Source organism: Marinobacter persicus, assembly GCF_900114155.1.
GTDB classification, from domain to species: Bacteria; Pseudomonadota; Gammaproteobacteria; order Pseudomonadales; family Oleiphilaceae; genus Marinobacter; species Marinobacter persicus.
Genome location: NZ_FOSC01000009.1, coordinates 1 through 193789, shown reverse-complemented (window position 1 = coordinate 193789; position 193789 = coordinate 1). Strand labels below are relative to the sequence as shown.

The window sequence follows — 193789 nt, the reverse complement described above, 5'->3', positions numbered from 1 at the left end:
TCGTGAAACCTCAACTTCTCGAACCGCCCGGTGCGGACCCGCATGCCGGGTGGTGTGGGAGGGGCGGAACCTATTGGTTCCCCCCTATCCCGATTCGGATCAGTGAATACGAATCGCCAGTACGTCACACTCGGTGCCGTGCAGAACACCGTTGGCGGTCGAGCCCAGCAGCAACTGGAAGCCCTTGCGGCCATGGCTGCCGACCACCACCAGATCCACCTGGTGCTCCTTTACCAGCCGGTGCACCTCTGATTCAGGGCGCCCCACGGTCACCACCTGGTTGGCGACCTCGATACCATACTCCTCACCGTATTTCGCCAGCTGCTCCCGGGCAGCCTTGTCCAACTGGTCCTGCAGCTCGCTCAGGTCCATGGGAATATCACCGCCATAGGCGTAGCCCACCGGTTCTACCACATGAACCAGCATCAGCTCGGCGTTCTGGGACTCCGCCAGGGCCTTTGCCTTGTTCAGAACCTGCGGCGCCTCTTCGGTCAGATCGATGGCGACCAGCATTTTTTTATAGGTGGACATTGTGTAACTCCTTTGTGTTTCGGAAATATTCCTAGAATAGTACCGTGACGGCAGAGAGAAAAGCATTCTGACCGGCCTGAAAGCGTAATAAAAGTTCTTGCAGAAACAAATTGACAAACGCCTGCTTTTTTTTCATCGTGTCATTCACGATTCAAACGAGTGTATGAATCAGCATAGCAGGATCGGACAGTACCAAACACAAACTGGAGATCAGTTGATGATTTACGAAGGTAAAGCCATCACGGTTAAAGAGATCGACGGCGCGATTGCCCGGCTGGATTTCGACTTGCAGGGCGAGTCGGTCAACAAGCTCAATCGCCAAACGCTCGAAGAACTGCGCGAGGCCACCGACGCACTCGCTGCCCGAAGCGACCTCAAGGGACTGGTAATCACCAGCTCCAAGGACAGCTTTATTGTCGGTGCCGATATCACCGAATTCACCGGGCTTTTTGCGGGTCCGGAAGAAGATATTATCGCCAGCACCAAAAAAGCCAATGACATCTTTAATGATATTGAAGACCTGCCTTTCCCGACAGTCACCGCGATCAACGGTATCGCCCTGGGCGGTGGTTGCGAGCTGGCCTTGTCCACCGATTACCGGGTCATGGCAACCAAAGCCAAAATTGGCCTGCCGGAAGTAAAGCTGGGCATTTTCCCGGGCTTTGGCGGCACCGTTCGCCTGTCCCGCCTCGTGGGCGTGGATAATGCCGTGGAATGGATTGCCGGTGGCACTGAAAACCGCGCCGACGCCGCGTTCAAGGTTGGCGCCGTTGACTCGGTAGTCGAAGCCGACAAGCTGCTGGAAGCCGCCGTAGCCATCATCAACCAGTGCAACGACGGTAAGCTGGACAACCAGGCTCGCCGGGAAGAGAAGAAGGGCAAGATCAAGCTCAACGCCATGGAAAGCATGATGGCGTTCGAGATTTCCAAGGCGTTCGTGGCCGGCAAGGCCGGCAAGAATTATCCGGCGCCGGTGGAAGCGATCAAGACCATGCAGAAACACGCCGGCATGACCCGTGACAAAGCCATTGAAGTGGAAGCCAAGGGCTTCGCCAAAATGGCCAAGACCAATGTGGCGGCTTGTCTTGTCGGCCTGTTCCTGAACGACCAGGCGCTGAAAAAGAAAGCCAGTGCCTGGGAAAAAGAAGCCTCGAAGGTGAATCTGGCGGCGGTTCTCGGTGCCGGCATCATGGGTGGCGGCGTTGCCTATCAGTCAGCGCTGAAAGGCACGCCTATCCTGATGAAAGACATTAATCAGGATGGCATCAATCTGGGTCTGAAAGAAGCCAAGAAGCAACTGGTCAAACGGGTCGACAAGGGCAAGATGGACGCCGGCCAGATGGCGGATGTGCTCAACCAGATCACGCCGACCCTCAATTACGGTGATTTCAAAAATGTAGACCTGGTTGTTGAGGCGGTGGTTGAAAATCCGAAGGTAAAAGATGCGGTTCTTCGGGAAACTGAAGACGCGGTGCGTGACGACACCATCCTGACCTCCAATACATCGACCATCTCCATCAACAAACTGGCGGCGAACCTGAAGCGTCCGGAAAACTTCTGTGGCATGCACTTTTTCAACCCGGTGCACATGATGCCGTTGGTGGAAGTTATCCGGGGCGAAAAAACGTCGGACCGTGCTATCGCCACCACGGTTGCTTACGCCAAGGCCATGGGTAAAACCCCGATTGTGGTGAACGATTGCCCGGGCTTTCTGGTAAACCGCGTACTGTTCCCGTATTTCGGCGGCTTTATCGGTCTGGTGCGCGACGGTGCCGATTTCCAACACGTCGACAAGGTGATGGAAAAGTTCGGCTGGCCCATGGGACCTGCTTACCTGCTTGATGTGGTTGGCATGGACACCGGCAAACACGCCGGCGAAGTCATGGCCGAAGGGTTTCCGGATCGCATGAAGCATGACGGCCAGACCGCCATCGATGTGATGTTCGAGAACAACCGCTACGGTCAGAAAAACGACGTCGGTTTTTACAAGTATGAATTGGACAAAAAAGGCAAGCAGAAGAAGGTGGTTGACGAGGAAACCTACAAACTGCTTGAACCTGTGGTTCAGGGCAAGAAAGAGTTCGACGAAGAGGACATCATCGCCCGAATGATGATTCCGCTGTGCCTGGAGACCGTCCGCTGCCTGGAAGATGGCATTGTCGAGGACCCGGCGGATGCCGACATGGGTCTGATCTACGGCATTGGTTTCCCTCCGTTCCGCGGTGGCGCCCTGCGTTATATCGACGACATGGGTGTCGACAAATTCGTTGAACTGGCAGACAAATACGCAGACCTCGGGGCACTTTACCACCCGACCGACAAGCTGCGTGACATGGCCAAGAATGGCGAAACATTCTTTGGTTAACCCTGAACGAGATTTCCGAACGGAGAAAGATCTATGAGCCTTAATCCGAGAGACGTTGTCGTCGTCGATTGCGTACGGACTCCGATGGGTCGCGCCAAGAATGGTTGCTTTCGCAACGTGCGCGCGGAAACCCTGTCGGCAACACTGGTCGAAGCCCTGTTTGACCGCAATCCGCAGCTTGATCCCAAGGAAGTGGAGGATGTGATCTGGGGCTGTGTTAACCAGACCAAAGAGCAGGGCTTTAACATTGCCCGCCAGATGTCACTGTTGACCCGCATTCCCCATGAATCGGCGGCACAGACCATCAACCGCCTGTGTGGCTCCTCCATGACCGCCATTCACAGTGCCGCCCAGTCCATCATGACCGGCAATGGCGAGGTCTTCGTGGTTGGCGGTGTGGAGCATATGGGCCACATTCCCATGACCGACGGGTTTGACCACAATCCGGCGGCTTCCAAGTACTCTGCCAAGGCTTCCAACATGATGGGGCTGACCGCGGAAATGCTGGCGAAAATGCATGGCATCACCCGGGAGCAGCAGGACGAATTCGGTGCCCGTTCCCATCGCCTGGCCCATGAGGCCACCGTGGAGGGCCGGTTTAAAGATGAAATCGTGCCGGTCCAGGGCCACGACGACAACGGGTATGTGAAACTGATCGAGGAAGATGAAACCATCCGCCCGGAAACCACGGTGGAGTCCCTGTCGCAGCTGAAGCCGGCCTTTGACCCGAAAAATGGCACGGTTACCGCGGGTACGTCATCGCAGCTCACCGACGGTGCTTCCGCCATGGTGATTATGTCCGCTGAGCGAGCCCAGGCCCTGGGCCTGACGCCGATTGCCAGGGTGCGCAGCATGGCGGTCGCCGGTTGTGATCCTGCCATCATGGGCTACGGCCCGGTACCAGCGACCAAGAAAGCGCTCAAGCGTGCCGGCCTGAAGCTGGAGGATATCGATTACTGGGAGCTGAATGAGGCGTTTGCCGGTCAGTCGTTGCCGGTTCTCAAAGACCTCAAACTGCTGAATGTGATGGACGAGAAGGTCAACCTGAACGGCGGTGCGATTGCGCTTGGGCATCCGCTGGGTTGCTCGGGGGCCCGCATCTCCACCACACTGCTGAACGTTATGCAGTCCCGTGGCGGTACCCTGGGTGTTTCCACCATGTGTATCGGCCTGGGGCAGGGCATTGCCACCGTCTGGGAACGTGTGTAAACGCCACCCGCGTGATTTCACGTTTACCGATCAAGCCCGGCGATTCGCCGGGCTTTTTTCGTTTACAGGGTTGTCTTGCAAATGCTGACCCTGTAAAACAGTGGAGCAACATACAATGGCAATACTGCGTTTTCCATTTGCCTGATTTTTATACGAGTTTACGGTTTATCCAATCGTTAACCGATTGATCGCCAAGGATACAGATTTCCGTTATGGGTAAAAGTCTCGTTATTGTCGAGTCGCCAGCGAAAGCGAAGACCATCAACAAGTACCTGGGCTCGGACTATATTGTGAAGTCCAGCGTCGGCCACATCCGTGATTTGCCGGTCAGCGGCAGCGGCTCCAAGTCAGACCCGAAAGAACGGGCCCGGCAGGCTGCCATCACCCGCAAGATGAACCCGGAAGAGAAGGCCGAGCACAAAAAGCGCAAGGCCCGGGAACAGCTGGTGGCGCGCATGGGGGTCGATCCGGATCACGACTGGGACGCCCATTACGAAATACTGCCCGGCAAGGAAAAAGTGGTCAGTGAGCTCAAGCGCCTGGCCAAGAATGCCGACCACATCTATCTGGCAACGGATTTGGACCGGGAGGGGGAGGCCATAGCCTGGCACCTCCAGGAAACCATTGGTGGCGAGCCCGAGAAATACCGACGGGTTGTGTTTAACGAGATTACCAAACGCGCCATTCAGGAGGCTTTCGAGGACCCCGGCAATCTGGATGGCAATCGCGTTAATGCGCAACAGGCCCGGCGTTTTCTTGATCGGGTGGTGGGCTACATGGTGTCACCCCTGTTGTGGGCCAAAATTGCCCGTGGCCTGTCGGCCGGCCGGGTTCAATCCGTTGCCGTGCGCCTGATTGTCGAACGTGAACGGGAAATCCGCGCCTTCGTGCCGGAAGAGTTCTGGCAGTTGCACGCGGATCTGGCGCCGAAATCCGCAAAAGATCCGGTAAGGTTTGAGGTTACCCGTTACGACGGAAAGACCTACCGCCCCAACAATGAAAGCCAGAGCAATGAACATGTTGCGCGCCTGAAAGAGGGTGGCTTTGAGGTTGCCAAGCGCGAAGACAAGCCGACAAGATCCCGCCCGTCAGCACCATTCATCACCTCGACCCTGCAGCAGGCGGCCAGTAACCGCATGGGGTTCAGCGTGAAGAAGACCATGATGCTGGCCCAGCGTTTGTATGAGGCCGGTTTCATTACCTACATGCGTACCGATTCCACCAACCTGAGCCAGGATGCGATCAGCAGTTGTCGGGAGTTCGTCCAGAAACAGTTCGGTGATCGGTATCTGCCGGAGGCCCCGCGTGTTTATGGCAGCCGGGAAGGCGCCCAGGAAGCCCACGAAGCCATTCGGCCTACCGATGTCAGCCGTCGCCCGACAGACATCAAGGGGCTGGAGAAAGACGCCGAGAAGCTGTACGAATTGATCTGGCGCCAGTTCATCGCCTGTCAGATGGCGGACGCCGAATTCCTGAGCACGTCCATTGTCGTGGCCAATGGCGACTACGAGTTGCGTACCCGTGGCCGAATCATCAAGTTTGAAGGTTTCCTGAAGGCTGCTCCGCAATCGTCCAAGAAAGAAGAAGACGTGGCTTTGCCGGATATCCAGGTGGGTGATCCGCTGGACCTGAAAAAGCTGGATCCGAGCCAGCACTTCACCAAGCCGGCACCGCGTTACACCGAGGCGAGCCTGGTTAAGGAGCTGGAAAAACAGGGCATTGGCCGGCCCTCCACCTACGCTTCCATTATCTCCACCATTCAGGATCGCGGCTATGTGAAGCTTCAGAACCGCCGGTTCTATGCCGAGAAAATGGGTGAGATTGTCACTGAACGGCTGGCGGAATCCTTCTCAAATCTGATGGATTACGATTTTACCGCTCGCCTGGAAGACGAGCTGGATGAAATTGCTGAAGGCGAAGTGGACTGGAAGAAAGTCCTGAACGATTTTTATGCCCGTTTCCGCAAGCAATTGGAGGAGGCGGAAAAGCCCGACGGCGGCATGCGCGCCAATACGCCCACCGGGACGGACATACCTTGCCCGTCATGCGGTCGGCACATGCAGATACGGGTGGCCAGTACCGGCGTATTCCTGGGCTGCTCCGGCTACTCATTGCCACCAAAGGAGCGCTGCAAGACCACGATCAACCTGATTCCCGGCGACGAGGTGGTGAGCGCGGATGAAGACGTGGAAGGCGAGGGTGAAACCCGCCTGTTGCGCAAGAAGCGCCGCTGCCCGAAATGCGGCACCGCCATGGACAGCTACCTGATTGATGAGAAACGCAAGCTGCATGTGTGCGGTAACAACCCGGACTGCTCCGGCTATGAGGTGGAAGAGGGCAGCTTCCGCATCAAGGGTTACGATGGCCCGACCCTGGAGTGCGACAAGTGCGGCTCAGAGATGCAGTTGAAAACCGGCCGTTTCGGCAAGTATTTCGGTTGTACCAATACTGAATGTAAAAATACCCGCAAGCTGTTGAAAAATGGTGAACCGGCGCCACCCAAGATGGACCCGGTGCCCATGCCCGAGCTGCAGTGCCAGAAGGTGGACGACACCTATGTGCTGCGTGACGGTGCTTCCGGGCTGTTCCTGGCGGCCAGTAAGTTCCCGAAGAACCGGGAGACCCGGCCACCGCTGGTAATGGAGATTAAGCCGCACCGCAAGGAAATCGATCCGAAATACGATTACCTGATGGACGCTCCGGAAAAAGATCCGGAAGGCAACCCGACGGTGATCCGCTACAGCCGGAAGTTCAAGCAGCAGTACGTGATGTCGGAGCAAGACGGCAAGGCGACTGGCTGGTCGGCGTGGTACGAGAGCGGCCGCTGGGTGCCGCACGACAAAAAGAAAAAGTGATTTTTGGCCACGGAACCCATATATGGGTTCCGTGGCTGAAAATCAGTTTTTACGAAGCCTTTGGATGAGGGCGGAGGTATCCCAGCGGTTGCCGCCCATATCCTGCACATCCCCATAGAACTGATCCACCAGGGCGGTAACAGGTAATTTGGCGCCGTTGCGGCGGGCCTCGTCCAGGCAGATGCCCAGGTCCTTGCGCATCCAGTCCACGGCAAAACCGTGGTTGAACTCGCCGGCGATCATGGTGCTGGAGCGGTTTTCCATCTGCCAGGATTGCGCCGCTCCCTTGGAAATCACATCCACCACTTTCCGCACATCCAGATTGGCCTGCTCGGCAAAATGCAGGGCTTCTGACAAGCCCTGGACCAGGCCGGCGACGGCAATCTGATTCACCATCTTGGCTTTCTGGCCGCTGCCGGCCGGCCCCATCAGGTTGATAGCGCGGGCGTAGCACCCCAGGATCTCGCAGGCCTTGTCGAATACCCTCTGTTCGCCGCCGCACATGATCGTCAGCTGACCCTTTTCAGCGCCTTGCTGGCCGCCAGACACGGGCGCGTCGAGAAAAGCCTGGCCGCGTTCGGCGGCCGCTCGGGCCAGTTGCTCTGCAACGCCGGCGGAGGCAGTGGTGTGGTCGACCAGAGTGGCGCCGGCGGGTGTATTGCTGATAATGCCGTCATCACCGAGATAGACCGCCTCCAGGTCTTTGTCGGCGCCCACGCAGGTTACAACCCAGTCTGCTTGATTGACGGCCTTTTTCAGGGTGTCGGCAGCAACGCCGGGATATTCGGCCGCCCATTGCTGTGCCTTGCCTTGGGTCCGGTTCCAGACGGTCACCCGGTGGCCCCCGTTTGCCAGATGGCCAGCCATGGGGTAGCCCATGATGCCCAGACCGATGAACGTGATATTGGCCATATAGTCGCTCCTTTGCAGCGTCCCCTTTTAAAGGCTGAGGATTGCTGGTGCCATAATACGAAAAAAGCCGCTGAAAACAGCGGCTTTTTTATTACGCGATCGAAAAAGCGAATTTACTTCTTCGGATAGTCGCGCTCGGTGTGACCGGTGTACAGCTGACGCGGACGACCGATACGGTTGGCACCGGAGTTCATTTCGTTCCAGTGAGAGAACCAGCCGATGGTGCGCGACAGTGCGAAGATCACGGTAAACATGGAGGTCGGAATGCCGATCGCCTTCAGGATGATGCCTGAGTAGAAGTCGACGTTCGGGTACAGCTTGCGCTCTACGAAGTAGTCGTCTTCCAGGGCGATTTGCTCCAGACGCTGGGCGATCTTCAACTGCGGATCGTCTTCCATGCCCAGTTCTTTCAGAACTTCGTGCGCGGTTTCACGCATGACTTTGGCGCGCGGATCGAAGTTCTTGTAGACACGGTGACCGAAGCCCATCAGACGGAACGGATCGTTCTTGTCCTTGGCTTTCTCGATGAAGCGCTCGATTTCGGACTCGTCACCGATCTCGGCGAGCATGTCCAGAACCGCTTCGTTGGCACCGCCGTGGGCCGGGCCCCACAGGGCTGCGATACCGGATGCGATACACGCGTACGGGTTGGCGCCGGTGGAGCCAGCCAGGCGAACAGTGGAGGTAGAGGCGTTCTGCTCGTGATCGGCGTGGAGGATAAAGATCTTGTCCATGGCCTTGGCCAGGATCGGGTTCGGCTTGTACTCCTCGCACGGGGTACCGAACATCATGTACAGGAAGTTCTCGGCGTAGGACAGATCATTACGCGGGTACATGAACGGCTGGCCAACGGAGTACTTGTAACACCAGGCTGCGATGGTGGGCATCTTGGCAATCAGGCGATGGCCGGTGATTTCACGCTGCTTGGGGTTGGTGATGTCCATCTGGTCGTGATAGAACGCAGACAGTGCGCCAACCACGCCGCACATGATTGCCATCGGATGCGCGTCACGGCGGAAGCCGTTAAAGAAGTTGCGCATCTGGTCGTGCAGCATGCTGTGGTTCTTGATGGTTGCCTTGTACTCTTCGAGCTGGGCATCGGTAGGCAGTTCGCCGTTCAGCAGCAGGTAGCAGACTTCCAGGAAGTCAGAGTTTTCTGCCAGCTGGTTGATCGGATAACCACGGTGCAACAACACGCCCTGATTACCATCGATGTAGGTAATGGCAGACTCGCACGCTGCTGTGGAAACAAAACCAGGGTCGTAAGTGAAGACGCCTTCCTGTACCAGGCTGCGAACGTCGATAACGTCAGGGCCGATGGTGCCAGAATAAACCGGAAGCTCAATGGACTTATCACCCACCGAGAGCGTGGCTTTCCTGTCGGTCATGGTGCTCTCCTGTTGATTAGCTGAAGCAGCTTTTCTGCATTTGTTGATGCGCCAGAAATGCGCGTATTTTCACAATTCCGGAGGCAAAATATAGGGCTTCATCTTTTTTTGTCAATGGAAGCGCCAGAAAATCTGCAAATTTTACTAGATAAGTAAATCAGTGATACCCCTCATTATGGGGCTTTTACTGCGAATGACGGTTTGTCAATACTCCGAAAAGAGGGTTTGGTAGACCCCTGTCCGGCCAGTGTCGCCATTTTACCGGTTTGTAATCGTAAGGGGTACTCCTTATAATCCTGAGCCCGGAATCGGGGATGAACCATCATCCGCCCTCCTGAACCGATCGGTTATCGGTTACGTATCGATTCACCGAAACAAACATATCAACCATCCGCAGCCATACTTGGCCCCGCGGAACCAAAAGAGAGTGTGAGAGCGCTGTGAATAGCAAACGACCAGTAAATCTCGATCTCGGCAAGTTCCATTTCCCGCTGCCAGCCATCACTTCGATCCTGCACCGGATCAGTGGCATCATCGTTTTCGTTGGTGTTGCGTTCCTGTTGTACGGTCTGGAGCTCTCCCTGACAGGAGAAAGTGGCTTCAATCGGGTAAGTGAACTGCTGGACAGCTTCCTTGCCAAGCTGATCACCTGGGGCATTTTGTCTGCTCTGCTTTACCACCTGGTTGCGGGTATCAAGCACCTGCTCATGGATATGGGCATCGGTGAAGAGCTGCAAAGTGGCCGAGCCGCCGCCAAAATCACCGTTGTGGTTTCAGTAATTCTCATCCTTCTGGCAGGAGTCTGGGTATGGTAAGCAGCGTAACTAACCTCGGTCGCAGTGGCGTATTTGATTGGATGATCCAGCGGGTCACTGCCTACGTACTCGCCGCATACACATTGTTCCTTCTGGCGTTCATGTTGTTCACTGACGTGAACTATGAATCCTGGAACGCAATGTTTGATCAGACCTGGTTCCGGATTTTCACTCTGCTGGCGCTTCTTTCTCTGGGCGCGCACGCATGGGTAGGTCTCTGGACAGTCACCACCGATTACATCAAAGCTACTCTGCCGCGTTTTCTGGTGCAGGCTTTGTGTGGTCTCGTGATGTTCGTGTACCTGATCTGGGGCATTCAGATTCTTTGGGGGCTTTAATAGATGGCTAACATCAAAACCATGTCTTACGACGCGATTGTTATCGGTGGCGGCGGTGCCGGTATGCGTGCCGCTCTGCAGCTGACCGAATCAGGCGTCAATACTGCATGTATCACCAAGGTTTTTCCGACTCGTTCGCACACCGTGTCCGCCCAGGGTGGTATTACCTGTGCGATCGCCAGTGCTGACCCGAACGACGATTGGCGCTGGCACATGTACGACACCGTCAAGGGTTCCGACTACATCGGTGACCAGGACGCCATCGAGTACATGTGTTCCGTAGGCCCCCAGGCTGTCTTCGAGCTCGAGCACATGGGCTTGCCTTTCTCCCGTACCGAGCAGGGCCGTATCTACCAGCGCCCGTTCGGTGGCCAGTCCAAAGGCCCGGACAACCCCACTCAGGCTGCCCGTACCTGTGCCGCCGCTGACCGCACCGGTCATGCACTGCTGCACACCCTGTATCAGGCAAACCTGAAAGGTGGCACCTCGTTCCTGAACGAGTGGTACGCCGTCGATCTGGTCAAGAACGGTAAAGGCGAAGTGGTTGGTGTTGTCGCCATCGAAATCGAAACCGGCGACGTTTGCTACATCAAATCCAAGGCCACGGTTCTGGCCACCGGTGGTGCAGGCCGTATTTACGCGTCCACCACCAATGCCCTGATCAACACCGGTGACGGTATCGGCATGGCGCTGCGCGCCGGCTTCCCGGTTCAGGACATGGAAATGTGGCAGTTCCACCCGACCGGTATCCACGGTGCCGGCACGCTGGTAACCGAAGGCTGTCGGGGTGAGGGTGGTTACCTGATCAACTCCGAAGGCGAGCGTTTCATGGAGCGTTACGCGCCGAATGCCAAAGATCTGGCCGGTCGTGACGTTGTGGCCCGCTCCATGGTTATCGAGATCCTGGAAGGCCGTGGTTGTGGCCCGGAGAAGGATCACGTACTGCTGAAGCTGGATCACCTGGGTGAAGAAACCCTGAACCTGCGTCTGCCGGGTATCTGTGAACTGTCGCGCACCTTCGCACACGTGGATCCGGTGAAAGAGCCGATTCCGGTTGTGCCGACCTGTCACTACATGATGGGCGGTATTCCGACCAACGTGGGTGGCCAGGCCCTGACCCAGGACGAAAACGGCAACGATCAGCCGATTCCGGGTCTGTTTGCCTGTGGTGAGGCGGCCTGTGTATCCGTGCACGGCGCCAACCGTCTGGGCGGTAACTCCCTGCTGGATCTGGTGGTCTTCGGTCGTGCGGCTGGTCTGCACATTGAAGAGCAGCTGCGTGGTGGCTTCGAAGTGGATGACGCTTCCGAGGAAGACATCAAAAAAGCCATGGCCCGTCTGGATCGTCTGGACAGCGCCAAAGAAGGCGAGAGCGTGGCTGAGGTTCGCAAGGACCTGCAGGCGTGCATGCAGCTGTACTTCGGCGTATTCCGCGACGGCAAGAGCATGGAAGAAGGCCTCAAGAAGCTGGAAGCCATTGGTGAGCGTGTTCGCAACACCAAGCTGGCCGACACCAGCAGTGCCTTCAACACCGCCCGCATCGAAGCGCTGGAGCTGGACAACCTGTACGAGGTGGCCCTGGCGACCGCGATTTCCGCCGCCGAGCGTAAAGAAAGCCGTGGTGCTCATGCCCGTAACGACTTCACCGAGCGTGATGACGAGAACTGGCTGAAGCACTCCATGTACTTCCCGCTCGACAAGCGCGTTGGCAAGCGTGACGTGAACTTCGCGCCGAAGACTGTGCCGACCTTCGAGCCGAAAGTGCGGACTTACTAAGGGGGATAGAGAAGATGTTGGTAAGCCTTTATCGCTACAACCCGGAAACTGATAACGCCCCTTACATGCAGGACGTAGAGGTCGACATTCCGGAAGGCAAGGATCTGATGGTGCTTGATGTGCTGAACCTCATCAAGGAAAAAGATCCGTCAATGGCCTATCGTCGTTCCTGCCGTGAAGGTGTTTGTGGCTCCGACGGCATGAACATGAACGGCAAGAACGGTCTGGCGTGCATCACCCCGGTATCCGAAGTGGCCAAGAACAACAAGATTGTTCTGCGTCCGCTGCCGGGCCTGCCGGTGATTCGTGACCTGGTGGTGGATATGAACCTGTTCTACCGCCAGTACGAAAAGGTCACTCCGTACCTGATCAACGATACGCCGGCACCGGCCATCGAGCGCCTGCAAAGCCCGGAAGACCGGGAAAAGCTGGACGGTCTGTACGAGTGTATTCTGTGTGCGTGCTGCTCCACCTCCTGTCCGTCTTTCTGGTGGAACCCGGACAAGTTCATTGGTCCGGCCGGCCTGCTGCAGGCGTACCGTTTCCTGGCAGATAGCCGGGACACGGCCCAGCCTGAGCGTCTGGCAAACCTGGACGATCCGTTCAGCGTTTTCCGCTGCCGCGGCATCATGAACTGTGTTAGTGTTTGTCCCAAGGGTCTGAACCCGACCCGTGCCATCGGCCATATCCGGAACCTGCTGCTGCAGCGGGCGACCTGATCGGGCGATAGTTGCGAACAGTCTTGCCGGCCAAGGCCGGCAGACGACCCCTTTGAAGGCCTCGCTATATGCGGGGCCTTCAACCAATGGCTTATAGGCATTGGTATAATGGGGGTGCAGAATCAAACCCGCTGTTTGGAGGCTCTCACGGGCCCCGGGCAGTGTTGCTGATAAAAAATCACAGGGGACGGACCACTTCCTTGGCAGGAACGGTGGTCATAGTCATGCTGTAAAAACCCGTATTGACTGTGATCGGCCGCAACCTGATCATGCCGACTCCCCCGCACCAGCCCAAGGTGAGCTATTCAAATGCACGAAAGCATCATGGAGCAATTATGGCAGACCTCCCATTTGCAGGGTGGGAATCTGGCCTATGTTGAACAGCTTTTTGAAACCTACCTGACTGACCCGAACTCGATTCCCGAAGAGTGGCGCAGCTACTTTGATCAACTGCCCAGTGTCGATGGCAAGGGCGGCGTTGACGTAGCGCATTCTGTTATTCGTGAACAGTTCGAACATATCTCCCGCAATCAGCGTTTTCTCAGCGGTGGCGTGCCTGCCAATGCCACGTCCGCTGCTGACAAGAAACAGATCCGTGTATTGCAGCTGATTAACGCCTTCCGGTTCCGCGGCCACCAGGAGTCCAAACTGGACCCTCTGGGTGTCTGGCAGCGTCAGCCCGTGGAAGATCTTGATCCGCGCTTTCACGAGCTGAGCGGCCCGGATATGGACCTCGAGTTCCAGACCGGTTCCCTGAACTTTGGTTCGGAAACCATGAAGCTGGCCGACATCGTTGAAGGTCTGCGCAAGACCTACTGTGAGAAAGTCGGCGCCGAATACATGCACATTGTGGATACCCGCATCAAGCGCTGGTTCCAGCAGCGCATGGAGCCGGTTCGTTCCAGCCCCGAGTACGAGGCGGAAACCCGCAAGCATATTCTGGAGCGTCTGGTTGCTGCTGAAGGTCTGGAGAAGTACCTGGGTTCCCGTTATCCGGGTGTGAAGCGTTTTGGTCTGGAAGGTGGTGAAAGCCTGATTCCGTGCCTGGATGAACTCATCCAGCGTGCCGGTTCCTATGGTGCCAAGGAAATCGTTCTGGGCATGGCCCACCGTGGTCGCCTGAACGTGCTGGTGAATACACTGGGCAAGAGCCCCAGAGAACTGTTTGACGAGTTTGAAGGCAAGAAGCTGGCCGATTACGGCTCCGGTGACGTGAAATACCATCAGGGCTTCTCCTCCAACGTCATGACCCCGGGTGGTGAAGTGCACCTGGCCATGCTGTTTAACCCGTCACATCTGGAGATTGTCTCTCCGGTGGTTGAAGGTTCCGTTCGCGCCCGTCAGGATCGCCGTGGTGACACCACGGGTGATCAGGTTGTGCCCATCGTGATGCACGGTGATGCGGCGTTTGCAGGACAGGGCGTGGTCATGGAAACCTTCCAGGGTTCCGAGACCCGCGGCTTCGGTATTGGTGGCACGATCCACATCGTGATCAACAACCAGGTGGGCTTCACCACCCACAAGAAAGAAGACGCGCGTTCTACCGAGTACTGCACCGACATCGCAAAAATGGTTCAGGCGCCGATCCTGCACGTTAATGCGGACGACCCTGAAGCAGTGATGTTCGTCACCCGTCTGGCGATGGACTATCGTAAAGAGTTCCATCGTGATGTGGTGATCGATCTGGTTTGCTACCGTCGTCGTGGCCATAACGAGGCAGACGAACCAGCGGCCACTCAGCCGCTGATGTACGACAAGATCCGCAAGCTCAAGACCACCCGTACCCAGTACGCCGAGCGACTGATCGCCGAAGGTGTGATCAGTGAAGACGAATCCAAGAAAATGGAAAACGCCTATCGCGACGCGCTGGATAACGGCGAGCACGTGGTTCAGTCGCTGGTCAAAGAGCCAAACACGGATCTTTATGTGGACTGGACCCCGTACCTGGGCCACGAGTGGACCGCCGAGTGCCAGACCAGCGTACCGCTGAAAACCATTCAGGAGCTGGGCAAGAAAATGACCCAGTTGCCGGAAGGCTTCAGCATCCAGCGCCAGGTGTCCAAGATTGTCAAAGACCGCGAGAAGATGACGGCCGGTGCCCTGGCCCTGAACTGGGGCTACGGGGAAATGATGGCCTACGCGACCTTGCTGAATGAAGGCCATCCCGTGCGTATTACCGGTCAGGATGTGGGTCGCGGTACCTTCTCTCACCGTCATGCGGTGCTCCATAACCAGAAGGACGGTTCCACCCACATCACCTTGAAAGAACTGGCAGAGGACCAGCCTCGCTTCGACATTTACGACTCGTACCTGTCCGAAGAAGCGGTGGTCGCCTACGAGTACGGTTATGCAGGTACCTCGCCCAACAGCCTGGTCATCTGGGAAGCCCAGTTCGGTGACTTTGCCAACGGTGCCCAGGTGGTTATTGACCAGTTCCTGACCAGTGGCGAACACAAATGGGGTCGTCTGTGTGGTCTGACTCTGCTGTTGCCGCACGGCTACGAAGGCCAGGGTCCGGAACACAGTTCCGCCCGTCTGGAGCGCTTCCTGCAGCTGTGTGCGGAGCACAACATTCAGGTGTGCGTACCCACCACACCGTCGCAGGTGTTCCACATGCTGCGCCGTCAGGTGAAGCGTCCGCTGCGCAAGCCGCTGATCGCGATCACGCCCAAGAGCCTGTTGCGTCACAAGGAAGCAATTTCCGATCTGGACGATCTGACCACCGGCACATTCAAGACCGTGCTGCGTGAAAAGCAGTTGTCTGATCCGAAGAAAGTCACCCGCCTGATCATGTGTTCTGGCAAGGTGTACTACGATCTTCTGGAGAAGAAAAAGGCGGACGAGCGTGAAGACACCGCCATTGTTCGTATCGAGCAGCTGTACCCGTTCCCGGAAGACGATCTGTACGAGATCCTGGTCGAGTACCCGAACCTGAAGACCGCGATCTGGTGTCAGGAAGAGCCGATGAACCAGGGCGCGTGGTATCCGAGCCAGCATCACATGCATCACGTTCTGGATCGTTTGAATCCGAAGCTGAAACTTCAGTATGCCGGTCGTAAGGCCTCTGCCGCGCCTGCGTGTGGACACATGTCTGTTCACATTGAAGAGCAGAAGCAGTTGGTTAACGATGCGTTTGAACTCTGATGAGCTACCGAATTAAGGATTTGTAATGTCTATTGAGATTAAAGCCCCCGTTTTCCCTGAGTCGGTTGCCGAAGGCACCGTTGCGACCTGGCACAAGCAGCCGGGCGAAGCCTGTGAGCGCGACGAGCTGATCGTCGACATCGAAACCGACAAGGTGGTTCTTGAAGTGGTTGCGCCGGCTGACGGCGTAATTGAAGAAATTATCAAGAATGAAGACGACGTCGTGGAAAGCGGCGAAGTGATCGGCAAGTTCAAGGAAGGCGCCGCTGGCGAATCCAAGCCGGCCGAGGAAAGCAAGTCCGAAGACAAGGCGGAAGAGAAAGCGGAAGAGCCGAAGAAAGAAGAGGCGAGCTCCGGCGACGCGATTCTGAGCCCGGCAGCTCGCAAGCTGGCCGAAGAAAACGACGTTGATCCGTCCGCCGTTAAAGGCACCGGTAAAGATGGCCGTGTGACCAAGGAAGACGTGCAGAACCACATCAGCAACAAGCCGGCTGCTGACAGCAGTGCGTCCAAGCCGGCCGAAATGCCGAAGGTGGACGTAGCTCAGGGCGAGCGCCCGGAGAAGCGTGTTCCGATGACCCGTCTGCGCGCCAGCATCGCCAAGCGTTTGGTGGATGCTCAGCAGACTGCGGCCATGCTGACTACGTTCAACGAAGTCAACATGAAGCCAATCATGGATCTGCGCAGCCAGTATAAAGACAGCTTCCTGAAGCGCCACGACGTGAAACTCGGCTTCATGTCGTTCTTCGCCAAAGCCGCCACCGAAGCGCTGAAGCGTTTCCCGGCAGTGAACGCCTCCATCGACGGCAACGACATGGTGTATCACGGCTATCAGGATATCGGCGTTGCCGTTTCCACCGACCGTGGCCTGGTTGTTCCGGTTCTCCGTGATGTGGATTCCATGGGGCTGGCCGATATCGAGAAAACCATTGTTGATTACGGTACCAAAGCCAAGGGCGGCAAGCTGGGCATCGAAGACATGACCGGCGGCACCTTCACCATCACCAACGGTGGTATTTTCGGTTCCCTGATCTCCACGCCGATCCTGAACCCGCCGCAGACCGCAATCCTGGGCATGCACAAGATCCAGGAGCGCCCGATGGCGGTGAACGGTCAGGTGGAAGTTCTGCCGATGATGTACCTGGCACTGTCATACGATCACCGTATGATCGATGGCAAGGAAGCAGTACAGTTCCTGGTTGCAATCAAAGAAATGCTCGAAGATCCGGCGCGTATCCTGCTGGACGTATAAACCGACATTCCACGAATCAGAGAACAGGATAAATTATGTCTGACAAGTTTGACGTTATCGTCATCGGCGCCGGCCCCGGCGGTTACGTAGCGGCCATCAAGGCGGCTCAGCAAGGCCTGAAAACCGCCTGTGTTGAGTCCTGGACCAGCAAAGACGGCAAAAGCCAGGTGCTTGGTGGTACCTGCCTGAACGTCGGTTGTATTCCGTCCAAGGCGCTGCTGGAAGTGACCCACAAGTTCGAGGAAGCCAGCCACGACTATGAGTCCATGGGTATTCTGGCCAAGGACGTGGAAATCAACGTTGCCAAGATGCAGGAGCGCAAGCTCGGCATCGTTAAGCAGCTGACCGGCGGTATCGCCGGTCTGTTCAAGGCCAATGGCGTGACTTCCATCCACGGCCACGGCAAGCTGCTGGCGAACCACAAGGTTGAGGTGACCGACAAAGACGGCAACACCAAGACCTACGAAGGTGACAACGTGATCATCGCCACCGGCTCCAAGCCGATCGAGATCCCGCCCGCACCGTTCGATGGCGAGCATATTGTCGATTCCGAAGGCGCGCTGGAATTTGAAGAAGTACCGAAGCGCTTGGGCGTGATCGGTGCCGGCGTTATCGGCCTGGAACTGGGCAGTGTCTGGGCCCGTCTGGGTTCTGAAGTGACTGTGATCGAAGCCCAGGACAAGTTCCTGCCGGTGGTGGATCAGCAGATCGCCAAGGATGCCAAGAAGCAGTTCGAGAAGCAGGGCCTGAACATCGTTTTGGGCGCCCGCATGACCGGTGCTGAAGTTAAAAAGAACCAGGTCAACGTCACCTATGAAGACGCCAACGGCAAGCAGGAAGCTCAGTTCGACAAGCTGATCGTTGCCGTAGGTCGTCGTCCGTTTACCGATGGCGCCATCGCTGAAGATTCCGGCGTGAAGATGGACGAGCGCGGCTTTATCTTTGTCGATGACACCTGTAAGACCGAAGCGCCGGGCGTTTGGGCAATCGGTGACGTGGTACGCGGCCCGATGCTGGCCCACAAGGCATCTGAAGAGGGTGTGATGGTTGCCGAGCGCATCGCTGGCCACAAGCCGCAGGTGAACTACGATTGCATCCCGAACGTGATCTACACCTCTCCGGAAGTGGCCTGGGTTGGCAAAACCGAGGAAGAGCTGAAGGCCGAGGGTGAAGAGTACAACGTGGGTACCTTCCCGTTTGCCGCCAACGGTCGTGCCATGGCAGCGAACGCCACAGCGGGCATGATCAAGATCATCGCCGATGCCAAAACCGATCGGATTCTTGGCTTCCACGCTGTTGGGCCGCAGGCATCCGAGATTGTCGCTCAGGGCGTGATCGCCATGGAGTTCGGCTCCAGCGCCGAAGACCTGGCGCTGACCTGCTTTGCGCACCCGACGCTGTCCGAGTCGGTTCACGAGGCCGCCCTGGCGGTCAGCGGTGGGGCGATTCACATCGCCAACCGGCGCAAGAAGAAGTAAATGGCAGTAAACAACGGGGCGCATCATGCGCCCCGTTGTCGTTTACGGGGCTGGAATTGACCGGGCTCCTTGAGCTTCCGCGTTTTGGCCTCTAAATTGTCAGTTCCAGACAGAGTGTTTCTCTGGCAACCAGGGCTTTCCTCTAGCAACAACAAACGGGACAAGACTATGAATCTGCACGAATATCAGGGCAAACATCTGTTTGCCAAATATGGCTTGCCGGTATCCGAGGGCGTTGCCTGTGATACCCCGAAAGAAGCCGTGGAAGCCGTGAGCCAAATCGGCGGCGACAGCTGGGTCGTCAAGGCCCAGGTGCATGCCGGTGGTCGCGGCAAGGCCGGCGGCGTCAAGCTGGTCAAGAGTAAAGAGGAAATCCGCGAGTTTGCCGAATACTGGTTGGGCCGCAACCTGGTGACCTACCAGACCGATGAAAACGGTCAGCCGGTCAGCAAGATTCTGGTGGAAGCGGTCAGTGATATCGATAAGGAACTGTATCTGGGTGCTGTCGTGGATCGCGGCAGTCGACGGATTGTGTTCATGGCCTCTACCGAAGGCGGTGTGGAGATCGAGAAAGTTGCCGAGGAAACCCCCGAAAAAATCCTCAAAGCGGAAATCGATCCGCTGGTGGGCGCGCAGCCGTACCAGGGCAGGGAACTGGCTTTCAAGCTTGGGCTTGAAGGCAAGCAGATTGGTCAGTTCGCGAAGATTTTTGTCAATCTCGCCAGACTGTTTGAAGAGTGTGATCTGGCCCTGGTTGAAATCAACCCGCTGGTGATTACCAAGCAAGGCGACCTGCATTGTCTCGACTCGAAAGTGGGGGTCGACAGCAATGCCCTGTATCGCCAGAAAAAAATCCACGAGATGCACGATCCCTCCCAGGAAGACCCGAGGGAAGCGGAAGCCGCCAAGTGGGAACTCAATTATGTGGCTCTGGAAGGTAACATTGGCTGTATGGTCAACGGTGCCGGCCTGGCCATGGGTACCATGGATATTATCAAGCTGTCCGGCGGCCAGCCGGCCAACTTCCTGGATGTGGGTGGCGGTGCCACCAAGGAACGGGTATCCGAGGCGTTCAAGATCATCCTGTCTGATAAAAATGTGAAGGCGGTGCTGGTCAATATCTTCGGCGGCATTGTGCGTTGCGACATGATTGCTGAAGGCATCATTGGCGCGGTCAAGGAAGTGGGCGTGGAAGTGCCCGTGGTTGTTCGCCTTGAGGGCAATAATGCGGAGCTGGGCACCAGGGTTCTCGCCGATAGTGGCCTGAATATTCTGGCAGCAACCAGTCTGACCGATGCCGCACAGCAAGTCGTTAAAGCCGCAGGGGGTAAGTGATGAGTATTCTGATCAACAAAGACACCAAGGTTATCTGCCAGGGCTTTACCGGCGCGCAAGGCACCTTCCACTCAGAGCAGGCCATTGCTTACGGCACCAAAATGGTTGGTGGGGTGAGTCCGGGCAAGGGGGGCACCGAACACCTGGGGTTGCCGGTGTTCAATACCGTGCGCGATGCAGTGGACCAAACCGGTGCCCAAGCCTCGGTTATCTATGTGCCCGCACCCTTCTGTAAGGACGCGATCATCGAAGCGGCGGATGCCGGCATCGAGTTGATCATCTGTATTACCGAAGGCATTCCCACCATCGACATGCTGTACGCCAAGGAGTATGTGGACCAGAAGGGAGTGCGCATGATCGGTCCGAACTGTCCGGGTGTGATTACCCCGGATGAGTGCAAGATCGGTATCATGCCGGGCCACATCCATAAGAAAGGTAAAGTGGGTATTGTGTCCCGCTCGGGCACGCTGACCTATGAAGCGGTCAAGCAGACCACGGACTTCGGCTATGGTCAGTCCACCTGCGTTGGCATTGGTGGTGATCCGATTCCGGGGTCGAATTTCATTGATATCCTGACCATGCTTCAGGAAGACCCGGAAACCGAAGCCATCGTGATGATCGGTGAGATTGGTGGCACGGCGGAAGAGGAGGCGGCCGCGTTCATCAAACAGAACGTCACCAAGCCGGTGGTCGCCTACATTGCCGGGGTCACTGCACCTCCGGGCAAACGTATGGGCCACGCCGGCGCGATCATTTCCGGTGGTAAAGGCACTGCGGATGATAAGTTCGCCGCGCTGGAAGACGCCGGGGTCAAAACCGTGCGCAGTCTGGCGGAAATTGGTCAGGCCCTGAAAGACGCCACTGGCTGGTAAATCTGCCAGGGCGTTAAAAACCCCCGGAATCCCCTGATTCCGGGGGTTTTTGTGTCTTTATCCCCGCTGTTTTTCGGCCATTGCTTAACCCCGGCGCCCGTTCAGACTATAATGGCCGGTCATCCCGGCACACGGCGCGCCCGCGCCAGGCTTCGGGAATTCCGAAAACACAAAGAAGGAGTTCGTGCTTTGAGTTCAGTCGACCCCCAGCAACGGGTTTTGTCCGGCATGCGTCCGACCGGCAAGCTTCACCTCGGCCACTACCACGGTGTGCTGAAAAACTGGGTAAAGCTCCAGCACGAATACGAGTGCTTCTTCTTCATTGCCGACTGGCATGCCTTGACCACCCAGTACGATGATCCCTCCGGTATTGAGCAGAGCGTGTGGGACATGGCCATTGACTGGCTGGCCGCCGGCGTGAATCCGGGCTCGGCCACCATGTTCATTCAGTCGCAGGTACCCGAACACGCCGAGTTGCACCTGCTGTTGTCCATGATTACGCCGCTGGGATGGCTGGAACGCATTCCCACCTACAAGGACCAGCAGGAAAAACTCCGGGAAAAAGACCTGGCAACCTACGGTTTCCTTGGTTACCCGTTGCTGCAGACGGCTGACATTCTGATGTACCGTGCCGGCAAGGTGCCGGTGGGGGCGGACCAGGTATCCCACGTGGAAATTACCCGGGAGATTGCCCGCCGATTCAATCACATCTATGGCCGTGAGCCGAATTTTGAAGAGCAGGCCGAGGCGGCCATCGTCAAGATGGGCAAGAAAAACGCCAAGCTCTACCGCAACCTGAAAAAACGGTACCAGGAAGAGGGCGACGCCGAGGCGCTGGAAACAGCCCGGGCTTTGCTCAAGGAGCAGCAGAACATCTCCATTGGCGACCGCGAGCGCCTTTACGGTTACATTGAGGGCGGTGGCAAGGTGATCCTTCCGGAACCCCAACCCTTGTTGACCCCGGAATCCAAAATGCCGGGTCTGGACGGGCAGAAAATGTCCAAGTCCTACAATAACTACATCGGCCTGCGTGAAGAACCGGACAGTGTGGCGCAAAAAATCCGCACCATGCAGACCGACCCCCAGCGTGTTCGCCGAACCGACCCGGGTGAGCCGGAAAAATGTCCGGTTTGGGGGATGCACAAGGTTTATTCAGACGAGGCAACCTGCCAGTGGGTGCAGACCGGTTGCCGCAGCGCCGGTATCGGCTGTCTGGACTGCAAAAAACCTTTGATCGACGCCATCATCGAAGAGCAGAAGCCGCTGCACGAACGAGCCCGTGAATACGAAGGTGATCCGGACCTGGTGCGTTCGATCCTGCAGGAGGGCCGCGAACAGGCCAGCGACGCTGCCCGGGACACCCTTGAGGAGGTTCGTGCTGCGATGGGGCTGAGCTACCGTTAAACCAGGGCGCGGGCCGCCAGGAGAGGGCATGACGGACGAGATCACCGAAGTCAGCGGCAGTGAACCAGAGCAGCCAGCGGAGCCGGACAACCCGCTGGCGCTGGTCTCCGGCAAACCGCTGGTGGATCTTCCCAAGGATCTCTACATACCACCCGATGCCCTGGCGGTGTTCCTGGAAACCTTCGAGGGTCCGCTGGATTTGCTGTTGTATCTCATCCGGCGCCAGAACATGGACATCCTGGACATTGATGTCAGCGAGATTACCCGCCAGTACATGGATTACATCAGCGCCGTGGAAGCCATGCGGTTCGAGTTGGCCGCCGAATATCTGGTTATGGCCGCCACGCTGGCGGAAATTAAATCCCGCATGCTATTGCCGCGTCAGGAAGCCGAGGACGACGAGGAAGTTGATCCAAGAGCGGAATTGATCCGCCGCCTTCAGCAATATGAGCGGTACAAGCAGGCAGCCGAAGACATCGACGACTTGCCGCGCATGGACCGCGATACCTTTTACGGCTCTGCGGCGTTGCCTCAACTACCCAGTTCACAGCCATACCCGGACGTGGCCATGCGCGAGTTGTTACTGGCCATGCAGGGAGTGCTGCAGCGGGCCGATCTCTTTACCAGCCACCATGTGGAGAAAGAAAAACTTTCCACCCGTGAGCGCATGTCTCAGATTCTGTCCCTGTTGCAGGGCGATCGTTACCTCACCTTTGAAAGCCTGTTTTCGCCCGAGGAGGGACGTCTGGGGGTGGTGGTCAGTTTCCTGGCAACACTGGAGCTGGTGAAAGAAAGCCTGATAGAAATAGTTCAGGCGGATGTTTTTGCGCCCATCCACATCCGCGCCAGAGCAAACGCGAGTGACTAGAACATGAAAGAAGACCATCTGCTCAGGCTGCGAGCCATTGTCGAGGCACTGCTATTGGCAGCCGGCAAGCCCTTGTCGGTGGACCAGTTGCGCGATGCCTTTGCTGAAGATGAACGGCCCACCCGGCAAATCATGGAGCATGTGCTGGTGATGCTGGCCGATGCCTGTGAGGACCGGGGGTTTGAACTGAAAAACGTGGCCAGCGGCTATCGACTGCAGGTGCGCCAGGAGTTTGCGCCCTGGGTACGTACGTTGTTCGAGGAAAAGCCCCAGCGGTATTCACGGGCCCTGCTGGAAACCCTGGCGCTGATTGCCTATCGCCAACCGATCACCCGTGGCGAAATTGAAGAAATACGTGGTGTTACGGTAAGCAGCAATATCATCCGCACACTGTCTGAGCGAGAGTGGGTGCGTGTGGTTGGCCATCGCGATGTGCCGGGCAGACCGGCCATGTATGCCACCACGCGCCAGTTTCTGGATTATTTCAACCTGACCGGCCTGGATGAGCTTCCGCCGTTATCCGAGATAAGGGATCTGGAAGAGATTGGCCGGGAAATGGAAAAGAACATGCAGGGGGAAATCGAATTTGATGCCTCCGAAAAAACACTTCATTGATGCCACCGGCATCCGATAGCAACAAGGATTCAGACCATGAAGGCATCCGGTCCCGGAAAAAAAGCCCCGGGAAAACACATTCGCCGCGAGGAGTCAGCGGCACCCGCCGGCCCGGAGCGTATACAAAAATTGCTGGCCAGGACCGGCGTCGGTTCGCGCCGGGAAATTGAAGGCTGGATGGCTGCCGGCCGGCTGTTGGTGAACGGTGAGATTCCTTCGCCCGGACAAAAGGCTTCCCCGGAAGATCGCTTTGAGCTGGACGGCAAACTGCTGGATACCAGTGCCGCCAGGGATGTGGTTCGCAGGGTGCTGATCTACAACAAGCCAGAAGGTGAAGTGACCAGCCGCAAAGACCCGGAGGGCCGGCCCACGGTGTTTGACCGCCTGCCACGCCTGAAAGATCAGCGCTGGATTGCCATTGGCCGTCTGGACATCAACACCACCGGGCTGGTGTTGTTCACCACAGACGGTGAGTTGGCCAACCGTCTTATGCACCCGTCCAACGAAATAGACCGCGAATACGCTGTAAGGGTCTTTGGTGAAGTGGACGAGGCGATGATCCAGCGCCTGCTCGACGGGGTGTTACTGGAAGACGGCACCGCCAGTTTCTCTGATATCACACCGGCTGGTGGCAAGGGCATGAACCAATGGTTTCATGTGACTCTGATGGAAGGTCGCAACCGGGAGGTTCGTCGACTGTGGGAATCCCAGGGAGTGAAGGTCAGTCGCCTGAAGCGCGTTCGTTACGGGCCGATTTTCCTGCCATCCAGACTGACTCTGGGCAAGTGGGAAGAGCTGGACCAGAAAGCGGTGGATACCCTCAGCCGCACCGTGGGACTGTCGCCGGTGGCCATCCCGCAAAAAACACCGGGAGAACAGGCGGTGCATGATCGTCAGCGTCGGAAAAGTCCGGGTAAGTCCGCCAGGAAATCGGGCAGGGGTAGCTGGCAGGTCAGCGACACCCGTCCGCCAAAACGCCGCTCCTGAGCAGCGTTTGTCCCGGCGGCTCAGTTGATGGTGGCAAACACGCGGGTGCAATTGCGCCCGTGGTCTTTGGCCCGATACAAAGCTTCGTCCGCCCGTGCCAGCCAGTGGTCCACGTCCTCTCCCGGCAGATAGGTCGCCACACCACAGCTGGCGCTGACAGAAACCAGGCTTTCGTCAGCGTCTACCCGCAGGCCTTCGATGGCCAGACGAATACGGTCTGCCACGTCTTTGGCATCACCGCTGCTGGTGTGGGGCAGCAGCACCGCGAACTCTTCCCCTCCGAACCTGTATACGCTGTCAGAGGTGCGCAAGGACCGGTCTATCTGTTCCGCGGTACGCGTGAGAATGTGGTCACCGACGATATGGCCGTAGGTATCGTTTATCCGCTTGAAATAATCCAGATCACACAGAATCAGGCTCCAGGGAGCGCCATGACGCTCAGCCAGGGCGCCAGCCCGCTGAAGGGCCTCGTCCATTGCGCGTTTATTGCCGATGCCGGTCAGCGAATCCGTTAGTGCCGCCTGTTCGATGGCGATAAAGCGGCAGGCGTTGCGCAACGGGCAGATTAGCGCGGAAATCAGCATCTCGAAACCGGTCATTTCCTCCTCGCTGAACCGCTGGCGGCGGTGAAAACTCAGGGTGCCGTAGTAGTTTCCCTCCAGCGACAAACGGTATTCACATCGGTGTGGACCACCCACGCCCTTGGAGAACACGAAGTCCTGGCGGGCAATCCGGTTTCGGTAGTTCATGGCATCGAAGGGAATGATGTCCACGGCTTCCTCGGCAATCATCCCCAGCTGGGTTTCCAGACACAGGGTCGTGGACAGGCGTCTGGTCAGGCGAGTGAGCGCATCCGGCGCACTGCTCCATTCCTGGAAAGATTGTTTCAGGGCCGCTAAACGGGCCGGACGCGACGTTGAAGACTGAATTGACGTCAGATTTTTCACAACGCGACTCACTCTGGTTGCTGATTAATTGGTTGATGCTGTGGTTTAAGCAGAAAAAATGCCAGAAAACAAAATGTCCCACAAAACAGATGGTTATTTTGCTTTTTTAAGGTATATCCAGAATGAAGTTTAAGTGTGACACTTTAGGCGTCATTTTTTCGGCAGGTTTTTGCCGGCCAAGGCTGTGGTAAACTCTCGCGCTAAACAAGAATCCGTCAGACAGGGTGCAAAGGAATGAACAGATCGGAGGAAAGCGCCTGACATGCGGCTTAAATCGATCAAACTGGCCGGTTTCAAATCCTTTGTTGACCCCACAACCGTGCCTTTTCCGTCCAATATGACCGCCGTGGTCGGTCCCAATGGTTGCGGCAAGTCCAACATCATTGATGCCGTGCGCTGGGTCATGGGGGAGAGCTCCGCCAAATATCTGCGTGGCGAGTCCATGTCCGATGTTATTTTCAATGGGTCCACCGCCCGCAAGCCCGTGGGTCAGGCCTCCATTGAGCTGGTGTTTGATAATTCCGATGGTTCCGCTCCCGGTGAGTTCGCCAGTTTTAATGAGATTTCCGTCAAGCGGCGGGTCTCCCGGGAAGGACAATCGGCTTATTTCATGAACGGTGCCAAGTGCCGGCGCCGGGACATCACCGACCTGTTCCTGGGCACGGGCCTGGGGCCGCGCAGCTACGCAATCATCGAACAGGGCATGATTTCCCGGTTGATCGAGGCCAAACCCGAAGAGCTGCGCATCTATATCGAAGAGGCGGCCGGCATTTCCAAATATAAGGAACGTCGACGGGAGACGGAAAACCGGATCCGGCGCACCCAGGAAAACCTCGAGCGCCTGACAGACCTGCGTGAGGAGCTGGAACGCCAACTGCAACACCTTGAAAAACAGGCCGCTGCCGCTGAGAAATACAAAGCCCTAAAGCAGGAAGAGCGGCAGAAAAAAGCCGAGCTCACGGTCTTGCGCTGGCAATCACTGGACAACGACCTGCATAGCTGGCGCAGCAAGATCCGTGACACCGAGCTGGAGCTGGAAAAGCTGTTGACCGAAAGGCTCAGTCTGGAAACCTCGCTGGAATCGTTGCGTGATGACCATCAGCAGCGCAACGAACACTTTAATCGCGCCCAGGCCCGCTATTACGAGGCTGGAGCCGACATTGCCCGGATTGAACAAAGCATCGAGCACCAGCGTGAGCGCAGCCGTCAGACCGCCGCTGAATTGGACCAGGCCATGGCCAACCAGCGGGAAATCGACAGCGAACTGTCCCAGGATGAGCAGCGTCTGGCAGGCCTTGAAGAAGAGCTGGCCATGCTGGAACCGGAACAGGAAGCCTTGTCTCTGCGTACCGAGGAATCCGGCGAGCAGCTCCAGCGGGCCGAAGACGCCATGGCTGACTGGCAGCAGCAATGGGAAGCTTTCAGTGCCCGCTCCTCAGATGCCCGGCGTCAGGCGGAACTCGCACAATCCCGTATTCGTTCGCTGGAACAGGCCATCGATCAACTGAAAAATCGAAGTCAGAAGTTGCAGGATGAGCAACAACAGCTCAACAGCCAGATAGACCGAGACGAGCTGGAACAACTGACGGATCAGCACCAGACCCTGACCCGGCAGAGCGAGGAGATGGCCGAGCGCATTGCCCAGTGGCAGGCGCAAGCCAACGAGGCCAGACAGGCAACCCGCGAAGCAGAACAGCAGGCTGCGGAGTGCCAGCAATCCGTTCAAACACTAAAAGCGACGCTGGAGTCCCAGTCCGCGCTGCTGGCAGAGCAACTGGGTAGTCAGAATGACGCCTTGCAACAATGGCTGGCGGAGCAGGGGCTGGATACAGCGCCCCGGATAGCTTCGCAGTTGACGATTGAAAACGGCTGGGAATTTGCCGTTGAACAGGTGCTGGGTCGGTTTGCACAGGGTGTGGTGGTGCCCGGGCTGGATTCGTTCAGTCGTGCGCTTGAATCCGCTCCGAAAGGCCTGGCAGTGCTGGCGGGCGATAGCCTGGTTACTGGCGGTCATCATGGCCTGGCTGCAAAAGTGTCCGGTTTGCCGGCATTGGCCGGCATGCTGGCGGGCATTGATGTGGCGCCCTCCATGGCCGAGGCCATGGCGCGGCGCGATCAGTTGCAGCCAGGTGAGAGTGTAATCACCCCCGATGGCGTCTGGCTGGCGTCTGGCTGGGTTCTGATGCCGGATTCCGACGCGGCCCAGACCGGGGTGATTGAGCGCCAGAAAAAGGTGACCGGGCTTGAAGCCGAGCTGGCGCAGGCTCAGGCGGCCCTGGAGCAGGCCCGTGAAGTGCTGGAGCACCGGCGCGAACAGGAAGAGCGTACCGAGCTCGAGCGCAGCCAGGCGCAAGGGCAGCAACAGCAAACGGACCGCGAATTGAGTGCCCTTGCCTCTCAAATCAGTGGCCTTAGGGCCAGAACCGAACAGATTGACGCGCGCCTGGCCAATATCGTTGAAGACATTGACGACGTGTCGGCGGAGCTGGAAGAACAGCAGGAAAATCTGGAGTTGGCCCGGGAGGATTGGGATGCCGCCCTGGCTGCCAGCGAAGACCATGACGAAGAGAAAGAGCGGCTGCTGGAACAGCGTGACAGCCTGCGCGAAAACCTCGACCGTCTTCGCCAGCAGGCCCGGCATGATCGTGACCATGCCCACCAGCTACAGCTACAGCTGCAAACCCTGCAAAGCCAGCGAGACGGCCTGAAACAGACCATCGAACGCATGCGGCTGCAGAAAGGCCGGCTTGACGAACGGCTGGAGGTCCTGCGTGAAGCCCGTGAAAGCGCGGAAGAGCCGGTGGAAGACCTGCAAATGCAGCTTGAAGGCCTTCTGGACCGGCGGTTTGCCGAGGAAGAAAAGCTCAGCGCCGCCCGGGATGCCCTTGAAGACATTGACCGGGAAGTGCGAGAGCGGGAACAGCGCCGCCATCGCACCGACCAGGAGGCCCAGACTGTCCGGGAAACGCTGGAGACCCTGAAGATGGAATCGCAGGCGCTTGAGATTCGTTCCGGCAATCAGCTTGAACAATTGCGGGAATTGGACGTGTCCCTGCGGGATGTGCTCGACCGGCTACCCGAAGGCGCCAATGAGAAAGACTGGGCGGAAGAGTTGGAGAAAATCGGCAACCGGATCCAGCGTCTGGGGGCCATCAACCTAGCGGCGATTGAAGAATATCAAGTACAGAGCGAGCGCAAACGCTACCTGGATGAACAGAACGACGATCTGATCGAAGCCCTGGAAACGCTCGATAACGCCATGCGCCGGATTGACCGGGAAACCCGGCAGCGCTTCAAAGAGACCTTCGACAAGGTCAATCACGGTTTGCAGGCGCTATTTCCCAAGGTGTTTGGCGGCGGCAATGCCAGTCTTGAGCTGACCGGCGAGGATCTGCTGGAAACCGGCGTTGCCATCATGGCCCGGCCACCGGGCAAGAAAAATACCACCATTCACCTGCTCTCGGGTGGTGAAAAAGCACTGACCGCCATCGCCCTGGTGTTTTCCATCTTTCAGCTGAACCCGGCGCCATTCTGCATGCTCGACGAGGTCGACGCGCCGCTGGATGACGCCAACGTGGGGCGCTACGCCAACATGGTCAAGGAAATGTCCAAACAGGTGCAGTTCATCTACATTACCCATAACAAGATTGCCATGGAAAATGCTGATCAGTTGATGGGTGTCACCATGCATGAACCCGGATGTTCGCGTCTGGTGTCGGTGGATGTCGATGAGGCAGCCGCGCTGGCCGAAGCGTGATGATTGATTGAAACTCACGTAACCATGACAATAACGCCATCTGGGCCCGCTGCGCGTTGGTTGTAGTAGAATAGGGCACCACAAAACCTCATGTTAAGAACTGAAAACAGGACAGCCGTATTATGTCTTTAAGGGAGTGGTTGATTGCCATTGGCGCCCTGATCATCATCGGAGTCGTGCTTGACGGTCTGCGGCGCATGCACCGCGCCCGCAAGGAATCAATGGCGATTTCCTCAAGCATGGGGGCGGATGACCTTTCCGAATCTCCCCTGGAAGATGGCTACAACCCCGAGCTTCCCAACGGCGGCGCGCGCCCGGTGGGTGGCGGTGCCAGAAAGCCGGACGACCTGAGCAGTTCCGACGACGAGGTAACACCGGAAACCGGCTGGAGCGCCACTGACGATACCGCCGAGGGAATTGTTGGTCAGCCCCGGGTGGTGAAACCGGCCGGGGCCGGCCAGAACGCCGGGGAACAGGAGCCTCCGGTGGTGACCGACGTTGAGCGTGACACCGCCCGGCGTAATGCCCGGAAAGCCCGTCCGAAACCGAAATCCGGTCCTGACAAACCGGCCCGCAAAGCCGAGCCCAAGCCGGAAAAGCCTTCCCGGCCCGAGCCGGAACCGTTTTCTGAACCGGCAGCCGAACCTCAGCCGGCCCGGCCGGCCAAGAGCGACCCGCCCGCCGGTGCCAATCGACCGGAAGCCAAGGAAGTCATCGTGATTAATGTGCTGGCGGAGCCCGGCGCGCAATTTCACGGCGAAGCGCTGACCAAACTGTTCGAAGCCTGTGGCCTTGAATATGGTGACATGGACATCTATCACCGCCACGAAGGCACGGATACCACCACCCCGGTGCAATTCAGCGTGGCCAGTGCAGTAGAGCCGGGCACCTTCCGGCCGGATGAAACCGCCAACCTGACAACCCCGGGCATCAGTTTCTTCATGAGCCTGCCGGGTCCGTCCAATGCGATGCAGGCCTTTGATTTCATGTTTGAAACGGCCCAGTGTGTGGTGCGCAACATGGGCGGCGAGCTGAAAGACGAACGCCGCAGCGTGATGACGCCGCAAACCGTTGAACATTGCCGCCAGCGCATCCGGGAGTTTGAGCGCAAGCAGCGCTTCCCCCGTACCTGATCGATCGTCTCAGCCCAGGAACACTGACCTGATGACCAAGGCCCCTGACACAGTCCAGGCGCGCGTGGCCAAGCTGCGCGCCGAACTCGAAGATCATAACTATCGCTACTACGTGCTGGATGATCCGAAAATTCCGGACGCGGAGTATGACCGGCTTTTCCGGGAGCTGCAGAACCTGGAAACCGAATATCCGGAGCTGGCCAGCGATGATTCACCCACCCGCCGCGTTGGTAGCGCCACCGACACCAGCTTTTCCGAAGTGGTGCACCGGATCCCCATGCTGTCGCTGGACAACGCATTCAGTGGCGAAGAACTGGAAGATTTCGATCGCCGCATCCGCGACAGACTGGGCGTGGATGACGCTGTTGAATATGTCTGTGAGCCCAAGCTCGACGGCCTGGCGGTGAGCCTGCATTACCTGGGCGGAAAGCTGGTTCAGGCCGCCACCCGGGGCGATGGCTATACCGGCGAAGATATCACCGCCAATATCCGCACGATTCCGTCTGTACCGCTGACCTTGCGAGGTAAGGACTACCCCGGGGAGGTCGAAGTGCGCGGAGAAGTCTACATGCCCCGGGCCGGCTTTGAGCGTCTTAATGCAAAGCTGGCCGAGCAGGGCGAAAAGACTTTTGTCAATCCGCGCAATGCTGCCGCAGGCAGCCTGCGGCAGAAAAAATCCACGGTCACCGCCAGGCGCCCGCTGGAGTTCTGTGCCTACAGTCTGGCGGTAACTGATGAAAGCATACTGCCGGACACCCACTGGGACAGCCTGCAGCTGGTGCGTGATTGGGGGTTCCGCCTGAACCCGGAGATGCGCAAGGCCAGGGGCGTCGAGGCGTGTCATCAGGCCTACGAGGACCTGATGGCCAAGCGGGACAGCTTGCCGTACGAGATTGACGGCATTGTGTTCAAAGTCAATCGCCTGGATCTGCAGCAACAATTGGGATTTGTCTCCCGGGCTCCGCGTTGGGCCATTGCCCGCAAATTTCCCGCCCAGGAAGAGACCACCACCATTGAAGACGTGGAGTTCCAGGTAGGCCGCACCGGTGCCGTGACTCCGGTGGCGCGCCTCAAGCCGGTGTTTGTCGGCGGTGTGACGGTCAGCAATGCCACGCTGCACAACATGGATGAGATCAAGCGGCTGGATGCCCGCATCGGTGATACCGTGTTTATCCGCCGTGCCGGCGATGTCATTCCGAAAGTTGTGAAGGTGGTTCTGGAAGAACGCCCGGATGATGCCCGGGAAGTGACCCTGCCGGAGCACTGTCCGGTGTGCGGTTCAGACATTGTCCAGATTGACGGCGAAGCGGTGGCCCGTTGCTCAGGCGGCCTGTACTGCCCGGCCCAGCGCAAGGAGGCCATTCGTCATTACGCCTCTCGCAAGGCCATGGACATCGAAGGTCTGGGCGACAAGCTGATTGATGCGCTGGTGGAAGAGGGCATGGTTAACACTGTCGCCGATATCTATCGACTGACCCGCTTCCAGCTTTCCACGTTGGAGCGGATGGGCGACAAATCGGCGGCCAACCTGATCGCCGCTATTGATCGTTCCCGCAATCCGGTGCTGTGGCGCTTTCTCTACGCCCTGGGTATTCGTGAGGTTGGTGAGGCGACAGCGAAGGCCCTGGCTTCGAACTTCGGCACTCTGGAGGCGATTGCCGGGGCATCCGAAGAACAACTTCAGGAAGTGCCGGATGTCGGGCCCATTGTCGCCGGCCATATTCGCAGTTTTTTCGAACAGTCCCACAACCGGGAGACGCTCGAGTCACTCAAAGACGCTGGCGTTCACTGGCAACAAGAGCGCGTGACCCGCGCCGCGGATTTGCCGTTGAAAGGGGAAACCTGGGTGCTGACCGGTACCCTGTCTGGCATGACCCGTGGGCAGGCAAAGGAAAAGCTGGAAAGTCTCGGGGCCAAGGTGGCCGGTAGCGTGTCCAAAAAAACGGCGTGTGTGGTCGCCGGTGAGGCGGCCGGCTCCAAGCTGGAAAAAGCCGAGCAACTGGGCGTGCCAGTGCTGGATGAAGCTGGATTACAGGCGCTTCTGGCAGAGCACGGTCTGACGGATTGACTGGAAGGGGTGGCTCAGACCTCGCCCTCCTGACGGCTGACATTGGCGTAGAGCTTCAGGTAATCCGTGCTGGTGACAATGCCCTCGGGTTTGCCCTGGGCATCGACAACCAGCGCCGCGTTCAGGTGGTGCGCCAGCATCAGGCGGGCCAGCTGATGGGCGTCGGTTTCCGGTGAGGCGGTGAGAAAAGCCGGTAATTCAATGTTGGTAAGGCTTTTGTGGATGGCTTCCGAGGTGTGTTCGTGCAGCCAGGTGAGCAGCCAGCGCAGATCTATCAGGCCGGCAACATTGTCGTCTGCCAGCACCACCAGGTGGTGGACCCCGTTGTTTTCCATGTGGGTGATGGCTTCAGAGACCGAGACACTGGCTGGTACGGAATAGGCGGCCGGTGAGCAGATTTCAGAAACGGGGAGGTAAGCCCGCTGCTCGAGACTCTCACCGCCGGCTGCGGTGCCGTATTCCTGCAGGGCCTGTTGCCGGCGCCGGCTGTTTCCGCCACCGCTATGGGCTGCCTGCTGAAATTCGGCATCGGTGGCTTCACTGTGGTCGGTGGAAATAGCGGCCGACTCAGCCATTTCGGTGACATCGCCCACCGGCCGGTTACGGAATACCGCCGGCAGTCGCGTACCCAGTGGCCGTCCAGGTTCACTGACGTAAATAGACATTCCTTCCCCCCGAATCACCAAACCTCACTCTTGATACCTCAGTTTACCGGTCGGTGGCAAGTTACTTACGGTAAAGGCGTTCCGGTGCCACCCGACGGATAAGGGGAAGTGGCAGGCACCGGGGCTGGTACGTCAGGCAATCGGCCAGGAATTCGGCAAGTAACGGCGCCCAGGCTAGGCCTTTACTGCCCAGTCCGGTGAACAGGTACAGGTGATTGCCGGTGCTGGGGGCTGATGACTCGAGGGGTGTCAGTGGGCCTGCGGCCGGTTGGTAATCGTGGGTGGTGCACCGGAAACCGACGCGCCCCTGCAGGTCTGAAACCGGCGTTGTGGCGGCTCTTCGGATCGAGGGGAGCAATTCCTCGAGGCCATCAAGATTGGCCTGGTGACTCTCTTGTGACAGTTCCGGGTTGCTGTCCCGCAAGTCAAAGGTGGCACCGGTTACCGCCATGCCGTTGAGTGCGGGATTCAGGTACTTGGTACCACAGACCACCGTTTGTGGCAGGTTGAAGTCGCTTTCCGGCAGACAGGATATCTGGCCTCGAATGGGTTTCAGGCGTAATTCGCCGGTCCCCGTCAATATCGCGGAAGTCTGGTGCCCGGCAGCGACCACCAACTGGCTAACGGTTATCCGTTCGCCATTACCATCCGACAGTTGCCATTCCTGCCCTTCTGTACGTATGGCCTGAACCTCGAAGCCGAAGCGTTTCTGGATGAGCGGGTGATCTGCCAAGGCAGCGCAGGCTTTTGCCGGTTCAAGCCATCCGGAGCCCGGGAACCACAAACCACTGTGGGGAACATCGACGCCCGCGAGCTCCGACGCCTGCAGTGGACTGACCGGTTGCAAGAAGGTTTCAGGGTATTGATTGCGGGCGAGGAACCGGCGCTGGCGGTCCGCTTCCTGCTCGGTACCCGCGACTTGAAGCAGTCCGGTCGGGTGCCAGAACTGGTTCTGCCAGCGTCGATAAAAGCGCTGGCTGAAGGCAAGGGCCGTGGCGGCCAGCTGGGTTTGCGCGTTGTATTCCACCCCAAGCTTGACGTACAAAGCCCCCTGGGGGTTGCCGGAGGCCGCCTGGCCCGGCTGTTCGGCCTGATCAATCAGGATGACCGGCCGCCCCCGTTCCGCCAGGTTGCGGGCCAGGGCGGTGCCGGCGATACCCGCGCCAATGATGGCAACCGGGCCATCGGGCTGATTGCTCTGCCTGGCGTCCTTATCCGTGAGCTGGCCAGCCAGCATATCTCGTTTGCGGCCAAACCCGGGGACTTTGCGCATGTCAAAGCCCGCTTCAGCGAGAGCGCGGCGTATTCGGCCGACGGCGGTAAAGGTAGCCAGGGTTGTGCCGGGCTGGCTGTGCCGGTGAATTTGCGCGATGGCGTTTTCCAGCCACATTTCCGGGTTCAGTGAGGGCGCGAAGCCATCAAGAAACCAGGCGTCCGCCGTGAAATCCAGATCCTGCCAGGCTTCCAGTACATCGCCGAAATACAGCGTCAGTCGAACCCGGCCGCCGGCGAGGACCAGGCGATGGGTGCCCTGAATCAGTGGTGGGTAATTGTCTGCCAGTTCACGGGCCGATTCGGACAGCTCCGGCCATAGTGCCAGCGCCTGTTCCAGTTCGGGGCGGGCCAGCGGATAACGTTCAACCGAGATGAAATGCAGGGTGCCGGTATCACCAGCCGGGCGGGTGGCCAGCCATTCGGACCAGGCCGCGAGAAAATTCAGGCCGGTACCAAAGCCGGTTTCGGCAATTACAAATGATTGTCCGGCCCGGAGCTGGGCGAAACGTTGAGGCAGGTGGTTGTGTTGAATAAAGACGTAGCGGGTTTCAGCCAGGCCATTTTCCCGGCTGAAATAGACGTCGCCAAAACGGGTGGATGCGGGCACGCCATCGCGCCAGACCAGTCCTGCCGGCTCCATGGCCGGCGGCTTCAGGCTCTGTGTCATGGTCTCAGTCGTCGTTTTTCTGCTCAAGCCGACGCACGGATTCGATGATGACCGGGGTCGCCGGTACGTCGGCCATGCCCTGGACGCGGCGGGTTTGTACTTTTGCGATCCGGTCAATCACGCCCATGCCGTCGGTGACCTTGCCAAATACGGTATACCCGGGGCCACGGACGCCGGCATTGAGAAAGTCATTATCCGCAACATTGACGAAGAACTGGGAAGTGGCCGAATCCGGGTTCTGTGTACGGGCCATGGCAATGGTACCGCGCAGATTGGGCAGGGTCTCGGTCGCCTCGTTCTGGACCGGCTCCCTGGTGGGCTTGCGGGACATATCCTCTGTGAAGCCACCACCCTGAATCATGAAACCGGAGATGACCCGGTGAAAGATGGTGTCGTCATAAAAGCCGTCGTCTACATAAGACAGAAAATTGTCGACGGTTTGGGGTGCGACATCCGGGCGAAGCCGAAGTACAAAGGCACCTTCCGAGGTGACTACCCGGACTTGCGGTAATTCGTCGTTATTGGCGTGGGCAGGGCCGGCCAGCAGGAGGACAGCCAGAAACAGGGAAACCAGACATAAGAGAGGGCGCAGATGGTTCATGGGTATGATGCTCGCTTTTATACAAAACAGGGCAGGAATCTTAACAGACACCTGCCCTGAAAGGGGAATAGTGGAGCTGGGCTGCTGGTCTGGTCAGGCGCTGGCCAGCACCGTGCTGCTGGAGACGCCAGTCTGCTGCCCCTTGGCGCCATAAAGCTTCTGCTGGGACGACGCACCGCGGAAAATGTCGGTGATACGCGACAGCCGCTTTTGCAGGTGACCGAGGATCCGGCCGTTATTTTCGTTGACCGACTGACAAAAGCGCAATTTGCTGTCTGCAGTGGACCAGAGCTGGTAAAGCTCTTTTTCGCCGGAGGCCCGAATGAAGCGTGAAGGTGCGCCGGCGTCCGGCTTGTAGCCAATATTGACGAGCAGGCGGATTTTCTGTTTTGCGCGTTCACGAATGCCTTCAAGCAGGCTGTTTTTCTCCCGGGTAACATCTTCAAGAGCTCGCACGTCGGCGTCACCCAGCAGGTCTTTTTCCCGGGAGAGAAGGTCCGCAAGCACATCGAGCTCACGGACGTCTTCAGAAAGGAGATGCTTCAAATCATCGATAGCGGCCATAATCTACTCACCCAAAAATGCTTTCATCCATATCAAGCATTTTCTGGGCCAGTTTTTCCGCATCGACTTTGTAGCTGCCATCTTCCAGAGCGGCACGAATCTGGGAAATGCGGTCATCGTCCATTTCCGGATACTCTCCCAGTTTTTGCTCCAGCTGGTTCAGGTTTTTCGCCTGATTGCTGAGCTTTACGTTCTCGCCACGGGTGGCGGGGCTCTGGGCCTTGTTCTGCTCAGCAGACGCCGCCTGCGTGCTAGTCTGGTTTGAAGACTTGTCGGCCGTTGTTCTGGGGGTGTTGACCTGGCCCGGGCCAATTCCATTCAAGTCAACTGACATAAGGGTACCTGCTTGCCTGTGGCCACCATCGTAGGGTGGCAGTTTCTGGTATATGTCTGTGTATCGGCAATGGGTCGCCTGACTTTAGCAAAAAGCGGAAAAAAATTGCCGCCCGATGCAGCGGACATGGTTACATCGGAATTTCCACCCGGCCGGGTGCAACGACCGTGCCTTTAACGGTTCTCGCAGAACTCAGGTTCTCTACCAGAACCTGCTCGCCAACACTGGCATTGGCGAGGGCCTTGCCGCGGGAACGAATCGAAAATGTTTTGGATCTGGCGATGATAATAACATGATCGCCGCGCTCGACGGCATCGGGAGCCTCGAGCAGGTCCGGCGTGATCATGGTGCCAGCCGAAACGGGCCTGCGCATCATCATGCCGTTGACATCTTCCGGGTTGAACAACGCTCCCTTGTGACTGGCGTTCAGTTGCACCGACTGGGTCGTCACCAGTTGCTCGCTCAGCCGTTCACCCCTGGCCAGGGCGCGCGAGGCGACCAGTGCCGGGCCGTGCACCTCCAGCGACAGTGACACATACATGCGCCAGGGGCGCTTGCCGGAGCAGGATACCAGGACCGAAGGCCGGGTGGTTTCGAGAGGGCTGCCTGCAAATTCGGCATCCAGTGGTTTGTCGCAGTCAGCCAGAGACAACCGGCTGTCGATATGTCCGACTTCAAAGGCAATCTTGAGACCTTCCTTGGCTCGCTGGTCGGCCCATTCCTGGACAAATGCCCTGGTGGCCTGCTGGATCTGCTCAGCACTGGTCGCGGCAAGGCTCTGGTCACTGATAAGGCTAAATAGCATGGCTATAGCCAAAAAGAGGGTTCGCATCAGCACGAGATTGTCCTATTCTTTCACCAAAAGTGGGGTTTTATGAAAAATGGTTTAAGGTATCGGCAAAAGCTGCCGTTAAAACCTGTATGCTATTAAAGGTAAAAGCGCCAATTATTTGGCATTTCAGCCGACCAATAGCCGTTTTTCGAGACAAGCTGCAAATTCAATGCCGGACACGGCACGCCAGGAGTAGAATGACATGGCAGGGGTATTGGACAGTGTAAACCAGCGAACACAGATGGTCGGCCAGAACCGGCTGGAGTTGCTGATGTTCCGCCTGCGTGGCCGACAGATTTACGGCATAAACGTGTTCAAGGTACGTGAGGTTTTGCCGTGCCCCAAGCTCTCTTCCATTCCCAACAGCCGGCAGGTTGTCAGGGGGGTCTCTCATGTTCGCGGTGAGACCATCCCGATTATTGATCTGAGCATGGCTATCGGGTTATTGCCAATACCGCAGGAAAATCTGGCCACCAGCTTCGTCATCATCACTGAGTATAATCGTAAAACCCAGGGCTTTCTGGTATCCGGCGTTGAACGCATCATGAATATGAACTGGGAAGACATCGTTCCTCCGCCCAGTGGTGCCGGTAAGGATGTGTACCTGACAGCCGTCACCCGCATTGACGATAAACTGGTTGAAATCATCGACGTAGAAAAGGTTCTTGCAGAAGTTTCTCCCCTCGGCGAAGATGTTACCGAACACCTTGTTACCCGTGGCTCGGAAAGGGAGCAGGGTACCTTGCCAATTCTGGTGGTGGATGATTCCAGCGTCGCGCGCCGGCAGATTGAACGCTGCCTGACCGCCATAGGCCTGGAAGTGGTTGTCAGGAATGATGGCAAGCAGGCGCTGGACTATCTCAAGGAAATTACTGCCGATGGTTCCAAAGCCGAGGATCATCTTTCCATGGTGATTTCAGATGTGGAAATGCCGGAAATGGATGGTTACACACTGGTAACACGGATCCGCGAAAACCAGTCCCTGAGAGATGTTCACGTTATGTTGCATACGTCGTTGAGTGGCGTATTCAACCAAGCCATGGTGAAAAAAGTCGGCGCCAATGACTTTATGGCAAAATTCAGTGCCGATGAGCTCGCCGAGCGAGTCATGGAGATTCTCGACCAGGCATGATGCCTGGCTTTCTGATTCACTTCTCACAATAGAGATTCAATGAAAGCGGAAATAACGCCCCAGGAATACGACGCCTTCAAGACATTCCTGCAGGATGCCTGTGGCATTTTGCTGGGAGATAACAAGCAGTATCTGGTGAAAAGCCGGCTGCGCAGGATTCTTGAAGACAATAATCTGAATTCGCTGGGTGAGCTGCTTGACCGCTTGAAGCGACCGGGGCGGAGCAACCTCAAGGAAGTGGTGATTGACGCCATGACCACCAACGAGACCTTGTGGTTCCGCGACAACCACCCTTTCCGCATACTCCAGGACAAGCTGCTGCCGGAGTTTGCCGAACGCAAATCGGCTCAGCCCCTGCGAATCTGGTCTGCCGCCTGCTCTACCGGACAGGAGCCGTATTCCACGGCAATGGTCATTGAAGAGTTTCGTCGTGCGCGCCCCGGAAAATTACGGGATGTGAAAATTGTCGCCACGGATATTTCCAAGAGCGTTCTGGATGTGGCCCGTCGGGGCGAGTACGAGATGATCGCCATCGGCCGGGGCCTGTCTCCGGAGCGTCAGAAGCAGTTTTTCAATGCCTCCCCCAACGGCGGCTGGCAGATCAAACCCCAGATCAAATCGATGGTGGAGTTCCGCGAACTGAATCTGCTCGACCGTTTCACTCTGGGCAAGTTCGACATAGTCATGTGCCGTAACGTATTGATCTACTTCTCGGCGGAGCTGAAAAAAGACATTCTTACCCGCCTGCATGGCTCTCTTAACCCGGGTGGTTATCTGATTCTTGGCGCTTCTGAGTCCCTCAATGGTTTGTCGGACCTCTATGAAATGGTTCAGTGCCATCCGGGGATTATTTACCGGAAGAAGTAGGTGCGACCTGGCGGTGCATGTTGCCCGGAAGATCGAGAAAAGAGAACGGTAGAATCTAAATAAACTGATTTTTTAGAGCGTCAGGGAAGGGCATGATGGTGGTGTGTTCGGCTAGATGGCCGAAGGAGAGCACCATGAAGACCATCCACAAATTCCGTCTTGCCGCAGGCAAGGAACCGACAACACTGACGCTGCGTGAAGGCTTCCGGGTTGTACGTTGCGAATACCTGATGCCGCAAAAAGCCGTGTTTCTCTGGGTCCAGCAGCCGCTGAACGTGGAAGTGCCATTGGTCGACCGGTATTTCAGGGTGGCCATGTCGGGCGAACCGGTGCCGGACAGTTTTGAATACCTGGACACCGCCCTGGACCCGTTTGGCCCTGAAGCCTATCACGTGTTCGAAGTTCCCGAGGCACAAATGCATGAAACTCCGGAGGCCGACGAAACGTCGCACCTGGATTCGGGATTGCTTGAAAAAACGGGATGGCGAGCTGCCAGAGTGGTTTTCTGAGCACGCGTGTTCCGAACGGTGATGGATGACCACACAATAATCACGCTCTTGGGCCCCCTGGAAGGGGCCTTTTTTATACGGCAACCGGCAATATTGCTGGATTTTTGATCGTTACCGGAAAATTTTTAAAAAAATGCGGGTATAAAGCTGTTACACCGTTGCCAAACGGCAAGAAAATCAGTACAGTTTGCCACCTCAAATGAGCGGTGGCCTGCTGATTTGGAACAGTTTTAGGAGAGGTGGCCGAGTGGCTGAAGGCGCACGCCTGGAAAGTGTGTATACGTTAATAGCGTATCGAGGGTTCGAATCCCTCCCTCTCCGCCAACACAAAACCCCGGTACTGAAAAGTACCGGGGTTTTTTATTGACTGGCCGGTCGGGTGGTTTCAACACCACCCGCGCATCACAATCGCCTCCTCCAACCGTTTAAGCGCATTGATCCAGGCGCCCAGACGAACCGATTTCAGGCCGTAATGGTCCGCACACTGGACTGCCTCATGGTAGCTGCGCACCAGCCGTTTGCGGCGCTCGGCCTCGATGGTGTCCGAACTCCAGTATTCATCCGAGAAACCCTGGGTGCGTTCCATCTGGCACAGGTGAACGCTACCGGCATTGGCGAGTACGTCCGGTACAATGGTGACCCCGTGGTTCAGCAAATACTCGTCAGCTTCGAGAGTGGTCGGGGCATTGGCCGCTTCAACGAGGATCCGGGCCTTGATGGTTTCTGCGACTTCACGGGTAATCACACCCTGCACGGCGGCGGGTACCAGCACATCGCAGTCACAGGCAAACAGGGCTTCATTGGTGATCGAATCAGCCCCCGGGAAGCCCTCAAGGCTGCCGTGTTGCTCACGGTGGTTCAGCAGCTCCTGAATACTAAGACCTTCAGCGGCGTAAACCCCGCTGTTGGCCTCTCTTACCGCGATAACCTTGCAGCCGGCATTTTCGAACGATTGCGCTGCCACAGAACCCACTTGTCCGAATCCCTGAATGGCAATGCGAGCACCTTCCAGTTTGAAGTCAACTTGCTCAGCGGCTGCCTGAAACACATCAAATACTCCGGCCCCGGTAGCCTCGTAACCTCCAGGCATTCCACCCAGTATGACCGGCTTGTCGTTGACGGCCGCCGGCGCATGGTGCCCGTTGATCTGTTCATACTCGTCCAGCATCCAGGCCATGCATTGCATGTCGGTGCCAATGTCAGCGCCGGGCACATCGATGTTTGGGCCGGAAGGTCGCAAATGCCTTATGTAGGCGCGGCAAAGGCGCTCCAGTTCGTTCCGGGAAAGTTCGGCAGGATCGGCGGCGATGCCGCCCTTGCCGCCACCGGCGGGAATGCGCCCGGCGGCGTGCTTGATGGACATCACCAGTGCAAGCGCCTTGCACTCTTCGGCATCCAGATCGATGGAGATGCGGGTGCCGTCTCTGGTAGGGCCCAGTGCATCAGTGTGACAGGCCCTGTGTGCCTGAAAAATTCTGACGCTGCCATCGTCCATTTTCAGGGGGAACCGGAAACTGGTTACCCGGCCAGGGCCGGACAACAGCTCCAGAACGGTTGGACTAATGCCGCCAAGACTGGCGGCCTGTTCCATGAGTTGCGTGCTTTGCTTCAGGAAGTCGTACACGGTAGTCACTCTCCTGTCGCCGGGTGGGGGATACCTTCAGAGTGGGCGATATCCCCCTGATGTTCAAACGCTGAACCGGCTTACCTGGCTTTGCAGCTCCCTGGCCAGTGCCCGCAGTTGCTCGCCACTGCTGGCCACGGTATTGGCGGCCGTCACGGTGCTTTCCGACGCCTGGGTTATGCGCATCAGGTTGGCACTCATTTCCTCGGACACGTTGCCCTGTTCCTCGGCTGCCGAGGCCACCTGAATGCCCATGTCGCGAATGCGTGACATCTGCTCGACAATACGGCGCAACTCTTCCCCGGCATGGTGGGCTGAATCCACGCTGCCAGCCGCTTTTTCGCTGGACTGGTTCATCACTGCAACGGCACGCTGGGCGGCGGTCTGCAGGCGCTCGTTCATGTTGCGGATTTCTTCGGTGGAGCCTTGGGTACGCTGGGCGAGCTGGCGCACCTCATCGGCCACAACGGCAAAGCCACGGCCGGATTCACCGGCACGTGCGGCTTCAATGGCGGCGTTCAGGGCCAGCAGGTTGGTCTGTTCGGAAATGGCCTGGATTTCACTGAGTACCTTGCTGATCTGCTCGGTGTCACCCTCAAGGTCCTGAATCACTCGGGCCGCTTCCTGAACCTCGTTTGCCAGTTCCTGAATGTGGTTGACGGTGTCTTCTACGTCATGGTTGCCTTCATCTGCTTCCCGGTCGGCGGCCTCGATGGCCGAAGCGGTGTCGGTGGCGCTGCGCGCCACTTCCTGCACGCTGCTGGCCATTTCGTTCATTGCGGTGGACAGTTGTTCCGCCTCTGCAGCCTGTTGGTCCAGTGCCGAACTGGTTTCTTCCGCGCTTCGGGCGAGGTCTTCCGCACTGCCGGAAACCTGGGTGGCGGAGGCGGCTATCTGGTGCACCAGTTCATGGAAGACTTCCAGAGTCTCGTCAATCCGGTGGCCCACATGGCCCAGCTCGTCCTTGCTGTTCAAATTGGTGCGGACTTTCAGATCACCGTCTGCCGCTTTGGTCATTACGCGGGTAACAATGTCCAGTGGCGAGGTGATCGAACGGCCGATCAGTAGAGAGACGCCAATCAGAATGGCGAGAGCCACCAGTGTGGCAATGCCAATCCGGATAACGTCGCTCATGAACGCAGCGTTCAGATCGTCCATGTACACGCCTGTACCCACTACCCAGCCCCAGGGTTCAAAGCTTCTGACCACGGTCAGCTTTGGCTGTGGTTCGCTGCTGCCGGCTTTAGGCCACAGGTAGCTGAATTCATCGCGGGCCTGGTTGTTGTCCAGCAACGAAACCATGTTCTGGAACAGTGGCCGGCCATCTTCCGTACGGAAATCGTTCAGATCACGCCCGACTTGCTGGCTGTCACCTCCATGAACTGTCATGACCGCCCGTTCATTGAGGGCGAAGTAATAGTCGTTGTTACCGTAGGTCATGCTTTCCAGCATACGCCTGGCTTCGTTTCTGGCCTCCTGGCTGGTCAGCTCGCCATTCTCGACGTCTTCCTGCAGGGTTTGAAGCAGTCCGATGGAGGTATCGAGCAATGCATCGAGCTGAGCGGTCCTCTCGGTTTCCAGAGAGTGACGCATGTCCAGCAAAGCGGTAGCAGCGATGGCCACGAGCATGAAGGCCGTCAGCCCGACCAGCAGGCCGAGCTTGACCCGAACCTTGATGTTCTGGAAAAGCATAGTGAATACCTTTTTCTAGAAACGTTTTTGTAATTGGTTTGGTGTGCGTTATATCACATTAACGGCCAGCCCCACGTAAACTTGCGGGGTAGTTCCACTTACAGCCTGCTGATCTCGCTGGAAAACTGATACTAATCAAGAATGTTTTGGTGTGAACCTCTAATTTAGGTTGGGAATTATGTGTAACGGAATCACTTTATGTTCCAAGAACGGAGAAATCCCATGAAAAAGCACCAACTGGTCCTTTGTGTCGCACTCGGCAGCCTGATGAACACCACTGCGATGGCGCAGAAGGTGGATCTATCAGAAGTGAACGTAGACGCTTACGGCCACATTAATATGGCGATCATGCATGGCGATACCGGCAACGGTTCCGAGCAGTACATTGTCGATAACAAGTATGCTTCCAGCCGTGTGGGTACCCGTATTACCACGCATTTGAAAGATTGGGGCATGACTGTCGGCGCGCATGTGGAATTTGAGTATCAGCACAATGCATCGAATGTTGTGACTCCGGACAATCGCAATGAGAAAGGCTCCTGGGAAGAGCGACACATCAACCTGTTCGCCAAGGGGCGTTATGGCATGATTTCCGTTGGCCAGGGATCAGGTGCGGGTGATGGTGCAACGGAAATGGACCTTTCTGGCACTAAGGTGGCTTCATTCCCGGATTTAGCGCTGGTCGGTGGTGCGTTGCCGTTTGTTGAAAAAAGTGGGGACGGGGAAGTAAAAGTGATTCAAGCCGTTCGCAGCCAGGATTTTGAAGCTCGCTATGACCGCATTCGCTATGATGCGCCGGCGTTTGGTCCGGTGAAGGTGTCAGTCAGTCATGGGTATAAAGAGAACAGCTCTGATGACAATGCTGATACCTCTGAAATAGCGGCACGTTACAATACTTCGGTTGATGGAGTAGGGCGTATTTCTGCAGCGATAGGCTACTCCACCCAATATAACGAAACAGGTACTTTTAACTCACGGGATATTGTCGGTGGTTCTCTGTCATGGCTCCATGACAGCGGCTTTAACGCCACCGGCGTTTATTCTTATGCCGACTACGACAGTAATAACAAGAACGAAACCGCGTTCAACATGGTGAAGCTGGGTTACAAAACCGGTAAGCACTCGTTCACCGTGCATCGAGCCCAGGGCCAGGACTTCAATCCAATGCTCAAGGATCAGGGCAATGACGTGTATAAAGCCGTGGGGTCAGATGTAGAAATCCTCGGAGCAGCCTACGTCTACCAGCCAATCAAACGCCTCGACGTCTACGCCGCCTTCAACAACTTTGCCCTTGAAGCCGATATGGGTGACTACGACGACGTAAACGTTGCCATGGTAGGCAGCCGCCTGAAGTTCTGATCGCCTTGAGCAGGAGCTGAAAGAGCAGTCTGCCGGGCTTGGCATCAAGCCAGCCCGGCGGACTGCAGTACGAATACTCCCAGTGTTACCGTGATACTGGCCAGCAGTGTGGTTAACGCAATGATGTTCGCTGCCAGCTTGTCGTTGCCGCCCAGCGCCTTGACCATCACAAAACTCGCTGCCGCCGTCGGGCTGGCGAAGAAAAGGAACATCAGGCCCAGCTCCCGTCCTTCAAAGCCCGCGAGCCAGGCCGCGAAGGTACAACCAACCGGTAGCAGTACCATTTTCCAGAACGATGAGCCGAGCGCCGGCCCGCTGTCGCTGCGCAGGCTTTTCAGGGAAATGGTGGCGCCAATGCATAGCAGCGCCAGGGGCAGGGTGAGGGACGCAAAGTAATCGCCGCTGGTCATCATCCAGGCGGGCAGGTTAATGCCGGAACCGGCCACGGGTAGGGCAATGATCACTGCCAGAATCAAAGGGTTACGGGCAATATCTCGTGCGGTGGATGCAAAATTCATGGATTTTTCGGGATGGTAGGCCAACAGTACGACCACCGAGAGGGTGTTGTACACCACAATCACCAGCCCCAGCAGTAGACCACCGGCCGAAAGCCCGTAATCGCCATAGAGGTTGGCGGCAAGGGCCAGGCCGACAATGCCGCAGTTGCCCCGAAACGCACCCTGCACATACACGCCCCGGTCATGCCGGTTAATACGCCGGGTGGACCAGAGCCATACGAGGCCAAAGCTGATCAGGGTCGCCACCAGGTAGAAGCCCAGCAAAGCGGGATTAAAGGTGGTGTCCAGGTCCGCTCTGATGATGCTCAGGAAGACCAGCGTCGGCAGGGTGGCCTTGAAGACCAGGGCTGAGGCCGTGCTGACAAAGGCCTGGTCAATCCAGCCAACCCGACGCAATCCAATCCCCAGAAACACCATGACGAAAACCGGCAGGGTGGTTTCCAGTGTACGAAGGAAAGTGTCCAGCAGTGTAATCAAGTGGCCGTCCGGAACTCGTCAAACTCACCAGTCGGTGATTGTGTTTCAGTCACAACCTCGTTGACCACGGCCTGGGGAGACCCCTCATGGCACCAGCGTTTCAGTATTTCGAGCTGGCTTTCGTCACCTTCGGCAATAACCTCTACCCGGCCATCAGAGAGATTCCTGACAAATCCGGTCAGGCCCAGGGCCCGGGCTTTTTGTTCGGTGTAGGCGCGGAAAGACACGCCCTGAACCTGACCGCTGATCAGCAGGTGTTCGCGTTTTATGGCCATACTCACCTTTCGTTGTTGGCTGAATTCATGAAAGACCACGAAAAAGGCCTCCGCGGGGGGAGGCCTGTGAAACGTATTATAACCTGATTGGCTCAGTCAGTGTTTCCTTCGAAATTTCTCGGAACGCCAACGTTAAATGGCTTGAGGAACGGCTTGTCGCCAGTGTTTTCATGATCACCCAGCAATCCGCCGTCACCGGCACTGTCCTTGCCATACATGGAGTGCTGGTGGAAGTTGTTGAACATCTCGGCGGTTTCTTCCACATCGCCGGTGTAGCGCGGGTCCTGCGGGCGTTCCTGGTTGTCCATGTAGTAGGCGATATCCCAGGCTTCCTGATCAGACAGTGAGTTGGGCTGGCCCAGGGGCATGTTATTTTTGATGAAGCCGGCAGCGGTGAAGATCCGCACCATGCCCGCGCCCCAGTTGTTGGACATGTCGCCCCACAGCGCCGGGTAGACCGTCTGGTTATCCACACGCAAGCCCGAGCCGTCTTCCGAGTGGCACACCGCGCATTTCTGCTGGTACAGCTTTTCGCCATTGCTGTAGCTTAGTTGTTCAGGGCGATCAGGGGCGGGGAATCCTCGGCCATAAATGTCCTGTTTCGGGTACATTTCCACGCCACTGGCCAGCCACTGATGGTAGGCGGACAGGGCAAGCATGTCGTCGCTGCCATAAGCTGGCGGTTCACCGTTCATGGAGTAGGCGAAGCAGCCGGCAATCCGTTCTTCCAGGCTGTTTACATGGCCGTTTTTGCCCCGGAAATCCGGCAGGGTTACAGCGGCCGGCCAGATAGGAGCACTGAACGGCATGCGGCCTTCACCCAGGTGACAGCTGGAACAGTTCATGTTGTTGAACACATTCTCGCCACGTAGCTGTTGGGTGTTGGTAAACAGATCATAGCCCCGACGAATGGTCTGCTTGAGCTTCGGGTGAATGTCGGCTTCTTCCAGGTCTTCCATGGTTGGCGGAATATGCACCAGTTGGTCTTCTTCGGGAGCCGGAAAGCCCATTTCGGTCAGGGTGTCGATGTACTGCTGGATCTCCGCACCCGTTTTATAGCTGTTTGCTGCTGCGGTGGCCGAGAACAATACGGTTCCTGACAGTGCGGTGTATACAAGTGTGCGAATCATGTGGTGGAACTCCCTTTATTCTGCCACGGGGCTTTGGTTGGCCAGCCATACGGCAACCGCATGAATGTCCTCGTTGCTCATGCGTTTGGCAACGGCTCCCATCAGGTTTTGCGGGTCATTGGAGCGAGAGCCTTCCTGCCATGCCTTGAGTTGAGCCTTGATATAACCGGCATGCTGCCCGGCAATACCGGGGAATGTTGCGCCGGCTCCACGGCTGTCGGGGCCGTGACAGCTCTTACAGGAAACAACGTATTCTGACCAGTCGCCACGTTCGGCGATCTGTTCGCCACGCTTGAGTACCGCTTCGGAAGCGTTCTCACCGCCCTGACCAGGGGTTGCATCCATTTGCGCGTAGTAGGCGGAAACATCGGCAATCTGCTGGTCACTCAGCATGTTGGCAAATGGCATCATGGATGCGTTCTGCCGCTTGCCGCTTTTGAAGTCGTGAAGCTGTTTGGCAATGTACTCCGCATTTAAGCCTGCCAGCCGGGGCCAGGATTCACCACCTTCTACGTGCTTGCCGGAGCCATCAGCCTGATGGCAGGCCGTGCACATGGTGGCCGCCTGCTTGCCCTTTTCCGGATCTCCCTCCGGCGCCGCCTGCGCCAAGCCCGCCTGGGTGGCAAGTCCCAGCGCTGCCAACGTGATCGATAATTTTCTCACGGTCAGTTCCTCTCTCAGGTTTCGCGCCTCCTGGCGCTTGGGATTCTTGTTATAGACTGATGATTTGCGGCGATGGTCTCTTGATTAACATCAATTAATCAAGCTTCCTAATGTTAATCTCTGTATCAATGTGAGCTTGTGCCGAGTTTACAGCCAGCCGCTTTGCTGTATCGCCATATAAAGGATAGTCCCGGAGGCGATGGAAAGCAGTGCATTGCCCCGCCAGAGGTGAATGGCCACCACCAGCGCACCCGCCGATAGTGCATCGAATCCGGGAAGCGAGGCCTGCCAGTTGGCGGAGCTTTGCAGAAAGACCGTAGCCAGCAGCGCCATGACCGCGGCGGGCAGGTAGCGTCCGAGGTGTCGGATTAGCGGATGTTCGGTGTGCCGATGAAAGAAAACAAACGGCACTACCCGTGTTGCAAAGGTGGCAAGTGCAGATACCGCAATAAACGCCGCAATATAGTTGACGTCAGTCATGGCTGGCCTCCGTCTTGATCAGGGCGTTGCGGTGGTGCCGGTAGTGCAGCAGCAGGACCAGGGTGACGATGGCGATGCCGGCAATCAACTGATGAGCTGGCGGAACCAGCAGCATGGCTAAACCTGCTGCCAGCGCACCGCTCCAGATCGGAAACGAATCGCCCAGGGCCTTGAACTGCTCGATGGTCAGCACAATAAACAGCGCCACCAGCGCAAACTCGATGCCGGTGCTGTTGAAAGCCACCATTTCACCCAGCAGGCCTCCGAGCGCACAGCCCACCACCCAATACAACTGATTGAATGCGGTAATCCGGAAATCCAGCTGTTGTTCGTTCGCTTTGTTGCCAGTACGCGGGCGACTGGTGAGCAGGGAGTAGGTTTCATCGGTTAATCCGAAGATCAGGTACGCCTTGCGCCAGCCGGCGCCCTGGAATTGCCCCAGCAAAGACAAGCCGTAGAACAGATGGCGGGCGTTCAGTACGAACATGGCAACCGCCACTTCCAGCAACCCGGCATTGGCCGCCAGTAGGCTGACGGCCAGAATCTGGCCGGCACCGGCATAAATCACCAGGCCCATCAGTGGCGCGATCCACCAGGCGTAATCCAACTGGGTGGCAAACAAGACGCCAAAAGCGGTGCCCAGTGGCAGATAGCCGAACAGAATCGGCAATGTCAGTTTGAAAACGGTCTGGTTCATTAGCTTACAAACGTTGCGAAAAAGCGCTCGATGATAGGCCAAACGCCTTTGTTTTTGAAGCTCGGGAGGCAAACGCGGCAGGCCTGGCTTACTGCGTACATAAAAGTGTCATAAAACCAGCATACCCTCCACGCAAACGTCGGTTTATCGGAGTCTCTATGCTGGCCACTGTTCGCGCCCGAATCCTGTTCTTTGCCCTGCTGTCTCTGGCAGCGGTTGCCAGCCTGGCGATAATGGCCCAGGTGATCATTCTCAAAGCCGAGAACACCGCCGATGACCTGATTCGCCATAACCTGCAGGAATCCTGGATTCTCGTGGACCTGGAACAGGATCACCGCCGGTTGCAGGACCTGGCCTTCAAGATCAAGGCCCAGTTGCTGCTTTGGGACGAGATTAACGAAGAGTTCGGAGCGCTTGAACAATCCCTGGGCGATCACTGGCAGGCTATTCAGGATACACCGAGCCTCAGCGGGTGGGCAGAGGAACACAGCGAGGCCTTTGGCCGGGTCAACGCACTGATGGCCGACATGGCGGAGGGTATCGAGGAGAAAAGCTATTACCGGGTTGGCCAGGTTGTCGACTTCAAACTGTTCCCTGCGCTGGAGCCGATGCTGGCCGCGATCAGTGAGCGTCAGCAGACCAGTCGGGATGATGTCTCCGGCGGTGCCGACGATTTGCTGGTTTTTCTGGATGACCAGCAAGTCTTTCTGTTATCCGGCTCGGCTGCTTTTCTGGTTGTCGTGGTTGTCATGACCCTGTGGATGCGAAGTTCGGTGATTGTTCGCCTGCAAGGCATGGAGCGGGAATTGACCGCCATGGAACAGCAGTCGGACCTGACCCTGACACCGCGTCTTGCGGGGAAGGATGAGGTGGCCGGCGTGGCCGGTGCCCTGGAAAAGCTGGTGCAGCGATTCGAGAATTTTATTGGTGACGTGCGCGGCGCGGCCGCCGCTCTGGATGAGCGGTCGGGACGCCTGGATGATGGTGCGGAGGCCTTGCAGAAAGCATCGGAAGCCACCCGCCGCCAGATCAACGATGTCACCACGTCCATGGCGGCGATTTCCGAACAGGCGTCGCACATTGAGCAGGCCACCGAACAGTCCGCCGCCACGGTCAACCAGGCTGTGTCAGCCAACAGCGAAGTTCGCGAGGGTTTGCAGCAAAGTGAGGAAGGCGCCCATCACACCCTGGAGGTGATCGGCAGGGTGTCCTCGTCGATTCATGCACTCAACGAGTCCACCGGAAATATTGAGCAGGTGATCGGTGTGATCGCCGACATTGCCGAACAGACCAATCTGTTGGCCCTGAATGCCGCCATCGAAGCGGCCCGGGCCGGTGAACATGGGCGTGGTTTCGCCGTCGTGGCCGACGAGGTGCGCACGCTGTCGCGGCGCACGGCTGAGTCCACCCGCAATATCCGCCAATGGGTGCAGGATCTGGTCGCTGGCGTGGGCGACGTGGATCACTTGCTGAGCGAAATGAATGAAGCCGGTCAGCAGAACCGTGACAATCTGCTCACGCTGAAAGCTCACCTGGAACAACTGAATCGCCAGTTTGACGAACTTGAACAGCAAAGCGACAGCATCCGCGAATCCGTGACTCTCCAGCGGGACGAGATCGGTCGGGTAGGCCGCCGTGCCCAGGCACTGTCAGACAGCGCCGAGACCCTCACTGAAAATGTCCAGGGTACCCGGCTGGTCAGTGAAGCGCTGCGTCAGGAGTCGGTCTCCATGCGGGAACTGAGTGCAGCTTTCCGCACGCAAAATGGCTGATTCTTGCTCTGTGACACTTCTGATTAATTCCTGAAAACCGTAACATGGGGACTCAATCACTTGGAGGCTTCATGTCCAGCGATACCGAAATCCAGCCGGAAGGCGACCCCCGGGAAGACAAATTCGTGGTTGAAACCGACCTGCTCTCTGCGGACGTGCTCGAAGGGCTGGCGGAGGAGTATTGCACCCGGTATCACGGGCTGAACGACACGGAAAACCCCATGGCTGAGCGTGATCGGGTGTTGTCGGCACTCAGGCGTGGCGAGCTGGTGGTCTGGTTCGACCCCGTGGAAAATACAGCCAGTTTAGGCAACCCGCCAAACGTATAGTATCGGGCGACCCGTCAGGGCTGCTAAAAGATACTTTCGTTCTATGGATATTCGTGACCGTGAGGTGAAGGTTGATCAAGGTATTGGTGGTAGACGATCACGAGCTAGTGCGTGCCGGCATCACCCGGATGCTGGCCGATGACCCCGATATCGAGGTGATCGGACAGGCTGCTTCCGGCGAAGAGGCTGTCAGCTTTGTGCGGGCCAATCAACCTGATATCGTGTTGATGGATATTCGCATGCCGGGTATCGGTGGGCTGGAGGCTACCCGTCGTATTGTTCGCCACGACGACGCCATTCGCGTTATTGCCGTGACGGCCTTTGCCGATGATCCTTACCCCGCACGGGTCATGCAAAGTGGCGCGCAGGGTTACATCACCAAGGGTGCGCCCATGCAGGAAGTAACCCGGGCCATACGCAAGGCGCATTCGGGCCAACGTTACATCAGCCCGGAGATTGCCCAGAAGATGGCGCTCAAACAAATTGGTGGAGCGCCGGATGAGGACAGCGAACTGTCCCGCTTTGAACGGTTGTCGGAGCGGGAAATGCAGATCGCCATGATGGTGGTGGAATGCCAGAAGGTGCAGGACATTTCCGATAAACTGTGCCTTAGCCCCAAAACCGTGAATACCTACCGTTACCGAATTTTCGAGAAGCTGGAGATTTCCAGTGATGTGGAGCTGGCTTTGATGGCAGTAAGACTCGGGTTGCTCGATGCCGACCAGGTCTGACTCTTCCGAACAAGGCACCGGGGAGTTCGACAGCAAAAACTTCCTGAAACAACTGACTGAACGTCCCGGCGTGTACCGAATGTACGACGCCGGCGGTCATGTTCTGTATGTGGGCAAGGCCCGCAATCTGAAAAAGCGGGTCAGCAGCTATTTCCGCAAGAGTGGTCTGGCGCCAAAAACCGAAGCGCTGGTGGCGAAAATCGACTCTATCGAGGTCACCATCACCGGCAGCGAAACCGAAGCCCTGTTGCTGGAACAGAACCTGATCAAGTCATTGCGCCCGCCGTACAATATTCTGCTGCGTGATGACAAATCCTATCCCTACATTTATCTGTCTTCCCATGAAGATTATCCGTCGCTTACCTTTCGTCGCGGGCGCACGAAAAAGGGCGGAGGCACCTGGTTTGGCCCGTTCCCAAGTTCCGGTGCGGTCAAGGAAAGCCTTAATGTACTGCAGAAGGTTTTCGGCATAAGATCCTGTAGTGAAAGTTATTTTCGGAACCGGACCAGGCCATGTCTGCAATATCAGATTAACCGCTGTACCGCTCCCTGTGTGGGCTTTATCACTCCGGAGGAGTACCAGCAGGATATACGTCACGCCACCATGTTTCTTGAGGGCAAGAACCCGGCGATCATCCACGACTTGATGAACGCCATGGAAGCGGCCTCGAAAAATCTGGAATTTGAAAAGGCGGCGGCCTATCGGGACCAGATCAACCATCTGCGCCATGTGCAGGAGCAGCAATCGGTGGAAGGCGGGGATGGTGATGCCGATGTGGTTGCCATTGCCCAGGATGCCGGTATTGTCTGCATTGTCGTGATTATTGTCCGTGGTGGCCGGGTGCTGGGCACCAAGGATTATTTCCCCAAGTTTTCTCTGGAGCAGTCGGAGGCCGAGCTGCTGGCGGCGTTTCTGGGGCAGTATTATTTCGGCGGCAGTGCCCGGCGGGAGATTCCAAAAGACATCCTGGTGCCGGTGAAAGTGGACGAACAGGAGTTGCTGAGTCAGGCACTGTCGGAGGCGGCCGGCCGGGAAACCCGGGTTCGGGGGAACGTGCGCGGTGAGCGTCGGCGCTGGCTCGACCTGGCCATGACCAATGCCCGGCAAACCCTGTTGACGCACCTGGCCAGCAAGGAAACGGTGTACCGGCGGTTGCTGGCCCTGCGTGACTTGCTGGATCTGCCTGAAACACCCGCGCGCATGGAGTGTTTCGATATCAGCCACAGTCAGGGTGAAAACACCGTCGCTTCCTGCGTGGTTTTCGATGAAAATGGCCCGCTTAAAAGCGATTATCGCCTGTATAATATCGAGGGCGTAAAGGCCGGTGATGACTATGCGGCCATGCGCCAGGTTCTGACTCGCCGTTATCGCCGAATGGTCAACGGAGAAGGCAAAAAGCCTGACCTGGTGTTTATCGACGGTGGCAAGGGTCAGTTGAACATTGCCCGCGAAGTGTTTGATGAGCTGGGGATTTCTGATATTCCACTGATTGGTGTGGCGAAAGGGGTGACCCGCCGGGCGGGCATGGAGCAGTTGATCGATGCCATGACCGACAGAGTGTTCCGGGTGCCGGCCGATTCGCCCGCGTTGCACCTGATCCAGCACATTCGGGATGAGTCCCACCGCTTTGCCATCACCGGCCACCGGGCGCGCCGTGATAAAAAGCGCCGGCAGTCAACGCTGGAGGGAATTGAAGGTGTTGGTCCCAAACGGCGTCGGGAACTGATACGCTATTTCGGTGGCATCCAGGGAATACGCAAAGCCAGTGTTGATGAGATGACCAAAGTGCAGGGCATCAGCAAGGCTCTGGCCGAAACCATTTACGCCGCGTTGCATAACGACTGACCCGCAGCCTGAACTGTATTAATAGGAACGCCATGAACCTGCCAAATATTTTGACGTTGTCCCGTATTGTGATGATTCCGGTGTTCGTGGTGATCTTCTACCTGCCGGTACAATGGAGTTACATGGTCAGCGCAGCGATTTTTGCCCTGGCCGGCGTAACCGACTGGCTGGATGGCTATCTGGCCCGCAAGCTTAACCAGAGTACACCTTTTGGAGCCTTCCTGGACCCGGTCGCCGACAAACTGATGGTGGCGGTCGCCCTGGCCGTGCTGATTGAAGAGCACGCAGCCCTGTTATTGACCATTCCGGCCACGGTTATCATAGGTCGGGAAATCGTCATTTCCGCCTTGCGGGAATGGATGGCAGAGATTGGTAGCCGCGCCAGCGTCGCGGTGTCCTATATCGGCAAGATCAAAACCACCGCCCAGATTGCCGCCATTGTCGGGCTGCTGGCCTTTCCTCCCGGTGAAGTGCTGGCGTATGTGGCTCTGGCATTGCTGTACGTTGCCGCGGTGCTGACGCTCTGGTCGATGTTCCTGTATCTGCGGGCGGCCTGGGGCGACTTGTTTCCGGGCAAGGACGAGCAAAACGTTTAAGGCTGCAGGCAGGCAAAGGCCCAGGCTGCGGTGCGTCGGGACAGCTCGGTGCCGGCGTCGCTGAAGGCCACCATCAGGCTGTCCAGCCGGGCATCGCCTGCCGCTACATCAAGCGTCTTTTCAGTGCTGCACCGGGTTTCCCGGGTGCGGTTATTCATCACTTCAAGATGCATGTCAATGGTGACAGTGGTGTCGTCGCCGTTCCTTCGGGCATGAAACCCATTCAGTTCTGACAGCAGCGTGTATTCAGCCTCAGCCGGGCTGGTGGCTGAGAGTACGCGATCAAATCCACGGCTCTGGCGCAGCGCCTTGATAAGCCGGTCATGGATAATCGCCGGCATGCTGTCTCGCCAGCGGGTGTCGGGTAACGCCTGGTATTCCCAGTTTTCCGGTTGAATCAGGACCAGGTTCGTGTCAAACGGTGCCGACGCCAGGGGCGTGTCCACCCGCAGCGATACAGAGCGGGCATGGTCATAAACCGGGACCGGCGCGTTATCGTCCAGGCCGACAATGCGAGGCGGTTCGGATTCCGGCAGGATGCTGCAGCCGGACAAAGCCAGCACGGCGCAGAAGGTAACGGCTGGTTTGAAAACGGAATTCATTCCCGGTACTCCTTCATGGTGTCTTCACCGAGCAATGTGCCCACCGTGTCCTGCTCCAGGCGGCGGGTAAACGAATTGAGATTGCGCAGGGTGTTTCTCAGCTCGCGCAGTGACGGTCCCAGTTCGCCCACACCCTGCAAGCCGGCATCCAGTGCCTGCTGGTTGTTGGCGGTCAGGTTATCAATGCGTTCCAGTGTCGGCTCCAGGGCGTTCACTGAACGATCCAGGCTGGCAATGACCGGCTCCAGATCACTTAATACATTACGTGCATGATCAGCGGCTCCGGAGACCCGGCCGGCGGCATCTTCAGTGCGGGCGCCCGCGGCACGGAACTGCTTGAGCATGGCGGCCAGCTCGTCCCGGCTGTCCAGCAGGGCATTGCTGGCCTGGCGGGTGTTATCGAGAATGGCGGCAATGTTGTCCAGGTTCTGTTCGGACAACAGGTTGTTGGCGTTCTCCAGCAACTGGTCTGCTTTGGTCAGAAGGGTTTCACTGTTGGACAGCAGGTTGCTGAGCGTGGATGGTTGCGCCTGGATCAGCGGTGGATTGCCACGGTTGCCCTCCAGTACTGGGCTGTCAGGCGTGCCGCCGGTAAACTGAACGCTCATGCTGCCGGTAATGTTGGCCATCACCAGCCCGGCCTTGGTGTTTTCGCGAATGGGGATCTTTTTGTCCACCCGCACCAGCACACGAACATGGGCGGGATTCTCGGGAGCCAGTGTCAATTCTTCAACCGTGCCGATGTTAATGCCGCTGTACAGAACCGGATTGCCTTCGGCCAGTCCGCCGACCGGATGGTCAAAGCCTATTCGGTACCAGGCCCATTCCGTGTCAGCCGAGGACTTGCCAAGCCATAAGGCAAACAACAGCGCAGCCACCACCGCCGTGAGGGTAAAAAAACCGATAACAATGTGATGTGCTTTCGGCTCCATTAACGGTTCTCCTTGTTATGGCGCTGATGTGCCCGGCGTGCAGCCCGGCCACGGGGGCCGTGGAAATAGTCCTGAACCCATGGATCATCGGTGTCTGCCACTTTATCGAGGGAATCGGCCACCAGAACCCGCTTCTGTGACAGTACCGCCACCCGGTCGCAAGCAGCGTAGAGTGTGTCCAGGTCGTGGGTCACCAGAAACACCGTCAGGCCCAGTGCGTTTCTGAGCGTGACAATCAGTTGATCAAACGCCGCCGCACCGATGGGGTCCAGGCCGGCTGTGGGTTCGTCCAGAAACAGGATCTCCGGGTCCAGTGCCAGAGCCCTGGCCAAAGCCGCTCGCTTGACCATACCGCCAGACAGTTGCGCAGGGTATTTACTGGCTGTTTCGGGAGGCAACCCGGCCAGAGCGAGTTTCATGCAGGCCAGTTCCTCTGCTTCGGGGCGTTCTAGGCCGGCGTGTTCGATCAGTGGCAGGGCAATATTCTGCGCCAGATTCAGCGAGGTAAACAAGGCGCCTCCCTGAAACAGCACGCCAAAGCGCTGCTCCAGGCGAGAGCGTTGGACACCGGATAAACGCCGGGGGTCCTGGCCGAACATCGTAATCGTTCCCCCGGTTGGCCTGTGCAGGCCAACGATGCTCCGCAACAGAACGGATTTTCCCGTGCCGGAGCCACCAACCACCCCCAGGATTTCACCCCGCCTGAGATCAAGATCAAGGTGGTCGTGCACCACCAGATCACCGAAACGGTTCTCAAGGGAGCGAACTTTTATAACGACATCGTTTGCCGGGCCAAAGTTTTGTGTTTCAGTCATGATTACCACCCCATTTCCATGAAAAACAAGGCGGCAATCGCGTCCAGCAGAATCACCATGAAGATGGACTGGACGACGCTTGAGGTGGTGTGCTCACCCACCGATTGGGCGCTGCCGGCGACTTTAAAGCCTTCCAGGCAACCGATGATGGCGATCAGGAAAGCATACACGGGGGCTTTGCCAAGACCCACGAGGAAATGTTGCAGGGCGATATCCCGCTGCAGAATCGAGAGAAACTGGGTGAAAGGAATATCCAGAGCGAGAGCAGAAACCAGTGCCCCACCAAACATGCCGGACATCATGCCGATAAACGTCAGGATGGGAAGGCTGACCATCATCGCCAGGACCCGTGGTACCACCAGCAGTTCTATAGGGCTCAGCCCGAGCGTGCGAATGGCATCCAGTTCCTCGTTGACTTTCATGGCGCCAATCTGGGCCGTGAAAGCGCTGGCCGTGCGCCCGGCGAGCAGAATGGCGGCGAGCAATACCCCGAATTCCCTCAGGAATGAAAAAGCAACGAGGTTGACGGTATAAATGGTCGCGCCGAAATCTTCCAGCACCGTTGCCCCCAGAAATGCCACCACGGCCCCCACCAGGAAGGTCAGCAGGGCCACAATCGGTAAGGCATTCAGGCCGGTATCATGCACGGCAGCGACAAATGCGGTCATACGCCAGCGCCTGGGGCGCGGCAAAACGGTGACCAGTGTCGCGAGGGTCTGGCCCATAAAGCCGGCCAGCAGCAAATGTTCCCGGGTGATATGGCTCATGCGCTCGCCAATATCGGCCAGGAATTCGGCGATGGGGTTGCCGGCCGACGCTCTGGCCGGTGGGGCTGCGAGTGATCGGGCAACTGTTCTGAGCAATTCGCCTTGTGCCGGTGGCAACTGGTTTACTGCACCCGAGCTGAGCAGGATGTCTGGTCCCAGCAGCGATACCAGAACCGAGGCGCCTGCCGTGTCCAGTTGACCGAGCGCGGTGAAATCGGTTTCGGCTGGCAGGACTGTCCGGTCAAGCCGGTTTGCCTGTTTTTTCAGGTGAGTATAGTGGTCAAGGATCCAGTCACCACGGAAGACCAGGGCCTCGTCTTGGATCTCGACGGTGCCGGGGTGAAGGTTGGGTGCCGCGATAGGCTCCGGGCCTGCTGGGTTGCTCACAGGTGCGTACAAGTCCTTGTTGGCTGTCTTTTATAAGCACCTGCCCAGCTTAAAGATTCCAATGACGGTCTGCCAGTATTTTGCTGTCTTCCGGGTCATGGCTGGCCAGCAGCATAGCCACGCCATGAGCTTTCTCCTCCAGAAGCATGCGGTGCAGTTCTGTGCGGGTGTCCGGGTCCAGGCCGGTCATCGGTTCGTCCAGCAACAATAAAGGCTGGCGGCGAAGGATGGCACGTATCAGGGCCACGCGCTGACGCTGACCTCCGGAAAGCTCTCCGGGGCGGCGCCTTCCGAAACCGGACAGGCCTGTGCGGGTCAATGCCTGGTCAATGGCCTGTTTTTGAAGGTCCGATAGCTGTAAACCGGGGTGCAGACCAAGCCCGATGTTGGTAAAAACATCAAGGTGTTCGAACAGGTTGTGCTCCTGGAAAACACTGGTCACCGGGCGTTGCCAGGGTTTGAGCGTGTGGATGGGATGACCCTGCCATAAGATTTCCCCGCGCTGAGGTTGCAGAAATCCGGCGATGAGCCCCAGCAGGGTTGATTTACCCGAACCACTGGCGCCCCGTATGGCCAGGCATTCGCCCGCGGTCACTGACAGGTTGAATTCCCAGGCTGGTGTCGGCCCGGAATAGCGGAACTGCAACTGCCTGACATCAAGCATGATCGGGCTCCGCTCCGGCCAGCATCTGGGGTTGCCCGCGGGGGCGTGGTGCCGGCCGGGAAACCCTGGTCAGCGTGGTAAAAATGGCCAGCAGACAGAGCAGTAACCAGAGCCCGGTACCGGCCGCATTGGCCACCTGATAGCTGCCCAGTTGCTGATAAAGCAGCATGGGTAGTGTAGGTTCGCCGGGGCTGCCGAACAGGGCGATGACCCCGAAATCACCCAATGACAGCGCCACCCCGTATGCGAGTGCCAGAGCCACCGGACGACGTAACCTGGGCCAGTAAAGCCAGCGCCAGCGATACCAGCCCAGAATGCCCAATTGATCTGCCTGTTGCAGGGTGCTTTTGTCCTGGTTGTTAAGCGGACCGCGTAATACCTGCAGCACGAACGGCACGGCCATCAGACCGTTGATGACCGAAACCAGCACCCATCCCTGAGCACTGTTGCCGAGGCTGGGCCGTAACAGAATGAACAGCCCGGTACCGAGTACCAGGGGCGGCACGACAAGCGGCAGATAGCCAGTAACGGATGGCAGGGTGCGTGTCAGTGGGCCTTGAGCCTTCTGACTGGCGGCAAGCGTCAGTAGCGCCAGTATAACGGCGCCGGCGCCGGCGGGCAGGGCGATCAGCAGGCTTCTGCCAGTGGCCGGAAGTAATTGCTGATATACCGGAGGCAAGCTGTGAACGGGCCACAAGGCTGGCAGGCCACGGACTACGATGGCAGCCAGAGGCGCGAGTAAAAACAGGGCGAATATACCCAGCAACAAGGCGTTGGCCAGCGCCAGTCCGGGCCACGTCTTCAGGGGCGCGGAAAAAGCGAAGCGACGATTGGGCAGCAGCGTGCTGTCGAGCCGGCTCCGGAACACCACAAGCCAGAGGCTGCCGCAAATAAGCAGTTGGATGATAGCCAACAAGGCGGCCTGGGCGAAATCGAACTCAAAACGCAACGCCTGGTAAATGGCCACTTCCAGTGTGGTTGAAGAGGGCCCGCCTCCGAGCGTCATGATAATGGCGAAGCTGGTAAAGCAAAGAGTGAACACTAGCGCTGACAGGCCGGGTAAGACCGGTTTCAGCGCCGGCCATTCCACGGCCCGCCATAGCCACCAGCCACGCAGGCCCAGCTGAGAAGCCATGCGCAGGCGCGGTTCTGGAAGGCTCTCCAGCGCCTGCAGCATGATCCGGCCAGCCAGGGGGGCGTTGAAGAAAACATGGGCTAGCACGATGCCGTTCAGCCCGTACAGGTTCCAGGAATGGCCGGGCGCAACGTGTTCGAGTAAGCCGGTAAACCAGCCCTGACGACCATAGACCGAAATAATGCCTGAAACTGCGACGATCGTGGGTAATACCAGACTCAGTTCCATCAGGCGCAGCAGCAGTGTCCTGCCGGGAAAATGCGGGTGGCGGGCCAGTGCCCGGGCAACGGCCAAAGCCAGCGCCAGGCTGAGTAAAACAGACAGGCCGGCCTGCCAGAGTGTGAAGGCGACCACGCCGCGCAAATAGCGACTGCCAAGCACGGATGACGGGTTAAGCTCCTCGGCTGCCGACAACAGACTGCCTAGTCCAAGTCCAGCCAATGCCACGAACGCAGCGGCGAGCAACAACCCGGGCCAAAGCTGCCAGCCCGGATGACTGAGCGGAGCCCGGAGTGGCGCAAACTCAGCGGGTGAGGGCATTCAACCACTCGTTAACCAGCTCCCGGCGCTGGTCGGCTACGGTTGCAGGTTCAATATAAAAAGTCTGTGCCGGCTCAATCAGGCGGTTAAACACCTGGGGCAATTCATCGCCCAGATCGATCGCCGGATACATCACGTTCTTCAATGGTATATGCCGCTGGAACGCCGGTGTGTGCATGAAATCAAGAAATTCCCGGGCTAGCTCCTGATGTTCAGAGCTCTTAACCAGTGCCGCCACTTCCACCTGTAGATAATGACCTTCTTCAAAGAGCGCTGCCTGGTAGCGGTCAGTCTTATCAATAGCCATGTGGTAAGCCGGCGACGTGCTGTAGGAAAGAATCATCGGTGCCTCGCCATTCATGAACAGCGAAAAGTAGCCATCGCTCCAGCTCTGGGTGGTGGTCAGAATTTTCCCGCTCAGCTGGCGCCACTTCGCTCCGGCCTGGTCGCCGTAAACCGCATGCATCCAAAGCAGGAGGCCCAGGCCTGGCGTACTGGTGCGGGGATCCTGGATGATGATTTTCAGGTCATCCGGGGCGTTTATCAGGGCTTCCAGGCTTTCCGGCGGGTTGGGCAGTTGTTCCGTGTCATAGACGAAGGCGAAATAACCCCAATCATAGGGAACGAAGATATTATCCTGCCAGTCGACGGGTAGCGACAGATTGTCCATCTTTCTGCTGTGAGGCGCCAACAGCCCGGTCTGCCGGGCCATTTCCATGGTACCGGTATCCAGACCAAGCACCACATCCGCCTGGCTGGACGAGCCTTCAAGCCGAAGGCGTTGGAGAATATCGCCGCCACTGTTCAGCACCGTGTAATTGAGGGTGCAGTCACACTGTTTCTCAAAAGCTTCCTTGACGGCCGGGCCGGGACCCCATTCGGCAGCGAAGGAAGGATGAGTGTAAACGTTCAGTTCCTGGGCGGCGCGGGCCTCGGATAACGTGAAGGAAACAGCAAGGGAAATCGCGGCGAGAACGGGCAAGCGCATGTGGTGACACCTTGATTAATGAGGGGGGAGCCAACCGCGGTGCCACAGGTGTGGTTACTCAATCCCTGCGCCGGTATGACCCGTGTCAGGTTCCGCGGGTATGGTCTCAGCCCGAATGCGGGCACCCCGTTGAGTTGGTAACAGTTTATCACAGGGTTGTTGTTGTGCAGAAATGCACCAGTAAGGCATATAAAACAAAAACTTGAAAAAAAGTATTGACGGCCACGGCGGAATCCGTAGAATACGCAGCCGTTGATGAGGCAACGCCTCGCAGCTTAGAGCGGGAATAGCTCAGTTGGTAGAGCACAACCTTGCCAAGGTTGGGGTCGCGAGTTCGAATCTCGTTTCCCGCTCCAATTTCCAAGTCTCTCACGCCCCCTGAGAGCAAAAGCCAGATCCAGGCTTACCCGGCGCGGTGGCAGAGTGGTTATGCAGCGGACTGCAACTCCGTGTACGCCGGTTCGATTCCGACCCGCGCCTCCAATTTTTCCTTTTCTTGCGTTCGATTCTCACCCTTCGGGATGACCTTCGATGCTTTTCTGCGTCCGTCTGATTCCCCTCTCGCAAGAGTTCCCCCAATCACAGGCTGATCATTAAACTGCTGTACCGCCTTACTCGTACAACCTTTTGAAAATTCGAGGGGTACGGATGATGGCAGATCAATTGGTAGACGACGTTGTTTTGCGAAAAGACGGGGCTGGCGACAGAAGCTCGCTGGTGAACCTGTATTTCCGGGAAGCCGGCAGGCACCCTCTTTTATCACCAGCCGAAGAGCGTCGTCTTTGCCGAAAACTGGCGTTTTGTTACCGAGTGATAGCGGCGGAAATCTCGATTGACTCGGCAGAAGACCTTAGCTTCAAGAAAACGGTAGCCGTCGCGCAACTTTCTCAGCGATTAACCTCCCGCAGCCGTCGAGCGATTTGTCTGGCCAATGCCTGTCGGACAAGGCTCATAGAGAGAAATCTGCGGCTGGCAGTGCATGGGGCGAAGCGTTTCAGTAAATCTGACGTGCCACTGTCTGATCTGATACAGGAAGCCAATATCGGGTTGATTAAAGCAGCGGACCGTTTTGTGCCGGCTAAAGGTTTTCGGTTCTCGACCTATGCTCACTGGTGGATCAACCAGGAGGTTCATTCTTGTGTTCAGCGAGGCATTCGCACGGTACATCTACCAGAGAACATCGGCGACGAATTGCGCAACCACCGTAAAATCGTCGCACAGCTGTACCAGACCAAAGGAAGGGAGCCGACACAAACCGAGGTCGCCGAAGTAACCGGCACCAATATATCGAGAATAGGGGAGCTGAGGGCGTTGATGGCCAATAACGTGTCGACCAACGCGGCGTTGATGGACGACAGTTCAGCTACGTTCGGAGACACGCTGGAAGCCAGTGAGGTCCTGACGCCTGAGTATCAATTGCTGACCCTGGATTTCCGCCAGAGCGTCAGAAATCTGCTCGGCTCGCTTTCGCTCAGGGAGAAAGAAGTAGTGTACCGCCGTTATGGCATAGAGACCCAGAAGGAAGAAACGCTTCAGCTCATTTCAGAGAGCCTCGGGATCAGCCGTGAGCGCGTTCGCCAGATCGAAAAAAATGCGCTTAAAAAAATCGCTGCTGTATACCGCCAATCTGCTTCAAGCCCGGACGGCTCCTCGAGTCGTCTTTCTGAGGAGAGTTACCACTAACGCAAAAAGGCAGCCGAAGCTGCCTTTTTCTAACATTGTTTGGCCTGTTTAATTACAGGGCAACAACGTTCTCTGCCTGAGGACCTTTCTGGCCGTCAGTCACGGTGAAGTTGACTTCCTGGCCTTCGGCCAGAGTCTTGAAGCCACCACCTTGAATAGCGCTGTAATGAACAAAAACGTCTGCACCGCCTTCACGAGTGATAAAGCCAAAGCCTTTTGCTTCGTTGAAGAACTTAACGGTACCGGTAACTGTAGACATAGTAATCTTTTCCTGAATTCAATCTTTTAAGTGCCGCCAGACATCAAGCGGATGCCGGGTCAGCGATATGCGGGAAACAAAAAACGGCGTGATCAAAAACAGGACGGTACACTACTGAATACAACAGGGATGCGTCTTATCGTTGACTGCTTTGCTAAATCTTTCCAACGGCGACCACAGTACGCTTGTTTGGAGAGAAAGCAAAGCTTTTTTTGTGTAGGTAGAAACATCCGGGGCTTCTTTTCCTTTTCCGGCAGCTTCAAGAGTGTCCAACGCCACGATTGCGCTAAGCTCCAAAATGGGGCAGGGTTACAGGTAGGTAACAAGGAGTGAGCAGGTGACACAAAAACAACACTTTACCGGCTTTTCCCAGTCTATTTATGATCTGATTACCCAGCGTGCACCGCTGGATGTGGTGCTGAGCGCCATCACCAGCGTCATGGAAAACGAGCTGCCCGACGCGCTGGTCTCCGTGATGTTGTACGTACCTGAAACTGAAACCCTTAATATGGTGGCGGGTAGCAGCTTCTCGGAAAGCTACCGCAAGGCCATGCAGGGTATTGGTATTGGCCCCAACCGTGGTGCTTGTGGCACGGCCGCCCATTATCGGGAGCTCACGGTTTGTGATGATATCGCCAATGACCGGCGCTGGGGAGGATTCCACGACATTTGCGCCCGTGAGGGGCTGGCTGCCTGCTGGTCTACACCACTGATTGATACGTCGGATAACCTGCTGGGAACCTTTGCCACTTATTACCGACAGAAACGCAAGCCCACCGAGCAGGAAATCAAGTTGATTCGCAGGGCCGCCAGCCTGGTGGTTCTGGCAATAAGCCACCAGCAGGAAGTCAGTCGTCGGGAAAGCACGGAAGAAAAGCTGCGGTTGCTGGACCAGCACGCCAGCCACGACCTTCTGACGGGGTTACCCAATCGCACATCCTTCGCGGCCCATCTGGCCCAGGCCTGTCAGGATTCCATTGGCAACAACCGCAAAGTGACGGTGTTGCATGTGGATCTGGATGACTTCAAACCAGTCAACAATTCCCTGGGTTACAGCGTGGGTGACCAACTGTTGATGTCGGTCGCCCGGCGGCTGCAGGAGACCATGGGTGATCGGGGATTGGTTGCCAGGCTGGGCGGCGATGAGTTTGCGGTACTGTTTGAAGACGTCAAAAGCGAACAGGAAGTGTCGGAATATGCCGAGCGTATTCTTGCGCACCTGTCCCGGCCGCTGGAACTGAACGGCAACAAGCTCCACATCAGCGCCAGCATTGGCATTGCCTCGCAGCATGCGCACCCCATGCGGGCAGAGGAGCTGCTTAGCTACGCCGATGCCGCCGTGCAGGACGCCAAGGCCCAGGGGCGTAACACATGGCATTGGTTTGAAGGCACCACCACGGTCGTCCATAACGAATACGTGACGCTTCGCCGGGAGCTGATGGAGGCCATCGAGCAGGAGCAGTTTGTTCTTTATTACCAGCCAATCGTAGCGGCGGATTCCGGGATTGTTCGGGGTATGGAAGCGCTTGTGCGCTGGCAGCACCCGGAACGGGGATTTGTCTCTCCGGGCGATTTTATTCCGCTGGCGGAACAGACCGGCCAGATCGTCGCCATCGGCCAATGGGTGCTGCACAGGGCATGCTCGGATCTGGCGGACTGGAACGCCCGCATGGACCGCAGAATGCCGGTGTCGGTGAACATTTCACCGCTGCAGTTCAGGCGTTACGGTTTTCTGGATGAAGTGCGGCGGGTGCTGGACATCACCGGCCTGGAACCAGAACTGCTGGAACTGGAAGTGACGGAAAATGTGCTGATGTCCGGTGCAGGTCAGGCCATCGAGACCCTGCGGGAGATCCGGAAGCTGGGCGTCAAGGTGTCAATCGATGATTTTGGCACGGGCTATTCCAGTCTTCGTTACCTGCGTCAGTTGCCCATAAACAAGGTGAAGCTGGACCGTAGTTTTATCATGGATATTACTGAGAACTCTGACAACGCGGCCATTGTTCAGGGGGTTATTACCATGGCTCATCACCTGGGCCTGATTGTGGTGGGTGAGGGCGTTGAAACGGCCGAGCAGGCGGCAGACCTCCGCCATCGCGAGTGTGATCTTCTGCAGGGCTTCCTGTTTTCACGACCCGTACCCTTCGATCAGTTGGACCTGAGCGGATCGATCAACCGCTGATTCAGCTCGCGCCAGCGCTCAAGTTCGCTGGCGTCACCAACGCGAGCGTGTTCACCGGTTGATTTATTGTGCCATAACCCTTCACCGTTAAAGCTGTAAACCGGTGAGAGATCAGTGCGTTGGGACGCTGGTTGAATGCTGTTGATCAGGTTGTCCAGAATCAGCGGCTCGGAGGATGGTGTCCGGTACCATGCCAGCACCATGTGTGGCTGGTTCAGGCTTTCGGAGGTTACGTAAACGATCCGCATTTGTTCGTCCGGCACGTTCATGGCTCGTAAGGTCAGGTACTTGGCAATGGCGAAATCTTCACAGTCACCACCGTTGGTGCTTAGTAACTCGACCGGGGTTGCCCAGTAATCCTCCTCTCCCCAATGATCAATGTCATCGACGAATTCTGCGCGGTTAAAGAAGCGGTTCACCAGTTGCAGCCGCCGGTCGAGCGGTGCGTTCTGTGCCAGATTGTGCAGGCGCTGCCAGTCTTCGAGGCGCTGTTGGGCCGCCGCACCATAATTGTTTCTTACCCATTCGAGCAGCCGGCCATCCAGTTCGAAAGCCGTGGCCAAACTGGTGCAAAACAGCAAAACCATGACTGGCAGGTAGCGAGCTGATCGGTGTGGGAACGGAGTCATCGAGGAGCCTCAGGGGCGATCCTGCAGCTGTTCCCTTAATTGCTGCAGGCGTTGATGAACTTCCTCGCGCCGGGTTTGGTCGCCGGTGGAAACGCCCTGCGCAGACGGACTGGTGTCAACAAGGGGAGCATCGTTTGAGTTGTTCGTGTTCGAAACGGTTTCCGGCGTCAGGCCCTGCTGGTTATCCGTTTCCGGAAAAAGCAGGTTTTCCAGCACGCCATCGCGTTCGATGATGACCCGGTTGGGCAACACGGCTTTCAGCCGGGCATTGCCTGGCAGGGTATCGCCCACCAGGTATGCCTCGGTCTTGCCTGTTTGGTCTTCCACAAGGGCACTGCCGGGGAATGTTCCGTCAGCGGCCAGCGCGCCCCGCAGAGTCAGGCGCAGATTGGTGGAGGGCAGATTGGCCGTCTCGGTGGGCGAAGCGGTCAGTTGCGGCGATACCGGAGCACCAAACAGTTCGAGGTCTGCAAGCCTGGTTGCAGGCGCGGTGTTGATGGCTAAGGGCGTGTTCGCAACGGTTACCGACTCTGTGGCAACAACGTTCTCTTCTTGTTGCCAGAATTGATACACCTGCCAGATCGTTGTCGTTAACATGCCCGCCAAGGCCATGGCAGCCAGCAAGGTGGGCAGTCTTTGATGGTCGAAGGTTGGCATTCTCGCCCCTCAACAGGACACCAATTTGAGGCGGCCTGGTTGTGTTACATGCGTCTGCGCTGTTCGCATTATAGTGCACCGAGTCATACGTTGGTCTGAGTTTTCTGTGCTACTTTAAATTGTGAGGTTGTTCCCGTTCCCTGACTCTGGATGAGGCTCTTTTGAGCCCAGTGAGGGGCATTATGCGTGCCGAGTCCCACACAGAAACGCAGGATGCGTTGCCTGGCCGCTTGCCTTTTTCCTTCGCCAAACGAAACGGCGTCATTTTAACCCGCAATGAAGACGGCAATGTCGTGATCCTCGTTCGCCCCGGTGCAACCCATGCAGCCCTGGCTGAGGCCAACCGGGTAAGTGGCGGCCGGGCGCATTTCTCGACAATCCCGGCCGGGCAGTTTGACCAGGCGCTTAACGAGGCCTACCAGAGCGATTCCACCGAAACCATGCAAATGGTCGAGGGGATCGGTGATGAAATGGACCTTGCCTCATTGGCTGATTCCGTTCCCGAGACCGAAGACCTGCTGGAACAGGAAGACGACGCACCGATCATCCGGCTGATCAACGCCATCCTGACCGAGGCGGTGAAAACCGGCGCCTCGGATATACACATTGAAACCTACGAAAAACAGCTGATTGTCAGGTTCCGGATTGACGGCGTTTTGCGGGAAGTAGTTCAGCCCAAGCGTGAACTGGCGCCACTGCTGGTGTCGCGCATCAAGGTCATGGCCAGGATGGATATTGCGGAAAAGCGCATTCCCCAGGACGGCCGGATTGCCCTGAGGGTAGCGGGCAGGGAAGTTGATATCCGGGTATCGACCATGCCGTCATCAAGCGGCGAGAGGGTGGTCCTGCGTCTGCTGGATAAACAGGCGGGCGCAATCCGGCTGGAATCCCTTGGCATGACGGGACAGGATCTGGCCACGATACGTAAACTGATCTATCGTCCATACGGTATTCTGCTGGTCACCGGCCCCACCGGCTCCGGGAAATCCACCACGCTTTATGCTTCGCTACAGGAAATCAACGATCGCAGCCGGAACATACTCACTGTCGAAGACCCCATTGAATACAACCTGCCCGGCATTGGCCAGACCCAGGTGAACACCAAGGTGGACATGACCTTTGCCCGTGGGCTGAGGGCGATTCTGCGTCAGGACCCGGATGTGGTGATGATTGGCGAAATCCGGGATCTGGAAACCGCCGAGATAGCGGTCCAGGCCAGCCTGACCGGTCACCTGGTGCTTTCCACCCTGCACACCAACAGTGCCGTGGGTGCTATCACGCGTCTGATGGACATGGGCATTGAGCCATTCCTGATTTCCTCGTCCCTGGTGGGTATTGTGGCCCAGCGACTGGTGCGGGTGTTATGCGCCGATTGCCGCCAACCCTACACCCCTGACGCGGAGCACTGCGAGTTTCTGCAGCAACCTCCGGACACCCCGCCAACCATCTTTAAAGCCCGGGGGTGCGAGCGTTGTAACCAATTGGGCTACCGGGGGCGTATCGGCATATACGAGGTGGTTGAGGTGAACGACGACATCAGTCACCTGATCCACAAACGGGCCGGTGAACTGGATCTGGAGCGGGAAGCACGCCGCTACAGTCCAAGTATTCACGCCGACGGTGTGCGGAAAATTCTCGATGGTGTGACCACCATTGAAGAAGTCCTGCGTGTCACACACCGGAGCCCGTGACATGCCTGCTTATGAGTACAAGGCGCTGGATGCCCGTGGCAAGCAGAAGCAGGGCGTTATGGAAGCCGATGCGCCAAGGGCCGTTCGCCAGTTGCTCCGGGATAGAGGGCTTATTCCCCTGACTGTGGCGCCAACGACTGAACAACATTTACGCTCCGGCAGCCTGCTGAGCCGCCCGGGCGCTTTGAGCACGCCGGATCTCGCACTGGTGACCCGCCAACTGGCAACGCTGATTCAGGCCGGTATTCCCATTGAGCAGGCCCTGAGTGCTGCCGCCCGACAAACCGAAAAGCCCCGTATACGGAGCATGCTGATTGCGATCCGGGCGAAGGTGATGGAAGGCTACACTCTGGCCGACAGTCTGGCGGAATTTCCTCGCGCCTTTCCTCGTTTGTACCGCTCCACAGTGTCAGCAGGTGAACACGCCGGCCATCTTGATCTGGTCCTTAACCGGCTGGCCGATTACACGGAAGCCAGGCAGGAAGCCCGGCAGAAAATCCAGTTGGCGGCGATTTATCCGGCCATTCTCAGCGTGGTCGCCGTTGCCATTGTCGTGTTTCTGCTTACCTACGTGGTGCCGGACATCATTGAAGTGTTTCTCAGGCAGGGCCAGGAATTGCCAGTGCTGACACGAGCCATGCTGGTGCTTTCGGACTTCCTGGCCGATTGGGGGCTGTATTTCCTGGCGGCCCTGATTGCCGGATTGCTGGCCTTTCGCCTGGCTATGAACAAGCCTGGTTTCAGGCTTCTGTTTCATAAACAGTTACTGCACCTGCCTTTGCTCAAAGGCATGATACGAGGAATCAGCACGGCCCGTTATGCCAGTACGCTCAGCATTCTGACCACAAGTGGCGTACCGCTGGTTGAGGCCATGCGCATTGCCGGCGAAGTGCTGGCTAATGACTACCTGCGACAGCAGTTGAGAGAAGCAGCACGCAAAGTCAGCGAAGGTGGATCATTACACCGCGCACTGGACCAGACCGGTTACTTTCCACCGATGATGCTTCACATGATCGCCAGTGGCGAAACCAGCGGCGAGCTGGACCAGATGCTTGAGCGTACCGCCCGCATGCAGGAAAACACCCTGCAGTCGAAAATTGCTGCCATTGTCGGGCTGTTTGAGCCAGTGATGCTGTTGGTGATGGGAGTGGTGGTGCTGGTCATCGTACTGGCCATCATGCTGCCAATTCTGAATATGAGCAATCTGGTGGGTTAATGCCCGCCGCACCGGAGATCACCCTGAAGGACCAAAACCAATGAAGAGCAAAACGATGAACAGTACCCTCAACGTTAATCCCACACACGGCCGGGGCTTCACCCTGATCGAGATCATGGTGGTGATGGTGATTCTGGGCCTGTTGGTAGCGGTGGTCGCCCCCAATATCATGGGCCGCAGCGATCAGGCCCGGGTCACGGTCGCGGAAACCCAATTGAGCAACATCGCCAACGCCCTGGACCTTTACCGTCTGGACAATAGCCATTATCCCTCCACCCAGCAGGGCCTGGAAGCACTGGTCAGCAAGCCTGGTGGCTCGCCGGAACCCAAAAACTGGAATGCCGACGGTTACATGGAAAGTGTGCCGGAAGATCCCTGGGGCAACGAGTATCAGTACGTAAGCCCCGGTGTGGAAGGTCCGTATGACCTGTACTCCTATGGCGCTGATGGCCAGGAAGGCGGTGAAGGCGATGATGCCGATATCAGCGTTTGGGATACCGGGAAGTAATTCGTTGTGAAGCACCGCCAGCAGTTGACCGGCTTCACGTTGATTGAAATTCTCGTGGTGCTGGTTCTCGCCGGATTGTTGGCCGCACTGACCATGGCCAACCTGGCTGGCGGCTCGCAGCAACGGGAACTGCGCGAACGGGTCCGGGAACTGTATCTGTTGATGCAAACCGCCTCTGAGCAGGCCGTTCTGAACAACCGGGAATATGGCCTCGTGCTTGGAGAAAACGGATATCGGTTTGTTGCGTTCGAGAACGAGACGCGAGACTGGGCCGCGTATTCCGAACGCTTATTCCGGCCCCGCAGTTTTCCGGACTGGCTGGTACTGACTGCGTATCTTGAAAACGACTTGCCCAGGCTGGCGATGGATAATGATAAAACCCTGCGCCCGGACATAGTGTTTTATTCCAGCGGCGAAACGACGCCATTTGAGCTGGAATTTACCCTGGCAGACTCATCAGAGCCGCCGTTGGTGGTCGCCGCTGACGGTATCTCCATACAGTGGCGGGGCCCCGGTACGGAGGACAACGCATGGTGAGCCACGAAATCCTGCCCACCGTTCGACGAAGGCACAGCGGTTTCACCCTGCTGGAAGTAATGGTGGCATTGCTGGTATTTGGACTGATAGCCACCGCTGCTGCCGAAGTGGGTGGCAATTACATCGGTAGTTTCGAGCGAATACGTGATAAAACCCTGGCCAGTTGGCTGGCGGACAACCAGATTAACGAGCTGCGCTTGCAACAGGGGTTGCCAGCGGTTTCCCAAAACACCAGGGACGTGGACTACGGCCGCTATCGATGGCAGGTGACCACCCGTATCAGCGCCACACCGGAGCCCGGCATACGCCGGGTGGACGTCACCGTGGCCAGATATCGGAATGACCGTCCGGAGCCGGCGTCCATTCATACTCTGTCCGCGTTTCTCGGGGCCTCGTCGTGATGTGCCCCTGCAAGCAACTGGGATTCACCCTGATGGAGGTGCTCGTTGCCGTGGCCATCACCGCCGTGATCGGGCTTGGTGCATGGCAGGTGATCAGCAGCGTGGTCAACTCCCGGGAACGGGTTGACCAGGTGGCCGGGCAATTTGACGGATTGCAAACAGCCATGTTGCTGCTCGAACGCGACCTTGCCCAGATTGTTAACCGGCCCGTGCGGGATACGTACGGCGATGTCCAGCCTGCGCTGACCACCCGGGAAGAAGGTTTTGCGTTGATCCTGACCCGCCAGGGCTGGCGCAACCCTCTGGGCTTGCGTCGCAGTGACCTTCAACGGGCCGGCTGGGAGTACACCGGCAATGAGCTGAGCCGGCACTACTGGCCGATGGTTGATCAGGGCCAGGAGGAACAGGGCAGGGCCGTCGTGTTACTGAATCAGGTAACAGCCTTTGAGATCAGGTTTCTGGATTCCGGAGGCAGAGAGTACCAGCAATGGCCGAAAGACGGAGTAGTGGCCGGCCAGCTGCCGGGAGGAAGACCGGATACACCCCTGCCTCTCGGGATTGAAGTCACTCTGGAACACGAACAATTCGGAGCCATAACAAGGACGTTCGCGTTGCCGGACTTCCATAGACGACGAGGCCAATGATGTCGGCGCGCAATAGCCAACAGGGGGTGGCGCTGATCATGGTGCTGTTAGCCATGGCACTGGTGGTGATGTTGGCTGCTGGAATGGTGCGCCAGCAAAGCCTGCAGGTGTTCAAGGCCGGCCATTACCTGGCCCAGCAGCAAGGCTACAGCATCGCGCTGGGGGCAGAGGCTTTTGCCCGGCAGGTACTGAAGCGTGATTTTGAGGAAGACCGGGAAAGCGGGGTCATGGCCGACAGTCTGGATGAGTTCTGGGCCATGCGCTCGGCGGTGTTGCCGCTGGATGAAAACGGCGTTGCCGAAGTGCAGATTGACGGCCTTGGCGGGCGGCTGAACCTCAATGATCTGGTGTCGGCCCGTGGTGAGGTGGACAGCCTGGCCAGAGGCCGGTTTGAGCGCTTGCTGCAGGTTCTGGGCATCACCGGTCTCAGGGTGGATGCTCTCATTGACTGGATTGATGAGAACGACGAGCCATTGAGTAGCTATGGTGCGGAGGACGGTACCTATCTGATGGCGCAGCCATCGTTTCGCGCGGCTAATCAACCGTTTGTATCGGTTACCGAGTTACGGCTGATCGAGGGAATGACCGAAGTCTATTACCAGCAGTTACTTCCTCATGTCACAGCCCTGCCCGACACCGGTATCGGCATCAATGTGAACACCGCCACCGGGCCGGTGTTGCAGTCCTTACATGAAAACCTGACCGAAGCTGCTGCCACGACTATTATTGCAAAACGAGAAGAAAGCCGGTTCGAAGACATTCGTGCTTTTCTTTCCCTTCCCGAACTGTCCGGCACAGGATTGTCGGCGACCGGGTTAACCCTGCAAACCCGTTTTTTTGACGTGGTTTCGCGCATTACCTACGACGACCGGGTTGTTAATCTGGTCAGCCGGGTGTTTCGCAGCGCCGAGGGGGAGGTACGGACTGTACACCGCGACTCCGGGCAGAAAAATCGGATTACCAGGGAGCCCTATATTTTCTCAGGGGAATAACCATGTCTTACCGCCTTTATGTCCGGCCTCTGTCAGGCATAGCCGACAACGATGAGCCCCGTTTCAGCTGGGTGCTGCAGGATGCCTCCGGCGCGGTCCGGGCCAGCGGAGAATCCGATAGCCGGCAGGCCATCGAGCGGGTTCTCGCGCAAAATGCCCTGGAAAATGCAGGCCTGGTTGGCCTGGTGCCGGCGGAGGAGACCAGTTTCTGTCTTGCCGATATTCCAGCCAGGCAGAGCCGCCTGATCGTTCAGGCCTTGCCCTATGCGGTGGAAGAGCAGGTCGCCCAGGATGTTGAAACACTGCACCTGGCTTTAGGGCAGCACACCGGTGCAGGTTTTCAGGTGTGTGCGATTGACCGGGCCCGCATGAGTCATTGGCAAGCCCTGTTCTCTGGCTGGCATCATGCGCCGCTGGTATCCATTTACCCGGATGCGGCCCTGTTGCCCAGGCCTGAACGTGGCTGGATCTTCTGCCTCGACGGTTCCCGGGTACTTATGCTGAGTGCCACCGGGGAGTGGCTGGCTCTGACCATCGACAATCTGCCCCTCTTTGGCCATACGCTGTCAGAGCCCACGGCAGACAGCGTGGCGACGGAGGTGCCAGTGCACCTGTATGCCGGCGAGCAGGCCCGGGGTCGTTATGGCAAGGCGATCGAAGCCTTATCTCGATTAACCGAATGCCTGCGGATCATGGAGAAACCTCTTTCCACCCCGGTCACCGACTTTCTCGCCTGGTCCTGTTTCCAGCAACAGTGCCAGCCCATTGACCTATGCCAGGGTAAGTATTCGGTCAGTACCAGCGGCGCCAACACCTTATCCCGCTGGAAGCCTTTGTTGGCAGTGGTTGCGGTCTGGTTTGCCGTACAGGTTGCACTTGAAATCGGCATGGGGGCTTATCAGCTGACTCAGTCCAGACAATTACAAGAGCAGGCTATGGCTGTTTATCGCGATGTTTTCCCCGACGATACCCGTACCCACGCTGGCAATGTGCGCCGGGTTGTTCAGGGACAGCTCAGAGCTATGCAGAATGAGGCCCCGGGGACCGGGTTTCTGACATTGCTTCATCACACGGGCGATCAACTCAACCGGCTGCCGGATTCGGGGTCCGTCATCTTCAACAGCATCAACTACAGCCGTAACCGTGGCGAGCTGGTGGTTGATCTTACCGCCGACAGTTATGAGGGCATGAGTCGACTGAGAAACGGCCTGGGTGAAACCGGTCTGCAGGCGGAAATCGGCTCGGTGGTGAACGAAGCGGGTGGTGCACGCGGGCGTCTGACTGTCTCGGGAGGTCAGTAATTATGTGGGCCCAACTAAAAAAGCATCCGGCTATCGGCCAATTGCTGGCACGCTACGACCAGTTGTCCGCCAGGGACCGACAAGCTTTGTCAGTTCTGGCAATCGCCCTGTTGCTGGCGGCTTTGTACTTCATGGTTTGGCGGCCAGCTGCCCAATTTCAAGAACAGGCAGCCGCGCAGCATAAAAGCGCCCGTGAACTTCTGGCGTGGATGCAGTCCAACCAACCGGCGATCCGTTCCCTGGCAGCCGGTGACGCCTTCCAAACCAATGGCAGCACGGATAAACCAGCCGATGGCCGCGCGTTAATGGCTCTGGTGAACCGGACTGCCCGGGAGTCTGAGCTGGCGCTGCAGCGCTTTGAGCCCGGTGGAGACAACAGTGTCCGGCTCTGGCTGGATTCCGCACCCTTCGCGGAGGTGGCTGCCTGGCTTGAACAGTTGTTTGACGAGTATGGCGTGGTGATTGACCAGGCAACCATGGACCGGACCGACGAGCCCGGGGTAGTATCGGTGCGATTAACGTTAACTATTTGATTTACCAACGGCGCCGCTTAATCTACGCGCATCATCATTCATGAATAAAAGGGAGTCACTGTGTCTGACAACTTTGATTACGATCTGATTGTGATTGGTGCCGGCTCCGGAGGAGTGCGGCTGGCCAGAATGTCTGCCCAGCGTGGCGCACGTGTCGCGGTAGTGGAATCCCGGCATCTTGGTGGTACCTGTGTCAACGTCGGCTGTGTGCCGAAAAAACTGTTTGTCTATGGCGCCCATGTTCATGAAGAGCTGGAAGACGCCGCGGGTTATGGTTGGCAGATACCGGTCGATGATGTCAGCTTTGACTGGCCGACACTGGTCTCCAACAAAAACGCGGAAATTGAGCGTTTGAACGGCATTTACGGCCGTCTGCTTGCCAATGCAGGCGTGGATATCATCGAAGGCACTGCCAGCCTGGACGACCCGAACACGGTCCGGGTCGGGGATACAACCTATTCAAGCGAGCGGATCACCGTGGCCACTGGTAGTTGGCCTGTGATACCCGACATCCCTGGCAGAGAGCACCTGCTTACCTCTAACGAGATGTTTTATCTGCCGCAATTGCCACGCCACGCCACAGTCTGGGGCGGCGGGTATATCGCGGTTGAATTTGCCGGCATTCTGGCGGGGCTGGGCGTTGAAACCACGTTACTGTACCGGGGGGATCTGTTCCTTCGGGGCTTTGATGACGACATTCGCCGCTTTACCGAACAGGAAATGCGGAAGAAAGGGGTTGACCTGCGCTTCAACGTCACCATCGAATCGGTCGAACAGGCAGACAGGGGTTACCAGGCCAAGCTGAATAATGGCGATACACTGGAAACCGGCCTGATCATGGCCGCAACCGGCCGCCGCGCGTTGGTGGATGGCCTGGGCCTGACCGATCTGGGGGTTGAGCTGAATGCCTCCGGGCATGTCCAGGTGGATGACTATTTCCAGACTGCGGTGCCTTCCATCTACGCCCTGGGCGATGTCATCGGCACCCCGCAGCTGACGCCGGTGGCGCTGGCCCAGGCGATGGTGTTGTCACGGCGCTTGTACGGCGATGGCCAGGGGGAGATGGACTACAGTGCCATTCCCACGGCCGTGTTTTGCCAGCCCAATATTGGCACCGTCGGCTTGACCGAGCAGGAGGCCAAAGACGCCGGACACTCGTTGAAGATCTACCGTTCGGAATTCCGGCCCATGAAATACACCCTCAGCGGCCGGGACGAACGTAGCCTGATGAAACTGGTGGTCGACAAGAACACCGATCAGGTTCTCGGTGCCCACATGGTCGGCCCGGATGCCGGAGAGATTACCCAGGGTCTGGCGGTGGCTATCAAGGCCGGTGCAACCAAGGCCCAGTTTGATGCCACACTGGGTATTCACCCGACCTCGGCCGAGGAGTTTGTCACCATGCGAGAACCGGTGGCCTAACCCGCAGGCGCCCGCCCGGCGATTGCGGGTGGGCGTTTGCCCGTTGTTTTACCGCTCCTTGGAATCGACCGTTTCAGCCATTGCTAGCCGAAACGGCAACTCGAAACAGATAGATGAGCCCCCGGTTTCTTCCACCCCAACTTTCACGTGCCCGCCCATAAGTTCCACCAGTTTCTGTACGACTACCAACCCCATGCTGCCAGTGGCCGGCAGCGGAGCTTGCCCACTTTCAGGGTCCAACTGCGTGGACATCAGCCCTGAGCCTGAATCAACAACGGTACAGTTCAGCAATACCTGATCCGGATCCAGGGACGAGAGGTGAGCACGAACGTTAATAAAACCATCACCGGATACCACAACGGCACTTTCAATCAAACTGGCGAGCACCTGTCGTACCCTTGGGCCATCCCCCGCCACAATCAGGGTTTCTGGCCAGGCCCCGGGAAACTGAAGTTCCAGCACGGTTCCCTGTTGTTCAGCACTTAACCGGAACGACGCAACACAGTTTTCAATCACCTTTCTGAGGTCGAAGGTGTGGTTGCCTGGCAGGTAAGGGCCGTCATCCATGCTGGCATAATCCAGCAGGTCGGAAATCACCATTAGCAAGTCTTCCGTGGATTGGCGAACGGTTTTCAAGTAGTGACTTTGCCGGGCTGATAATGGTTCCTGAGTGGTTGCGTCCAGGGCGCCAAGCACACCCCGCAACGGCGTCCGTAGCTCGTTGCTCATGGCTGCCAGGAACTCGGATTTGATCAGATTGGCCTGCTCCGCCTTCTGGCGGGCCGTGTCAGACGCTGCCAGCGTTTTCACCCGTTCCTGCTCCATGTGGGCCAGATGGAGCGCCAGTTTGTTCAGCTTTTGTTGAATGGCAACCACTTCGCTGGCGTTCCCGCCCACCGCAACCGGGTAAGTCTTGTAATTGCCTTCGATCAGATGGGACACGCGCCGGGCAAGTTTTCGAATGGGACCAAGCAGTTTGGACAGAAAACTACGGACCATCAAAAGGGTGAAGAGCAGTACCACGCCGCCAACAGTTACAGACGACCAGAGAATCTGTTGCTGGCGAGCCTCCAGCAATCGGGGGTTGACTGCCACTTCCACGGTACCGACCCTCAGCGCACCGGAACTGCCACCCCAACTACCACTAAGCAAATCACCGCCACCAACATCCACCGGCTCCTGCAGTATGTCGGCGCGGTACGTCTGAAAATGCTCCGATTGCGGCCCGGATGCGCCCTGGTTCTGCCGTACCAGGCTCAGCTCATCGCCAACCACATCGGTAACCCGGATCCAGGCAGCGTCACTGCGCTGCAAAGACTGCTCGAGAGTCGCGTCGAGTGTGTTGGTGTTGCCGGAAACCACCGCGTATTCCAGTGCCGGTGCCAGGCTGTCGGCCAGCAATTGACCGGAACGGGCCAGCTCGGTGCGGGCGTCGTCCAGCCGGGCCGAGGTAAAGAAAATCATCAGGGCGAAAAACATTACCACGGCCGGGAACGCTCCCAGCATCAATAAACGTGCTGAAAGAGACATACCGGGTTTGCTGGAACGGAGAGTCATTCAGAAGCCTCCCGGTTTTCCTTTAGCAGCTCATCAACACGATTACTGATCCAGTCACGATCGGGCAGGGGAATGTTCAGCGATCGGGCTACCTGTTCGTTGACCTCGACACTGAATGTGTCCGGATACTCCGAAGAGGCGAATTCGCCTTCCGCCCAGAAGTACTGGATGTGAGCGGTTGCCTGCTCGGCAAGTACCACGAACGGCGTGTAACCGGACGCCAGGGCACCTGCTTTCACATAACCCTGGCTCGGGCCGATCAGAATGGTGTTGCGGCGATAGGCGGTCAGCAGAATGGGTTTGATGTTACGGGCGTTGTAGATGCGATCATCCCGCGCGGCGAGCAGAAAATCCCCGTAACCCAGTGCCCGGTTGAGGGTGGGTATCAACTGGTCTTCGGTATCTGCAATGAATACCCGGGCTTCCATGCCGTAATCCGGTAATTCATCGAGCAGGGTGTCATACAGCGTGGCCGTTTGTGTTGTGGCCAACAGGGCGATTTTCCGGGCCTGGGGCAGAATCGCCTTTCCGGTCAGTGCCTGGCGCACAAGCGGAACATCGTAGTACACCGCACCGATCTGCCCGGGCGCCCGCTCGACATATTCATCAATGAAGGATTTGTCGACCAGCAGGGCCAGGATGTTGGCTTTGGGGTTAGCCTGCCACGCCCGGGAAAAGGCCGACGGGCCAATGGTGATAATCAGTTCGGAGTTGTCGCCGGGCGGCTCATCCTGGGCTGGCCAGCTGTCGGGAGAAAGTCGTTCAAGGGTGATTGGGCCTTGCAGGCGCCCCCTGATCAACCGCAAAAGGTGTTCATCCAGAGCGCCGTTGCCCGAGCCGACCACCGGAACGACTACCTGCTCGCTGTATTGTGCCTGGGAATATGCCGGGGCGGGTGCCATCAGCATAAGACTCAGTAGCCAGACAAAAAGGCCTGGTATACTGGTATCCAGGCGCTGCGCTAACCGAGTATGAAAACCAGCGAGAAATGTCATACCGTCCTGGCTATTCCTTCCATTGGTTTGCCAAATCCATAATCTCAGAATTTCAGGCTGGCTTCTATGAAATACTGGTTATGATCCTCGATGATGTTATCCGAGCTTAGTTCAACTTCCCGGTTCAGGTAATGCTGCATGACAAACGCCAGCTCGGCGTTGTAACGGGGGGCAAAGAACTGTTTGCTCAGGCGAACGTCGATACGTTCGAACTGCTCCTGCTTGCGATTGAACTCGTCTGCCCAGTAGAAAGCGGTCGCGCCCTTCAGGTTCCACCGCAGGTCCTGAATGACCGCCAGGCTGCCGGAGTGGCGGACCGACATGCGCTCGAGAGTATCGCTTTCGTCACTGAGGATTCCCGTATACCAGGTGTCTTGGTCGAGGTAGGCATAACTGGCTCGCAGCGTGGTTCCGGGAAATTCAGCGGAACCTTCGACTTCGACGCCTTTCTGATCAATGTTGTATTCGTTCTCCAGAGACCATTCTTTAAGCTGGATAATGCCCCCGATCATGTCGCGCATCCGGTCCTTGAAACCACGCACTTCCAGAGACAGCAAAGCTTCATCCATAGCGTGCTGAATGAAATAACTTATTTCATAGGAGGTTATGCGTTCTTCTTCAAGTTCTTTGTCACTGGTGTCCAGGCCGGTATCCCCGGCTTCATCGATGGTGATGCGGGTATCTTCAAGATCGGCATACTCGGCAGGTCGAACATTTCTCAGGGTATAGCCGTAGTCCGAGTCCTGCTCGAAAGCATCCGGCGTGCGCACGGCCTGGGAGAACACAAAGCGCAGGGCCTGCTGGTCGGTCAGCTGAAAGTTGGCGGCGACCCGGGGCGAAAAATAGTCTTCACCCGTGGTGCTGGTACGCTCCCAGTTGCCGCCGGCGTTAAAGGTGAGCCAGCGCCAGGGGGAATATTCCAGGTTACCGAAAACCCGGGACTGGTAAATCTCCTCACGACCGTTAAAGAATGTATCCGACCGCAGGATATCCTTGCGAAACCCGGTGCCGGTAACCAGTTTCAGGTCTTCACTGAACAGGAGCGTATCCTGCAGTTCCAGTTCGATGCGTGTGTCTTCGTAGCTGTCGCTAATGTCCGCGAAAAAGACCTCCGGATCCCCGTCGGGAAAGCAGATGTCGTCGCCTTGGCTATCCTCCGCGTAAAGAGCCGTGCCATTGTCGAGACAGTCGACAGCTGCGTGTCCCCACGCAATCCCGTAATCCTGCCTGCGCTTGTAGTTTTCCACCGCCGCCTGAACGTGGAAAAAATGGTTCTGTGACAGCTGATAATTCAGCTTCGCCTGCAGATGGTAATCCCGCAGATCGATATCCGGGTTTTCATTGGCTTCCAGGGAGCCACCTTTGTCCTGGTCCCGCTCATCAACGCCATCGACGACCCCGGCCCTTAATTCAAGGTTCGCGTTGTTGTCCAGGTACAGCCGTGAATCCCAGTTGAAACTGTTGATGTCCTTGCCATCGTGGAAGTCTTCGCCATCATCGTTGGTATCGAAGCCATCAAACCGGCGCTTTTCGTAGTTCAGTCGCCAGTCCATTGCCTCGCCGGTGCCGCCGACCGAGCCGAAGGCGCGGCGGTAGCCTCGGGAACCGCTGCCGACGTAGGTTTCGACACCGGCGGTATCGGCCGGATCCCGGGTAATGATGTTAATGGTCCCCAGAAAGGCATTAATGCCATAAGCGGCGGAATTGGGCCCGCGGGCCACTTCAATCCGTTCGATCATCTCCAGGGGCACCGGCATGGTTTTCCAGTCCATGTCCGAAAGGGTCACCCGGTGGGCGGTACGTCCGTCCACCAGTACCTGCATGCGCCGTTGCTCGTAGTGACTGGTGCCATGGTAAGTGACAGAGGGTTGATGGCTGCCGACAAAGTTGACCGTCATGCCCGGCACCAGTCGGAACACTTCATACAGGTGCATCAGGCCGAGGTCACGGATGGTCTCGCCCTCGATTACCGTGGTGCTGCCCGGTACGCGGGTTTTGGGTTGGCGCAGGCGCGTGGTGGTCAGCACCTCCGGAATATCCCCGCCCAGCACGGGTAGCTGGCTGTCAAAATCGGGAACGGACGTTGATGAGGAATCGGTGTTTGCCCAGGTGGCGGCTGAACAGGCCAGAAGGGCCGGCAGCAGATAAACACGTGTCGGCTTACAGCGCCGGATTGCCTTGGGGTAATTCGTATTGGTCATGGGACTCGGTCTATAATCGGACAGCGGAGTTGCCTGTATTCGATCTGCACCTAAGGATAGAGCAGGTGGCTTGGTTTGTCGTTAACAAATACATCTATTTCAGCCGGAGTTGCCGTTATATGAGCTGCTGGGACATTCTGGGGATCGAGCCCACCCGGGACCGGGACCGTATTCGCCAGGCTTATGAGGGCCAGATGAAGTTCGCCTCGGAGCAGGAAGCGAAAGCACTGGAACAGGCATTTCGCGAGGCAACCGGAGAAATGCCGCCCCAGGCAGCTGGCACGAGCGCTGCCGCTGTTTTTACCGAGCCGGCAACCGGCAAACCGCCTGAGCAGTCCGCACCCGGGCCAGAAGCGGCTGAATCCCTGAGCGCCGAAGATTCCCAGATTGTGCGCGAAGTAATTATCCAGGTGAAAGCATTGCTGAACGATGACAGTCGGCAGAAAGATGTGGGCATCTGGAAAGCCATTTTGTGTGAGCCGCCCGCCGATCACTTGCCCTTGCGCCGGGAAATTGCCCGTCAGCTGGAGCCGCAGCTTCGGCCCATGGCGGAGAATGGCAGCTTTCCCCAATCGGTGGCGAAATTTCTGGGTGACTGGTTTGACTGGTTCAGTGTCAGCGAAGCCAACCTGGAGCCGGATCCCAGGCTCAACCCGGAACCGGACGACCCGCGCGAAACGGATCCGGACGATGAAGCAGACCAACCACCGCAGATGGTCAATTTCTGGCCGGCGGTGATTGGCTGGATTGTCGGGCTTGTGGTGCTAGCGGCTATCTTCGGTGGTATGGGCGGCGGCTGACGCCTGCTCGATCTTGACCCGATATCGTTCTGCCAGAATGGCCCCGACAATGACCTGGATCTGGTTGTAGCACATGATCGGCAGAACGATCATGCCAAAGCCCGGGTGGCCGGAAAACAGCACCTTGGCCATGGGCAGGCCGGAGGCCAGGCTCTTTTTGGAGCCGCAGAAGACCACCGCGGCTTCGTCTTCCAGACTGAAGCCCAGTTTTCTTACCATCAGTCGCGCGACCAACATAAAGAAGGCCAGTAGCACAAAACACAGAACAATGGTCAGGGTGATCGCCTGAACCGGGAGCTTCTGCCACAGGCCGCTGACCACCGAGTGGGAAAACGCGGAATAGACGATCAGCCAGATAACCGCTTTGTCGTACCGAGCCATGAAGCTTTCGTTGCGCGAAAGAATGCCGCCCAGCCAGGGGCGCAGAGCGTGGCCGACGGCAAACGGCAACAGCAGCTGGAGCACGATGTCCCTGAGCGCCTCGGCAACGGAGAAATCGCCGGCACCGGAGGTTGAAACCAGCAGAAGCAACAAGAACGGTGTCAGCATCATGCCGAACACGTTGGAGGCCGCTGCACTGCAAATGGCCGCCGGCACATTGCCTTTCGCCAGGGCGGTGTAGGCAATGGACGACGACACCGCCGACGGCAATACCCCCAGGTAAAGAAAGCCCAGGCCCAGATCCTTGGGCATCCAGTCAGGCACCACGCTGCTCAGACCATTGATGGGCAGCGCCACCAGCGGAAAGAACACAAACGTCAATGACGTAATCAGAATGTGCAGGCGCCAGTGGGTTGCGCCCGCGATAATCTGCTGGCGGGACAGCGCCGCGCCGTGAAAAAAGAACAGCAGTGCAACGGCCAACGTGCCAATGGTGCCCAGTGCTTTGGCGGCCTGTCCGGTGACCGGCAGGAACGATGCCAGAACAATGGCACCGAGCAGCAGCATCGTGAAGGTATCAACGCGCAATTTCATGGCGTGGTTTCTCCCTGTTGCAAGGCATTAAGGCTGGGGGAGAGCAGGGCGCGTGACAGGGTTTCAGCTTTTTCAGCATCCCTGCGCCGGACGGCGGCCAGCAGCAGTTCGTGGTCTTCCTGGCTGGGTTCTGGCAGATCGGCACTGGTTTCTGTCTGTTCAATGGTCTGGCTGACGGCGTTGGCGAAGTAATCGTAAAGCTCAATCAGTGCCGCATTATGGGATGCCCTGACCAGCGCATGATGGAAGCGCTCGTCATGGTGGATCCGCTCGGACAGGTTGGTACCGGCGGCGGCCCGGGCATCCAGTGCCGAGGTCATCGCGGTAAGGTCGGCATCCGTTCGGCGGGCCGCGGCCAGCCGGGCAGCCTCGGTTTCCAGCATGATCCGCACTTCAATCTGTTCGGCCAGTCGTGTTCGGGTTATACGTCTGAGTGTTTCACCGGCGTCGCGGCTGGCTCGCACGTAGGTGCCATCACCCTGTCGGGTTTCCAGCATGCCCACGTGGGCCAGCACCCGGACGGCTTCACGAATGGTGTTGCGACTGATGCCCAGGGCTTCTGACAGCTCTGCCTCTACCGGAAGCCGTGTGCCTACCGGCCATTCCCCGTTTTCAATGTTCTGGCGCAGGCTTTCGATGGCGGTGTCCACCAGAGACCCTTTGCGAATGGGTGACAGCATATCCTTTCATCCTTTGTTGCTATGACCCAATCATCCTATGTTTGGTTCGCGGCTGCAATCCACCGCGGTAATCCGGCCTCAGGACGCATCAAATGCCAACAACTCGTCGGCCTGCTGATCAATCAGTTGGCGAACCAGGGTCGATTCGAACTGGCGGTGGATCCGAATGGCGTAGAACTCTTCAAACACGCCCGGCAACGCCCCGTAACTGTGTAGTTTGCCGTTTTTCAGCTCATCCCGTACCACCACCGGGGGCAGGACGGCGAAATGCCCGGTATCGCGGGTAAGCAGTCGCATCATGGCCATGTCATCCACCTCGGCGACAATCACCGGGTATACCTGGTGCACGTCACACAGCTGGTCAAAGGCCTGGCGAATGTTGTTCTCCGGGCCCGGCAGAATCAACGGTTTCTCCCGGATGATGGTCTGGAAGCTTGCATCCGGGCCCACACCCTCGGGCGGGCCGATGAGACTGACCGGCTGTCGCGCCATCAGCCTGGAACGCCAGGGATTGCGATCATCGCCCTGAACCGGCTGGTTGGAGAGAATCAGATCCAGGCGGTGGGCCGAGAGCCGCCTGAGCAGATCATCGAGCACTCCACTTTGTAGCTTGAGGTCCAGGTCGCCCCGGCCGAGCAAAGGCCTGAGAAAGCCTTCCTGGAAATTGCGTGACAGGGTGGCAACGGCTCCCACCCGCAAGGTTTCCCGGCTGGTGTGCTGGCCTGAACGCAGCAGGGCTTCAAGTTCGGCGCCCCGGCGGAAGATGTCTTCGGCGTAGGTAAAGGCAATGCGTCCCGCCTCTGACAGTTTGAGCTGGCGCCCTTCACGCAGGAACAGGTCATAGCCCAGGTTGTCCTCGAGTTTCCGTATTTGCCCGGACAGCGCCGATTGGGAAATGTGGAGCGATTCCGCAGCCCGGGTCAGGTGCCCCACCCGGGCTACTGTCCAGAAATAGTAAAGATGGTGGTAATTCAGGCGCATCAGTGTGTTCTCTTTAAGTGAACGATTTAATCAGTATAAACCATTTTTTATATGTTTCTGTCAGTGGCAAAGTGGCGCTCATCAAAAAGGAGTCGCTGATGAATCTGTTGTCACCCGCCTGGTCATTTTCTCTGTTATCGCTCTGGCTGATTCTGCCAGTCACCCTGCTTTTGCTGGCCTGTTATGCCAGCGTGCGAGGCAGCAATCCCGCCACCTCCCGCGCCTGGCCCATGGCGGAATGGCTGTTGTTGGCGTTCATGGCCACAACCATTGCCATTGGCGTCGGTTTGTTGATGTTGCCGGCCCAGGGAGATCCTGGTGTGGCGCGCGCCGGAGATGCGCTGGGAGTCTATCCCGATGGCCTGTCGTTCTGGATGGCGCTGATGGTTGCCTTCATTGGCTGGGTCATTCTGCGCTATGCCCGGGATTACCTGAGAGCGGACCCTGCCGGCATCCCGTTCCTGCCCTGGTTTCTGACGACTCTGGTCAGTGTCCTGTTGCTGGTTACCACGAACAATCTGTTCGTTCTCGCCGGTGCCTGGGTCGGTGTCAGCCTTTCCCTGCACCAGTTGTTGACCCTGTATTCCGACCGGGAGCAGGCACGTCTGGCGGCGGCGAAGAAATTCATTACCAGCCGCCTGGGTGATCTGGCCATACTGGCCTCGGTACTGCTGATCTGGCACCAAACCGGCAGTTACCACATCCCGGAGCTGCAGCAGGGGCAGGGCGGCTCCAGTGTGGCGCTGGAAGTGGCCTCGGTTCTGCTGGCCCTGGCCGCAGCCCTGAAGTGTGCCCAGATTCCTTTTCACGGATGGCTCTTGCGTGTGATGGAAGCACCCACCCCGGTGTCCGCCCTGTTGCATGCCGGTGTGATCAATCTCGGAGGGTTCCTTTGGCTGCGGCTGTTCCCGGTGTTTGACGGTTTTACCGCCGGCCACTGGGTACTGCTGGTATTTGGCGGGCTGACAGCGGTTATTGCCAGCCTGACCATGATGACCCAAAGCTCGGTCAAGCACGCGCTGGTCTGGTCCACCAACGCCCAGATGGGATTCATGTTGTTTGAAATTGCCCTGGGCGCCTACACGCTGGCCTTCCTGCACCTGCTGGCGCATTCACTGTACAAGGCCCATTCGTTCCTGGCGGCCGGGCGCACGGTTGGCGCCAGTGCCATCCAGTTCGACAGTGGACCCTGCCGTCTGCAGTTTGGCCTGTCCCTGTTGGGCATGGGCCTGGCCGGCGGTCTGCTGTGGTTCATGCCGGAACTGGTAGAGGGGAAGTCCGTACTGGCTGCGGTTCTGGTGCTTGCGGTGGGAGCCATGGTCATGGGCGCCCCCACTGGCAGTCGCCTGGTCAGCCGTTTGTGGACACTGGGGCTGGCGGTGGCGCTGGTCCCCACGTACGCGGTGCTAAACAGCCTGCTGGCGCCCGCACTGCCGGAATCTCCGTCGTTTTCCCTTCCGGTGGCCGCGCAGGTAACCGGATGGTTCCTGCTGGTGAGCCTTGGTGTGCTTTCCTGGCTGATGATGTTCCGGCCGCGGTCCGCCTGGTTTGATCAACTGCACTGGCAAATGAATCAGGGGCTGTCGCTGGACCGGCCCTTCGAACACCTGACCCGCCGGTGGGCCGGCAAACTGCTGGCTGCTCCGGCACCAAAACCACAGGCACCAACCCTGCGCACCTACTCGGGAGACTGGCTATGAATTCGGCTGAGAATCAGGCGATGATCCATGAGACTTTTTACCTGACGGCCATTCAGGAGGCCTGTCATCGCATCGCCCCGACCTGGCCTCTGGACCGCTGGATTGCCGTGAACCCCTGGTGGGGCCATAAAGATCAGCCGGCCGCCGTTGCCCACCGAGAGCTTTTGCATCTCAATGGTACGGGCATGCTGATGCCGCCGGCGTTTTACCTGACGGCCTGGCGGGAAGGGCGGATCACCACCGCCAGCCTGAGGGCGGCGGCCAGCGAATGCGGAGCGGCAAGCCCGGATGCCGACAATCTGGTCAGACAGCTTGAGCAGTGTGGTCCTGACCGGGTGCCGTTTGTCTCGGCAACTGCCTTATTGATGGCCCGGACGGAGACACCCTACGCACAGAAGGTTCGTCACCTGGTCGGCCGGGTGTGCAGCCAGTATTTTGACCAGCGCCAGGCCCGCTGGACAACCTCGCACCAACAGGATGGCCTTTACCGTTACTGGCTGAAACGGGCCGCTCCGCTGCTTGGTCGTTCACTGGAGGCGGACAGGGTCCGGCACCATCTGGGCCGCCTCAGCGGCGACTGGCAGCAGGACCTGGTCAGGATTGGTGAAGAGTTGGTGGGGCATGCGCCGCAGCACTCCGGGCTGTCGACACTGTCGATGCTCAGCCATCACCTGATGTTGCAGGTGTTGGGCTGGGCCTCCTGGTGTCGGGGTGAGGATTTTCGCAATGAGCTGGATGGCCAGACCACCACGTTTGCCCCAGAACTGGCGGTATCCATGCTGGTTTGCGAGTGGTTGGCGGTGGAGACCCTGCCCGCAACCGCCCTCGAGCAGCTTTGGCTGCAGCCGGAACAGAGCGGTGAATCCCGGCAGGTACGGGAGTGGGACGAGCTTTTGTGGACCTGGCACCGGGCCTACGAGCGGGCCTGGCAGGACAGGTTTCTTCACTTGCTTGGAGAACGGAAGGCCGGCGTCGAGCCAGGTCAAGGCTCTGCGCCGGAAGTGCAGGCAGCCTTCTGCATAGACGTTCGCTCCGAGGTGATGCGCCGGCGTCTGGAAGAGGTCTCTCCCGGTGTGCAAACCCTGGGTGTGGCGGGCTTTTTCGGCATGCCGGTGTGCCATGGCCGGCAAGGCCCGGAGCCGTCGGAAAACCGTTTGCCGGGGTTGCTCGCGCCATCGGTGGGGTATCAGGAATCGACCGGCGATGATGGCCTGGATCGCCAGGTGAACGACACCCGGTACCACCGGCAGCGCGTGCGGGATGCGGTGCGCCGCGCCAAATACTCCAGCCTCTCGACCTTTACCGTGGTGGAAACCACCGGGTTGGCCTGGGCCTGGAAGCTGGTACGTGACAGCCTGAAGCGCAATCCTGGCAGCCGCGAGACACACGAGTCAGGGCAATGGCTGACACTGGATGGCCAGCCGTTGCCAATGGAACACCGGGTGGATCTGGCCGAAGGCCTGTTGCGCGCCATGTCGCTGACCACAGGTTTTGCCCCGCTTCTGCTGCTGGTTGGTCATGGTGCCCATGCCGACAACAACCCGAACCAGGCCGGCCTGGCCTGCGGGGCGTGCGGCGGTAAGAACGGCGGCATGAATGCCCGCCTGGCGGCCGAGCTTCTGAACGAACCAAGGGTTCGCCAGGGCCTGGCCGGGCGCGGCATCCATATTCCGGAAAGTACGCTGGTGCTGGCCGCCGAACACTGCACCATCACCGACCGGGTTCAGATACTGGACGAAAGCCAGGTGAGTCCAGAACAGAACCAGGTTCTGCGGCGTCTGAAGGCAGCACTGGCGAAAGCTGGTGAGGGCTGCCGGAGTGAACGGGCGGCAGCGCTTGGCCTTGCCGGTTCCGATGACGAGGAGTTGCTCCGGAAACTGGAAGAGCGTACCCGCAACTGGGCGGAAGTACGCCCGGAATGGGGGCTGGCGAACAATGCTGCGATGATCATCGCTCCCAGACATCGTACCCGTGGGCTGGCGTTGAACGGGCGCACTTTCCTGCACGACTACAGGCCCGGCGATGACCCGTCCGGCGAGATTCTCGGTGCACTGATGAATGCCCCCATGGTGGTGGCCAACTGGATCAATCTGCAGTATTTCGCCTCGGTAACCCAGCCGGAGGTGTATGGGGCCGGCAACAAACTGCTGCATTCGGTGGTGGGTGGCAACATTGGCGTGGTGGAGGGCAACTCCATGGACTTGCGCATCGGCCTGCCGTGGCAGTCAGTGCACGATGGCGAACGGTTCCGTCACGAGCCCATGCGCCTGACAGTTGTGATCGACGCCCCGGCTGACCGTATCCAACGCATCATTGAAGACAGCCCGAACGTCAGAGCCCTGGTTGAAAACCAGTGGCTCTGGCTGTGCCGGTTCACCGATACCGGGGTTGAGCGCTTCAGGGATGGGCAGTGGCAGTTGTAGGGTAGTGCCAGTCAACGGTACGGGGCTGGCTCCCGGCATCGGTGAACAGATGGCCGATGTCGGGCACCGCGTACCACAAGTCACCCCGGGCCGGTGCCTGGCGGGCGAACTCGTTATGGCTCATGCCGACTTCCCACAGCTCGTTGCTGTGCCAGCCTTCCGGTTGCAGTTCAATTCGTACCTCGGAGCCAATCAGACTCACGGATTCGATGCGCAACGGCAGACGGGCGTGAGCCGACGGGCTGCGCGCCAGCTGCACTTCGTGCGGACGCATATACAACTGGGCTTCCCGGTCACCCTGGACACTGGGTAGTGACACCCAGGCGTCACCCTGGGTCAGCTTCTGATTTTTCAGGCTGCCTTCCAATACGTTCACGTGGCCAAGGAAATCAAACACAAAGCGGCTTTCCGGGCGGGCATAGAGCGCGGCCGGTTCATTCACCTGTTCCACCTGACCCTGGCTCATGACCACCACCTGATCAGAGAGCTCCAGCGCTTCTTCCTGGTCGTGGGTGACAAAAATGCTGGTGAAATGGAACTCGTCGTGCAGCGCACGCAACCAGCGGCGCAGATCTTTTCGAACCTTGGCATCCAGGGCGCCGAACGGTTCATCCAGCAGCAGGATGCGCGGCTTGGTGGCCAGTGCCCGGGCCAGGGCGACACGTTGTTTTTGACCACCGGAAAGCTGGGTCGGGTAGCGGTTCGCCAGATCCGGCAACTGGATCATCTCCAGCAGCTTTTCCACGCGCTGGCGGATTTCCTGTTTCGGTGGCCGTTGCCGGCGCGGCAGCGACTCCAGCCCGAACGCAATGTTCTCCTTGACGGTCATATGCTTGAACAATGCGTAATGCTGGAAGACGAAGCCCACGTTGCGGTCACGCACATGCTGGTGGCTGACGTCTTCGTCGCCGAACAGGATTCGGCCCGCGTCCGAGGATTCCAGGCCGGCAATGATGCGCAGCAGCGTTGTTTTCCCGGAGCCGGAAGGTCCGAGCAGGGCGGTGAGCTGGCCTTCCGGGAACGAAAGGTTGACGTCATCCAGCGCCTGGAAGCCGGAGAAATTTTTGCTGATGTTCTCAACGGTAATGCTCATATTCAGACACCTCCCTTTTCCGGTGCCGGATGTTCCGGTCGTGATTGCCGCCACTCCACAAAGGCTTTGGCAATCAGTGTAAGAATGGCAATGCCCGCCAGCAGGGATGCGCTGGCAAAGGCGCCGACAATGTTATAATCCTGATAAAGCAGTTCAACATGCAGCGGTAAGGTGTTGGTTTGCCCACGAACATTGCCGGACACAACGGACACCGCGCCAAATTCACCGACCGCGCGGGCGTTGGTCAGGATGACCCCGTAGATCAAGGCCCATTTGATGTTGGGCAGGGTGATTTTGCGAAAAATCCGCCAACCGGACGCACCAAGTACCACGCCGGCTTCTTCCTCCTCGCTGCCCTGCTGCTGCATCAGAGGAATCAGTTCACGGGCCACAAACGGGCAGGTTACAAATACCGTGACCATGACAATGCCGGGCCAGGAGAACATCAACTGGATGTCGTACTCGCCCAGCCAACTGCCCACCCAGCCATTTCGGCCATACAGCAACAGATAAAGCAGACCGGCCACTACCGGTGACACGGCAAAGGGAATATCGATCAGGGTGATGAGCAGCTTGCGCCCCGGGAACCGGAAACGGGTGACCGCCCACGCCAGAGCTGTACCAAAGACCAGGTTCAGGGGGACTGTCAGCAGTGCCACGAACAGAGTCAGGCCAATCGCATGCAGGGTGAACTCATCCATCACGTTTTCGCTGAAGGCACCCAACCCGGCACTCAGGGCCTGGTAGAAGATAACGATAACCGGAATCACCAGCATGACCAGGGTAATAGCCAGGGTCACACCGATTAACAGACGCCTGACCCAGGGCTGATCACCGACACGATGATGTTTTGCAGCCATTTAACGACCCTCCAGACGGCGCAGGTAGCGGCCCTGCCAGAGGTTGATGGCAAACAGCAGTACCAGAGAGACCAGCAGGACCAGCGAGGCAATGGCACTGGCGGCTGCGTAGTCGTATTCCTGCAGGCGGACGAAAATCATCAGGCTGGTCACTTCGCTGACGTACGGACTGTTGCCGGCAATGAAAATGATCGCGCCGAACTCGCCGAGGCTGCGGGTGAATGACAACGCCACGCCGGTCACCAGTGCCGGCCAGAGTGAGGGGAAAATCACCTTGCGAAACACCCGGCCATCCGAGGCGCCAAGACTGACAGCCGCCTCTTCGTCCGCCGGCGACAGCTCCTCAAGTACCGGTTGTACGGTGCGCACCACAAATGGAATGCTGGTGAACGCCATGGCGACCACAATGCCCAGGGGCGTGAATGCAACCTCCACACCTATCCCGGCCAGGAGCTGGCCATACCAGCCGTTCTGGGCAAAGAGTGTGGCCAGGGTAATGCCGGCAACGGCGGTTGGCAGGGCAAAGGGCAGGTCGACCACGGCATCCACCAGCCGCTTTCCCGGAAAGTCATAGCGCACCAGGACCCAGGCCAGCAGCAGGCCGAACAGTCCGTTGAACAGCGAGGCGGCCAAGGCTGTCAGCAAGGTCACCTTGTAGGAGGCAACAACGCGTGGATCGGTGATGGTGAACCAGAACTGGTCCCAGGTCATCTGGGAGGTTTCCATGACCAGGCCGGTCAAGGGCAGCAAAAGCACAAGACTGACAAAAAACAGGGAAATGCCAAGGCTCAGACCAAACCCTGGCAATACCCGTTTGCTGGTGCCCGAAAACCGCCGCCCGGGGGCGGCGCTGGCTGTCGGTGTGGATGCGGACATGACCGGCTCTTAGCGCTGGCGTTGCAGTTGGTCTAGCTTTCCGCCGCTGCTGAAGTGCTTGCTCATGGCGTTTTCCCAGCCACCGGTAATGTCGTCGATGGACTTGAGCTTCAGTTCGGGGAAGCGGTCGGCATTTTCTTCAACCACGGTGTCGTTATGCACACGGTAGTTAAAGCCGGCCAGCAGGCGCTGGGAGTCTTCTGCGTACAGGTACTCCAGGTACTCTTTGGCCAGAGCTTCGGTGCCGTTTTTCTCAACATACTCGTCAATCCAGGTTACCGGAAACTCGGCCAGGAAGCTGACCTTCGGAGTCACCGGCTGATACTCGCCGTTTTCGTAACGATCAGCAATATTGAGGACTTCGGATTCGAAGGTCAGCAGCACATCGCCAATGCCACGTTCAACGAAGGTGGTTGTGGCGCCCCGGCCGCCGGAGTCGAAAACCCGTACCTGGCCCAGGAGGTCCGCCATGAACTGGTCAATTTTTTCCTGGTCATCGCCGAACTTGTCCTGGGCAAAACCCAGTGCCGCCAGATAGGTGTAGCGGCCATTGCCGGACGTTTTCGGGTTGGGCATGACGATTTCGACGTCCTCCCGTACCAGGTCATCCCAGTTACGGATGTTTTTCGGGTTACCGTCACGCACCAGGAAGGCCATGGTGGAGTAGTAGGGTGAGCTGTTGTTGGGCAGGCGTTCGGCCCAGTTTTCGGGAATCAGCCGGCCACGGGTATGCAGGATGTCGATGTCAGTAACCTGGTTAAAGGTGGCGACATCGGCGCGCAGGCCCTGGATGATCGCTTGGGCCTGTTTTGATGAGCCGGCATGAGACTGGTCAATGTCCACGGTTTCGCCGGTCTTTTCCTGCCAGTGCTTCTTGAACTCTTCGTTGTAAGCGGCGAACAGTTCACGGGCGATATCGTAGGAGGTGTTGAGCAGCTCACGGTCTGCCGAGAATGCGGGTTGAGCGGAGAGCAGGGCGGCGCCCAGCGCAAGGGATTTCAGCAGGTGTTTCATGATTGCTCCTCAGAATTCGTCGATTGCGATCTGAGGAGCAATGTATCAAAGGTTGCTAAGAACTAAAAATATTAAAAATAAATATTGTGGTAACTGTCTGGCATATGCGTAATCAGTAACGCAACAAGGCAGAGCCCCAGGTGAAGCCACCACCGAAGGCCTCGAGCAACACCGTCTGGTCTCGCTGGATACGGCCATCACGCACTGCCTCATCGAGTGCCAGCGGGATGGAGGCGGCCGAGGTATTGCCGTGTTTGTTGACAGTCACTACCACCTGGTCCATCGGCATGTTCAGCTTTTTGGCGGTGGCGGCAATGATGCGCAGGTTCGCCTGGTGCGGCACCAGCCAATCCACATCGGACTTCTGCATCTGGTTGGCTTCCAGGGTCTCATCGACAATGCGCCCAAGTGTGTTGACCGCCATCTTGAACACTTCGTTGCCTTTCATTTCCACGAAAGCGGTGCCGGCTTTCACTGCATCAAACTCGTTGGCCACACCACAGGGCACATGCAGGAGTTTTTCGTAACGGCCATCGGCGTGAATGTGGGTGGACAGAATGCCGGTTTCCTCACTGGCTTCCAGCACCACGGCACCGGCACCGTCTCCAAACAGCACGCAGGTGCCCCGATCGTTCCAGTCCAATAACCGGGAGAAGACCTCGGCGCCAATCACCAGGGCTTTTTTGCTCGAGCCGGTACGGATGAATTTTTCCGCGGTGGTGAGTGCGTAGACAAAACCGGAACAAACGGCCTGAACGTCAAAGGCCGGGCAACCGTTCTCAATGCCCAGTCGTGCCTGCAGGAGACAGGCGCTGCTTGGAAAGACCTTATCCGGTGTGGTGGTGGCGAACACGATCAGGTCGAGATCATTGGCCTTGATACCCGCCGCCTCCATGGCACGCAGGGCTGCCTGTTCGGCCAGGTCCACCGTGCTTTGGCCTTCGACAGCAATGTGGCGCTGCTCTATGCCGGTTCGTTCACGAATCCATTGATCAGACGTATCTACCCGTTTTTCGAGATCGAGATTGGTGACGATGTTGTCTGGCAGATAGGAGCCAGTACCGGCAATGCGTGCAAAAGTCATGCGTTCGTTCCAGTGTTCGTAAGGACAATAAACTTTGATACTAACCCTTTCCGGGCAGCAGGGTAATTAGCGGTTTGTCATAGTCTGGCCGGCACATTCTATGCCGGCCAAGACACAATGACCGGCCTCAGCTGTCCCGAAGGGTTTTGGTATCAATCACAAACCGGTATTTAACATCGCCTTTTTTCATCCGTTCGTAGGCTTCGTTAATGTTCCGGATGTCCAGCACCTCGATATCACAGCTGATGCCGTGCTCGGCGCAGAAATCCAGTACCTCCTGGGTTTCCGGCATGCCACCGATCAGTGAGCCGGCCAGTGCCCGGCGTTTACCAACCAGTTGAGCGGCCTGAATGGTCGGCTCGATGGGTTCGAGCAGCCCCACCAGAATGTGAGTGCCATCAAACTTCAGGCAGTTCAGGTACGGATTGATGTCGTGCTGCACCGGTACGGTGTCCAGCATGAAATCAAAAGTATCCGCAACCGCTTCCATCTGATCATCATCGGTGGATATGACCACGTGGTCGGCGCCCTGTTTCTTCGCCTCGCCCACTTTACTTTCGGAACGGGTGAAGATGGTCACTTCCGCGCCCAGGGCCTTGGCGAACTTCACGCCCATGTGGCCCAGGCCGCCCATGCCGATGACACCGACTTTATGGCCCTTGCCAACGCCGAAATGGCGCAGGGGCGAGTAGGTGGTAATGCCCGCGCACAGAATGGGGGCAGCAGCGGCAGGGTCGAGTTTCTCCGGAACCCGGACCACGAAACGGTCGCTGACCACTACCTGTGTGGAATAGCCGCCAAAGGTAATGGAGCCGTCATGACGATCCACACCGTTGTAGGTGCCAGTCATACCTTCGGCACAGTATTGTTCCAGGCCGCTTTCACAGGCAGTACAGGTTCGGCAACTGTCGACCATGCAGCCAACCCCTACCAGGTCACCCACTTTGTGGCTGGTCACTTCCGGGCCGACGGCGGTTACCCGGCCAATGATCTCGTGGCCCGGCACCACCGGGTATTCGGACATGCCCCAGTCGTTTTCGACAAAATGGATATCGGTATGGCAAACGCCACAATAATCGATCTCGATCCTGACGTCGTCCGGGCGCAGTTCCCGGCGGTTGAACGAGTAGGGCGCCAGGCCGGAGGTCGGGCTGGTTGCTGCATAGGCTTTGGTGTTGGCCATGGTTCACTCCGTCAATAAAGTGTATGAATTGCCTTTTTACCTACGTTTAGCAGACTAACAGGATCACGTGGGTTTTCCTCGAACACCCCTGATGTTGAATTAACGAGACGACCGGTCTAATATTCCACACATGGAAACCATAGCGCAACCAGTCAAGCCGGTTCGCCGGCGCGGCAGACCACCGAAAAACCGCCAGTCCACGGCCGAGACCCGTGAACTGCTGATGCGCGCCGGCCTGGAAATATTGACGGAGAAAGGCTTCGCGACCGCCGGCATTGACGGCATTCTCCGTCAGGCCGGGGTGCCCAAGGGTTCCTTCTATCATTACTTCAGGAACAAGGAAGATTTCGGCCTGGCGCTGATTGACTACTACGGCCGTTTCTTCGCCCACAAACTGGACCATCACCTGAAAGCATCCGATCTGTCCCCGCTGGACAGGGTTCGGGCCTTTATTGATGATGCCGCCGACGGCATGTTGCGGTACAACTTCCGGCGCGGTTGCCTGATTGGCAACCTGGGCCAGGAAATGGCCGCTCTGCCCGAAAGTTTTCGGGCCAGATTGCAGGCAACCTTTGAAGACTGGCAGGACCGCTTTGCCGCCTGTCTGGAGGAAGCCAAGCGCAAAGGGGATCTGGCGCCAGACGCGGATACCGCGCAGCTGGCCAGTTTTTTCTGGATTGGCTGGGAAGGCGCGGTCTTGCGTGCCAAGCTTGAACAGACAACAACGCCATTGACGGTGTTCGCGCAGTATTACTTTGCCGGCCTGCCGACGAAGTAAAAAATTTAGCTGAAAGTAGACAACCGGTCTAAATTCATTGTCGACCCATCAAGATGAACGTCGACCCGGATACGAATGAAAGAGGTAAACCCATGTTTAAAGGCATTCTGATTGAGAAAGACGACAACGGTTACCATGCCGGGCTCAAAGAGCTGGATGAGGCACAACTGCCGGAGGGTGACGTCACCGTTCGCATCAGCCATTCAACCCTGAACTATAAAGATGCGCTGGCCATCACCGGTAAAGGCCCGGTGGTGAAAACATTCCCGATGGTGCCGGGTATCGATTTCGTGGGTGAAGTTGAGGAAAGCTCCCATGCCGACTACAAGGCGGGAGACAAAGTCATTCTTAATGGCTGGGGCGTCGGTGAAGCCCACTGGGGTGGCCTGGCCCAGAAAGCCCGTGTCAAGGGCGACTGGCTGATCCCGCTGCCGGAGCAGTTTTCCCCGGAACAGGCCATGGCCATTGGTACCGCCGGTTACACCGCCATGCTGTGTGTCCTGGCCCTGGAAAAGCACGGCGTGAAGCCGGAAGACGGCGAGATTGTGGTGACCGGTGCCAACGGCGGCGTGGGCAGTGTTGCCATCTCCGTGCTGTCCAAGCTCGGCTACGATGTGGTTGCCGTTACCGGCCGCCCGGACGACGCCGATTATCTCAAGCAGTTGGGCGCCAAGGACATTCTTGACCGCGCCGAATTTTCCGAAAAAGCCAAGCCGCTGGGCAAATCCCGCTGGGCCGGCGCCGTGGATGTCGCCGGTGATAACGTGCTGGCCAACATCTGCGCCACCATGAAGTACCGGGGCGTGGTCACTGCCTGTGGCCTGGCCGCTGGCATGAACTTCCCGGCCACCGTGGCGCCGTTCATCCTGCGTGGTGTGACCCTGGCCGGCATCGACAGCGTGATGTGCCCCCGTGAAGACCGCCTGGAAGCCTGGAAGCGCCTGGGTACCGACCTGGACGTGGCCAAGCTGGGCGAAATCGGCCATGAAATTGGTCTGGGCGAGGCGGTTGAAAAAGCTCATGAACTGCTGGAAGGCAAGGTTCGCGGGCGCATCATTGTGGATGTGAACCGGTAAAAAACACAGGATGAACCGGCTTCCGCTTTCCTCGATCTTTCTCATCATCAGCGGCTGCTTGCTGCTGATGATGTCGTTCGGCCTTCGTTCCAGTTTCGGGCTATTCGTCGAGCCAATCGGTGAGTTCAATGACTGGGGTCGCGACATTCTTGGCCTGGCGCTGGCTATCCAGAACCTGGCCTGGGGCGTGGTTGCCGTGGTCGCCGGTGGGCTGGCCGATCGCTTTGGCACCACCAAGGTACTGGTAGCCGGGGCGGCGCTGTATGCCGGCGGCATCCTGATGACGGTGAACGTTGCCGATGTCTGGAGCCTTAACGCCGGCCTGGGCGTGTTGATTGGTGCCGGCGTTGCCGGTACCTCGTTCGGCATCGTGCTGCCTGCCATGGCGCGCGCAGTGGCGCCGGAACAGCGTCAACTGGTGTTGGGCATTGGCACGGCCGCGGCGTCCGCCGGCCAGTTCCTTTTGGTACCGGTGATCGGCCATCTGGTGGAATCGCTGGGTTGGAACGCCGCTCTGCAAGCCATGTCCGTAATGGCGATTGCAATGGCCGTCCTGGCGATGCCTCTGGCCCGGCGTCGGGGGCAGGGCAACGACGCTTCCAGCCAACAGGATCAGAACGAACCGTCTTTCTCTGAAATCGTGGGCATCGCCCGTGGACACCGGCCGTACTGGCTGCTGATCCTGGGTTTTTTTGTCTGTGGTTTTCACGTGGCGTTTATCACCGTGCACCTGCCGCCGTTTCTGACCGAAGCCGGCTTCAGCACAAGCGTTGCGGCCTGGTCCATCAGTCTGATTGGCCTGTTCAACATCGCGGGCTCCCTCCTGTCCGGCGTGTTGTCCGGGTATTTCGGGCTTCGCAATGTCTTGATCGCCATCTATGGCGCACGTGCGGTGCTGATCACGCTGTTCCTGGTTCTGCCGCTGACCCAGTTGTCCGTTATCCTGTTCAGTTGCGTGATGGGGCTGTTATGGCTGGCCACGGTGCCACCAACCAGCGGGCTGGTCTCTTCCATGTTTGGCACCCGCTACATGGCCACGTTCTACGGGGTTGTTTACCTGGGGCACCAGGTGGGCAGTTTTTCCGGGGTCTGGCTGGGCGGTTCTTTGTACGAACTGGCCGGCAACTACAACAGCGTATGGTGGATTGCCGTGGTCCTGAGCCTGCTGGCGATGGTGCTACATTGGCCGATCAGCGAGGAAAGGGCGGGAGCCATGGCGGTTGATCAGCAATGAGTGGGATTCGGGCAGCCCTGTGACACCCGTTCCAGTTGAATAGTCGCGTGTTGAATACCGAATTCCCTGTCCAGCATGCTGGTGGCGTGATCAAGCAACTCGTGATCACGCTCCGGGTCCGGTTTGACCAGGTGCACCGTCAGTGCATTTTCCGTGGTGCTCAGCCCCCAGATATGCAGGTGATGGACCGACACGATGCCTGGCAGGGACTCCAGCGATGACTGGACCGCCGAGGGATCAATGCCCTTGGGCACGGCATCCACCGCAAGGTTGACCGACTCTTTGAGCAGTTGCCAGGTACCGAAAAAGATAACCGCCGCGATGATCAGACTGACCACAGGGTCAATCCAGGTGAAATCGGTCAACAGCATAACCGTGCCGGAGATCACCACGCCGACGGAAACCGCCGTGTCGGCGGCCATGTGTAAGAAGGCGCCCCGGATGTTGATGTCGCCTTTCTGGCCATTGAGAAACAGCAGCATGGTCAGGCCATTGATCAACACCCCGATGCCGGCCACGACAATTACCGTTAAACCGGCCACCGGGCCGGGGCTGGAAAGGCGCTGAATGGCCTCCCAGGCAATACCGCCCACTGCGGCAATCAGAATCAGCGCATTGAACAAAGCGGCCAGGATGGTGGTTTTCTTCAGACCGTAGGTTTTGCTCCGGGTTGCCGCGCGACTGGCCAGCCAGATAGCCACCCAGGCCAGCACCAGCCCCATGACATCGCTCAGGTTGTGGCCGGCATCGGCCAGAAGCGCCAGCGAGCCCGACAGCAGGCCGTACACCACTTCGATCACCACAAACACCACGTTCAGAGCAATGGCAATGACAAATGAACGGTTATGAGTGTCGAAATGGTGGCTGTGATCGTGGCCATGGTCGTGCATGCAACAACTCCGCAGCGGTTGGTCGTGAGATCCTGACGTTAATCGGTATTTTTAAACCTAATAGTAGCTCCAGGGTCAAGCCACTGTATTAAACCTGCCGGCGCCGGCCTTCGGAGCGCCTTCTGGCTTGTTCGGCATTCACATAAACCGACTCCGTGACGGTGGCATTGGCATGGCCCAGTTCCTCACTGATGTGGCGAATATCGCCGCCCGCCTCAATGGCCTGGCTGGCGCCGGTATGGCGCAGATAGTGGGTTTCCGAGCGAATGGCCAGCAGCTGTTTGGCTTCATCAGCAAAGCCATGGTCCTCCATGCGCCCGGCCGTGGCGACCATGGCCTGTTCGTAAATGCGCTGCACCTGGCGCTTACCGATAGCATCACCCTTTTTTGACGGCAGAATCGCGGCCGATTCGCCCGTGACCGGCAGGGGAGATAGGCCCAGGTATTCACGCCAGCGTTTCAGGTAAGGCAGATAGGCGTCAGGCAGGGTAACCTGCCGGGCCTTGTCGCCCTTGCCAAATACCGAGTACACCCAGTAAGGCTCGCCATCGACAACGGTGCGCCGGAAGTCCCCGAACGAGGGTGTTCGAATCCGGCCCTGATCCACCGGTCGGGGTGCCAGCTCACTGACCCGCAGAAACAGGCTTTTCATGGTGACGATGACAAACAGATGCCGTTCGTAGCGTTCATCCTCGCTGGCCAGTTCGGTGAGGGTTTCCAGCAGAAACGACCATTGCCAGTCCGTCAAGCGGCGCACCTCGGCATCCTGATCTACCAGTTTGGGACGAGCCTTGCCATCACGCTTGCGCACCTCCAGAAATGGATCTCTGGCCAGATAATCGCGCGCCATCAGGTACTTGAAGAAGGTCTGCAGCGCAGTTCTGCTGGCATTCAGGCTGGCCTGGCTGATGGAGTAGGGCGCAGAGTCCTGCCGGCTGCGTAACGCCATCGGGCGCCAGAGCGGGTTGATTTGCCGCCGGTCACCCGTGCCGGTAAACGCCGGATAAATGCCATGGGATACCCAGGATTTGGGCGGCGTCTTCAAAAAAGCGAAATAGCGGGAGACCAGTTCGCCGTCAATCTGCGACAGGTGTCGTTTGGCGATCAACCACGTATAGTTGAGAAAACGTTGAATTTCACAACGAAAACGACTGAACGTGCCAGAGACATCACTGTATTTTTCCAGAAAGCGCAGTGCTATCCCGAAATCTTCCCGGATATACTCGGCATCGATATCCAGCGACTCCAGGCGACGCTCAAGGTCAGGATAAAGAGCCAGGTCGGATTGATCCGGCAGTCGATCTGCGGTGTCAAAAACCGGAAAGCCAGGGAATTGAGTATTCACGTTCAAAGATGGCCTGAAGATATTGATGATTAAGGGTTTTCCAAATGAAACTGTCACACATAATGAGTGATAACGCCAGGGGTATGATGCGATTCGCTCCACAACTTCCTGAGGCAGTGTCCTATATGTCCAATACTCCTAAATATTGGACATTGCAGGGAATGCAGAATACCCGCTACTTTTATGGCCGCCTTGGCGAATCTGCTTCAATAATAATGGCTGCCAGAATTTCCAGGCGCCGGTGCTGATTCATGGACTTGAGAGTAAATAATGCCGATAAACAACCTCCGACAATTGCGTTACGGCTCCATTGGTCTGGCTTTCGTGCTGTTTTTTCCGCTCGCAGCAATCGCACAAAATCAGACAGAGCAGCTTTTCAAGGAATCACACCCGGAGGTTGTCACGTTTTCCTTACCGCTGGCGCAAATCCAAAAAGCGGAACTGTCAGACGCCGGAGAACTTCACGTGCTTCTGAATGCAGAAGGCAGGGATCGGCTCAGCGACATTACCCGGAGCCACCAATCAAAGCCCATGGAAATCGTGATTGCCGGGCACGTTGTCTCGCGGTTTACCGTGGTCACGGAAATAGAGAGTGGTGTGTTGCGTATCCCTGATCCTGAAGTGGCCTTGCTGAAGGCGGTTGACCCGCATTTATGAAACCTTCCTGTTTGAGCTGGCGTTCATCACAATCCCAAATCAACAGCCCTTTTTTCTGCATCACTGATTAGCATGACTGCGCATAATGTATATTATGTTAAATACGGTATGGCTTTGATATCCCACCAACTGATCTGGCTCATCCCCGCGCGCACCTTTGTTGCGGAAGCCCTCGCCCGCGAGTATCCTGACGCGGTTTCTTCCTAGAGGCTGATCCGGGCGCATACCTTGAGAAACCTGACTCCTGTCGTTTTTATTATCAGTGCCATGTTCGTACTGCTCAGCATGTTCATGACACTGCCGGCACTGCTTTTATTGGGCGACCCTTCCGGCGCGCCCAATTACATGGCGTTTGCCGAATCCGCCGCCATTGTCTGTGGCCTCGGTATCTTCGGGTTGTTGTTGACCTATAAAAATTCCGATGAACTCAAACCCCGTTACATGTTCGTGCTCACCGTCTCCAGCTGGTTCATTATCTCGCTGTTCGCCTCCCTGCCTTTTTACCTGAGCGATAACGACATTTCGTTTGTTGATGCGGTGTTTGAAGGCACATCCGGTATTACGACCACCGGTGCAACCGTACTCAGTGGCCTGGATTCCATGGACCGTGACCTTCTTTTATGGCGCTCGATTCTGCAGTGGCTGGGTGGTATCGGGATTATCGGCATGTTCGTCGCGGTGCTGCCGTTCCTGCGCGTGGGTGGTATGCGTCTGTTCGCCACGGAATCGTCGGAATGGACGGAAAAAGGTCTGCCCAGGATGAAAACCCTCAGCCGGGGCCTGCTTTTCGTGTACCTGATCTTCAGCATTATCGCCGTGGTCACTTACCGGCTATCCGGAATGACTCTGTTTGATGCCTTTAATCACGGCCTCACCAGCATCGCCACCGGTGGTTTCTCCACCTCAGACCAGTCCATGGGCAAGTTCAGTGATCTGATCCTGATGGAAGCCACTTTCTTCATGATCATAGGCAGTTTGCCGTTTTTCCTGTTTGTTCGGGAAATGCACGGCCAACACGGTGTCCTGTTCAGGGACAAGCAGGTCCGCCTGTTCCTGGCGATTTTGCTGGTGGTGCCGGCACTGATGACGATCTACCGCTGGTGGGTGTCACCGGTACACTTTGATTTGCTGCATAATTACGCCATCACTCTGTTCAACATCACCTCAGTGGTCACCACCACCGGCTATGCGTCCGAGGATTACTCCGCCTGGGGTCCGCTTGCGTTTGTGGTGTTTTTCTTTCTGATGTTTGTCGGTGGCTGTTCCGGCTCAACCGCCGGTGGCATGAAAATCTTCCGGTTTCAGTTGTCGTTGATCATCCTGCGTGAGCAGTTGATGCGCCTGCTGCACCCGCGCGCGGTGTTTACCCGTAACTACAACGGCCGGGCGGTCAGTGATGAAATCATCTCATCCATGATTGCTTACACCTTTATCTTCCTGCTGTGCCTGCTGATCATCACCGTGCTGCTGGCTTCGCTCCAGCTCGATTTTGTTACGGCCCTGTCGGGCGCTCTCACCTCGCTGACCAACGTGGGTCCGGGGTTGGGTGAAATTATTGGTCCGGCCGGCAACTTCGGCCCATTGCCGGATGCGGCCAAGTGGATCCTGTCGGTGGGGATGCTGATGGGGCGGCTGGAAGTTCTGAGCGTGGTGATTGTTCTGTCGCCGGCGTTCTGGCGCCATTGACCCTCAGCCTGAATGAAAAAAGCCGGCCTTCGGGGTTCCCGAGGCCGGCTTTTTTATTGGGTTTTTCCGCCAATAGCGCTGTCAGTGGGCGGTGTACCCGCCATCAATAACCAGCTCGCTGCCGGTGACGAACTTGGATTCGTCTGATGCCAGGTACACGATACCCCAGGCGATGTCATCCGGCTCGCCCATGTGCCCGACCGGGTGCAGATCAGCGGTCGCCTGCTTTGCTGCCTCGAGATCCTGCCCACTGCTTTGCAGGTGTTTTTCCACCAGCGGTGTCCAGATAAAGCCGGGATGAACGGAGTTCACGCGTATGCGTTCCTTGGCATAAGTCATGGCATCGGTTTTGGTCATCAGGCGCACCGCACCCTTGGAGGCATGATAGGGTGGAATATCCGGCGCACTGACCAGGCCATAAATGGATGACAGGTTGATAATGCTGCCGCTGCCAGCCTTTCTCATGTGTGGAATGGCGTGCTTGGTGCAGAAGAAAACCCCTTTCACGTTCACGTCCTGAACCAGATCCCATTCTTCCTCGGTCAGTTGATCTGTTGGCTTGTTGGCGCCGGCAATGCCCGCGTTATTCACCACCACGTCAAGCTTGCCGAAACGCTCTGCCACGCCATCGAACGCTGCTTTTACCTGGGCTTCATCCGCCACATCACAGTGCCAGTAGTCCACCTTGTAGCCTTTGGCGCCCAGTTCGGTGACCAGTGCTTTTCCTTCGTCGTCCAGAATATCGAGAATTCCGACGGCCGCGCCCTCTTCCAGCATCCGCTCTACCGTCGCCTTGCCAATGCCCAGGGTTCCACCGGTTACTGCTGCTACCTTACCTGCCAGTCTGTCCATAACGATCTCCTTGCATGTTCCGTCAAATGTATTGGGCGTACGGGTGACGGCCCGTTCAGTGTAAATGGTTCCTGCCAGTATCCGTGGGGTCGGGACCATGTCCGTTCAACCACAGAATAAGCTCAAAAATGGCCTGATGATCATTGTCGGCGCCATCAAAATCCAGACCAAATCCGTGCTCCGAGTGGCGGACAACATGACCGGTCAGGGTGCGTTGACTGTCGGTGGGTTCTGGCAGGCGAAAGGCAAGCTGCAAAGGCTGGTTCAACCGGACATCCCGGTAATCGGTTTTTATGAACACGCCACGGCGTGACGCATCCTGGATTTGCCCGGTGCCCACCGGCAGACCTTTCTTGTACACAAGTATCGGTAACTGCCCTTCTATTCTCGGGCTTTGCCGGTGTTCCATAACGACTCCTTCCTTCATGGGATCAATGATCGTGGCATGGCGATGATCGCCGGTATCTGCCTTTTTATAGCCTGTGTGATTTTTGATCAAGTTGATTGAGGTCAAATGCTGGTTAAAGTTTAGTCAGCGCCCGTAAAGTTTCACCAGTTCCTTTATTTTTTCCGTATCCACCTGGTTAAGAGCATGTCTGTCAACCTGCCATAACCAGTTGTTTTGCTGGGTCCCCGGGGTATTGAACCGGGCCTCGGACCCAAGGCCGAGCAAGTCCTGAAGTGGCACAATCGCCAATTTGCACACGGAAGCCATGGCAGCCCGAATGACTGGCCAGGGCATGTCACTGCATGGGTCAGGCAGGCCCAGATAACGGTGCAGATAGTGCCGGGTGTGTTCATTCAGGCTTCGGTACCAGCCCAGAGTGGTGTCGTTGTCATGGGTACCGGTATAAACCAGATCCCCGGGACGATGATTGTGCAACAGGTGCGGATTGCTCGGGCTGCCATCAAAGCCAAACTGCAACACAGTCATGCCGGGCAGTCCCAGGCGGTGCCGGAGCTGCTCAACGTCGTCACTGATCAGCCCCAGGTTTTCAGCGACCAGCGGCAGATCCGGCAACTCACTCAGGCACGTCTTTAGAAAGCGTTCACCGGGGCCTGCAACCCAGTAGCCATTAACGGGCCTGGGGTCAGCCGCCGGTATCTCCCAGTAATGCTGGAATCCACGGAAGTGATCAATGCGCAGCAGGTCGAATGTCTCCCGCTGACTGGCCAGCCGCCCTACCCACCATCGGTAGTTGTCGGCCGCCATGGCCGGCCAGTCGTAGACCGGGTTTCCCCAGTGCTGGCCGTCTGGCGAGAAATAATCCGGTGGCACACCGGCGACAAACCGCGGCTCGCCGGTTGTTTCAGACAACTTGAAAAGGCCGGGATGTGCCCAGACATCCGCGCTGTCATGGGCAACAAAAATAGGAATATCGCCAAACATCAGTACGCCCCGGTCACGGGCGTACTGGCGCAATGCATGCCACTGGCTGAAAAACAGGAACTGGGCAAACTGGATTTCCAGTATCCGGTCACCGGCCCGTGCGCGGGCCTGTGCTAACGCCTCCGGCTCGCGATTGCGAAGGGGCAGCGGCCATTGGGGCCAGCTGACAGTGGGCTGGCTGTCATGAATTGCCTTGAACAAGGCAAAATCGTCCAGCCAGGACTGATGCCGATCCAGAAAATGGTGCCAGTCGTCCGGGTTGGCCAGGGTGCATTTCTGGTAATGGCCGGACAAAAATCGCTGAGCGGCCTTTCTCAGGAGGGCCTGGCGGCTATCGGCTGCCACCTCTTCGGTCAGTAACAGACCGCACGGTACCAGTTCCTCAAGATCAATGAGGTCCGGGTTGCCCGCGTGCGCCGAAAGCGCCTGGTAAGGGGACAGGTCCGTATGGGTCGGACCAATGGGCAGGGTCTGCCAAACGGTCATGCCTGTGTGTTGCAAAAAGTCCACGAACGCCCGGGCCGATTCGCCAAGTTTGCCATGATGTCCGGGCAGTGCGGTCGGATGCAACAGGACACCGGCCCGGCGTCGATTGAGCACAGGCCGGGCCTCCAACGGCTTCATGCTTCATGGCCCGGGCGCATGGCGCCACCTCTCGCGGGCGCGCCGCCGCCCTGGCTCAAGGGCTGGAACAGGCTGGCCGGTGGCTGGTAGCCAATGGCCTCGTAGAGATTGACCAGATGACGCCGGTAAAGATGTTCGAAGTCCCGCACGACCTCGGCCGGGTTGTAATCGCCAAACCACCAGAACCAGTCTGAACTCTCACACAAACCCAGTTGCCGGCTGGCCAGAACCTTTTGTTCGGTACTCAGGGTGCCGTTGTCCATGGCTTTGTCGTAATGCTGTTTGGCTTCACACAGCAGGTCCCAGGCCCGGTTGGTGTCCCTGTCACCAATCCAGGTGGAAAACGTACCGTAAATCCAGCTGCCCGCGACCAGGTGTGGTAAATGCTCCGGTTTACACCGGGGTTCGGCAAGCACGGCCTGGTAGGTGCTCAGGCGCAAGTGCGGGTGATCGGCCAGTACGCCGTAGAGCTCGTCCAGGAAGTGGTAACCGTTTTCCGGGAAATATTCCCAGGCATTTTCGCCATCGAGAATCACTGAAATCACGCGATTGGCCTGGTCACCGGTGTTCATCACAATTTTTTCCATGTGGTGCACCAGATCGCCCACCGCGTCTTTGGCATGCCAGTCTGCATAGCTGAAGCCGATCAGGTCCGACAACCCGTCATCCCGGAAAAATACCGTTATGGGCGCATCACCAAAACTATAGGGCCTGTGTATACCCGGGGGAGCGCGCAGCTTTTTCTGCTCCAGCACGGGCTTCACACTGTTATGAAGCACGGAATCGCCACTGGCGGTCCACTGGAACCCCTGTTCGCCCAGTAGCGCCAAGGTTTGCTGGCTCAGGGCGCCTTCCGAGGCCCAGCAGCCGACCGGTTCCCGGCAGAAAAACCGGTTGAACACCCGTTTGCCCTCCTCCAGGTGCCATCGGGCACGCTGCTGACCGCCCGGGTACTGGCTGTATTGAGGTAATGGTGCCTCCGGCAGTGTTTCTTTAACCGATTGCAGGTCCAGCAATAATGGAACAATGGGGTGCCCCCAGGGGTTCATGGCCAGTTCCACCTGCCCCGCATCGGCCAGATGCCGGTAACGCGGGCCAATGCCGGCAATCAGCTCCGCGATCACATCAAACAGGCTCCGCCGATCCTCGAGGGAATAGTCATGGGATTTTTCTTGCAGGCTTCGGATTATGGGATGGCTCCGGCGAACCGTTTCGCCAATCCAGCCCAGGTGATACCAGACCACCAGGTCGGCGAGAAACTGGCGGGAGAGATAACGCTGAATGTCCGGTCGGCTTCGGTAGATTTCCGCCAGTTCAGCCAGCCTTTGAAATGCGGCAAAACGGCCGATAATACGCTCAGGATTGGCCCTCAGACACTTGTCCATCAAGGTCAGAAAGGCGGTTGAACCTGGCTCCGGCAGAGTGTCAGCCACCAGGGCGGCCAATACCGGATCACTGATAACAGTACCGCCATGGCGCCAGCGTTCTATCTGCACCAGATAGTCTTCAATCTGCTCCAGCAAAATGGGCGAAAAATTCACCACCGCCCTGGCTTCCGGGTGCGCCTCCAGGTGCGCGGCCATATCCACATAATCCTTGATGCAGTGCAGGTACACCCAGGGGAACAGGAATTCACCGGTGCTGTGGTCCCGGTAGTCTGGTTGGTGCATGTGCCAGCAGAAAACCACCGGTGTGTGTGTATCGGGCGCCGGGCCCTGGACAGTGTCAGAGACCATGGGGATAGTCCTGCCCCAGCATCTCCGGGGTGACAAGCACAATGCCCTTGGGCGATACGTGGAAACGTTGGGCGTCCTTTTCGTGGTCGAAGCCGATGCGGGTACCCGGTGGAATGCGACACCCCCGGTCAATGAGTGCATTGCGGATGTGGCAGTCCCGGCCGATTTCCACATCCGGGAACACCACGGTGTCTTCCACGGTGCTGTAGGAATGCACATGCACCTGGGAGAACAGCAGTGAATGCCGGACCTTTGATCCGGACACAATGCAGCCACCGGCCACCATCGAATCCACGGCTGTGCCACACCGGTCCTTGTCGGCAAAAATGAACTTGGCCGGCGGCAACTGCTCCTGATAGGTCCAGATGGGCCAGTGCAGGTCATACAGGTTCAGTTCCGGGCTGACATCGATCAGCTCCATGTTGGCCTGCCAGAGCGAGTCGATCGTGCCCACATCCCGCCAATAAGCCACCTTGTTACTGGTCGGGTCCCGGAACGGGAAGGCGCACACCCGCAAGCGTTTAATGATCGACGGAATGATGTCCTTGCCGAAATCGTGGGACGAGTTTTCCAGATCATGGTCCCGGATCAGCTCGTCAAACAGAGTCTGGCTGTTGAAGACGTAAATGCCCATCGAAGCGAGCGCTTTGTCAGGCTGGCCGGGCATGGGTTTCGGGCTGGCGGGTTTTTCCTCGAATTCGGTAATGCGCAGGTGATCATCCACCGACATCACCCCGAAGGCCGATGCCTCCTCCAGGGGGACCTCGATGCAGCCAATGGTGACATCCGCCTCACACTCCACATGTGCCGCGAGCATGGTGCCATAATCCATCTTGTAAACATGATCACCGGCCAGAATGAGCACGTATTCGGGATTGTGGCTGCGGACAATGTCCAGATTCTGCAGCACCGCATTGGCCGTGCCCACATACCAGGAGGTCTCAATACGTTGCTGGGCGGGCAACAGTTCGACAAATTCCCCGAACTCACCCCGCAGAAAGCCCCAGCCGCGTTGAATGTGGCGCATCAGCGAGTGGGATTTATACTGTGTGATGACGCCTACCTGGCTGATGCCCGAGTTCACGCAGTTGGAGAGTGGAAAATCAATAATGCGGAATTTACCGCCAAACGGCACGGCCGGCTTGGCCCGCCATTTGGTCAGGTCGTGCAGCCGGCTTCCCCTGCCTCCGGCCAGCACCAGAGCGAGAGTTTGCCGGGTCATGCGGCTGACAAAACGCTTGGTGGTATGCATTGTTCTGGCTTCCATTCGATTTTGACATAGACTTAGCTTAGGTTATTTTCCGAACATTGCTATAGCGTGAACCCATGCCCAGCCCGCTCCTGAACGCGTTTGATCTGGACCTTTTTTCTGAAGGCCGCCACTGGCACATCTACAACGTGATGGGGGCACACCCAATGCGCTGTGATGGTTCAGAGGGGGTGCGTTTTGCGGTCTGGGCACCCAATGCCCGGGCCGTTAATGTCATGGGGGATTTCAACGGCTGGGATGCCGACAGTCATGCCCTGGAGCGACAGGGGCACAGCGGTGTCTGGGCACTGTTTGCCCAGGGCGCACAGCCAGGCTCCCTTTACAAGTTTGCGATTACCACCGCCGCCGGTGAATACCTGATCAAGACCGATCCCTACGGACAGGCATTTGAGCAAAGGCCCGCCACCGCAGCCCGCGTGATTGAACGAAAGGCCTACGCCTGGGGGGATGGCCGGTGGCTGAGCCGGCGCCACCAGTTCGACTGGTTGCACAGCCCTATCGCCATCTACGAAGTGCACCCGGGTTCCTGGCGTCACCATGGCTCCGGCCGCTGGCTGACCTACCGGGAGCTGGCCGAACAGCTGATCCCCTACGTGCAGGACGCCGGTTTCACCCACATTGAACTCATGCCACTGACCGAACACCCGCTGGACGAGAGCTGGGGCTACCAGACCACCGGCTATTATGCGCCCACCAGCCGTTACGGCGGTCCGGATGACCTGCGTTACCTGGTGGACCAGTGCCATCAGAACGGCATCGGGGTGATTCTGGACTGGGTGCCGGCGCACTTTCCCGACGACGAGCATGCCCTTGCCCGCTTTGATGGCACCGCCCTCTACGAGCACGAGGACCCGAGGCGCGGCCGTCACAAGGACTGGGACACGCTGATCTACAATTACGGTCGGCACGAGGTGCGCAATTTTCTTATTGGCAGCGCCCTGTTCTGGCTGGACGCCTACCACATTGACGGGCTGCGGGTGGATGCGGTGGCCTCGATGCTCTACCTGGATTACTCGCGCAACGAAGAAGAATGGCTGCCCAACGAATACGGTGGCAATGAAAACCTTGAGGCCATCGACTTTCTCAAAGAGCTGAACCGGGTCTGCCAAAGCCGGTTCCCGGGGGTCCTGATGATGGCCGAGGAGTCCACCTCCTGGCCGCAGGTCACTCGCCCACCGGAAATCGGGGGGCTGGGATTCAACCTCAAGTGGAACATGGGGTGGATGCACGACACGCTGGACTACCTGCAACAAAACCCGGTGTATCGGCAGTACCACCACGACAAGCTGACGTTCGGCCTGATGTATGCCTTTTCGGAAAACTTTCTCCTGCCCCTGTCTCACGATGAAGTGGTGCATGGCAAGTCCAGCCTGATCCAGAAAATGCCGGGCGACGAGTGGCAGCAGAGGGCTTCCCTGCGACTGTTATTGAGTTACATGTACACCTATCCCGGAGCCAAACTGTTATTCATGGGCGGCGAATTTGGCCAACGCCGGGAATGGAGTGAAAAACGGGAGCTGGACTGGTCACTGCTGCAGTACCCGGAGCACGAGGGAATCCGGAAACTGGTACGGGATCTGAACCACCTTTACCGGAACAAAGCCGCGCTGCACGGCCAGAACTTCAGCAGGGCGGGCTTCGAATGGATTGACTGCCATGATTCGACCCAATCGGTGGTCAGCTATTTGCGCAAAGGCGGCCCGGAGGCCGATCAACAGTGCGTGATTATCGCGAACTTCACCCCCGTGCCCCGGCGGCAATACCGCATAGGCCTGCCGGCCGGTGGCCGTTGGCGGGAATGGTTCAACTCTGACTCCACTTATTACGGCGGCAGTGATGTCGGCAACCCGCTGGAATTGCAGGCCAGCGACCAACCCTGGATGGGCCGCCAACATTCCGTGGAACTGACGTTACCGCCGTTGGGGCTGGTGATTCTGGGAGTGGCCTCATGATGCGTATCCTGTTTGCCACCAGTGAAGTGTTTCCGCTGGTCAAAACCGGTGGCCTTGCGGATGTCTCGGCCAGTCTGCCCGAGGCCCTGTGCCGGGCGGGCCATGACTGCCAGATCATCCTGCCCGGTTATCCCCGGGCAATGGCGGTGGCTCGGGAAAACAACGCCACCGCTCTGGCCTGCTTTCGCCAGGGCCAGTACGACGTCACACTCTGGAAAACGACCCTGCCCGGTACGCCGGTCACCCTCTGGCTGGTGGATTGCCCGGTGCTGTTTGATCGCCACGGCGACAGTCCCTACCAGGATGAGCACGGCCAGGACTGGTGGGACAACGCCCATCGCTTTCAGCTGTTCGCCCGTACCTGCGCAATGCTGGCACTGGGGCAACTGAATCTTTCCTGGCAACCGGATGTGGTCCATTGCAATGACTGGCAAACCGGCCTGGTTCCGGTCTTTCTCAGGGAGAATCCAGACCCGCCCGCAACCGTGTTCACCATCCACAACCTGGCGTATCAGGGGCTTTTTCCCCATGAAACCTTCCGTGCCTTGGCGCTGCCGGATTCACTCTGGCACTTCGAACGCCTGGAATTCCACGGCCGGTTATCCTTCATCAAGGGTGGGCTGGTCTATGCCGACGCCGTCACCACTGTCAGCCCGACTTACGCGCGGGAGATTCAGACACCAGTCCTGGGTTACGGTCTGGACGGCCTGCTTCGGCACCGGTCGGACCGGCTCACCGGCATACTCAATGGTATTGATGCCCGAGTCTGGGACCCGAATCAGGATACCTGCCTGCCCCACCACTACAGTGCCGGGGAACTGGACGGAAAGGCCCGGTGCCGGTCCGCCTTGCAGGCTGAACTGGGCCTGAACACCGGCTCCGCACCGCTGCTGGGATTTGTGGGTCGTCTGGTTGAACAGAAAGGCCTGGACTGGTTGCTGGAAATTCTTCCCCATCTGCTGAAGCGCGGCTGCCAGTTTGCCCTGCTCGGCTCCGGCGAGGCCCGCTACCAGCAACCCCTGCAGGCACTGGCTCGTGACTGGCCCGGGCAGTTATCACTGACCCTGGGCTATGACGAGGCACTGGCACACCGCATCACCGCCGGGGCCGATCTGTTCCTGATGCCCTCGAAATTCGAACCCTGCGGGCTGAACCAGATGTACAGCCTGCGTTACGGCACCTTGCCCGTGGTGCATGGCGTGGGGGGACTGAACGACACCGTTTTCGATCCCACCGAAGCCCCGCCGGGCAAAGCCAATGGTTTTGTATTCCGAAAGCCCGGCCCGGCAGCCCTTCTTGCGGTGACCGAACGTGCACTGGCAACGAGGCAACACCCGGACAGCTGGCGCCAGCTCCAGAAAACCGGCATGCAGGCTGACTATTCCTGGAACGGCCGGGCCGGTGACTATCTGGCACTTTACCGCACACTGATGAGTGATCAATGACCACAGGGAGGTCATAAGAATGCACAAGGCAACCCGGTTCCGGCTTGAAGCCCACCCGCACATTCCAGAGGCAATTGCCCGCCTGGAAGAACTCGCCAACGATCTGTTCTACAGCTGGGACCACAGCGTTCGCGGTTTATACGCCCGCATCGACCTGCCCCTGTGGCAGAAGGTTGAGCACAACCCGAAGCTGTTCCTGCGCCGGGTCGCCCAGAGCCAGTTGGACGAAGCGGCCGAGAACCCGGCCTACCTGAGCGAATACCGTCGGGTACTGTCCAACTACGATGCCTATGTCGAGGCCGAACCGGGCAGTGAGGTTCTCGAAAAACTGGACCCGGAAACCAGCCTGGTTGCCTATTTCTGCGCCGAATTCGGCTTCCACGAGAGTTTTCCCATTTATTCAGGCGGCCTGGGTATCCTGGCCGGCGACCACTGCAAGGCCGCCAGTGATCTGAGCCTGCCATTTGTCGCGGTGGGGCTGCTGTACCGGCAGGGTTATTTCATCCAGACCATTGATGCCCAGGGGCAACAGGTTGCCCGTTACAAAAGCCATTCCAGTGATGAGCTGCCGATTACCCTGGTCGAATCCGATGGCCAGCCGCTGATCATCTCCGTCCCCTTCCCCGGCCGGGATGTCTTTGCCCGGGTGTGGCAGGCAAAAGTGGGCCACATTCGCCTTTACCTGCTGGATTCCGATACCCCGGAAAACAGCGAGGAGGACCAGGCGCTTACCCTGCAACTGTATGGCGGGGATTCACGGACCCGCATCAGCCAGGAAATGTTGCTGGGCATCGGCGGCACCCGGGTGCTTGCCGCTCTGGGCATAGAGCCCACCGCCTGGCACATCAACGAGGGGCACGCCGCTTTCCAGATTCTGGAACGCTGCAGCCAGACCATGGTGGCCACCGGCCTTTCCTTCGAAGCGGCGCTGGAGGCGGTGGCGGCCTGCACCCTGTTTACCACCCATACGCCGGTACCGGCGGGACACGACATCTTCCCGAAGGAATTGATGATGGAGGCCCTGGGGCCTTATCTGGAAGCCTCTGGCCTGGAGTTTGACCGGGTATTCGCCCTGGGCGGTAGGCACAACAACGGCGGCACCTTCAACATGACCAGCCTCGGGCTGCGCGGCTCAAGGTTTCACAATGGTGTCAGCCGAATCCATGGTGGCGTTGCTTCGCAAATGGAAGCCGACATCTGGCCGCAGGTGCTGCCACAGGAAAACCCCATCGGTTACATTACCAACGGGGTTCATGTGGCAACTTTTGTCGCTCCGGAATGGTCCAGCCTGTTCGATATTCAGGCACCCAACTGGAAAAGCGAGCTGAGAAATCCGGAGTTCTGGGAATTTGTCGACAAAATTCCCGATTTTCACTTCTGGAGTATCCACAAGACCCTGAAACAGCAAATGGCCGAGTTCACCGTGGAGCGTCTGCGGCGCCAGCACGAACGCAATGGTACCGGCTACTCGGTAACCAAGCGGATGACCGAAAAGCTGACCTCGCTGGAAAAAGACGTGATGGTGGTGGGCTTCGCCCGGCGCTTTGCCACCTATAAGCGCGCGACCCTCATTTTTTCCGACCTGCCCCGGCTTGAGCAACTGCTGACCAATCCGGAACGCCCGGTGGTGCTGGTTTTCGCCGGCAAGGCACACCCACAGGACAACCCCGGCCAGCAACTGATTAAAGTCATTCACGACCTGTCCATGCGGCCGTCGCTGATGGGCCATATTATTCTGCTGGAAGACTATGACCAGGCCATGGCACGCCGGTTATTGAGCGGCGTGGATGTCTGGCTGAACACGCCGGAATATCCGAAAGAAGCCAGCGGTACCTCCGGCGAAAAAGCCGCCATGAACGGCGCCGTCAACCTGAGCGTGATGGATGGCTGGTGGGGCGAAGGCTACGACGGCTCAAATGGCTGGGCCATTACTCCCCGTGCCACCGAACTGGACCAGGAATTCCGTAATCGCGAGGAGGCCCGGGATTTACTGGACCTGCTGGAGCACGAAGTGATTCCCCTGTACTACAGCCGGGCGGCACAGGGCTATTCGGAAGGCTGGGTGGCGCGTTCGAAGGCGTCCATGAAAACCATCATGCCCCGTTTCAATGCTCAGCGCATGGTGATGGATTACGTGTCCGGGTATTACCAGCCGGCCGTGCAGCAGGGCCACCGGCTCATGGCCAACAACGGCCAACTGGCCTCGGAGCTGGCGCAGTGGAAGGAAAAAATCAGAAGTGCCTGGCACGGTGTGTCTATCCAGGTACATGGTTGCGTGCAGGAGCGCTGCAAATGGGATGACGAAGTCGAGCTGACGGTGGAAATGGAACTGAACGGCCTTGCACCCGAGGATGTGCGGGTAGAATGCGTGGTCACCGTGGAATGCGCCGGTACTCATGGCGAAACCGGTCCGGAACATTTCTACCTGCAGCCCGTACCGGGGCACAAGGGCAAGAAAACACTGTTCAGTACCAGTGTCATGCCCCCCTATCCCGGCCTGCAAACCCTGCGCATTCGCGCCTACCCCTACCACGACGCCCTCACCCATCCGCTGGAGATGGGCGCCATGCTGTGGGCGTAGGTCAGTCTGCCGAAGGCGTCGGGGTCAGCGTTTCACCGTTATCCTTGTTGGCGGCGAGCGCATTGACCACCGGATTGGCGTACATGTCCAGCAGATAGGAGCGGCACTCCGGGTTGCACTGGTCCATGCGACGGGTCAACTCGGATCTTGCCGCCTCCAGGTCCACCTCCGACCATTTCTCGGCCAGTTCCACATGCCGGGCGACCTGCTCAAGGCTGGCGTTATCCCCTGCCTGCTCCGCCCGCATCTGGAAGGCCGCCAGATTGGAGGCGTGCAGGTGATAGTTGGCGTGCATCTCGTGATCAATGCGCGCGGCCAGTTCCTTCGGATTGTCCGGCGCATCGGTGATCGGCGTGCCGAAATGCACATGCACATGGCCCTTGAACCCGGTCATGCCCTTGACGATCTGTTCGGTGTCTTCGCCTTCGGCCTTCTGGTAGTCCCCGGTACGGGCGCGCACTTCCAGTTCCCGCGCCTTGTCGATATCGCAGGGGTCGTACTCATAGGCAATGGATACCGGCACAATGTGCAGCCGGTTCATCGCGTCGTCAAACGCCAGGCCCGACTTCTTCCGGCTCATGTAGAACATCTTGATAATGGCCGGGTCCGTGCCATCAATACCATCTTTGGCCCGCCCTTCACGCTGGGCAATCCAGACACTGTGGTTGGTATCGATACAGTGATTGATAAAGCCGGACAAGGTCAGGTAGGCATCCCGCATTTCCCTGGGGCTGGTCATGTTGCGGCGCACCACGAAACTTTTGTTCAGCCGCATAATTTCGGCAAACACCCGGTTCGACAGCAGGTTGTCGCCAATGGCAATCCGCGTGGTGCTGAACCCATTCAGGAACAGCTGGTTATTGCACAGCATCGGATCACACACAATGTCCCGGTGATTGGAGATAAACAGGTGTGCCGATGTTTTGCTCAGATTTTCCAGCCCGGTCTGGGTTACCTTGGTGGTGGAGCCCTCCACCAGCTCGGCAATATACGGAGACAGCCCGGCCTGGAGGTCATCAATCCGGTGGTAATGCCCGAAGTTTCTGAGCAGCCAGCGGCGCACGAACACCCGCAAAAGCGCCGGCGCCCATTTTGCCAGGGTCGGTCTCTTGAATCGACCGACCATATCCAGAAATTCACGGTCGTTGACCAGCCGCCGGATGGTGGGGGCGGTTTCCTCGTCCGAATAGGGTCGGATGGCGTCAAATTCCTGCATGCAAGCCCTGTTGATTGTACCTGATAGTAATGAAGGGGCCGTATTGTATCCTTTCTCATGCCATTTTGCCTCTACCTGACAGGACGTTAAGTCTTGGCGGTGTTCCGTTAAGCCTCCGGGGCTTCTATCTGGTATCATCCGCCCACTCATCACGGCCCAGACCCAGCCCAGCAAAAGAGACCGCACTGCCCTATGTATCCGGACCCGGACCAACTGACCTGCGAACCACCCTCCGTTGCCAGCCAGAGCCCGGAGCAGATTCTGCACGAGGTGTTCGGCTACGAACGTTTTCGACCCCTGCAGGGCGAAGTTGTCCAGGAAGTGGTCGAGGGCCGTGATGCCCTGGTATTGATGCCCACCGGCGGTGGTAAGTCACTGTGCTACCAGGTGCCGGCCCTGGCTCGCCCGGGCACGGCAGTGGTGATTTCGCCGCTGATTGCACTGATGCAGGACCAGGTGGCGGCCTTGCGGGAGCTGGGCGTGCGCGCGGCGTTCCTGAATTCCACCATGGACTTTGAACAGGCCCGGGCGACGGAATACGCCCTGACCACCGGCGAACTGGACCTGCTCTACTGCGCGCCGGAGCGTTTGATTCAGCCACGCACCCTTGAACTGCTGCACCACGCGTCACTGTCGTTGTTTGCCATCGACGAAGCTCACTGCGTATCCCAGTGGGGGCATGATTTCCGCTCCGATTACCTGCAACTGAGCATGCTGGCCTCGGAGTTTCCCGGTGTGCCGCGCATTGCCCTGACAGCCACCGCCGATGAGCGCACCCGCAAGGAGATTGCAGAGCGTTTGTCGCTGACCGAAGCACGGCATTTCATCAGCGGCTTCGACCGCCCCAACATCCAGTACCGGATCAACCCGAAAACCAATGCTAACAAGCAGTTGCTGGACTTTATTAAAGCAGAGCACGAAGGCGATTGTGGCATCGTTTACTGCCTGTCCCGCAACAAGGTAGACGCAACCGCCCGTCTGCTGGCCAGCAAAGGTTACACCGCTCTGCCCTACCACGCGGGGTTGAGCGGCGAGGAACGCGCCCGCAACCAGGAGCGGTTTCTCCGGGAAGATGGCGTGATCGTGGTGGCCACCATTGCCTTCGGCATGGGCATCGACAAACCCGATGTGCGTTTCGTTGCCCACATGGACCTGCCCAAAAGCCTGGAAGCCTATTACCAGGAAACCGGCCGCGCCGGGCGCGACGGCAAGCCGTCCACCGCCTGGATGGTTTACGGCCTGCAGGACGTGATCAAACTGCGCCAGATGCTCGAAGCCTCCCAGGGCAACGACCAGTTCAAGCGGGTGGAACGCCAAAAACTTGATGCGATGCTCGGCCTGTGTGAAGTCACCGAATGCCGCCGGCAGGTCCTGCTCCGCTACTTTGGCGACCACCTCGAGGCGCCTTGTGGTAACTGCGATACCTGCCTGAACCCGCCGGAAACCTGGGACGGCACCGTGGCGGTTCAAAAGGCCCTGTCCTGCGTGTACCGCACCGGCCAGCGGTTTGGCGTGACCTATATCATCGATGTGCTGCGGGGCTCAGGAAATGAACGGATTCTGCAGTCCGGCCACCAGACGCTATCCACCTACGGTATCGGCACCGATCTGACAGCGGCGGAGTGGAAATCCGTGTTCCGGCAACTGGTGGCGAACGGCTATTTGCGGGCCGATCCCGAGGGGTTTGGCTCCCTGCAACTGACAGAACGTTGCCGGCCGCTGCTCAAGGGCGAGCAAGCCATTGAACTGCGTAAAGACCCGGTTGCGAAGAAGTCCGCGTCGGTGAAGGCTGGCAACAAACGCACCGGCCAGAACGTGCGGGACCAGATCACCGACCACGAAGGCTGGGAAGCGTTGCGGGCCCGGCGCAAGGAGCTGGCTGACCGTCAGGGTGTGCCGCCCTACGTCATTTTCCACGACACCACCCTGTTCGACATGCTCGAGCGCAAACCGAAAACACTTGAGGAACTGGGAGAGGTTAACGGCGTGGGCGCCGCCAAGCTGGAAAAATACGGCGACCTTTTTCTTCAGACTTTGCAAGAGATTCAGCGGACAGAATCCGGATCTTAGACTAGTTTCAGGGGATGCATGTTTTTCAAGCTGAAGGAACGCAATGTTATCCATGCTTCAAAGTGCCGCCTGCGGCCTGTCGTTGTCCCTGGTGCTGACGGTCTCGCCGGCGCTGGCGCAGTCATCCCCCCATGACTACACCCTTTGGTACCGCAACTACGACAACCCGGCCATCAAGGCCCTGGTGGAACTGGCTCTGGAGAAAACACCGGAATACGGTGCCTTTACCCTCTCACGCAGTGAAGAAGTAACCCAGGGGCGTGCCCTGCGGGAACTGGCCGCCAACCGGTCACAGGTGCTGGATATCGCCAATGTGGCAACCAACCCGGCCAGGGAAAGATCCCTGAATACCATTCCCATTCCCATTGATGGCGGTCTCCTCGGTTTTCGGGTGTGCCTGGTGCTACCGGAAAACCTTCCCCTGTTTGACGACATAAGCAATCTGGAAGACCTGCGGCGCAAAGGCATCCGGATTGGCCAGGGGGCCCACTGGCCAGATACCCCGGTGCTGAGGGCCAGCGGTATCGAGGTAATCACCAACACCAGCTACGAATTGCTGTTCGGCATGCTCAAGGGCAAACGCTTTGAATGTTTCGCCCGGGGCGTGAACGAGGTGCTGTTTGACCTGGAACGCCGGGAAGCTCTGGGCCTGGTGATTGAACCGGGCCTGCTGCTGGCTTACCCGATGCCCTCCTACCTGTTCACCGCTCCCCGTGATCATGAAACGGCCCAGCGCCTGGAACTGGGGCTGGAACGGTCTATTGAAGACGGCAGTTTTGCCCATTTCCTGAAGAACTGGTACGGACTTGCGGTCCGGGAGCTGCAACTGGATGAACGCACCATGATTTTGCTTCAGAACCCGGATTTATCAGAGGAATCCCGGGACATCGGCCGGCGGGCCCTGGAGAGCCTCGACCGGCGCATTCGTCACCTTGAAGACCAGCAGCCCTAAACCCGGAAACGGCTGACCTTCTCTTTCAGGTTGTGGCCGATCGTCTCGATATGGCCGCTGTACACATCGTTCTCACTGGCGGCCTTGGCGGCATCCTGGCCCTGATCGGCAATCCGGGTGATGGACGCACTCAGTTCATCGGTCACCGAAGTCTGCTCCTCGGACGCCGTGGCAATCTGGGAGGTCATTTCCGTGATGGAGGTGATGCCCTCAACAATGCGGTTGAGCGAATCCATGGCGTCCTGAGCTTTCTCCATGCTCATGTTGGACACCGCCGTTGACTCCTTCATGACCTCAACCGAGTCTTTGGCACCCTTCTGCAGACGCTCAATCATGTCGTTGATTTCTTCCGTGGACTTCTGGGTACGCTGAGCCAGATTCCGCACCTCGTCCGCCACCACGGCAAAGCCGCGTCCGGCTTCGCCTGCCCGGGCTGCTTCGATAGCGGCATTCAGTGCCAGCAGATTGGTCTGTTCCGCGATACCTTCAATAACTTCCAGAATGGTGGTGATGGACGACACATCCCGGCCCAGCGTGTCAATCACCTCCGCCGCTGCGTTGATCTCACCCACCAGCTTCTGCACCGCATCCCGGGAGGCGGTAACCGTCTCCAGCGAACCACGGGTCTCGGAATCCACACTGTCGGCGGCATCCGCGGTTTGCTGGGCGTTGCGGGCAATTTCACCGGCGGCGGCCGACATTTCGTTGATGGCGGTCGCGATCATGTCCACTTCCTGTTGCTGGCCCTCCACCGCATGCCGGCTGTGGCTGGAGGTCTGACGCAACGACGACACATTATCGGTCAGCTCGGAGCTGCCCTCCTGAACTTCCTGTACCACCTGCTGGATGTTGGCAACGAACCGGTTGAAACTGGCCGCCAGTTGGCCAAATTCATCGGTGGCGCTGTCGTCCAGCCGCTGGGTGAGATCGGCCTCACCAGAGGCGATGCCGGACAAGGCCCGGTTCAGACGACGTACTGGCGCCATCAGCGTGCGAATGCCGAAATGCAGGGCAATCAGGGCAATCAACAGCCCGCCGGCAGCAATCGCCAGCCCGGTCATGCGCGCCGCCACCACCGGCTCATTGATTTTGTCCCAGTTCACCACCGAGCCCATGTACCAGTCCACACTCCGGGCCTGCTCAATGGGGAAAAAGGCACCACTCCAGGTCACCCCTTCCTGTTCGAACCGGGCCGGCTCGCCATCCAGCGACGGCTTGAAGCCCAGAAAATCATCCACTTTTTCGCCAATCAGCTCCGAATCCGGATGAAACAGGATGGTGCCGTTTTCGTTTACCAGCATCGCGTAACCGGCATCCGCCAGCTTGATGGTCGACAACAACTGCTGAATCGCCTTCAGGCTGATATCCATACCGGCCACGCCCTCGAAATAGCCGCTTTCCACGGGCGCTACAGCGGTAATGATCATCTCGCCGGTCAGCACGTCCTGGTAGGGTTCGGTAAACGATGAACCGTCCGTACTGGTGGCCAGTTCATACCAGGGGCGCTCCCTCGGATCATAGTCTTCCGGCAGACCGCTTTCGGTCTCTCGGTCACGCATCACCATTCGCCCGTCGATGGTACCCACGTACACGTCCTTGGCACTGCTGCCCTCGGTCATGCCGTTGATCAGGTTGCGTGCCATGCGATTGTCGCTGACAGACGTCAGAGCCCCCGCGGTGGCTTCGGTTAACTGAAGGCGGGTATTGAGCCAGTCGGCAATGCTGGCCGTACTCTGAAGCACTGCATCGTCAAGCATGGCCTCCACATAGGTATTGGTGGTGCTTTGCAGGCGCCTGTCGGCGGCGAACGTGAACAGTCCCATGATGATCAGAATGATCACCCCAACGGCGATGAGCAGTTTCTGCCCGAATGAAAGTTGCACGGTGGTTACCCCTGGGCCCGGCGGCCGGTTGTTGCCATGATGATGGTTCGGTCAATACAGTTTATTTCGGCGTTTTGCGCCAACACTTTAATTTGCTCTGATAGAATGCAATCCGCATACCGATCCGGATCTGGAGATTTGAATGGCCCCTGAAGAACTGCACCTTAATCTGCGCAACCTGACACTGGACGATTACGACCAGCTGCAGGAACTGATGGACGACGTCTACGACGACATCGGGGGCGCCTGGCCGAAAGAAACCATCAAGGCGCTGGTGGAGCAGTTTCCGGACGGGCAAATTTGCATCGAGGATAACGGTCACATTGTTGCAGTTGCGTTAACCGTGTGCGTCAAATATGAGCGTTTCAGTAACCCGCACGCCTACGATGACCTGATTCTGCGCAACGAAAAAATCTGGCATAACCCCAACGGCGATTCGCTCTACGGGCTGGATGTGTTCATCCACCCGGACTACCGGGGCTACCGTCTGGGCCGCCGGCTGTACGAGGCGCGCAAGGAACTGTGCCGTTCAATGAACCTGCGGGCCATCCTGGCCGGTGGGCGCATTCCCAATTACTTCAAATATTCCGCGCAATACTCGCCGGAAGAATACATTCAGCGGGTGGACCGCAAAGACATCTACGACCCGATCCTCAGCTTCCAGCTGTCGAACGATTTCCAGGTCACCCGGCTGATGCACAAATACCTGCCGGAAGACGAGAAATCCGAGGGCTATGCCACCCTGCTGGAGTGGCGCAACATTCTGTACACCCCGCCTTCGGCTGTCCTGGATGTGAAGAAAACCCAGGTGCGTTTGGGTGCCGTGCAGTGGCAGATGCGGGAATTCACCTCCGTTGAAGAGGTGCTTGAGCAGGTGGAGTACTTTGTTGATGCCCTGTCTGACTACAAAAGTGATTTCGCCATTTTCCCGGAGTTTTTCAACGCCCCACTGATGGGCCTGACGGACCAGGTGGACCAGACCCGCGCCATTCGGTTCCTGGCCGGCTTTACCGAGCAGTTCCGGGTACAGATGTCGGAAATGGCGGTCAGTTACAACATCAACATCATCACCGGTTCCATGCCGCTGATTGAAGACGACCGGGTGTATAACGTGTCCTACCTGTGCCACCGGGATGGCCGGGTGGACGAGCAGCGCAAGATTCACATTACCCCGCACGAACGCCGTGACTGGGTGATCGAGGGTGGAAGCCAGTTCCAGGTGTTCGAAACCGACGCCGGGCGCGTGGCCATCATGATCTGTTACGACATCGAATTTCCCGAACTGGGCCGGCTGGCCGCGGCCGAGGAGGTGGATATTGTCTTTGTCCCCTTCTGGACCGACACCAAGAACGGTTATCTGCGGGTGCGACATTGCGCCCAGGCCCGGGCGATCGAAAACGAATGCTACGTGGTCATTACCGGCAGCGTGGGTAACCTGCCGAAAGTGGAGAACCTGGACGTTCAGTATGCCCAGTCCTCGGTCTTCTCGCCTTCGGATTTCGCCTTCCCCCACGATGCGGTGATGGCCGAGACCACGCCCAATACCGAAATGATCATGTTCTCGGACATGGATCTTGAGAAACTCAAACTGGTGCGCAACGAGGGCTCTGTCACCAATCTGAAAGATCGCCGTGTTGACATGTACGAGCTAAAAAAACGCAAAACCTGATTCTTGCCAAAACTGGCGTTCAGGACTATTGTAGGAAATCGTCTGTAGAATGTTGATCCGATAGGTATTGCAGGGAAAGCGAGTCATGTACGAACAATTACCGGATATCATCGCCCGTTTCCGCATTCGCCAGGGCCTGTTCCGCAAGGAAACGGTGGAGGCCAAGCTGTATGAGCTGGATGGTTACGGGTGTGTGATGAAAACCGACAAAATCTTTGAGCCGGGCGACACCGTTGTCCTGGACCTGATCATGGATATGCCGGTTGATGAGATCTCGGTGGAAGGCCTCTCGGGTCTGGTCACCGAAAAGCAGAAGCACTGCAGCAATTTTTACTACTCGATTGATTTCAACAAGGCGGGCGTCCCCCCCACTCTGGGTGAGCGGCTGCAACGCATTGTGGATGTACTGGCAAAAAAACAGACACTGCGCTCACGCAGGAATGCCGAGCAAACCGGCAACTTCAAACAGTTTGCCCGTTACGGCACTTCCGCTGCCGCGTCCTGATTCCCTGCCCTGGCCACCGCCCGTGCCAGGGCAAACTCCAGCTTCTCAAGCTCCCTCTCCGGCGTAAACGTCTCAGCCAGGGCTTCCACTTCGGCTTTCAGCCCCGCAAGGAACCGGGAATCGGTTTCCGCCCGGCGCAGGCTCTCCGCCAGGGCCCGTTCATCAACAACCGGAAAATACCCCGGGTAATCATCGCCCAGCAGCCCGCGATTACCCGGAATGTCCGAAGCCAGGACAGGCAACCCGGCCCGGCAGGCTTCAGACACCACATTGGCACCGCCTTCCATCACCGAACTGATCACCATCAGTTTGCTGACTGCCATCAGGTTGTGTAACGCGGGCTTGTCCAGCTCGCCCAGATACCGGAATCGCGGGTTGTCACGGCTTTCATTCAGGGCCTTGTTGTGCCACTCATCGTTATGGGGTTTGCCGGCACAGGACACCACGATCCCGGACTCATCCGGTAGTAGCCGGGCAGCCAGGGCGGCCCGCAGGGAATCTTTTTCATCCCGGAGGTGGCCTATCACGCATACATCAAAGTGCTCCGGTTCCACTGTCGGGCAGCCACCCGGGCTCGGTTTCTCGGCCGATTGCCTGAGGGTGACCAGCTTATGATGGAAAGATGCGGGAATGTCTTCAGAAACCTTGTCGTGCAGCCCCACAAGCACATCGGCTACCGCCATGGAATGCCGGGTTATCTCCGGAAACTCCTTTTGATACCGGTAGATATCCGTGCCTGTTAAAACCACGATCAAGGGTTTGTCCAGCCAGTGCTGCCGGAAAGTCTGCAAGGCATCGGCGCTGCGCCAGGCGTGCAGGGCAATCAGAAGGTCACAGGGCTCTCCCCGATAATCCGTCACCACCTCTATCCGGTGGCCGTTCTGCTCCAGCAGACTCTGCCACCGGACAGCCGTTGCACGGTTACCTGCCTTGGAGTCCGGTCCGGCCGGAGTCACCAGAATAATGTGCATAATTAAAGTAATCCGTCATTGTTTGAAAAAGTCTGCATTTTCAGTTGCTCCAGGTAAAGGCTTTTCACGTATATCAGGTTCAGAGTACCGCGGATTCAAGGTATCCTTGAGGGTACTAAGCTAACGAATACACCTGACTTCAACGGATGGAATAAGAATGAAACTGAGTCGAATGATGTCTGTGCTGGCTGCCGCCACCTTATCCCTGGCCGCAGCGCCCACCCTGGCTGATACTTTCGTGTTTACAGCGATTCCGGACCAGGACGAAACCAAACTGGTGGAGCGTTTCAGCGGCGTTGCCGATTACCTGTCCGAAGAACTGGATGTGGACGTGCGTTACGTACCGGTGAAATCCTACGCCGCGGCGGTTACCGCGTTCCGTAACAACCAGGTGCAGCTGGCCTGGTTTGGCGGCCTGTCCGGTGTGCAGGCACGTCGGCTGGTGCCGGGCTCTGAAGCCATCGCCCAGGGTGAGGAAGACCAGGCATTCCGGAGCTATTTCATTGCCAATACCTCAGCGGGTATCGAACCGGTGGACGATTTTGCCTCCCTTGAAGACCAGTTGCAGGACAAGACCTTCACCTTTGGCTCCAAGGGGTCAACATCAGGCCGTTTGATGCCGGAATTCTACCTGCGTGATACGTTCGGACAGTCGCCCGACGAGATGTTCTCCCGCGTGGGCTTCAGCGGCAACCACACCCGCACCCTGCGGCTGGTGGAAGCCGGTACCTATCAGGTGGGAGCGCTGAACTTCCAGGTATGGGAGCAGGAGCTGGCCAACGGCAATGTGGACACCGATGCTGTCGAGGTTATCTGGGAGACACCCACCTATCCGGACTACCAGTGGACCATCCGGGGCGATGTGGACGAACGTTTTGGCGAGGGTTTCCAGGAAAAAGTGACCCGGGCCCTGCTTGATCTTGACGATCCGGAGCTGCTGAACAATTTCCCCCGTTCTTCGTTCATTCCTGCCTCCAACAGCGATTATCAGGCGATTGAAGATACCGCTGAAAAAATCGGAATTCTCGATTAATGCCGGAAATCCGATTTGACGGTCTGACCGCCAGTTTTGCGGGAAAGCAGGTGGTTGGCCCGCTTTCCCTGCATATCCGGGATGGCGAGCACGTGGCGCTGGTGGGCAAGAGTGGTGCTGGCAAGTCCACCTTGATCCGGCTTATGTACCAGCATGCTGAACAACAGGCATCCCTGATCCCTCAAGATCTGGGCCTGGTCAATGCCCTGCCGGTGTTCCACAACGTGTTCATGGGGCAACTGCATGAACACAGCCTGTGGTACAACACCTGGACGCTGTTACGTCCTTTCAAAACAGACCGCAAGGCCATTGCCGCCCTGCTTGGCCAGCTTGGCATGGAAGAAAAACAGTGGACACCGGCGGCTTCGTTGTCTGGTGGCCAACGCCAGCGCGTGGCCATCGGCCGGGCGTTGTACCGGCAGGCGCCGCTGCTGCTGGCCGATGAACCCATTTCCGCCCTGGACGGGCTGCTGGCGCACCAGGTAATGGAGCATCTGGTCGAGCAGTTCCCCACCAGCGTGGTTGCCCTGCACGATGTGGACATGGCGCTGAAATACTGTGATCGCATTGTTGGTATCAAAGATGGCCTGGTGGCTCTGGATGCGCCCGCAGCCGAACTCACGCCCGCAGATATCATGACCCTTTACTGACCCAATGCTCGCCTACCCGACCGTCAGAACCAGCCTCATTTTCCTGGCCATCGCCATTGGTGGACTTCTGGTGGCCGATATTGCCATCACCACGGCCAATCCCTGGCAGGATCTGGGCCAGTTCTTCCTGGGTGTGGCCACGCCCAATTTCTTCAGCACCGAGGGCCTGGCCACCGCCCTGCTCCGCACCGTGGCTTTTGCCTTTGTCGGGGTTACCCTGGGCAGTGTATTCGGGTTTCTGCTGTCGCTGGCGTATCGCTGGTTGCCGGTGCGCCTGTTCTGCGCGTTTATCCGTGCGATTCATGAACTGTTCTGGGCCCTCATTTTCCTGCAGTTTTTCGGCTTCCACCCGCTCACGGGCGTGCTGGCCATCGCCATCCCCTACGCTGGCATTTTCGCCAAAGTGTATTCGGAAATCTTCGAGGAAGCTGACCCGGAACCGGGCCGGCTGCTGCCGCCGGGCACCAACCGGGCGGTCGCTTTCCTGTATGCCAAAGTGCCGGACTGCTGGGTGCAATTACGCACCTACACCGCCTATCGACTGGAATGCGGCCTGCGCTCTTCGGCTATTCTCGGCTTCGTGGGCCTGCCCACTCTCGGCTTTTACCTGGAGTCCTCGTTTTCCATGGGCATGTATTCCGACGCCGGCGCCATGCTCATCCTGTTCTATGTCCTGATCGCCACCATGCCGCTTTGGGTGCGCCCGAAGCTGTTGCCGGTTTTCATACTGGCCGCCCCGTTTTTCCTCGGCGAAGGCATGCCGATCGTCTGGGGTAACGTGGAACGCTTTTTCACGGAAGACATTGTGCCCGCCCCCTTGCGTGAGGGCGAAGGGCTGGCAGGCCTGCTGCCGTGGCTGGGTGATGTGATGGCCAACGAGGCGTTGCCCGGCATCTGGAACACCGTGGTGTTAACCCAGATAGCCCTGGTGGCAACGGGGATTCTGTCGTTACTGGCCTTTCCCCTCATATCCCGGCATTTCGGCGGCCCGGTACGGCGCACCTCCGGGCATGTGCTGCTGGTAATTGCCCGCTCCACCCCCGAGTACATTCTTGCCTATATTCTGCTGCAACTGTGGGGGCCCTCCATGTTGCCGGCGGTAGTGGCGCTGGCGTTACACAACGGTGGTATTATCGGCCACCTGATCGGGCGCCAGAGCAGCACCATTCACCTGCGGCCCGATGCACCCCGGGGTTTTGTCCGTTACAGCTGGGAATTGGTGCCAAGGCTTTACCGCCCGTTCCTGGCCTTCCTGTTTTATCGGTGGGAAATCATCATGCGGGAAACGGCCATTCTCGGCATTCTGGGCATTTACACGCTGGGCTTCTACGTAGACAGCTCCATCCAGGAACTGCGTTTTGACCGGGCCATGCTGCTGATCCTGATCACCGCCCTGCTCAATATCGGTGTCGACACCCTCGGCCGCTACATTCGCCGCAGGCTGGCCCTGCAAACCCTGCCAACCTGTTGACCAGACGGCGTTTATTTGACCGCGTTGAAGATCATCCGCGGGTTGTCCATTTCCAGCTTGCGCTGGCCGCTTTGCAGGCTGATGTGCCACATCATGTCGGTGCCAGTGGCGCAAAACGGTGCCGTGAAGGTGGCGGAATACTGGTCTTCCGCCGTTTTCTTCAGCGGCACCGGGTACTCGCCCATGTACATGGACTGGCCACGCAATACCGCCAGGAAACGCTCCGGAGCCACCGGGGCATTCAGCTCCAGGTGATATTCCACGCCCTGTTCGGTGGATTCGCCGGCGCTCAGTTGCGCGCTCCACTGCCCTTCACGGGTGGACCAGGAGCAGGTTTCCTCAAGAACATCACAACGGGCGTTGGCGGAGGCCTCACCGCCACCAATCCAGGGTTTGTCGCCCGAGTTGAAAATGGTGATGCCAATAACAGCAATAACTAAACCTATGGCGAGGTAAGCGCGTAACATAGTGGTCCCCGTGTTTTATTGTCAGCCGTGCATTATGCGGGTATTTGCTGCCGGGGCAAAGGTTTCTAAATACCGGTCAGCGTGAGAAAATGCCCGGCTATTCCACTCAGGCAGGTTCAACAGACAAGGTGGTGCCGTGCAACCGGATATTTCCGTAAAACACCTTAACAAGAGTTACCAGGGCGGTTTTCAGGCTCTCAAAGACGTGAACCTGGATATCTATTCCGGTGAGATTTTTGCCCTGCTTGGCCCCAACGGTGCCGGCAAAACCACCCTGATCTCCATCATATGCGGCATCGTCAATAAAACCGACGGTGAGGTGAAAGCGGCCGGTTACGACATCGTCCGTAATTATCGCCAGGCCCGCGAGGCCATCGGCCTGGTGCCCCAGGAACTGCACACCGATTCCTTCGAAAAAGTCTGGGACGCGGTGTCGTTCAGCCGGGGCCTGTTCGGCAAGCCACCCAAGCCCGAACACATCGAAAAGGTCTTGAAGGACCTGTCGCTGTGGGACAAACGCAACAACCGCATCATGTCCCTCTCCGGCGGCATGAAGCGCCGGGTGATGATTGCCAAGGCGCTCTCCCACGAGCCCCGAATCCTGTTCCTGGACGAGCCCACCGCCGGTGTGGATGTGGAACTGCGCCGGGATATGTGGGAAATGGTGCGTAAACTGCGGGAAAACGGCACCACCATCATCCTGACCACCCACTACATCGAAGAAGCCGAAGAGATGGCGGACCGCATCGGGGTGATTCGTGAGGGTAAAATCATTCTGGTCGAGGAAAAGAACCAGTTGATGTCCAAACTGGGCAAAAAAGAACTGCGCCTGCACCTGCAGCAAAAACTGGACAAGGTACCCGGCGAACTGACCCTGGAACCGGTGGAACTGTCGGATGACGGCTACCAGCTTATCTACACCTTCGATGCCCAGGAACAACAGGCCGGTGTGGCCCGGCTACTGCGCACATTGGGTGACCTTGGCATTGAGTACCGCGACCTGCAAACCCGGGAAAGCTCCCTGGAGGAGATTTTTGTCGGCCTGGTACACGACTGAACACCGCCCGGTCTTCGGATGGAGAAAAGAATGAACCTTTACGGTGTAAAAGCAATCTACAAATTCGAAATGGCACGCATGAAGCGCACCGTCATGCAAAGCGTGCTGGCGCCGGTGATTTCCACCTCGCTGTATTTTGTGGTGTTCGGTTCGGCCATCGGCTCGCGCATGGGCGACATAGGCGATGTCAGTTACGGCGCCTATATCATTCCCGGGCTGGTGATGCTGTCGCTGCTCATGCAAAGCATTTCCAACGCTTCTTTCGGCATTTACATGCCCAAATTTTCCGGCACCATTTATGAGGTGCTCTCCGCGCCGGTGTCTTATGCGGAAATCGTCATGGGGTATGTGGGCGCCGCGGCCACCAAATCGGTGATTCTCGGCCTGATCATCCTGGCCACTGCCAAACTGTTCGTGGACTACGACGTACTGCATCCGTTCTGGATGATCTCCTTCCTGGTGCTGACCGCCATCACCTTCAGCCTGTTCGGTTTTATCATCGGCATCTGGGCGGACGGTTTTGAAAAGCTGCAGATCGTGCCCATGATGATCGTGACACCACTGGTGTTCCTCGGCGGCACTTTCTACTCCATCGACATGCTGCCGGAGGTCTGGCAGACCATCAGCCTGTTCAACCCGGTGGTGTACCTGATCAGCGGCTTCCGCTGGGCCTTTTACGGAGTGTCTGATGTGCACGTGGGCATCAGCGTGGGCATGACCCTGTTCTTCCTGACCGTATGCATGGCCACCGTGTCCTGGATTTTCAAAACCGGCTACCGGCTGCGCTCGTGAAGCGTGCGGCTTTACTGCTGGCAGGCTGGTCCGCCTTGGGCCTGCTGAACCTCGCCAGCGCCGGTGAGCCTCAGACCCTGCCAACGGTAGAGGCCTGTTTTATCGGCCAGAATGGCGCAACCGGCCACCCTGTGGTGCTGGAAACCGCGAAAACCCCGTCGGAACGCAGCACCGGCCTGATGTGGCGGCAAGAGCTGGCAGAAAACACCGGCATGCTGTTCAGCTATTCCCGGGAACGCTCACCCGATACCGGCTTCTGGATGTACAACACCCGCATACCGCTGGATATCGCCTTTCTGGATGAGCAGGGCGTGATTGTCAGCATCCGCCATATGGAACCCTGCGAGGCCAGCAACCCACGCCAGTGCCGGAGCTACCCGGCAGGCCGGTTTTTCTGGCATGCCGTGGAAATGAATGCCGGGTATTTTGAACAACACGACCTGACCCCCGGCGACCGGCTGGAATGGCCGGTCACCCGGAGCCAGTGCGGCAGCTGACCTACTCGTCCCGCCATTGCGGATGACGCTTCTCCAGAAACGCTGAAATCCCCTCCTGGGCATCGGCGGCATCCATATTCGAGGCCATGACCTCCGCCGTATATTCATAGGCCTGCTCCAGCGGCATTTCCACCTGACGGTAAAACGCTTCCTTGCCGGTTTTCAGGGTAAACGCGGACTTGGCGGCAATCGTGGCGGCTAAGCCATAAACGGTTTCATCCAACACCTCGGCACTCACCACACGATTGATCAGGCCGAATATTCCAGCTGGGAAAACACCTCGGACAACGCCTGCATCATGGGCATGGACAGGCTGTTGCGCTTTTCCGGCTGGTTCAGGGTCACGGTGGTTATGCCGTTCTCGGTATGCACCCGAACCAAATCGCCCGGCGACTCTGTCATCACGGAACCTCCATTCTTGTTTTATGGTTATGAAGTTTCAGTATCAACCCGAGAGCGGCGGCTGTCGAATCGACCTTGGGCGGAGAGTTGTAATCCCGCGATTTCGGCCCCAAAGTGGAAACCAAGACAATTCGTTTCTGAATACCAAGGAGGCCGCATGTTCCGTTCCTACCTTCTGCGCGCCATAGTCGCCATCGCCATTATTGGCGGCGGCATCTACGTGATCATGAAAGACGATCCTGCGGTGCCAACCGGTGATATCAACGAAATCCGCCCACTGCCGGAGCAGAGCGCGCCAGATACCAATAACTAAGGGTTACGTAAGGATACCGTTTGTTGTTGACTTGATTGGCTTTTCTGACTTTTAATAACTGAAAACGACAATCCGTCGGATTTTAAGAATAAAAAAGTCAGAGCTCCATTCCTGCACGAAAGGACTCACCGGGATGAATACCGAATTGCCCGTTCTTGCCGCACAGCAACGCATTCACGAGAAAATCGCCGCTCACGCGCCATTGCGACAGATCCTGTGCGAGATTGTTGACTGGATATTAATGCAATTCCCGGGATCGTCGGTTTCCCTCATGGCCTTCAATTCACGCCAGGAAACCCTCTCGGCCATCCCGTGCAACTCACTGTCCGCCCCCTACTTCGAAAAGCTCCAGCAGATTCCCCTGATTACCCCCGCCCCCTGTTTTGTCACCGCAGCCTGCACCGGAGAGATGTCGACAACCGCTGATATAGCCGAAGATGGCAACTGGCTGGATTACCAGCAGGTGGCACTTGATGATGGCTTCCGGGCCTGCTGGTCTTATCCTGTCATCAGCTGTGACGAGGAGCTGCTAGGCGTTGTCTGTGTGTATTTCAGACAACCAACCAACGCCGGACAGCACGCCGAATTCAAACTGAAACAGGCCGCCGCATTGATTGCACTGGCCTGGATCCGGGAGCGGGACCGCAAAAAACACCGCACACTGCACGAATGGCACAGCGCGCTGTTCAACAACCACTCGGACGGCGTTTACGAGCTGGATCTGTCTGGGCGCTTCCAGCGTGGCAACCGCGCCCTTGAGCGCATTGCCGGGTACACTGAAGATGAACTGCTTGGCACTCATTTCAATCAACTGGTTGACCCCGACTACCAGGAAAAGACACAGGCCGCCTTTGATGCCGCCTGCTCCGGCGATGCCATCACCTACGAAACCCGTGGCAGGACAGCCGAAGGCTGTTTTATTGACCTGGAAGTGACCAACTTCCCGGTAGTAATCGATGACAGAATTGTCGGTGTCTGGGGCATTTGCCGGGATATCACCTACCGCAAGGAACAGGAAGCCCAAATCGCCTTCCAGGCCACCCATGACTTGCAAACAGGGTTGATCAACGGCAGCGCCTTTTCCGAGCGCCTGGCGAATATCTTCTGGACCTGCCAGCAAAACAACGAAAGCCTGGCCTTTATCGATATCGACCTGGACGGCTTCAAAAGCATCAACGATGGCCTGGGCCATTCCGTGGGAGACCGTTTATTGGCGGCCGTCGCCAGCAGGCTGCGGCTATGCTCGAACAAGAACACCCTGGTTGGCCGGCTGGTGGGGGATGAATTCGGGCTGCTCATTAATAGCTATGAGCGCCCGCAGGAAGTCGTTGATATCGCGGAATGCATACTCCAACAGCTGGCCAGGCCGTTCGAGATCGGCGACCTGACGCTACACATCAGTGCCAGCATCGGCATTGCCGCCAAAGCACCGGACATGGAACAGCCCCACGAGCTGATCCAGCACGCAGACCTGGCCCTGAACCACGCCAAACGCAAGGGCCGCAACACCTGGCAGTGGTACCACGGTGCCGGCGTCAAAAGCACCCTGGACAGCGTGTTCCTGCGCAACGAACTGCAACAGGCATTGGAAAAAGACGAATTCACCCTGCACTACCAACCGGTTGTGGACGCAGTCAGCGGCAAAATCCGCAGCGTGGAGGCTCTGGTACGCTGGAACCATCCCGAAAGGGGCATGATTTCCCCGGGCGATTTCATTCCACTGGCGGAAAAAACCGGCCAGATCGTCCCCCTGGGCCAGTGGGTATTGCGCCAGGCATGCCGGGAAATTGCCCGACTGAACGCCAGCAGCGAAAGGATGTTACCGGTGGCAGTGAACATCTCCTCGCTACAGTTCCTGCGGGAAAACTTCCTGACCGCCGTGGACGACGCCCTGGAAGCATCCGGCCTGCCCGCCCGCTTCCTGGAGCTGGAAGTCACCGAAAGCGTGTTACTCGATGGCGCCGAGCCGGTCATCGCACTCATGGATACCCTCAGCAGCCGTGGCATCAGAGTCGCGATTGACGATTTCGGCACCGGCTTCTCCAGCCTGAGCTACCTGCGTGACCTGCCCACCCACAAAGTGAAACTCGACCGCAGCTTCATCAACAAAACCCTCACCGACCGCCGAACCGCCGCCATTGTGCAGGGCGTGATCACCATGGCACATCACATGGACATGGTGGTGGTTGCCGAAGGCATTGAAACCGAAGACGAACAGAACGACCTGGTGCGGCGCAACTGCGATTTGCTACAGGGTTACCGGTTCTCAAAGCCGGTGCCTCTGGAGGTACTGGCGGAGCTGCCGGACAGGTTGCCTGGAATCGGCAGTTAACCAATAAGGAACAGGTCATTGCGTCCGCCGACAATGCATCAGCGAAAACCAGAAAGTCAAAGTCCGAGATGTTCCTGGACTGCCAAGCTTGCCATGCTCGCACGCCATTTGCGGTTAAATGGAGTACAGTTAGCACGCCTGGGTAAGCCCAGCCCACAAAAGTTCGCGTGATCGCCTGCGCGAGAAAGATGATTGTGGTGCTCAATACCATGACCAAAATCAGGAACCATGGCGGGGGAAAACGGCTTGCTTTATGGGATTGATACCACAGTCACTTGTTATCTCTTCGGTGGAATCAAATTCTCTTTGATGATCCCATTTCGGAATATGGATTTTTTTGTTCCTTTTTGCAGGTACTCAATGACCCCAACCAATTCCTTCGAGAAATCGATTATCATTGGTTCTGTATATGGCTGAGACAATGTATAGCTAACGTTGTACCCTTTTATTTTGTAGCGAAAATCGGGACCGGAAATCCACCCTAAGTTAAATCGCTCCTCTTTTTTAAAATCTCCATACTCTTTGCCACCCAAAGGCGCTAGCCTTCCCGCTAATTTACGCAGAGAGTATTTCTCACCCTTATCTTCATTTTCTATCAATATTTCATTATTGAGCCCGGATATGGTTATTTTCGAACTGAGGCTGACGCCCAAACTTTTCTTAGCCCAATCAACATCCAGCAATGGCTGAAAGTCGGTAATGTGAGCGGGCATTTGGATTGTCATGTTAATGTGAATTTCCCGGATTAGAGGCGTCCCATCGGCATCCAGCCAATCGGAATCGTTCTGCTCACGGACAACTAATAGGTCAATTTTGTTATACTCTGCTTTAGAGCGCGCTCCTGACTGATAACCCTTTTTCGTTGCGAATACTGGTTTTAAGTCCGGAATATCTCGAATTTTACCTATGAGAGCATCTATTTTCTCTAATGAAATAGAAGAATTATAATCCTTGCACTCTACCACTGTTTTATAGGTGATCCCTGCCAACTCATATTCCCAATAGATATCAAACTCACGCTCGACGCCGCAGGAGTCTACGATCTTCTTGTTACGTTGAATCTCGATATTTTTCTGCTCAGTGATAGCTTCGGCATTCAGAAGAGCTCGATGCAAAAGCCCAACAAACTCTTCATACGCCTTTCCGTCGTTTCTCAATTTCTAGCTCCATAGAGATAACGAGGCTGTAGAAAACTCATTTCTGAGCCAACCCTACCGCCCTTCTGTTCGTTTCTTCATCCCGGCCGGCAACTCGCCTGGCCATCATGAATTTCCCATTCGATCAGTTGAGCCACTGCATCGGCAATGACCGAGAGCAGATTTTGCCCCTAATGGGGCTAATTAGTGGCCTTTTTCGCTCATTCAGGCCGCCAACTGTCCGTAATTCGCCAGTTTCTCGATGTTGTGCACCAGGCAATACAGCGTAAGCGCCGTTAAATCGACCCACTTGCTCTAACCGTATTGAGCCACTTTTTTTGAAGTCGGCAGCTCTGCATTCCAGGGCAAGAGTGTTTCGAGTTGTTCGAGGGTAACCGCATCCGCTATGTGCGTCAGCACATGATGGATGTAAGCCGACGGCTCCAGCCCGTTGGCTTTGGCCGTTTCGATCAGCGAGTAGCAGGTGGCGCTCGCTTTCGCGCCTTGCGACGTATCCGCGAACAGCCAAGCTTTTCTTCCCAGAGCGAACGGACGGATGGCATTTTCGGCACCGGCGTTGCTGATCTTCAGATCGCCGCGTTCACAGTAGCCAACCAGGGTATCCCACTGGTTCAGGGTGTAGTCCATAGCCTTGCGGGTAAGTGAGCCTTTCAGCACCTTGCTGGCATTTTTCTCCAGCCAGGCTTTGAAGGCGTTCAGTAACGGCAGGCTTTTTTCCTGACGCACCCGATAGCGCTCGCCATCACTCAGTTCGTTCGCGGCTTTCTCGACGGCGTACAGTTTGCGGATGTGGCTGAGGGCCACATCGGCTTTTGAGGGTGGACCTTTTTTGCCCTTGGCTGGCGCAGCCCGGGAGGCTTCCACGAACTTGCGTCGGGCATGATCCCAACAACCGATTCGGGTCAGACCGTTTTCACGGCAGACTTGTCCGTAACCGGAATAGCCATCGGCTTGCAGGATGCCCTGGAAGGTGTCCAGCAGGCGCACCGGCACCTGGCCACCACGGGATGGATCATAGTCGAACAGCACTGAGGGTTTACCGGGCGGGCCGCCCCGGGTCACCCACATCCACTTGTCCGATTGCGCCCTTTTGCCATCTTCCTTGAGCACCTGGATCCGGGTTTCATCGGCCTGCAGGTAGTCACTGCCGTTCTGTGCTTCCCGCATCAGGGTCATCAGCGGTTTGAACACGTCGTTCAGGCGGATGATCCAGTGGGCCATGCTGGTGCGGCTCACTTCGTGGCCCAGGCGCTTGAGCATTTGCTCTTGGCGGTACAGTGGCAGGCCATCGGCATACTTGGACGTAATCAGATAAGCCAGCAGTGACGGTGTGGCAATGCACTTGCCCAGCGGGTGTGTAGACCGGGCGGCAACGATAACGCGCTCTTCGCCGTCCTGTTCGAACACGGCCTTTTCCTGCCAGTACTCCAGGACTTTCAGTTGGGCCGGAATATACTCCAGCTCTTCCTTCACTTTGGTGAAGAAGGTCTTGCTGGCGCCGGCTTTCTCGTCGTCGCTGAGGGTCAGCTCAATACGCTCACGCAAGAGCGTATCGGAGAAGCCGCGTTGGCGGCGCTTGTGGGAACGAGGCGGCGCATCGGCTTCTTCCACATCGTCAGGGAGTTCATCGCGCAGTTCGTCAATCGCCACTTCCAGCTCGGCTTCATCGAACAACACGATCTGGTTGGGCTGTTTTTCACTGCTTGCGGCGAACTGCTGGATCTTCTTGTGACGCAGGAGCTCTTCAAGGATCTTGATGTGGGCATCGCGGCTCTGAATGGCCTGATCACGCTGCTTTAACTGATCCTGATGGTTCTGGAGCGTTTCATCTTTCGCCGTCAGTTGTTCCTGCAAATCGCTGATAACCGCCGCCATTTCAGCGGGTGAGAGACCGCTGAGATCGGGTGTTTTGGGCGTATTATCAGGCGTTGTTTTCATGGCGAAATTATAGCAAAAACAACGCCCTGACACACTTAAAAAGTGCTACCCAACGCTCTCATAATGCAGGGTTTTATGGCCCTGCAGCAGCGTGATGTCGTAGCCGTCCAGCAACCAGTTGATTTGCTCGCCGTTCAACGGCATCAGCTCATCCGACGGCCCCGGCCACTTGAATTTTTCCTCGGCCAGGGACTTGTAGTAAAGCACGAAGCCGTTGTCTTCCCACATCAGGCACTTGATCTTGTTGCGCTGCCGGTTGGTGAAAGCGTAAAGCGCGCCGGAGAACGGACTGTGCCCCAGCTCCTGCTCGACAATCAACGCCAGGCCGTTGGCCTGCTTGCGGAAATCGATGGGCTGCCGGTACAGGTAAATCTCCGGCAGGTCCCAGGAGGGGCGAAGATACCGGTGGCGCATTACAGTTGCCTCAGCACGGCACCGAGCAATTCCACATTGCCGGCGTGCAGGCCGGTGATTGAGACACCGCCGGGCAACGACACCGTTAATCCTTTTGGTGATGACGGACTCGGCACCGCCGCCACTTTGGCAAAGCCGGCCGACGACACGTCTTGCTCCGGAACCGACGCCTCTGGCTCGGTCAGCTTTTTGCGCCAATAAATAAAGCGGCAATAGGTTAGAGATTGTTGTTGGCAGTAGGCCATGCCGGACAAACCCGACGCCTGCCAGTCCTCGATATGTTGCTGCCAGAGACGTTTGCGTTCGGCGTGTGTCATGCTGATTCCTCCCGGTGTTGACGAGGAAATCAGTGTGGGCAATCTTGGTAACCGAATGTAGGTGCGGGTTTATTGGCGCTTACAATACAGCTGCCACTGGCTCTGTACTTTTCTCTTCCCGCGCAGACTGAAGCGATTCAGGCGCTTGGTCGTACCGATGTTGCCGAACACCGGCTCCACCACCGACATTCGGTGGCTGTATATCTCTTTGCCCTGTTGGCTGTCGACCCGGTGTTTCATCCAGTCCGTGTAGTTCGCAGGCGTTTGTTCTCGATGGTGAACGACACCTGGCGTCCAGAGCCCTTGCGGTGATTGGCAGAAGCCGGGTTTTGCATGCACTGGTATTTCTTCGGGCAATGCCGGCATTGGAGAAGACGGCCTTCGAAGTGCACCCGGGTCTTGCCGTTCTCGACTTCCCGCGTGCTCTGATAGCTGATGGTATTGCCCGCCGGGCAAATGCAGGTCAGGTTCACCGGATCGAACTGGAATTCACTGGCTGGGATGATGGTTTTCCTGCCGGTTTTGGGTAGATGCTGATGCCGTTTGCCGTATTTATCCTTTTGGTTCTGGAACTTCGGATCGCGGCTCCGGAATTGGTTGTCGGGCACGTAGCCGTTGATCCGGTGCTCCTCAGAGATAGTAGCGAATTAAGGCGGCCAATATCGTTGGATTGTCTAGCTGCGCTTGCCGACCGACGAGCATAAATCGCGGACAAGACCGCAATGAGGACAGAGGCGATCGTAATTCCTGAGCCAATTGAAATCTCGATGCCGTTCTCCTCAAATTTAACGCCTGCATTTGCGGATGGTTTGGAGCGCAGCGAAAAACCAGTCCGAAAACATGAAATTGTTAGATTTTATTTTCGGAAATTTTCACATTTTCAAGCCCCCACATTTTCCATATATCCGAGAAATAGCAGGATTTCCCTTGGGCAAGTCGTGCCCAAGGTGCAGAATGGCAATTATCATCTGGTGTACAACCCGAATATTCGTTCACACAGTGCCTATTTAAAATGCATCCCTGTTGTTTACCCTGTACTATTTCATGAAATGAGAGAATAGCGGGATACATTAGGGGAGTGCGAAGCGATTCCTCTGAACCTCTGAGCCAGGCTTCAAAGTTTCGATTAAAAACGATTGGCATTCCTACGCTTCGGATAAAATCCATTAGCGACTGCCTAGATTGGTTCTTATCTGCTCCCCACAGCCTAGCGGATATCGACATATCGCTATTTCTTACTTTTCTCGCCCTAATGACCATACAACTAGCCCATTTCTCTTCTTTGAAAGGGGAAACGGTGAACAAATCATTTAATTGAGACTCTGCCAATTCAGAAGCATTTATATACTCGACACCAACTGACTCTTCTTCTAATGTATAATTATTCACTACATATCGATAATATTCGTTTTTATTTTCGAACACTAGCCTAAGATCATGAATTTGTTTCAAGCAATCGACAAATATTTCTGCTGGGTTGTAGTACATCAATGACGCTTCGCACAGCTCACAAATTGCAAGCCTGTTGTGTGAAATTGTGGGGCATAAGTGCTCGGCTAGCATCAACGCAGCATCATATGGAAAATTTTTTCTTCTTTCTTCTTCTCCGTATATCTCGTTTTCAATTAAGTTTGCCATGCTTTCATAAATAGCCATTGCCCCAAAATGGAATTCCTCAGTTGCGCTAATCACCGGGCTCCCGTACTTTATGTTGATAAATTTTACTGGGTAAGGTACAAGCTCTACCTCCATCTCGTCTTCAATTACGTCTACAACGGAATAACTCTCAGGGAACTCTTTGAATTTTTCTGCATCATCTCCTACATATAATGAAAACAGATCGTTATTAGCCATTACCGTATCACTGAGATCGCTACTCAATAACGGCAACTGAACAGGAAGGCTCTTTTGCCTTAACGCACCGTTCTGGGACTTAATGACATCGACACATTTTGAAATATTATTTAGCCCGTATGTAGTACTCACGTCCTGTAAAAAATGGATCAATTCGTGGGAGAAAACTCGCTCATCCACAGTGCCTAGAATTTTTTCAATAGCCATGTCTACATCAACCTGCATCATGAAAAAGGCTGGAACATAAAATCCTAGATCTCTATGGAGTTTCATTTATCACCCTAAATCTAACGCCCAAGCTCAGTTGCCGCCGGAGCGGATGAAGTCCGCGTAGGGAACCCGAAGCGCAGCAGCGCTTTGGGCGGTCAGCTGCAGCGCTTCGTTATGCGTCTCCCTGAGTTGAGCTACTGAAGCTCATCTGGCTGAAAGCGAGTAATCACGTCAGCTGTTTCCTCGACGCGGAGTCGGATATTTACGGTGTTGGATACCTCGGAATAAATCGAAAGTACCACGGCACTCATACCATCGTTAGGACTGCTCGGCTTGTCGATAATTACTTCCATACCGACCTGAACGTCTTGCAACCTCATCATGCATCCTTTGTGTCTTGCATTTACACCGGCGTATAACGAGGCTGTAGAAAAAGTCCCGCCCATTTGTCCGATCGCGTTCCTACGTAAAATCTGGAAGTGTTTTCAATCATAAGTGCTCCAGATTTCAAGAATAGGCCCAATTTTTAGTTCATTTATTGATCGTTTTCGGCTCAAAATAGGCCTTCGACCTTTTCCTACAGCCTCAACGCTAGCATCAACGGCGGCCAACTAAGGCGTCCGGTGGAGGCCCCTAGGGCCGGAACGAATTTAATGCATTGGTTATGTGAGCCCTTGGTTGAGCCTCCGCATACTCTCGTTAATTCTTTCCTGCTGCCGTGCCTTGCGTTCAGTTACTTCTGCACGGGACACCGGATCAACGGGAAGGGCGAGCGGAATCTTAAAGCTAACTCTGTTCGATGAAGAGCTCTTGCTACTTGATCCAGCGTCTGCGCCTAACGAAAAAACGCTAGCAACCTTAAGCTTCCCGCCTCCGGAAACTTCGGAATTTTCGTCGACGGTAACAGCTACATCGAAGTCAACGAGGAAAACATTCTGCCCCTCGCCCATTGAGCCAAAATGAGAGTTGTCACTGTTTTTTGAGCTACCAACCGCAGCGGGATTAGAGTATCCACCTGATTCTCTAACTTCCTCGATAGACTCCTGCACACCGGTTGATAGCTGGACCAGGGTCTCTCTTACGAAATCCTTGAGATCCATCATTAACTCCTTATTGCTCTACATAACGTAAAGATAACCGTCGCAATTATGCATAGTTTGGCGCAGCGGACCCATACCTAATGGGGTCCGAGTTCACCGATTTTTTAAAGTAGTATTTAGAATCTTTCTCCAAGAAAGATAAAAAATGTGCAGCATTTTCACTGCGGCCGTATTCTTCCAACATAAACCATGCGGCAGGCAAAAGGAAAACGAGAAAAAAGAAAATGAAAGCAAATCCCTGAAAACCTCTAACTTCGACTAGAATCGGCGCATACATCAATGTCATCAACGCTAAAAATGCATACAAAAAATATGCGGCGAAAGCTCGCCGTTTTGTGGACTTCCTCTTCTTCTCGTTATTATACTTTTCTTTATACTCGAAAAATTTCGAAAATTCGTTGTATTCGACCATAAACTGAGCACTTTCATACAGGCGAAACGCCTTTAAAGGGTTTTGTAGATTTATGAGTCTAATTATTTCCGAATAATTTAAAGGGAATTTCAGATAGTCTTTAAAAGCATGCTCAATGACTATGTTTGGCCGTCCTTCAATTCCTTGAGCCATAACCCCCCTCAAAATATCAAAACTGTCATCATGCTTTGATTGCTTCCGCTCGGGAAGGTGACTTTTAACCCGGTTGAAAGTCAGGGTTATTATTGCCGCTATCAAAGCTTTAATGATGTCAGGGTAATACTCTTCCATCTATACATCTCTCTCAGGAAATTGATAATTCGGAAAATTTAACGCGGAGATAAGCGGCGGCCCGTAAGGGGCGTCCGGCGGACGGCCCTCTGGCCGGGAGCGAACTTAATTGACTGGTTAAAGGCAGGTACTGACACTGCCTGCTCCCTGGCAACGACCGCGACGGCCTACTCCGTTTCTTTGCACCAGCTCACGCCGATGCCGTTTGTTTAAAACCACCGCCAAGCCAGCGGTGGATGAACCTGTACTCAAAGGTACCAGATCCAGAATACATTGTCGGCGGACAGCCCCAAACGACGAACACCGATTTTGCTACCAACGCCGCTGACGATTAAAGCTGCCAAACCGGACGCGGACTCTGCTGGCCTTGGTGCTCTCACAATTGCCGGGTTTAACTGCCAGAATCGGCACCAAGGCCACTGGCACACGGCCACCCAAAGACCGAAGCCTTTGCCATTAACGCCCAGCGTAACCGGGCGGCTTTGGAGCGTCAGCGGAAAAGCCGATCCGCGTTAACGCTGTTGTTAGAGCAATCATATATCTCGAGGCCCCAGGTCGCCTTCTTCTGGCTCCCCTTTCTTTAGCCTTTCCCGGCGCTCCCCTTCTATTCGCAAACCGTCGTCGATCCGGTAAAGAAGGGTTAGAGCGCCCCCGGGCGCAGCAGGTGTTTCAAATACTGTCTCAGATGACGAGTAATGAGAGGTGATCCCATTCAGCACATCGGATACTGCCTCCAGCGCTTTTCTTACTCGCTCTCTACTTGCAGCTTTCAATGGCTGTACACCGTCTTCTAGAGCAAGTTTTAGATCCTTATGGGCAATTCGACGATTTCTCCAATCTCGGCAAAAGTCCGATGTTTCGACGGCCTCAGACACCAAAGTTCTTACCTTCTCGCGAGTCGCTTCGTCATCAATCAATTCAGGAAGCGCCTGTATGGTCAGGTTCTCCTTTCCTGAACTTCGTGGGGGATCAGTGAGGCGAGCAATATGCAGAATCACATCCTCCCACAGCGAATCCTGTACGATCTTAAAGAAGTGTGGCGCTGCTTGGTTCAGTAAATCAATTCGAGACGAGCGCGTGCCGAACAGCTCCACATACTCCGCCCACTTGGCATACAACCAAGCTAGCTCCTGCCAAAGCTCATGGAACTGCTCTCCGAGCTGCTGGCCCATGCATTCTATGTATGCTTTTCGGGCTTCCTCTGCTGTTCGGTAATTAGCCATACAGTTGCTCTAACAGTGATTGGACTGTGCGTCCTGATATTGAATGAACATCCTGCGCGTTCAACAATATTATTTGACGCGCTTCATTTCTTCCAACTCATTGATTTCTCTGGTGCCTAAGTATAGCTCGGCTACTTATGCAGAATTCGCGTGCGCGCTGCCTTTGCCGGTTTCGATCATCCTGCGGGCGCTCATTGGCGGCGTGTGGCCGAGGCTCCGGGCACGCTACCGCCCCTACCCTGCATCCTGCGATGGCGGCCGCCTCCATGCGGTAGTCCCTGCGTGCTTGGTGGCCGTCTCAGCGGCCTTAGAGAGTCAGGTTATGTGAGGGCGTGCCGATCCGCAAAGCGCCTGAGGCCAATTGCGATGAATGTCTTAGGCGGTTTGATCGGCGTCAAACGGCGCTGCCGGGGCGAGTGGCATGCGGGTGCTTGTGAGTCGCACTGCGCATGCATATGATAATACGTCTCAAAGTCACGATATGCTGATAAGCCATGAACGCAGTTATCCAGCGCCGGCCGCACGTGCTGGTCGTCGAGGACGACCGTACCCTGAACGGCCAGATATCCCGCCTCCTTCAACGCAGCCAAAGCATCTTTTATTTTTCCATAAGCCGACCCCAAAAATAATTCTTTGCCGGAAAAATTACTTCTAGACCTGAATTGGCTCTTGCTGAATCCACTTCTCAAAAGCTCGACTCTCAGGCCTACCTTCCTTTGCTGCATAGTAAACAAGACGCAGGTGACGCTCTTCATCGAACACAAAGGTAGTATGCTCGAATGCGACCTGACCTACCGTTGGTATCTGAAGGTAGCGAACACCCTGACACTGGCCATGGATCTCCTGTTGTTGCCACCAGACCTTGAAATCTGACGAAGCTTCTTCCAACTCCCTTACCAAGCCGGCGATGCCTGTACCATGAATCGCACGCACGAAATCACGGCGGAAGCTCGATAAAATCTGTAGTGCCTGTTCATCCCAAGGGATAAAAAGCTCCCGCAGTGCGGGGCTAGTAAATAGCATCCACAACAGATTTCGACGATTCTCTGGGACACTCGAAAAACCGAATACTCGATCCGCTGCGGAATTCCAGGCCAACACGTCCCAACGCAAATTGAGCACGTAGGATGGTCGCGTAGGGATATCGTTCATTAGCCGCTTGATCAGCGGTGGTACTTCGCACAGAGTACAGCCTAATTCTGGAGGCAACCTTTGATGGGCAAGCAAGAACAAATGGCGGCGCTCGGTCGCATCCAGCTTGAGAACCCGAGATAGGTTGTCGAGAAACGTAGACGACACACTAATGTCCCGCCCTTGCTCTAGCCATGTATACCAAGACAATCCAACCCCAGCCAGGGTCGCCACCTCTTCACGTCTCAGCCCCGGTGTGCGTCGTCGGCCACCAGCCGGCAACCCAACCTCTTCCGGAGAAATTCGCTCGCGGCGGCTACGCAAAAATTCGGACAACTCCGCTCGAGTATGTTGGGCAGGTGAGTGAGGTGCGCTCATACGGTTACCTCGAGTAATAGCATAAACGATCAAATTGTACCCTTCGGAAATCCGGGAAAGAATACCGTATCTGACTGGCGAACCCGAGTCAGAAATTTGTCTTGAAAGAGGAATGGTACACCGATATTCCATCAATTTTCCGATAAGGGATGAACATGCGTACGTCCAACCAATCTTCCATTTATCTCATAGCATTGGGAGCCTTTTCCCTCGGCATGGCCTCCTACGTTACCGCTGGGCTGATTCCGATGATCGAAGACTCTTTCGCGGTATCCGTGTCGGCAGCCGCCCAGCTGGTTACCGCTTTCACACTGGCCTATGGACTGGGCTCTCCGATCTGCGTCGCCCTGACCCCGGCAAATCGTCAGCGCGCAGGTCTCCTGCTCACACTAGGCCTGTTCGTCATCGCCAATGCCGCCAGCGCGCTCGTCGAAAACTTCACGGCGCTGATGGCCTGGCGTGCCATTGCCGGCACAGGCGCCGGTGTTTACCTAGCCATGGGCATTGGCGCCTCAGCTGCAGTCTCCACTCCAGAAAATCGCGGCAAAGCCATCGCCATCATCATGGGCGGCATGGCCAGCGGCGTGGTTCTGGGCGTACCCCTCAGCTTATTGATCGCCGAGCAAACGGGGTGGGAATCCGCCTTTTGGCTGATCGCAATGCTCGGCCTGATTGCCTTCATCGGCTTGTTCCTGAAGCTCCCGACCCTACCTGCAGCACCAGTCAGCTCGTTGATGCAGAAGTTGACGATCCTCGGTGACGGCCATGTGCTGATTATCCTGACGGTCTCATTGCTTGCGGCCATTGCCAGCCTCGGCATGTACACCTTCATAGCCCCACTCATGACTGACCCGGCCTATGGTGCCGTGCGCTCTGTCACGCCCTATCTCTGGGTTTGGGGCATTGGCGGTGTTCTTGGCAGCTTCCTGGCCGGGCCGCTGGTAGATCGTCTCAAGGGCCCGAATGTGACATTGGCCATCATGCTGATTCTTGCCGTATCGCTGTTCGCCCTACCACTGGCGGCCAGGCTCAACACTTGGCTGGTCATGCTGCCCATTGCGACCTGGGGCGCCGTCGGCTGGGCATTGCAGGTACCGCAGAACAACGAGTTGATCCGCACTCGCCAAGCTCATGGAGACGGCAATCTGGCCGTTGCACTGAACGAATCGGCGCTCTATGTGGGTAGTGCCATTGGCGCCGCGGCGGGCGGCTTCATTCTGTTGCTACAGCTACCTATCTGGACACTGGCAGTCTGCGCTGGCGGTATTGCAGCTTTAGGCGCTCTGCTACAGATCGTCAATCTGCGCCGGCAGCCAACTTTGGCAGCCCAAACGCAGGCTGAGCCTTGTAGCTGAGTCATCGGCCCGGCCTAGAATGCCGGCATCTCGGTTCCACGCCCGGTGCGTCGACTCAACGAGCGCGTTGCACCTGTACTGAGATGCCGGCTTGATTGACAGTGACACGCTTAAAGCACTTGAAGCTCACACAACGCCGATCAGTTACATTTCTTCCAACTCGACCACTGACGGATCGTTCGAATTCAGAGCCTTCATCCGAATCATTCAGAAAATGAAGTCTGAATCCAACAAATCGGCACAACGCTCGACCACTTTCCGGCTTGGTGGCGAGAGCGTTACAGGGCCTCCGATGAAACATCTCCGAAGCCACATTCATTGGAGTACCGAGAACCAATATCGGTGGAGTGAGAGAGAAATTCGGCCAGCTTCCGAGTCGCGTACTTGTGTGTTGCCTGAATCATAACGAGCTCCACCATCGGCAATTCCGGAAACCCCTCCTTCTCACCGAGCACGGCATGGTCTTTGGCAAGCGCACTTTCGGGAAGAACGCCGATACCAAGACCAGCCGACACAGCAGCGCGAATATTCTCATAGGATGCACTGACATAAGCGCCGTATCCGTGCTTCCCGGCTTTATCCAGCGCTGCAAGCGCCGCGTTTCTATAGCAACACCCATCGGGAAAGATCACGAGAGGAACTTCAGACAGACTGTCAAAAGCACACCGTTGTGCGGCCACCCAGTAGAGTGGCTCTCTTCTCAGAGGATGAGTTTTCCAGCGATTGTCGCTTGGCACGAAATGTTCCAGGCACTTTAGAATGACAAGATCTAGCCCACTGCTGTCAATTTGGCTGATCAGTTCCGAGGAAAGCGCAGAGACGACTTCTAGACGCAAATTACGGTTTAGCTCAGCACACCGAGAAATGGCACTATGAAGATCCACAACCTTGAAGTCATCCGGAACGCCGACAAGCAAGCGCCCGGACATTTCCGGTTGCTTCATGGCGCTCACGGCTTCAGACGTTCGGATGAGGATCTCTTTGGCAGATGGTAGGAACCGTTCACCGTCCGCCGTCAAGCCCATGATGTGGCCCTGGCGGCGTTCGAGCAACTTGCAATCCAATATCTCCTCCAGACGCTTTAGGCTTTGCGTAACAGCCGATTGGCTGCGATACAGCTGAAGTCCTGCCTGTTGAAAGCCCTTGCCTTCGGCTAAGAGTACGAAGGCGCGCAGGTGCTCAAGGGTGACACGCCTATCGCCCAAAGGGGACGGTTTACAATCGAACATGTATCGACTCCTTGAGGCCAGAACATATCGTACTCGGTCGCAGACCACAGCGGGCACCCGACACCAGGTCACTGCTCGGCGTTATTCGACAGGAACACGGCTTGCCCGTATTGACGGCCTTGAAGATCTCTTGGTACAGAAACTCGCCCAGCGCTCCCAGTTTTATATCCTAGCCAAGATTTAACTCGGCGGCTAGTGCCCAGAACCTCACCTCTCGAGGCTCATAATAAGATCAACTGATTATGGCCACCAAATAAATAATTTCCAACCCCTTCGCCTCTCAACCAACATGAAACCGAAGCAAAGAAAAGAACAAGGAAACTGCCGATTTTGGGAGGTTGTGTGAATAACATCGTGCTGGCTGGCTTGGTAATCATTTTCAGCATAGTATGGAGTTCGGCATTCATCGCTGGCGCCATTGCCCTCAGCGATTTCGATCCATTCACACTTCTAACGATTCGGTTCTCATTGAGTGCGCTGCTGATGCTTCCTTTCTGCCTTGGCGGTGAGAGCATGCATGATCGTATCGCTATCAAGCGGGGACTGCTGCTCGGCATTCTTAACAATGCGCTGTATCTTGGGCTTAGCTTCGCCGCATTGCAAACGGTTAGGCCCCAGGTCGTTATCGTTATTGTGAGCTGCGCCCCACTTGCGACAGGCTTGCTTTCAGCATGGTCAGGAGTGGAGCCCCTTTCACCAATGAAGCTATTCGGAGCGACGTTGGGTTTATCCGGCGTGGTAGTCATCTCCGGGGTTGCTGAGGGCATGAAGGTCGATATTTGGGGAATTCTGATGGCAGCTGCAGGGATGCTAGCCTTCGCGAGTGGCACCGTGTTCTTTCGCGGTCGTGCAGTGAACCTTCCTGTCTTTCAAGCTAACTTCTGGCAATCCGTTGCTGGAGCCGCCGCTCTTCTCCCCATGGCATTGGTGTTCGGACAACCCCTTGCCGTGCCTTCTACCAATACGATGATCGCCGTTGCCCATTTGGTATTCATCGTCACCATCGGTGGAATGAGCCTCTGGTTGGTACTGATTCGCATCAGTGGGGCTGCGACGGCATCGACTTACCACCTCCTCAATCCATTCTTTGGCGTCCTGCTCGCTTACCTGGTCCTGGGTGAACAATTACGCACGACGGACTTCATCGGGGCCACATTGATTGTGATTGGACTGATTCTGACCACCCAAGAAAGATGGAGGAAAGCGCAATGTTGACCGGCAACAACACCGTATCATTGAATAAGCACGGATCGACATGGCAGCGCCATACCGGATGAGTCAGGAGTTGCACTTGCCCATTGAGACCGCCGTTTCACTAAGAACTGATCGCGAATACTTTTTCAACACTATGCTTGCTACCTCGATCACCTTTCCTTGCACGTCCGTAGCTGAATTCCGCCCTAGCAGCAACTATCTCAACGTTGGAATCCAGTATAGTTGTGTAGGTCAATATTTGCTTAACGTTTGGCTCCACAAATATGAATTTATAACCTTTGGGTATAATTTCTTCCTCAAAAACCTTATGAGGAAACTCCACCCTAGGGAAGGTCTGAATAACCGTCGATTTTCACCAGCATCCGTTTGAGCCAGCAGAAAACGGAAAATTCAGACACAACTCCCCATTTATTTGTATGTTTTCTGCCCGTTTCCCGCCATTTTGGCGGAAAACAGGCGCACTGGCCCTACGCCAGCAGGTATTTTTCACCGATCAGCAGATTACTGAACGCGGCCAACAAGTGCAGCCGGTTGGTGTTTTTCGACAGGCCGCGATAGCGGACCTTGCTGTAGCCGAACACCTGTTTGATGTATCGGAACGGATGTTCCACTTTTGAGCGGATGCTGGCTTTGATTTTCTCGGCCTTCAGCTTGTCAGCATTCAGGGTTTTCCGTGAACCTGGGCGCTTGGCGATGAACCAAGACACATTTTTACGGTGCTTGTGCTCGCCTCGCTTTTGTATGCCGAGGTAGCCGGCATCACCAAAGACTCGACGTTCTTCACCGTGCAGCAATTTGCCGGAGGGCACAATGTCATGAACGTTGGCTGCGGTGGTATCGATGCTGTGGATCAGGCCCAGCGTGTCGTCGACACCAATGTGCATCTTCATGCCGAAGTGCCATTCGTTGCCCTTTTTGGTCTGGTGCATCTCTGGGTCGCGCTTGCCAGAGCTGTTCTTCGTGGAGCTCGGAGCAGAGATTATGGTGGCATCAACAATGCTGCCTTCGCGCAGCATAAGACCATTTTTCTCTAGGTGCTTGTTCACTTCTTTGAACAGCACCTTGCCGAGACCATGCTGCTCCAGAAAATGACGGAACTTAAGGATTGTGGTTTCGTCGGGCAGACGATCAAGCTTCAGGCCAGCGAACTGGCGCATGGATTCGATCTCGTACAATGCGTCTTCCATAGCCGGATCGCTGAGGTTATAGAACAACTGCATGCAGTGAACGCGCAGCATGGCAGACAAAGGATAGGGAGGCCGTCCGTTCTGGCCCTTGGGGTAATAACGGGCTACCTTCTTTTCCAACTGCTTCCACGGAATCAGCTTGTCCATCCGTTCCAGAAAGATCTCGCGGCGGGTTTTACGCTTCTTGGTCTGGTACTCGGCTTCGGAGAAGGTGATCTGATCCATGGTGGCAACGATCCTATGCGGTTGACGATGGCCGTATTATCGCTGATTTTGGGGACTTATTCAGAGTCTCCCTAGATCCTCTACCACCCCAAAATGATAAACTATCTTCCTTGTTTACCGAGCGCACCCTAAGTTTTATGGACTTTATATCTTGCTTAACATTACCACGATTATCAAGAACCACCCTAAACTCAACTAAATATTTATTATCTTTCTTATAGACAACCCCGACCTCCATATCAAATTGGAATAACGGCATATCTTCCCTATGCTTCTCAGCTCGCTTTATTTCACGAGTCAACTCTTCTTCCCGTGCCTGTCGCTCATGTGCTATTTGCTCTTCCCTGGATTTTCTCTCGTTTTCAATTTGCTCACGATGCCGGCGCTCACTAAGAAGAAGCCCAATGATCGCTACACTGCTGGTAGCCAATACACTAATTGCTGAAATTATTGTTCCTGGTTCCATATGAGTGCCTTGTTAGCATTTGGATTAACCGGTGCCACCCCGAACTCGCCCAGCTTTGCCGGCACAAGGGTTTCCGGCGTCCCAGTTAACCCTTTTTTGGGAATAAAAAAATTATTTGAATAACGACCAGTCATCCTCAAATGGCTCAAGGTATCGGAAGTAATACCCATTGTCTAAAAAGCGATAGTTGCTTGGCCTCTTCCAAGTATGCCTGTACGTCCAGACTTTATAGTTGTTCGCACAGATTAACTGACCATCTCTGTTCAGCAGTATGAAGTAGCAATCCGCTTCGGCTGCATCGGCGCTGGTTAACAACACACATACATAAATCAGATTAAAATTAGAAATAGCGCTATTTCCATGACCAACCCATTTCTGGTCTTTACTGTCAACCGTTACATCAACCCACCGACTAGCCGTAGTTTTCCAGCCATGGCCTCTAGATATCTTTACTTGTATAGGTAACGTCTTTGGTGATTCATTAGAAACGATAAGGTCAAATTCGGGTACGTGCCCTGTAAAAGACGTAGCGAGTAGTCACCTGCGATTGATCTATGCACAGAAAAGAAACTCATAACCCTTAACCGGCTAGCTTGTTACTCAAACCCTTGCCCTTATGTAGCCCTAACGCTGAGGTAACCGGCGCCGGAGCGCAAGCGGAAGGAACCGAAAGCGGCCACATTTTTGGCGTCCGGTTGACCGCCTGGTTACGCGGTGACGTTATGCGCCAACTCCACGATTGACAAGTCACTCCATGGTGACAATAATTATGTCACTTACTAGTGACTACGGGGAGGTGGGCAAGAATGGGATCAACCAACACACGTAAGCGCGACCGCGAAGCCACCCGCCTGCGGATAATCGAAGCCGTCGAGGCGGTAATCTCCCGGAAGGGGTTTGGCGCCATCGGTGTCAATACCGTGGCCCGAAGCGCGGGCATCGACAAAGTACTGATCTACCGCTATTTCGGGGGGTTGGAAGGCCTTCTGACCGAGTTCGCCGTTCAGGGTGATTTCTGGTGGCGTGTAGAAGACATTCTCGAAGAACCTCTCCCTGGGCCTGGCGACCCCGGCGGCCTGCCTGACTGCTTGGCGGCCGTGCTTGCCCGGCATATCAGCTTCCTTCGTTCCCACCCGCTGACCCTGGAGGTCATCGCATGGGAGATGAGCGAGCGCAATGAACTGACTCGCGCCTTTGAGCAAGTCAGGGAGGAACGAAGCCTCAGACTCATGGATCACCTCGCCTTCCGTTTCGATTACGACCCGGGAGACTTCACCGACCGATTCGGGCCAGCGTTGGCGCTGTTGGGTGCCGGCGCTAACTACCTTGCTGCGCAGGGGCGGCAAATCGCACATTTCAATGGCGTGGATCTGCAGGCCGACAGAGGGTGGGAAGCTCTGGAAACCGCCGCTCACCGGCTCCTTATCGGTATCGCCGGTCCGGCTACGCTGCCACACCGCACGGATCCAAACCGGCCATCCGCTTCAACCCAGCCACCCAACCAAACATTACGAAATGGAGGTCACCAGTCATGACGGGTTCCACGAAGAAAGCCGCAAGCGGGCGTCGCGCGTTCCTCAAGGGGGCCACCGGCCTCGTTGTACTGGCAGGTGCCGGTGGAGTTTGGCGTGCAACGGAAACAGGCGTCTTCTCGGCGGGGGAAGGACCGGCGTACGCCCCTTGGCGCAATTGGCGAACAGAGCAAGTGAGCGGAGAGATGGCTATCGTTCAGGCGGGCATTCTGGCGGCCAATGCTCACAATACACAGCCTTGGCGTTTCCATGTGGAGGCTCAACGTATCGCGTTGTACGCAGATCATGATCGACACCTTGGGGCATTCGACCCATTCCGTCGCGAGATGATGCTATCTCTAGGCTGCGCTTTGGAGAACATGGTTCAGGCAGCTGCCTTACAGGGACTGAACGCCCTCATAGAATTGACACCGGGACGTCTGGACGCCGGCACGACAACCGCACTGGATCGACCGGTTGCTGTAATCCGGCTTGAGCGCGGCGAACCCGCGACCGATTCGTCACTCTATGATGCGATTGCACGACGCCGTACCCATCGCGGCGAATACGATCTAGGTCAATCAATCAGCGCGGAACTCCAAGCCGAACTGATTGATCAGATCAGCGACCAAGAAGGCGTGCATACCCTGCTCTACTCCCGTGAAGATCATCCGGGAACCATGAAAACCCTGGGAACCCTCATGGTGCAGGCAACCGAAGAGATTATCTCGGATCGCGAAATGGCTGCCGACAGTGCAGCCTGGTTCCGATTCGATCCAGACGCGATACGTCATCACCGCGACGGAGTCACCCTGGATACGGTCGGCCTTTCCCCAGTGCGGAACGTGCTGGCCAAGCTCGCACCGGCACCTTCTCCCGCTGAGGCCGACCGGATATGGTTCAAACGGACGCGTGACGTGCATGTCGCGAGTGCCCCCATGTTCGGGCTGATCACGGTACGTGATCTCTATGACCAACCATCCGCCCTCACGGCCGGGCGCATATGGCAACGCATCCACCTGTGGGCGACAAGCCACGGTATCGCGGCACATCCACTCAACATGCCAATGGAACGGGTCGACCGGGAGAAACAACTCGGACAAGCGCCCCTCACCGCAGAGCGGTTAAGGGCATTTCTCGGTGAAAAAGAGTGGCACGCTACCTTCGGCTTTCGCCTCGGCTATGCAAATGCCCCCGCACGCTTTAGCCCCAGAAGATCGGTCGACCAGGTGGTTATTGAGGCATGAAAGGTACTGCGAGTCAGCGTAACAGCTAATTCACCGACAAATGACTTCTATCCCAAAACGCGCCTATATCAGCCGACCTCAAAGTCACTTACCATATTTTCCCTTTTTATCAGAAACCTACTGATTCCTGACAGTATCGCGCGGGGTAATAGGCGTCAATTGCCGAATTTGTCTCAGGTCACGAGTTCGCCTATTTCCGACCACGATCGCGATGGATTTCAATTTTATCAAAGGGTTATGAAGAAAATCAGACAAAACGGGGGATCTTTTACGACAACTGTCGGTGATCTCCAGAAGAAAGCGGTCAATTGTTGAAGCAGTGCAGAAGCGCGGTACAGAAAGGCTACTGATATTAATGGTGCCCGGGGCCGGAATCGAACCGGCACGACCCTAAGGGTCGAGAGATTTTAAGTCTCTTGTGTCTACCAATTTCACCACCCGGGCATAGGCGGGAACGTGCGAAGGGCGAAATTGTATAAGGCCCGCTGGCTTACCGCAACTCCCTGTGGCAATTAAGGGTTTTCAGCATTTCCCTGCGCCTCTTCCGAAGGCTTCACCGCCCTGCCCTTGTACAAATACCCGGCTATTTTCGGTGCATTGGGCATGTAGAGGTTTTCCAGTTCGGTGATCTCGAAACCGGCCTGGCGTATCAGGTCGGCGATGTGGCGGTTCAGGTGGCAGCCGCCGGCGATTTTCTTCCAGCCCGGGGTGATGCGGTGTTGCCATTTTCGGGTGGTTTCGTGGGGCGCTTCGCCGTGCTCCAGGAACAACAGTTCGCCACCGGGTTTGAGTACCCGTTTCATTTGCTGCAGGGCGGTGTGCCAGTCCGGGATGGTGCACAGGGTAAAGGTCAGCAGTACGGTGTCTATGGAGTTGTCTGCCAGTGGTATCTGTTCGCCCGGGAGCCCCAGCCATTCCACGGATACCGGTGATGACTCCAGGTTTTTCAGGGCCTTGCGGCGCATACCTTCAGAGGGCTCCAGGCCGTACACGTGCTCCACCTGTTCCGGGTTGTAAAGCGCCAGGTTCACGCCCGAGCCCATGCCCACTTCCAGAACCCGGCCCCGGGCCAGGGGCACCAGTTGTTGGCGCAGCTTCATCACCTGCCCCATTGAGCAGGCTTTATCAACCAGGTGTGGCAGGATTCGTTCGTCATAAAAGCGCATGGTGCCACCTGTTAATCCAATTTCGGTTTTCGGTCGTTGTTTTATATCAAGTGGTGCGACAAAGTGTCCTATGCAAATTTGATAGGATTCACGTAGCATCGTAATCAACTGCCGGTAATAACAACATAACAAAAGGAACTATGGCAGCGGCTGGGCGAGTTTGGCGCGAACCGGCTCGCTCGTGGTGTTAGTTGGCGTTACCGGAGGTTCCCATGGAGCTTGATCCGCTTATTCTCTCGCGAATACAGTTCGCGTTCGTGGTGTCTTTCCACGCGATATTCCCGGTGTTTACCATCGGTCTTGCCTCGTACATTGCCGTGCTCGAAGGCCTTGCCTTCAAAACCGGCAATCCCGCCTGGACCAAACTGTCCGGCTTCTGGACCAAGGTGTTTGCCGTGGTCTTCGGCATGGGTGTGGTGTCGGGCATTGTCATGTCGTTCCAGTTCGGCACCAACTGGAGTAATTTCTCCCAGGCAACCGCCAACTTCCTCGGGCCGGTTCTCAGTTACGAGGTTATCACAGCCTTCTTCCTGGAAGCGGCTTTCCTTGGTGTTCTGCTGTTCGGGCGTAACAAAGTCCCGGCCGGAGTGCACCTGTTTGCGGCGATCATGGTGGCGACCGGTACCTTCATCTCGTCCTTCTGGATTCTCTCCGCCAACAGCTGGATGCAGACACCGGCCGGTTTCGAGCTGCGTGACGGCATTGTCCACGTCACCTCCTGGACAGAAGCCATTTTCAACCCCTCTTTCCCCTACCGGTTCATGCACATGGGCCTGGCCTCGTTCCTGACCGGCAGTTTCGTGGTGGCTGGTGTCAGTGCCTGGTACCTGCTGCGCGGCCGCGAGGTGGAAGCCAACCGCAAGGCGCTGTCCATGTGCCTGTGGCTGATCCTGTTCATTGGCCCGGCGCAGCTGGTGGTGGGTGATTTCCACGGCCTGAATACGCTGGAGCACCAGCCGGCCAAGGTGGCGGCCATGGAGGGCAACTGGGAAACCGGTTCAAACGTGCCGCTGCTGCTGTTCGCCATTCCGGACCAGGACGCCCAGACCAACCACTTTGAAATCGGCATTCCCAGCATGGCCAGCATGATCCTGACCCACGAATGGGACGGCATTGTGCCCGGCCTGAAGGATTTCCCCCGTGAGGAGCAGCCGCCGGTGGGCATTGTGTTCTGGTCATTCCGGATCATGGTTGGCATTGGTACCGCGATGATTCTGGTGGGTCTGGCTGGCCTGTACCTGCGCCGCAAGGGGCGCTACTGGCAATCTCCGGTATTCCTGAACATTCTGCGGGTCATGAGTATTTCACCGTTCATTGCGGTGCTGACCGGCTGGTTTGTCACGGAAGTGGGCCGTTCACCCTGGTTGATGTACGGCATTATGGACCACGCTGCGGGTGTAACACCCTCGCTGACCGGCGGCATGGCCCTGTTCACACTGATTGGTTACATCGTGGTGTATTCACTGGTATTCGCCGCCGGTGTTTATTACCTGATGCGGGTGCTTTATGTCGGCCTTGAGGGTGATCATGGCGAAGACGATGACGAGTCAGTCGAGCGCCCCGCCCGGCCCTGGTCTGCGGCCCATGTTCCCTTTGAGTACGACAGTCACGGCCGTGTAGTGCCGGCAAATGAAGGAGGGCAGTGATTATGGAACTCTTTGATTTGGCCCTCATCTGGGCATTCATTATCGGCTTCGGCATCATCATGTATGTGCTGATGGACGGCTTCGATCTGGGTGTTGGGATTCTGTTCCCCTTCGCCCCGTCGGAAGACGACCGGGACGTGATGATGAACTCTGTGGCACCGGTCTGGGACGGCAACGAGACCTGGCTGATCCTTGGTGGTGCGGGCCTGCTGGCCGCGTTCCCGCTGGTGTATACCATCTTTTTGCCCGCGCTCTACATCGGGGTGTTCCTGCTGCTGGCCGGCCTGATTTTCCGGGGTGTGGCCTTTGAATTCCGCTTCAAGGCGAACACCTCCCGTTATCTGTGGAACTGGTCGTTTGCCGGGGGCTCCACCATTGCCGCGTTTGCCCAGGGCGCAGTGGTGGGCGCCTATATCCAGGGTTTTGAGACCGCCAATGGTGCCTATGTGGGCGGCGCCCTGGACTGGCTCACCCCCTTTACTGTGCTGACAGGCCTGGGCATGCTCGCCGGCTATGCGCTGCTGGGCTCCACCTGGCTGATCATGAAAACGGAGGGGCACCTGCAGGAATGGGCGTATCGCATCACCACGCCGCTGCTGGCCGCCGTTCTGGTGGTGTTCGGCATCATCAGTGTCTGGACGCCGTTCGTCGACGAGATGGTTAGCGAGCGCTGGTTCTCCAATCTGAGCGTGATCTGGATTCTGCCGGTCCTGACCCTGCTGTGCGCCCTGCAAATCTGGCGCTCCGTGCGTAACCGCTCCGAGGGTATGCCCTTTGTGGCCACCATGGGGCTGTTCATCACCACTTACCTGGGGCTGATCGTCAGCCGCTGGCCGTATGTGGTACCGCCGGAGTACACCCTGTGGGAAGCGGCATCGGCCTACGAATCGCAGCTGTTCCTGCTGCTGGGTCTGCTGTTTGTGGTGCCGATTGTGCTGGCCTACACCGCCTGGACCTACTGGGTCTTCCGGGGCAAGGTTCGCGCGGGTGAAGGGTACCACTAAGTGGCAGAGCCACAGGTTCCGCAACGAGAAATCCGGCAATGGCTGTCAGCTTTAACCCGTGGCAGCCGGCGCTGGATTCAGGCCACGGTGGTTGCCGGTTCGCTGGCTGGCCTGGCCACCATCGGGCAAATGGTGCTGCTGGCCTGGATCATCCATCAGGGCGTGATTGAGGAGCAACCGGCCAGCCTGCTGATTCCTGCTTTTCTGGGGCTGCTGGCAGCCTTGCTGTTGCGTGCGGTTTTTCAGGGTCTGCAAACCCGGTTTGCCGCCCGCGCCAGCGGGCAGGTCCGAAGGCAGGCCCGGGAACAGCTGCGCAATCACTGGCAGAGCCAGGGGCCGGTGGCCCTGGCCGATGCTTCGGCGGCTTCCCTCACCCGTGAGTGGCTGGACCACGTGGAAGCGCTGCACGGCTACTTTGCCCGCTTCCTGCCACAAATGACGCTCTCTTTGATCGTTCCCCTGCTGATTCTCGCCCTGGTCTTCTGGCTTGACTGGCTGGCGGGTCTTTTCCTGCTGTTATCCGCTCCGCTGATTCCGCTATTCATGGCCCTGGTGGGCATGGGGGCGGAAAAAGTGAATCAACAGCATTTTGAAGTTGTCAGCCGGCTTTCCGGTCAGTTTCTCGATAAGATACGGGGATTGACCACGCTGCAGCTGTTCGGGCAGACCGACAGCGCCCGGGAGACACTTCGCAAGCGGTCAGACCAATACCGCCGGGTGACCATGAAAACCCTGAAGGTGGCGTTTCTGTCATCGGCGGTACTGGAGTTTTTCTCGTCAGTGGCCATTGCAGTCATCGCCATTTACGTGGGTTTCGGCCTGCTCGGTTATATCGATTATGGCCCGAGTGACCAGCTCACCCTGTTTTCCGGTTTGCTGGTGTTGCTGCTGGCACCGGAGTTTTTCCAGCCACTGCGCACCCTGTCCCAGTACTACCATGACCGGGCATCGGCCATGGGGGCAGCGGCGGAGATTCTGGGCCGTCTTAACGACACCGGCGAAACGCCGTCGCCAACCGACCGCCGGCTCGGTCGCGTCAGCAAAAACATGATCGACCTTCAGGGCATCAGTGTCCGGTACGGCGACAAAGACAACCGGCCGGTGCTGGAACAGGTCGACCTCACCCTGCCCCGGGGGTACAGCGTGGCACTGACCGGCCCCACGGGCAGCGGGAAATCCTCCCTGCTGCATGTGATGGCGGGCTTTCTTGTCCCGGCCTCGGGGGTTGCCACGGTATTCGGCGAGGCACCGGGCGCGAAACCCTTCGGTTGGCTGGGCCAGAAAGGCTTCTGGATTCAGGGCACCTGGGCCGACAACCTCCGGCTGACCAGCCCGGATGCCTCCGATGAAGCCATCAGGCAGGCCCTGGGGCAGGTGGGGCTGGATCAGCTGGTTGCCGGCCGGGAACAGGGTATCAACAGTCCGTTGAGCGAGAGTGGCCAGGGGTTGTCCGGCGGCCAGGCCCGCCGTTTGAGTCTGGCCCGGATCTTCCTGGCGGACTACGACCTTATCCTGCTGGACGAACCCACGGCCGGGCTGGATGCCAATTCGGAGCAACAGGTGATCAATGCGTTAAAGGCTCTGCATGCCAAGGGCAAAACGCTGGTGTTCTCGACCCACCACAGCGCCCTGCTCTCGTTGGCCGACCGGGTGCTGGTGGTGGAAAACCGGGAGGTTCGGGATGCATGAACTTCGCCCCTGGCTACGACTGATTTTCCGGCACCGTGGCGGTCTGGTACTGGGCGCCACATTGATTCTGGCCACCTTGTTGTGCGGCATTGCCTTGCTGGCCGTGTCCGGCTGGTTCCTGACCGAAACCGCCGTTGTCGGCCTGGCACTGGCGGCCGGCCTTCAGGCCACGATTAACCTGTATGTGCCGGGCGGCGCGATACGTTTCTTTGCCGTGGCGCGCACGGTGTTCCGGTACCTGGAACGGGTTTACAACCACAACCTGGTACTGCAACTGCTGACCGACATCCGGGTGGCCCTGTTCGACCGGCTGGCCGGTGCAGGCCATCGCCACCGGGGTGAAAAAAGCGGCGCCCAGTGGCTGTCCCGCCTGACCGCCGATGTTGATGCGCTGGACACCCTTTACCTGCGCTTGATTGCACCAACGGCGCTGGCAGGGGCGATCACCCTTCTGATCGCCGGGCTGGCCTGGCTGCTGTTCAGCGGCACGGTTGCCCTGGTGGTTCTGGTGATTCTGCTGGCAGGCCTGCTGGTGGCCACCCTGGCCGTGTTGCGGGGCACCCGGCGCCTCTCTTCACGCCTGAGCGACCAGCAGGAAGCGCTGCGAGGCGAGGTGATCGAGCATATTGAGGGCTATGCCGAGCTGACAGCCGCCGGCAGAATAAACGAGCACGCCGGCCACCTGCTGGCCGAGGCCGGTTCCCTCTCCCGGGCCCAGGCTTGCATTGATGCCCGGGTGGGCTGGCACAACGCGCTCAGCACACTGCTGGTGAATCTGTCAGCCGTTGTCGCACTTTGGCTGGGTTTCTCGCTGTTCGAGGATGGTGCCATCTCAGGCCCGGTGCTGGCCCTTCTGCCCATCGCCCTGCTGGGTCTGGGCGAGGTTTACGGCATGCTGCCCGAGGCCTTTGGCAAGTATGGCGCCACGGAGGCGGCCGCCGCGCGGCTGAATCAGGATGGCGGCTCCCGGGGTGCGCCCGTGGCAAGCCCCACCGGCGCGGAACGCCACGAGGCAGCGGCCGGGCAGCCACTGACATTAACCAATGCCAGCATTGGGCACCCGGGACATCCCCCGCTGCTGGCCGGTTTCTCGCTGACACTGGCGCCGGGGAAAACCCTGGGGGTGATTGGTGAATCCGGCACCGGAAAATCCTCGTTTGCCGATACCCTGGCCGGGGTTGTGCCCCTGCTGGCCGGCGAACTCACGGTACCTCCCTGCGCCTATCTCACCCAGGGCACCGTGGTGTTTGAAGACACCGTGAAAGCGAACCTGTTGCTGGGTAATCCCTCGGCCACAGATACCGAGCTCTGGCGGGTGCTGGACATGCTGGAGCTGGCTGACCGTTTTACCCGGGAACCGGATGGCCTGAACAACTGGCTGGGCAGTGGCGGCAACCGCTTGTCCGGGGGCGAGGCTCGCCGCCTGGTGCTGGCCCGGGTGCTGCTGAGCCGGGCGCCGCTGGTGATCCTGGATGAGCCGTTCACCGGCGTGGACGCCGAAACCCGGCAACGCATTGCGCCCCGGGTACAACGTCATCTCGAAGGCCGCACCCTGGTGTGCCTGGGGCATGCACCGGAGGCGTTATTGGCCACTGAACGAACGCTGCATCTGGACTGACATTATCCGGAGCCGGAAACAAAAAAGGCACCTTTTCAGGTGCCTTTTTCTTACCGTTTCAGAAAGTTAAACAACTTTCTTCAACTCTTCTTCCAACTGCGGAACGGCCTCGAACAGGTCCGCTACCAGGCCGTAATCGGCCACCTGGAAGATCGGCGCTTCTTCATCCTTGTTGATCGCCACGATCACCTTGGAGTCAGACATGCCCGCCAGGTGCTGGATGGCACCGGAGATACCCACGGCGATGTACAGCTGCGGGGCAACGATTTTACCGGTCTGGCCAACCTGCATGTCGTTGGGCACGAAGCCGGCATCGACAGCCGCACGGGAAGCGCCAACGGCGGCACCCAGATGGTCGGCAATGCTTTCCAGCATCTTGAAGTTTTCACCGTTCTGCATGCCACGGCCACCGGAAATCACCACGCCGGCAGAGGACAGGTCCGGGCGGTCGGACTCGGCTTTCTCTTCGCTGACGAAGACAGACAAGCCGGCGTCTTTCACCACATCCAGCTGCTCAACGGCGGCGGAACCACCTTCAGCGGCCACCGGATCAAAGGCGGTCGGGCGCACGGTGATCACCTTGATGCTGTCGCTGGACTGCACGGTGGCGATGGCGTTACCGGCGTAGATCGGGCGAACGAAGGTGTCTTCGGACTCCACGCGGGTGATATCGGAGACCTGAGCCACATCCAGCAGAGCAGCCACGCGCGGCATGAAGTCTTTACCGGTGGTGCCGGCCGCAGCCAGAATGTGGCTGTAGCCCTTGCCCACTTCGGCCACCAGCTCGCCCAGGTTTTCCGCCAGGAAATGCCCATAGGCGGCGTTGTCGGCCACCAGCACCTTGTTCACGCCTTCTGCCTTGGCAGCAGCTTCCGCGACGGCGCCTACGTTTTCACCGGCAACCAGCACATCAATGTCGCCACCGATGGCCTTGGCAGCCGCCACCACACTCAGGGTCGCCTGCTTCAGGCTGCTGTTATCGTGTTCAGCAATTACCAGGATGCTCATTTAGATCACCTTCGCTTCGTTCTTCAGTTTGTCCACCAGCTCTGCGACATCGGCCACCTTGACGCCCGCCTGGCGCGAGGCCGGGGCTTCAACTTTCAGGGTGGACAGGCGCGGGGCAACTTCAACGCCAAGATCTGCCGGGCTCATGGAATCGATCGGCTTTTTCTTGGCCTTCATGATGTTCGGCAGGGACGCATAGCGAGGCTCGTTCAGACGCAGGTCGGTAGTGATAACCGCCGGCAGGTTCAGGCCCACGGTAACCAGGCCGCCGTCGACTTCACGGGTCACGTTCACTTTCTCGCCTTCTACAACCACTTCGGAGGCGAATGTGCCCTGGCCCATGCCGGTCAGCGCAGCCAGCATCTGGCCGGTCTGGTTGTTGTCGGTGTCGATGGACTGTTTACCCAGAATCACCAGCTTCGGCTCTTCCTTCTCGACAACGCCCTTGAGCAGCTTGGCGGCTTCGAGGGACTGGACTTCTTCGTCGGTCTCAATGTGAATGCCGCGGTCGGCACCCAGTGCCAACGCCGTACGCAGTTGTTCCTGAGCGGCCTTGGGGCCAATGGTGGCCACCACGATTTCTGTGGCAATGCCCTTCTCTTTCAGGCGAACCGCCTCTTCCACGGCAATTTCGCAGAAGGGGTTCATAGCCATTTTGACGTTGGCGAGGTCAACACCGGTGTTGTCCGGCTTGACGCGCACCTTCACGTTGTAGTCGATAACGCGTTTTACAGCGACCAGAACCTTCATAGATTCCTCGTTCTTTCACCATGAGTTTATGAATCAGCCAGGTTGACCCGACCTCGGAATGAGACGATACTAAAAATCGACTCAAAACGCACCTGTTTCGGTGTTATCAAGATAGTGACAAAGGTAATCGCAAAATTCAAACAAGCGTTTGTTTGAATCTGTAATTGCGTTTATGCTTTTGCCAACGACAAGATTCAATACAAGCTGTTTGAGGAGACCAACGTGGAACGCGAATCCATGGAGTTTGATGTTCTGATCGTCGGCGGCGGGCCGGCGGGCCTGTCTGCTGCCTGCCGGATCATGCAGCTGGCAAACGAAGCCGAACAGGAACTGACCGTTTGTGTGGTAGAGAAAGGTTCCGAAATCGGTGCCCACATTCTGGCCGGCACGGTGTTTGAGCCCACCGCCCTGAACGAGCTGTTCCCGGACTGGAAAGAAAAAGGCGCACCGCTGAACACCCCGGTTACCCGCGATGACATTTTCCTGTTCAAAGGTCAGGAAAATGCCACCAAGCTCCCGAACGCGCTTGTGCCGAAAAACATGCACAACCACGGCAACTACATCATCAGCCTGGGTAATCTGTGCCGTTGGCTGGCCGAGCAGGCCGAAGAACTGGGTGTTGAGGTGTACCCCGGTTTCCCGGCGGCGGAAACCATTGTCGAAGATGGCCAGGTTAAAGGCATTATCACCGGCGACATGGGCGTGGCCCGCGATGGCTCTGAGAAAGACAGCTTCATGCCGGGCATGGAGCTGCGTGCCAAGTACACCCTGTTTACCGAAGGCTGCCGTGGCCACCTGGGCAAGCAGCTGATCAGTGATTTCAAACTGGACGAAGGCAAAGACCCGCAGCATTACGGCCTGGGCATCAAAGAACTGTGGGATATCGAGCCGGACAAACACGAGCCGGGTCTGGTGGTGCATACCACCGGCTGGCCACTGAGTGAATCCGGTTCCACCGGCGGCTCCTTCCTGTACCACCTGGAAAATGGCCAGGTGTACGTGGGCCTGATTACCGATCTGTCCTACTCGAACCCGCATGTCAGCCCGTTCGAGGAGTTCCAGCGCCTGAAGCACCACCCGGAAATCAAAAAGTACCTGGAAGGCGGTAAGCGCGTGGCCTACGGTGCCCGTGCCATCACCAAGGGCGGCTACAATGCCCTGCCGAAGATGAGTTTCCCGGGTGGCCTGCTGCTGGGTTGCGATGCCGGTACTTTGAACAGCTCCAAGATCAAGGGCTCCCACACCGCCATGAAGTCCGGCATGCTGGGCGCCGAGGAAGTGTTTGAAGCGCTGAAGGAAGGCAAGGAAGGCGAAGAGCTGACCACCTTCAACGAGCGTTTCGAAAACAGCTGGCTGTTCAAGGAGCTGTACGCGGAGCGCAACTTCGGTCCGGCCATGCACAAGTTCGGCAACATGGTGGGTGGCGCCATCGCTTTCTTCGAGCAGAACATCCTGCGCGGCAGCCTGCCGATGACCTTCCGCGACACCACGCCGGACTATGCAACGCTGAAGCCGGCGTCCCAGTGCAAGAAGATCGACTATCCGAAGCCGGATAACGTGCTGACCTTTGATCGCCTGTCGTCGGTGTTTATCTCCAACACCAACCACGAGGAAGACCAGCCGGTTCACCTGAAGCTGACCGACCCGTCTATCCCGATTACCGAAAACCTGCCCAAGTACGACGAGCCCGCGCAGCGGTACTGCCCGGCCGGCGTGTACGAAGTGGTGGATGCGGATGACGGCAGTGGCAAGAAGTTCCAGATCAACGCGCAGAACTGCGTGCACTGCAAAACCTGCGACATCAAGGACCCGGCCCAGAACATTACCTGGGTGACGCCGGAAGGCGGCGGTGGACCGAATTACCCGAACATGTAACCAAAAAAAACGGCTCCCTCGGGAGCCGTTTTTCGTACAACCGTAAAAAGCGAGATCAGTGCGCGTGGCCGTGCTCTTGCTCTTCTTCGGTTGCTTCGCGGGCTTCTACAACTTCTACGTCGAAGTGCAGAGTCTCACCAGCCAGCGGGTGGTTGGCATCGATGGTAACGGTTTCGTCGCCAACTTCTACCACACGCACGATCTGGGGGCCGCCCGGAGTCTGGGCCTGGAACTGCATGCCCGGCTCGATGGTGTCTACGCCTTCAAACGCGGAACGCGGTACCGGCTGGATCAGTTCGTCGTTAACTTCACCGTAGCCTTCACCCGGCTCTACAGATACTTTTGCCTGGTCGCCAGCGTTCTTTTCTTTCAGCGCACTTTCCAGTCCACCGATAATGTTTTGTGCACCTTCCAGGTAAGACAGCGGCTCACGGCCTTCTACACGGGAGGAATCCAGTTCTTCTCCCTGGTCGTTAGTGAGCGTGTAATGGATGGTGACAACACGAGGTTGGGCCATGTGATCTCCTTGCGTGTCGCAATGACTGTGTATTTAAGTATAAAGGGCAATCGAAAGTGATCGTGAACAGCCAGACTGCACAGAGGGACTAACGACCACCTGCCTCGTTAAGAGCCAGGCTCGATAACAAGTGTGAAAACCCAGTTTAACAAGTGAAAGACTGCGTTTTCTACCTTATTAATAGAGACGTAATCCGGTATTTCAACCCGGCTTGCCAATTTTCCAGAATTTTCCCTGGCTGAAGACGCCCAGCCAGGGCTCACCGTCCACATTCTGCTCCTGTGCCAGCTCCACCAGGTGGTAGAACGCAGACCGGGGCAGGCGCGCCTCGATGCCCTCGCGCACCAGCACCACCGGGCGCGGTTCACCGGTCTGCGGGTAGTGACCGATGTCCAGCGGATGCGCCTCGCCGATGTCGAGGGTGTCGCCCATGTTAGTGGTTACCGAAAGCACCTGGTCTCTACCCTCACCCCGCAGGGTCGGAGAGTGAGCCAGCAAAGGCGTGTCTTCCACCTGAATCCGCCATTTTTCAACCGGCGTCACCAGATAGAACTCGCCATCGTCTTCACGGCGCAATATACGGGAGAACAGCCGTGTGGCCGATTCACGGGGAATCGGGTGGCCCTGGTACATCCACTGCCCGTCACGGGTGATGGTCAGGTCCATGTCACCGGTCAGTTCCGGATGCCATTTCTCCAGCGGCGGCGCTTCATCGGCATGGCAGTTAACGCTTTTGGCAATGTGTTCCGGTTCCATAATACCTCTCTCCGGCCAGGGCTGGCTCAGGGCAGAAACTGGGTTTTCATGTCCGCGCAACCCGGCCCCACCACGGGCATGTCCAGTACCACTGCTTCACCCGGCATGAACGGAAGGCCCCGGCGATGGGCGTCAACCAGCAAAGTGGCCAGGGCGCCCACCAACGGCATGTGAGACACAATCAACAGGGGGGAAGCCGGCGGCTGCTCCAGCAGTGCATCCAGGCATAACCCCGGGTCGTCGTCCGGGGTGATGAAAGACTTCTCTTCAATGGGGCAGTTGATCACTTCGGCCACAATGGCGGCGGTTTGCTGGGCCCGGAGGAGCGGGCTGCACCAGATGGCCCGGGGCCGGTAGGGGGATTCAGCAAGGTGGGCCGCAACGTCGGCCACATCCCGGCGGCCGGTTTCTGTCAGCTCCCTCTGCTGGTCATTGGTGTGCCAGCCGGCTTCGCCGTGGCGCATGATGATCAGGTGCATGCCGCCCTCTTCTGACCTGGCGCCCACCGCCGTCACTGGCTGATGGTGCGCGGAAGAATGAACTCCACATCCGAATTCTGCACGGCCATCATCAGGCTGCTGATAACGGCGTTGATGGAAGCGCCTTCGTAAATGATTTCATACAGCCCGCGAACCAGCGGCATGTAGATACCAATCGAGTCGGATTTTTCCCGTACCAGTTTCAGAGTATAGATGCCTTCCGCCACCTGGCCGAGTTCGCGAACAATGTCATCCAGCTGCTGGCCTTTGCCAATGGCATAGCCAACCCGGTAATTGCGGCTCTTGTTGGAGGTGCAGGTGGCGATCAGGTCGCCCACGCCGGCCAGGCCCATGAAAGTCATGGGGTTGGCCCCAAGGCTGACCGCAAACCGGCTCATCTCCGCCAGCCCGCGGGTAATCAGCATGGCACGGGCGTTCTCGCCCATGTTCAGGGCCGCGCCCAGGCCGGCCACAATGGCGTAGATATTTTTCAGGGCACCGGCCAGTTCCACGCCGTATACATCCACGTTGGCATAAACCCGGAAATACTCGCAGCCCAACAGTTCCTGAACGGCGCGGCGAACCTCGGGGTCCTTGGCGGCAATGACCGTGGCGGTCAATTCCCGGTTAACAATCTCGGCGGCCAGGTTCGGCCCGCTGAGCACACCGGAGCGGCACCGGGGAATCTCTTCCAGAAGGATCTCGCTCATCAGCTTGAAGCCTTCTTCCTCGATGCCCTTGGTCAGGCTGACCACCACCTGCTCATCGTGAAACTCGTCTTTGTGATCACGTATCAAAGACCGGAAAGCCTTGGAGGGAACGGCCACAAACACCACGTCGGATATCTGCAGCACACTGGCCAGATCCGTGGTCGGGCGGATATCGCCTTCCAGCACCACGTCCGGCATATAGCGCTTGTTAACACCGGTGTTGCGAATCTGCTCGGCCTGGGCCGGATCTCGCATCCAGAAATGTACCCGGTGGCCATTCTCGCCCAGCACCTTGGCCATGGCGGTACCAAAGCTGCCGCCACCAAGTACTGCTACATCTTGGGAGTTCGCCCCCTGGCCCGGGGACGGAGAATTGTCTGACATAAGTTTTCCGCTTCTGCTGTCGGGCAGCGTTGGGTGAGAAACGCCGGCGCTCAGCCGGCTTCCTCACATTCAAGTGCGCGCACCAGGTTCTTGAATTCTTCCCGGTTCTTGCTGTTCATGCCCATCAGTATCCGGTGGGCATCCAGCACCTTGTCTCTGACCTGCTGCTCGCTGGCTTTCAGTACCGGGATTTCCTCCAGCTCTTCAATACGCGACGCCGGCTCCCGGACAATGATGAAAATCTTGTCGAAACCCATGGAGGTGACAATGCGAGTGATGTCAGGATTCGTGGAAATCAGGGTGGGCAGGAAGTTGCTCTGTTTCTGCGCGGCAAGGGCGATTTTGGCCAACAAGCCCAGAGTCGTGCTGTCGATAATCTCGGTTTCGGTCAGGTCGACCACCACCGTCTTGAATTCGGGATCGTGGGTGATCGATTCGGCCAGATTGTCCAGCGTTGAACACAGGTTCAGCCGGATTTCGCCAATAAATTTGAGGACGTATATCCCCTGCTTGTCTGCCTGCAGGATCTTATAACCAGCCATTTTACACACTGCCACTCAGTAAAGGACGTGTTACCCGACACTTAGGGAGTATCGGTTACCGATACTAACGCGATATCGTCCGGAAGCTCGGAGATTTTGTCCAATCCCAGAGCCTCGCTCAGCGATGCGATAGTGTGACTACCTCCTGAAACGAGTTCAAGTAGTGTCTTCTCCTTTTCATCCAGGGATTTCGCCGGAATCACTTCCAGGATTCCGTCGGAAAACAGTATCAAACGAAACGGCCTGTCGAGTTTTATACGGTACACCTCCCATTCCGGTTCCTCAAAGATGCCCACGGGCAACCCACTGCCTTCCAGAAAGTGGGTTTCACCATCGGCAAAGGAAATGATCGGCATCGGGAAGTGCGCACCCACCGCGTATTCCAGCGAGCGCTCGGAAATCGTGATGATACCGACGAACACCGTCACGTGTTTGCCCAGGCCGGTATCCAGTAGTTCGGCGTTGATGCGTTCCAGGAAACGGTCCGGGTACAGGATTTCATCACTGGACTGGCGGCGCAGATTTCGCTGAAGGCGGTTGGTCAGGTTTTTCAGCAAAACGGTCACAAAGGCCGAACTGGCCCCATGACCGGACACATCGGCGATGTACACCAGCACCTTGTCGTCGGTCAGCTTGAAATAATCAAGGAAATCGCCGCTCAGGTACAAAGACGGCTTGATCAGGTGGTCAACCTGCAGACCGGAGAGCTTCAGGTCTTTGTCCGGCAGCATCTTCAGCTGCACTTTACGGCCGGCGTTCTGGTCAGCGCGGAGCTCGGCAATGCCGGTCCGCAGCTCCCGGTTGGTGTCTTCCAGTTCCTTGCGATAAAGCTGGTTCAGACGGTTGATGCGAACCCGGTCAAACAGTTTCTCGATCACATCATCCAGGGCGTGTTTATCACCCTGGCAGGGCTTGAGCAGCACGTCGGTGGCGCCGGCCCGCATGGCATCCACCACATCGGTACTGGCGTCGCTGCTGGTGCAGGCCACCAGCGGAATGAACCGGTTGCTGTCATCCAGTTCCCGGGAAAGCTCACGAATGGCGTCTGGCGGCAGGTCGGCGAAAATGACATCGGGCAGGTCATCCTCGGGCAGCGCAAGGGCGTCTTCCGGTTTGCCAGACCCGGTCACGTAAAACCCTTTGGATTCGAGATACCGGGCCAGCCCAGCCCGCGCCTGTTCGTCGGCGTCGATAATCAGAATGCGCTCGGTGCGCGATGTCATGTTGGTTGCCCTAACCCGCCAGCAGTAAAAGAAAAATTACCCGTCTATCGCCTATTCTGGCATGCCTCTGTGATATAACAAGGCCGGTGAGATCAATTCAGGAGCAATCTAGCCCATGAGACGCGCGGTCAACGATCTACTCGGAGCCTACGACAAGCTGATTATGGACCCGGTACACGGGGGCATTCCTCTCTATCGGCACGAAATCCAGGTGATTGATCATCCGCTGTTCCAGCGCCTGCGCAACATCTGCCAGAACGATATCCTGAGCCTGGTGTTCCCCGGTGCCACCCACTCCCGTTTCCTGCACAGCGTGGGGGTCATGCACGTGGGCACCCGCATGTTCCGCTCAATGATCGATGCCTACCTGCGGGAGCGGCAGCTCAGCGAACGCACCGATCTGGGCCTGAGCCAGCTGGACGCCATCGATTACCTGGCCAAGACCATCCGCCTGGCCTGCCTGCTGCACGACAGCGGCCATTCCAGTTTCTCGCACCAGTTCACCCAGGCCCGGCGCATCCGCGAGCTGATGTCCCGTCCCGGGCGTTTCCGGGATCTGTGGCAGGGCGTCGACTACCACGCCTACTTTGCCGAAGAGCCGGACGAACTCGAACACGAACATTATTCCGTGCGGGTGGCCCACGACGTGCTGTCCGCGGTGGACCTGGAAAGCGCCGGGCTGCATGCGGTTGATGTGATTGGCATCATGGAAACCACGCGGGTACAGCCCAGCGAGGCCTTCTGCCGGCACGCGGAAACCTTCTGGAAGTTCATCGCCGGCGACGATGCCGTGGCCGGCCGGATCGCCAACGACAACATCCCGCAACTGGTCATGGACCTGCTGGCGTCTATTGTATCCGGTGAAATCGATGCTGACCGGGCCGATTACATGCTGCGCGACGGGTTCCACAGCTCCGTCACCATTGGCGGTTTCAACCTGGACCATCTGTTGAGCAACCTGCGATTTGGCTGGGAGGTGACCGAACCCTGGATGGGCCTGGCCATTACCGAGAAGGGGCTGGGTGCACTGGAAGACTTTGTGTACAGCCGCTACCAGATGTACCGCAAGGTGTACGCTCACAAAACCGCCCTGGGGTTTGACTGGCTGCTCCGCGAGGCCATCAACGAGGTATTGGAAGACCCGGACAACTTCGAGTGGATTGATACTTGCCTGAGCGACATGCGCTACTTCGCCGAGCTGACCGACAACTTCTTCTGGGAAGCCTTCCGCAAGGTGGCCCGCAAACACCCGAAAAGCTACTCGTTCTGCATCGTCAACCGGGTAAAGCTGAACCACCTGGACACCCGGGAGAACCTGGACGCCGGAGGCATCCAGCAATACAGCCAGTGGCTGGCCGGCGAAATGCAGCTGAACCCGGCCGATGTGGTGACCTGTTCCATGCGCGCCCGCTTCTCCAACATCCAGGACAACTTCGACGGCATCAAGGTACTGCAGCGCCACCCGATCAGCCGCGAACGGTCGCTGAAACGCATCACAGATGTCAGTGCGTTCTTCTCCAAATTTGGCGACGGCACCATCACCCACTTCTACCAGAGGCCGGATGTCGACAATGGCGCGCCGGCGGAGTTAACGGAATAACGGCCAATCAGTTGTGGGACAGTGCGGAAACCAGCCGCTCCGCGCTTTCCCACGCCCCTTCAACCCGGCCGCCGGCCAGCCAGTCGCCGGCCAGGCCAAGCCCCAGTTCCTCGTCCAAGAGATAACCAGGGCAGGCGCCATCGGTCGAGCGGGCGTACAGCCAGCGGTGACAAAGGGTGTCCGAGACCTCGTCCTGGTAGCCGGTCAAATCCCGGAAGGCACCAACCAGGCGCTGGGTGACCAGATCGGTATCGGTCTCCAGGTGCCGGTTCGTCCACTCCGGCGTGGCATGCAGCACCCACCACTGGCCACCCTGCTCACGGCCGGGCTTGGAGGCATTGTTGGCCACCCAGTAAAGCGTATCGCTGTTCGGGCGCATACCCTCATAGTCCAGGGGAACCCGTCCCACCAGACGGGCCGCCACCGCCCAGCAGGGCAGCATCTGCCCGGCGGTATCGGCCACTCTGTCCGCCAGCGGTGCCAGACCGCTGTTGGTCAGCAACTCTTCCGCCTGGGCCGGCGGTGCGGTAATAATGACCTGATCATACTCCCCATGTTCGTGGCCTTCCATGCACACCAGTCGCCACTGGTCACCATTGCGAATCAGCCGTTTGATGCGCACCTGCGGTTTGAGCGCCACATGGCCGGACAGCGCCCTGGAGATAGCCGTCATTCGTGGCGTGCCAACATAGCGCTGCTCGTCGGGAAAAGGCTGCCAGCCGGCCTCCGGGTGCTGGAAACCGAAACGCCCCGGCCAGTGGGCGAAGGACTGTTCTCCGGCCCATTGCTCGAGAAAGGTCCGGAATGAGGCATTACGAATGGTGAAATACTGGGCGCCGATATCCACTGAGCCGCCGTTACCGACACGTTTGGCAGACAGCCGCCCGCCCGGTCCCCGGCTTTTATCGAACACCTGCACCTGGTGGCCCTGCTGCTGCAAAAAAATAGCAGCGCTCAGGCCCGCAACCCCTGAACCGATAATCGCGATCCGGCGTATAGCTGGGTTATCTGATGTAACTTTTGGCATGATGAAATATGACCCGAGTAAATAACTGGCTGATAAACATTCTGAGGTGGTTCGATTCCGAAGCGGGATCGGATCACCTGGACGTCAGTTCCCGATCCTTCAATATCGTGCGGGTGCTGCCGTTCATCGGCCTGCACCTGGCCTGTTTGCTGGCTTTTGTGACCGGAGTCAGCACCTTTGCGGTGGTATTCGCCATCGCATTTTTCCTGATTCGCATGTTTGCCATTACCGGCTTCTACCACCGGTATTTCTCTCACAAAACGTTTAAAACCAGCCGGCCGGCGCAGTTCATCTTTGCCGTGATCGGCGCCAGTGCCGCCCAGCGTGGCCCGCTCTGGTGGGCCGCCCACCATCGCCATCATCACCAGTATTCCGACCAACCCGAAGACCTGCATTCCCCGCACCAGGGCGGATTCTGGTGGTCCCACGCCGGCTGGTTCACCTGTGACGCCGGCTTCGCCACCAACGAAAAGCGCGTGCGCGACTGGCTGAAGTTCCCGGAACTGCGCTTCATCAACCGCTTCGACACCCTGGTGCCTGCCGTTTTTGCGATACTGATCTACCTGCTGGGTGAGGCATTGGCCGTCTGGGCCCCCTCCCTGAACACCAACGGTTTCCAGCTGCTTGTCTGGGGCTTCTTTATCTCCACTGTCGTGCTGTTCCACGCGACCGTATCCATCAACTCCTTGCTGCACGTTTGGGGTAAGCGCCGGTTTGATACCGACGACGACAGCCGCAACAACTTCTGGCTGGCGCTGATTACCCTGGGCGAGGGCTGGCACAACAACCACCACCGCTGGCCGCGCTCGGTGCGCCAGGGCTTTCGCTGGTACGAAATCGACATCACCTGGTACGGGCTTTGGGTGCTGTCCAAGCTGGGCATCGTCTGGGACCTGAATCCCATACCCGCCAACATCCAGGAAGAAACCAGGCAACTCGACGAAGCGAGGAGGAAACGCCAATGACGACCGCCTCAAGTATCGAAGTGGGCTCCCATCGCGCTGTTCTGCCAGTCGTGCTGGAAGACTTTCGCCGGCTGTTCAATGAACTGGACAAGGGCAATCTGCAGAAGCTGCCCAGCGTGTACGGCGAAGACATCCGGTTCCAGGACCCGTTTGGCGAGGTGCAGGGAATTGATGCGTTGACGGAATATTTCGCCGGCGCCTATAAAAATGTTATCCGCTGCCAGTTCCGTTTTCAGGAGCCGGTGGTGGAAGGCTGCTGGTGCACCCTGCCCTGGGTGATGGAACTGCAGCACAAGCGTATTCGCGGCGGCCAGCGCATCTGTGTGGATGGCATCAGTCACCTGGAAATCCGCAACGGCCGGGTGCGTTACCACCGGGATTATTTCGACGCCGGGCAACTGCTGTATGAAAACCTCCCCGTGCTTGGTCGGATGATTCGCTGGATCAAGGAGCAGGCAGGATGAGCACACGATTGCAGTCGGCATCCAATATTTGGTTGACCGGCGCCTCCTCGGGCATTGGCGAGGCGCTGGTGCGCGAACTCGCCGGCCAAGGCCACAAACTGGTGGTCACCGGCCGCCGGCAGGAGGCGCTTGATGAGCTGGCCATTCGCCACCCCGGTAGTATCGAGACGGCAGCGGCAGACACCACCGATCGCCAGGCACTGGCTGATATCAGCCCGAAGCTCAGCCATTTCGGTGACCTGGACATGGCCATCCTGAACGCCGGCACCTGCGAGTACCTGGAAGTGGCCAGTTACGACAGCAAAGTAATCGAAGCCAACATCAACACCAACGTGCTGGGCACCGCCCGCTGCCTGGACATCGCCCTGCCGGCGTTGCGTGCCACCCGCGCCAAGGGCAAACCGGCGACACTGGTGATCGTCAGCTCGTCGGCCTGGTGGTTTCCGTTTGGCCGGGCCGAGGGCTATGGCGCCTCCAAGGCAGCGCTCAGCTACTTCGCCCACGCCCTGCGCGCCGATCTGGCCGCCGAGGGCATCGAAGTGGTCGTGGTGTCACCCGGGTTTGTGAAAACCCCTCTGACCGACCGAAACGACTTTCCCATGCCCTTCATCGTCAGTGCCGAAGATGCCGCGCGGCGCATTCGCACCGGGCTGGAGAAAGGCAAAACCGAAATCGCCTTCCCCCGGCGCTTCACCTGGCTGCTACGCTTGCTGGGCGCGCTGCCGCAACCGCTGATCGACCGCATGGCCGCCAACATGGCCCGCAAGGCCGGATAACCGACTGCTCAAGGAAATGACTTACATGAACCAGGAACGCCAGCGTATTGCTGTCATCGGCGCCGGAGTATCCGGCCTCACGGCAGCCTGGCTGCTTAGTGAAAAGCATGATGTGGAACTGTTCGAAGCCGGTGACTACGCCGGCGGCCATACCAACACCGAACGGGTGGAAGCCGGTGGCCAAACCTGGCCGGTGAACACCGGTTTTATCGTGTTCAATGACTGGACCTACCCGGGCTTCATCAAACTGATGGACCGCCTTGGCGTGGCTTCGGAGGTGAGCGACATGAGCTTCAGTGTCGATTGCCACAACTCCGGCCTGCAGTACAACGGCACCAGCCTGAACACCCTGTTTGCCCAGCGCAAGAACCTGTTCAATCCGCCGTTTCTGAAGATGATCCGGGAGATTCTGCGCTTCAACCGGGAAAGCCGGGCTGATCTCGCCGCCGGCGACATTCCCGGTGGCGAAACCCTGGGCCAGTACCTGGACCGCAACGGCTACAGCCAGTATTTCCGCAACTACTACATCGTGCCCATGGGCGCGGCCATCTGGTCAGCACCGGAGATCGTGCTGGAGCAGTTCCCGATCCGCTTCTTCCTGCAGTTCTTCAACAACCACGGCATGCTGTCCGTGGATGATCGCCCCACATGGCGGGTGATTTCCGGCGGATCGGCCACCTATGTTGAGCGCATGATGGACCGCCTGGGCGAGCGCACGCACCTGAACAGCGCGGTGTCCGCCATCGAACGAGACGAAGACGGCGTCACCGTCAGCGTGAACGGCCAGCAGCACCGGTTTGATCAGGTCATTCTGGCCTGCCACAGCGACCAGGCCCTGGCCATGCTGCAAGACCCCACACCGGAGGAGCAGGACATTCTCGGGGCCATCGGTTACCAGAAGAACGACGTGGTGCTGCACACCGACGCCAGTGTGCTGCCTTCCAACCGCCGGGCCTGGGCCGCGTGGAACTACATGATTCCCAACAGCGCCAGCCAGCCGGTGTCCGTGTCCTACAACATGAACATTCTGCAGAACTTCCACACCGCGCCGGAAACCTTCTGCGTGACCCTGAACCGCAGCCACGATATCGACCCGAACCGTGTCATCAAGCGTTTCGAGTACGATCACCCGGTGTTCACCCTGGACGCGGTCGCCGCCCAGGAGCGCTACGGGGAAATCGGCAATCGCAACCGCACCCACTTCTGTGGCGCCTACTGGTTCAACGGCTTCCATGAAGACGGGGTACAGAGTGCCCTGCGTGTGACCCGGGCGTTCGGCGTGGAGTTGTAAGATGGCCACTGAATGGCTCGAAGGCACTATAAGACATCGCCGCAAGTTACCGGCCAGGCACGAGTTTCTGTACAAGATCGGCATGCTGGCACTGGACCTGGACGACTGGACCGCACTGCCCCGCCTCAGCCCGTTCCTGTCCGCCGGGCGCTTCAACTGGGTCAGCCTCTACCGGGAAGACTATCTGGACCCGGAGGTGCCCAGCCTTCGCACCGCCGTACAGCAGCGGGTGGAAGCAGCCACTGGCTGGCAACCCGACGGCCCCATTCAGCTACTCACTCATCCGCGCTACCTGGGCTATATCTTCAACCCGGTGAGCTTTTACCTGTGCTACCAGGCCGGTCAACACCCGGAGAACGGCGACGTGCCCCGGGTCATTCTGGCGCAGATCACCAACACGCCCTGGAAAGAGCGCCACGTGTACTGTCTGGAGTGCCAGCGCCCCGGTCCCGGCAGCCCTGATACCTGGCAAACCGAGCGGTTTGCCTTCTCCAAACGCTTCCATGTGTCGCCGTTCAACGGCATGAACCAGCACTATCAATGGCTGTTCAGCTTCCGCGGGCCAGACCTGCGCATTCACATGAACGTGCGCGAAGATGAACGTAAACATTTTGATGCCACTTTGGTGGTCCGGCGCAGCCCGTTTGATCGTAAAACTTTTCACAATAGTCTGGTGCACTTTCCCCTGGAAACCATCAAGGGAACGGCGGGTATCTACTGGAACGCCCTGAAACTGAAACTCAAGGGGGCCCATTTTTATACCCACCCGGACAAACTGGCCTCTGACGACCCCAGCTACCGCAAGGGCAGCGACGATCAGGGCCAAGATGTCACCGAAACACCGGGCATCAACAACGTGAACAACGATCAGCCAGCAAGGGTAAGCTCATGGAGAACCTGAACACCTCATTCAAAGCCGGTGCCGACACCTCGCGTGCGCCGTTGATCAGCCGCATTGCCCGGCAACTGGTGTGCAAACAGTTTGAGAGCCTTAGCCACGGCACTCTGGTGGTGCGTGAATCCGGCTTCGATAACCGGGTATTCGGTGATGCAGACACCCGCTATCCCCATGCCGAGCTGGTGGTACACAACCACGGCACCTGGCGCGACCTGGTCACCGGCGGCGGCATCGGCGCTGCGGAAGCCTACGTGGCCGGCGACTGGAGCTCGCCGGACCTCACCGCCCTGCTGCGTTTTTTCAGCCGCAACATTGATACCCTGAATGCCTTCGAGGACAAATTCGCCTGGATCAGCAAGCCTGCGCTCAAAGGCCTGCACTGGCTGAACCGCAATACCAAAGAGGGCTCCCGCAAGAACATCAGCGCCCACTACGATCTGGGCAACGAGCTGTTCAAACTGTTTCTGGACCCCACCATGATGTACTCCTCCGCCATTTACCCGCGCGAGGATGCCTCACTGGAAGAAGCCGCCGTACACAAGCTGGACGTGATCTGCCGCAAGCTGGACCTGCAGCCCGGCGACCGGGTGGTGGAGATTGGCACCGGCTGGGGCGGTTTTGCCATCCACGCTGCCAGGCACTATGGCTGCCATGTGACCACCACCACCATTTCCAGAGAACAGCTGGAGCTGGCGAAAGAGCGGGTCAGGGCTGAAGGCCTGGAAGACCGCATCACCCTGCTGTTTGACGACTACCGGGACCTGCAGGGCCAGTTCGACAAGCTGGTGTCCATCGAGATGATCGAAGCGGTGGGGCCGCAATTCCTGGAAAGCTACCTGCAGCAAATCGGCGCCCTGCTCAAGCCAGATGGTCTGGCGCTGGTACAGGCCATCAACATGCCGGAACAGCGCTATGCCCGCGCCCTGAAAAACGTGGACTTCATCCAGCGTTACATCTTCCCGGGCAGCTTTATTCCCTCGTTTGGCGCCATTCTGGAGGCCATGCGCACAGGGTCCGATTTGGTGCTGACCCAGGCCGAAGACTTTGGCTTCCACTACGCCCGTACCCTGAACGACTGGCACGCACGGTTCAGAGCCAAACGCAGCGAGTTACAGGAACTGGGTTACGACGAAGCGTTCCAGCGCCTGTGGCACTTCTACTTCGCCTACTGCGAAGCCGGTTTCAGCGAGCGGGCCATTGGCGTGGCGCACCTGCTTCTGGCCAAACCAGCCAACAAACGCGCGAACATCATCAGCTTATGATCGCCTCAGAAATCCATCGCAACGTACTGAATTTCATCCTGTTCCAGACAGGCTGGCTGGTGTGCGTGCTGTTTCCGAGCCGGTGGTCCGTGGCGGTGATTGCGGTATTGCTGGTCGCGCACTTTGCACTGGTCAGCCAGCGCCGGTTCGCCGAGTTGCAGTTCATCGGCCTGGGGCTGGTCCTGGGCAGCCTGATGGACACGCTCTGGTTCCGCACCGGCATACTGGGTATTGCCGGTGAGGAGGAAGCCATCCAGGCCGCGCCGCCCTGGCTGGTGGCCATCTGGGCGATTTTCATGACCACCCTCTGTCACTCCCTGTACTGGGTGGGCCGCACCAGGTGGTTGCCGTTTGTACTGGCGCCCATTGCCGGGCCGTTTGCCTACTGGTCGGCCAGCAAACTGGGCATCGTCACCCTGCCCGACACCCTGGTGTCCCTGGCCGCGATGGCGGTTGGCTGGCTGGTGCTGTTTCCCCTGTTGCTGTTTATCCGCCGAGCGCTTTACACGGAGCTTGAAACGTCATGAACCGTGCAATACTGGCCGTGAGTTTGTGGCTGTTATCTCCGCTGTCGCTGGCCGGAACGTTCGAATTCCAGGGCCAGGCCATCGCAGACAACGGCGACACCCTGTATACCGAGCACCACCGCATGCAGGGCGAATGCCGCGCTGGCGTGTTCCAGCCCACCAAACACCGGGTGGAATACCGCGACCCGGACACCAGCGATACCTTCGCCAACAAGGAACTGGCGTTTGAACGCAGCGCCTTGATGCCGGTGGTGGACTTCTCACAACCCCGGTTCAACGAGCGGATGGATATTCGCTACCGGGAGGAAAAACAGGTCCGGATTGACTGGCAGACGCCGGAAGGTGGCCGGGAACGTTATTCCGTTGGCATTCCGGAGACTCTGGTGGTCGATTCGGGTTTCGACCACCTCATACGCCAGCAATGGCAACGGCTTAACCAGGGCGACAAGGCCGAATTCCGCTTTCTCGGACCCACCCGTGGTGATCACTTCGGCTTTGTGGCCGAGCCGGTCAGCCGCAGCGAGATCAACGCTCACCTCGTGGTTCGCCTGCGCCCCACCAGCCTGATGTTACGGGTGCTGGTGGACCCCATTGTGCTGGGCTACAACGAACAGGGCGCACTCACCCATTACCAGGGTCTGACCAACATCCGCCAGAACGCCGACACCAACTACACCGCCACCATCCGCTATCAGGTGGACCGCTACCCGGATTGCCCGCTGCTACCCTGATTCGCATCGCGCCGCTGCACCACCACACCCCTGGCGGTGTGGTAAACTCGCGCGCAAACCGATCCAGAGGACCGAAACACCCATGATGTTTGTTTCTTTCAACGTCAACAGCATTCGCACCCGCCTGCACCAGCTCAAGGCGGTGATCGACGAACTCAATCCGGACTTTATCGGCCTGCAGGAAACCAAGGTCACCGACGATCAGTTTCCGGTCGAAGACATTCGGGACATGGGTTACCACGTGCACTTCCACGGCCAGAAAACCCATTACGGCGTGGCCCTGTTGTCCCGGCAGGAACCGGAAGAGGTGGTCAAAGGCTACCCCTGGGACGGCGAGGAAACCCAGAAGCGCTTGATCACCGGCCATTTCACCGTCAACGGTGAGCGCCTGACCGTGATCAACGGCTATTTTCCCCAGGGCGAAAGCCGCGACCACCCGGTCAAATTCCCCGCCAAGGAAAAGTTCTACGCCGACCTGATGAGCTGGCTGGACCAGTTGAACGAACAACCCGGCCACATCGTGGTGATGGGCGATATGAACATCTCCCCCACCGACAAGGACATCGGCATTGGCGCCGACAACGCCAAGCGCTGGCTGCGCACCGGCAAGTGCAGCTTCCTGCCGGAAGAGCGGGAATGGCTGAGCCAGGTGGAGCAGCGCGGCTTCACGGATGTATTCCGCCACCTGCACCCGGACGAAGACAACACCTTCAGCTGGTTTGATTACCGTAGCCGCGGTTTCGAACGCGATCCCAAACGTGGCCTGCGCATCGATCTGATCATGGCCAGCGACAGCCTGCTGCCCAAGGCCCGCAGCGCCGGCGTCAGCTACGACATCCGGGGCATGGAGCGGCCATCGGACCACTGCCCGGTCTGGGCCACGTTCGAGCTCTAACCCAGTTAACGACGGGAGATTCCCATGGAAATCCGCAAAATCGATGAAAACATCTCGGTAGCCCCGCAAATCGCGGTGGAAGACGTCGCCGAAATCGCCAGACTCGGCTTCAAAACCTTGGTCGCCAACCGCCCGGACCGGGAAGAGCCGGGCCAGCCGTCCATGGCCGACATTGAAGCCGAAGCCAAAGCCAACGGCCTGAACTGGGTCTACATGCCGGTGGAATCCGGCAATATCACCGACCAAGACGTGGACAACTTCGCGCCCATGATCCGCGATGCCGAAAAGCCCGTATTCGCTTTCTGCCGTTCAGGCACCCGCTGTACCATTCTCTGGGCCCTGAGCAGCGCCCGCGAGCACCAGCCGGAAGAACTTTTGCCCAAGGCGCGAAACGCCGGGTACGATATTTCCGGCCTGGTTCCGCGTATGATGCAACAGGCCAAACACTCTTGATCGACTGACAACGGATAACGTCCATGCCCTACACAGGAACCGAAAATTTCAGCCATAACCAGCCGGAACGTATTGGTGTTCTCGTAACCAACCTGGGAACACCCGACGCCCCGACCACCCCGGCCCTGCGCCGGTACCTGGCCGAGTTTCTGTGGGACCCCCGGGTGGTGGAAGTGCCGCGACCGATCTGGTGGATGATCCTGCACGGGGTCATCCTGCGCATTCGCCCGAAAAAAAGCGCCGAAGCCTACGCCAGCGTCTGGGAACCGGAAGGCTCGCCGCTGCTGATCCACACCGCCAACCAGGCCGAGGGTATTCGCGACGCCCTGAAGAAAAAGTACGGCAACAACGTGGTGGTTGGCTTTGCCATGCGCTATGGCAATCCGTCCATCAGCAAAGTGCTGCAGGAAATGCAGCAACAGGGCGTGCGCAAGCTGGTGGTATTGCCGCTGTACCCGCAATATTCCGCCTCTACCACTGCGTCCACCTTTGATGCCATCTCCGCCGATTTCACCCGCCGGCGCTGGCTGCCGGATTTCCGGTTTATCTCCCACTACCACGACTACCCGGCCTATATCGAAGCCATGGCCAAACACATCGAGGACTACTGGGAGAAAAACGGGCGCAACGAGAAGCTGATCCTCTCTTACCACGGTGTGCCGCTGAAATACCTGCTCAAGGGCGACCCGTACCATTGCGAATGCCACAAGACCTCGCGCCTGCTGGCCGAGCGCCTGGGCCTGGGCAAGGACGAGTACATGACCACCTTCCAGTCCCGCTTTGGCCGGGAAGAGTGGCTGCAGCCCTACACCGACGAAACCCTGAAGTCCCTGCCCGGCAAGGGTGTGAAATCCATTGACGTATTCTGCCCCGGCTTCTCCTCCGATTGCCTGGAAACCATCGAGGAAATCAACGAGGAAAACCGTGAATACTTCATGGAAGCCGGCGGCGACGGCTTTGGCTACATCCCCTGCCTGAACGCCACCCCCGGGCATATTGAAGCGCTGGTGCAACTGGTGGAAGATAACCTGCAGGGCTGGGCCGAGCCGGAGATCAACCCGGACACACTGAACGCCCGCGCCAAACGCGCAGAGGCACAGAAACAGGCAACGTACCCCGGCCGCACCGACATCTGACGGGCAGACGACCATGAAACTGAACTGCGACCTGGGCGAAAGCTACGGCGCCTGGCAAATGGGCCAGGACGAACAGGTCATGCCGTTGATCGACATGGCCAACGTGGCCTGCGGCTTCCACGCCGCAGACCCGATGGTAATCCGCCAGACCCTGGCGCTGGCTGCCAGACACGGCGTTGAGGTGGGGGCACATCCGTCCTACCACGATTTGCCGGGCTTTGGCCGGCGTTCAATTCACCACTCCCCGGAAGAAATCGAGGCGCTGATGCTCTACCAGCTCGGCGCCCTGGAAGGCATGTGCCGCCGGGAAGGCCTGCATATCAGCTACGTAAAACCCCACGGTGCGCTCAACAACGACATGATGCGCAACCCGGAATTGCTGAAGGCCGTGCTGCGCTCGGTGCGCTGCTTCCGAGAAGGTCTGCCGCTGATGATCCCCGTCACCAACCGCTATCGGGAACACCAGGCCATGGCCGCTGAAATCGGTGTTCCCCTGCTGCTGGAAGCCTTCGCTGACCGCGCCTATGACGACGAAGGCCAGCTGGTTTCCCGTCGCCAGGCCGGCGCCGTTCATGAAGACCCCAAACTGGTGGTCAAACAGGCCCTGAGCTTTGCCCGCGATGGCGGTGTTTACAGCGCCACCGGCAACTGGCTGACACTGCCAGCCGACAGCCTGTGCGTACATGGCGACAACGACGCCGCGCTGGACGCCATTCGCGCCATCCGCCAGGCACTCGCCAACCCGGAATCATGATCCAAGCCGTTGGGGAAGATGCGCTGCTGATCTCCTTCGGTGACGCCATCGACAGCGCCCTGCCCGGGCAAATCGCCGCCCTGTGCCAACGTATTGAAGCCCTGGAATTGCCCTGGCTGGTGGACCTGGTGCCGTCCTACACCACCCTGCTGGTGATTTACGACCCGGTTGCCGTCAATGTGTTTGAAGCCAGGGCCCGGCTTCGCCCTTTAATCGACAGTCAACCGGAAACCATCGGGCCCGCAACCAACGCACAGCAAGGCCGGCTGATTGAACTCCCGGTGTACTACAGCCAGGAAACCGGCCCGGACCTGGCCTGGATGGCCGAACACACCGGGCTCAGCAGCCAGCAAATCATCGAACGCCACACCGCCGAAACCTATCAGGTGTATGCCATCGGCTTTGCCCCCGGATTTGGCTTCATGGGTCAGGTAGATCCAAGCATCGCCTGCCCGCGCAAGGACACACCCCGCACCCAGGTACCGGCCGGCAGCGTGGGCATCGCCAACCGGCAAACCGCCGTTTACCCCAAGGCCTCACCCGGCGGCTGGCAACTGATCGGCCGCTGCCCCACGCAACTGTTCGATGAAGTGAACCTCTCGTTACTGCGGGTGGGCGACAAAGTGCGTTTCGTTGCCATCGGCAAGGACGAATTTCTGGCTCAGGGTGGGCAACTATGAAAGAACTCGGAGCCATCAGCTCAGAGTTAAGAGCCATCAGCCCAACATTGAGAGTACTCAGCCCCGGCATCAAAGCCACGGTTCAGGACCAGGGCCGCCAAGGCATTCGCCACCACGGCCTGGCCCGGGGCGGCGTGCTGGACCTGCGCAGCGCCGCCTGGGCCAACAAACTGCTGGACAACGAGCGTAATGCCGCCTGCGTGGAAATCGTTCTGGGCGGGTTTCAGGCGGAAGCCCTGTCAGCCTGCGAAGTCTCAGTAACCGGCGCCCGGGCAGACGTCACAGTGAATGGTAAACCCGTTGGGATGTGGCAGAGCCTGCAGCTGGCGCCCGGCGATAAACTGGCCATCGGCCACTCGCGGAACCACCGGCTGATCTACCTGGCAGTGCGTGGCGGCTTCAAAACGCGTGAGTGGTTTGGCAGCCATTCGGTGGTGGAGCGGGAAGCACTGGAAGGTGCCGGGCCATTACAGGCCGGCGATTTGCTGCCGGCCGGTTCGCACGAGCCTATTCAGGGCGCACCCCGTATTGCCCCACCCCAGGCCTGGCAGTGGCTTGAACAGTCGCCGGTACTGGGCCTGATTCCCGGCTACCAACACCACCAGTTCCGGTCTGCGGACCTGCGCCGGCTGGTTACCAGCCAATATCAGGTATCGGATGACTCCGACCGGATGGGTTATCGGCTGGCGGGAAGCCCAATGGCCGACCCGCCACCGGGTATTGTCTCGGAAGGGATTATCCCGGGCGCGGTGCAGATACCCGGCGACGGCCAGCCCATTGCCCTGTTGGCCGATTGCCAGACCATCGGCGGCTACCCCAAGCCGGGCGTGATTGCATCACTGGATTGCGGCCTGCTGGCGCAACAGCTGCCGGGCTCGGAAATCACGTTTGAATGGACAGACACGCTCACTGCCCAGAATCGGCGTCGTCTGTTTGAGCGGCAGTATCAGCAGACGGTTTGGAGCGAGAACGGTCGCTCCCCGCATTGGCGCTAGTGTCCAAATCCGGCACCGCCTGACAAAACGTGCATTCCTCGTTATCCACCAAAGCACCGCCCGTCTCCACATAGCGGATGCGATGGCTGGCCTTGCCCCGGTTGGCAGACACGGCAAAACGCCGGCGCTCCCGCTCGGGAACTGTATTTTCAGAATCGTTGTCCGCCATGGGCGACCTCCTAGGAATACTCAACTACGGCCCGGCGCCCCTTCAACGGTTTAACGGGCCAGAATCCGGCTGCCCTCACCGGTTAAAACCAACGCATTGGTGTCGTCGAGCTCAAACGACCGAACGTTTTGCAGGGCCTCCAGGAAACGACGCTCCTGGTTCATCAATGCTTCCGGGCACGCCATCATGGTGGTGGCGGCCTTTTCGATATTCAATGTCTGGCCTTCAACGGAGTACCGGGCGAAATACTGGTTGCAGGTCGCCTCACCGGCCACCCGGTTTTCCTCGGTAAAATTCAGCGTAACCCGGGAATTGTCGATGATCCCCTCGCCGTTGATGTCTTCCACCACCCATTGCTGCCCGGTGAGCTGGTCCACCGTTACAACGGCTTCCTGGTCTGACTGTGTCGCACAGCCGGCCAGGGCTGTGGCGGCTAACGCGGTAAACAAAATCTTCTTCATGGGGCAATAATCCTGTCTTTATGGGCTCGTCAGCAGATTCTCCACTAATATCAAAGATAAGTGGGCGCTGGAGACGACATTACCATGGGGCTGTCGATCAACAAATCAGAATTCCCGGCGGAGGACTTCGAGCGCTTTGCTGCCAAGGTCCGCACGGACCTGAGCGCCTTCGCCCGCCTACTGAACCGGCCCGGCTTTGGCGAGGGAGAAAGTTCCATTGGCGCCGAGGTTGAGTTCTACATCGTCAACCCGGATTTGCGGGTTCAGCCCATCAACACCGAAATCGCAGCCAGTGTTCAGGACCCGCAACTGACCGTGGAGCTAAACCGCTTCAACCTCGAATACAACCTCAGCCCCCACCCGCTGCGGGGCGACCCGTTTGGCCAAACGGAGCGGGAGCTGCTCGCCGCCATCCGGCGCATCAACCGGCACGCCGCGCCCCTGGGTGGCGAACTGGTGCCCATCGGCATTCTGCCCACCCTGCGCCGGTGTGATGTGGGCTCCAAGGCCATGACAGACGAGCCCCGTTACCATGCCCTTGCCACGGCCCTGCTCAGGCAACGGGGCGAACCCTTCACCATCCACATTGGCGGTGATGATGTCATTAAATTGATGGCCAACGACGTCACCATGGAAGGGGCGAACACCTCCTTCCAGCTGCACTGGCGGGTGCCGGCGCACCGGTTTGCGGATTATTTCAACGCCATACAGCTGGTCACACCGATTGCCCTGGCACTGGCCAGCAACTCCCCCAGCCTGTTCGGCCACCACCTGTGGGACGAAACCCGGATCGCCCTGTTCAAGCAATCCATCGACAGCCGCTCCCCCAACCGGAAAACCTGGCGGCACCCGTCGCGGGTGTATTACGGAACCGGCTGGGTGCGCAACGCCTGGGAGCTGTTCGCCGCCTCGGCGTCCCTGTTCCCGCCCATCATCCCGATCCTGTCCGATGAAGACCCCATGGCGGCGGTGGACCGTGGCGAGATTCCGGAACTGGCGGAACTGCGGCTGCACCATGGCACCACCTGGCCCTGGAACCGGGCCATCTATGATCATGCCGACGGTGGCCACCTGCGCATCGAGATTCGCTCCATGCCGGCCGGCCCCACCGCCGTGGACATGTGTGCCAACGGGCTGTTCGTGATCGGGGCAGCTCTCGCGGTGCTCGATGACATACCGCACCTGACCTCGATACTGCCCTTCCAGTACACCGAACACAATTTCTACCGCGCCGCCAAATACGGCATCGGCGCGGACATTATCTGGCCGCACAAAGACCAGGTTCAGTTGCAGGATACGCCCCTGTTAACCGTGGCCCGGGCACTGCTGCCCCGTGCCCGGGAAGCCCTGCAACAAACCGCCGTGGTCGAGGCGGAAATTGACCGCCTGCTGGGCATCATCGAAGGCCGCATTGAGAATGCCATCACCGGGGCACGGTGGCAGCGCCGCATCACCGAAGCGTTGTTCAAATCCCTGACCCCGGATGAGGCGTTCCGGGCTATGCTGTCCCTGTACATGGCCAACCAGAAGAACAACAAGCCCCTGCACGAATGGACGCTGTCGCCATGAGCCACTCAACGATTCTGGATTACCTGGACAACCCCTCGCCCCGAACCCTGGGCCGCTCGCCCCTCGAGTGGCTGGACCGAATGCTCAAGCCCACCGTGGTCCGGGTGGCCGGCCGCGACCGCTCCCGCACCCGCGCCATGGCCACCCTGCTGCACGGCAACGAGCCTTCCGGCCTGTTTGCGCTTCACCGTTGGCTGCTGGAACAACACACGCCCGAAGTGAACATGCTGTTTCTTATCGGCGGCGTATTCCCGGCCAAAATTCCACCCACGTTTTCACGGCGCCAACTGCCCGGTGGGCGCGACCTGAACCGGTGTTTCAAGGAGCCCTTTGAAGGCGAGGAAGGCCGGATAGCCGAAGCCATGCTGGCCGAACTGCACAACGCCCAACCCGAATGCCTGCTGGACGTACACAACACCTCCGGCACCGGCCCCGCCTTCGCCGTGACCATCACCAACGACGCCGCCCACCAGGCACTGGCCTCGCTCTACACCGAACGCCTGATCATGACCGACCTGCGCCTGGGCGCCCTGATGGAATATTCCGAACAGGAAGTGCCCACGGTGACCATCGAATGCGGCGGCGCCCAGGACGAACATGCCCATCAACTGGCCTACGAAGGGCTGGTTCGCTACACCTCCGGGGCAGACGTGTTGTCACTGGAAAAAGCGGAGTGGGATGTGGTTGTGCTGCGAAACCCGATCCGGGTGGAACTGGCGCCGGAAGCCACCATCGAATACCGCCTGGAGCCCAGCGGCCGGGCCGACATCACGCTGCCGCCAGACATTGAGCACCGCAATTTCGGGACAGTTGCACCAGGCGAGCCACTGGGATGGGTTGGCGAAAAAGGCCTTGGCGTACTCACCGCCATTGGCCACAACCGCACCGAGAATGTGGAGAAAGTACTGCGCGTGAAGAATGGGCAGATCTACCCTGCCCAGGCCATCAAAACGTTTATGATTACCACCAACCCATTGATAGCAAAGAGTGATTGTTTGTTCTACGCGGTGAAGGCCTCGGGTGAGCCTATTTTTTAGGCCCCGGCCTACGACACCACAAAGTTACGCCCGGATTCCTTGGCGCTATACAACGACTGATCGGCTCGGTGGACCACCTCTTCCAACGGATCTCCAGGTGCCCCCACAGCGACACCAATGCTGGTGGTCACCGTCAGCGGTCCGGTTCCGGTCTTAACCACCAGTTCCAATCGAAAGGTGTGTGGCCAGCACTGTGAGCCCCACCAGCACCAACATCGCGGAACTCTCCAATATGGTCAAAGGCAAGAGCGCCAGAACCGCCACCAGCAACACCGGAAGTATGGTATAGCCAATCAAGCCCGGAGACGGGTATGTGCCTCCTGTCAGAACCTCAACAAAGACATAGAACCCCATGACCACAACCACCAGCGCAGTTGCACTCAAACGGGCGCGATTAAGACTGGGCTTCACGGGAAACAGGGCTATCAGTAACAACAAGAGACCGGTCACAAAGCGCAATCCCATCATCGCGCCCAGGACATCACCGGGCAGCAACCAGCGGTCCACCAGGACCCAGGCGGGCGACGCCAGCCCAAACAACCCGGCAAACAAACGCACGCGCTCGAGCAGCAACTCACTGCTATAGAACGAAAAATCGTGGCTATGATCACGCGAGCTGACACAATCCAGCAGCGCAGAGCGCATCTTGGCAAATAACGGGTGGTTCAAAACAGTTCCCTCAAGCTCCTGCACACATCCGGTCTGAGCACCGTGGTTCAACCATTCGAACAGCTCAGTTGTTGCATCAGCAATGATCAGGAACAAGTTTTGATTTGATTAGTTGTAATTAGCATCTATCACTGCTGGGTTGGAAAATACTGTAAAACTCAGGGCTATATATACACCGTAGCCCAGCAGGAGCAACGCTCCTTCAAATCGGCTAAGACGGCTGCCTGTATACAGAAAGAACAACAGAATCAGCGTCGTTCCCAGCATTACCCATTGGTCAAACTGCAGGATTCGCTCATGGACTGGAAGCGGCTGTAACAGTGCGGAAATGCCGAGTATTCCCAGGAGATTGAAAATATTACTGCCCAGGATATTCCCAATAGCAACATCGGCATGTCGGCGGAACGCCGCGATTACTGATACCGAAAGCTCGGGCAGAGACGTACCAACCGCCACGAGGGTCAAACCTACCACAGCCTCCGAGATACCAAACGCTTCGGCTATTCCCACGGCGCCCTTTAACAAAACCTGTGAGCCGGTGATCAAAAGAACCAGGCCCAACACAATCGCCATGGCTATCCATAGCGTTGTTTTTGGCAGGGAAGTAACTTCCTCCCCTTCCGCTATGTGCAACTTTGCGGAAGGCGCTTCTCCGGAGCGCTCGGTCCAATACGCCCAGATCAGATAAGCGGCAAGCGCCATAAGGAATATGACAGCGTCAGCTTTTACCAACGCATCCCCGCCGACAAGAATAAGAAACAGCATGCTGGCCGCAACAACCGTGACACCGTCACGCCGCAATACGAGCGACTTTACAGCAAGGGGGGTTATCAGTGCGCATACACCCAGAATCAGCAGGATGTTACCGATATTACTCCCCACAACATTGCCGATAGAGATATCGGGCCGCTCACTAAGAGCGGCCTCAACGGAGACCACCAGTTCAGGCGCAGACGTACCGAAACCAACAATTAACAAGCCACTGAGCAGAGGAGAAATGCCCAGTCGATGCGCAGCTGCCAAAGACCCTCTGATAAGTGCCTCACCGCCACTAGACAGAAGCAACACCCCGATAGCGACGAACAGCAGGTTCAACATAATTTTTATGCTTCCGGTTGCGGAGTTAATAACGCCCTGGCTTTTTTGCGGTATCCAGAAGCGGTCTGACAACACAGTCACTTGTTAAAATTCAGTGACTTCATGATCCCTAGCGTCTTTCTCCAATGGCGCCTTTCGATAGCCAAACTCAGCAATCTGCCAGAGATAATCATTCAAGAATGCTGTGATCGAACCGTATTTTTCATACTGTTGAACATGTCGAAACTCGTGCGACAGCAAACGGATATTGCGATGATGTCCACGGCGAATTAGAACCGAATGCCCTAAAGTAATCCCGTCCATTTCAGGGCCTAGAAGGCCTGTGTGGACCACCATATCGCGAAGCGGTTGGTCAGCTGGAAGAGTAAAATCTGACACAAGCTGAATCCGAATTTTCTCCGGCTGTTCTACTCCTACCTGCCTAGCTAGCTTTAAGCCGAACTCGTTCAGGGAATCCCCCTCTAGAGCAGCGAGGTTACTTTGCGCCTCGGCCCAATAGACAGCCTGCGGTAGCAGATCCGGTAATAGCTCTTTCAAATTCACAGTCGATCCCTGAGTTTTAACGCCGCCAGCATGCGCGGCTACGAAATGGAGGCGAAGCCGCAATGGAAAAGACGTCGCCGTGCCTGCGATGGTTATGAATTGACCACCCCAACATCTTTAGCGAACTCCCTCATTTGCTTAGCTTCGTCAACAATTTTATCGAAATCAAGGTCAACGAAACCACCGAATTCATCCGAGGTTAAGTCAATTAGCTTTTGCAATAAATCCCTTTGACTCATCATCCAGGGATGATTGGTTAAGGTCGACGAATAATTATATTTTCCTTCACCGAACCCTGCGCACGACGGTAGAAAGTTCTCATATGCATCCAATGAGTAACGAAGGAAAACCGAGTATTCTCCTAGATTTTCCTGTATGGCTTGATAGTCCGTAGCGCTAGAGTAATTAGCAAGTGACCCAAGCCTGCTCAGACTGTGGCCACATCTTCTTACGGCCTTATATACTTCCTTCATGTCATCACTCTGGTGAGAAAGGAAGATATGTGATTTTAAAATGCACTCAAACCCCATTAGCAGGTCCACAAAACATTTAAATCGTTTAGTCTTCGAGTAATGCTCGTAGAGGAGGTTAAAACGATCCAAAAAGTCTGATGCATCAGTGCAGTAGTGGAATGCCAGATCATTGCGCAAACCGGTTTTTTGAGCTTGCACTATAGTCTCCTCGATTTATAACGCCGCCAACATGCGCAGATTTTCGTGGAGGCTAAGCCGCAACGAAAAATCTGTCGCTGTGCTTGGCCTGGTTATGCTGCGACATCAATGATGAGAAGGGTGCCAATTCGGCTTTCTCGAAGTGGGTCATTTTCATATTCGACAATGCAATGGACTTCGACCTCTCTTTCAGTCATCGATAAAATATAATCTTCAACCTCTTGCCTGCCTACAACCCGAAACTTGTAGTTTCCTTCAGGAATTTGCTGCGACTCCGAAACCCTAAGCTTGCCAATTCGGTCATATTTGTTGAAGTCAAATATATCGCAATTTATTGTCTTAGGTTCTTCATCAATAGAAATTGGCGGATAATATAGCCCTTTCTCTTCAAACAGCATTTTTATGGCCGGGTTTTTCTCGAACTTCGAGCTCAGAGATATTTCTTCGACATTATCTTCTTCCAGGGCATCATCCAGTGTACGCAACCCAGTGATTATCTGCGTACCAATTTGATAAACCGGGCCGTTGTATACGTGAACGGCATTTTCATTACCTTGAGTCACAACCGACGTATTTTCACCATCTTGGTGAATCGAAACCGGCTTTCCCTCATGGGCGGCTTTGTAGATATCATATAAAAATGCGGCACTAGCCTTGGTATAATCCCACATGTCGTCAGGAGACAGAGAGGGCAGGAATGGAAGCGTTTGTTGCACACCAGAAAACATGGCACCGAGCGTAACTAGCAAGCTGCCATGTTCAACATCTTGAGCAATAAGCTTGTAAAGCTCTCTGTCACTTTTAGAAAGGCGAGACTTTCCTGTGACTCCTTTATAAACCCCTTCAAGCACCTGTTGCGTACCGTGCAATCCTGACACCATTTTGTCCAACCTATAGCCGTCGTCAAAGGCTGCACCATTCATCCGGAAAATCAGGTTTTCCATAGCTTATCCTTGTACTCTGTTTAGTCTGAATAACAGCAATTAAGGTTGCTTCCCGAAGGCTTCTTCAAACTTTGCGACGTAAGATTGCGCCTCAGTCACTTGAAGGGTCAGGCGCATTAGCGCGGGTTTTGTAGGTGCATCGAGGACGCCCTCTGCATGCCTATTGATTGCTTGGTATTTCTGAAACGCAACTGGTCTCTCGGCAGCCAGTATGTAGCGATATTGCTCCCACAGGCGGAGATCAACGTGCTTCACTAAGGCATCATTATGTTCCATGGCACCAATTTTTTGGCCCCGTGGAAGCTGGTGATCTTCCTTCGAGGTCATGCGCCTAATCTTCTCGAAATTGCCCTTAATCTCTGCTTCTATCAGCGCTTCTATTCGGTTATTGCGGAAATATTTGGACGAAAGGGGATAAAGTAAAGCGACTAACACCGCCATTAATGTCCCTATGGCTGCCAATGCTGTCCAGAAAACGCTTGGTTTCAGCGTTTCTATCCAAAATTCAAGCATGAAAATCCCTTATGCATAACGCTTTTGTTCAGCGGCGACCTTTTTGTAGCGAAGCGGATAAAAGGGCGTCCGGTGGAGAGCCGTGAGGCCCGTAACAAACTGGAACTACTGGTTATGAAGAGACTGCATCTCCTCCTTTATAAACTTTGCTGATCTCACCGGAAACGTTTGAACCAACATCATGACCGCGATGGAAAAGAAAAAAGCACCTAGACCGACGAACATAAAGAACTGAACAATGCTGATTTCGTCAATTTGAGCCGGAACGATGAGGGTTAAGAGCCCTAAAAGGGCCAAAACGCAGCCGAACACTAGGTTGAACAAAAATCCCGCTTGGTCAAACCACGTCAACTTTATCTTGAGCTCGGAGTCCTTATATTCGAGATGCGTTAGTGCTCTCTTGAAATGAAAAAATCCGAGGTTTCCTTTCGTTTTCTTGTGCAGACTAATGATTGCCTCTCTGAACTCCTTTTCGAGCCGCAGCCCAGTAGCAATCTTGAAATGCTCTGTAGCAAGCTCCTCTTTCAAATGCTCTTTTGTAAGGCCATCCACATGCTCGCAACTCAGAGCCTCAGATATCTTCACAATTTTCGCGCGCTTTCTCTCTTCGAGGTAGTCTGCGATCTTTTTATAGTTAAAGATAATAGCAACCACGACTATTATCACTGAAACCAATATATTGCCTTCCTCAACGCTTGAGACAATGCGATCTAAGAATTCAAGATCCATGTTTACTACCTTTCTCCTTCATAACGCTTTGAATAAGCCGCCGATTTGTAGCGGCAGCGGAAAATTGGTCGGTTTCATTCACTGGTTAGGAGTTTTGACGCCAATCCTGTCACCCAATGACTCGCCACCAAGCATTCCGGGTTTCCAGTTTGCCTGGGCTCGTATGTCATGGGCTATCCCGAATTCTTCAACCTTAACTGTGCGCTCGTGATACTTTTCGCCTTCATCATAGACTTGAGTATCCTCATAAACGACCAATTGCGAGGTTGTCGTGCCAACACAAACGCCGATCAAGTAATCGTAAGGTTCACTATGAACGAAAAGAGGAGACCCGCTAAGGCCCTGAGTAATTGGGAAACTTAGTTCAAAAAGTGGCGGATTATTGTGGTTCACGAGCCTGCCTGCAGGAACCTCTCTCTGAATATATCCTTTGTGGTAACGCTGCTGGACTTGGAACTCATCAACTAGCTTATTGATGATTGATGCGGGATAACCGTGAGTTGCAACATCCTTCCAAGGCCCGACCGTGATATTGGAATACTGATAAAAGGTATGCGACGCCAATGGAGTTTTACAGATTGCAACATCGAAATTGTCTGGGGCAAATTCATACTGCTCTATGGGTAAACAAACGTGCTTCCCGACCTCAGAATGAAACGGAGAAAATAATAGCTTTCCGCCGTTTTCTTCAACATCAACGTTCCCTTTTTCAATTACATGCCGTGCTGTCAGAAGGAAGCCATCCTCATTGATGTAGAAGCCAGTTCCGTGAAGTCTGGCTACATTTATATGATTACCCTCCTCAATGCCACGACTGATTGAAGCAACTACACACTGCATCATTGGAATAGTGCTCATCTTGGCTCCTAACGCCGCAATTAGGCAAACTCTTTATCTACGAATGCTTTAGCAATTTCCATAAAACTTATTGCATTGTCTAGCATATTTTCAACTTCCTCATTGCCGGGTGGCTTGATAGCGGAAAGAATAGTTGAGTGAGAATATGAGACAGAAAGGGTTCGATAAATTGAATTGTAAAAGCTCCACAACTCAGAGGCCTGCGCTGCGTTGTACACGCTATACCCTAGGTGACACACCGGTTCATTTTCGTTTTTTTCCAACGCTTTAGTTAGGGCTTGGGAATTCTCTTGCGTAAGCAGCCCACCCCCATCCTTGCTTAGATCCTTATTCAGACAGTTTAACGCCTTTGGAATACTGGCTTCGGTATTGTTCTTAAGCTCTTGAACGAAGTTTTCCTGCGTCACCAAAGCAAACATATTGAATAAATGCTCCATTGATAAGCGTTGTATCGTAAGAGCCTCATCGTGGTAGCCCTCTGCCACCAGACTTGAAATGACTTTGCAATTAATCAAAAACTTCTTCCAGTACACTAAGGACAGCGAATACCTCTCTTCACGCTCGCCCTTCGCCAAAACTTCTTGCGCCATCAGATGGTCATACGCAAATTTATTAATTTGATCGACTTTTTCGTGTGGAGTCATACTTTCTTCCTGCGCTGTAATACGCTTTGACAAGCCTAACGCCAGCCAACATGCGCAGCTACGAAATGGAGGCGAAGCCGCAATGTAGTAGGCGTCGCCGTGCTTGGCCTTGTTAGAACACAATGGCTGATTTGGCTATTCATCAGGCCTTCGCGCAGTTTTGCTGACGATATAACGCGCCGTCCCCTCTTGGTCAGTGAATCTAATTTGATTCCCGATCGTCGTTGAACAGAAGTCGTTAAAGCCAATAACAATCTGCCCAAGGCTGTGATTGTGATGATGTATTACCTTCCTGTAATTATTCCTATGCGAATATATTCCAATGACTGTCGGAAAATCGGCGCCAAATAGTCTGGCCGCCTCTGGTAGGAGATAACTGTGCTTGAAGGAATTGACGATCTCTGAGAGCACATGCGGAAAGCGGTCAACTCCCTTGAAGAACTCATCAATAAGTGCGGCGCCTACCTTTGTGGGCTTCCCCTTTGAGAACAAGGCACCCCATCCGTCGACTTCTAATTCCACAGAGTCCTGAACGACACGCTCGTATTTCAGGCAGTAGGACATCATTACTAAGTCATCCATAACCCGCTTCATGTTTATCAATGCAGTTTCAATCGAGTACTTGTGTGGCCGGTGTTGACATGCTTCCCAGGCCGCGACTGCCTCGGTCACTTGACGCTGTATGTAGTCTAGTCGGTCTGCTATCTCGATACAGACTATCGCCCCATTCAAAAGATACGGGATTGAAGGCGGACAAGGGATATCGATAGCACGGATTTGATATACTTGGAAACGTCCGTCGGACTTCTTACCCGAGTAATAGTTGATTTCTCTTATATCAGGTTTCCTTGGCGCATCTTCCTTACACATTATCGTTTTCCCTCATGTTCTCAGTTCGACCTCAGTTCTAACGACCGACTTAATCGGCCGAATTTTAAGTACCAGCGGAAAATCCGGTCCGCGTTGAAGCCTGTGTTATGTGTGCCGCCATACATTTACAGTCCATCTCGGCCCATTCTCCAGACTACAATCTCATCCTTCAGAGTATTTACGATGATGGTCATATCCAGAGACTCGAAATAATAGTTTGAAATAATGTCAGGATTCCGAGTTCTCACCGGGAATTCTTTCCATTCCCCAAAGCGACCCTTCCAGAATTCAGGGTCCCATTCTGAGCCCATGATAATGTTTTCTCTAACCCACTTTTGGTTCTCATTGCGCTGAGCTGCTAGCTCGGCGGGTTCGCCGGATCCCATTAATTTAATCGGGTGCCTATGCTCTAAGCGCTGATCTACTCCAGAAAGCCTTGACTCTTCGTCCTGAAATCCCCAACGAGGATAGAACGTCGCCTCGACTTCATATTGGCCAGACGGCAGGTCACTTACATCGAATGTTACCTGCCCATTCCCATTCACTAACCGCACCCGCTCATTCTTACCAATCCAAGTATCATCTGCCGCTTGGCCGGCCAGACTGATACCAACCATTAGTTCGATTGTGCCAGGTATGTTTGTACTCAATTCTAGATAGACTTTACTGTCGTTCAGTCTCTCACTTGAAACTGACACTGAATAACCTTCGGGCGGATACGAAATCCTTTCGTGCTTGGCCTCATTCTCTGAATCGGATGCATTCGTAGAATTCGACGAATCGTACGATGCATCACAGCCAAACAGAGCGAAAGAGGCTACTGCTGCCATTAGATAGAATTTGATAACGCTATTTTTTGCAAAACTCATGCAATCTCTCCTGTCTCATTTTGCACATAATGCTGCCCATAACCCGCAGCCGAAGGTGGAGCGACGAAGGAACGTAGCTCTCGGCTGTTGGACTTCCCCCAATAAAATGGACACGCCCCATCAGTTGATTCCTTCGAACTCTAGCGGAGTCCGGTAACCAAGGCCACTGTGCAGCCGTTGGGTATTATAAAAGCCCTCAATATAGGCTTTTATATGTTTCCGTAATTGGCGCATCGTCACGAAGCTGGTGGCGTGTAGCAATTCTCCCTTGAGGGTCTTGAAGAACGATTCGACCTCAGCGTTGTCGGTGCATTGACCGGGCCGATTCATGCTGTGCTTTACCTGGTACTGCCTCAGCAGCGCTTGTGTCTTATGAGCTCGGTATTCGATGCCGCGATCCGTATGGAACAACAGATCAGAATCAGGTTGTCTGGTCGTAAAGGCATCGCGCAGCGTCGCTCGGGCAAAGTTTGCACTCAGACTCTCTCCCAGGCGCCAGCTGATGATGCGGCGTGAGTACAGGTCCAGCACCACCGCCAGGAAGACGTACTTCTTGCCAAGCTTGATGTAGGTGACATCACTGCTCCATTGCTGGTTTTCCGCAGTCGGCTTCGCCGCTTCAAGTCGATAATTTGGCAGGGCCTTCAAATCATCCCTGAGCTTCCTCAGTCGGCGGTATACACGAGCAGAGCGGGCCTTCATGCCCCACTCCCGCATAATCTTCGCGACCCGATTCTCTCCGACTATCAGACCTTCGCGACGCAGCGTCTGGTAAACGCGAGGACTGCCATAACGGCCTTTACTGTTGTCGTAGATCTTCCTGATCTTCAGCAACAAGTCTGCCTTGTCCGCGGCTCTCTTACTGGGCTCCCGGTTGGCCCAGGCATAGTATCCAGACCGCGACACCTTTAGATGTCTGCACAGCGCTTTTACGCTGTAGTCTCGTCGGTGTTTCCAGATGAACCGGAACGCTTCCGTCGTTCCTCGGCCTGAAAACGTTGAAACTTTTTTAGGATGTCATTTTCCTCCTGAAGCTCCGATATCCGGCGTTTCAGGCGGGCGACCTCATCCTCGTCCTGGATTTTCTTCTTCGCGTCAGCTGGCGCTTTCTTAACCCGTTTCATGGCGAATTTTCCTTCACGGTATTCTTTTCGCCAGCGTGACAGCATGAAGGGGTGGATATCCAGCGCTTCCGCGACGCCTTTCACGCTGCGATGAGCCTGGTGACTCCACTCCACCGCTTTGACCTTGAACTCAGTACTGTACTGCTGAGTTTTCTTCCCCGTGATCATTTCCGGCATCGTATTTCTCCTCCTGCGGAGTTATCGATGCGTGTCCACTGAACTGGGGGAAGTCCA

Annotated in this window: 177 protein-coding genes, 4 tRNA genes, 2 pseudogenes and 1 riboswitch; of the genes and pseudogenes, 92 read left to right on the top strand and 91 right to left on the bottom strand. The window is 57.2% G+C overall.

What is annotated here, in order from left to right; all coding sequences use genetic code 11:
• Positions 1-99: 99 nt before the first annotated feature.
• Positions 100-531, bottom strand: coding sequence for a universal stress protein (locus BMZ63_RS11515; protein ID WP_091705646.1), 432 nt, complete (start codon positions 529-531; stop codon positions 100-102).
• Between the two features lie 217 nt (positions 532-748).
• Here BMZ63_RS11515 and fadB point away from each other — a divergent pair, with 217 nt between their 5' ends.
• From fadB to topA, 3 genes are all read left to right on the top strand, one after another.
• Entirely contained in the window at positions 749-2896 is a 2148-nt protein-coding gene (gene fadB / locus BMZ63_RS11510; protein ID WP_091705644.1) for a fatty acid oxidation complex subunit alpha FadB, read from the top strand.
• Positions 2897-2929: 33 nt separating this feature from the next.
• Complete coding sequence (gene fadA / locus BMZ63_RS11505) at positions 2930-4105, top strand: acetyl-CoA C-acyltransferase FadA (RefSeq protein ID WP_091705643.1); 1176 nt, start codon at positions 2930-2932, stop codon at positions 4103-4105.
• 212 nt (positions 4106-4317) lie between these two features.
• Positions 4318-6960, top strand: a complete 2643-nt coding sequence (gene topA, locus BMZ63_RS11500; protein WP_091705641.1) for a type I DNA topoisomerase — start codon at positions 4318-4320, stop codon at positions 6958-6960.
• A 42-nt stretch (positions 6961-7002) separates the two neighbouring features.
• On the opposite strand, the gene BMZ63_RS11495 is transcribed toward topA, so the two are convergent.
• Together BMZ63_RS11495 and gltA are read right to left on the bottom strand one after the other, a co-directional pair.
• Complete coding sequence (locus BMZ63_RS11495; RefSeq protein ID WP_091705640.1) at positions 7003-7872, bottom strand: NAD(P)-dependent oxidoreductase; 870 nt, start codon at positions 7870-7872, stop codon at positions 7003-7005.
• Between the two features lie 113 nt (positions 7873-7985).
• Positions 7986-9260, bottom strand: coding sequence for a citrate synthase (gene gltA, locus BMZ63_RS11490; protein ID WP_091705638.1), 1275 nt, complete (start codon positions 9258-9260; stop codon positions 7986-7988).
• Positions 9261-9700: 440 nt separating this feature from the next.
• Between gltA and sdhC the strand changes: the two genes are divergently transcribed.
• The 13 genes from sdhC (at position 9701) to rluB (ending at position 24863) form a co-directional block, all read left to right on the top strand.
• The gene (gene sdhC / locus BMZ63_RS11485) at positions 9701-10075 is read left to right on the top strand and encodes a succinate dehydrogenase, cytochrome b556 subunit (RefSeq protein WP_091705636.1); all 375 of its coding nucleotides are present in this window, start codon (positions 9701-9703) and stop codon (positions 10073-10075) included.
• The gene (gene sdhD / locus BMZ63_RS11480) at positions 10069-10413 is read left to right on the top strand and encodes a succinate dehydrogenase, hydrophobic membrane anchor protein (RefSeq protein WP_091705635.1); all 345 of its coding nucleotides are present in this window, start codon (positions 10069-10071) and stop codon (positions 10411-10413) included. Before sdhC ends, sdhD begins: the two co-directional genes overlap by 7 nt.
• Positions 10414-10416: 3 nt before the next feature.
• A complete protein-coding gene (gene sdhA, locus BMZ63_RS11475; RefSeq protein ID WP_091705633.1) occupies positions 10417-12189 on the top strand; it encodes a succinate dehydrogenase flavoprotein subunit in 1773 nt (590 codons plus the stop codon).
• Positions 12190-12203: 14 nt separating this feature from the next.
• Complete coding sequence (locus BMZ63_RS11470) at positions 12204-12908, top strand: succinate dehydrogenase iron-sulfur subunit (protein WP_091705631.1); 705 nt, start codon at positions 12204-12206, stop codon at positions 12906-12908.
• Between the two features lie 309 nt (positions 12909-13217).
• Entirely contained in the window at positions 13218-16052 is a 2835-nt protein-coding gene (locus tag BMZ63_RS11465) for a 2-oxoglutarate dehydrogenase E1 component (protein WP_091705629.1), read from the top strand.
• 25 nt (positions 16053-16077) lie between these two features.
• A complete protein-coding gene (gene odhB / locus BMZ63_RS11460; protein ID WP_091705627.1) occupies positions 16078-17304 on the top strand; it encodes a 2-oxoglutarate dehydrogenase complex dihydrolipoyllysine-residue succinyltransferase in 1227 nt (408 codons plus the stop codon).
• Between the two features lie 35 nt (positions 17305-17339).
• Positions 17340-18782 carry a dihydrolipoyl dehydrogenase gene (gene lpdA, locus BMZ63_RS11455; protein WP_091705625.1) on the top strand — a complete coding sequence of 481 codons (1443 nt, stop codon included), beginning with the start codon at positions 17340-17342 and terminating at the stop codon, positions 18780-18782.
• 168 nt (positions 18783-18950) lie between these two features.
• The gene (gene sucC / locus BMZ63_RS11450) at positions 18951-20117 is read left to right on the top strand and encodes an ADP-forming succinate--CoA ligase subunit beta (RefSeq protein ID WP_091705623.1); all 1167 of its coding nucleotides are present in this window, start codon (positions 18951-18953) and stop codon (positions 20115-20117) included.
• On the top strand, positions 20117-20989 hold the full coding sequence (gene sucD, locus BMZ63_RS11445; RefSeq protein ID WP_091705622.1) for a succinate--CoA ligase subunit alpha: 873 nt from the start codon (positions 20117-20119) through the stop codon (positions 20987-20989). Before sucC ends, sucD begins: the two co-directional genes overlap by 1 nt.
• Before the next feature lie 189 nt (positions 20990-21178).
• Complete coding sequence (locus BMZ63_RS11440; RefSeq protein WP_091705620.1) at positions 21179-22393, top strand: tryptophan--tRNA ligase; 1215 nt, start codon at positions 21179-21181, stop codon at positions 22391-22393.
• A 28-nt stretch (positions 22394-22421) separates the two neighbouring features.
• Positions 22422-23261, top strand: coding sequence for a segregation and condensation protein A (locus BMZ63_RS11435; RefSeq protein WP_091705618.1), 840 nt, complete (start codon positions 22422-22424; stop codon positions 23259-23261).
• Positions 23262-23264: 3 nt separating this feature from the next.
• A complete protein-coding gene (scpB, locus tag BMZ63_RS11430) occupies positions 23265-23876 on the top strand; it encodes an SMC-Scp complex subunit ScpB (protein ID WP_091705617.1) in 612 nt (203 codons plus the stop codon).
• 36 nt (positions 23877-23912) lie between these two features.
• The gene (rluB, locus tag BMZ63_RS11425; RefSeq protein WP_091705615.1) at positions 23913-24863 is read left to right on the top strand and encodes a 23S rRNA pseudouridine(2605) synthase RluB; all 951 of its coding nucleotides are present in this window, start codon (positions 23913-23915) and stop codon (positions 24861-24863) included.
• A gap of 20 nt (positions 24864-24883) precedes the next feature.
• Here the strand turns inward: rluB and BMZ63_RS11420 are convergent, their stop codons facing one another.
• Positions 24884-25810 carry a GGDEF domain-containing protein gene (locus tag BMZ63_RS11420; protein ID WP_091705664.1) on the bottom strand — a complete coding sequence of 309 codons (927 nt, stop codon included), beginning with the start codon at positions 25808-25810 and terminating at the stop codon, positions 24884-24886.
• Between the two features lie 262 nt (positions 25811-26072).
• On the opposite strand from BMZ63_RS11420, the gene smc reads away from it, so the two are divergent.
• From smc to ligA, 3 genes are all read left to right on the top strand, one after another.
• Positions 26073-29567, top strand: a complete 3495-nt coding sequence (gene smc, locus BMZ63_RS11415) for a chromosome segregation protein SMC (protein ID WP_091705614.1) — start codon at positions 26073-26075, stop codon at positions 29565-29567.
• 122 nt (positions 29568-29689) lie between these two features.
• A complete protein-coding gene (gene zipA, locus BMZ63_RS11410; protein ID WP_091705612.1) occupies positions 29690-30700 on the top strand; it encodes a cell division protein ZipA in 1011 nt (336 codons plus the stop codon).
• 31 nt (positions 30701-30731) lie between these two features.
• Complete coding sequence (gene ligA, locus BMZ63_RS11405) at positions 30732-32768, top strand: NAD-dependent DNA ligase LigA (protein ID WP_091705610.1); 2037 nt, start codon at positions 30732-30734, stop codon at positions 32766-32768.
• Positions 32769-32782: 14 nt separating this feature from the next.
• Here ligA and BMZ63_RS11400 read toward each other — a convergent pair whose 3' ends face one another.
• The 6 genes from BMZ63_RS11400 to flgA form a co-directional block, all read right to left on the bottom strand.
• The gene (locus tag BMZ63_RS11400; RefSeq protein WP_091705609.1) at positions 32783-33433 is read right to left on the bottom strand and encodes a CBS domain-containing protein; all 651 of its coding nucleotides are present in this window, start codon (positions 33431-33433) and stop codon (positions 32783-32785) included.
• A gap of 61 nt (positions 33434-33494) precedes the next feature.
• A complete protein-coding gene (mnmC, locus tag BMZ63_RS11395) occupies positions 33495-35375 on the bottom strand; it encodes a bifunctional tRNA (5-methylaminomethyl-2-thiouridine)(34)-methyltransferase MnmC2/FAD-dependent 5-carboxymethylaminomethyl-2-thiouridine(34) oxidoreductase MnmC1 (protein WP_091705607.1) in 1881 nt (626 codons plus the stop codon).
• Between the two features lie 4 nt (positions 35376-35379).
• Positions 35380-35976, bottom strand: coding sequence for a peptidylprolyl isomerase (locus tag BMZ63_RS11390; RefSeq protein ID WP_091705605.1), 597 nt, complete (start codon positions 35974-35976; stop codon positions 35380-35382).
• Positions 35977-36069: 93 nt separating this feature from the next.
• Entirely contained in the window at positions 36070-36540 is a 471-nt protein-coding gene (locus BMZ63_RS11385) for a flagella synthesis protein FlgN (protein WP_091705603.1), read from the bottom strand.
• 7 nt (positions 36541-36547) lie between these two features.
• A complete protein-coding gene (flgM, locus tag BMZ63_RS11380; protein WP_091705601.1) occupies positions 36548-36874 on the bottom strand; it encodes a flagellar biosynthesis anti-sigma factor FlgM in 327 nt (108 codons plus the stop codon).
• Positions 36875-37004: 130 nt separating this feature from the next.
• Positions 37005-37679 carry a flagellar basal body P-ring formation chaperone FlgA gene (gene flgA / locus BMZ63_RS11375; RefSeq protein WP_244888397.1) on the bottom strand — a complete coding sequence of 225 codons (675 nt, stop codon included), beginning with the start codon at positions 37677-37679 and terminating at the stop codon, positions 37005-37007.
• A 229-nt stretch (positions 37680-37908) separates the two neighbouring features.
• Here flgA and BMZ63_RS11370 point away from each other — a divergent pair, with 229 nt between their 5' ends.
• From BMZ63_RS11370 to BMZ63_RS11355, 4 genes are all read left to right on the top strand, one after another.
• Positions 37909-38838, top strand: coding sequence for a chemotaxis protein CheV (locus BMZ63_RS11370; RefSeq protein ID WP_091705599.1), 930 nt, complete (start codon positions 37909-37911; stop codon positions 38836-38838).
• 39 nt (positions 38839-38877) lie between these two features.
• Entirely contained in the window at positions 38878-39705 is an 828-nt protein-coding gene (locus BMZ63_RS11365) for a CheR family methyltransferase (protein ID WP_091705597.1), read from the top strand.
• Between the two features lie 134 nt (positions 39706-39839).
• Complete coding sequence (locus BMZ63_RS11360; protein ID WP_091705594.1) at positions 39840-40214, top strand: DUF7352 domain-containing protein; 375 nt, start codon at positions 39840-39842, stop codon at positions 40212-40214.
• Between the two features lie 233 nt (positions 40215-40447).
• Positions 40448-40538: transfer RNA gene (locus tag BMZ63_RS11355), tRNA-Ser, on the top strand.
• A gap of 61 nt (positions 40539-40599) precedes the next feature.
• On the opposite strand, the gene BMZ63_RS11350 is transcribed toward BMZ63_RS11355, so the two are convergent.
• Positions 40600-41838: a Glu/Leu/Phe/Val family dehydrogenase gene (locus BMZ63_RS11350; protein WP_227663562.1), complete on the bottom strand. Its 1239-nt coding sequence runs from the start codon at positions 41836-41838 to the stop codon at positions 40600-40602.
• Positions 41839-41901: 63 nt separating this feature from the next.
• Positions 41902-43530, bottom strand: coding sequence for a methyl-accepting chemotaxis protein (locus tag BMZ63_RS11345; RefSeq protein ID WP_091705592.1), 1629 nt, complete (start codon positions 43528-43530; stop codon positions 41902-41904).
• Positions 43531-43752: 222 nt separating this feature from the next.
• On the opposite strand from BMZ63_RS11345, the gene BMZ63_RS11340 reads away from it, so the two are divergent.
• The gene (locus BMZ63_RS11340) at positions 43753-44889 is read left to right on the top strand and encodes a porin (protein ID WP_177187071.1); all 1137 of its coding nucleotides are present in this window, start codon (positions 43753-43755) and stop codon (positions 44887-44889) included.
• A 44-nt stretch (positions 44890-44933) separates the two neighbouring features.
• Here the strand turns inward: BMZ63_RS11340 and BMZ63_RS11335 are convergent, their stop codons facing one another.
• The 6 genes from BMZ63_RS11335 to BMZ63_RS11310 all read right to left on the bottom strand — a co-directional run bounded on the left by BMZ63_RS11335 (position 44934) and on the right by BMZ63_RS11310 (position 49129).
• Positions 44934-45881, bottom strand: coding sequence for an AEC family transporter (locus BMZ63_RS11335; RefSeq protein WP_091705658.1), 948 nt, complete (start codon positions 45879-45881; stop codon positions 44934-44936).
• On the bottom strand, positions 45881-46159 hold the full coding sequence (locus BMZ63_RS11330) for an acylphosphatase (protein WP_091705589.1): 279 nt from the start codon (positions 46157-46159) through the stop codon (positions 45881-45883). The genes BMZ63_RS11335 and BMZ63_RS11330 overlap by 1 nt, the downstream gene beginning before the upstream one ends.
• 92 nt (positions 46160-46251) lie before the next feature.
• A complete protein-coding gene (locus BMZ63_RS11325) occupies positions 46252-47289 on the bottom strand; it encodes a c-type cytochrome (RefSeq protein WP_091705588.1) in 1038 nt (345 codons plus the stop codon).
• Positions 47290-47304: 15 nt separating this feature from the next.
• Positions 47305-47952, bottom strand: a complete 648-nt coding sequence (locus BMZ63_RS11320; protein ID WP_091705586.1) for a c-type cytochrome — start codon at positions 47950-47952, stop codon at positions 47305-47307.
• Between the two features lie 147 nt (positions 47953-48099).
• Positions 48100-48432, bottom strand: coding sequence for a branched-chain amino acid transporter permease (locus tag BMZ63_RS11315; RefSeq protein ID WP_091705585.1), 333 nt, complete (start codon positions 48430-48432; stop codon positions 48100-48102).
• Positions 48425-49129 carry an AzlC family ABC transporter permease gene (locus BMZ63_RS11310; RefSeq protein ID WP_091705583.1) on the bottom strand — a complete coding sequence of 235 codons (705 nt, stop codon included), beginning with the start codon at positions 49127-49129 and terminating at the stop codon, positions 48425-48427. The genes BMZ63_RS11315 and BMZ63_RS11310 overlap by 8 nt, the downstream gene beginning before the upstream one ends.
• Positions 49130-49287: 158 nt before the next feature.
• Here BMZ63_RS11310 and BMZ63_RS11305 point away from each other — a divergent pair, with 158 nt between their 5' ends.
• The 5 genes from BMZ63_RS11305 to pgsA all read left to right on the top strand — a co-directional run bounded on the left by BMZ63_RS11305 (position 49288) and on the right by pgsA (position 54403).
• A complete protein-coding gene (locus BMZ63_RS11305; RefSeq protein ID WP_091705582.1) occupies positions 49288-50901 on the top strand; it encodes a methyl-accepting chemotaxis protein in 1614 nt (537 codons plus the stop codon).
• Between the two features lie 71 nt (positions 50902-50972).
• Entirely contained in the window at positions 50973-51230 is a 258-nt protein-coding gene (locus BMZ63_RS11300) for a YheU family protein (RefSeq protein WP_091705580.1), read from the top strand.
• 71 nt (positions 51231-51301) lie between these two features.
• Positions 51302-51961, top strand: coding sequence for a UvrY/SirA/GacA family response regulator transcription factor (uvrY, locus tag BMZ63_RS11295; RefSeq protein ID WP_091705578.1), 660 nt, complete (start codon positions 51302-51304; stop codon positions 51959-51961).
• Positions 51945-53807, top strand: a complete 1863-nt coding sequence (gene uvrC, locus BMZ63_RS11290; protein WP_091705576.1) for an excinuclease ABC subunit UvrC — start codon at positions 51945-51947, stop codon at positions 53805-53807. Before uvrY ends, uvrC begins: the two co-directional genes overlap by 17 nt.
• Before the next feature lie 32 nt (positions 53808-53839).
• A complete protein-coding gene (pgsA, locus tag BMZ63_RS11285; RefSeq protein ID WP_091705574.1) occupies positions 53840-54403 on the top strand; it encodes a CDP-diacylglycerol--glycerol-3-phosphate 3-phosphatidyltransferase in 564 nt (187 codons plus the stop codon).
• On the opposite strand, the gene BMZ63_RS11280 is transcribed toward pgsA, so the two are convergent.
• The 7 genes from BMZ63_RS11280 to thiB all read right to left on the bottom strand — a co-directional run bounded on the left by BMZ63_RS11280 (position 54400) and on the right by thiB (position 61233).
• Positions 54400-55005, bottom strand: a complete 606-nt coding sequence (locus tag BMZ63_RS11280) for an ABC-type transport auxiliary lipoprotein family protein (protein WP_091705572.1) — start codon at positions 55003-55005, stop codon at positions 54400-54402. The two genes, pgsA and BMZ63_RS11280, sit on opposite strands and share 4 nt — an antisense overlap.
• Entirely contained in the window at positions 55002-55937 is a 936-nt protein-coding gene (locus BMZ63_RS11275) for an MlaD family protein (protein WP_091705570.1), read from the bottom strand. Before BMZ63_RS11275 ends, BMZ63_RS11280 begins: the two co-directional genes overlap by 4 nt.
• Positions 55937-56752: an ABC transporter ATP-binding protein gene (locus tag BMZ63_RS11270; protein WP_091705569.1), complete on the bottom strand. Its 816-nt coding sequence runs from the start codon at positions 56750-56752 to the stop codon at positions 55937-55939. The genes BMZ63_RS11275 and BMZ63_RS11270 overlap by 1 nt, the downstream gene beginning before the upstream one ends.
• 2 nt (positions 56753-56754) lie before the next feature.
• Positions 56755-57843, bottom strand: coding sequence for an MlaE family ABC transporter permease (locus BMZ63_RS11265; RefSeq protein ID WP_227663568.1), 1089 nt, complete (start codon positions 57841-57843; stop codon positions 56755-56757).
• 112 nt (positions 57844-57955) lie between these two features.
• Complete coding sequence (locus tag BMZ63_RS11260; protein ID WP_091705566.1) at positions 57956-58570, bottom strand: thiamine ABC transporter ATP-binding protein; 615 nt, start codon at positions 58568-58570, stop codon at positions 57956-57958.
• Positions 58563-60245 carry a thiamine/thiamine pyrophosphate ABC transporter permease gene (gene thiP / locus BMZ63_RS11255; protein ID WP_091705564.1) on the bottom strand — a complete coding sequence of 561 codons (1683 nt, stop codon included), beginning with the start codon at positions 60243-60245 and terminating at the stop codon, positions 58563-58565. The genes BMZ63_RS11260 and thiP overlap by 8 nt, the downstream gene beginning before the upstream one ends.
• Entirely contained in the window at positions 60229-61233 is a 1005-nt protein-coding gene (thiB, locus tag BMZ63_RS11250; RefSeq protein WP_091705563.1) for a thiamine ABC transporter substrate binding subunit, read from the bottom strand. The genes thiP and thiB overlap by 17 nt, the downstream gene beginning before the upstream one ends.
• A gap of 45 nt (positions 61234-61278) precedes the next feature.
• Positions 61279-61372, bottom strand: a riboswitch (TPP riboswitch).
• Between the two features lie 141 nt (positions 61373-61513).
• On the opposite strand from thiB, the gene BMZ63_RS11245 reads away from it, so the two are divergent.
• The 3 genes from BMZ63_RS11245 (at position 61514) to BMZ63_RS11235 (ending at position 62916) form a co-directional block, all read left to right on the top strand.
• A tRNA-Gly gene (locus BMZ63_RS11245) sits at positions 61514-61589 on the top strand.
• Positions 61590-61642: 53 nt separating this feature from the next.
• Positions 61643-61716 (top strand) — tRNA-Cys (locus tag BMZ63_RS11240).
• Between the two features lie 165 nt (positions 61717-61881).
• On the top strand, positions 61882-62916 hold the full coding sequence (locus BMZ63_RS11235) for a sigma-70 family RNA polymerase sigma factor (RefSeq protein ID WP_227663561.1): 1035 nt from the start codon (positions 61882-61884) through the stop codon (positions 62914-62916).
• 52 nt (positions 62917-62968) lie between these two features.
• Here the strand turns inward: BMZ63_RS11235 and BMZ63_RS11230 are convergent, their stop codons facing one another.
• Positions 62969-63175 (bottom strand): cold-shock protein, encoded by a 207-nt coding sequence (locus tag BMZ63_RS11230; RefSeq protein ID WP_091705561.1) that lies wholly within the window; start codon positions 63173-63175, stop codon positions 62969-62971.
• A gap of 337 nt (positions 63176-63512) precedes the next feature.
• On the opposite strand from BMZ63_RS11230, the gene BMZ63_RS11225 reads away from it, so the two are divergent.
• Positions 63513-65357 (top strand): bifunctional diguanylate cyclase/phosphodiesterase, encoded by a 1845-nt coding sequence (locus BMZ63_RS11225; RefSeq protein ID WP_227663560.1) that lies wholly within the window; start codon positions 63513-63515, stop codon positions 65355-65357.
• Here BMZ63_RS11225 and BMZ63_RS11220 read toward each other — a convergent pair.
• A complete protein-coding gene (locus BMZ63_RS11220) occupies positions 65324-65986 on the bottom strand; it encodes a transglutaminase-like cysteine peptidase (protein WP_091705559.1) in 663 nt (220 codons plus the stop codon). The genes BMZ63_RS11225 and BMZ63_RS11220 overlap by 34 nt on opposite strands.
• A gap of 9 nt (positions 65987-65995) precedes the next feature.
• A complete protein-coding gene (locus BMZ63_RS11215; RefSeq protein WP_227663559.1) occupies positions 65996-66610 on the bottom strand; it encodes a type II secretion system protein N in 615 nt (204 codons plus the stop codon).
• A 215-nt stretch (positions 66611-66825) separates the two neighbouring features.
• On the opposite strand from BMZ63_RS11215, the gene gspE reads away from it, so the two are divergent.
• From gspE to gorA, 10 genes are read left to right on the top strand one after another with little or no spacing between them, the layout of a single operon-like run.
• On the top strand, positions 66826-68334 hold the full coding sequence (gene gspE / locus BMZ63_RS11210; protein ID WP_091705555.1) for a type II secretion system ATPase GspE: 1509 nt from the start codon (positions 66826-66828) through the stop codon (positions 68332-68334).
• Between the two features lies 1 nt (position 68335).
• Entirely contained in the window at positions 68336-69550 is a 1215-nt protein-coding gene (gspF, locus tag BMZ63_RS11205; protein ID WP_091705554.1) for a type II secretion system inner membrane protein GspF, read from the top strand.
• A 40-nt stretch (positions 69551-69590) separates the two neighbouring features.
• Positions 69591-70058, top strand: coding sequence for a type II secretion system major pseudopilin GspG (gene gspG / locus BMZ63_RS11200; RefSeq protein ID WP_280522346.1), 468 nt, complete (start codon positions 69591-69593; stop codon positions 70056-70058).
• Between the two features lie 6 nt (positions 70059-70064).
• Complete coding sequence (gene gspH, locus BMZ63_RS11195) at positions 70065-70595, top strand: type II secretion system minor pseudopilin GspH (RefSeq protein ID WP_091705552.1); 531 nt, start codon at positions 70065-70067, stop codon at positions 70593-70595.
• The gene (gene gspI / locus BMZ63_RS11190; protein WP_091705551.1) at positions 70589-70996 is read left to right on the top strand and encodes a type II secretion system minor pseudopilin GspI; all 408 of its coding nucleotides are present in this window, start codon (positions 70589-70591) and stop codon (positions 70994-70996) included. The genes gspH and gspI overlap by 7 nt, the downstream gene beginning before the upstream one ends.
• On the top strand, positions 70996-71640 hold the full coding sequence (gene gspJ, locus BMZ63_RS11185) for a type II secretion system minor pseudopilin GspJ (protein ID WP_091705549.1): 645 nt from the start codon (positions 70996-70998) through the stop codon (positions 71638-71640). The genes gspI and gspJ overlap by 1 nt, the downstream gene beginning before the upstream one ends.
• Positions 71640-72632: a type II secretion system minor pseudopilin GspK gene (gspK, locus tag BMZ63_RS11180; protein ID WP_227663558.1), complete on the top strand. Its 993-nt coding sequence runs from the start codon at positions 71640-71642 to the stop codon at positions 72630-72632. Before gspJ ends, gspK begins: the two co-directional genes overlap by 1 nt.
• A 2-nt stretch (positions 72633-72634) precedes the next feature.
• Entirely contained in the window at positions 72635-73933 is a 1299-nt protein-coding gene (gspL, locus tag BMZ63_RS11175; RefSeq protein WP_091705548.1) for a type II secretion system protein GspL, read from the top strand.
• Between the two features lie 2 nt (positions 73934-73935).
• Positions 73936-74466: a type II secretion system protein GspM gene (gene gspM, locus BMZ63_RS11170; protein WP_091705546.1), complete on the top strand. Its 531-nt coding sequence runs from the start codon at positions 73936-73938 to the stop codon at positions 74464-74466.
• 60 nt (positions 74467-74526) lie between these two features.
• Positions 74527-75888, top strand: a complete 1362-nt coding sequence (gene gorA, locus BMZ63_RS11165; protein WP_091705544.1) for a glutathione-disulfide reductase — start codon at positions 74527-74529, stop codon at positions 75886-75888.
• A gap of 48 nt (positions 75889-75936) precedes the next feature.
• Here the strand turns inward: gorA and BMZ63_RS11160 are convergent, their stop codons facing one another.
• The 3 genes from BMZ63_RS11160 to BMZ63_RS11150 form a co-directional block, all read right to left on the bottom strand.
• On the bottom strand, positions 75937-77445 hold the full coding sequence (locus tag BMZ63_RS11160) for a sensor histidine kinase (protein WP_091705542.1): 1509 nt from the start codon (positions 77443-77445) through the stop codon (positions 75937-75939).
• On the bottom strand, positions 77442-78353 hold the full coding sequence (locus tag BMZ63_RS11155) for an ABC transporter substrate-binding protein (protein ID WP_227663557.1): 912 nt from the start codon (positions 78351-78353) through the stop codon (positions 77442-77444). Before BMZ63_RS11155 ends, BMZ63_RS11160 begins: the two co-directional genes overlap by 4 nt.
• 131 nt (positions 78354-78484) lie before the next feature.
• Positions 78485-80641: a TonB-dependent receptor plug domain-containing protein gene (locus BMZ63_RS11150; protein WP_091705540.1), complete on the bottom strand. Its 2157-nt coding sequence runs from the start codon at positions 80639-80641 to the stop codon at positions 78485-78487.
• 119 nt (positions 80642-80760) lie between these two features.
• Here BMZ63_RS11150 and BMZ63_RS11145 point away from each other — a divergent pair, with 119 nt between their 5' ends.
• Positions 80761-81441, top strand: coding sequence for a molecular chaperone DnaJ (locus tag BMZ63_RS11145; RefSeq protein ID WP_091705539.1), 681 nt, complete (start codon positions 80761-80763; stop codon positions 81439-81441).
• Here the strand turns inward: BMZ63_RS11145 and BMZ63_RS11140 are convergent.
• The 3 genes from BMZ63_RS11140 to BMZ63_RS11130 all read right to left on the bottom strand — a co-directional run bounded on the left by BMZ63_RS11140 (position 81406) and on the right by BMZ63_RS11130 (position 84077).
• A complete protein-coding gene (locus BMZ63_RS11140; RefSeq protein WP_091705537.1) occupies positions 81406-82416 on the bottom strand; it encodes a bile acid:sodium symporter family protein in 1011 nt (336 codons plus the stop codon). The two genes, BMZ63_RS11145 and BMZ63_RS11140, sit on opposite strands and share 36 nt — an antisense overlap.
• The gene (locus tag BMZ63_RS11135) at positions 82413-83096 is read right to left on the bottom strand and encodes a FadR/GntR family transcriptional regulator (RefSeq protein WP_091705535.1); all 684 of its coding nucleotides are present in this window, start codon (positions 83094-83096) and stop codon (positions 82413-82415) included. The genes BMZ63_RS11140 and BMZ63_RS11135 overlap by 4 nt, the downstream gene beginning before the upstream one ends.
• A gap of 78 nt (positions 83097-83174) precedes the next feature.
• On the bottom strand, positions 83175-84077 hold the full coding sequence (locus BMZ63_RS11130; protein ID WP_091705533.1) for a LysR family transcriptional regulator: 903 nt from the start codon (positions 84075-84077) through the stop codon (positions 83175-83177).
• Positions 84078-84175: 98 nt separating this feature from the next.
• On the opposite strand from BMZ63_RS11130, the gene BMZ63_RS11125 reads away from it, so the two are divergent.
• Positions 84176-85777: an NADH-quinone oxidoreductase subunit L gene (locus tag BMZ63_RS11125; RefSeq protein ID WP_091705532.1), complete on the top strand. Its 1602-nt coding sequence runs from the start codon at positions 84176-84178 to the stop codon at positions 85775-85777.
• Positions 85774-88200, top strand: a complete 2427-nt coding sequence (locus BMZ63_RS11120) for a YbcC family protein (RefSeq protein ID WP_091705530.1) — start codon at positions 85774-85776, stop codon at positions 88198-88200. Before BMZ63_RS11125 ends, BMZ63_RS11120 begins: the two co-directional genes overlap by 4 nt.
• On the opposite strand, the gene BMZ63_RS11115 is transcribed toward BMZ63_RS11120, so the two are convergent.
• The 6 genes from BMZ63_RS11115 to BMZ63_RS11090 form a co-directional block, all read right to left on the bottom strand.
• Positions 88175-89293, bottom strand: a complete 1119-nt coding sequence (locus BMZ63_RS11115) for a sulfate/molybdate ABC transporter ATP-binding protein (RefSeq protein WP_091705528.1) — start codon at positions 89291-89293, stop codon at positions 88175-88177. The genes BMZ63_RS11120 and BMZ63_RS11115 overlap by 26 nt on opposite strands.
• A 2-nt stretch (positions 89294-89295) precedes the next feature.
• Positions 89296-90153 (bottom strand): sulfate ABC transporter permease subunit CysW, encoded by an 858-nt coding sequence (gene cysW / locus BMZ63_RS11110; RefSeq protein WP_091705527.1) that lies wholly within the window; start codon positions 90151-90153, stop codon positions 89296-89298.
• The gene (gene cysT, locus BMZ63_RS11105) at positions 90154-91029 is read right to left on the bottom strand and encodes a sulfate/thiosulfate ABC transporter permease CysT (protein WP_091705525.1); all 876 of its coding nucleotides are present in this window, start codon (positions 91027-91029) and stop codon (positions 90154-90156) included.
• A gap of 9 nt (positions 91030-91038) precedes the next feature.
• On the bottom strand, positions 91039-92043 hold the full coding sequence (cysP, locus tag BMZ63_RS11100) for a thiosulfate ABC transporter substrate-binding protein CysP (protein ID WP_091705524.1): 1005 nt from the start codon (positions 92041-92043) through the stop codon (positions 91039-91041).
• Between the two features lie 112 nt (positions 92044-92155).
• Positions 92156-93127 (bottom strand): beta-ketoacyl-ACP synthase III, encoded by a 972-nt coding sequence (locus BMZ63_RS11095; protein ID WP_091705522.1) that lies wholly within the window; start codon positions 93125-93127, stop codon positions 92156-92158.
• A gap of 127 nt (positions 93128-93254) precedes the next feature.
• Positions 93255-94310, bottom strand: a complete 1056-nt coding sequence (locus BMZ63_RS11090) for an NAD(P)-dependent alcohol dehydrogenase (RefSeq protein ID WP_091705520.1) — start codon at positions 94308-94310, stop codon at positions 93255-93257.
• A 130-nt stretch (positions 94311-94440) separates the two neighbouring features.
• On the opposite strand from BMZ63_RS11090, the gene acuR reads away from it, so the two are divergent.
• The 3 genes from acuR to BMZ63_RS11075 all read left to right on the top strand — a co-directional run bounded on the left by acuR (position 94441) and on the right by BMZ63_RS11075 (position 97398).
• Entirely contained in the window at positions 94441-95088 is a 648-nt protein-coding gene (acuR, locus tag BMZ63_RS11085; RefSeq protein WP_091705519.1) for an acrylate utilization transcriptional regulator AcuR, read from the top strand.
• A 92-nt stretch (positions 95089-95180) separates the two neighbouring features.
• Positions 95181-96164: an acrylyl-CoA reductase (NADPH) gene (acuI, locus tag BMZ63_RS11080; RefSeq protein ID WP_091705517.1), complete on the top strand. Its 984-nt coding sequence runs from the start codon at positions 95181-95183 to the stop codon at positions 96162-96164.
• A gap of 10 nt (positions 96165-96174) precedes the next feature.
• A complete protein-coding gene (locus BMZ63_RS11075; RefSeq protein ID WP_091705516.1) occupies positions 96175-97398 on the top strand; it encodes an MFS transporter in 1224 nt (407 codons plus the stop codon).
• Here BMZ63_RS11075 and BMZ63_RS11070 read toward each other — a convergent pair.
• Together BMZ63_RS11070 and BMZ63_RS11065 are read right to left on the bottom strand one after the other, a co-directional pair.
• Complete coding sequence (locus tag BMZ63_RS11070; protein ID WP_091705514.1) at positions 97389-98288, bottom strand: cation diffusion facilitator family transporter; 900 nt, start codon at positions 98286-98288, stop codon at positions 97389-97391. The two genes, BMZ63_RS11075 and BMZ63_RS11070, sit on opposite strands and share 10 nt — an antisense overlap.
• 88 nt (positions 98289-98376) lie before the next feature.
• A complete protein-coding gene (locus BMZ63_RS11065) occupies positions 98377-99633 on the bottom strand; it encodes a tyrosine-type recombinase/integrase (RefSeq protein ID WP_091705648.1) in 1257 nt (418 codons plus the stop codon).
• A 270-nt stretch (positions 99634-99903) separates the two neighbouring features.
• Between BMZ63_RS11065 and BMZ63_RS11060 the strand changes: the two genes are divergently transcribed.
• On the top strand, positions 99904-100290 hold the full coding sequence (locus tag BMZ63_RS11060; protein ID WP_091705513.1) for a hypothetical protein: 387 nt from the start codon (positions 99904-99906) through the stop codon (positions 100288-100290).
• A 267-nt stretch (positions 100291-100557) separates the two neighbouring features.
• Positions 100558-101976 carry a TrkH family potassium uptake protein gene (locus BMZ63_RS11055; RefSeq protein ID WP_091705511.1) on the top strand — a complete coding sequence of 473 codons (1419 nt, stop codon included), beginning with the start codon at positions 100558-100560 and terminating at the stop codon, positions 101974-101976.
• An 81-nt stretch (positions 101977-102057) separates the two neighbouring features.
• On the opposite strand, the gene BMZ63_RS11050 is transcribed toward BMZ63_RS11055, so the two are convergent.
• The 5 genes from BMZ63_RS11050 to glgC form a co-directional block, all read right to left on the bottom strand.
• Positions 102058-102828, bottom strand: a complete 771-nt coding sequence (locus tag BMZ63_RS11050) for an SDR family NAD(P)-dependent oxidoreductase (RefSeq protein ID WP_091705510.1) — start codon at positions 102826-102828, stop codon at positions 102058-102060.
• 55 nt (positions 102829-102883) lie between these two features.
• Positions 102884-103237: a PilZ domain-containing protein gene (locus tag BMZ63_RS11045; protein ID WP_091705508.1), complete on the bottom strand. Its 354-nt coding sequence runs from the start codon at positions 103235-103237 to the stop codon at positions 102884-102886.
• A gap of 123 nt (positions 103238-103360) precedes the next feature.
• The gene (gene malQ, locus BMZ63_RS11040) at positions 103361-104818 is read right to left on the bottom strand and encodes a 4-alpha-glucanotransferase (RefSeq protein WP_244888396.1); all 1458 of its coding nucleotides are present in this window, start codon (positions 104816-104818) and stop codon (positions 103361-103363) included.
• Positions 104819-104838: 20 nt separating this feature from the next.
• Positions 104839-106578, bottom strand: coding sequence for a glycoside hydrolase family 57 protein (locus BMZ63_RS11035; protein WP_091705504.1), 1740 nt, complete (start codon positions 106576-106578; stop codon positions 104839-104841).
• Positions 106568-107830 (bottom strand): glucose-1-phosphate adenylyltransferase, encoded by a 1263-nt coding sequence (gene glgC / locus BMZ63_RS11030; RefSeq protein WP_091705502.1) that lies wholly within the window; start codon positions 107828-107830, stop codon positions 106568-106570. The genes BMZ63_RS11035 and glgC overlap by 11 nt, the downstream gene beginning before the upstream one ends.
• Positions 107831-107904: 74 nt before the next feature.
• Here glgC and glgB point away from each other — a divergent pair, with 74 nt between their 5' ends.
• From glgB to glgP, 3 genes are read left to right on the top strand one after another with little or no spacing between them, the layout of a single operon-like run.
• Positions 107905-109800: a 1,4-alpha-glucan branching protein GlgB gene (gene glgB / locus BMZ63_RS11025; RefSeq protein ID WP_091705500.1), complete on the top strand. Its 1896-nt coding sequence runs from the start codon at positions 107905-107907 to the stop codon at positions 109798-109800.
• A complete protein-coding gene (glgA, locus tag BMZ63_RS11020) occupies positions 109797-111245 on the top strand; it encodes a glycogen synthase GlgA (RefSeq protein ID WP_091705498.1) in 1449 nt (482 codons plus the stop codon). The genes glgB and glgA overlap by 4 nt, the downstream gene beginning before the upstream one ends.
• Positions 111246-111264: 19 nt before the next feature.
• Positions 111265-113826 carry an alpha-glucan family phosphorylase gene (gene glgP / locus BMZ63_RS11015; RefSeq protein ID WP_091705496.1) on the top strand — a complete coding sequence of 854 codons (2562 nt, stop codon included), beginning with the start codon at positions 111265-111267 and terminating at the stop codon, positions 113824-113826.
• A gap of 1 nt (position 113827) precedes the next feature.
• Here glgP and BMZ63_RS11010 read toward each other — a convergent pair whose 3' ends face one another.
• Positions 113828-115042 (bottom strand): 1-acyl-sn-glycerol-3-phosphate acyltransferase, encoded by a 1215-nt coding sequence (locus tag BMZ63_RS11010; RefSeq protein ID WP_091705495.1) that lies wholly within the window; start codon positions 115040-115042, stop codon positions 113828-113830.
• 192 nt (positions 115043-115234) lie between these two features.
• Between BMZ63_RS11010 and recQ the strand changes: the two genes are divergently transcribed.
• Positions 115235-117112, top strand: a complete 1878-nt coding sequence (gene recQ / locus BMZ63_RS11005; RefSeq protein ID WP_091705493.1) for a DNA helicase RecQ — start codon at positions 115235-115237, stop codon at positions 117110-117112.
• Positions 117113-117164: 52 nt separating this feature from the next.
• Positions 117165-118064 (top strand): hypothetical protein, encoded by a 900-nt coding sequence (locus tag BMZ63_RS11000; protein ID WP_177187069.1) that lies wholly within the window; start codon positions 117165-117167, stop codon positions 118062-118064.
• Here BMZ63_RS11000 and BMZ63_RS10995 read toward each other — a convergent pair.
• Complete coding sequence (locus tag BMZ63_RS10995; protein ID WP_091705492.1) at positions 118061-119947, bottom strand: methyl-accepting chemotaxis protein; 1887 nt, start codon at positions 119945-119947, stop codon at positions 118061-118063. The two genes, BMZ63_RS11000 and BMZ63_RS10995, sit on opposite strands and share 4 nt — an antisense overlap.
• Positions 119948-120089: 142 nt before the next feature.
• Here BMZ63_RS10995 and BMZ63_RS10990 point away from each other — a divergent pair, with 142 nt between their 5' ends.
• Both BMZ63_RS10990 and BMZ63_RS10985 read left to right on the top strand, forming a co-directional pair.
• Complete coding sequence (locus BMZ63_RS10990; RefSeq protein ID WP_091705490.1) at positions 120090-121616, top strand: bifunctional GNAT family N-acetyltransferase/carbon-nitrogen hydrolase family protein; 1527 nt, start codon at positions 120090-120092, stop codon at positions 121614-121616.
• An 85-nt stretch (positions 121617-121701) separates the two neighbouring features.
• A complete protein-coding gene (locus tag BMZ63_RS10985; RefSeq protein WP_091705489.1) occupies positions 121702-122121 on the top strand; it encodes a hypothetical protein in 420 nt (139 codons plus the stop codon).
• On the opposite strand, the gene senB is transcribed toward BMZ63_RS10985, so the two are convergent.
• The gene (gene senB, locus BMZ63_RS10980) at positions 122094-123092 is read right to left on the bottom strand and encodes a selenoneine biosynthesis selenosugar synthase SenB (protein WP_091705487.1); all 999 of its coding nucleotides are present in this window, start codon (positions 123090-123092) and stop codon (positions 122094-122096) included. The two genes, BMZ63_RS10985 and senB, sit on opposite strands and share 28 nt — an antisense overlap.
• A gap of 172 nt (positions 123093-123264) precedes the next feature.
• Between senB and BMZ63_RS10975 the strand changes: the two genes are divergently transcribed.
• From BMZ63_RS10975 to BMZ63_RS10965, 3 genes are read left to right on the top strand one after another with little or no spacing between them, the layout of a single operon-like run.
• Positions 123265-124125, top strand: a complete 861-nt coding sequence (locus BMZ63_RS10975; RefSeq protein ID WP_425319895.1) for a putative selenate ABC transporter substrate-binding protein — start codon at positions 123265-123267, stop codon at positions 124123-124125.
• The gene (locus BMZ63_RS10970; protein ID WP_091705484.1) at positions 124125-124775 is read left to right on the top strand and encodes a phosphonate ABC transporter ATP-binding protein; all 651 of its coding nucleotides are present in this window, start codon (positions 124125-124127) and stop codon (positions 124773-124775) included. The genes BMZ63_RS10975 and BMZ63_RS10970 overlap by 1 nt, the downstream gene beginning before the upstream one ends.
• A gap of 4 nt (positions 124776-124779) precedes the next feature.
• Positions 124780-126246: a PhnE/PtxC family ABC transporter permease gene (locus tag BMZ63_RS10965; RefSeq protein WP_091705482.1), complete on the top strand. Its 1467-nt coding sequence runs from the start codon at positions 124780-124782 to the stop codon at positions 126244-126246.
• An 11-nt stretch (positions 126247-126257) separates the two neighbouring features.
• Here the strand turns inward: BMZ63_RS10965 and BMZ63_RS10960 are convergent, their stop codons facing one another.
• A complete protein-coding gene (locus BMZ63_RS10960; protein ID WP_091705481.1) occupies positions 126258-126713 on the bottom strand; it encodes a hypothetical protein in 456 nt (151 codons plus the stop codon).
• 136 nt (positions 126714-126849) lie between these two features.
• Between BMZ63_RS10960 and BMZ63_RS10955 the strand changes: the two genes are divergently transcribed.
• The 3 genes from BMZ63_RS10955 to BMZ63_RS10945 are packed head-to-tail and all read left to right on the top strand — an operon-like array spanning position 126850 to position 129059.
• On the top strand, positions 126850-127770 hold the full coding sequence (locus tag BMZ63_RS10955) for an ABC transporter ATP-binding protein (RefSeq protein ID WP_091705479.1): 921 nt from the start codon (positions 126850-126852) through the stop codon (positions 127768-127770).
• Between the two features lie 30 nt (positions 127771-127800).
• Positions 127801-128562, top strand: coding sequence for an ABC transporter permease (locus BMZ63_RS10950; RefSeq protein ID WP_091705477.1), 762 nt, complete (start codon positions 127801-127803; stop codon positions 128560-128562).
• A complete protein-coding gene (locus BMZ63_RS10945; protein ID WP_227663555.1) occupies positions 128559-129059 on the top strand; it encodes a DUF192 domain-containing protein in 501 nt (166 codons plus the stop codon). The genes BMZ63_RS10950 and BMZ63_RS10945 overlap by 4 nt, the downstream gene beginning before the upstream one ends.
• Before the next feature lies 1 nt (position 129060).
• Here BMZ63_RS10945 and BMZ63_RS15165 read toward each other — a convergent pair.
• Positions 129061-129315 (bottom strand): annotated as a pseudogene (locus BMZ63_RS15165) (enoyl-CoA hydratase-related protein); the annotation flags it as partial.
• Positions 129309-129461 carry an enoyl-CoA hydratase/isomerase family protein gene (locus BMZ63_RS15160; protein ID WP_227663554.1) on the bottom strand — a complete coding sequence of 51 codons (153 nt, stop codon included), beginning with the start codon at positions 129459-129461 and terminating at the stop codon, positions 129309-129311. The pseudogene BMZ63_RS15165 and the gene BMZ63_RS15160, both read right to left, overlap by 7 nt.
• A 157-nt stretch (positions 129462-129618) precedes the next feature.
• On the opposite strand from BMZ63_RS15160, the gene BMZ63_RS14975 reads away from it, so the two are divergent.
• Both BMZ63_RS14975 and BMZ63_RS10935 read left to right on the top strand, forming a co-directional pair.
• Positions 129619-129774 (top strand): hypothetical protein, encoded by a 156-nt coding sequence (locus BMZ63_RS14975; protein WP_177187068.1) that lies wholly within the window; start codon positions 129619-129621, stop codon positions 129772-129774.
• Positions 129775-129907: 133 nt separating this feature from the next.
• Entirely contained in the window at positions 129908-132106 is a 2199-nt protein-coding gene (locus tag BMZ63_RS10935) for a sensor domain-containing phosphodiesterase (RefSeq protein ID WP_091705471.1), read from the top strand.
• Between the two features lie 278 nt (positions 132107-132384).
• Here BMZ63_RS10935 and BMZ63_RS10930 read toward each other — a convergent pair whose 3' ends face one another.
• The 10 genes and pseudogenes from BMZ63_RS10930 to BMZ63_RS10880 all read right to left on the bottom strand — a co-directional run bounded on the left by BMZ63_RS10930 (position 132385) and on the right by BMZ63_RS10880 (position 142531).
• On the bottom strand, positions 132385-133263 hold the full coding sequence (locus tag BMZ63_RS10930; protein ID WP_091705470.1) for a restriction endonuclease: 879 nt from the start codon (positions 133261-133263) through the stop codon (positions 132385-132387).
• A 294-nt stretch (positions 133264-133557) separates the two neighbouring features.
• Entirely contained in the window at positions 133558-135201 is a 1644-nt protein-coding gene (gene tnpC / locus BMZ63_RS10925) for an IS66 family transposase (protein WP_091705467.1), read from the bottom strand.
• A 45-nt stretch (positions 135202-135246) separates the two neighbouring features.
• Positions 135247-135615 (bottom strand): IS66 family insertion sequence element accessory protein TnpB, encoded by a 369-nt coding sequence (gene tnpB, locus BMZ63_RS10920; RefSeq protein ID WP_081136160.1) that lies wholly within the window; start codon positions 135613-135615, stop codon positions 135247-135249.
• A complete protein-coding gene (gene tnpA / locus BMZ63_RS10915; protein ID WP_091705466.1) occupies positions 135615-135932 on the bottom strand; it encodes an IS66 family insertion sequence element accessory protein TnpA in 318 nt (105 codons plus the stop codon). Before tnpA ends, tnpB begins: the two co-directional genes overlap by 1 nt.
• Positions 135933-136001: 69 nt before the next feature.
• Positions 136002-136561 (bottom strand): annotated as a pseudogene (locus BMZ63_RS10910) (transposase); the annotation flags it as partial.
• 220 nt (positions 136562-136781) lie between these two features.
• Positions 136782-138059 (bottom strand): hypothetical protein, encoded by a 1278-nt coding sequence (locus tag BMZ63_RS10905; protein ID WP_091705465.1) that lies wholly within the window; start codon positions 138057-138059, stop codon positions 136782-136784.
• Positions 138060-138658: 599 nt separating this feature from the next.
• The gene (locus tag BMZ63_RS10895) at positions 138659-139099 is read right to left on the bottom strand and encodes a hypothetical protein (RefSeq protein WP_143072215.1); all 441 of its coding nucleotides are present in this window, start codon (positions 139097-139099) and stop codon (positions 138659-138661) included.
• A gap of 43 nt (positions 139100-139142) precedes the next feature.
• Complete coding sequence (locus tag BMZ63_RS10890; RefSeq protein WP_091705462.1) at positions 139143-139799, bottom strand: hypothetical protein; 657 nt, start codon at positions 139797-139799, stop codon at positions 139143-139145.
• A gap of 533 nt (positions 139800-140332) precedes the next feature.
• Positions 140333-141022 carry an AbiU2 domain-containing protein gene (locus tag BMZ63_RS10885; RefSeq protein WP_143072214.1) on the bottom strand — a complete coding sequence of 230 codons (690 nt, stop codon included), beginning with the start codon at positions 141020-141022 and terminating at the stop codon, positions 140333-140335.
• 651 nt (positions 141023-141673) lie between these two features.
• Entirely contained in the window at positions 141674-142531 is an 858-nt protein-coding gene (locus tag BMZ63_RS10880; protein ID WP_091705459.1) for a helix-turn-helix transcriptional regulator, read from the bottom strand.
• A gap of 155 nt (positions 142532-142686) precedes the next feature.
• On the opposite strand from BMZ63_RS10880, the gene BMZ63_RS10875 reads away from it, so the two are divergent.
• The gene (locus BMZ63_RS10875) at positions 142687-143886 is read left to right on the top strand and encodes an MFS transporter (RefSeq protein ID WP_091705457.1); all 1200 of its coding nucleotides are present in this window, start codon (positions 142687-142689) and stop codon (positions 143884-143886) included.
• A gap of 278 nt (positions 143887-144164) precedes the next feature.
• On the opposite strand, the gene BMZ63_RS10870 is transcribed toward BMZ63_RS10875, so the two are convergent.
• Positions 144165-145115 (bottom strand): LysR family transcriptional regulator, encoded by a 951-nt coding sequence (locus BMZ63_RS10870; RefSeq protein WP_091705456.1) that lies wholly within the window; start codon positions 145113-145115, stop codon positions 144165-144167.
• Between the two features lie 342 nt (positions 145116-145457).
• On the opposite strand from BMZ63_RS10870, the gene BMZ63_RS10865 reads away from it, so the two are divergent.
• Positions 145458-146330 carry a DMT family transporter gene (locus BMZ63_RS10865; RefSeq protein ID WP_091705454.1) on the top strand — a complete coding sequence of 291 codons (873 nt, stop codon included), beginning with the start codon at positions 145458-145460 and terminating at the stop codon, positions 146328-146330.
• A gap of 467 nt (positions 146331-146797) precedes the next feature.
• Here BMZ63_RS10865 and BMZ63_RS10860 read toward each other — a convergent pair whose 3' ends face one another.
• On the bottom strand, positions 146798-147742 hold the full coding sequence (locus BMZ63_RS10860; protein ID WP_091705452.1) for an IS5 family transposase: 945 nt from the start codon (positions 147740-147742) through the stop codon (positions 146798-146800).
• 13 nt (positions 147743-147755) lie between these two features.
• Entirely contained in the window at positions 147756-148208 is a 453-nt protein-coding gene (locus BMZ63_RS10855; RefSeq protein ID WP_143072213.1) for a hypothetical protein, read from the bottom strand.
• Between the two features lie 806 nt (positions 148209-149014).
• On the opposite strand from BMZ63_RS10855, the gene BMZ63_RS10850 reads away from it, so the two are divergent.
• Both BMZ63_RS10850 and BMZ63_RS10845 read left to right on the top strand, forming a co-directional pair.
• Positions 149015-149743, top strand: a complete 729-nt coding sequence (locus BMZ63_RS10850) for a TetR/AcrR family transcriptional regulator (protein WP_091705449.1) — start codon at positions 149015-149017, stop codon at positions 149741-149743.
• A gap of 182 nt (positions 149744-149925) precedes the next feature.
• The gene (locus BMZ63_RS10845) at positions 149926-150966 is read left to right on the top strand and encodes an Acg family FMN-binding oxidoreductase (protein ID WP_143072212.1); all 1041 of its coding nucleotides are present in this window, start codon (positions 149926-149928) and stop codon (positions 150964-150966) included.
• 356 nt (positions 150967-151322) lie between these two features.
• Here BMZ63_RS10845 and BMZ63_RS10840 read toward each other — a convergent pair.
• Positions 151323-151410 (bottom strand) — tRNA-Leu (locus tag BMZ63_RS10840).
• Positions 151411-151478: 68 nt separating this feature from the next.
• The gene (locus BMZ63_RS10835) at positions 151479-152132 is read right to left on the bottom strand and encodes a class I SAM-dependent methyltransferase (protein WP_091705445.1); all 654 of its coding nucleotides are present in this window, start codon (positions 152130-152132) and stop codon (positions 151479-151481) included.
• 212 nt (positions 152133-152344) lie between these two features.
• Here BMZ63_RS10835 and BMZ63_RS10830 point away from each other — a divergent pair, with 212 nt between their 5' ends.
• The 4 genes from BMZ63_RS10830 to cydC are packed head-to-tail and all read left to right on the top strand — an operon-like array spanning position 152345 to position 158089.
• Positions 152345-153778 carry a cytochrome ubiquinol oxidase subunit I gene (locus BMZ63_RS10830; protein ID WP_091705444.1) on the top strand — a complete coding sequence of 478 codons (1434 nt, stop codon included), beginning with the start codon at positions 152345-152347 and terminating at the stop codon, positions 153776-153778.
• Positions 153779-153780: 2 nt separating this feature from the next.
• Positions 153781-154782 carry a cytochrome d ubiquinol oxidase subunit II gene (cydB, locus tag BMZ63_RS10825; protein ID WP_091705443.1) on the top strand — a complete coding sequence of 334 codons (1002 nt, stop codon included), beginning with the start codon at positions 153781-153783 and terminating at the stop codon, positions 154780-154782.
• On the top strand, positions 154783-156471 hold the full coding sequence (gene cydD / locus BMZ63_RS10820; protein WP_091705441.1) for a thiol reductant ABC exporter subunit CydD: 1689 nt from the start codon (positions 154783-154785) through the stop codon (positions 156469-156471).
• Positions 156464-158089 (top strand): thiol reductant ABC exporter subunit CydC, encoded by a 1626-nt coding sequence (gene cydC / locus BMZ63_RS10815; protein ID WP_091705439.1) that lies wholly within the window; start codon positions 156464-156466, stop codon positions 158087-158089. The genes cydD and cydC overlap by 8 nt, the downstream gene beginning before the upstream one ends.
• A gap of 66 nt (positions 158090-158155) precedes the next feature.
• Here cydC and BMZ63_RS10810 read toward each other — a convergent pair whose 3' ends face one another.
• Positions 158156-159097 (bottom strand): electron transfer flavoprotein subunit alpha/FixB family protein, encoded by a 942-nt coding sequence (locus BMZ63_RS10810; RefSeq protein ID WP_091705438.1) that lies wholly within the window; start codon positions 159095-159097, stop codon positions 158156-158158.
• Positions 159098-159847: an electron transfer flavoprotein subunit beta/FixA family protein gene (locus BMZ63_RS10805; protein WP_091705436.1), complete on the bottom strand. Its 750-nt coding sequence runs from the start codon at positions 159845-159847 to the stop codon at positions 159098-159100. It abuts the gene before it with no gap.
• A 222-nt stretch (positions 159848-160069) separates the two neighbouring features.
• Here BMZ63_RS10805 and BMZ63_RS10800 point away from each other — a divergent pair, with 222 nt between their 5' ends.
• Positions 160070-161722, top strand: a complete 1653-nt coding sequence (locus BMZ63_RS10800; RefSeq protein ID WP_091705435.1) for an electron transfer flavoprotein-ubiquinone oxidoreductase — start codon at positions 160070-160072, stop codon at positions 161720-161722.
• 55 nt (positions 161723-161777) lie between these two features.
• On the opposite strand, the gene BMZ63_RS10795 is transcribed toward BMZ63_RS10800, so the two are convergent.
• The 6 genes from BMZ63_RS10795 to BMZ63_RS10770 all read right to left on the bottom strand — a co-directional run bounded on the left by BMZ63_RS10795 (position 161778) and on the right by BMZ63_RS10770 (position 166333).
• The gene (locus tag BMZ63_RS10795) at positions 161778-162239 is read right to left on the bottom strand and encodes an FKBP-type peptidyl-prolyl cis-trans isomerase (protein WP_091705433.1); all 462 of its coding nucleotides are present in this window, start codon (positions 162237-162239) and stop codon (positions 161778-161780) included.
• A gap of 201 nt (positions 162240-162440) precedes the next feature.
• On the bottom strand, positions 162441-162995 hold the full coding sequence (locus tag BMZ63_RS10790) for a DUF1285 domain-containing protein (RefSeq protein WP_091705431.1): 555 nt from the start codon (positions 162993-162995) through the stop codon (positions 162441-162443).
• 26 nt (positions 162996-163021) lie between these two features.
• Positions 163022-163474 carry a SixA phosphatase family protein gene (locus BMZ63_RS10785; RefSeq protein ID WP_091705429.1) on the bottom strand — a complete coding sequence of 151 codons (453 nt, stop codon included), beginning with the start codon at positions 163472-163474 and terminating at the stop codon, positions 163022-163024.
• Between the two features lie 32 nt (positions 163475-163506).
• Entirely contained in the window at positions 163507-164568 is a 1062-nt protein-coding gene (locus BMZ63_RS10780) for an NAD(P)H-dependent glycerol-3-phosphate dehydrogenase (RefSeq protein WP_091705427.1), read from the bottom strand.
• Between the two features lie 50 nt (positions 164569-164618).
• A complete protein-coding gene (locus BMZ63_RS10775) occupies positions 164619-165110 on the bottom strand; it encodes an STAS domain-containing protein (RefSeq protein ID WP_091705425.1) in 492 nt (163 codons plus the stop codon).
• A gap of 41 nt (positions 165111-165151) precedes the next feature.
• Entirely contained in the window at positions 165152-166333 is a 1182-nt protein-coding gene (locus tag BMZ63_RS10770) for a PP2C family protein-serine/threonine phosphatase (RefSeq protein WP_091705424.1), read from the bottom strand.
• 115 nt (positions 166334-166448) lie between these two features.
• On the opposite strand from BMZ63_RS10770, the gene BMZ63_RS10765 reads away from it, so the two are divergent.
• Positions 166449-167933 (top strand): HD domain-containing protein, encoded by a 1485-nt coding sequence (locus tag BMZ63_RS10765; protein ID WP_091705422.1) that lies wholly within the window; start codon positions 166449-166451, stop codon positions 167931-167933.
• Between the two features lie 7 nt (positions 167934-167940).
• On the opposite strand, the gene BMZ63_RS10760 is transcribed toward BMZ63_RS10765, so the two are convergent.
• Entirely contained in the window at positions 167941-168960 is a 1020-nt protein-coding gene (locus tag BMZ63_RS10760) for an NAD(P)/FAD-dependent oxidoreductase (protein WP_091705421.1), read from the bottom strand.
• Positions 168961-168968: 8 nt separating this feature from the next.
• Here BMZ63_RS10760 and BMZ63_RS10755 point away from each other — a divergent pair, with 8 nt between their 5' ends.
• From BMZ63_RS10755 to BMZ63_RS10690, 14 genes are all read left to right on the top strand, one after another.
• Complete coding sequence (locus tag BMZ63_RS10755; protein ID WP_091705419.1) at positions 168969-169925, top strand: acyl-CoA desaturase; 957 nt, start codon at positions 168969-168971, stop codon at positions 169923-169925.
• A complete protein-coding gene (locus BMZ63_RS10750; protein WP_091705418.1) occupies positions 169922-170389 on the top strand; it encodes a nuclear transport factor 2 family protein in 468 nt (155 codons plus the stop codon). Before BMZ63_RS10755 ends, BMZ63_RS10750 begins: the two co-directional genes overlap by 4 nt.
• The gene (locus BMZ63_RS10745) at positions 170386-171165 is read left to right on the top strand and encodes an SDR family NAD(P)-dependent oxidoreductase (protein ID WP_091705416.1); all 780 of its coding nucleotides are present in this window, start codon (positions 170386-170388) and stop codon (positions 171163-171165) included. Before BMZ63_RS10750 ends, BMZ63_RS10745 begins: the two co-directional genes overlap by 4 nt.
• 25 nt (positions 171166-171190) lie before the next feature.
• The gene (locus tag BMZ63_RS10740) at positions 171191-172456 is read left to right on the top strand and encodes an NAD(P)/FAD-dependent oxidoreductase (RefSeq protein WP_091705414.1); all 1266 of its coding nucleotides are present in this window, start codon (positions 171191-171193) and stop codon (positions 172454-172456) included.
• 1 nt (position 172457) lies between these two features.
• Positions 172458-173357 (top strand): DUF1365 domain-containing protein, encoded by a 900-nt coding sequence (locus BMZ63_RS10735; RefSeq protein ID WP_091705412.1) that lies wholly within the window; start codon positions 172458-172460, stop codon positions 173355-173357.
• Positions 173345-174616, top strand: a complete 1272-nt coding sequence (locus BMZ63_RS10730) for an SAM-dependent methyltransferase (protein WP_091705411.1) — start codon at positions 173345-173347, stop codon at positions 174614-174616. Before BMZ63_RS10735 ends, BMZ63_RS10730 begins: the two co-directional genes overlap by 13 nt.
• A complete protein-coding gene (locus tag BMZ63_RS10725; RefSeq protein ID WP_091705409.1) occupies positions 174613-175143 on the top strand; it encodes a DUF2878 domain-containing protein in 531 nt (176 codons plus the stop codon). Before BMZ63_RS10730 ends, BMZ63_RS10725 begins: the two co-directional genes overlap by 4 nt.
• Positions 175140-175874 carry a hypothetical protein gene (locus BMZ63_RS10720; RefSeq protein WP_091705408.1) on the top strand — a complete coding sequence of 245 codons (735 nt, stop codon included), beginning with the start codon at positions 175140-175142 and terminating at the stop codon, positions 175872-175874. The genes BMZ63_RS10725 and BMZ63_RS10720 overlap by 4 nt, the downstream gene beginning before the upstream one ends.
• A gap of 82 nt (positions 175875-175956) precedes the next feature.
• Positions 175957-176769 (top strand): exodeoxyribonuclease III, encoded by an 813-nt coding sequence (gene xthA / locus BMZ63_RS10715; RefSeq protein WP_091705406.1) that lies wholly within the window; start codon positions 175957-175959, stop codon positions 176767-176769.
• 24 nt (positions 176770-176793) lie between these two features.
• On the top strand, positions 176794-177222 hold the full coding sequence (locus BMZ63_RS10710) for a protein tyrosine phosphatase family protein (RefSeq protein ID WP_091705405.1): 429 nt from the start codon (positions 176794-176796) through the stop codon (positions 177220-177222).
• A gap of 23 nt (positions 177223-177245) precedes the next feature.
• The gene (gene hemH / locus BMZ63_RS10705; RefSeq protein WP_091705403.1) at positions 177246-178358 is read left to right on the top strand and encodes a ferrochelatase; all 1113 of its coding nucleotides are present in this window, start codon (positions 177246-177248) and stop codon (positions 178356-178358) included.
• A gap of 13 nt (positions 178359-178371) precedes the next feature.
• Positions 178372-179112, top strand: coding sequence for a 5-oxoprolinase subunit PxpA (locus tag BMZ63_RS10700; protein WP_091705401.1), 741 nt, complete (start codon positions 178372-178374; stop codon positions 179110-179112).
• Entirely contained in the window at positions 179109-179792 is a 684-nt protein-coding gene (gene pxpB / locus BMZ63_RS10695) for a 5-oxoprolinase subunit PxpB (protein ID WP_091705399.1), read from the top strand. The genes BMZ63_RS10700 and pxpB overlap by 4 nt, the downstream gene beginning before the upstream one ends.
• Positions 179789-180787 carry a 5-oxoprolinase subunit C family protein gene (locus BMZ63_RS10690; protein ID WP_091705397.1) on the top strand — a complete coding sequence of 333 codons (999 nt, stop codon included), beginning with the start codon at positions 179789-179791 and terminating at the stop codon, positions 180785-180787. The genes pxpB and BMZ63_RS10690 overlap by 4 nt, the downstream gene beginning before the upstream one ends.
• A gap of 219 nt (positions 180788-181006) precedes the next feature.
• Here BMZ63_RS10690 and BMZ63_RS10680 read toward each other — a convergent pair whose 3' ends face one another.
• Positions 181007-181417 carry an META domain-containing protein gene (locus tag BMZ63_RS10680; protein WP_091705394.1) on the bottom strand — a complete coding sequence of 137 codons (411 nt, stop codon included), beginning with the start codon at positions 181415-181417 and terminating at the stop codon, positions 181007-181009.
• An 84-nt stretch (positions 181418-181501) separates the two neighbouring features.
• On the opposite strand from BMZ63_RS10680, the gene BMZ63_RS10675 reads away from it, so the two are divergent.
• Together BMZ63_RS10675 and BMZ63_RS10670 are read left to right on the top strand one after the other, a co-directional pair.
• Positions 181502-182986 (top strand): glutamate-cysteine ligase family protein, encoded by a 1485-nt coding sequence (locus tag BMZ63_RS10675; protein WP_091705393.1) that lies wholly within the window; start codon positions 181502-181504, stop codon positions 182984-182986.
• Positions 182983-184023, top strand: a complete 1041-nt coding sequence (locus tag BMZ63_RS10670) for a M14 family metallopeptidase (RefSeq protein ID WP_227663552.1) — start codon at positions 182983-182985, stop codon at positions 184021-184023. Before BMZ63_RS10675 ends, BMZ63_RS10670 begins: the two co-directional genes overlap by 4 nt.
• Positions 184024-184031: 8 nt before the next feature.
• On the opposite strand, the gene BMZ63_RS15305 is transcribed toward BMZ63_RS10670, so the two are convergent.
• The 13 genes from BMZ63_RS15305 to BMZ63_RS10605 all read right to left on the bottom strand — a co-directional run bounded on the left by BMZ63_RS15305 (position 184032) and on the right by BMZ63_RS10605 (position 193732).
• A complete protein-coding gene (locus tag BMZ63_RS15305) occupies positions 184032-184130 on the bottom strand; it encodes a hypothetical protein (RefSeq protein ID WP_227663563.1) in 99 nt (32 codons plus the stop codon).
• 46 nt (positions 184131-184176) lie between these two features.
• Entirely contained in the window at positions 184177-184788 is a 612-nt protein-coding gene (locus tag BMZ63_RS10660; RefSeq protein ID WP_143072211.1) for a hypothetical protein, read from the bottom strand.
• Between the two features lie 12 nt (positions 184789-184800).
• A complete protein-coding gene (locus tag BMZ63_RS10655) occupies positions 184801-185790 on the bottom strand; it encodes a calcium/sodium antiporter (protein ID WP_091705386.1) in 990 nt (329 codons plus the stop codon).
• A gap of 84 nt (positions 185791-185874) precedes the next feature.
• Positions 185875-186333: a hypothetical protein gene (locus BMZ63_RS10650; RefSeq protein ID WP_091705384.1), complete on the bottom strand. Its 459-nt coding sequence runs from the start codon at positions 186331-186333 to the stop codon at positions 185875-185877.
• Positions 186334-186425: 92 nt separating this feature from the next.
• Positions 186426-187004 carry a hypothetical protein gene (locus BMZ63_RS10645; protein WP_091705382.1) on the bottom strand — a complete coding sequence of 193 codons (579 nt, stop codon included), beginning with the start codon at positions 187002-187004 and terminating at the stop codon, positions 186426-186428.
• A 92-nt stretch (positions 187005-187096) separates the two neighbouring features.
• Positions 187097-187948: a hypothetical protein gene (locus BMZ63_RS10640; RefSeq protein ID WP_091705380.1), complete on the bottom strand. Its 852-nt coding sequence runs from the start codon at positions 187946-187948 to the stop codon at positions 187097-187099.
• 39 nt (positions 187949-187987) lie between these two features.
• Positions 187988-188461, bottom strand: coding sequence for a hypothetical protein (locus BMZ63_RS10635; protein WP_091705379.1), 474 nt, complete (start codon positions 188459-188461; stop codon positions 187988-187990).
• Positions 188462-188566: 105 nt separating this feature from the next.
• Entirely contained in the window at positions 188567-189190 is a 624-nt protein-coding gene (locus tag BMZ63_RS10630; RefSeq protein WP_091705377.1) for a hypothetical protein, read from the bottom strand.
• Between the two features lie 78 nt (positions 189191-189268).
• Positions 189269-190048 (bottom strand): trypsin-like peptidase domain-containing protein, encoded by a 780-nt coding sequence (locus BMZ63_RS10625; RefSeq protein ID WP_091705376.1) that lies wholly within the window; start codon positions 190046-190048, stop codon positions 189269-189271.
• 20 nt (positions 190049-190068) lie between these two features.
• Entirely contained in the window at positions 190069-190692 is a 624-nt protein-coding gene (locus tag BMZ63_RS10620) for a DUF5677 domain-containing protein (RefSeq protein WP_091705374.1), read from the bottom strand.
• A gap of 135 nt (positions 190693-190827) precedes the next feature.
• Positions 190828-191562, bottom strand: coding sequence for a hypothetical protein (locus BMZ63_RS10615; protein ID WP_091705372.1), 735 nt, complete (start codon positions 191560-191562; stop codon positions 190828-190830).
• Between the two features lie 125 nt (positions 191563-191687).
• Entirely contained in the window at positions 191688-192431 is a 744-nt protein-coding gene (locus BMZ63_RS10610) for an Ig-like domain-containing protein (protein WP_091705371.1), read from the bottom strand.
• Positions 192432-192551: 120 nt separating this feature from the next.
• Positions 192552-193732 (bottom strand): IS3 family transposase gene (locus BMZ63_RS10605; RefSeq protein ID WP_091705369.1). Its coding sequence is split into 2 segments (ribosomal slippage): positions 192552-193433 and positions 193436-193732, totalling 1179 coding nucleotides; the frame shifts between segments, so codons are not numbered across the junction.
• Positions 193733-193789 lie beyond the last annotated feature (57 nt).

What these genes read in the sequence shown, in the direction of transcription:
- gspI (WP_091705551.1), top strand. Translation starts at nt 70,589, where the DNA reads ATGGTGAGCCACGAAATCCTGCCCACCGTTCGACGAAGGCACAGCGGT.
- topA (WP_091705641.1), top strand. Translation starts at nt 4,318, where the DNA reads ATGGGTAAAAGTCTCGTTATTGTCGAGTCGCCAGCGAAAGCGAAGACC.
- acuI (WP_091705517.1), top strand. Translation starts at nt 95,181, where the DNA reads ATGTTTAAAGGCATTCTGATTGAGAAAGACGACAACGGTTACCATGCC.
- gspF (WP_091705554.1), top strand. Translation starts at nt 68,336, where the DNA reads ATGCCTGCTTATGAGTACAAGGCGCTGGATGCCCGTGGCAAGCAGAAG.
- BMZ63_RS11155 (WP_227663557.1), bottom strand. Translation starts at nt 78,353, where the DNA reads ATGCTGATGGCACCCGCCCCGGCATATTCCCAGGCACAATACAGCGAG.
- BMZ63_RS10680 (WP_091705394.1), bottom strand. Translation starts at nt 181,417, where the DNA reads ATGAAGAAGATTTTGTTTACCGCGTTAGCCGCCACAGCCCTGGCCGGC.
- glgC (WP_091705502.1), bottom strand. Translation starts at nt 107,830, where the DNA reads ATGCATACCACCAAGCGTTTTGTCAGCCGCATGACCCGGCAAACTCTC.
- cysW (WP_091705527.1), bottom strand. Translation starts at nt 90,153, where the DNA reads ATGGCTGCAAAACATCATCGTGTCGGTGATCAGCCCTGGGTCAGGCGT.
- BMZ63_RS10775 (WP_091705425.1), bottom strand. Translation starts at nt 165,110, where the DNA reads ATGGCTGGTTATAAGATCCTGCAGGCAGACAAGCAGGGGATATACGTC.
- BMZ63_RS10730 (WP_091705411.1), top strand. Translation starts at nt 173,345, where the DNA reads ATGGAGAACCTGAACACCTCATTCAAAGCCGGTGCCGACACCTCGCGT.
- BMZ63_RS11325 (WP_091705588.1), bottom strand. Translation starts at nt 47,289, where the DNA reads ATGATTCGCACACTTGTATACACCGCACTGTCAGGAACCGTATTGTTC.
- fadB (WP_091705644.1), top strand. Translation starts at nt 749, where the DNA reads ATGATTTACGAAGGTAAAGCCATCACGGTTAAAGAGATCGACGGCGCG.
- BMZ63_RS11230 (WP_091705561.1), bottom strand. Translation starts at nt 63,175, where the DNA reads ATGTCTACAGTTACCGGTACCGTTAAGTTCTTCAACGAAGCAAAAGGC.
- BMZ63_RS10890 (WP_091705462.1), bottom strand. Translation starts at nt 139,799, where the DNA reads ATGGAAGAGTATTACCCTGACATCATTAAAGCTTTGATAGCGGCAATA.
- BMZ63_RS11400 (WP_091705609.1), bottom strand. Translation starts at nt 33,433, where the DNA reads ATGTCTATTTACGTCAGTGAACCTGGACGGCCACTGGGTACGCGACTG.
- BMZ63_RS10620 (WP_091705374.1), bottom strand. Translation starts at nt 190,692, where the DNA reads ATGACTCCACACGAAAAAGTCGATCAAATTAATAAATTTGCGTATGAC.
- thiP (WP_091705564.1), bottom strand. Translation starts at nt 60,245, where the DNA reads ATGCCCTCACCCGCTGAGTTTGCGCCACTCCGGGCTCCGCTCAGTCAT.
- fadA (WP_091705643.1), top strand. Translation starts at nt 2,930, where the DNA reads ATGAGCCTTAATCCGAGAGACGTTGTCGTCGTCGATTGCGTACGGACT.
- glgP (WP_091705496.1), top strand. Translation starts at nt 111,265, where the DNA reads ATGCACAAGGCAACCCGGTTCCGGCTTGAAGCCCACCCGCACATTCCA.
- BMZ63_RS11270 (WP_091705569.1), bottom strand. Translation starts at nt 56,752, where the DNA reads ATGACTGAAACACAAAACTTTGGCCCGGCAAACGATGTCGTTATAAAA.
- BMZ63_RS10610 (WP_091705371.1), bottom strand. Translation starts at nt 192,431, where the DNA reads ATGAGTTTTGCAAAAAATAGCGTTATCAAATTCTATCTAATGGCAGCA.
- BMZ63_RS11220 (WP_091705559.1), bottom strand. Translation starts at nt 65,986, where the DNA reads ATGACTCCGTTCCCACACCGATCAGCTCGCTACCTGCCAGTCATGGTT.
- tnpC (WP_091705467.1), bottom strand. Translation starts at nt 135,201, where the DNA reads ATGAAAACAACGCCTGATAATACGCCCAAAACACCCGATCTCAGCGGT.
- BMZ63_RS11300 (WP_091705580.1), top strand. Translation starts at nt 50,973, where the DNA reads ATGTCCAGCGATACCGAAATCCAGCCGGAAGGCGACCCCCGGGAAGAC.
- BMZ63_RS11275 (WP_091705570.1), bottom strand. Translation starts at nt 55,937, where the DNA reads ATGGAGCCGAAAGCACATCACATTGTTATCGGTTTTTTTACCCTCACG.
- flgA (WP_244888397.1), bottom strand. Translation starts at nt 37,679, where the DNA reads ATGCTATTTAGCCTTATCAGTGACCAGAGCCTTGCCGCGACCAGTGCT.
- BMZ63_RS11160 (WP_091705542.1), bottom strand. Translation starts at nt 77,445, where the DNA reads ATGACTCTCCGTTCCAGCAAACCCGGTATGTCTCTTTCAGCACGTTTA.
- BMZ63_RS10965 (WP_091705482.1), top strand. Translation starts at nt 124,780, where the DNA reads ATGCTCGCCTACCCGACCGTCAGAACCAGCCTCATTTTCCTGGCCATC.
- cysT (WP_091705525.1), bottom strand. Translation starts at nt 91,029, where the DNA reads ATGTCCGCATCCACACCGACAGCCAGCGCCGCCCCCGGGCGGCGGTTT.
- BMZ63_RS11280 (WP_091705572.1), bottom strand. Translation starts at nt 55,005, where the DNA reads ATGAATTCCGTTTTCAAACCAGCCGTTACCTTCTGCGCCGTGCTGGCT.
- cysP (WP_091705524.1), bottom strand. Translation starts at nt 92,043, where the DNA reads ATGAAACACCTGCTGAAATCCCTTGCGCTGGGCGCCGCCCTGCTCTCC.
- BMZ63_RS10810 (WP_091705438.1), bottom strand. Translation starts at nt 159,097, where the DNA reads ATGAGCATCCTGGTAATTGCTGAACACGATAACAGCAGCCTGAAGCAG.
- gspE (WP_091705555.1), top strand. Translation starts at nt 66,826, where the DNA reads ATGCGTGCCGAGTCCCACACAGAAACGCAGGATGCGTTGCCTGGCCGC.
- pgsA (WP_091705574.1), top strand. Translation starts at nt 53,840, where the DNA reads ATGAACCTGCCAAATATTTTGACGTTGTCCCGTATTGTGATGATTCCG.
- zipA (WP_091705612.1), top strand. Translation starts at nt 29,690, where the DNA reads ATGTCTTTAAGGGAGTGGTTGATTGCCATTGGCGCCCTGATCATCATC.
- lpdA (WP_091705625.1), top strand. Translation starts at nt 17,340, where the DNA reads ATGTCTGACAAGTTTGACGTTATCGTCATCGGCGCCGGCCCCGGCGGT.
- BMZ63_RS10850 (WP_091705449.1), top strand. Translation starts at nt 149,015, where the DNA reads ATGGGATCAACCAACACACGTAAGCGCGACCGCGAAGCCACCCGCCTG.
- tnpA (WP_091705466.1), bottom strand. Translation starts at nt 135,932, where the DNA reads ATGACACACGCCGAACGCAAACGTCTCTGGCAGCAACATATCGAGGAC.
- BMZ63_RS11010 (WP_091705495.1), bottom strand. Translation starts at nt 115,042, where the DNA reads ATGCAGGAATTTGACGCCATCCGACCCTATTCGGACGAGGAAACCGCC.
- BMZ63_RS10985 (WP_091705489.1), top strand. Translation starts at nt 121,702, where the DNA reads ATGTACGAACAATTACCGGATATCATCGCCCGTTTCCGCATTCGCCAG.
- BMZ63_RS11075 (WP_091705516.1), top strand. Translation starts at nt 96,175, where the DNA reads ATGAACCGGCTTCCGCTTTCCTCGATCTTTCTCATCATCAGCGGCTGC.
- BMZ63_RS11345 (WP_091705592.1), bottom strand. Translation starts at nt 43,530, where the DNA reads ATGCTTTTCCAGAACATCAAGGTTCGGGTCAAGCTCGGCCTGCTGGTC.
- BMZ63_RS10655 (WP_091705386.1), bottom strand. Translation starts at nt 185,790, where the DNA reads ATGTTGAACCTGCTGTTCGTCGCTATCGGGGTGTTGCTTCTGTCTAGT.
- smc (WP_091705614.1), top strand. Translation starts at nt 26,073, where the DNA reads ATGCGGCTTAAATCGATCAAACTGGCCGGTTTCAAATCCTTTGTTGAC.
- cydB (WP_091705443.1), top strand. Translation starts at nt 153,781, where the DNA reads ATGGAACTCTTTGATTTGGCCCTCATCTGGGCATTCATTATCGGCTTC.
- hemH (WP_091705403.1), top strand. Translation starts at nt 177,246, where the DNA reads ATGCCCTACACAGGAACCGAAAATTTCAGCCATAACCAGCCGGAACGT.
- BMZ63_RS11140 (WP_091705537.1), bottom strand. Translation starts at nt 82,416, where the DNA reads ATGAAATTGCGCGTTGATACCTTCACGATGCTGCTGCTCGGTGCCATT.
- BMZ63_RS10635 (WP_091705379.1), bottom strand. Translation starts at nt 188,461, where the DNA reads ATGCTTGAATTTTGGATAGAAACGCTGAAACCAAGCGTTTTCTGGACA.
- gspL (WP_091705548.1), top strand. Translation starts at nt 72,635, where the DNA reads ATGTCTTACCGCCTTTATGTCCGGCCTCTGTCAGGCATAGCCGACAAC.
- BMZ63_RS11340 (WP_177187071.1), top strand. Translation starts at nt 43,753, where the DNA reads ATGAAAAAGCACCAACTGGTCCTTTGTGTCGCACTCGGCAGCCTGATG.
- BMZ63_RS10755 (WP_091705419.1), top strand. Translation starts at nt 168,969, where the DNA reads ATGACCCGAGTAAATAACTGGCTGATAAACATTCTGAGGTGGTTCGAT.
- glgA (WP_091705498.1), top strand. Translation starts at nt 109,797, where the DNA reads ATGATGCGTATCCTGTTTGCCACCAGTGAAGTGTTTCCGCTGGTCAAA.
- rluB (WP_091705615.1), top strand. Translation starts at nt 23,913, where the DNA reads ATGAAGGCATCCGGTCCCGGAAAAAAAGCCCCGGGAAAACACATTCGC.
- gspM (WP_091705546.1), top strand. Translation starts at nt 73,936, where the DNA reads ATGTGGGCCCAACTAAAAAAGCATCCGGCTATCGGCCAATTGCTGGCA.
- BMZ63_RS11095 (WP_091705522.1), bottom strand. Translation starts at nt 93,127, where the DNA reads ATGACTTTTGCACGCATTGCCGGTACTGGCTCCTATCTGCCAGACAAC.
- BMZ63_RS10830 (WP_091705444.1), top strand. Translation starts at nt 152,345, where the DNA reads ATGGAGCTTGATCCGCTTATTCTCTCGCGAATACAGTTCGCGTTCGTG.
- BMZ63_RS10720 (WP_091705408.1), top strand. Translation starts at nt 175,140, where the DNA reads ATGAACCGTGCAATACTGGCCGTGAGTTTGTGGCTGTTATCTCCGCTG.
- BMZ63_RS10845 (WP_143072212.1), top strand. Translation starts at nt 149,926, where the DNA reads ATGGCTATCGTTCAGGCGGGCATTCTGGCGGCCAATGCTCACAATACA.
- BMZ63_RS10640 (WP_091705380.1), bottom strand. Translation starts at nt 187,948, where the DNA reads ATGGAAAACCTGATTTTCCGGATGAATGGTGCAGCCTTTGACGACGGC.
- odhB (WP_091705627.1), top strand. Translation starts at nt 16,078, where the DNA reads ATGTCTATTGAGATTAAAGCCCCCGTTTTCCCTGAGTCGGTTGCCGAA.
- BMZ63_RS10725 (WP_091705409.1), top strand. Translation starts at nt 174,613, where the DNA reads ATGATCGCCTCAGAAATCCATCGCAACGTACTGAATTTCATCCTGTTC.
- BMZ63_RS11000 (WP_177187069.1), top strand. Translation starts at nt 117,165, where the DNA reads ATGCTTCAAAGTGCCGCCTGCGGCCTGTCGTTGTCCCTGGTGCTGACG.
- BMZ63_RS11090 (WP_091705520.1), bottom strand. Translation starts at nt 94,310, where the DNA reads ATGGCCAACACCAAAGCCTATGCAGCAACCAGCCCGACCTCCGGCCTG.
- BMZ63_RS10745 (WP_091705416.1), top strand. Translation starts at nt 170,386, where the DNA reads ATGAGCACACGATTGCAGTCGGCATCCAATATTTGGTTGACCGGCGCC.
- BMZ63_RS10740 (WP_091705414.1), top strand. Translation starts at nt 171,191, where the DNA reads ATGAACCAGGAACGCCAGCGTATTGCTGTCATCGGCGCCGGAGTATCC.
- mnmC (WP_091705607.1), bottom strand. Translation starts at nt 35,375, where the DNA reads ATGACACAGAGCCTGAAGCCGCCGGCCATGGAGCCGGCAGGACTGGTC.
- BMZ63_RS10750 (WP_091705418.1), top strand. Translation starts at nt 169,922, where the DNA reads ATGACGACCGCCTCAAGTATCGAAGTGGGCTCCCATCGCGCTGTTCTG.
- BMZ63_RS11370 (WP_091705599.1), top strand. Translation starts at nt 37,909, where the DNA reads ATGGCAGGGGTATTGGACAGTGTAAACCAGCGAACACAGATGGTCGGC.
- BMZ63_RS10690 (WP_091705397.1), top strand. Translation starts at nt 179,789, where the DNA reads ATGAAAGAACTCGGAGCCATCAGCTCAGAGTTAAGAGCCATCAGCCCA.
- BMZ63_RS10710 (WP_091705405.1), top strand. Translation starts at nt 176,794, where the DNA reads ATGGAAATCCGCAAAATCGATGAAAACATCTCGGTAGCCCCGCAAATC.
- BMZ63_RS11495 (WP_091705640.1), bottom strand. Translation starts at nt 7,872, where the DNA reads ATGGCCAATATCACGTTCATCGGTCTGGGCATCATGGGCTACCCCATG.
- tnpB (WP_081136160.1), bottom strand. Translation starts at nt 135,615, where the DNA reads ATGCGCCACCGGTATCTTCGCCCCTCCTGGGACCTGCCGGAGATTTAC.
- BMZ63_RS11150 (WP_091705540.1), bottom strand. Translation starts at nt 80,641, where the DNA reads ATGACCAATACGAATTACCCCAAGGCAATCCGGCGCTGTAAGCCGACA.
- BMZ63_RS10675 (WP_091705393.1), top strand. Translation starts at nt 181,502, where the DNA reads ATGGGGCTGTCGATCAACAAATCAGAATTCCCGGCGGAGGACTTCGAG.
- senB (WP_091705487.1), bottom strand. Translation starts at nt 123,092, where the DNA reads ATGCACATTATTCTGGTGACTCCGGCCGGACCGGACTCCAAGGCAGGT.
- BMZ63_RS11305 (WP_091705582.1), top strand. Translation starts at nt 49,288, where the DNA reads ATGCTGGCCACTGTTCGCGCCCGAATCCTGTTCTTTGCCCTGCTGTCT.
- gspK (WP_227663558.1), top strand. Translation starts at nt 71,640, where the DNA reads ATGTCGGCGCGCAATAGCCAACAGGGGGTGGCGCTGATCATGGTGCTG.
- gltA (WP_091705638.1), bottom strand. Translation starts at nt 9,260, where the DNA reads ATGACCGACAGGAAAGCCACGCTCTCGGTGGGTGATAAGTCCATTGAG.
- BMZ63_RS10795 (WP_091705433.1), bottom strand. Translation starts at nt 162,239, where the DNA reads ATGGCCCAACCTCGTGTTGTCACCATCCATTACACGCTCACTAACGAC.
- sdhD (WP_091705635.1), top strand. Translation starts at nt 10,069, where the DNA reads ATGGTAAGCAGCGTAACTAACCTCGGTCGCAGTGGCGTATTTGATTGG.
- sucD (WP_091705622.1), top strand. Translation starts at nt 20,117, where the DNA reads ATGAGTATTCTGATCAACAAAGACACCAAGGTTATCTGCCAGGGCTTT.
- BMZ63_RS11120 (WP_091705530.1), top strand. Translation starts at nt 85,774, where the DNA reads ATGAATTCGGCTGAGAATCAGGCGATGATCCATGAGACTTTTTACCTG.
- BMZ63_RS11045 (WP_091705508.1), bottom strand. Translation starts at nt 103,237, where the DNA reads ATGGAACACCGGCAAAGCCCGAGAATAGAAGGGCAGTTACCGATACTT.
- BMZ63_RS10765 (WP_091705422.1), top strand. Translation starts at nt 166,449, where the DNA reads ATGAGACGCGCGGTCAACGATCTACTCGGAGCCTACGACAAGCTGATT.
- BMZ63_RS10780 (WP_091705427.1), bottom strand. Translation starts at nt 164,568, where the DNA reads ATGTCAGACAATTCTCCGTCCCCGGGCCAGGGGGCGAACTCCCAAGAT.
- BMZ63_RS11385 (WP_091705603.1), bottom strand. Translation starts at nt 36,540, where the DNA reads ATGGCCGCTATCGATGATTTGAAGCATCTCCTTTCTGAAGACGTCCGT.
- scpB (WP_091705617.1), top strand. Translation starts at nt 23,265, where the DNA reads ATGAAAGAAGACCATCTGCTCAGGCTGCGAGCCATTGTCGAGGCACTG.
- BMZ63_RS10885 (WP_143072214.1), bottom strand. Translation starts at nt 141,022, where the DNA reads ATGGCTAATTACCGAACAGCAGAGGAAGCCCGAAAAGCATACATAGAA.
- BMZ63_RS10905 (WP_091705465.1), bottom strand. Translation starts at nt 138,059, where the DNA reads ATGAAACTCCATAGAGATCTAGGATTTTATGTTCCAGCCTTTTTCATG.
- flgM (WP_091705601.1), bottom strand. Translation starts at nt 36,874, where the DNA reads ATGTCAGTTGACTTGAATGGAATTGGCCCGGGCCAGGTCAACACCCCC.
- pxpB (WP_091705399.1), top strand. Translation starts at nt 179,109, where the DNA reads ATGATCCAAGCCGTTGGGGAAGATGCGCTGCTGATCTCCTTCGGTGAC.
- BMZ63_RS10625 (WP_091705376.1), bottom strand. Translation starts at nt 190,048, where the DNA reads ATGAGCACTATTCCAATGATGCAGTGTGTAGTTGCTTCAATCAGTCGT.
- BMZ63_RS10855 (WP_143072213.1), bottom strand. Translation starts at nt 148,208, where the DNA reads ATGGAACCAGGAACAATAATTTCAGCAATTAGTGTATTGGCTACCAGC.
- BMZ63_RS10975 (WP_425319895.1), top strand. Translation starts at nt 123,265, where the DNA reads ATGATGTCTGTGCTGGCTGCCGCCACCTTATCCCTGGCCGCAGCGCCC.
- BMZ63_RS11470 (WP_091705631.1), top strand. Translation starts at nt 12,204, where the DNA reads ATGTTGGTAAGCCTTTATCGCTACAACCCGGAAACTGATAACGCCCCT.
- glgB (WP_091705500.1), top strand. Translation starts at nt 107,905, where the DNA reads ATGCCCAGCCCGCTCCTGAACGCGTTTGATCTGGACCTTTTTTCTGAA.
- BMZ63_RS11310 (WP_091705583.1), bottom strand. Translation starts at nt 49,129, where the DNA reads ATGAACCAGACCGTTTTCAAACTGACATTGCCGATTCTGTTCGGCTAT.
- BMZ63_RS10970 (WP_091705484.1), top strand. Translation starts at nt 124,125, where the DNA reads ATGCCGGAAATCCGATTTGACGGTCTGACCGCCAGTTTTGCGGGAAAG.
- BMZ63_RS11035 (WP_091705504.1), bottom strand. Translation starts at nt 106,578, where the DNA reads ATGGTCTCTGACACTGTCCAGGGCCCGGCGCCCGATACACACACACCG.
- BMZ63_RS11260 (WP_091705566.1), bottom strand. Translation starts at nt 58,570, where the DNA reads ATGCTTGATGTCAGGCAGTTGCAGTTCCGCTATTCCGGGCCGACACCA.
- BMZ63_RS10835 (WP_091705445.1), bottom strand. Translation starts at nt 152,132, where the DNA reads ATGCGCTTTTATGACGAACGAATCCTGCCACACCTGGTTGATAAAGCC.
- BMZ63_RS11390 (WP_091705605.1), bottom strand. Translation starts at nt 35,976, where the DNA reads ATGAACCATCTGCGCCCTCTCTTATGTCTGGTTTCCCTGTTTCTGGCT.
- BMZ63_RS11330 (WP_091705589.1), bottom strand. Translation starts at nt 46,159, where the DNA reads ATGGCCATAAAACGCGAACACCTGCTGATCAGCGGTCAGGTTCAGGGC.
- BMZ63_RS10880 (WP_091705459.1), bottom strand. Translation starts at nt 142,531, where the DNA reads ATGAGCGCACCTCACTCACCTGCCCAACATACTCGAGCGGAGTTGTCC.
- BMZ63_RS10860 (WP_091705452.1), bottom strand. Translation starts at nt 147,742, where the DNA reads ATGGATCAGATCACCTTCTCCGAAGCCGAGTACCAGACCAAGAAGCGT.
- BMZ63_RS10760 (WP_091705421.1), bottom strand. Translation starts at nt 168,960, where the DNA reads ATGCCAAAAGTTACATCAGATAACCCAGCTATACGCCGGATCGCGATT.
- BMZ63_RS10895 (WP_143072215.1), bottom strand. Translation starts at nt 139,099, where the DNA reads ATGATGGATCTCAAGGATTTCGTAAGAGAGACCCTGGTCCAGCTATCA.
- BMZ63_RS10670 (WP_227663552.1), top strand. Translation starts at nt 182,983, where the DNA reads ATGAGCCACTCAACGATTCTGGATTACCTGGACAACCCCTCGCCCCGA.
- sucC (WP_091705623.1), top strand. Translation starts at nt 18,951, where the DNA reads ATGAATCTGCACGAATATCAGGGCAAACATCTGTTTGCCAAATATGGC.
- BMZ63_RS10735 (WP_091705412.1), top strand. Translation starts at nt 172,458, where the DNA reads ATGGCCACTGAATGGCTCGAAGGCACTATAAGACATCGCCGCAAGTTA.
- BMZ63_RS10990 (WP_091705490.1), top strand. Translation starts at nt 120,090, where the DNA reads ATGGCCCCTGAAGAACTGCACCTTAATCTGCGCAACCTGACACTGGAC.
- BMZ63_RS11145 (WP_091705539.1), top strand. Translation starts at nt 80,761, where the DNA reads ATGAGCTGCTGGGACATTCTGGGGATCGAGCCCACCCGGGACCGGGAC.
- BMZ63_RS11130 (WP_091705533.1), bottom strand. Translation starts at nt 84,077, where the DNA reads ATGCGCCTGAATTACCACCATCTTTACTATTTCTGGACAGTAGCCCGG.
- BMZ63_RS11235 (WP_227663561.1), top strand. Translation starts at nt 61,882, where the DNA reads ATGATGGCAGATCAATTGGTAGACGACGTTGTTTTGCGAAAAGACGGG.
- BMZ63_RS11435 (WP_091705618.1), top strand. Translation starts at nt 22,422, where the DNA reads ATGACGGACGAGATCACCGAAGTCAGCGGCAGTGAACCAGAGCAGCCA.
- BMZ63_RS11060 (WP_091705513.1), top strand. Translation starts at nt 99,904, where the DNA reads ATGCCGATAAACAACCTCCGACAATTGCGTTACGGCTCCATTGGTCTG.
- BMZ63_RS11465 (WP_091705629.1), top strand. Translation starts at nt 13,218, where the DNA reads ATGCACGAAAGCATCATGGAGCAATTATGGCAGACCTCCCATTTGCAG.
- BMZ63_RS11125 (WP_091705532.1), top strand. Translation starts at nt 84,176, where the DNA reads ATGAATCTGTTGTCACCCGCCTGGTCATTTTCTCTGTTATCGCTCTGG.
- BMZ63_RS10870 (WP_091705456.1), bottom strand. Translation starts at nt 145,115, where the DNA reads ATGTTCGATTGTAAACCGTCCCCTTTGGGCGATAGGCGTGTCACCCTT.
- BMZ63_RS10875 (WP_091705457.1), top strand. Translation starts at nt 142,687, where the DNA reads ATGCGTACGTCCAACCAATCTTCCATTTATCTCATAGCATTGGGAGCC.
- recQ (WP_091705493.1), top strand. Translation starts at nt 115,235, where the DNA reads ATGTATCCGGACCCGGACCAACTGACCTGCGAACCACCCTCCGTTGCC.
- BMZ63_RS11315 (WP_091705585.1), bottom strand. Translation starts at nt 48,432, where the DNA reads ATGACTGACGTCAACTATATTGCGGCGTTTATTGCGGTATCTGCACTT.
- BMZ63_RS14975 (WP_177187068.1), top strand. Translation starts at nt 129,619, where the DNA reads ATGTTCCGTTCCTACCTTCTGCGCGCCATAGTCGCCATCGCCATTATT.
- BMZ63_RS10770 (WP_091705424.1), bottom strand. Translation starts at nt 166,333, where the DNA reads ATGACATCGCGCACCGAGCGCATTCTGATTATCGACGCCGACGAACAG.
- BMZ63_RS11055 (WP_091705511.1), top strand. Translation starts at nt 100,558, where the DNA reads ATGTTCGTACTGCTCAGCATGTTCATGACACTGCCGGCACTGCTTTTA.
- BMZ63_RS11365 (WP_091705597.1), top strand. Translation starts at nt 38,878, where the DNA reads ATGAAAGCGGAAATAACGCCCCAGGAATACGACGCCTTCAAGACATTC.
- BMZ63_RS11070 (WP_091705514.1), bottom strand. Translation starts at nt 98,288, where the DNA reads ATGCACGACCATGGCCACGATCACAGCCACCATTTCGACACTCATAAC.
- BMZ63_RS10700 (WP_091705401.1), top strand. Translation starts at nt 178,372, where the DNA reads ATGAAACTGAACTGCGACCTGGGCGAAAGCTACGGCGCCTGGCAAATG.
- BMZ63_RS10615 (WP_091705372.1), bottom strand. Translation starts at nt 191,562, where the DNA reads ATGTGTAAGGAAGATGCGCCAAGGAAACCTGATATAAGAGAAATCAAC.
- BMZ63_RS10935 (WP_091705471.1), top strand. Translation starts at nt 129,908, where the DNA reads ATGAATACCGAATTGCCCGTTCTTGCCGCACAGCAACGCATTCACGAG.
- BMZ63_RS11515 (WP_091705646.1), bottom strand. Translation starts at nt 531, where the DNA reads ATGTCCACCTATAAAAAAATGCTGGTCGCCATCGATCTGACCGAAGAG.
- BMZ63_RS11050 (WP_091705510.1), bottom strand. Translation starts at nt 102,828, where the DNA reads ATGGACAGACTGGCAGGTAAGGTAGCAGCAGTAACCGGTGGAACCCTG.
- BMZ63_RS11360 (WP_091705594.1), top strand. Translation starts at nt 39,840, where the DNA reads ATGAAGACCATCCACAAATTCCGTCTTGCCGCAGGCAAGGAACCGACA.
- acuR (WP_091705519.1), top strand. Translation starts at nt 94,441, where the DNA reads ATGGAAACCATAGCGCAACCAGTCAAGCCGGTTCGCCGGCGCGGCAGA.
- cydC (WP_091705439.1), top strand. Translation starts at nt 156,464, where the DNA reads ATGCATGAACTTCGCCCCTGGCTACGACTGATTTTCCGGCACCGTGGC.
- sdhA (WP_091705633.1), top strand. Translation starts at nt 10,417, where the DNA reads ATGGCTAACATCAAAACCATGTCTTACGACGCGATTGTTATCGGTGGC.
- BMZ63_RS11135 (WP_091705535.1), bottom strand. Translation starts at nt 83,096, where the DNA reads ATGCTGTCACCCATTCGCAAAGGGTCTCTGGTGGACACCGCCATCGAA.
- gspJ (WP_091705549.1), top strand. Translation starts at nt 70,996, where the DNA reads ATGTGCCCCTGCAAGCAACTGGGATTCACCCTGATGGAGGTGCTCGTT.
- thiB (WP_091705563.1), bottom strand. Translation starts at nt 61,233, where the DNA reads ATGCGCTTGCCCGTTCTCGCCGCGATTTCCCTTGCTGTTTCCTTCACG.
- BMZ63_RS10960 (WP_091705481.1), bottom strand. Translation starts at nt 126,713, where the DNA reads ATGTTACGCGCTTACCTCGCCATAGGTTTAGTTATTGCTGTTATTGGC.
- BMZ63_RS10785 (WP_091705429.1), bottom strand. Translation starts at nt 163,474, where the DNA reads ATGCACCTGATCATCATGCGCCACGGCGAAGCCGGCTGGCACACCAAT.
- BMZ63_RS10950 (WP_091705477.1), top strand. Translation starts at nt 127,801, where the DNA reads ATGAACCTTTACGGTGTAAAAGCAATCTACAAATTCGAAATGGCACGC.
- ligA (WP_091705610.1), top strand. Translation starts at nt 30,732, where the DNA reads ATGACCAAGGCCCCTGACACAGTCCAGGCGCGCGTGGCCAAGCTGCGC.
- BMZ63_RS10805 (WP_091705436.1), bottom strand. Translation starts at nt 159,847, where the DNA reads ATGAAGGTTCTGGTCGCTGTAAAACGCGTTATCGACTACAACGTGAAG.
- uvrC (WP_091705576.1), top strand. Translation starts at nt 51,945, where the DNA reads ATGCCGACCAGGTCTGACTCTTCCGAACAAGGCACCGGGGAGTTCGAC.
- gspG (WP_280522346.1), top strand. Translation starts at nt 69,591, where the DNA reads ATGAAGAGCAAAACGATGAACAGTACCCTCAACGTTAATCCCACACAC.
- BMZ63_RS11115 (WP_091705528.1), bottom strand. Translation starts at nt 89,293, where the DNA reads ATGAGCATTACCGTTGAGAACATCAGCAAAAATTTCTCCGGCTTCCAG.
- xthA (WP_091705406.1), top strand. Translation starts at nt 175,957, where the DNA reads ATGATGTTTGTTTCTTTCAACGTCAACAGCATTCGCACCCGCCTGCAC.
- BMZ63_RS10630 (WP_091705377.1), bottom strand. Translation starts at nt 189,190, where the DNA reads ATGGATCTTGAATTCTTAGATCGCATTGTCTCAAGCGTTGAGGAAGGC.
- BMZ63_RS10790 (WP_091705431.1), bottom strand. Translation starts at nt 162,995, where the DNA reads ATGGAACCGGAACACATTGCCAAAAGCGTTAACTGCCATGCCGATGAA.
- BMZ63_RS15160 (WP_227663554.1), bottom strand. Translation starts at nt 129,461, where the DNA reads ATGACAGAGTCGCCGGGCGATTTGGTTCGGGTGCATACCGAGAACGGC.